This window comes from Streptomyces sp. NPDC002499 (assembly GCF_053595415.1).
Map to the genome: position 1 here is coordinate 341,074 of NZ_JBSFXO010000007.1, position 228,884 is coordinate 569,957.

General features: G+C 71.2%; 191 protein-coding genes, 1 tRNA gene and 1 pseudogene (2 of these 193 only partly in view). 78 read left to right on the forward strand and 115 right to left on the reverse strand.

Translation table 11 applies throughout. The annotated features are described in order from the left end of the window. The 3 genes from ACWD5F_RS21655 to metH form a co-directional block, all read right to left on the reverse strand. On the reverse strand, positions 1 to 532 hold the beginning of the coding sequence (locus ACWD5F_RS21655) for an ABC transporter substrate-binding protein (RefSeq protein WP_451256405.1). Its footprint begins 1,073 nt before the window's first position; the window shows 532 of its 1,605 coding nt (coding positions 1-532); the start codon lies at positions 530 to 532; its stop codon lies beyond the left edge, outside the window. A 435-nt stretch (positions 533 to 967) separates the two neighbouring features. After that, entirely contained in the window at positions 968 to 1,666 is a 699-nt protein-coding gene (locus tag ACWD5F_RS21660) for an HAD family hydrolase (protein ID WP_401724878.1), read from the reverse strand. Positions 1,667 to 1,823: 157 nt separating this feature from the next. After that, positions 1,824 to 5,342 carry a methionine synthase gene (gene metH, locus ACWD5F_RS21665; protein WP_451256407.1) on the reverse strand — a complete coding sequence of 1,173 codons (3,519 nt, stop codon included), beginning with the start codon at positions 5,340 to 5,342 and terminating at the stop codon, positions 1,824 to 1,826. A 306-nt stretch (positions 5,343 to 5,648) separates the two neighbouring features. Here metH and ACWD5F_RS21670 point away from each other — a divergent pair, with 306 nt between their 5' ends. The 8 genes from ACWD5F_RS21670 to ACWD5F_RS21705 all read left to right on the forward strand — a co-directional run bounded on the left by ACWD5F_RS21670 (position 5,649) and on the right by ACWD5F_RS21705 (position 15,539). Continuing rightward, positions 5,649 to 6,422, forward strand: a complete 774-nt coding sequence (locus ACWD5F_RS21670; RefSeq protein WP_451256409.1) for an IclR family transcriptional regulator — start codon at positions 5,649 to 5,651, stop codon at positions 6,420 to 6,422. Between the two features lie 338 nt (positions 6,423 to 6,760). Further along, the gene (locus ACWD5F_RS21675; protein WP_401724870.1) at positions 6,761 to 7,555 is read left to right on the forward strand and encodes an MIP/aquaporin family protein; all 795 of its coding nucleotides are present in this window, start codon (positions 6,761 to 6,763) and stop codon (positions 7,553 to 7,555) included. Positions 7,556 to 7,651: 96 nt separating this feature from the next. Further along, entirely contained in the window at positions 7,652 to 9,193 is a 1,542-nt protein-coding gene (gene glpK / locus ACWD5F_RS21680; protein WP_401724867.1) for a glycerol kinase GlpK, read from the forward strand. Between the two features lie 53 nt (positions 9,194 to 9,246). Beyond that, positions 9,247 to 10,863: an FAD-dependent oxidoreductase gene (locus ACWD5F_RS21685; protein ID WP_451256411.1), complete on the forward strand. Its 1,617-nt coding sequence runs from the start codon at positions 9,247 to 9,249 to the stop codon at positions 10,861 to 10,863. Between the two features lie 152 nt (positions 10,864 to 11,015). After that, a complete protein-coding gene (locus tag ACWD5F_RS21690) occupies positions 11,016 to 11,768 on the forward strand; it encodes a nucleoside phosphorylase (protein ID WP_451256413.1) in 753 nt (250 codons plus the stop codon). Positions 11,769 to 11,888: 120 nt separating this feature from the next. Further along, a complete protein-coding gene (locus tag ACWD5F_RS21695; RefSeq protein WP_124002679.1) occupies positions 11,889 to 12,560 on the forward strand; it encodes a FadR/GntR family transcriptional regulator in 672 nt (223 codons plus the stop codon). Positions 12,561 to 12,732: 172 nt separating this feature from the next. Continuing rightward, entirely contained in the window at positions 12,733 to 13,722 is a 990-nt protein-coding gene (locus ACWD5F_RS21700) for a PAC2 family protein (RefSeq protein ID WP_401724859.1), read from the forward strand. Positions 13,723 to 13,820: 98 nt separating this feature from the next. Further along, a complete protein-coding gene (locus tag ACWD5F_RS21705) occupies positions 13,821 to 15,539 on the forward strand; it encodes a S8 family peptidase (RefSeq protein WP_451256416.1) in 1,719 nt (572 codons plus the stop codon). Positions 15,540 to 15,609: 70 nt separating this feature from the next. Here ACWD5F_RS21705 and mshC read toward each other — a convergent pair whose 3' ends face one another. From mshC to ACWD5F_RS21725, 4 genes are all read right to left on the reverse strand, one after another. Beyond that, positions 15,610 to 16,839: a cysteine--1-D-myo-inosityl 2-amino-2-deoxy-alpha-D-glucopyranoside ligase gene (gene mshC, locus ACWD5F_RS21710; RefSeq protein ID WP_451256417.1), complete on the reverse strand. Its 1,230-nt coding sequence runs from the start codon at positions 16,837 to 16,839 to the stop codon at positions 15,610 to 15,612. Positions 16,840 to 16,960: 121 nt separating this feature from the next. After that, positions 16,961 to 17,779, reverse strand: coding sequence for an SCO1664 family protein (locus ACWD5F_RS21715; protein ID WP_401724851.1), 819 nt, complete (start codon positions 17,777 to 17,779; stop codon positions 16,961 to 16,963). After that, positions 17,743 to 18,333 (reverse strand): DUF3090 domain-containing protein, encoded by a 591-nt coding sequence (locus ACWD5F_RS21720; RefSeq protein ID WP_401724848.1) that lies wholly within the window; start codon positions 18,331 to 18,333, stop codon positions 17,743 to 17,745. The genes ACWD5F_RS21715 and ACWD5F_RS21720 overlap by 37 nt, the downstream gene beginning before the upstream one ends. 76 nt (positions 18,334 to 18,409) lie before the next feature. Then, the gene (locus ACWD5F_RS21725) at positions 18,410 to 19,096 is read right to left on the reverse strand and encodes a histidine phosphatase family protein (RefSeq protein ID WP_124002673.1); all 687 of its coding nucleotides are present in this window, start codon (positions 19,094 to 19,096) and stop codon (positions 18,410 to 18,412) included. Positions 19,097 to 19,158: 62 nt separating this feature from the next. Between ACWD5F_RS21725 and corA the strand changes: the two genes are divergently transcribed. After that, on the forward strand, positions 19,159 to 20,154 hold the full coding sequence (gene corA / locus ACWD5F_RS21730; RefSeq protein WP_451256420.1) for a magnesium/cobalt transporter CorA: 996 nt from the start codon (positions 19,159 to 19,161) through the stop codon (positions 20,152 to 20,154). Between the two features lie 22 nt (positions 20,155 to 20,176). On the opposite strand, the gene ACWD5F_RS21735 is transcribed toward corA, so the two are convergent. Together ACWD5F_RS21735 and ACWD5F_RS21740 are read right to left on the reverse strand one after the other, a co-directional pair. After that, positions 20,177 to 20,965, reverse strand: coding sequence for a ferritin-like domain-containing protein (locus ACWD5F_RS21735; protein ID WP_451256422.1), 789 nt, complete (start codon positions 20,963 to 20,965; stop codon positions 20,177 to 20,179). Positions 20,966 to 21,252: 287 nt separating this feature from the next. After that, on the reverse strand, positions 21,253 to 22,308 hold the full coding sequence (locus ACWD5F_RS21740; RefSeq protein ID WP_451256424.1) for an LLM class F420-dependent oxidoreductase: 1,056 nt from the start codon (positions 22,306 to 22,308) through the stop codon (positions 21,253 to 21,255). Positions 22,309 to 22,483: 175 nt separating this feature from the next. Here ACWD5F_RS21740 and ACWD5F_RS21745 point away from each other — a divergent pair, with 175 nt between their 5' ends. Beyond that, positions 22,484 to 23,470, forward strand: a complete 987-nt coding sequence (locus tag ACWD5F_RS21745) for an aldo/keto reductase (protein WP_401724839.1) — start codon at positions 22,484 to 22,486, stop codon at positions 23,468 to 23,470. Beyond that, a complete protein-coding gene (locus ACWD5F_RS21750; RefSeq protein WP_451256426.1) occupies positions 23,467 to 25,944 on the forward strand; it encodes a helix-hairpin-helix domain-containing protein in 2,478 nt (825 codons plus the stop codon). The genes ACWD5F_RS21745 and ACWD5F_RS21750 overlap by 4 nt, the downstream gene beginning before the upstream one ends. A gap of 84 nt (positions 25,945 to 26,028) precedes the next feature. Here ACWD5F_RS21750 and ACWD5F_RS21755 read toward each other — a convergent pair whose 3' ends face one another. Further along, positions 26,029 to 26,769 carry a hypothetical protein gene (locus ACWD5F_RS21755; protein ID WP_451256428.1) on the reverse strand — a complete coding sequence of 247 codons (741 nt, stop codon included), beginning with the start codon at positions 26,767 to 26,769 and terminating at the stop codon, positions 26,029 to 26,031. Positions 26,770 to 26,816: 47 nt separating this feature from the next. Here ACWD5F_RS21755 and ACWD5F_RS21760 point away from each other — a divergent pair, with 47 nt between their 5' ends. Beyond that, entirely contained in the window at positions 26,817 to 27,005 is a 189-nt protein-coding gene (locus ACWD5F_RS21760; RefSeq protein ID WP_005485166.1) for a DUF5703 family protein, read from the forward strand. 74 nt (positions 27,006 to 27,079) lie between these two features. Here the strand turns inward: ACWD5F_RS21760 and ACWD5F_RS21765 are convergent, their stop codons facing one another. The 3 genes from ACWD5F_RS21765 to ACWD5F_RS21775 form a co-directional block, all read right to left on the reverse strand. Continuing rightward, positions 27,080 to 28,054, reverse strand: coding sequence for a chaplin (locus tag ACWD5F_RS21765; RefSeq protein ID WP_451256430.1), 975 nt, complete (start codon positions 28,052 to 28,054; stop codon positions 27,080 to 27,082). A gap of 120 nt (positions 28,055 to 28,174) precedes the next feature. Next, entirely contained in the window at positions 28,175 to 28,408 is a 234-nt protein-coding gene (gene chpH, locus ACWD5F_RS21770; protein ID WP_046256631.1) for a chaplin ChpH, read from the reverse strand. Between the two features lie 158 nt (positions 28,409 to 28,566). Next, on the reverse strand, positions 28,567 to 29,892 hold the full coding sequence (locus ACWD5F_RS21775; RefSeq protein WP_451256432.1) for a M20/M25/M40 family metallo-hydrolase: 1,326 nt from the start codon (positions 29,890 to 29,892) through the stop codon (positions 28,567 to 28,569). A gap of 218 nt (positions 29,893 to 30,110) precedes the next feature. Between ACWD5F_RS21775 and ACWD5F_RS21780 the strand changes: the two genes are divergently transcribed. From ACWD5F_RS21780 to ACWD5F_RS21800, 5 genes are all read left to right on the forward strand, one after another. Further along, a tRNA-Leu gene (locus tag ACWD5F_RS21780) sits at positions 30,111 to 30,198 on the forward strand. A gap of 281 nt (positions 30,199 to 30,479) precedes the next feature. Next, positions 30,480 to 32,591, forward strand: a complete 2,112-nt coding sequence (glgX, locus tag ACWD5F_RS21785) for a glycogen debranching protein GlgX (protein WP_451256434.1) — start codon at positions 30,480 to 30,482, stop codon at positions 32,589 to 32,591. Positions 32,592 to 32,593: 2 nt separating this feature from the next. Further along, a complete protein-coding gene (locus tag ACWD5F_RS21790) occupies positions 32,594 to 34,741 on the forward strand; it encodes an AGE family epimerase/isomerase (protein ID WP_401727657.1) in 2,148 nt (715 codons plus the stop codon). Positions 34,742 to 34,780: 39 nt separating this feature from the next. Then, positions 34,781 to 36,007: an IS701 family transposase gene (locus ACWD5F_RS21795; RefSeq protein ID WP_451256769.1), complete on the forward strand. Its 1,227-nt coding sequence runs from the start codon at positions 34,781 to 34,783 to the stop codon at positions 36,005 to 36,007. Between the two features lie 218 nt (positions 36,008 to 36,225). Then, positions 36,226 to 37,008, forward strand: a complete 783-nt coding sequence (locus ACWD5F_RS21800) for an SDR family oxidoreductase (RefSeq protein WP_401727655.1) — start codon at positions 36,226 to 36,228, stop codon at positions 37,006 to 37,008. Positions 37,009 to 37,057: 49 nt separating this feature from the next. Here the strand turns inward: ACWD5F_RS21800 and ACWD5F_RS21805 are convergent, their stop codons facing one another. Continuing rightward, positions 37,058 to 38,701, reverse strand: a complete 1,644-nt coding sequence (locus ACWD5F_RS21805) for an ABC transporter family substrate-binding protein (RefSeq protein WP_451256437.1) — start codon at positions 38,699 to 38,701, stop codon at positions 37,058 to 37,060. A 157-nt stretch (positions 38,702 to 38,858) separates the two neighbouring features. Here ACWD5F_RS21805 and ACWD5F_RS21810 point away from each other — a divergent pair, with 157 nt between their 5' ends. The 4 genes from ACWD5F_RS21810 (at position 38,859) to ACWD5F_RS21825 (ending at position 44,770) form a co-directional block, all read left to right on the forward strand. Next, positions 38,859 to 39,833: an ABC transporter permease gene (locus tag ACWD5F_RS21810; RefSeq protein WP_401727672.1), complete on the forward strand. Its 975-nt coding sequence runs from the start codon at positions 38,859 to 38,861 to the stop codon at positions 39,831 to 39,833. Continuing rightward, positions 39,830 to 40,759 carry an ABC transporter permease gene (locus ACWD5F_RS21815; RefSeq protein WP_451256439.1) on the forward strand — a complete coding sequence of 310 codons (930 nt, stop codon included), beginning with the start codon at positions 39,830 to 39,832 and terminating at the stop codon, positions 40,757 to 40,759. The genes ACWD5F_RS21810 and ACWD5F_RS21815 overlap by 4 nt, the downstream gene beginning before the upstream one ends. Next, positions 40,756 to 42,939 carry a dipeptide ABC transporter ATP-binding protein gene (locus ACWD5F_RS21820; RefSeq protein ID WP_451256441.1) on the forward strand — a complete coding sequence of 728 codons (2,184 nt, stop codon included), beginning with the start codon at positions 40,756 to 40,758 and terminating at the stop codon, positions 42,937 to 42,939. The genes ACWD5F_RS21815 and ACWD5F_RS21820 overlap by 4 nt, the downstream gene beginning before the upstream one ends. Before the next feature lie 469 nt (positions 42,940 to 43,408). After that, entirely contained in the window at positions 43,409 to 44,770 is a 1,362-nt protein-coding gene (locus tag ACWD5F_RS21825) for a helix-turn-helix domain-containing protein (RefSeq protein WP_401727650.1), read from the forward strand. A gap of 322 nt (positions 44,771 to 45,092) precedes the next feature. Here ACWD5F_RS21825 and ACWD5F_RS21830 read toward each other — a convergent pair whose 3' ends face one another. From ACWD5F_RS21830 to ACWD5F_RS21895, 14 genes and pseudogenes are all read right to left on the reverse strand, one after another. Further along, positions 45,093 to 45,734 (reverse strand): DJ-1/PfpI family protein, encoded by a 642-nt coding sequence (locus ACWD5F_RS21830; RefSeq protein WP_124002658.1) that lies wholly within the window; start codon positions 45,732 to 45,734, stop codon positions 45,093 to 45,095. Between the two features lie 2 nt (positions 45,735 to 45,736). Beyond that, the gene (locus ACWD5F_RS21835; RefSeq protein WP_451256444.1) at positions 45,737 to 47,416 is read right to left on the reverse strand and encodes a thiamine pyrophosphate-binding protein; all 1,680 of its coding nucleotides are present in this window, start codon (positions 47,414 to 47,416) and stop codon (positions 45,737 to 45,739) included. Between the two features lie 29 nt (positions 47,417 to 47,445). After that, positions 47,446 to 48,285 carry a type 1 glutamine amidotransferase domain-containing protein gene (locus ACWD5F_RS21840; protein ID WP_451256771.1) on the reverse strand — a complete coding sequence of 280 codons (840 nt, stop codon included), beginning with the start codon at positions 48,283 to 48,285 and terminating at the stop codon, positions 47,446 to 47,448. Between the two features lie 288 nt (positions 48,286 to 48,573). Further along, a pseudogene (locus tag ACWD5F_RS21845) lies at positions 48,574 to 50,004 on the reverse strand (MFS transporter); the annotation flags it as partial. Between the two features lie 247 nt (positions 50,005 to 50,251). Beyond that, positions 50,252 to 51,913, reverse strand: coding sequence for a benzoylformate decarboxylase (mdlC, locus tag ACWD5F_RS21850; protein ID WP_451256446.1), 1,662 nt, complete (start codon positions 51,911 to 51,913; stop codon positions 50,252 to 50,254). Next, on the reverse strand, positions 51,910 to 53,319 hold the full coding sequence (locus ACWD5F_RS21855; RefSeq protein ID WP_451256448.1) for an FAD-binding oxidoreductase: 1,410 nt from the start codon (positions 53,317 to 53,319) through the stop codon (positions 51,910 to 51,912). The genes mdlC and ACWD5F_RS21855 overlap by 4 nt, the downstream gene beginning before the upstream one ends. Before the next feature lie 42 nt (positions 53,320 to 53,361). Further along, positions 53,362 to 53,658 carry an antibiotic biosynthesis monooxygenase family protein gene (locus ACWD5F_RS21860; protein WP_401727643.1) on the reverse strand — a complete coding sequence of 99 codons (297 nt, stop codon included), beginning with the start codon at positions 53,656 to 53,658 and terminating at the stop codon, positions 53,362 to 53,364. A 22-nt stretch (positions 53,659 to 53,680) separates the two neighbouring features. Next, positions 53,681 to 54,193, reverse strand: a complete 513-nt coding sequence (locus ACWD5F_RS21865; RefSeq protein WP_451256450.1) for a cupin domain-containing protein — start codon at positions 54,191 to 54,193, stop codon at positions 53,681 to 53,683. A gap of 100 nt (positions 54,194 to 54,293) precedes the next feature. Beyond that, on the reverse strand, positions 54,294 to 55,244 hold the full coding sequence (locus ACWD5F_RS21870; RefSeq protein WP_451256452.1) for an NADP-dependent oxidoreductase: 951 nt from the start codon (positions 55,242 to 55,244) through the stop codon (positions 54,294 to 54,296). A gap of 89 nt (positions 55,245 to 55,333) precedes the next feature. Next, positions 55,334 to 56,026 carry an EthD domain-containing protein gene (locus ACWD5F_RS21875; protein ID WP_401727640.1) on the reverse strand — a complete coding sequence of 231 codons (693 nt, stop codon included), beginning with the start codon at positions 56,024 to 56,026 and terminating at the stop codon, positions 55,334 to 55,336. 25 nt (positions 56,027 to 56,051) lie between these two features. After that, on the reverse strand, positions 56,052 to 56,360 hold the full coding sequence (locus tag ACWD5F_RS21880) for a muconolactone Delta-isomerase family protein (RefSeq protein ID WP_124002651.1): 309 nt from the start codon (positions 56,358 to 56,360) through the stop codon (positions 56,052 to 56,054). Between the two features lie 22 nt (positions 56,361 to 56,382). Further along, the gene (locus ACWD5F_RS21885; RefSeq protein ID WP_451256455.1) at positions 56,383 to 57,417 is read right to left on the reverse strand and encodes an ankyrin repeat domain-containing protein; all 1,035 of its coding nucleotides are present in this window, start codon (positions 57,415 to 57,417) and stop codon (positions 56,383 to 56,385) included. Then, positions 57,414 to 57,860 carry a nuclear transport factor 2 family protein gene (locus ACWD5F_RS21890; protein ID WP_124002649.1) on the reverse strand — a complete coding sequence of 149 codons (447 nt, stop codon included), beginning with the start codon at positions 57,858 to 57,860 and terminating at the stop codon, positions 57,414 to 57,416. The genes ACWD5F_RS21885 and ACWD5F_RS21890 overlap by 4 nt, the downstream gene beginning before the upstream one ends. Beyond that, entirely contained in the window at positions 57,857 to 58,357 is a 501-nt protein-coding gene (locus ACWD5F_RS21895) for a nuclear transport factor 2 family protein (RefSeq protein WP_451256457.1), read from the reverse strand. Before ACWD5F_RS21895 ends, ACWD5F_RS21890 begins: the two co-directional genes overlap by 4 nt. Positions 58,358 to 58,761: 404 nt before the next feature. Here ACWD5F_RS21895 and ACWD5F_RS21900 point away from each other — a divergent pair, with 404 nt between their 5' ends. Next, positions 58,762 to 59,637 carry an LLM class F420-dependent oxidoreductase gene (locus ACWD5F_RS21900; protein WP_401727636.1) on the forward strand — a complete coding sequence of 292 codons (876 nt, stop codon included), beginning with the start codon at positions 58,762 to 58,764 and terminating at the stop codon, positions 59,635 to 59,637. Positions 59,638 to 59,699: 62 nt separating this feature from the next. On the opposite strand, the gene ACWD5F_RS21905 is transcribed toward ACWD5F_RS21900, so the two are convergent. From ACWD5F_RS21905 to ACWD5F_RS22020, 24 genes are all read right to left on the reverse strand, one after another. Further along, on the reverse strand, positions 59,700 to 60,596 hold the full coding sequence (locus tag ACWD5F_RS21905) for a LysR family transcriptional regulator (RefSeq protein WP_401727635.1): 897 nt from the start codon (positions 60,594 to 60,596) through the stop codon (positions 59,700 to 59,702). A 159-nt stretch (positions 60,597 to 60,755) separates the two neighbouring features. Next, complete coding sequence (locus tag ACWD5F_RS21910) at positions 60,756 to 61,817, reverse strand: LuxR C-terminal-related transcriptional regulator (protein WP_401727634.1); 1,062 nt, start codon at positions 61,815 to 61,817, stop codon at positions 60,756 to 60,758. Between the two features lie 110 nt (positions 61,818 to 61,927). After that, positions 61,928 to 62,917: a TauD/TfdA family dioxygenase gene (locus tag ACWD5F_RS21915; RefSeq protein WP_451256460.1), complete on the reverse strand. Its 990-nt coding sequence runs from the start codon at positions 62,915 to 62,917 to the stop codon at positions 61,928 to 61,930. A gap of 4 nt (positions 62,918 to 62,921) precedes the next feature. Then, positions 62,922 to 64,028, reverse strand: a complete 1,107-nt coding sequence (locus ACWD5F_RS21920; protein WP_451256462.1) for an amino acid kinase family protein — start codon at positions 64,026 to 64,028, stop codon at positions 62,922 to 62,924. Next, entirely contained in the window at positions 64,025 to 65,071 is a 1,047-nt protein-coding gene (locus tag ACWD5F_RS21925; RefSeq protein WP_451256464.1) for an aspartate-semialdehyde dehydrogenase, read from the reverse strand. The genes ACWD5F_RS21920 and ACWD5F_RS21925 overlap by 4 nt, the downstream gene beginning before the upstream one ends. Further along, positions 65,068 to 65,985 carry a DMT family transporter gene (locus ACWD5F_RS21930; protein ID WP_451256466.1) on the reverse strand — a complete coding sequence of 306 codons (918 nt, stop codon included), beginning with the start codon at positions 65,983 to 65,985 and terminating at the stop codon, positions 65,068 to 65,070. The genes ACWD5F_RS21925 and ACWD5F_RS21930 overlap by 4 nt, the downstream gene beginning before the upstream one ends. 72 nt (positions 65,986 to 66,057) lie before the next feature. Continuing rightward, complete coding sequence (locus ACWD5F_RS21935; protein WP_451256468.1) at positions 66,058 to 67,050, reverse strand: transporter substrate-binding domain-containing protein; 993 nt, start codon at positions 67,048 to 67,050, stop codon at positions 66,058 to 66,060. Next, on the reverse strand, positions 67,047 to 68,324 hold the full coding sequence (locus ACWD5F_RS21940) for a methylaspartate mutase (RefSeq protein ID WP_451256470.1): 1,278 nt from the start codon (positions 68,322 to 68,324) through the stop codon (positions 67,047 to 67,049). Before ACWD5F_RS21940 ends, ACWD5F_RS21935 begins: the two co-directional genes overlap by 4 nt. Further along, a complete protein-coding gene (locus ACWD5F_RS21945) occupies positions 68,324 to 68,797 on the reverse strand; it encodes a cobalamin B12-binding domain-containing protein (protein ID WP_451256472.1) in 474 nt (157 codons plus the stop codon). Before ACWD5F_RS21945 ends, ACWD5F_RS21940 begins: the two co-directional genes overlap by 1 nt. 132 nt (positions 68,798 to 68,929) lie before the next feature. Next, entirely contained in the window at positions 68,930 to 70,291 is a 1,362-nt protein-coding gene (gene accC, locus ACWD5F_RS21950) for an acetyl-CoA carboxylase biotin carboxylase subunit (RefSeq protein ID WP_401727623.1), read from the reverse strand. Positions 70,292 to 70,302: 11 nt separating this feature from the next. Beyond that, a complete protein-coding gene (accB, locus tag ACWD5F_RS21955; RefSeq protein WP_451256474.1) occupies positions 70,303 to 70,809 on the reverse strand; it encodes an acetyl-CoA carboxylase biotin carboxyl carrier protein in 507 nt (168 codons plus the stop codon). Further along, positions 70,799 to 72,580, reverse strand: a complete 1,782-nt coding sequence (locus ACWD5F_RS21960; protein WP_451256476.1) for an acetyl-CoA carboxylase carboxyltransferase subunit alpha — start codon at positions 72,578 to 72,580, stop codon at positions 70,799 to 70,801. Before ACWD5F_RS21960 ends, accB begins: the two co-directional genes overlap by 11 nt. Positions 72,581 to 72,596: 16 nt before the next feature. Further along, entirely contained in the window at positions 72,597 to 73,064 is a 468-nt protein-coding gene (locus tag ACWD5F_RS21965) for a DUF4188 domain-containing protein (protein WP_451256478.1), read from the reverse strand. Positions 73,065 to 73,073: 9 nt separating this feature from the next. Continuing rightward, positions 73,074 to 74,489 (reverse strand): aldehyde dehydrogenase family protein, encoded by a 1,416-nt coding sequence (locus ACWD5F_RS21970; protein WP_451256480.1) that lies wholly within the window; start codon positions 74,487 to 74,489, stop codon positions 73,074 to 73,076. Then, the gene (locus ACWD5F_RS21975) at positions 74,486 to 75,379 is read right to left on the reverse strand and encodes a sigma-70 family RNA polymerase sigma factor (protein ID WP_451256482.1); all 894 of its coding nucleotides are present in this window, start codon (positions 75,377 to 75,379) and stop codon (positions 74,486 to 74,488) included. Before ACWD5F_RS21975 ends, ACWD5F_RS21970 begins: the two co-directional genes overlap by 4 nt. Before the next feature lie 131 nt (positions 75,380 to 75,510). Further along, on the reverse strand, positions 75,511 to 76,314 hold the full coding sequence (locus ACWD5F_RS21980) for a 4'-phosphopantetheinyl transferase family protein (RefSeq protein ID WP_451256484.1): 804 nt from the start codon (positions 76,312 to 76,314) through the stop codon (positions 75,511 to 75,513). Positions 76,315 to 76,321: 7 nt separating this feature from the next. Beyond that, entirely contained in the window at positions 76,322 to 78,079 is a 1,758-nt protein-coding gene (locus ACWD5F_RS21985) for an acyl-CoA dehydrogenase family protein (RefSeq protein WP_451256486.1), read from the reverse strand. Further along, complete coding sequence (locus tag ACWD5F_RS21990; RefSeq protein ID WP_451256488.1) at positions 78,076 to 79,863, reverse strand: acyl-CoA dehydrogenase family protein; 1,788 nt, start codon at positions 79,861 to 79,863, stop codon at positions 78,076 to 78,078. The genes ACWD5F_RS21985 and ACWD5F_RS21990 overlap by 4 nt, the downstream gene beginning before the upstream one ends. Further along, the gene (locus ACWD5F_RS21995; RefSeq protein WP_451256490.1) at positions 79,860 to 81,470 is read right to left on the reverse strand and encodes a PfaD family polyunsaturated fatty acid/polyketide biosynthesis protein; all 1,611 of its coding nucleotides are present in this window, start codon (positions 81,468 to 81,470) and stop codon (positions 79,860 to 79,862) included. The genes ACWD5F_RS21990 and ACWD5F_RS21995 overlap by 4 nt, the downstream gene beginning before the upstream one ends. Before the next feature lie 23 nt (positions 81,471 to 81,493). Next, positions 81,494 to 88,933 (reverse strand): beta-ketoacyl synthase N-terminal-like domain-containing protein, encoded by a 7,440-nt coding sequence (locus ACWD5F_RS22000; RefSeq protein WP_451256492.1) that lies wholly within the window; start codon positions 88,931 to 88,933, stop codon positions 81,494 to 81,496. Between the two features lie 23 nt (positions 88,934 to 88,956). Then, positions 88,957 to 95,589: an SDR family NAD(P)-dependent oxidoreductase gene (locus tag ACWD5F_RS22005; RefSeq protein ID WP_451256494.1), complete on the reverse strand. Its 6,633-nt coding sequence runs from the start codon at positions 95,587 to 95,589 to the stop codon at positions 88,957 to 88,959. Positions 95,590 to 95,644: 55 nt separating this feature from the next. Beyond that, positions 95,645 to 96,553 carry a thioesterase domain-containing protein gene (locus tag ACWD5F_RS22010; protein ID WP_451256496.1) on the reverse strand — a complete coding sequence of 303 codons (909 nt, stop codon included), beginning with the start codon at positions 96,551 to 96,553 and terminating at the stop codon, positions 95,645 to 95,647. Beyond that, positions 96,537 to 96,803 carry an acyl carrier protein gene (locus tag ACWD5F_RS22015; RefSeq protein WP_124002631.1) on the reverse strand — a complete coding sequence of 89 codons (267 nt, stop codon included), beginning with the start codon at positions 96,801 to 96,803 and terminating at the stop codon, positions 96,537 to 96,539. Before ACWD5F_RS22015 ends, ACWD5F_RS22010 begins: the two co-directional genes overlap by 17 nt. Positions 96,804 to 96,814: 11 nt before the next feature. Next, entirely contained in the window at positions 96,815 to 98,122 is a 1,308-nt protein-coding gene (locus ACWD5F_RS22020) for an NAD(P)/FAD-dependent oxidoreductase (protein WP_401727606.1), read from the reverse strand. A gap of 441 nt (positions 98,123 to 98,563) precedes the next feature. Between ACWD5F_RS22020 and ACWD5F_RS22025 the strand changes: the two genes are divergently transcribed. From ACWD5F_RS22025 to ACWD5F_RS22045, 5 genes are all read left to right on the forward strand, one after another. Next, positions 98,564 to 98,992, forward strand: coding sequence for a DUF3291 domain-containing protein (locus ACWD5F_RS22025; RefSeq protein WP_401727605.1), 429 nt, complete (start codon positions 98,564 to 98,566; stop codon positions 98,990 to 98,992). After that, positions 98,989 to 100,542 carry an MFS transporter gene (locus ACWD5F_RS22030; RefSeq protein WP_451256499.1) on the forward strand — a complete coding sequence of 518 codons (1,554 nt, stop codon included), beginning with the start codon at positions 98,989 to 98,991 and terminating at the stop codon, positions 100,540 to 100,542. The genes ACWD5F_RS22025 and ACWD5F_RS22030 overlap by 4 nt, the downstream gene beginning before the upstream one ends. A 262-nt stretch (positions 100,543 to 100,804) precedes the next feature. Beyond that, positions 100,805 to 104,662: a Pls/PosA family non-ribosomal peptide synthetase gene (locus ACWD5F_RS22035; protein WP_451256501.1), complete on the forward strand. Its 3,858-nt coding sequence runs from the start codon at positions 100,805 to 100,807 to the stop codon at positions 104,660 to 104,662. A 77-nt stretch (positions 104,663 to 104,739) separates the two neighbouring features. Next, a complete protein-coding gene (locus tag ACWD5F_RS22040) occupies positions 104,740 to 106,119 on the forward strand; it encodes a M1 family metallopeptidase (protein ID WP_451256503.1) in 1,380 nt (459 codons plus the stop codon). A 26-nt stretch (positions 106,120 to 106,145) separates the two neighbouring features. Beyond that, positions 106,146 to 106,568, forward strand: coding sequence for a YchJ family protein (locus tag ACWD5F_RS22045; RefSeq protein ID WP_451256505.1), 423 nt, complete (start codon positions 106,146 to 106,148; stop codon positions 106,566 to 106,568). A 28-nt stretch (positions 106,569 to 106,596) separates the two neighbouring features. Here the strand turns inward: ACWD5F_RS22045 and ACWD5F_RS22050 are convergent, their stop codons facing one another. Then, a complete protein-coding gene (locus tag ACWD5F_RS22050) occupies positions 106,597 to 107,298 on the reverse strand; it encodes a FadR/GntR family transcriptional regulator (protein ID WP_451256507.1) in 702 nt (233 codons plus the stop codon). A gap of 162 nt (positions 107,299 to 107,460) precedes the next feature. Between ACWD5F_RS22050 and ACWD5F_RS22055 the strand changes: the two genes are divergently transcribed. The 5 genes from ACWD5F_RS22055 to ACWD5F_RS22075 all read left to right on the forward strand — a co-directional run bounded on the left by ACWD5F_RS22055 (position 107,461) and on the right by ACWD5F_RS22075 (position 112,416). Then, positions 107,461 to 107,982, forward strand: a complete 522-nt coding sequence (locus ACWD5F_RS22055; protein WP_401727598.1) for a gluconokinase — start codon at positions 107,461 to 107,463, stop codon at positions 107,980 to 107,982. A 17-nt stretch (positions 107,983 to 107,999) separates the two neighbouring features. Beyond that, positions 108,000 to 109,397, forward strand: coding sequence for a GntP family permease (locus ACWD5F_RS22060; protein ID WP_451256509.1), 1,398 nt, complete (start codon positions 108,000 to 108,002; stop codon positions 109,395 to 109,397). A 24-nt stretch (positions 109,398 to 109,421) separates the two neighbouring features. After that, positions 109,422 to 110,180 carry an SDR family oxidoreductase gene (locus ACWD5F_RS22065; protein ID WP_450353151.1) on the forward strand — a complete coding sequence of 253 codons (759 nt, stop codon included), beginning with the start codon at positions 109,422 to 109,424 and terminating at the stop codon, positions 110,178 to 110,180. A 14-nt stretch (positions 110,181 to 110,194) separates the two neighbouring features. Continuing rightward, a complete protein-coding gene (locus ACWD5F_RS22070) occupies positions 110,195 to 111,223 on the forward strand; it encodes an L-idonate 5-dehydrogenase (RefSeq protein WP_451256511.1) in 1,029 nt (342 codons plus the stop codon). Positions 111,224 to 111,330: 107 nt separating this feature from the next. Next, the gene (locus ACWD5F_RS22075) at positions 111,331 to 112,416 is read left to right on the forward strand and encodes a hypothetical protein (protein WP_451256513.1); all 1,086 of its coding nucleotides are present in this window, start codon (positions 111,331 to 111,333) and stop codon (positions 112,414 to 112,416) included. Here the strand turns inward: ACWD5F_RS22075 and ACWD5F_RS22080 are convergent. The 4 genes from ACWD5F_RS22080 to ACWD5F_RS22095 form a co-directional block, all read right to left on the reverse strand. Then, the gene (locus tag ACWD5F_RS22080; RefSeq protein WP_451256515.1) at positions 112,354 to 112,980 is read right to left on the reverse strand and encodes a cytochrome b/b6 domain-containing protein; all 627 of its coding nucleotides are present in this window, start codon (positions 112,978 to 112,980) and stop codon (positions 112,354 to 112,356) included. The two genes, ACWD5F_RS22075 and ACWD5F_RS22080, sit on opposite strands and share 63 nt — an antisense overlap. Next, positions 112,964 to 113,716, reverse strand: coding sequence for a molybdopterin-dependent oxidoreductase (locus ACWD5F_RS22085; protein WP_401727592.1), 753 nt, complete (start codon positions 113,714 to 113,716; stop codon positions 112,964 to 112,966). Before ACWD5F_RS22085 ends, ACWD5F_RS22080 begins: the two co-directional genes overlap by 17 nt. 137 nt (positions 113,717 to 113,853) lie before the next feature. Next, positions 113,854 to 115,395 (reverse strand): APC family permease, encoded by a 1,542-nt coding sequence (locus tag ACWD5F_RS22090; RefSeq protein WP_401727590.1) that lies wholly within the window; start codon positions 115,393 to 115,395, stop codon positions 113,854 to 113,856. Positions 115,396 to 115,429: 34 nt separating this feature from the next. Continuing rightward, the gene (locus ACWD5F_RS22095) at positions 115,430 to 116,380 is read right to left on the reverse strand and encodes a hypothetical protein (RefSeq protein WP_451256518.1); all 951 of its coding nucleotides are present in this window, start codon (positions 116,378 to 116,380) and stop codon (positions 115,430 to 115,432) included. A gap of 408 nt (positions 116,381 to 116,788) precedes the next feature. Here ACWD5F_RS22095 and ACWD5F_RS22100 point away from each other — a divergent pair, with 408 nt between their 5' ends. The 4 genes from ACWD5F_RS22100 to ACWD5F_RS22115 are packed head-to-tail and all read left to right on the forward strand — an operon-like array spanning position 116,789 to position 119,020. Then, positions 116,789 to 117,682 carry a DMT family transporter gene (locus ACWD5F_RS22100; RefSeq protein WP_401727588.1) on the forward strand — a complete coding sequence of 298 codons (894 nt, stop codon included), beginning with the start codon at positions 116,789 to 116,791 and terminating at the stop codon, positions 117,680 to 117,682. A 48-nt stretch (positions 117,683 to 117,730) separates the two neighbouring features. Further along, positions 117,731 to 118,246, forward strand: a complete 516-nt coding sequence (locus tag ACWD5F_RS22105; RefSeq protein WP_401727587.1) for an NUDIX hydrolase — start codon at positions 117,731 to 117,733, stop codon at positions 118,244 to 118,246. A gap of 43 nt (positions 118,247 to 118,289) precedes the next feature. Beyond that, positions 118,290 to 118,682 carry a YidH family protein gene (locus ACWD5F_RS22110; protein WP_401727586.1) on the forward strand — a complete coding sequence of 131 codons (393 nt, stop codon included), beginning with the start codon at positions 118,290 to 118,292 and terminating at the stop codon, positions 118,680 to 118,682. Next, positions 118,679 to 119,020, forward strand: coding sequence for a DUF202 domain-containing protein (locus ACWD5F_RS22115; RefSeq protein ID WP_451256521.1), 342 nt, complete (start codon positions 118,679 to 118,681; stop codon positions 119,018 to 119,020). The genes ACWD5F_RS22110 and ACWD5F_RS22115 overlap by 4 nt, the downstream gene beginning before the upstream one ends. A gap of 19 nt (positions 119,021 to 119,039) precedes the next feature. Here ACWD5F_RS22115 and ACWD5F_RS22120 read toward each other — a convergent pair whose 3' ends face one another. Next, positions 119,040 to 120,005, reverse strand: coding sequence for an NADP-dependent oxidoreductase (locus ACWD5F_RS22120; protein WP_401727584.1), 966 nt, complete (start codon positions 120,003 to 120,005; stop codon positions 119,040 to 119,042). A gap of 156 nt (positions 120,006 to 120,161) precedes the next feature. Here ACWD5F_RS22120 and ACWD5F_RS22125 point away from each other — a divergent pair, with 156 nt between their 5' ends. The 3 genes from ACWD5F_RS22125 to ACWD5F_RS22135 all read left to right on the forward strand — a co-directional run bounded on the left by ACWD5F_RS22125 (position 120,162) and on the right by ACWD5F_RS22135 (position 122,890). After that, positions 120,162 to 120,458 carry a hypothetical protein gene (locus tag ACWD5F_RS22125; RefSeq protein WP_451256523.1) on the forward strand — a complete coding sequence of 99 codons (297 nt, stop codon included), beginning with the start codon at positions 120,162 to 120,164 and terminating at the stop codon, positions 120,456 to 120,458. Between the two features lie 188 nt (positions 120,459 to 120,646). Continuing rightward, positions 120,647 to 121,669: a phosphotransferase family protein gene (locus ACWD5F_RS22130; protein ID WP_451256525.1), complete on the forward strand. Its 1,023-nt coding sequence runs from the start codon at positions 120,647 to 120,649 to the stop codon at positions 121,667 to 121,669. A gap of 6 nt (positions 121,670 to 121,675) precedes the next feature. Then, a complete protein-coding gene (locus ACWD5F_RS22135; protein ID WP_451256527.1) occupies positions 121,676 to 122,890 on the forward strand; it encodes an acyl-CoA dehydrogenase family protein in 1,215 nt (404 codons plus the stop codon). Positions 122,891 to 123,138: 248 nt separating this feature from the next. On the opposite strand, the gene ACWD5F_RS22140 is transcribed toward ACWD5F_RS22135, so the two are convergent. From ACWD5F_RS22140 to ACWD5F_RS22150, 3 genes are read right to left on the reverse strand one after another with little or no spacing between them, the layout of a single operon-like run. Beyond that, positions 123,139 to 123,732, reverse strand: coding sequence for a TetR/AcrR family transcriptional regulator (locus ACWD5F_RS22140; RefSeq protein ID WP_401727580.1), 594 nt, complete (start codon positions 123,730 to 123,732; stop codon positions 123,139 to 123,141). 37 nt (positions 123,733 to 123,769) lie between these two features. Further along, positions 123,770 to 125,446 (reverse strand): class I adenylate-forming enzyme family protein, encoded by a 1,677-nt coding sequence (locus ACWD5F_RS22145; protein WP_451256530.1) that lies wholly within the window; start codon positions 125,444 to 125,446, stop codon positions 123,770 to 123,772. Then, a complete protein-coding gene (locus ACWD5F_RS22150) occupies positions 125,443 to 126,216 on the reverse strand; it encodes an SDR family oxidoreductase (protein ID WP_401727578.1) in 774 nt (257 codons plus the stop codon). The genes ACWD5F_RS22145 and ACWD5F_RS22150 overlap by 4 nt, the downstream gene beginning before the upstream one ends. Positions 126,217 to 126,489: 273 nt before the next feature. Here ACWD5F_RS22150 and ACWD5F_RS22155 point away from each other — a divergent pair, with 273 nt between their 5' ends. The 3 genes from ACWD5F_RS22155 (at position 126,490) to ACWD5F_RS22165 (ending at position 131,247) form a co-directional block, all read left to right on the forward strand. After that, positions 126,490 to 128,529: an eCIS core domain-containing protein gene (locus ACWD5F_RS22155; protein ID WP_451256532.1), complete on the forward strand. Its 2,040-nt coding sequence runs from the start codon at positions 126,490 to 126,492 to the stop codon at positions 128,527 to 128,529. Between the two features lie 24 nt (positions 128,530 to 128,553). Beyond that, entirely contained in the window at positions 128,554 to 129,831 is a 1,278-nt protein-coding gene (locus tag ACWD5F_RS22160) for an exo-beta-N-acetylmuramidase NamZ family protein (protein WP_451256534.1), read from the forward strand. A gap of 81 nt (positions 129,832 to 129,912) precedes the next feature. Next, positions 129,913 to 131,247: a serine-threonine protein kinase gene (locus ACWD5F_RS22165; protein ID WP_451256536.1), complete on the forward strand. Its 1,335-nt coding sequence runs from the start codon at positions 129,913 to 129,915 to the stop codon at positions 131,245 to 131,247. Positions 131,248 to 131,265: 18 nt separating this feature from the next. Here ACWD5F_RS22165 and ACWD5F_RS22170 read toward each other — a convergent pair whose 3' ends face one another. Next, on the reverse strand, positions 131,266 to 134,073 hold the full coding sequence (locus ACWD5F_RS22170) for a penicillin acylase family protein (protein ID WP_451256538.1): 2,808 nt from the start codon (positions 134,071 to 134,073) through the stop codon (positions 131,266 to 131,268). A 221-nt stretch (positions 134,074 to 134,294) separates the two neighbouring features. Between ACWD5F_RS22170 and ACWD5F_RS22175 the strand changes: the two genes are divergently transcribed. Together ACWD5F_RS22175 and ACWD5F_RS22180 are read left to right on the forward strand one after the other, a co-directional pair. After that, positions 134,295 to 134,900, forward strand: a complete 606-nt coding sequence (locus ACWD5F_RS22175) for a hypothetical protein (protein WP_401727573.1) — start codon at positions 134,295 to 134,297, stop codon at positions 134,898 to 134,900. Between the two features lie 138 nt (positions 134,901 to 135,038). Beyond that, the gene (locus tag ACWD5F_RS22180) at positions 135,039 to 135,764 is read left to right on the forward strand and encodes a 3-keto-5-aminohexanoate cleavage protein (RefSeq protein ID WP_451256540.1); all 726 of its coding nucleotides are present in this window, start codon (positions 135,039 to 135,041) and stop codon (positions 135,762 to 135,764) included. Between the two features lie 72 nt (positions 135,765 to 135,836). Here the strand turns inward: ACWD5F_RS22180 and soxR are convergent, their stop codons facing one another. Beyond that, on the reverse strand, positions 135,837 to 136,361 hold the full coding sequence (gene soxR, locus ACWD5F_RS22185) for a redox-sensitive transcriptional activator SoxR (RefSeq protein WP_401727571.1): 525 nt from the start codon (positions 136,359 to 136,361) through the stop codon (positions 135,837 to 135,839). Between the two features lie 131 nt (positions 136,362 to 136,492). Between soxR and ACWD5F_RS22190 the strand changes: the two genes are divergently transcribed. Then, on the forward strand, positions 136,493 to 136,954 hold the full coding sequence (locus ACWD5F_RS22190; protein WP_451256542.1) for a MaoC family dehydratase: 462 nt from the start codon (positions 136,493 to 136,495) through the stop codon (positions 136,952 to 136,954). A 37-nt stretch (positions 136,955 to 136,991) separates the two neighbouring features. Here the strand turns inward: ACWD5F_RS22190 and ACWD5F_RS22195 are convergent, their stop codons facing one another. The 3 genes from ACWD5F_RS22195 to ACWD5F_RS22205 all read right to left on the reverse strand — a co-directional run bounded on the left by ACWD5F_RS22195 (position 136,992) and on the right by ACWD5F_RS22205 (position 139,156). Next, positions 136,992 to 137,624, reverse strand: coding sequence for a TetR/AcrR family transcriptional regulator (locus ACWD5F_RS22195; protein WP_401727569.1), 633 nt, complete (start codon positions 137,622 to 137,624; stop codon positions 136,992 to 136,994). A gap of 73 nt (positions 137,625 to 137,697) precedes the next feature. Next, on the reverse strand, positions 137,698 to 137,943 hold the full coding sequence (locus ACWD5F_RS22200) for a YiaA/YiaB family inner membrane protein (protein ID WP_401727568.1): 246 nt from the start codon (positions 137,941 to 137,943) through the stop codon (positions 137,698 to 137,700). 61 nt (positions 137,944 to 138,004) lie between these two features. Next, the gene (locus ACWD5F_RS22205) at positions 138,005 to 139,156 is read right to left on the reverse strand and encodes an acyl-CoA dehydrogenase family protein (RefSeq protein ID WP_451256773.1); all 1,152 of its coding nucleotides are present in this window, start codon (positions 139,154 to 139,156) and stop codon (positions 138,005 to 138,007) included. 88 nt (positions 139,157 to 139,244) lie between these two features. Between ACWD5F_RS22205 and ACWD5F_RS22210 the strand changes: the two genes are divergently transcribed. Further along, positions 139,245 to 139,889, forward strand: a complete 645-nt coding sequence (locus tag ACWD5F_RS22210; protein WP_451256545.1) for a TetR/AcrR family transcriptional regulator — start codon at positions 139,245 to 139,247, stop codon at positions 139,887 to 139,889. 63 nt (positions 139,890 to 139,952) lie between these two features. Here ACWD5F_RS22210 and ACWD5F_RS22215 read toward each other — a convergent pair whose 3' ends face one another. After that, positions 139,953 to 140,885: an acetamidase/formamidase family protein gene (locus ACWD5F_RS22215; RefSeq protein ID WP_451256547.1), complete on the reverse strand. Its 933-nt coding sequence runs from the start codon at positions 140,883 to 140,885 to the stop codon at positions 139,953 to 139,955. Positions 140,886 to 141,074: 189 nt separating this feature from the next. Between ACWD5F_RS22215 and ACWD5F_RS22220 the strand changes: the two genes are divergently transcribed. Then, a complete protein-coding gene (locus tag ACWD5F_RS22220; protein WP_451256549.1) occupies positions 141,075 to 142,079 on the forward strand; it encodes a DMT family transporter in 1,005 nt (334 codons plus the stop codon). Positions 142,080 to 142,088: 9 nt separating this feature from the next. Here the strand turns inward: ACWD5F_RS22220 and ACWD5F_RS22225 are convergent, their stop codons facing one another. The 10 genes from ACWD5F_RS22225 to ACWD5F_RS22270 all read right to left on the reverse strand — a co-directional run bounded on the left by ACWD5F_RS22225 (position 142,089) and on the right by ACWD5F_RS22270 (position 154,246). After that, complete coding sequence (locus ACWD5F_RS22225) at positions 142,089 to 143,171, reverse strand: Zn-dependent alcohol dehydrogenase (protein WP_451256551.1); 1,083 nt, start codon at positions 143,169 to 143,171, stop codon at positions 142,089 to 142,091. 11 nt (positions 143,172 to 143,182) lie between these two features. Continuing rightward, positions 143,183 to 144,571, reverse strand: a complete 1,389-nt coding sequence (locus tag ACWD5F_RS22230; protein WP_451256553.1) for an aldehyde dehydrogenase family protein — start codon at positions 144,569 to 144,571, stop codon at positions 143,183 to 143,185. Positions 144,572 to 144,688: 117 nt separating this feature from the next. Next, positions 144,689 to 146,026, reverse strand: coding sequence for an ABC transporter ATP-binding protein (locus ACWD5F_RS22235; protein ID WP_451256555.1), 1,338 nt, complete (start codon positions 146,024 to 146,026; stop codon positions 144,689 to 144,691). Between the two features lie 163 nt (positions 146,027 to 146,189). Further along, positions 146,190 to 147,077 carry a class F sortase gene (locus tag ACWD5F_RS22240; RefSeq protein ID WP_451256557.1) on the reverse strand — a complete coding sequence of 296 codons (888 nt, stop codon included), beginning with the start codon at positions 147,075 to 147,077 and terminating at the stop codon, positions 146,190 to 146,192. Beyond that, on the reverse strand, positions 147,064 to 147,693 hold the full coding sequence (locus ACWD5F_RS22245) for a hypothetical protein (RefSeq protein WP_451256559.1): 630 nt from the start codon (positions 147,691 to 147,693) through the stop codon (positions 147,064 to 147,066). Before ACWD5F_RS22245 ends, ACWD5F_RS22240 begins: the two co-directional genes overlap by 14 nt. 56 nt (positions 147,694 to 147,749) lie before the next feature. Next, complete coding sequence (locus tag ACWD5F_RS22250) at positions 147,750 to 148,985, reverse strand: MFS transporter (RefSeq protein ID WP_451256775.1); 1,236 nt, start codon at positions 148,983 to 148,985, stop codon at positions 147,750 to 147,752. A 23-nt stretch (positions 148,986 to 149,008) separates the two neighbouring features. After that, positions 149,009 to 150,466, reverse strand: a complete 1,458-nt coding sequence (locus ACWD5F_RS22255; RefSeq protein WP_451256561.1) for a CitMHS family transporter — start codon at positions 150,464 to 150,466, stop codon at positions 149,009 to 149,011. Between the two features lie 138 nt (positions 150,467 to 150,604). Continuing rightward, entirely contained in the window at positions 150,605 to 152,842 is a 2,238-nt protein-coding gene (locus ACWD5F_RS22260) for a molybdopterin oxidoreductase family protein (RefSeq protein WP_451256562.1), read from the reverse strand. A 172-nt stretch (positions 152,843 to 153,014) separates the two neighbouring features. Next, on the reverse strand, positions 153,015 to 153,632 hold the full coding sequence (locus tag ACWD5F_RS22265; protein WP_401727668.1) for a TetR family transcriptional regulator: 618 nt from the start codon (positions 153,630 to 153,632) through the stop codon (positions 153,015 to 153,017). After that, entirely contained in the window at positions 153,632 to 154,246 is a 615-nt protein-coding gene (locus tag ACWD5F_RS22270) for a hypothetical protein (RefSeq protein ID WP_451256564.1), read from the reverse strand. The genes ACWD5F_RS22265 and ACWD5F_RS22270 overlap by 1 nt, the downstream gene beginning before the upstream one ends. A gap of 171 nt (positions 154,247 to 154,417) precedes the next feature. Here ACWD5F_RS22270 and hmgA point away from each other — a divergent pair, with 171 nt between their 5' ends. The 3 genes from hmgA to ACWD5F_RS22285 are packed head-to-tail and all read left to right on the forward strand — an operon-like array spanning position 154,418 to position 157,693. Beyond that, entirely contained in the window at positions 154,418 to 155,734 is a 1,317-nt protein-coding gene (gene hmgA / locus ACWD5F_RS22275) for a homogentisate 1,2-dioxygenase (RefSeq protein ID WP_451256566.1), read from the forward strand. 26 nt (positions 155,735 to 155,760) lie between these two features. Continuing rightward, on the forward strand, positions 155,761 to 156,510 hold the full coding sequence (locus ACWD5F_RS22280; RefSeq protein WP_451256568.1) for a GntR family transcriptional regulator: 750 nt from the start codon (positions 155,761 to 155,763) through the stop codon (positions 156,508 to 156,510). Between the two features lie 40 nt (positions 156,511 to 156,550). Further along, a complete protein-coding gene (locus ACWD5F_RS22285) occupies positions 156,551 to 157,693 on the forward strand; it encodes a type ISP restriction/modification enzyme (protein ID WP_451256570.1) in 1,143 nt (380 codons plus the stop codon). Between the two features lie 76 nt (positions 157,694 to 157,769). Here ACWD5F_RS22285 and ACWD5F_RS22290 read toward each other — a convergent pair whose 3' ends face one another. Next, positions 157,770 to 158,486 (reverse strand): TetR/AcrR family transcriptional regulator, encoded by a 717-nt coding sequence (locus ACWD5F_RS22290; protein ID WP_451256572.1) that lies wholly within the window; start codon positions 158,484 to 158,486, stop codon positions 157,770 to 157,772. A 63-nt stretch (positions 158,487 to 158,549) separates the two neighbouring features. Between ACWD5F_RS22290 and ACWD5F_RS22295 the strand changes: the two genes are divergently transcribed. Both ACWD5F_RS22295 and ACWD5F_RS22300 read left to right on the forward strand, forming a co-directional pair. Further along, entirely contained in the window at positions 158,550 to 159,497 is a 948-nt protein-coding gene (locus tag ACWD5F_RS22295; protein WP_451256574.1) for an ATP-binding cassette domain-containing protein, read from the forward strand. Further along, positions 159,494 to 160,276 (forward strand): ABC transporter permease, encoded by a 783-nt coding sequence (locus tag ACWD5F_RS22300; RefSeq protein WP_451256576.1) that lies wholly within the window; start codon positions 159,494 to 159,496, stop codon positions 160,274 to 160,276. The genes ACWD5F_RS22295 and ACWD5F_RS22300 overlap by 4 nt, the downstream gene beginning before the upstream one ends. 131 nt (positions 160,277 to 160,407) lie before the next feature. On the opposite strand, the gene ACWD5F_RS22305 is transcribed toward ACWD5F_RS22300, so the two are convergent. The 3 genes from ACWD5F_RS22305 to ACWD5F_RS22315 all read right to left on the reverse strand — a co-directional run bounded on the left by ACWD5F_RS22305 (position 160,408) and on the right by ACWD5F_RS22315 (position 162,149). Beyond that, positions 160,408 to 160,677: a hypothetical protein gene (locus tag ACWD5F_RS22305; protein WP_401727551.1), complete on the reverse strand. Its 270-nt coding sequence runs from the start codon at positions 160,675 to 160,677 to the stop codon at positions 160,408 to 160,410. A 126-nt stretch (positions 160,678 to 160,803) separates the two neighbouring features. After that, positions 160,804 to 161,610, reverse strand: coding sequence for an anti-sigma factor (locus tag ACWD5F_RS22310; protein ID WP_451256578.1), 807 nt, complete (start codon positions 161,608 to 161,610; stop codon positions 160,804 to 160,806). Beyond that, on the reverse strand, positions 161,607 to 162,149 hold the full coding sequence (locus tag ACWD5F_RS22315; protein WP_124002580.1) for a sigma-70 family RNA polymerase sigma factor: 543 nt from the start codon (positions 162,147 to 162,149) through the stop codon (positions 161,607 to 161,609). The genes ACWD5F_RS22310 and ACWD5F_RS22315 overlap by 4 nt, the downstream gene beginning before the upstream one ends. Positions 162,150 to 162,400: 251 nt before the next feature. On the opposite strand from ACWD5F_RS22315, the gene ACWD5F_RS22320 reads away from it, so the two are divergent. The 4 genes from ACWD5F_RS22320 (at position 162,401) to ACWD5F_RS22335 (ending at position 169,197) form a co-directional block, all read left to right on the forward strand. After that, on the forward strand, positions 162,401 to 163,936 hold the full coding sequence (locus tag ACWD5F_RS22320; protein WP_451256580.1) for a DUF4331 domain-containing protein: 1,536 nt from the start codon (positions 162,401 to 162,403) through the stop codon (positions 163,934 to 163,936). A 207-nt stretch (positions 163,937 to 164,143) separates the two neighbouring features. Further along, positions 164,144 to 165,844, forward strand: coding sequence for a tetratricopeptide repeat protein (locus tag ACWD5F_RS22325; protein WP_451256582.1), 1,701 nt, complete (start codon positions 164,144 to 164,146; stop codon positions 165,842 to 165,844). Continuing rightward, on the forward strand, positions 165,841 to 167,511 hold the full coding sequence (locus ACWD5F_RS22330) for a nickel/cobalt transporter (protein WP_451256584.1): 1,671 nt from the start codon (positions 165,841 to 165,843) through the stop codon (positions 167,509 to 167,511). The genes ACWD5F_RS22325 and ACWD5F_RS22330 overlap by 4 nt, the downstream gene beginning before the upstream one ends. Before the next feature lie 63 nt (positions 167,512 to 167,574). Beyond that, complete coding sequence (locus ACWD5F_RS22335) at positions 167,575 to 169,197, forward strand: protein kinase domain-containing protein (RefSeq protein WP_451256586.1); 1,623 nt, start codon at positions 167,575 to 167,577, stop codon at positions 169,195 to 169,197. A 33-nt stretch (positions 169,198 to 169,230) separates the two neighbouring features. Here the strand turns inward: ACWD5F_RS22335 and ACWD5F_RS22340 are convergent, their stop codons facing one another. Next, a complete protein-coding gene (locus tag ACWD5F_RS22340; RefSeq protein ID WP_451256588.1) occupies positions 169,231 to 170,037 on the reverse strand; it encodes an SGNH/GDSL hydrolase family protein in 807 nt (268 codons plus the stop codon). 315 nt (positions 170,038 to 170,352) lie between these two features. On the opposite strand from ACWD5F_RS22340, the gene ACWD5F_RS22345 reads away from it, so the two are divergent. The 6 genes from ACWD5F_RS22345 to ACWD5F_RS22370 all read left to right on the forward strand — a co-directional run bounded on the left by ACWD5F_RS22345 (position 170,353) and on the right by ACWD5F_RS22370 (position 179,132). Next, entirely contained in the window at positions 170,353 to 171,561 is a 1,209-nt protein-coding gene (locus ACWD5F_RS22345) for a S8 family peptidase (RefSeq protein ID WP_451256590.1), read from the forward strand. 200 nt (positions 171,562 to 171,761) lie between these two features. Then, entirely contained in the window at positions 171,762 to 172,190 is a 429-nt protein-coding gene (locus ACWD5F_RS22350; RefSeq protein ID WP_451256592.1) for a hypothetical protein, read from the forward strand. 368 nt (positions 172,191 to 172,558) lie between these two features. Continuing rightward, entirely contained in the window at positions 172,559 to 173,410 is an 852-nt protein-coding gene (locus tag ACWD5F_RS22355) for a glycosyltransferase family 2 protein (protein WP_451256594.1), read from the forward strand. Further along, positions 173,407 to 174,423, forward strand: a complete 1,017-nt coding sequence (locus ACWD5F_RS22360) for a glycosyltransferase family 2 protein (RefSeq protein ID WP_451256596.1) — start codon at positions 173,407 to 173,409, stop codon at positions 174,421 to 174,423. The genes ACWD5F_RS22355 and ACWD5F_RS22360 overlap by 4 nt, the downstream gene beginning before the upstream one ends. Then, entirely contained in the window at positions 174,416 to 175,216 is an 801-nt protein-coding gene (locus ACWD5F_RS22365; protein ID WP_451256598.1) for a polysaccharide deacetylase family protein, read from the forward strand. The genes ACWD5F_RS22360 and ACWD5F_RS22365 overlap by 8 nt, the downstream gene beginning before the upstream one ends. Further along, a complete protein-coding gene (locus ACWD5F_RS22370) occupies positions 175,209 to 179,132 on the forward strand; it encodes a lipopolysaccharide biosynthesis protein (protein WP_451256600.1) in 3,924 nt (1,307 codons plus the stop codon). The genes ACWD5F_RS22365 and ACWD5F_RS22370 overlap by 8 nt, the downstream gene beginning before the upstream one ends. A 68-nt stretch (positions 179,133 to 179,200) precedes the next feature. On the opposite strand, the gene ACWD5F_RS22375 is transcribed toward ACWD5F_RS22370, so the two are convergent. Beyond that, a complete protein-coding gene (locus ACWD5F_RS22375) occupies positions 179,201 to 180,625 on the reverse strand; it encodes a GH39 family glycosyl hydrolase (RefSeq protein ID WP_451256602.1) in 1,425 nt (474 codons plus the stop codon). Positions 180,626 to 180,837: 212 nt separating this feature from the next. On the opposite strand from ACWD5F_RS22375, the gene ACWD5F_RS22380 reads away from it, so the two are divergent. Further along, a complete protein-coding gene (locus ACWD5F_RS22380; RefSeq protein ID WP_451256604.1) occupies positions 180,838 to 181,932 on the forward strand; it encodes a DUF5925 domain-containing protein in 1,095 nt (364 codons plus the stop codon). A gap of 121 nt (positions 181,933 to 182,053) precedes the next feature. On the opposite strand, the gene ACWD5F_RS22385 is transcribed toward ACWD5F_RS22380, so the two are convergent. Next, positions 182,054 to 182,425: a GntR family transcriptional regulator gene (locus tag ACWD5F_RS22385; protein WP_451256606.1), complete on the reverse strand. Its 372-nt coding sequence runs from the start codon at positions 182,423 to 182,425 to the stop codon at positions 182,054 to 182,056. 71 nt (positions 182,426 to 182,496) lie between these two features. Between ACWD5F_RS22385 and ACWD5F_RS22390 the strand changes: the two genes are divergently transcribed. Together ACWD5F_RS22390 and ACWD5F_RS22395 are read left to right on the forward strand one after the other, a co-directional pair. After that, positions 182,497 to 183,426, forward strand: coding sequence for an N-acetyltransferase family protein (locus ACWD5F_RS22390; protein WP_451256608.1), 930 nt, complete (start codon positions 182,497 to 182,499; stop codon positions 183,424 to 183,426). Beyond that, positions 183,407 to 183,907: a DUF402 domain-containing protein gene (locus tag ACWD5F_RS22395; protein ID WP_401727534.1), complete on the forward strand. Its 501-nt coding sequence runs from the start codon at positions 183,407 to 183,409 to the stop codon at positions 183,905 to 183,907. The genes ACWD5F_RS22390 and ACWD5F_RS22395 overlap by 20 nt, the downstream gene beginning before the upstream one ends. A gap of 32 nt (positions 183,908 to 183,939) precedes the next feature. Here ACWD5F_RS22395 and ACWD5F_RS22400 read toward each other — a convergent pair whose 3' ends face one another. Then, complete coding sequence (locus tag ACWD5F_RS22400; protein ID WP_451256611.1) at positions 183,940 to 184,542, reverse strand: class I SAM-dependent methyltransferase; 603 nt, start codon at positions 184,540 to 184,542, stop codon at positions 183,940 to 183,942. Positions 184,543 to 184,682: 140 nt separating this feature from the next. On the opposite strand from ACWD5F_RS22400, the gene ACWD5F_RS22405 reads away from it, so the two are divergent. Beyond that, a complete protein-coding gene (locus ACWD5F_RS22405) occupies positions 184,683 to 184,817 on the forward strand; it encodes a hypothetical protein (protein WP_401727532.1) in 135 nt (44 codons plus the stop codon). Between the two features lie 18 nt (positions 184,818 to 184,835). Here the strand turns inward: ACWD5F_RS22405 and ACWD5F_RS22410 are convergent, their stop codons facing one another. Beyond that, entirely contained in the window at positions 184,836 to 185,285 is a 450-nt protein-coding gene (locus ACWD5F_RS22410; RefSeq protein ID WP_451256613.1) for a GNAT family N-acetyltransferase, read from the reverse strand. A gap of 207 nt (positions 185,286 to 185,492) precedes the next feature. On the opposite strand from ACWD5F_RS22410, the gene ACWD5F_RS22415 reads away from it, so the two are divergent. Continuing rightward, positions 185,493 to 186,545 (forward strand): lytic polysaccharide monooxygenase auxiliary activity family 9 protein, encoded by a 1,053-nt coding sequence (locus tag ACWD5F_RS22415; RefSeq protein ID WP_451256615.1) that lies wholly within the window; start codon positions 185,493 to 185,495, stop codon positions 186,543 to 186,545. A gap of 59 nt (positions 186,546 to 186,604) precedes the next feature. Here ACWD5F_RS22415 and ACWD5F_RS22420 read toward each other — a convergent pair whose 3' ends face one another. Together ACWD5F_RS22420 and ACWD5F_RS22425 are read right to left on the reverse strand one after the other, a co-directional pair. Then, the gene (locus tag ACWD5F_RS22420) at positions 186,605 to 187,480 is read right to left on the reverse strand and encodes an esterase/lipase family protein (protein ID WP_451256617.1); all 876 of its coding nucleotides are present in this window, start codon (positions 187,478 to 187,480) and stop codon (positions 186,605 to 186,607) included. A gap of 172 nt (positions 187,481 to 187,652) precedes the next feature. Continuing rightward, the gene (locus tag ACWD5F_RS22425) at positions 187,653 to 188,099 is read right to left on the reverse strand and encodes a MarR family winged helix-turn-helix transcriptional regulator (RefSeq protein WP_451256619.1); all 447 of its coding nucleotides are present in this window, start codon (positions 188,097 to 188,099) and stop codon (positions 187,653 to 187,655) included. 95 nt (positions 188,100 to 188,194) lie between these two features. Here ACWD5F_RS22425 and ACWD5F_RS22430 point away from each other — a divergent pair, with 95 nt between their 5' ends. Next, positions 188,195 to 188,569 (forward strand): cupin domain-containing protein, encoded by a 375-nt coding sequence (locus ACWD5F_RS22430; RefSeq protein WP_451256621.1) that lies wholly within the window; start codon positions 188,195 to 188,197, stop codon positions 188,567 to 188,569. Positions 188,570 to 188,597: 28 nt separating this feature from the next. Here ACWD5F_RS22430 and ACWD5F_RS22435 read toward each other — a convergent pair whose 3' ends face one another. Continuing rightward, a complete protein-coding gene (locus ACWD5F_RS22435) occupies positions 188,598 to 189,260 on the reverse strand; it encodes an aggregation-promoting factor C-terminal-like domain-containing protein (RefSeq protein ID WP_401727525.1) in 663 nt (220 codons plus the stop codon). Between the two features lie 194 nt (positions 189,261 to 189,454). On the opposite strand from ACWD5F_RS22435, the gene ACWD5F_RS22440 reads away from it, so the two are divergent. From ACWD5F_RS22440 to ACWD5F_RS22465, 6 genes are all read left to right on the forward strand, one after another. Then, positions 189,455 to 190,174: a TetR/AcrR family transcriptional regulator gene (locus tag ACWD5F_RS22440; RefSeq protein WP_451256623.1), complete on the forward strand. Its 720-nt coding sequence runs from the start codon at positions 189,455 to 189,457 to the stop codon at positions 190,172 to 190,174. A gap of 203 nt (positions 190,175 to 190,377) precedes the next feature. Continuing rightward, positions 190,378 to 191,343, forward strand: a complete 966-nt coding sequence (locus tag ACWD5F_RS22445; RefSeq protein ID WP_451256625.1) for an ABC transporter substrate-binding protein — start codon at positions 190,378 to 190,380, stop codon at positions 191,341 to 191,343. After that, on the forward strand, positions 191,340 to 192,113 hold the full coding sequence (locus tag ACWD5F_RS22450) for an ABC transporter permease (RefSeq protein ID WP_451256627.1): 774 nt from the start codon (positions 191,340 to 191,342) through the stop codon (positions 192,111 to 192,113). Before ACWD5F_RS22445 ends, ACWD5F_RS22450 begins: the two co-directional genes overlap by 4 nt. Next, positions 192,110 to 192,886 (forward strand): ABC transporter permease, encoded by a 777-nt coding sequence (locus ACWD5F_RS22455; protein ID WP_451256629.1) that lies wholly within the window; start codon positions 192,110 to 192,112, stop codon positions 192,884 to 192,886. Before ACWD5F_RS22450 ends, ACWD5F_RS22455 begins: the two co-directional genes overlap by 4 nt. A 24-nt stretch (positions 192,887 to 192,910) precedes the next feature. After that, a complete protein-coding gene (locus tag ACWD5F_RS22460; protein ID WP_451256631.1) occupies positions 192,911 to 193,738 on the forward strand; it encodes an ABC transporter ATP-binding protein in 828 nt (275 codons plus the stop codon). A 74-nt stretch (positions 193,739 to 193,812) separates the two neighbouring features. Continuing rightward, positions 193,813 to 194,499: a response regulator gene (locus ACWD5F_RS22465; RefSeq protein WP_451256633.1), complete on the forward strand. Its 687-nt coding sequence runs from the start codon at positions 193,813 to 193,815 to the stop codon at positions 194,497 to 194,499. A 25-nt stretch (positions 194,500 to 194,524) separates the two neighbouring features. On the opposite strand, the gene ACWD5F_RS22470 is transcribed toward ACWD5F_RS22465, so the two are convergent. Then, complete coding sequence (locus ACWD5F_RS22470) at positions 194,525 to 195,706, reverse strand: sensor histidine kinase (protein ID WP_451256635.1); 1,182 nt, start codon at positions 195,704 to 195,706, stop codon at positions 194,525 to 194,527. Between the two features lie 375 nt (positions 195,707 to 196,081). Here ACWD5F_RS22470 and ACWD5F_RS22475 point away from each other — a divergent pair, with 375 nt between their 5' ends. Continuing rightward, positions 196,082 to 197,626, forward strand: coding sequence for a subtype B tannase (locus tag ACWD5F_RS22475; RefSeq protein WP_451256636.1), 1,545 nt, complete (start codon positions 196,082 to 196,084; stop codon positions 197,624 to 197,626). A gap of 65 nt (positions 197,627 to 197,691) precedes the next feature. On the opposite strand, the gene ACWD5F_RS22480 is transcribed toward ACWD5F_RS22475, so the two are convergent. From ACWD5F_RS22480 to ACWD5F_RS22590, 23 genes are all read right to left on the reverse strand, one after another. After that, complete coding sequence (locus ACWD5F_RS22480) at positions 197,692 to 198,684, reverse strand: DNA polymerase Y family protein (protein WP_451256638.1); 993 nt, start codon at positions 198,682 to 198,684, stop codon at positions 197,692 to 197,694. After that, entirely contained in the window at positions 198,681 to 202,181 is a 3,501-nt protein-coding gene (locus ACWD5F_RS22485) for a DNA polymerase III subunit alpha (RefSeq protein WP_451256640.1), read from the reverse strand. The genes ACWD5F_RS22480 and ACWD5F_RS22485 overlap by 4 nt, the downstream gene beginning before the upstream one ends. Positions 202,182 to 202,401: 220 nt before the next feature. Continuing rightward, entirely contained in the window at positions 202,402 to 202,581 is a 180-nt protein-coding gene (locus tag ACWD5F_RS22490) for a hypothetical protein (protein WP_451256642.1), read from the reverse strand. Between the two features lie 26 nt (positions 202,582 to 202,607). Next, on the reverse strand, positions 202,608 to 203,735 hold the full coding sequence (locus tag ACWD5F_RS22495; RefSeq protein WP_451256644.1) for a hypothetical protein: 1,128 nt from the start codon (positions 203,733 to 203,735) through the stop codon (positions 202,608 to 202,610). Then, on the reverse strand, positions 203,735 to 204,736 hold the full coding sequence (locus tag ACWD5F_RS22500; protein WP_451256645.1) for a hypothetical protein: 1,002 nt from the start codon (positions 204,734 to 204,736) through the stop codon (positions 203,735 to 203,737). The genes ACWD5F_RS22495 and ACWD5F_RS22500 overlap by 1 nt, the downstream gene beginning before the upstream one ends. 28 nt (positions 204,737 to 204,764) lie before the next feature. Beyond that, on the reverse strand, positions 204,765 to 205,853 hold the full coding sequence (locus tag ACWD5F_RS22505; protein WP_451256647.1) for a hypothetical protein: 1,089 nt from the start codon (positions 205,851 to 205,853) through the stop codon (positions 204,765 to 204,767). Between the two features lie 40 nt (positions 205,854 to 205,893). Next, positions 205,894 to 206,751, reverse strand: coding sequence for a phage distal tail protein (locus ACWD5F_RS22510; protein WP_451256649.1), 858 nt, complete (start codon positions 206,749 to 206,751; stop codon positions 205,894 to 205,896). Further along, positions 206,748 to 207,947: a phage tail protein gene (locus tag ACWD5F_RS22515; RefSeq protein ID WP_451256651.1), complete on the reverse strand. Its 1,200-nt coding sequence runs from the start codon at positions 207,945 to 207,947 to the stop codon at positions 206,748 to 206,750. The genes ACWD5F_RS22510 and ACWD5F_RS22515 overlap by 4 nt, the downstream gene beginning before the upstream one ends. Before the next feature lie 50 nt (positions 207,948 to 207,997). Beyond that, positions 207,998 to 208,759, reverse strand: coding sequence for a hypothetical protein (locus tag ACWD5F_RS22520; protein ID WP_451256653.1), 762 nt, complete (start codon positions 208,757 to 208,759; stop codon positions 207,998 to 208,000). Between the two features lie 13 nt (positions 208,760 to 208,772). After that, positions 208,773 to 209,153, reverse strand: coding sequence for a hypothetical protein (locus ACWD5F_RS22525; RefSeq protein WP_451256655.1), 381 nt, complete (start codon positions 209,151 to 209,153; stop codon positions 208,773 to 208,775). A 35-nt stretch (positions 209,154 to 209,188) separates the two neighbouring features. After that, positions 209,189 to 209,479: a hypothetical protein gene (locus ACWD5F_RS22530; RefSeq protein WP_401727505.1), complete on the reverse strand. Its 291-nt coding sequence runs from the start codon at positions 209,477 to 209,479 to the stop codon at positions 209,189 to 209,191. A 52-nt stretch (positions 209,480 to 209,531) separates the two neighbouring features. Continuing rightward, complete coding sequence (locus tag ACWD5F_RS22535) at positions 209,532 to 210,107, reverse strand: phage tail tube protein (protein ID WP_401727504.1); 576 nt, start codon at positions 210,105 to 210,107, stop codon at positions 209,532 to 209,534. A gap of 173 nt (positions 210,108 to 210,280) precedes the next feature. Continuing rightward, a complete protein-coding gene (locus ACWD5F_RS22540) occupies positions 210,281 to 210,688 on the reverse strand; it encodes a hypothetical protein (RefSeq protein ID WP_401727503.1) in 408 nt (135 codons plus the stop codon). Next, on the reverse strand, positions 210,685 to 210,873 hold the full coding sequence (locus ACWD5F_RS22545) for a hypothetical protein (protein ID WP_451256658.1): 189 nt from the start codon (positions 210,871 to 210,873) through the stop codon (positions 210,685 to 210,687). The genes ACWD5F_RS22540 and ACWD5F_RS22545 overlap by 4 nt, the downstream gene beginning before the upstream one ends. A 360-nt stretch (positions 210,874 to 211,233) precedes the next feature. Beyond that, positions 211,234 to 212,316 (reverse strand): S1 family peptidase, encoded by a 1,083-nt coding sequence (locus ACWD5F_RS22550; protein ID WP_451256660.1) that lies wholly within the window; start codon positions 212,314 to 212,316, stop codon positions 211,234 to 211,236. 253 nt (positions 212,317 to 212,569) lie between these two features. After that, positions 212,570 to 213,472: a slipin family protein gene (locus ACWD5F_RS22555; RefSeq protein WP_451256662.1), complete on the reverse strand. Its 903-nt coding sequence runs from the start codon at positions 213,470 to 213,472 to the stop codon at positions 212,570 to 212,572. Between the two features lie 187 nt (positions 213,473 to 213,659). Further along, positions 213,660 to 214,556: a S1 family peptidase gene (locus ACWD5F_RS22560; protein WP_451256664.1), complete on the reverse strand. Its 897-nt coding sequence runs from the start codon at positions 214,554 to 214,556 to the stop codon at positions 213,660 to 213,662. A 226-nt stretch (positions 214,557 to 214,782) separates the two neighbouring features. Next, a complete protein-coding gene (locus ACWD5F_RS22565; RefSeq protein ID WP_451256666.1) occupies positions 214,783 to 215,565 on the reverse strand; it encodes a DUF1684 domain-containing protein in 783 nt (260 codons plus the stop codon). A 45-nt stretch (positions 215,566 to 215,610) separates the two neighbouring features. Continuing rightward, complete coding sequence (locus tag ACWD5F_RS22570) at positions 215,611 to 216,915, reverse strand: NtaA/DmoA family FMN-dependent monooxygenase (protein WP_451256668.1); 1,305 nt, start codon at positions 216,913 to 216,915, stop codon at positions 215,611 to 215,613. Continuing rightward, positions 216,912 to 217,991, reverse strand: a complete 1,080-nt coding sequence (locus ACWD5F_RS22575; protein ID WP_451256670.1) for an LLM class flavin-dependent oxidoreductase — start codon at positions 217,989 to 217,991, stop codon at positions 216,912 to 216,914. Before ACWD5F_RS22575 ends, ACWD5F_RS22570 begins: the two co-directional genes overlap by 4 nt. Before the next feature lie 385 nt (positions 217,992 to 218,376). After that, a complete protein-coding gene (locus tag ACWD5F_RS22580) occupies positions 218,377 to 220,188 on the reverse strand; it encodes an FAD/NAD(P)-binding protein (RefSeq protein WP_451256672.1) in 1,812 nt (603 codons plus the stop codon). A gap of 307 nt (positions 220,189 to 220,495) precedes the next feature. Further along, positions 220,496 to 221,092 carry a GTP-binding protein gene (locus ACWD5F_RS22585; RefSeq protein ID WP_451256674.1) on the reverse strand — a complete coding sequence of 199 codons (597 nt, stop codon included), beginning with the start codon at positions 221,090 to 221,092 and terminating at the stop codon, positions 220,496 to 220,498. Between the two features lie 88 nt (positions 221,093 to 221,180). Further along, positions 221,181 to 222,374, reverse strand: coding sequence for a DUF5685 family protein (locus tag ACWD5F_RS22590; RefSeq protein WP_451256676.1), 1,194 nt, complete (start codon positions 222,372 to 222,374; stop codon positions 221,181 to 221,183). A 290-nt stretch (positions 222,375 to 222,664) separates the two neighbouring features. Between ACWD5F_RS22590 and ACWD5F_RS22595 the strand changes: the two genes are divergently transcribed. Beyond that, positions 222,665 to 223,105: a cell division protein SepF gene (locus tag ACWD5F_RS22595; protein WP_401727491.1), complete on the forward strand. Its 441-nt coding sequence runs from the start codon at positions 222,665 to 222,667 to the stop codon at positions 223,103 to 223,105. Between the two features lie 68 nt (positions 223,106 to 223,173). Here the strand turns inward: ACWD5F_RS22595 and ACWD5F_RS22600 are convergent, their stop codons facing one another. Then, positions 223,174 to 224,364, reverse strand: coding sequence for an acyl-CoA dehydrogenase family protein (locus ACWD5F_RS22600; RefSeq protein ID WP_451256678.1), 1,191 nt, complete (start codon positions 224,362 to 224,364; stop codon positions 223,174 to 223,176). 700 nt (positions 224,365 to 225,064) lie between these two features. Next, complete coding sequence (locus ACWD5F_RS22605) at positions 225,065 to 226,672, reverse strand: MFS transporter (protein WP_451256680.1); 1,608 nt, start codon at positions 226,670 to 226,672, stop codon at positions 225,065 to 225,067. A gap of 260 nt (positions 226,673 to 226,932) precedes the next feature. Between ACWD5F_RS22605 and ACWD5F_RS22610 the strand changes: the two genes are divergently transcribed. Then, positions 226,933 to 228,231: a hypothetical protein gene (locus tag ACWD5F_RS22610; RefSeq protein WP_451256681.1), complete on the forward strand. Its 1,299-nt coding sequence runs from the start codon at positions 226,933 to 226,935 to the stop codon at positions 228,229 to 228,231. 237 nt (positions 228,232 to 228,468) lie between these two features. Next, on the forward strand, positions 228,469 to 228,884 hold the start of the coding sequence (locus tag ACWD5F_RS22615) for a phosphatase PAP2 family protein (RefSeq protein ID WP_401727487.1). 613 nt of this gene lie beyond the right edge of the window; the window shows 416 of its 1,029 coding nt (coding positions 1-416); it begins with the start codon at positions 228,469 to 228,471; its stop codon lies beyond the right edge, outside the window.

Consider the following 228,884-nt stretch of genomic DNA (forward strand, 5'->3'; position numbering starts at 1 on the left):
CGGCGACCGGGGTCGACAGCTTGTACGGGAAGGTGGCGTCGGCGGTCTTGAGGTGGAAGATGACCTCGTTGTCACCCTGCGTCTCGACGGTGTCGATGGTGGACAGCAGGGCGAAGACGCCGGAGTCGGCCTTGATGGCGCGGGCGCGGTCGATGGAGTACTTCACATCGGCCGCGGTGACCTTGTCGCCGTTGGCGAACTTCAGTCCGTCGCGCAGGGTGCAGGCGTAGCGCTCGTTGCCGCTGTCGGTGAAGTCGCAGCTCTGGGCGGCCTCGGGGACCGGGTCGCCGTCGCCCTTGGGCTGCATCATCAGCGTCTGCACGGTCTGGCGCAGCACGTTCCAGCTGCCGACGTCGTAGGCGTAGGCGGGGTCGAACGGGGCCGGCGCGTCCTTGGTGGCGATGAACCGGTCCGTAGTGCCCACGGCGATCGCGTCGCCGCCGCCGCTCCCGCTGTCGGACCCGCCACAGGCGGCGAGCACGGGCGCGAGCAGACCGACCACGGCCGGCAGCACCAAAGTCTTGCGGTTCATGCTCGAGTTTCTCCAGGCTGTCGAGTCCGTGTACCCGGCATGCAGGGGTGTTGCGGGCGGATCACGGGGTAAGGGCGATGTTCTCGCGATGAGATTAGTCCGCACCAGTATGCGGGTTCACTGTCACGGGAGTTGAGCCCCCATCACGCAGCGAAACCGGTTGCGGACAGACCGAAAACCCGACGAGGGAAGGATTAGTGCAGCGTTCCATCAATCGGGACACAAGGGCACGTCGACGACGCCCGAAACGGGGTGAACAGCACACGCCACCCCGACTGTCGACCCTCGGGAAAGTGGGGAACCTCACATTCCAAATGACCTTGGTCAGTACCGGAATTCGGCCATCCGCCGCGATTCCAATTCCTCCGCACGCGGGCTCGGGGAATTACCGCCGTATCGATGTTGCACGCTGGGTGAACGGCCGTGGCATTTCCGTCATCGGGCGGTGATCAGTCCGCGCAGAAATGTCAGGTCGACGTCTTCCAGGGAGGACACCACCGTGCGCCCCGCGGCCGGGCCGATGGGCGCCACCGAGGGCACCACGACCACGTGACAGCCCGCCGCCTCGGCCGCGGCGACCCCGGTCGCCGTGTCCTCGACTACGGCGCATCTGGCCGGATCCACACCGAGTCCGGCCGCGGCGGCCAGATACGGGTCGGGGTAGGGCTTGGTGCGCGGCACCTCGTCCCCGGCCACCGTCAGCGCGAAGTGGTGGGCGCCGAGGGAGGCGATCACGCGGTCGATGATGCGCCGGTGCGAGGCCGAGACGAGGGCCGTGGGGATCTCGTACTCGGAGAGTTCGGCAAGCAGTCGGGCGGCTCCCGGCATCAGCGGCAGGGTGCGTCCGATGCGGTCCTCGAACCCGTCGTTGAGCAGCACGGACAGCTCGGCGAGGGTGATGTCGGCGCCGGTGGCCTCGATCAGGAAGCCGGCGCTGCGGGTCATCGGGCCGCCGACCACGACATGGCGCCAGGAGTCGTCCAGCGGGTGGCCGAGGCGGGCGAAGATCTCCACCTCGACGTCCCACCAGAAGCCCTCGGTGTCCACCAGGGTGCCGTCCATGTCGAGGAGTACGGCTTGTAGGGCTGAGCCTTCGGCCGTACGGGTTCCGAGCGCGGGGACCGTACTGGTCATCCTGGCGCACCTCCTTGAGGGACGATCAGGCCGGTCGCCTCTTTTTCACAGAGAGGCGACCGGCCTGCGGTGGACCGACCAGTGTACGACTTATCCGATCAGTGTGCTCGGCGGAGCCGACTCACGAGGCGCACTGTTCACCGTGTGGCCACGTACTTCACCGTGCGTTGAAGTACTTCGCCTCCGGGTGGTGGATGACGATCGCGTCCGTGGACTGCTCGGGGTGGAGCTGGAACTCCTCGGAGAGGTGTACGCCGATGCGCTCCGGCTGGAGCAGGTCGGCGATCTTGGCCCGGTCCTCCAGGTTCGGACAGGCGCCGTAGCCGAGCGAGAAGCGGGCGCCCCGGTACTTCAGGGCGAACATGTCCTCGACGTCGGTCGGGTCCTCACCGGCGAAGCCCAGTTCCGAACGCACGCGCGCGTGCCAGTACTCGGCGAGCGCCTCGGCCAACTGGACGGACAGGCCGTGCAGTTCGAGGTAGTCGCGGTAGGCGTTGGCCTCGAACATCCGGGCCGTCTCCTCGCCGATGCGGGAGCCGACGGTGACGACCTGGAGGCCGACGACGTCGGGCTCCCCCGCTTCCTCGGGCCGGAAGAAGTCGGCCAGGCACAGCCGCCGGCCGCGGCGCTGCCGCGGGAAGGTGAAGCGGGTGCGCTCGTTGCCCCGCTCGTCCAGGAGGATCAGGTCGTCGTCCTTGGAGACGCAGGGGAAGTAGCCGTAGACGACGGCCGCTTCGAGGAGGTTGTCCGTCTGGAGGCGGTCCAGCAGACCGCGCAGCCGGGGCCGGCCCTCGGTCTCCACGAGTTCTTCGTACGTCGGCCCGTCGCCGGTGCGGGCCTGCTTGAGGCCCCACTGGCCCTTGAACAGCGCGCCCTCGTCCAGCCAGCTCGCGTACTCCTTGAGCTGGATGCCCTTGATGACGCGGGTGCCCCAGAAGGGCGGCTCGGGGATCGGGTTGTCGACGGCGACGTCGGAGCGGACGTGGCCCTCCTGGGGCCGCTCCTCGACCTCCGCAGCGGCGGCGGCCGGGCGCACCCGGCGCTGCTTCAGCTCGGGCAGCGTCACCCCGGGCACACCGCGCTTGACGCCGATCAGCGCGTCCATCAGGCGCAGACCCTCGAACGCGTCGCGGGCGTAGCGGACTTCGCCCTCGTAGATCTCGTGCAGGTCCTGCTCGACGTAGGCGCGGGTGAGGGCGGCACCGCCGAGGATGACGGGGAAGTCGGCCGCCAGACCGCGCTGGTTGAGCTCCTCCAGGTTCTCCTTCATGATCACCGTGGACTTGACCAGGAGCCCCGACATGCCGATGACGTCGGCGCGGTGCTCCGCGGCGGCTTCCAGGATCGCGGAGACCGGCTGCTTGATGCCGAGGTTGACCACGTTGTAGCCGTTGTTGGACAGGATGATGTCGACGAGGTTCTTGCCGATGTCGTGCACGTCGCCGCGGACCGTGGCGAGCACGATGGTGCCCTTGCCCTCGGCGTCCGACTTCTCCATGTGCGGCTCCAGATAGGCCACCGCGGTCTTCATGACCTCGGCGGACTGGAGCACGAACGGCAGTTGCATCTGGCCGGAGCCGAACAGCTCGCCGACGACCTTCATGCCGTCCAGGAGCGTGTCGTTGACGATGTCGAGGGCGGGGCGGGTCTCCAACGCCTCGGCGAGGTCGGCCTCCAGGCCGTTCTTCTCGCCGTCGATGATCCGCCGCTTGAGCCGCTCGTCCAGCGGGAGGGCGGCCAACTCCTCGGCGCGGCCCGCCTTCAGGGACTTGGTGGTGGCGCCCTCGAACAGGGCCATCAGCTTCTGCAGCGGGTCGTAGCCCTCGGCGCGGCGGTCGTGGATGAGGTCGAGGGCGGTCTGCACCTCTTCCTCGGTGAACCGGGCGATCGGCAGGATCTTCGAGGCGTGCACGATCGCGGAGTCCAGGCCCGCCTTGACGCACTCGTCGAGGAAGACCGAGTTGAGCAGGATGCGGGCGGCCGGGTTGAGGCCGAAGGAGATGTTCGACAGGCCCAGCGTGGTCTGCACGTCCGGGTGGCGGCGCTTGAGTTCGCGGATCGCCCCGATGGTGGCGATGCCGTCCTTGCGGGACTCCTCCTGACCGGTGCAGATGGTGAAGGTCAGGGTGTCGATGAGGATGTCCGACTCGTGGATGCCCCAGTTGGTCGTCAGGTCCTCGATGAGGCGCTCGGCGATGGCGACCTTGTGCTCGACGGTACGGGCCTGGCCCTCCTCGTCGATGGTCAGCGCGATCAGCGCGGCGCCGTGCTCCTGGGCGAGCTTGGTGACCTTGGCGAAGCGGGACTCGGGGCCGTCGCCGTCCTCGTAGTTGACGGAGTTGATGACCGCGCGCCCGCCGAGCTTCTCCAACCCGGCCCGGATGACCGGGACTTCGGTGGAGTCGAGCACGATCGGCAGGGTGGAGGCGGTGGCGAAGCGGCCGGCCAGTTCCTCCATGTCGGCGACGCCGTCGCGGCCGACGTAGTCCACGCAGAGGTCCAGCATGTGGGCGCCCTCGCGGATCTGGTCGCGGGCCATCTCCACACAGTCGTCCCAGCGGCCGTCCAGCATGGCCTCGCGGAACTTCTTCGAGCCGTTGGCGTTGGTGCGCTCGCCGATCGCCATGTAGGCGGTGTCCTGACGGAACGGGACCGTCTGGTAGAGGGAGGCGGCGCCGGGCTCGGGGCGGGGGTTGCGCTCGGCCGGCGCGAGACCCCGGACGCGTTCGACGACCTGGCGCAGGTGCTCCGGGGTCGTACCGCAGCAGCCGCCGATCAGGGAGAGGCCGTACTCGCGTACGAAGGTCTCCTGGGCGTCGGCGAGTTCCGGGGGCGTCAGCGGGTAGTGGGCGCCGTCCTTGCCGAGGACCGGGAGGCCCGCGTTCGGCATGCAGGACAGCGGGATGCGGGAGTGGCGGGCGAGATAGCGCAGGTGCTCGCTCATCTCGGCCGGGCCGGTCGCGCAGTTCAGGCCGATCATGTCGATGCCGAGCGGCTCGAGCGCGGTGAGCGCGGCGCCGATCTCGGAGCCCAGCAGCATGGTGCCGGTGGTCTCGACGGTCACCGAGACGACGAGCGGGACACTGACGCCGAGCGCGTCCAGGGCGCGCCGGGCGCCCAGGACCGAGGCCTTGGTCTGGAGCAGGTCCTGGGTGGTCTCGACGAGCAGCGCGTCGGCGCCGCCGGCGAGCATGCCCTCCGCGTTCCGCTGGTAGGCGTCGCGCAGCAGGGTGTACGGGGCGTGGCCCAGCGTCGGCAGCTTGGTGCCGGGTCCCATGGAGCCAAGGACCCAGCGCTGCTTTCCCGTCTCGGCGGTGAACTCGTCGGCGACCTCGCGAGCGATGCGGGCACCGGCCTCGGACAGCTCGTACACGCGCTCGGGGATGTCGTACTCGCCGAGCGCGGAGTGGTTGGCGCCGAAGGTGTTCGTCTCGACGCAGTCCACGCCCGCGGCGAAGTACTCCTGGTGGACCGAGCGGACGATGTCCGGGCGGGTGATGTTCAGAATCTCGTTGCAGCCCTCGAGGTTCTCGAAGTCCTCAAGAGTGGGGTCCTGGGCCTGCAGCATGGTGCCCATCGCTCCGTCGGCGACCACCACTCGGGTGGCCAGCGCCTCACGGAGCGCGGACACACGGGTCCGGCTGTCGGCGGAAGGGGTCAGTGGCGACGAGGCCATGAAAGGGCTCCCTTTAGGTGCGACGGCTGTCGGCTTTGCGCGGTCCGTGGAACTGTCCGCGGTGGGCGCACCTCGCCAGGGTAACCGGGTCCGCCGTCCCGTGGACCGAGAGTCCACGGGACGGACGAGGATGACCTGCGGAGCACTCCTGGGATACGAGTGACGCGCGAGTGACATACGGGTGACGCGACCGGAACCGGCAGACCGTTGGCGGGAGGTCGGCATGGACCGGTAGTGTTCGACATTGCCGAACGGCGGCGGCGAGGAAGCACGCCCGACGGTCGAGGGGACGGAGGCAGCAGGGCGATGGCACGGAACATCCAGTCGCTCGAACGGGCGGCCGCGATGCTGCGCCTGCTCGCGGGCGGCGAGCGGCGGCTCGGCCTCTCGGACATCGCCTCGTCGCTGGGCCTGGCCAAGGGGACCGCGCACGGGATCCTGCGCACCCTCCAGCAGGAGGGCTTCGTCGAGCAGGACGACGCCTCCGGGCGGTACCAGCTGGGCGCCGAGCTGCTGCGCCTGGGGACGACCTATCTGGACGTGCACGAGCTGCGCGCGCGGGCGCTGGTGTGGACCGACGACCTGGCCCGTTCCAGCGGCGAGAGCGTCTATCTCGGCGTCCTTCACCAGCACGGCGTACTGATCGTGCACCACGTCTTCCGGCCCGACGACAGCCGCCAGGTGCTGGAGATCGGCGCCATGCAGCCGCTGCACTCCACGGCCCTGGGCAAGGTCCTGGCGGCGTACGACCCGGTGGCGCACAGCGAGGCGCTGGAGGCCGACCGCAAGCCCTTCACGGACCGCACGGTCTCGGAGACGGCGGACTTCGAGCACATCCTGGACCTCACCCGCGCACGCGGCTACGCGGCCGACGTCGAGGAGACCTGGGAGGGCGTGGCCTCGGTCGCCGCCCCCATCCACGACCGGCGGCGCATGCCGGTGGGCGCGGTCGGCATCGCCGGCGCGGTGGAGCGGGTGTGCCGGTCCGACGATCCGAGTGCGCTGCGGCCCGAGCTGATCGCGGCGGTGCGGGACTGCGCCCGCTCGGTCTCCCGCGACCTCGGTGGCGGCCGGTTCTGAGAAGTCGGTGTGAGCTGCCGGAACACCATGTCGGTGTTCCGGCTTCAGCCATACCCTGAAATGGACATATGGGGCGACACTTGACGGACGCCCCAGGCCGGGATCGACGACTCACAGCAATCAGTAACGATCGCGGTTTGGACAACACAACCCTTGACGCACACGTAACGCCGGAGCGAGACTCCCGTCCATCGGTCGACATTGTCGAACACCTACCGGCAATACGCGTTAGAGTGTGACAACGCCAAGGGCCGGTAACGCTCTCACCCCGAGAGCAGCTCGAACTCCCGGAGGGACCCGGGGTTCGGTCCCCTGGACGAAGGACAAAGGAGTCGCGGGTGTCCAGCTCCGACATCTTCATCGGCGAGACCATAGGTACCGCCGTACTCATCCTGCTGGGCGGTGGCGTGTGCGCCGCCGTCACGCTGAAGGCCTCCAAGGCACGTAACGCCGGCTGGCTCGCCATCGCCTTCGGGTGGGGTTTCGCCGTCATGACGGCCGTATACATCTCGGCACCGCTCTCCGGTGCCCACCTCAACCCGGCCGTGACGCTCGCACTCGCCATCAAGGACGGCGGCTGGGACAACGTGCCGATCTACTGGGGCGGACAGATCCTCGGCGCCATGATCGGCGCGACCCTGGTCTGGGTGGCCTACTACGGCCAGTTCCAGGCGCACCTCACCGACCGCGAGATCGTCGGCGGTCCGGGTGCGCAGGCCACGTCCGCCAAGGCCGTGGAGGCGCAGGAGAAGGGCGCGGGACCGGTCCTGGGCATCTTCTCCACCGGCCCCGAGATCCGTAACGTGGTGCAGAACCTCGCCACCGAGATCATCGGCACGGTCGTCCTGATCCTCGCCATCCTCACGCAGGGCCTGAACGCCAACGGCGACGGCCTGGGCACCCTGGGCGCCCTGATCACCGCGTTCGTGGTCGTCTCCATCGGTCTGTCGCTCGGCGGCCCGACCGGGTACGCGATCAACCCGGCCCGTGACCTGGGCCCGCGCATCGTGCACGCTCTCCTGCCGCTGCCCAACAAGGGCGGCTCCGACTGGAGCTACGCCTGGATCCCGGTGGTCGGTCCGCTGATCGGCGGCGCGATCGCTGCAGGCATCTACAACGTCGCCTTTGCTTAAGAGCACCGAGTGCACAGCCGCACCGAGCCGTACTCGCTCATCAGCACCGCGCCGTAAGACAGCCGCCCTCCACCCACGGAACCCCAGGAGCACACAGTGACCGACGCGCACACCGCCGGACCGTTCATCGCCGCCATCGACCAGGGCACGACCTCCAGCCGCTGCATCGTCTTCGACCGGGACGGCCGTATCGTCTCCGTCGACCAGAAGGAGCACGAGCAGATCTTCCCGAAGCCGGGCTGGGTCGAGCACAACGCCACCGAGATCTGGACCAACGTCGAAGAGGTCGTCGCCGGGGCCATCCAGAAGGCCGGCATCACCCGCGACGACATCAAGGCCATCGGCATCACCAACCAGCGTGAGACCACGCTGCTGTGGGACAGGAACACCGGTGAGCCCGTCCACAACGCCATCGTCTGGCAGGACACCCGCACCGACGCGCTCTGCAAGGAGCTCGGCCGCAACGTCGGCCAGGACCGCTTCCGCCGCGAGACCGGCCTCCCGCTGGCCTCCTACTTCGCCGGGCCCAAGGCCCGCTGGCTGCTCGACAACGTCGAGGGCCTGCGCGAGCGCGCCGAGGCGGGCGACATCCTCTTCGGCACCATGGACAGCTGGGTCATCTGGAACCTGACCGGCGGGGTGAACGGCGGCCGGCACGTCACCGACGTCACCAACGCCTCCCGCACCATGCTGATGAACCTGCACACCATGCAGTGGGACGAGAAGATCGCCGAGTCCATCGGCGTCCCGCTCAACATGCTCCCGGAGATCCGCTCCTCCGCCGAGGTCTACGGCGAGGTCACCGGCGGCAAGCTGGGCGACCTGCTCGGCGGCATCCCGGTCGCCTCGGCGCTCGGCGACCAGCAGGCGGCCCTGTTCGGCCAGACCTGTTTCGCCGAGGGCGAGGCCAAGTCGACGTACGGCACCGGCACCTTCCTGCTGATGAACACCGGTGAGAAGCCGGTCAACTCCTACAACGGCCTGCTCACCACGGTCGGCTACCGCATCGGCGACCAGAAGGCGGTCTACGCCCTGGAGGGCTCCATCGCCGTCACCGGTTCGCTGGTGCAGTGGATGCGCGACCAGATGGGCCTGATCTCCACCGCCGCCGAGATCGAGACCCTCGCGCTCTCGGTCGAGGACAACGGCGGCGCGTACTTCGTGCCGGCCTTCTCCGGTCTGTTCGCCCCGTACTGGCGCTCCGACGCCCGCGGTGTGATCGCCGGCCTGACCCGGTACGTCACCAAGGCGCACCTCGCGCGCGCCGTCCTGGAGGCCACCGCCTGGCAGACCCGTGAGATCACCGACGCCATGACCAAGGACTCCGGCGTCGAGCTCGCGGCCGTCAAGGTCGACGGCGGCATGACCTCCAACAACCTGCTGATGCAGACCCTCGCCGACTTCGTGGACGCCCCCGTGGTGCGCCCGATGGTCGCCGAGACCACCTGCCTCGGTGCCGCCTACGCCGCCGGTCTCGCCGTCGGCTTCTGGACCAGCACCGACGACCTGCGCGCCAACTGGCGCCGGGCCGCCGAGTGGACCCCCAACATGGCCGCGGAGAAGCGCGACCGTGAGTACAAGAGCTGGCTCAAGGCCGTCGAGCGGACCATGGGCTGGCTCGACGACGACGAGAGCTGAACCGGCTCTGGAACGAGCTCGGACAGAGCTCTGACGAGGAGTAAGAACCCGAAATGACCAGTCAGTCCACCCTGCAGTCCGTGCCTGCCCTGGGCACGCGCCCGGCCTCCGGCTCCAACCCGAGCCGCGCCGAGACCCGGGAGCAGCTCGCCAAGGCGTCGTACGACCTTCTCGTCATCGGCGGCGGCATCCTGGGCATCTCCACCGCCTGGCACGCCGCGCAGTCCGGTCTGCGGGTGGCTCTGGTCGACGCCGGCGACTTCGCCGGCGCCACCTCCTCCGCCTCCTCCAAGCTGCTCCACGGCGGTCTGCGCTATCTGCAGACCGGCGCGGTGAAGCTGGTGGCGGAGAACCACTTCGAGCGCCGTGCGGTCTCCCGCCAGGTGGCCCCCCACCTGGCGAACCCGCTCACCTTCTACCTCCCCGTGTACAAGGGCGGGCCGCACGGCGCGGCGAAGCTCGGGGCGGGCGTCTTCGCCTACTCCGCGCTCTCCGCGTTCGGTGACGGCGTGGGCCACCTCCTCTCCCCCGCCAAGGCGGCGCAGGACGTGCCCGAGCTGCGCACCGAGAACCTCAAGGCCGTGGCCGTGTACGGCGACGACCAGATGAACGACGCGCGCATGGCGCTGATGACGGTCCGCGCGGCTGTCGAGGCGGGCGCCGTCGTCCTCAACCACGCCCAGGTCACCGGCCTGCGCTTCACCCAGGGCCGGGTGACCGGCGCGGAGCTGCGCGACGCCACCTCCGGCGACGAGTTCGGCGTGAACGCCCGGCTGGTGCTGAACGCCACCGGCCCGTGGGTCGACCACCTGCGCAAGCTGGAGGACCCGAACGCGGCCCCGTCGATCCGTCTGTCGAAGGGCGCGCACCTCGTCCTGAAGCGGACGGCGCCCTGGAAGGCCGCGCTGGCGACCCCGATCGACAAGTACCGCATCACCTTCGCGCTGCCCTGGGAGGACATGCTCCTGCTGGGCACCACCGACGAGGAGTTCGAGGGCGACCCCGCGGACGTCTCGGTCACCGAGCAGGACATATCCCAGATCCTGGACGAGGCCGCGTTCTCGGTCCGGGACCAGCAGCTCTCCCGCGACCTGATCACGTACTCCTTCGCGGGTCTGCGCGTGCTGCCGGGCGGCCCGGGCAGCACGGCCAAGGCCAAGCGGGAGACCGTCGTCACGGAAGGCCGGGGCGGGATGCTGTCCGTCGCGGGCGGCAAGTGGACGACCTTCCGGCACATCGGCCGTACGGTGATGAAGCAGCTGGAGTCGCTTCCGGGGCACCCGCTGGGCGACGACTTCGAGCCGATCTCGTCGTTGCCGAAGAAGTTGCCGCTGCCTGGTGTGGCGAACCCGCGCGCGGTCGCGCACCGCCTGTTGGTGGACAGTCCGGCGCCCGGTCCTCGTATGGCCGCGGACACGGCGAAGCATCTCGCCACGCACTACGGGTCGTTGGCGTTCGACATCGCGCGGCTGGCGAACGAGAACCCTGAGTTGGGCGAGCGGGTGCATCCTGACGCGCCGGAGATCTGGGCGCAGGTCGTGTACGCGCGGGACAACGAGTGGGCCGAGACGCAGGACGATGTGCTGCGCAGGCGTACGACGTTGACGATTCGGGGGCTGGCCACGGACGAGGTTCGCGCGAAGGTTCAGGATCTGCTCGACAAGGAGTGACGTTGGTGTGGGATGGGCGGCTCCTCGTCGTGGGGGCCGCTCTTTCGTGCCGGGTGCGGGTCGTGTGTGGCTGGTCGCGCAGTTCCCCGCGCCCCTAGGGTGCTGCCCTACTGGCGTCAAGACGTCACCGTTCCATTTTCCGGAGCCACTCCATGCCTCAGGACCTCTCGCCCGTCACCCGCGTGCCCCGCACCGGGCTTCCCTCACGTGCCCTGGTCGTCGGTGATCCGGCGCGGGCCGCGGCCGTCGCCGGATTGCTGGACGACGTCGAAGAGGTGTCGTACCACCGCGAGTACCGGGTGTTCAGGGGGAGCTGGAAGGGGCTGCCGGTGACCGTGGCCTCGCACGGGGTGGGGGCGCCGGGGGCGGTTCTGTTGTTTCAGGAGTTGGCCGACGCGGGGGTGCGGACCTTTTTGCGGTTCGGTACTGCGGGGGCGATGAAGGCCGGGATCGGTGACGGCGATCTGGTGATCGCGGAGGCGGCCGTGCGGGACGACGGGGTGACGCAGCAGTTGCTGCCGCCCGAGTATCCGGCGTACGCCTCCCCCGAGGCGGTGCTGGCGCTCCAGCGGGCCGCGCGCGAGGCGGGTGCCCCGCACCATCGGGGGATCGTGTGGACGCGGGCGGCCTTCCAGCCGGGGCTGCTCCCGCTGTTCTCGTACCAGGGTGCCGGTCTTGCCGCGATCGAGATGGAGCTGTCCGCGCTGCTGGTCACGGCGTCGCTGCGGGGTCTGGTGGCCGGCGGGGTCGTCGTGATCGACGGGGCCAATGCCGACGAGTTGGTCGACGAGGAGGCCACGGGTGGGTACGACCCGCACCGGGACGTCGTCGCGGCGGGCGTCGAGCGCGGTGCGGTGGTGTCCCTGGAGGCGCTGCGGCTGCTGGCGGAGTCGAACGGGGCCTGAACGGCGACCCGATCGTGGCGACCTGCGCATTCGGCGTCCCGTTCAGCCCACTGAACCGCCATAATGGCGTGAGACATCGGATGTCTTAACAGGCATGCGGGGACGACTTGGAGGCCGGGCATGGCAGTCACCGACGAGGCGATCGAAAAGATCAAGGGCATGATCGTCTCCGGCGCGCTGCGCCCCGGGGACCGGCTGCCCAAGGAGAGCGAACTCGCCGCCGAACTGGGCCTGTCCCGCAACTCCCTGCGGGAGGCCGTGCGGGCCCTGTCGCTGATCCGGATCCTGGACGTGCGCCAGGGCGACGGCACGTACGTGACCAGCCTGGACCCGCAACTCCTGCTGGAGGCGCTGAGCTTCGTCGTCGACTTCCACCGCGACGACACGGTCCTGGAGTTCCTGGCCGTACGGCGGATCCTGGAGCCGGCCGCCACCGCGATGGCCGCCTCCCGGATCAGCGAGCAGCAACTGGGGGCGCTCTCCGCCCAGTTGGACAAGCTGGGCGACGCGCCGTCGGTGGAGGAGCTGGTCGCCTGCGACCTCGACTTCCACCGGGGCATCGTGCAGAGCTCCGGCAACTCCGTGCTCTGCTCGCTGCTCGACGGACTGTCGGGGCCCACCACCCGGGCCCGGATCTGGCGCGGTCTCACCCAGGAGGACGCGGTCAGCCGCACCCTGCGCGAGCACCGGGCGATCCTGGCCGCCCTGCACGACCGGGACGCGGAGGCGGCGCGCTCGTGGGCGACGGTGCACATCGCGAGCGTGGAGCAGTGGCTGCGCGCCTCGCTCTGAGTGCCCGCCGGGCGATCGCGCCGGGGTGGCCGCGGGTGGCGATCTTGGGTGTTCGAGCGGCTCGGACGGGGCAGTGATCCGTTCACTCCCCCGTGCAAGGGGGCTGCGGGCGCCCCCGCCGCACGCCGTAAGGTTGGGTGGTCAAGCGAGGGCACGTCGGAAGGAGGCCTGGGTGATCGAGCTCGAGGGGGTACCCGAGCTGATCGACCCGGTCATGGTGGCCGCGTTCGAGGGCTGGAACGATGCCGGTGACGCCGCCTCCGCCGCGGTCGCGCATCTGGACAGGGAGTGGAAGGGCGAGGTGTTCGCGGCGCTGGACGCCGAGGACTACTACGACTTCCAGGTGAACCGCCCCACGGTGTGGATGGACGCAGGCGTCCGCAAGATCACCTGGCCGACGACAAGGTTGTCGGTGGTCAGGATCGGCGGCGAGAAGCCCCGTGACCTGGTGCTCGTGCGCGGGATCGAACCGTCGATGCGCTGGCGTTCGTTCTGCAACGAGCTGCTCGGCTTCGCGCACGAGCTGGGTGTGGAGCTGGTCGTCATTCTCGGCGCCCTGCTCGGTGACACCCCGCACACACGTCCGGTCCCGATCAGCGGCACCACGTCCGACGCGGACCTGGCGCAGCGGATGGACCTGGAGGAGACCAAGTACGAGGGCCCCACGGGCATCGTCGGCGTCCTCCAGGAGGCCTGCACGCACGCGGGCGTACCGGCGGTGAGCCTGTGGGCCGCCGTACCGCACTACGTGTCGCAGCCGCCGAACCCGAAGGCGACGCTGGCGCTGCTCAACCGCCTGGAGGACCTGATCGACGTGCGCATCCCGCTGGGCGAGCTGCCCGAGGACGCGCGCGCCTGGCAGGTCGGCGTGGACCAGCTGGCCGCCGAGGACAGCGAGGTCGCCGAGTACGTCCAGACGCTGGAGGAGGCCCGGGACACCGCGGAGCTGCCGGAGGCGTCGGGCGAGGCGATCGCCCGTGAGTTCGAGCGGTATCTGCGGCGCCGGGACGGCTCGGGTCCGGGCGGGGCCGGCGGGCACGCCACGGAGGGCGGGGACGGCCCGGCGCCGGGTACGTACCGGCGGGACAACCCCAGCGGGCGCACCCGCCCACCGAAACCACCCAAACCGGGTACCGAGGACGACGATTCCTCGGAGGAATGAACGAGCGGGCGGTGCGCGATGCGCACCGCCCCTCTTCTTGCGCGGCGCGTCTTCATGTGGCGGGGTCTTCATGTGACGGGGGAAGGGGGCCGTATCCGATGAACGAACAGGTGCAGCGGGCGGGGGATTTGGGCGGTGGTCCGGGGCCGGGGCCCGGCGGAGCGGGGTTCGCGTACCGAGGTGCCGAGCCGGAACTGATCGTCGTCGCGCGGCCGGAGGCCGGTCTGCGGGCCGGCGCCGAGGGCGTGCGCTCGGCCGTCGACGTCGACGTGTCGGCGCTCGATCTGTTCCTCACCGAGGAACGGCTCGTGCTGGAGCCGCTGTTCGGCAGCGAGGTACGCCTCAGGACGACGGACGCGGCGGACGACGGACCCGATCTCGCGTTGTTCTACCGGCTGCGCGGCGGCGAGCGACGCGCCCCGGAGTTGCGCTCGCGGATCGCCGCGCTGCCAGGGATAGCGACGGCCTACGTGAAGCCCGGTGCCGTGCCCGCGACGGTGGCCGACGACGACCGCAGGATGACGGAAGGCCCTCCGGTCACACCCGACTTCAGCGGCCGGCAGGGCTATCTGCGCGCGGCCCCCGAGGGGACGGACGCGCACTGGGCCTGGCAGCGGCCCGGCGGGTCGGGGCAGGGGGTGACGGTCGTCGACGTGGAGGGCGCCTGGCAGTTGGGGCACGAGGACCTGGCCGGGCGGCTGGCCGGTGTCGTGATCGGCACCCCGCTGACCGACCTCGCGTGGCGCAACCACGGCACCGCCGTGATCGGTGTGATCGGCGGCGACCGGAGCGGGTCCGGCGTCACCGGGATCGTCCCGGAGGCGGTCACCGCCGCCGCGTCCGTCCAGGGCATCGGCACGGCGGCGGCGATCCACGCGGCGGCCGACCGGCTCGGCCCGGGGGACGTCGTACTGGTCCAACTCCACCGCCCCGGACCGCGCTTCGCGTACGCCGAACGCGAGGACCAGCGCGGGTACGTGGCGATCGAGTGGTGGCCGGACGACTACGCGGCCGTCCGGTACGCGACCGCCAGGGGCGTCCTGGTGGTGGCGGCCGCGGGCAACGGCGGTGAGTCGCTCGACGACGCGCTGTACGAGCGCCGCCCCGACGGGTTCCCCGAGTGGTGGCGCAACCCGTTCGACCCCGCCCACCCGTCCTCCGGGGCCGTCCTGGTCGGCGCGGGCGCGCCGCCGCCCGGCACGCACGGGCGCGACCACGGCCCGGACCGGTCGCGGCTCGCGTTCTCCAACCACGGCGCCCGCGTGGACGCGCAGGGCTGGGGCCGCGAGGTCACCACCACCGGCGGCCACTGGGACCGGCCCGGCGATCTGCGGGGCGGGCCCGAGGAGATCGCCTGGTACACGGACACGTTCTCGGGTACCTCCGCCGCCTCCTCGGTGGTGGTCGGCGCGCTGGCCGCGTTGCAGGGCATGCTCAAGGCGGCGGCCCGGCCGCCGATGACCCCGGAACGGGCCCGCGCGGTCCTGCGGGCCTCGGGTTCCCCGCAGGAGGACGCGCCGGGCCGGCCCGCCTCGCAGCGGATCGGCAACCGGCCCGACATCAGGGCGGCGGTCGGCCAGTTGCTGCCGCACGCCGTCGGCTCCGGCCAAGCCGAGAGGTACTGGGACGAGTTGCTGCCGTATCCGCCCGAACTCCCGCCGAGGCTCCGGCTGTTCGTGGCCGGCGCGTGGCGCAGCCTGAACCGCCCGTCCGCGGAGATCCGCCAGGCGGTGCACTCCGCGTTCGCGAGCGGACGGCCGGATGTCCGGGTGTGGTTCTCGGACGACGAGATCGTCGGCCTGGTCGTGACGGGCTGACGCTCACGGGAGATCGGGACAGGGGCGGCTCCACCCGTGGGAGGAACCACCCCTGTGCTGCGACCGGTTGCTAGAGCGCCACGCCCAACAGAGCGTCCACCGCGCGCGATACGACGCCGGGGGCGCCCTCGTCGCTGCCGCCGCGGTCCCGCTGGAGGGCCGCCCAGCGGTCGACCGCGGCGAGCGCGGCCGGGGCGTCGAGGTCGTTCGCGAGAGCCTCGCGAAGCTCCTCGACGAGCGTCTCGGCGGGCGGGCCGTCGGGACGGGAGACGGCGGCGCGCCAGCGGGCGAGCCGGGCCTCGGCGTCGGGGAGGACCTGGTCGGTCCACTCCCAGTCGGCGCGGTAGTGGTGGGCGAGCAGGGTGAGCCGGATGGCGGCGGGGTCGACGCCGGCGTGGCGCAGCGCGGAGACGAAGACCAGGTTGCCCCTGGACTTGGACATCTTCTCGCCGTCGAGACCGACCATGCCGGCGTGCACGTACGCCTTGGCCATCGGGAACTCGCCGGTCAGCACCTGGGCGTGCGAGGCGCCCATCTCGTGGTGCGGGAAGGCGAGGTCGGAGCCGCCGCCCTGGACGTCGAAGCCCATGCCGAGGTGGTCGAGGGCGATGGCGACGCACTCGATGTGCCAGCCGGGCCGGCCGCGGCCGAGCGAACCGCCGTCCCAGCTGGGCTCTCCCTCGCGGGCGGCCAGCCACAGCATCGGGTCGAGGGGGTTCTTCTTGCCGGGGCGCTCGGGGTCGCCGCCGCGCTCGGCGGACAGCAGCCGCATGGCGGCGGCGTCGAGGTTCGAGACCTTGCCGAAGTGGGGGTCGGCCTCGACGGAGAAGTAGACGTCGCCTTCGAGTTCGTAGGCCGCGCCGGCGTCCCGCAGCCGCTCGACGAGCGGGACGATGCCGGGTATCGCCTCGACCGCGCCGATGTAGTGCTTCGGGGGCAGCATCCGCAGGGCGGTCATGTCCTCGCGGAAGAGGGCCGTCTCCTGCTCGGCGAGGTCGACCCAGTCGACGTCGTCCCGCTGGGCGCGCTCCAGGAGCGGGTCGTCGACGTCGGTCACGTTCTGGACGTAGTGAACCTGGCGCTTGGTGTCGAGCCACACGCGCTGCACGAGGTCGAACGCGTTGTAGGTCGCCGCGTGTCCCATGTGGGTGGCGTCGTAGGGCGTGATGCCGCAGACGTAGATACGGGCGACGGGACCGGGGTCGAGGGTGACCAGACCGCCGGTCGCGGTGTCGTGGATCCTCAGGTCGCGGCCCTGACCAGGCAGGGCGGGGACCTCGGAAGCGGGCCAGGCATGCATGTCATGAGCCTAACCGGACGGATGTTCCGTATACGAACCGGACCGGGCCCGGATGGCCGGTAAGGCCTTCTTGCGCGGTACGGCCCGGTGTGCAGCGGGCCGGGGTGTGCGGGGTGGGCCGCTAGACGGGCGGCCAGGGAATGGCCGGCCACTCACCGCTGGGCTCGGGGTGCTTCCCCGAGGTCAGCAGGTCGTCCACGCGCGCGCGGGTGGCGTCGAGTTCGGCCGCGGTGATCAGTCCGGACAGCCGCTCGGTGAGCGCTCCGGACGCCCCCAGCGCCTCCTGGAGGCCCTTGAGGACGTCGACCGCCTCGGCGGTCAGCGGCTCCCCGGCCCAGCCCCACAGCAGGGTGCGCAGCTTGTTCTCGGTGTTGAAGGTCACGCCGTGATCGATGCCGTAGAGCCGGCCGCCGGCCGTGGGCAGCAGGTGCCCGCCCTTGCGGTCGGCGTTGTTGATGACCGCGTCCAGGACGGCGAGCCGGCGCAGCCGCTCGTCGTCGGCGTGCACGAGCAGCGCGGTCTCGCCCTCGCCGACCTCCGCGAGGCCGATCGCCTTCCAGCCCGGCGCCGGCTCCTCGGTGTCCACCAGGGCGAGCAGTTCGGAGCCCGCCTCGCCCTCGATCCACAGCTGGCACATGCCCTCGCCGAAGGGCCCGTCGCGCAGCACGGTGAGGGGCACCAACCCCCAGCCGGTGGCCTCGGAGACCTCGTACGCGGCGACCTCGCGCCGGGCGAGGTTGCCGTCGGGGAAGTCCCACAGAGGGCGCTCGCCGCGGACCGGCTTGTAGACGCAGGCGGCTTCCGCCCCCTCGTGGGAGACGGAGCAGTACAGCACCGCGTTGGACGCTTCCCTGATCTGCCCGCGGACCGTCAGCTCGCCCCGGGTCAGCAGCTCTGCCGTGGTCACGCTCCGCGGCGGTATCCGTTCTGGCGCGGACATACGTGTCCTTCCGGGTCGAGCGGGAGACTGCACAGCGGACACGGCGGCCGCCCGGCGTTGACGACGTCCAGGGCGCGCTTGGTGAAGGCCCTGGCCTGCGCGCCGGTCAGCCGGACCCGCAGCATCGGGGGCCCGTTCTCCTCGTCCTGGAGGAGGCGCTCCTCGGCCTCGGCGAGGTCCTCGTCGGAGTCGGCGTCCAGCTCCACCAGGGCCTGCGCCTCGACGATCATGCGCTCGCCCTCGCCGTCCCAGGCCAGCGCCATGGTGCCGACCCGGAACTCCTCCTCGACGGGGGTGTCCAGGGGGGCGGAGTCGGAGATCTCGGTGGGCACCACGGCCGGGACCGGGGCGTTGCCGCCGCTGCGCCGTACGACCTCGTCGAGCAGCTCTTCCATGCGCTCGGCGAGGGCGGCGACCTGGGTCTTCTCCAGGGCCACGCTGGTCACCCGGGGGCCTGCGGTGGCCTGGAGGAAGAACGTACGGCGTCCGGGCAGTCCGACCGTACCGGCCACGAAGCGGTCCGGGGGGTCGTAGAGGAACACCTGACGGGACACGTCCTGTCTCCTGGAATCGGGGATCGACAAAGGGACCGGCGCTGAAGCGACCGCTTCACCCTACTGCGCCCGACGATCACGGTGCGCCCGCACCGCCCCCGACCGGGGCGTCGTCGGCCGGCGGCTCCTCGCGCGGCACCAGAGAGGTGAAGTCACCGGTGTCACCGAGGCGGACGAGAAACGGCCTCAGACGTGTGTAACGGATCGCGGTGATGGAACACGGTTCAACAGAGATCCTCTGGAAGAGGTCGAGATGAAGTCCGAGTGCGTCCGCCACAAGAGACTTGATGATGTCGCCGTGCGAGCACATCAGATACACCGCGTCGGGGCCGTGATCGCGCTCCACGCGCGCGTTCCACTCGCGTACGGCCTCGGCCGCGCGGGTCTGCATCGCCCGCATCGACTCGCCGCCCGGGAACGCGGCGGCCGTCGGGTGCGCCTGGACGACCTGCATCAGGGGCTCGTCCATGAGTTCGGCGAGCTTGCGGCCGGACCAGTCGCCGTAGTGGCACTCGCCGATCCGCTCCTCGGTGTGGACGGTGACGTCCGGGCGGGCCGCCAGCAGCGGGGCGAGCGTCTCCTGGCAGCGCTGCAGCGGGCTCGTGACGATCTCGGAGAGCGGCAGCTCGGCGAGGCGGCCGGGCAGCGCGGCGGCCTGCGCGGCACCTCGTTCGTCGAGCGCGACGCCGGGCGTCCAGCCGGCGAGCACCCCTTCGGTGTTGGCGGTGGAACGTCCGTGCCGGACCAGGATCAACGTGGGCATGCGGCCCAGGGTAGGCACACCGCCGGATGCGGTGGAGTGCGGGCGACGGGAGAATACGCTCCGTGATCGTCGACTGTGGCATCTACCGCGACGGACAACGTACGGACGGCCCCGCGGACTTCTCCGACGCCCTGGCCGAGGCGCGGGCCAGGGGCGGCTTCGTGTGGATCGGGCTGCATGAGCCCTCGGAGCAGGAATTCGACCTGGTCACCCAGGAGTTCGGGCTGCACCCGCTGGCGGTCGAGGACGCCCTGAAGGCACACCAGCGGCCCAAGCTGGAGGTCTACGACGACTCGCTGTTCCTCGTGCTCAAGCCGGTCGTCTACGAGCAGGAGAGCGACCGGGTCTCCAGCGGCGAGGTCATGGTCTTCCTCGGCGACGCGTTCGTGGTGACCGTCCGGCACGGCGAGGGCTCCCCGCTCAAGGCCGTACGGGAGCGGCTCGAACGCGAGCCCCAGATGCTCCACAAGGGACCCACCGCGGTGCTGTACGCGATCGCCGACGACGTCGTCGACCACTACCTGGACGTCGCGACCGAGCTGCAGACCGACCTGGAGGAGCTGGAGGCGGAGGTGTTCTCGCCGGACCGCGGGGGCTCGCGCAACACCGCGTCCCGGATCTACACGTTCAAGCGGCAGGTGCTGGAGTTCCGGCGGGCGACCGGGCCGCTGGCGCTGCCGGTGACCCGGCTGGCGGGCTTCGGGCAGTCCGGTCTCTCGGTGCCCTTCGTCAACGAGAAGGCGCGGCCCTTCTTCCGCGACGTCAACGACCACCTCACGCGCGTGAACGAGTCCGTGGAGGGCCTGGACCGGCTGGTCTCGGACGTGCTGTCGGCGCATCTGGCGCAGATGAGCGTCCGGCAGAACGACGACATGCGGAAGATCTCCGCGTGGGCGGCCATGGCCGCGGTCCCCACGATGATCGCGGGGATCTACGGCATGAACTTCGACCACATGCCGGAGCTGCACTGGATGTGGGGATATCCGGGCGTCATCGCGCTCATGGCCGGCCTGGAGGTGCTGCTGTACCGGCAGTTCAAGAAACGGGGCTGGCTGTAGGGCGGTGGATGCGGGACCGGGGTCAGGCGAACTCGGGGGCCGCGGTGGCGGGGCCGCCGAGCGCGTCGCGCCGGTCGGGCGTCCTGAGGCTCACCATCCGGCGCCAGCCCGCGGTCCGCTCGTAGGCGTACACGGCGTGGATGCCGGCCGCGAGCGCCGCGGACTTGGGCCGGGGCCAGTCGAGGATGCGGCCCATGTGGGCCATCACGGCGAGGCTGACGTCCCGGTAAACACGGATCTCGGCCAGCGCGCAATCCCGCAGCGTGCGCTGGATCGCGCGGCCGTGTCCGGCGTGCGCGAAGCGCAGGAGTTCCTCATGGCAGTAGGCGAGGTGGTTGTCCTCGTCGTTGGAGATCATCCTCACCGCGCGGCCGAGGTCGGGGTGGTCGGCGAAGTGCCTGCGCAGCAGCTCCATCTGCTCGGAGGCGCGCTGTTCGGTGACCCGGCTGTGGGCGAGGTAGGTGACGATGTCCCGGACCGTGAGCGGCTCGTCGCTCTTGAGCTTCTCGTGGGCGAGACCGATGCCGTGCTTCTCCAGGAGCATCGTGTAGTCGGTGTCGGGCGGGACGGGGACGGGCTTGAGGCCGCGTTTCCTCATGAGGGCGTTGAAGATCCGCCCGTGCTTGTCCTCGTCCGCGCCGTGCCGGGCGATCTTGGGGGCGAGCGCGCGCTCGTCCGGGGGTACGAGGGCGGCGATGCGCGCGTTCTCCCAGCCGCCCTGCGACTCGCCGCTGGCCGCGATGGAGCAGAACAGGGCGAAGGACTCGTCGTCGTCGAGGATCTCCTGGAACAGGCTCTTTGCCGAAAGCATCGTGGACACCTCTCTGCGGGTTCGCGGGCCGCCGCGGACATCGCGGGACATCGCGGGCATCAGCAAAGAACGAGTCAAATGCGGCGCCAGAGGTGCTGCAACAGCTGTGTCGGACAACTCCGCCAAAAGGAGGACGCCCGGGGTCATCTCCGGGCGTAACAGCACGGGTCTCCGGGGGGCGTAACCGCGTGGGGCCCCGGCGCGTTGTTCCCCGTGACGGCCGTGGCGGGGAGACCCCCGAGCCCCCACCACGGCCGCAGAACTTCCTCGCGGGGCCGCCGTGTGCGTCAGGCCAGTCCGGCGAGTTCCAGGGCCTCCGTGCCGGCCCGGAGCGCGGCGATCCGCTCGTCGAGCGTGAAGCCCGCGGGCGACAGCGTCAGGGTGGTCACGCCGGCCGCCGCGTACTCCTTCATCCGGTCCGCGATGCGCTCCACGGATCCGAGCAGCGTGGTCTTGTCGATCAGGTCGTGCGGGATCGCGGCCGCGGCACCCTGCTTGTCCCCGGACAGGTACTTGTCCTGGACCTCGACGGCGGCCTCCTCGTAGCCCATGCGCCGCGCGAGCTGGTTGTAGAAGTTCTGCTTGCGGCTGCCCATGCCGCCGACGTACAGCGCCGTGTAGGGGCGGAAGAAGTCGGCGAGCGTGGCGACGTCCTTGTCCTCACCGAGGGCGAGCGGAAGCGTCGGGCACACGTCGAACCCGTCGAGGGTCAGACCGGCCTTCTCGCGCCCCGCGCGCAGGTGGCTGATCGCGGTCTCCTCCAGGTGCTCGGCGGAGGGGAAGATCAGCAGGGCGCCGTCGGCGATCTCACCGGTCTGCTCCAGGTTCTTGGGGCCGATCGCGGCGATGTAGAGCGGGATGTGCTCGCGCTCCGGGTGCACGATCAGCTTGAGCGGCTTGCCGGGGCCGTCGGGCAGCGGCAGCGTCCAGTGCGCGCCGTCGTACGACAGCCGCTCGCGGGTCATCGCCTTGCGGACGATCTCGACGTACTCACGCGTGCGTGCCAGCGGCTTGTCGAACTTGACGCCGTACCAGCCCTCGGAGACCTGCGGGCCGGAGACGCCGAGACCGAGCCGGAAGCGGCCGCCGGAGAGCGAGTCCAGGGTCGCGGCGGTCATCGCCGTCATCGTCGGCTGGCGGGCCGGGATCTGGAAGATGGCCGAGCCGATGTCGATCCGCTCGGTCTTGGCCGCGACCCAGGAGAGCACGGTGGCCGCGTCCGACCCGTAGGCCTCCGCGGCCCAGCACACGGCGTACCCGAGCCGGTCGGCCTCCTGCGCTACCGCGAGGTTGTCCCCGTCCATTCCGGCACCCCAGTAGCCGAGGTTGATCCCGAGCTGCATGGCCGATTCCCCTTACCGATCAGTAACGTCCCTTGCCGGCTGACCTTAGCGCGCGGGCGCGGATCGGGGCAGGTGGCGGTCGTGTCGGTCGGCCCACACCGGTCCGGTGCCGTATCGACAATCCGTTGTCCACAGGCACCCACAGCTCGATCCATGGCCAGTAATGTCGGCGTTCATGGAGCAGAGGCATCTCGGCCGTACCGGTCTTCGCGTGTCCCGTATCGGACTCGGCACACTCACCTGGGGCAGGGACACCGACGAGCACGACGCCGCGGACGTCCTGAAGACCTTCTGGGAAGCGGGCGGGACACTCGTCGACACGGCCGACGTGTACGGCGACGGCGAGGCCGAGTACCTGCTCGGACGCCTCATAGAAGGGCTGGTCCCCCGGCGGGACCTGGTCATCTCCACCAAGGCGGGCAGCGTGCCGGACCCGGACCGGCGCTTCGACGGCTCGCGCGGACATCTGCTGGCCGCGCTGGACGCCTCGCTGGCCCGTCTCGGCACGGATTACGTCGACGTCTGGCACATCCACGCCTTCGACCCGTACACCCCGCTGGAGGAGACCCTCCACGCGCTCGACCTGGCCGTGAGCAGCGGCCGGGCCCGTTACGCCGGCGTCTCGAACTTCTGCGGCTGGCAGCTGGCGAAGGCGGCGACCTGGCAGTTGGCCGCGCCCGGCAACCGCACCCGGCTGTCGAGCACGCAGATGGAGTACTCGCTGCTGCAGCGCGGGGTCGAGCGCGAGGTGCTGCCGGCCGCGCTGGACCTGGGGATCGGCCTGCTGCCGTCGTCGCCGCTGGGGCGCGGGGTGCTCACCGGCAAGTACCGGGGCGACGTCGTCCCCCCGGACTCGCGCGGCGCCTCAGAGCATCTGGGCCTGTTCGTCGAGCCGTACCTGGACGACACGGCGAGCCGCATCGTCGATGCCGTGCAGACCGCGGCGGACGGGCTCGCCGTGACGCCCCTTCAGGTCGCCCTGGCCTGGATCCGCGACCGGCCCGGCGTGACCGCGCCAGTCGTCGGCGCGCGCAACGCGCAGCAGCTCACGGCGGCATTGTCAGTGGAGGCCCTTAGTCTTCCTGACGAGATCTGCCGGGCGCTCGACGATGTGTCGGCGCCCGTGCACCGCTATCCCGATCACGACTGGAGCACGCTGTGAGCACGGAACCGGAGACCACGGAGGAATCGGAGCCGGGGACACCGGGGGGCGTCGAGCCGGGGGGCGCGGTGGAGAGTGCCTCGGGGGAAGAGGCCTCTGTCGAAGGGGAATCGGGGGCTTCCGGCGAAGGGGAATCGGGAGCTGCCGCCGAGGGGGTCTCAGAGTCTTCCGGCGACGGGGCCGAGTCCGCCGACGGTGACAGCGCGGCCGGTGACGAAGGCGAGACCGGGGAGACCGGCGAGGGAAGTGCGGCCGAGGGCAAGGGAGATGCCGACGCCGACGGGGAAGCCGCCCGGCAGAAGTCCGAGGCCGAGGCCGAGTTGGCGGCGCAGCGGATCGAGCGGGAGCGGATCGAGCGGCGCAAGGCCGAGAAGCAGGGGCCCATCGCGGCCGGCACCAAGCTGAGCGGGACCGCCGCCGATCTGCTGGCCGCCGTGCGCGCCGTGGAGAGCGGCGAGAAGCCCGTCGCCGTGGCCCTGCGCGAACCGCCCGCCCCGCGCCGCCCCGACTCCGAGCCGGTACGTCGCCCGCAGCCCGCGCCGGCCGCCGCCGCGCCCGTGTCGTCCCCCGGGACGGAGTCCGTCGATGCCGTACGCCGCGTGCTGACCGAGGGCGGCGCCCCGGACGCGCTCGCCCCGCAGGTCGCCGCCGCGCTCGGCGAGGGTGCGGAGGACCAGTTGCGGGCCGACCCCTGGCTGCTGCTGCGCGTCGGCGCGGTACGCCCCGAGCAGGCGGACGGGTTCGCACGGGCGCTGCTCGGCGCGGAGTGCGGTCCGGACGACGAGCGGCGCGGCCGGGCGCTCACCGGCTGGCTCCTGGAGCAGGCCGCGCTGGCCGGGCACACGGCGCTGGAGATGCCGGCGCTCACCGCGGCCCTGGCCCAGCGGGGCGTGCCGGATCCGGAGGCTGCCGTGCAGAGCACCGTCGCGGAGGGCGAGGCGCTGGTCTTCGAGGACGCCCTCGACCCGACCGCGCCGGTACCGGCTTCGGCTTCTGCTTCGGCTTCGGCTTCGGCTTCGGCTTCGGCTTCGGCTTCGGCGGGGCACGACGAGGGCGAGGGGGACGACGAGGACGGTGAGGGCGCGGAGCGCCCGGTCCGGGTCCTGATCGGTCTCGAGCGGTACGCGCTCGCGGAGGAGAGCCTCGCCGACGGTCTGGCCCGGGTGATCAACTCGGTGCCGAAGGAGGACGGTTCGGCCGAGGAGTGGGAGCGGGCCGCCGGTGCGGCGAAGGGGTCGACCGCCGAACTCCTCCGCGCGGTCGCGGGCCACGCCCTGGTGCTCCACACCGGTGGCGAGGCGTCCCTCGTCGAACCGGCGGCGCTGCTCGACGCGGCGACCGGCCTCGGCCTGCGCGCCTGGGCCGCCGCGCACTCCGTGATCGGACGGGACCGTTTCGCGGGCCGCCTGACGGGGGGCGGGAGTGCCGACGGCGCTGCTTCGGACGGCAGTTCGTCGGTCGAGCCGGCGGCGGACGGCTCCACAGCGGCCGAGGGCACCACGGTCGGCGCCGCCCCCGTCGCCACCGTCGCCGGTCTGCTCTCGAGTGCCGAGGGTCCAGGCCGGGACGGCGAGGGTGCGTTGGATCTCGATCTCCTGGTCGTGCTCGACGCGCCCCAACTGGACGTGGAGAGCGCCGCGTTGCTCGTCGAGTCGTTGCCTGACGGCGCTCGGCTGGTGCTGGCCGGCGACCCGGCGGGGCTGTGGTCGGCGGGGCCCGGGCGGGTGTTCGCCGATCTGCTGGCCGCGCGGGTCTGCCCCTCGGTCGCCTCGCGGGTGCCGGATCCCGGTCCGCTCGGTGAGCTGGTCTCCGGTGTCGGCATCGGCGAGCTGAACCAGGTCGAGGCGCCCGGCAAGGAGGTCGTGATCGTGCCGGTGCGGGACGCGGGCGAGGCCGTGCACCGGACCGTGCAGCTCGTCGCCGACTCGGTGCCGCGGGCGATCGGGATCCCGCCCGAGCAGACGCAGGTGATCACGCCGGGGCACGGCGGCGCGGCGGGCACGCGCGCGCTGAACGCGGCGCTGAAGGAGCGGCTCAACCCCGGTCCCGGCCGCTTCGGCGGGTTCGACCCGGGTGACCGGATCGCCTACTCCCCCGCGCCGGGGCGCTCGGTGCCGGGCCAGGTGGTGACGGCGGACGCCGACGGGCTGCACCTGTCCGTCTCGGGCGCCCCCGTCGTCGTACCGAAGGAGCGGGTGGAGCAGTCCGTGCGGCACGGCTGGGCGTTGACCGCGCACCAGGCGGTGGGGGCGCACTGGCCCGCGGTGGTCGTGGTGCTGCCGGGGGACGCGGCGCAGGCTCTCAGCCGTCCGTGGGTCTACACGGCGTTCGGCCGGGCGGACCGTCATCTGTCCGTGGTGCACGGCGTGGAGCAGGCCCTTGCCCGGGCCGTGTCCGAGGTGCCGCCGAAGCCGCGCACGACCCGGCTGCCGGTGCTGCTGGCCCCGCAGGTGCCGGTGGCCGCCGCCGGCTGAGGCACGCGACGAGAACGGCGGCGGCCCCGGGGCGACATGAGCCCCGGGACCGCCGCCGTCGTCGTCTCACGACCGGCCGTGCCGTCAGCGTCTTACGTCGGGCTCCGCGTCCAGTGGCTCCAGGTCCTCGTCGGTCTCGAGCTCGGCGTCCAGGTCGGTGTCGAGCTCGTCGAGGTCTTCGTCGTCCACGCCGTCCACGCCGTGCGTGCCGATGCCGTCGATCTCGTCGTCGAAGACCGCGCTGACGTCGAAGCGGCAGACCACCCGCTGCGGGTCCAGTTGCTCGAAGGGCGATTCCAGCCACTCACCGGCCTCGGGCGCCTCGTCCGCCGCCGTCACCCAGAGCGTGGAGTCACCCTCCTCCAGGCCGAACTCCTTGTGCCGGGAGGCGATCTCGTCCGGCTCGAACTCGCCGAACAGGATGCCCAGCGCCCCGTGCACGGTGCCGGAGGCCTCCACTCCGATGCTGTCCTCGTCCGCCGCCTCGACCCGCTGCGCCTGCGCCAGCAGCCGCTGCGGCTCCACCACGGCGTAGTCGCGCCGGATCAGCACACTGAGGGCATTGGGCTCCTCGGGGCCCGTGTACGGGGGCAGCGCGTCCTCCGCACCGGGGATCTCGAACGGTGTGACCTCGTCATAGCGGTCGTAGAGCAGCTCGTCGTACGCCTCGGCGGCCGTCGCCAGCTGGTTGAACGCCTCGTAGACGGCCGGGTCGTCCTCCCCGGACCGGCGTTCGACCGCGGCCAGGTGGCGGTCGAGCGCGGTCTTGACCGCCTCGGCGGCGGCTCGTACCTCGGCAGCGGTGGGCTGCGCAGCATCAGACATAGTGCAGACGCTATCCGTACCGGGCCCCAGCCCGCACAATAGATGCGATGCCGGAATACGAATTTGTCGACGTGTACGTACCACGCGGGGTTTCCCGCAAGGACGCCACTCGCCTGCTGACGGACCATGCCGAGTACGGACACTGGGAGTTGGACCGCCTGAGTCTGCTGCGCGACGGCAGCCGCAGGGTGCGGTTGCGCCGGCGGATCATCCGCCAGGTACGCGCCACGTGGTGAGCTGAGACGGAGACGAGACGGAGCGGGCCCCGTGGCGACGGGGCCCGCTCCGTAGTGCGTTCATGAGGGCGGTACTACGCCGACGCACGCGCCTTGCGGTACAGGACCGCGCCGGCGAGCAGCGCTCCGGCGCCGACCGGGAGGGCGAGGCCCAACGGCAGCTCGCTGCCGGTGTGCGCGAGCTGCGCGGCAGCGGTCGGCTGTGCGACCGACTGGCCGCCCGGCCGGTTGACGTACGAGGAGCCGCCAGGCGTCCCGTGGCCCGCTACGGGCGGGGTGCTCGGGGTGCCGGGGTGACCGGGAGTGCCGGGGTGACCCGGAGTCCCAGGGGTCCCGGGCGTACCGGGGTTCCCGGGCTGGCCGGGCGTTCCGGTCGGAGGCGTGTGGTGGCCGCCGCCGTGGTGTCCCCCACCGTGGTGGCCGCCGCCGTGATGGCCTCCGCCGTGATGGCCTCCGCCGTGGTGACCGCCGCCCTGGTGGCCGCCCCCGTGGTGACCTCCACCCTGGTGGCCGCCGCCTCCGTAGCCGTCGTTGTCGCAGTCGTTGCCGAAGGCCGGGTTGCCGATGCCCACGACGTCGACACTGTTGCCGCAGGCGTTCACCGGCACGTCCACCGGTACCTGGACCGTGTTGCCGGAACCCACGCCCGGCGAGCCGCCGGTGTGTCCGCCGGCGTGCGAGCCCCCTGAGCCCCCGTGTCCGCCGGAGCCTCCGTGACCCCCCTGACCCCCATGACTCCCGTGTCCGCCATGACCCCCATGGCTGCCCGAGTCGCCGTAGCCGCCCGAAGAGCCGCTGCCGCCGCTCCGGTTGGCGCACTTGTTGCCCACCGCCGGGTTCAGGACCCCGACGACGTTGACCGTGTTGCCGCAGGCGTTGACCGGCACGTGCACCGGTGCCTGCACCGTGTTGCCCGACAGCACGCCGGGCGAGTCCGAACTCGAGCCGGTGGCGCCGGAGTCCGCGTGGGCGTACCCACTGCCGGCGGCGGCGATCACACCGGTCGCGGCCGCCACGGTCATCAGGCCCTTGCGGGTGACCTGTCGCATCTGCTGAATCCCTGCCTTCGAGCTTGCCGTCGACCTTGTCCGAAAAAGACCGGTCGGCCCCGGAGCGCATGGCGCGCGCTCCGGAGCCGACGGGCGTGCACGACCCTCAGGGGGTCGACGTCACTTGTTGATGCAGGTGTTGCCGAAGGCGGGGTTCAGCAGCCCGATCACGGAGACCGTGTTGCCGCAGACGTTCACCGGGATGTGCACCGGAACCTGAACGACGTTGCCGGACAGAACGCCCGGGGAGTGCACGGCAGCACCCTGGGCACCCGAGTCGGCGACGGCCAGGCCCGCACCCGCGAGAACCAGACCACCAGTGGCAGCCGCAGCGGCGACGACCTTCTTGATCATTATTCCTCCTTGTTGGCAATGCGATCCCAAGTAGCGGATCGCATCACCTGTAACGAGGAGGGAGTAATGGAGCTACGAGCTTATGAGCACATTCACCCGTCTCAGTCGTCTCCGTACGCGCTGTCGAATTCCGGCGTCAACCTGCGTCAACCGGCCTTTCACGACGCGTCGATGAACCGGTCCAGGACGCGCACGCCGAACTTGAGCCCGTCCACCGGCACCCGCTCATCCACGCCGTGGAACATCCCGGCGAAGTCCAGCTCCGGGGGCAGCTTGAGCGGGGCGAAGCCGAAGCCGCGGATGCCCAGGTCGTCGAAGGACTTGGCGTCCGTGCCGCCCGAGAGCATGTACGGGACGGCCTTGGCCGTGGGGTCCTCGGCGAGCAGCGAGGACTGCATCGCGGCGACGAGGGCGCCGTCGAAATCGGTCTCCAGGGCCTTGTCCGAATGCACGTCCTCGCGCCGGACGTTCGGTCCGAGCAACGTGTCGAGATCCGCGAGGAATTCGTCCTCGAATCCGGGCAGGAAACGCCCGTCGACATTCGCGGTGGCCTCGCCCGGAATGACGTTCACCTTGTAACCGGCGTTCAGCTGCGTGGGGTTGGCGGTATTGCTCAGGGTCGCGCCGATGAGCTTGGCGATGCCGCCGAGCCGGGCGAGCGTCGACTCCATGTCCTCCGGGTCCAGTGGGGTGCCGAGCGCGTCGCCGAGTTCGTCGAGGAAGGCCCGGGTCGTCTTGGTGACCCGTACCGGGAACTTGTGACGGCCCACCCGCGCCACCGCCTCCGACAGTTCGGTGATCGCGTTGTCCCGGTGGATCATGGAACCGTGCCCGGCGGTTCCGGCCACGGTCAGCTTCAGCCAGTGCATGCCCTTCTCGGCGGTCTGGATCAGATAGAGCCGGCGCTCCTCGCTGACGGTGAAGGAGAAGCCGCCCACCTCGCTGATGCCCTCGGTGACGCCCTCGAAGAGGTGGGGGTGCTTGTCGACGAGATGGCGCGCCCCGTACGTACCGCCCGCCTCCTCGTCCGCGAGGAACGCGAGCACGATGTCGCGCGGGGGCTTGCGGCCGCTGCGCAGCCGGTCGCGGACGACCGCGAGGGTCATCGCGTCCATGTCCTTCATGTCGACGGCGCCGCGTCCCCACACGCACCCGTCGGTGACCTCGCCGGCGAAGGGGTGGTGGGTCCAGTCGGCCGCGTTGGCGGGCACGACGTCGAGGTGGCCGTGGATCAGCAGGGCGGGCCTGGACGGGTCCGCGCCCTCGATCCGGGCCACGGTGGACGCCCGCCCCGGGTGCGACTCGAAGATCTGCGGGTCGAGACCGACCTCGGCGAGCTTCTCGGCGACGTACTCGGCCGCCTTGCGCTCGCCCGGTCCCGAGTGGTCGCCGTAGTTGCTGGTGTCGATCTGGATCAGCTCACGGCAGAGGTCCACGACCTCGTCCTCGCCGGTGACGACCCTGGCCGTGTCCGTCTCGCTCACGCTGCTTCCTCCCGCTGTCACTGCTGGTGGTTCCCCTCATCCTCCCTCGCTCCGGTGCCGCGACCCAAGGCCGGGCCCCGCACGTCACACGCGGTTCACACACCGACGGGAGCGGCCGGGGGCCGGTCAGGGGCTGGTCAGGGGGGTGATCGGGGACCCGCGAAAGCCTGGTAATGTTTCCTCCGTCGCTGCGGCCAGTCCCGCGCGACAGACACCTTGTCCGGGTGGCGGAATGGCAGACGCGCTAGCTTGAGGTGCTAGTGCCCTTTAACGGGCGTGGGGGTTCAAGTCCCCCCTCGGACACCAGCCGATCCCCCCGGCCGCTCAGCGGCCGGGGGGATTTTTGTCGTCCCCGGCGCCGCGCCCCCTCCCCCTCACCTGCCGGGCCCCCGCGGGCCGAGTTGTGCGGGTACCCCACCAATTTTACAAGCCACTTGACTCAACCTTACAAGGCTTGTTGACTGGCTTGGGTGCAGCCAGCCATGTCACGGAACCACCGTCAGACGGATTCGCAAGGGACCTGACTGACGCTCGACTACTCAGGTGACAAGAGGTGAAGCTCTGTGAAGGTCCAGGGAAGCCTGACGATGGAGCCACGAGCGGAGGCGACATCGAGAGTGTCACCCGGGCGCCCGCAGCCACTGGGCGCCAGCGTCGACGCGGACGGGGTGAACTTCTCGATTTTCTCCGAGTACGCGACCAGGGTCGATCTGCTGCTCTTCGACCGCTGTGACGCCCCCCGCCCCTCGCGGGTGATCCGGCTCCACCCCGAGCAGCACCGCAGCTTCCATTTCTGGCACTGTCACGTGGCGGGCCTCGGCCCCGGCCAGGTGTACGCGTACCGGATCGACGGCCCCCGCAACACCCCGCACTCCGGCGGCCGGTTCAACCACCGCAAGGTGCTGCTCGACCCGTACTCGCGGGCCAACATCAACACCTGCTGGGACCGCGGCCGCGCGGTCGGCGTGAGCGACAACGTCGAGCACTCCATGCGCAGCCTGGTCGTCGACCTCGACGACTACGACTGGGAGGGCGACCGGCCGCTGAACACGCCCATGGCGGACACGGTGATCTACGAGGCGCACGTACGCGGCCTGACCGCGTCCCCCACCTCGCACACCACCCACCCGGGCACCTTCTCGGCGGTCGTGGAGCGGATCCCGGACCTCCAGCGGCTGGGCATCACGGCCGTCGAGCTGTTACCGGTCTTCGACTTCGACGAGACGCAGACCCTGCGCATCGGCCCGGACGGCACGCCGCTGCGCAACTACTGGGGTTACGACCCCTACGGCTTCTTCGCCCCGCACACCGGGTACTGCGCCCAGCCCCATCTCGCCGGACACATCACCGAGTTCCGGGACATGGTCAAGGCGCTGCACAAGGCCGGTATCGAGGTCATCCTCGACGTGGTCTTCAACCACACCAGCGAGGGCAACGAGTTCGGGCCGACGATCAGCTTCCGCGGCGCCGCCAACGAGGCGTACTACCACCTGTGGCCGCAGGACCGCAGCCGCTACATGGACTTCACGGGCTGCGGCAACGCTGTCAACGCCAACCACCCGATGGTCACCAAGTTCATCCTGGAGTGCCTGGAGTACTGGGTCACCGAGCACCACGTCGACGGTTTCCGCTTCGACCTGGCCTCGGAGATGTCCCGGGGTCCGATGGGCTACGAGATGGCCGTGCCGCCGGCGCTGTGGGCCATCGAGCTGTCGCAGGTGCTCGCCGAGACGAAGATCATCGCCGAGCCGTGGGACGGTGGCGGCCTGTACCAGGTGGGCCGGTTCCCGGGGAAGCGCTGGGCGCAGTGGAACGGCCCGTTCCGGGACGACGTACGGCGCTTCGTGCGCGGGGACGCCGGTCTGGTCGGGGAGATCGCCTCCCGGCTCGGCGGGTCCGCGGACCTGTTCTTCCCGCAGCAGGTGCTGCCGACCAACAGCATCAACTTCGTGACCTGCCACGACGGGTTCACGCTCAACGACCTGGTCTCGTACAACCACAAGCACAACCACGCCAACGGCGAGGCGAGTGCCGACGGGGCGCACGAGAACTTCAGCTGGAACTGCGGGGTCGAGGGCCCCACGGACTCCGAGGAGGTCGAGCGGCTGCGGGTGCAGCAGATCAAGAACCTGCTGTCGATCCTGATGCTGAGCCGGGGCGTCCCGATGCTGCTGGCCGGCGACGAGTTCCGCAACAGCCAGCAGGGCAACAACAACGCCTACTGCCAGGACAACGAAGTCTCCTGGCTGAACTGGGACCAGGCGGAGAAGGAGACGGAGATACGTTCCTTCACGGAACGGGTCATCGCCCTGCGCAAACGGTACGCGACCTTCCGCGAACCGCGCTTCTTCACCGAGCGGCGCAACGACCGGGACATGGCCGACGTCACCTGGCACGGCACCCAACTGCACTGCCCCGGCTGGGAGGACGCCGACGCGCGTGTCCTGGCCGTGACACTGGGCGGCTTCGGGGGCGACCCCGACCTGCACATGATCCTCAACATGTACCACCTGGGCCTGGACTTCGAACTCCCGGCCGTAGCGGGCCACATCTGGCACCGGATCCTCGACACGGCCTGCACCGGATCGCGCGACCTGCTCGCGCCCGGTCAGGAGGAGCCCGTCGAGGCGGACGTCATCCACGCACACGGCCGCAGCGTCGTCCTGCTGGTCGCCTTACCGAATGAGAAGGACGCCTGACGATGACCGACACCGCCAACCACCGCATCCTCTCCGACACCGTCGCCGGCTACGTCACCTACTTCAGCCCCACCGAGCACCGCTTCGGGCTGCGCACCTCCGACGGCCGCGAGTTCACCGCGCACCTGGCCCGCAACGTCGTCTCCCGCATCGTCCGCAACCTCGGCGACCCCTACCAGGACACCACCGCGCAGACCCAGGACATGCTCAGCACCGGGCGCTTCCTGTTCGCGTACGGCGTCTTCTACGAGTGGGACGGCGGCTCGCGCTTCGAGGTGAAGGAGATCACCTTCGCCGAGGAGAGCCGCGGCCACTACGTCTTCGAGCACCCCCGCTGGTGGGTCCAACAGGCCGCCGAGATCGCCGACTTCTATCTGCGCGGCCAGTTCCCCGACGGCGACTACGACTGGCGCCACTACCGCACCCAGCTCACCCTCGACGGCGCCCAACTGCCCGAGCACGCCGGGCAGAACGTGCGGCAGGAGACCGACACCATCTCCCGGCTGGTGTACGGCCTGTCGACGGCGTACCTGCTCACCGGCGAGGACCGGTTCCTGGACGCGGCCGAGAGCGGCACCGAGTACCTGCGCCAGTACATGCGCGTGGACGACAAGCACGACGGGATCGTCTACTGGTACCACGGCATGGACATCACCCCGACCGGGCGGCGCAAGGTCTACGCCTCGGAGTTCGGCGACGACTACGACGCCATCCCGATGTACGAGCAGATCTACGCGCTGGCCGGGCCCACCCAGACCTACCGGGTGACCGGCGACCCGCGGATCCTCCAGGACATCGACCGCACGGTGGCGCTCTTCCAGCGCTACTTCCGCGACGAGGAGCGCGGCGGCTTCTTCTCGCACATCGACCCGATCAACCTCAGCCCGTGCGACGACGCGCTGGGCCGCAACCGGTCGCGCAAGAACTGGAACTCGGTCGGCGACCACGCCCCCGCGTATCTGATCAACGCCTATCTGGCCACCGGGCGCACGGACTTCGCCGAGCTCCTGGAGGAGACCGCGGACACCATCGTGGCCCGCTTCCCGGACGAGCCGGAGAGCCCCTTCGTACAGGAGCGCTTCCACGAGGACTGGAGCGCGGACCGCACCTGGGGCTGGCAGCAGGACCGCGCGGTGGTCGGGCACAACCTCAAGATCGCCTGGAACCTGACCCGGATAAGGGCGCTGCACGACAAGCCCGAGTACGCCGAGGCGGCCCGCCGGATCGGCGAGATCATGCCGCCGGTCGGCAGCGACCAGCAGCGCGGCGGCTGGTACGACGTCGTCGAGCGCAAGCCCGACGCGGACAGCGGCATCCACCGCATGGTCTGGCACAACCGCAAGGCCTGGTGGCAGCAGGAGCAGGCGATCCTCGCCTATCTGATCCTGGCCGGCACCGGCGACGACCCCGAGTCGCTGCGCCTGGCCCGGGAGGCCGCCGCCTTCTACAACGCCTTCTTCCTGGACCACCAGGACGGCGGCGTGTACTTCAACGTGCTGGCCGACGGCATCCCGTACCTGGTGGGCACCGAGCGGTTCAAGGGCTCGCACGCCATGGCCGGCTACCACGCGCTGGAGCTGTGCTACCTCTCGGCGGCCTACACCGGGCTGCTGATCAGCCACGAGCCGCTGACCCTGCACTTCCGGCCGCGCCCGGCCGATCTGCCGCAGCGCGAACTGCGGGTGGCACCCGACCTGCTGCCCACCGGTTCGGTGGAGCTGACCCGGGTGTGGGTCGACGGCAACGAGCACCACAACTTCGACGCCAAGCTGCTGACCGTGAAGCTGCCGGAGGGCGACGAGCCGGTGCGGGTGCGGGTCGAGCTGGAGCCGGCGCGGATGCGGCTGCGGGTGCGCAGCGAGGTGGCCGGCGGCACCGCGCACGTGCGCTGCTCCGGCGCCGTCGACGCGGTCGAGCTGGACCGCTTCCGGCACGTGCTGGGCGAGGTGATGGCGGCCGGACCGCGCCGGGTCGAACTGCACCTGGGCGAACTGACCGAGATGTGCAGGCCCGCGGTCAACGAGCTGCTCGTGCAGCGCACCAAGGCGGGCCTGGAAGTCGACTTCGTGGTCGTGGGATCTGTACTGCCCGAGGTACGGGAAGCCCTGCTGGCCACCGACGCCTTCCTGTTCGAGGGCGAGGAGGACTGAGCCGACATGACCACGACGCTGCTTCCCCCCAGGTACGTCATGGACCGGCCGGCACAGCCCGCTGTGCCGCACGAGCCGGTGGACTTCACCGCCTACTGCCAGGACCTCTTCGGCGCGCTGTCCCGTTCCGACCAGCGCCGCTGGGGCGAGGTCTACGTCCGGGGCCTGCTCGATGTGCCCGGGCGCAAGACGCCGGCCCGGATCACCGAAGAGGTGCTGGGCCGGCGGGCGGTCCAGCAGATCCAGCAGTTCGTCAACCAGAGCCCGTGGCCGTGCCGGCCGGTACGGGAGCGGCTCGCCCACCGGATCAGCCGGGCGCTGCAGGCGGAGGCCTGGTGCTTCGACGAGGTCGTCTTCGCCAAGAACGGCGACCGTTCGGTGGGCGTGGCCCGGCAGTACGCGCCCTCGCTGGAGCGGACCGTCAACTGCCAGCTGGCGCTGGCCACTTCGCTGGCCGGACGGTACGGCGGGGTGCCGGTGAGCTGGCAGTTGCTGCTGCCGCAGCGTTGGGACCGGGACGAGGCGCTGCGCACGCAGGCGCACGTACCGGCCCAGGAGCGGGCCAAGCCGCGCTGGCGGTATGTGCTGGAAGCGATCGACGAGATGCTGGAGGAGTGGTACCTGGAGCCGCTGCCGGTACTGGTGGACTGGCGCTGCGACGGTGATGTGACGCCGTTGCTGCACGGTCTGGAGGCGCGCGGGCTCGCCTATCTGGTGGAGGTGGCGCCCACCGTGGCGGTCACACTGCCGCGGCCGTGCGCCGGTTCGGCGCCCGGCCGCGGCACGCTGTCGGAGCTGGCCCGGCACGCCGTCCAGCACCGCAAGCGGATGCCGATCGCCTGGCAGGACCGGGCGACCTCGCGGATGCGGCAGTCGCAGGTACTGTCCATGCCGGCGCTGCTGCTCGCGGAGGCGCGGCTCGGCACGGCGGCCGGGCGCCCGCTGCCCGAACGCCCGCCGCAGCGGCCCCGGCACCTGGTCGCCGACTGGCCCTACGGCCGGCCCGCCCCGCGCACCTACTGGCTGACGAACCTGCCCGCGCGCAGGATCGCCGACGTGCTGCCGCTCGCGCAGTTGCGGGCGCTGTGCGGCAACAGCCTGGCGCGGCTCCAACAGGACTTCGGCCTCGGCGACTTCGAGGGCCGCTCGTTCCGGGGCTGGCACCACCACGTCACGCTGGCCTCGGTCGCGCTGGGCTACGACACGCTGCGCCGGCCCCGGGCGGTCCCGCCGGCGTCGGCCGGCTCGGCCGGGCAGGTCGGTTAGGTCGGTTAGGTCGGTTAGGTCGGTTAGGTCGGTTAGGTCGGTTAGGCGGCCAGGTCGGTCAGGCGGAAGGCGGACGGATGCGGCCGGGCGGCGCGCGGGGGTGCCGTGGCGAAGTCCCGTCCCTTTCCTCATTCCCTCTCCCCATGTCCTCTCTCCATGTCCTCTCCTCGTTTCCCCGTTCACGCCCTCGCTCGTGCAGCGAGACACAGGAGGCTCGTATGAACCAGGCGCAGACGGCCACGGGCAAGGTGCTCGCGGGCCGTACGGCGGTCGTGACCGGGGGCTCGCGCGGCCTCGGCCGGGCGATCGTGCGACGACTGGCCGACGACGGCGCGGCCGTCGTGTTCAGTTACGCGACCAACAAGGACGCCGCGACCGAGATCGAGGAAGAGATCGCGGCGGCCGGCGGCACCGCCTGGGCGGTGCAGACCGAACTGGCGGAAGTGGCCCAGATCGAGCGGCTGTTCACGACGGCCGACGAGCACTTCCGCTCCATCGGCGCCGAAGGCCTCGACATCCTTGTCAACAGCGCCGGCGTGGCCTCGTTCACGCCGATCGGCGAGACCGCGGAGGCGGAGTACGACCGGGTGATGGCCGTCAACGCCAAGGCTCCTTATTTCGCCGTGCAGTTCGCCTCGCAGCGGATGGGGGACGGCGGGCGGATCATCGGCCTGTCGACCGTCACCACCCGCTGGCCGCGGGTGCCGGAGTCGGTGTACATCGCCAGCAAGTCGGCGGGCGAGGCGTTCGTGCGGGTGGCGGCCCGGGAGTTGGGGCCGCGCGGGATCACGGTCAACACCGTCTCGCCCGGGCCGAGCGACACCGACATGCTGCGCGGCGCGACCACCGCGGAGATCCGCGAGCACGTGATCGCCGACACCCCGCTGGGCCGGCTCGGGCGGCCCGCGGACGTGGCCGCCGTGGTGGCGTTCCTCGCCGGACCGGACGCGGCCTGGGTGACCGGGCAGAACATCCGCGCCGACGGCGGACTCGTCTACTGAGCGCGGCCACTGAGCACAGCGCAAAGGGAGTTGGGGCGGCTCGCGGCCGTCAGCGTTCCCAGCCGACCTGGGTGAAGTCGATGTCACCCAGGCCCGGTACGCCGTAGTTGGCGAGACCCTCGCGGACGGCGAGGATCTGCGGGCGCTGGTAGAGCAGGAGGTCGTGGGCCGCCTCCCAGATCTCGGCGTCGGCCTGTCGGTACAGGCGGGCGCGGCGGTCCGGGTCCAGGGTGTGCACGGCCTCGCGCAGCAGGGCGTCGATGTCGGGGCTGGATATCCGGCCGTAGTTCTCATAGGCCTGGCCGCCGCTCGGCTCCCGGTAGATCGAGTACAGCGAGCTGGGATAGGTCTGGCCGATGAATCGGAAGATCGCCAGGTCGAAATTCCCGCGGTTGAGGTACTTCGACAAGTAGTCGTCGGCCGGCACCTTCTGGATCTCCACCGCGATGCCGACCCGGGAGAGCATTTGCTGGATCAGCTGGGAGAGGTCGAGCCCGAGTCGGTTGGTGGACTGGCTGAGCACGAATCGCAGCTTCAACTCCTGCCCGTCCTTGGTGCGTGTTCCGCTTCCGTTCTTCCGGTGCCATCCGCGCTCGTCCAGAATTCGCTCGGCCTCCTTCAGGTCGTAGCTGCCGAGGCTCCCCGAATTGTCTGTGTATCCGGGCTGGTTGGTCATGAAGAAGTGATTGCCGAGCAACGGCACGCCGATCGGCAGCCCTTCGCCGGCGACCTTCGCCAGGGCGTTCCGGTCGACCGCACGCAGTACGGCTCTGCGTACTTGGGGGTCGGCCAGCGGGCCGCTCGCGCCGTTGAAGGAGACCAGCACCTCGTCCCAGGCGGAGCCGGTGCGGATGTCGGTGCCGGAGGCGCCCTTGAGCCGGTCGTACACGTCCCCGGAGGCCGCGTTGACGGCGCTGATCTCGCCGTTGAGGTAGGCCTGGACGGCGGTCGTGGGGTCGAGGGTGCGGAAGACGACCTGGTCCAGGAGCGGCCGGGTGCCCCACCACTTCGGATCGCGTACGGCGGTCAGGGTCTTGCCGGTGGTGTCCAGCGAACCGACCTTGAACGGGCCCGCGGTGATGGGCAGTCCGGTCCGCCAGCCCTCGTTGAACTCCTCGGGGGTGCTGAACGCGGCGGCGGGATACAGCGGGCTGAACAGGCGCTGCCAGTCGGCGAACGGCGTCTTGAAGACGACCTTCACCTCATGCGCGTCGGCGCCCTCGGTGACCGACGCGATGTCCTCGTATCCGCTCGGGTCGGCGATCTGGTAGCGCTGGTCGCCGCGGCCCAGGGCGCGCCACTGGGCGGCGAAGTCCTGCCAGCCCAGGGCCGTTCCGTCGGACCAGCGGGCCTTGGGGTTGAGCCGGTAGACGACCGTCTGGGGAGAGGTGGAGATCACCTTGGCGGAGGTCAGGTAGTCGGGGACCGGGTGCGGTACGCCTTTCGCGTCCCGCAGGAACAGTCTTGGCTCGAAGAGCCCGACCACGGTGAGCGCGTCGTCCAACGAGCCGTCCAGCTGGAAGTAGTTGAACTGGGTGAGCCACTGGACCATGGAGAGGGTGAGGGTGCCGCCGTCCCGAAGTGCGCTGCGGGGGCGGGCGTTGACATCGGTGCGGTCGTACGCGGGTACCGCCGCGCGGGAATCCCGGTCGTCAGGTTCGTTCGGCCCGCCGGACGACGTGCATCCAGCCAACAGAGCGGCGAGCGCGACACACACCTGAACGGCCCATAAGAATCTGCGTCGTTCCGGGAATCTCGTCATTTCGATGCCCCTCCCGAGCGGCTCGGAAGTTTAACATTGGCTCATGTCAAGGCCGTGAAGCGCCGCGGGGGGAGTCGCATTGTGGGCGATGCTGTCAAAACGTCTGGCGAACTACTGTTTATTGCTCGTCACGTCAACTTTCCTTTGCTATTTGCTTTCCTCGGCAGCCCTTGACCCACGCGCGTACTTCGAGGAGCGCACACCTCCTCCGCCGCAGCGGGTGGTCGACCAGCGGTTGGCCGAACTCGGCCTGGACCGGCGGACGCCGGTGGTCGAGCGGTTCGGGCACTGGTCGTGGCGGGCCCTGCACGGAGATCTGGGGCGCACGCTCGACGGGACGTCCGTGACCGCCGAGTTCGGCCGCCGGGTGGGGGTGACGGCCCGGCTGCTGCTGGTGGGCACGGTGACCGGCACGGCGCTGGGAGTGCTCGCCGGCGTGTGGGCGGCCGTGCGGCGCGGCCGGCTGCCGGACCGGGGACTGACGCTGCTGTCGTTCACGGTGCTGTCGGTGCCGCCGTTCGTGCTCGGGCTGTTGCTCCAGACCGGCGCGATCGCGGTCAACGACGCGACGGGCCGCAGCGTGATCCGCTACACCGGCGAAAGCACCCCTGGCCTCGACGGCGGTCCCTTGGTCCAACTGCGGGACATGGCGGCCCACTTGGTCCTGCCCACCCTCTCCGTCTCCCTCGGCGCGGTCGCCCTCTACAGCCGCTACCAGCGCGGGGCGACCCTCGACGTGCTCGCCGCGGAACATCTGCGCACCGCCCAGGCCAAGGGACTCACGCCGGGACGCGCTCTGCTGCGGCACGGGTTGCGCACCTCGCTGATCCCGCTGACCACCGTCTTCGCGTTCGGGTTCGTGACGATGTTCACCGGCGCGGTGTTCACGGAGAAGATCTACGGCTGGCACGGCATGGGCAGCTGGTTCCTCGACTCCGTGCAGAGGGGTGACGTGAACGCCGTGGTCGCCATCGAGGTGTTCGGCGCGGTGCTCGTCCTGCTGGCCGGACTGTGCGCGGACCTGCTGCACGCGGCGCTCGATCCCCGGGTCCGATTCGCATGAGCTACCCGCGTAGCGCCCGGCTGCGGCGGCTGGCCCGCTCCCCCTCGGCGGTCGCGGGGGCGGCACTGCTGTGCGCGCTCCTGCTGCTCGCCTTCGCCGGACCGGCGTTCTCCCGTTGGCCGTACGCCACCGTCGACTACTCGGCGCTGCGCGAGCCGCCCGGCTCCGGGCACTGGTTCGGCACCAACCGGATAGGCCAGGACGTCTTCGCGCAGTGCGTGCGCGGACTGCAGAAGTCGCTGTTCATCGGGTTCCTGGTGGCCGTCGTCTCGACGGCGGGCGGGACGGTCGTCGGCGTGTGCGCCGGCTATCTGGGCGGCTGGCCGGACCGGGTGCTGATGTTCCTCGTCGACCTGATGCTGGTGGTCCCGGCGTTCCTGGTCCTGGTGGTCGCCGCGCCCCGGCTGCGGTCCCTGGGCTGGCTCGGCTACGGCGGACTGCTCGCGGCGTTCGGCTGGATGGTCACCGCCCGCGCGGTGCGTGCCATGACCCGCTCCCTGAAGGAGCGTCAGTTCGTGCTGGCGGCAACGTACATGGGCCTCGGGCCGGTCGCTGTGGTGCGCCGGCACATCCTGCCGCACCTGGTGTCCTTCCTCACCACCAGTGCCACGGTCGCGGTGGCGGGTGCGGTGATCAGCGAGACAGGTCTCTCGTACGTCGGTTTCGGCGTGCAGCCTCCCGACGTCTCGCTGGGCACGCTGATCGCCGACTCCTCGGACGTGCCGACGACGTATCCGTGGATGTTCTTCTTCCCGGTCGGGCTCCTTGTGCTGCTGGTCCTGGCCTGTCATCTGGTCGGCGAGGGGCTGCGGGACGCGTTCGACCCGGCCGGGTCGGCGGGTGCGGGAGGCGCGGGAGCGGAGGGCTCGGCGACCGGGGTCGGTCCCGCCTCCGTGGAGAGCGGTCCGGCGGTGGGCAGAGCATGACGGCGCCGGGTTCCGCGGAGGCCGCGAGAGAGGTGCTGCTGGAGGCGCGCGGACTGCGCGTCGGGCGGCCGGCCTCGCGGCGCTCCCCCGCCCTGCCCCTGGTGCGGGGCGTCGATCTGCTGCTGCGCCGGGGCGAAGTACTGGGCCTGGCGGGCGAGTCGGGGGCCGGCAAGAGCCTCACCGCCCTGGCCCTGCTGGGGTTGTGCCCGCCGGGACTCGAAGCGAGCGGGTCCGTACGGCTGTTGGGGCGCGAGCTCGTGGGGCTGCCGGTGCGCGACCTGGCCGACCTGCGCGGCCGGCACATCGCGATGGTCTTCCAGGACGCGCTGGCCGCCTTCACCCCGGTGCACCGGATCGGCGACCAGATAGGCGAGGCCCTGCGCATCCACCAACGCCCGCGTCCGGGGCGGGAGTCGGCCCGCCGGGCGGCGGCGGAGCTGCTGGACGCGGTCGGGGTGCCGGAACCGGGCCGGGTCGCCGACTCCTATCCGCACCAGCTGTCCGGCGGTACCCGGCAGCGGGCGATGATCGCGATGGCGATGGCCAACCGCCCGGACGTCATCGTGGCCGACGAGCCCACCAGCGCGCTCGACGTGACGGTCCAGGCGCAGGTGCTCCAGGCGCTGGTCACCGCGCGCCGCGAGACGGGCGCGGCGCTGCTGCTGATCAGCCACGACCTGGGGGTGCTGGCCGGCACGGCGGACCGGGTGGCGGTGATGTACGGCGGGCGGGTGGTGGAGTACGGCCGCACGCGGGAGCTGTTCGCGCGGCCCGGGATGCCGTACACCGCGGGGCTGATCGGTTCCGTGCCCCGGCTCGACCGGGATGTCCCGCCGACTCCGATGCCGGGTGCTCCGCCTGCCCCGGGTGACCGGGATTCCGGCTGCACCTTCGCGCCGCGCTGCCCGCTGGCCGAGCCGGAGTGCCGGACGTACGAGCCGGAACTGGTCTGCCACGAGGGTGACGTGGCAGGTGGGGAGGGTCAACCGGCCGACACCGAGGCGGCTTTGGCGGGTGCCGAACCGCACCTGGCCGACCAGGAACGGCAACCGCCCCTCGACGCACGGCACCTGATCGCCTGCCGGCGCAGTGAGGAGGCCGTGCGGCTCGGGGCCGCGGAGCTGTTCCCGCCGTCGGTGCCCGTGCGGGCGGCGGTGGCGGGGGGCGTGGTGGAACCGGTGCTGCGGATAAGAGGGCTGGTCAAGTCGTTCCCGGTGGCCGGGGCCGGCGGTCGGCGACGGCGCGGCAGGCGTGAGGTGCGGGTCCTGGAGGGGGTGGACCTGGAGGTGCGCCGGGGCGAGACGCTGGGCCTGGTGGGCGAGTCCGGGTGCGGGAAGTCCACCACCCTGCTGGAGGTGATCTCGCTCAGGGCGCCACGTCAGGGCACCATCGAGGTCCTCGGGCAGGACACCGGCGCGCTCTCACGGGACGCGGAGCGGCGGTTGCGGGGCGCGCTGCAGATCGTGTTCCAGGATCCGATGGCGAGCCTGGATCCGCGGATGACGGTGGGCGACATCGTCGCCGAGCCGCTGCTGGTGCAGCGGGCGCCGGCCGAGCGGATCGCCGCGCGGGTGCCGGAGGTGCTGCGGCTGGTCGGCCTGCGCCCGGACGACGCCGCTGCCCTCCCGCACCGGTACTCCGGTGGGCAGCGTCAACGCATCGCCATCGCCCGGGCGTTGGCCGTGGAACCGCGGTTGCTGTTGCTCGACGAGCCGGTGTCCGCGCTCGACGTGTCCGTGCGGGCCGGGATCCTCGATCTGCTGCGCCGGCTGAAGGAGGACCCTGGCCCCTCGTGCCTGTTCGTCTCGCACGACCTCGCCATGGTCCGGCAGATCGCCGACCGGGTCGCGGTCATGTATGCCGGTCGCGTCGTCGAGACCGGCACGGTGGACGAGGTGTTCGGACAACCCTGTCATCCGTACACCAAAGCCTTGCTGGACGCGGTTCCGGTGCCGGATCCCGCGGTGGCGCGAGTTCGTTCGGCGACGGTGCTGCGCGGCGATCCGCCCGCTGCCGGCGACAGCGGTACGGGATGTCGGTTCAGGCCACGCTGCCCGGTGTTCGAGTCACTGGAGCCGAGTCAACGGTCGCGCTGTGAACGGGAATTCCCCGCGGTGCTCCGGACGCCGGCGGACGGCGGTCGGTCGGTCGTCTGTCATTTCCCACTCACCGGGGACTGACTCGGCGAGGGACGGAACGGGACGGAATATTCCCCAACGGCCGTCCCGCTTCGACCCGACGGCCTCAGCAGCAGCCGTTCGGACCGTTCTGCATGGACTGCTTGACCGGTTCCTTCGACGGCTCACCTGCCGTGACATAGAGACCGGAGGCGGCGAGGCCGGCAACCAGGAGCATTGCCACAAGCAATATGACGTGTTTCGGAATCACTTTTCTCTCCTCTCCCGCTTTCTTTTCTTTACAACGACAGTCAAGCGTGAATTACAGATCAAGTCAAGAGCGGTTTTACAAAGAAACGACAGGCAGAACCGGAATTTCCATTTCCTCTCCGCTACCGAAAGGTCATCCGCTGGAACACGGGATTTTGGGCCATCGGCGGGACGAGGTCCGCCCCACCCATTGGCGTGCCTCAGTCATGCTGGTATTGTGATCTATGACATCTCAAGTCATGTGCTCACCCTGGGAAGCCAAATGGATCATGTCGAAGACGTATCTCCGGTCCAGGTGGGCAGGCGCATCCGAGACCTTCGGGTCGAGCTCGGCCTGAAGCAGCAGGATCTGGCCTCCACGGATATCTCCGCGAGCTACATCTCGCTCATCGAATCGGGCAAAAGGGCTCCCTCGGATGCCGTGCTCACCACATTGGCCCGGAAACTCGGCTGTTCCGCGGATCATCTGCGCACCGGCCGCGACGACCACGCCACCGAAGACGCCCGACTCAGGCTCTCTTTCGCCGAAATGGCCTTGCGCAACGGCGACAACGGAGAGGCGCTCCAGGCGTTCGGCGAACTCCTGTCGAAGCCCGGGCTCGTAGACGCGGCGATGCGGCTGCGGGCCCGCATCGGGCAGGCGACCGCGCTGGAGAAGCTGGACCGCGTCGAGGCCGCGATCCCCGTCCTCGAGGATCTCGTCAAGGACCCGTCTCTCGCGGCCGGTTCGGACGAGTGGTGCCGGGTGTCGGTCGCCCTCGGCCGCTGCTACCGGACCATGGGCGACGTCACGCTCAGCATCGAGATCTGCGAGCGGGCGCTCGCGACGCTGGACTCCCTCGGGCTCGACGTCACCGTGGACCACATCCAGGTCGGCTCGACCCTCATCGCGTCGTACCTGATGCGCGGTGACATCACCCGGGCCCATCTGCTCGCCCAGAAGCTGATCCCGGTCGCGGAGGAGCACGGCGGGCGGACCGGCCGGGGCGCGGTGTACTGGAACGCGGGACTGGTCGCCGTCTCCCGCCGGCAGTTGCCCGAGGCGCTGGCGCTGACCGAGCGGGCGCTGGCGATGATGGCCGACGACGACAATCTGCGGCACGTGGCGATGCTCAAGGTCAACGTCGCCTGGCTGGAGCTCCAGTCCGGCAACCCCGACCCGGCCCGCGCCAAGCAGCTGCTGGACGACGCCGGCGAGACCCTCGCGCAGTTCGGCACCGCGGTCGAGCAGGGCCGGTGCGAGATCTGCCTGGTGGACGCCAACATGCAGCTGGGGCGCTGGGACGAGGCCGCCGACCACGCCCGGCGCGCGCTGGGCCTGATGAGTTCGGGTCCACGGGTGGAGGCGGTCGGGGCACGGGTCCGGCTGGCCGAGATCCATCTGCTGCGCGGGGACGCCGACCAAGGGCTTCAGGCCCTGCACGCGGCGACACGTCAGCTGCGGCACTTCACCGCGTCGTACGAGACGGCCCAGGAGTGGCGGCACATCGGCGACGTATGGAAGCGCCAGGGCCGCTCGAAGGAGGCTCTTGAGGCCTACGACCACGCGCTCCAGGCCTCGGGCATGCCGATGACCTACGACCCCGCCCAGTCCCTGGCCCAGGCTCAGGAACGGCACGGCTGACGCGGTCCGCGGCGGGGGCGTCACCGCGACGGCCCCGCGTTCCTGCCCACCGGAACTCATCGACGTACTCCCCCCGTCGCTCTTCCAGGCGTCGCCGCCGCACCCGTGAACTCGGGGTGCGGCGGACGTGTGGTGCGGATGGACGTGGTCCGGTGGGGGGTACTCCCCCGCCGGTGACCCGGTCACGGGTGTCTCCGGCGGAAGGAGGGACGGGCCGCCCGCGAGGAGGGGGGCCGCGGGCCGGGCACCGGGGCGGGGGGAGGAACCGCCGGACTGCGGTGCCCGGTCGCCGGTTCGCGGGCGGCCCGGTGCGGCGGCGCGGTCACGGGAGCGCCGCCGCGGGGGGCTGCCCGGTCAGCCTCGGGGTCGTCCAGGACGAGGCCGGAAGGCCCCGCGGATGGCTGGCGAGCAGCTCGATGATGGTGCGGGCGAACAGGTGGCAGTGCTCGCCGGTGCGCCCGGTGACCAGGTCGTCGTCGACGACCACGTCCTGGTCCACGTAGATCCCGTCCATGTTGCGCAGGTCGCCGAGCAGGTTGTTGTGCACCACCGCGCGCCGGCCGCGCACCAGGCCGGGCACCGGGGCCGCCAGCCACATGCCGTGGCAGATGATCCCCTTGACGATGACCGGGTCGGCGAACGCGCGCCGCAGGAACTGTGCGGCGGGCGGGAGTTGCTTGGGGTCCTCGGTGTAGCGCAGCCGGTCGGCCACGATGCCCGAGGGCACGATGACGGCGCTGAACTCCTTGAGCGCGAACTCGTCGATGTCCTCGAACGATTCGGTGACCGTGAACGGCATCCGGTGCTCGTGCCCGTGGAAGGTGATCCGCTCCGCGCCCCACAGCCGGGTCAGGAAGTGGACCTCCGCGCCCTCCTCCGGGAACCTGCGCTGGTAGTAGAGGATCTCGGGCTCGTAGAAGTCGCTCTCCATCAGTACGGCGATCTTGTGCCCCGACAGACGCACGGCTACTGCCCCTTCCCTCGACCGGTCACCAGATCGATCAGGAACGGGCCGGGGTGCGCCAGCGCGTCGGCCACCGCTCCCGCGACCTGGCTCGGCTTCTCCACCCGCACCGCGGGCACGCCGAGCGACCTCGACAGCGCGCCGAAGTCGATGGCGGGGTGGGAGAGGTCGAAGATCTCCGGCTGCGCGTGGGCGGGGATGTCCTGCTCCCGCCAGTACTGCTCGATGTTGTCCTCAAGGAGCTTGTAGCTGCTGTTGTTGCAGATCACGAGCTTCGCGCCGATGTTGTGCCGGGCCGCCGTCCACAGTGCCTGGAAGGTGTACATGCTGCCGCCGTCGCCGGTGAATCCCACCACCGTGCGGTCGGGATGGGCGAGTTGGGCGCCCAGGGCGCCGGGGATGCCGACGCCGAGGGAGCCGCCGCGGGTCTGGTGCCAGTGCCCTGGCACGGCCGCCGGCAGCGGACCGAAGAGCGCGGGTCCCGCGGTCAGCGACTCGTCGAACAGCACGGCGTCCTCGGGCAGTTGGGCCGCCAGCTCCTCGGCGAAGGCGATGTGCGGCAGGTCCTGCGCGGCAGCGTTGTCCCGCAGGTGGGCCGCCGACTCCGCCCGGACGCGGGCGCGTTCGGCGGCGCCCACGCGCAGCCGCTCGCCCGCCGCCTCGCGCTCCGTGTCGCTCATCCGCTCGTCGAGCGCGCCGGCGAGCAGCGCCAGGGTGCGCTTGGGGTCGGCCGCGAGGCCCAGGTCGACGGGGTGGTTCTTCCCGATGGCGTCGGTGTCCAGGTCGATGTGCACGACCGGGACCCCCTTGCCGAACACCCCCTCCAGGGCCGGGAAGACCTCGGGCAGCGCGTACGTCCCGCACAGCAGGACCGCGTCCGCCGCGCCCGTGACCCGGCGGCTGCTCTCGCCGAACATATGACCCAGCTGGCCGGCATACGCGGGGTGTTCCACGGACAGGTTCACCTCTGCCCAGTCCGCGCCCCACACCTCCGCGCCCCACACCTCGGCCAGCCGGGCCAGCTCCTGCTGGGCCCCGGCGAAGTGGACCCCGTCCCCGGCGATCACGATCGGCCGCCGGGCGCCGGACAGCAGCACGGCGGCGTGGGCGATCTGCTCGGGACGTGGTGCGGAAGCGGTGTCGGGATACACCACCGGCACCGCTTCCTCGCTCGTGTGCCGGTCCATCACGTCGGCGGGCAGCACCACCAGGACCGGGCCGTACGGCGGGGTGCCGGCGACCTTGAAGGCCCGGCGCAGCACCCGCAGTGTGGAGTCGGGGTCGACCACGCGGGTCGCCCACTTGGTGACGGGCCTGGCCATGCCGACCAGGTCCGCGGCCATCTGCGCCTCCATGGCCTCGTAGCGCAGGCCCGCCTCGCCGACCACGACGACCAGCGGGGCGTGGCCCCGCATGGCCTGGTACAGCATGCCGATGCCGTTGCCGAGGCCCACTCCGGAGTGGAGCTGGACGAGGGTCGGCCGGCGGGTGGCCCGGGCGTGGCCGTCGGCCATGCCCACGGCCACGGACTCCTGCAGGGTCAGCACGTACTCGAGGCCCGGGAAGTGGCGCAGTTCGTCCAGGAAGCCCTGCTCGACCGTGCCGGGGTTGCCGAACATGTACGGCACCCCGTCGGCGACCAGTTGCTCCAGGAACGCCGCCCGGGCCGGCCTGCTGTCCATCGTCTCTCCGTCCGTCAGGGGGTGGGCGGTTACGCGGAGGCCTTGAAGCCCCACTGGCGCAGGCCCTGGTCGAGGACCTCGACGGTCTTCTGGCCGGTGAGGTAGGAGTCGGGGGTCGAACGCCCGGTGATGAAGGGGTAGTCGACGATGACGGAGGTGGTCCGGCCGAAGTTGCCGTGGTAGGCGCCGCCGGGTGCGGTGGCGTCGCGCAGGATGTACTCCAGCGGGTACGGCGGCGGGCCCATGTTGAAGTCGGTGCCGACGAATCCGGTGCCGTCCTGCCAGTCGTACTCGATGCAGTGGCCGGTGACGTGCTTGCCGCGGATGATGCTCTCGCGGTCGCGCTGGTCACGGGCGAAGGCGAGGCAGGTGACGCCGTAGCACTCGGCGGCGATCGGGCGGTCCAGGTAGTAGAAGGCGAGGATCAGGTCGTGCACCCGCCAGTTGTTGGCGAGGTCGACGATCGGGCCGCTGCCGCCGACGACGAGCAGCGCGTCGTAGCGGTCGGCGACCTGCTCCTGGACCTTCTCCAGGCGGGTGTTGTACGACTCGTACTCGCGCAGGAAGTACGGCTTGGAGCGGTAGGGGCGCTCGGGGAGCCAGGACGACAGGTCGAGCGGGTTGTCGAGGCGGTCGGAGGCCTCGACGGCCTTGACCTTGGCCGCCATCTCCGGGGTGGTGACGGAGCGGCCGAGCGGCGGGTCGACGAAGTCGGGGTCGTAGCTCGGCGGCAGGGCCACCGGCCGCTTGCCGGTCGGGGTGGCGAAGGTGAGGTGGTAGCCGGCCTTGTCGAAGGTCTCCAGGGGGCCGATGAGTTCCTCGCCCCAGTAGCCGTACTCGGACAGGACGACAAGGATGCGCCTGCTCATGGGGGTTCCTCTCGTTCGGCGTTCAATTCGGACAAGCGAACTGCCGAACTCCTGTCTAGTTTTATGGGTTTGATCCCTACCAGGCGGGAGGGGTGCGGGTGCCACACAGGTCGAAGTGGCAGACCGCACTACGGCAACTCGCCGTACCACGCGGCTGGTTGTCCAGCGCCGGGCGCACACCGCGAGCGCGCACGTCATCAGGGCGCACAGGACGGCCGCGAGGAGGAAGACGTCGGGCGCGCGCCCCTCGCGCAGCCGGGGCGCCGCCAGGGCCACGCCCAGGCCGCCCGCGAGTACCCCTGAGGTGGCGAACAGCGAGGCGGCGGTGGCCCGTCGGCCGGACGGCAGCAGCCGGGGCAGCCAGGTCTGCAAGGTGGTGTGCAGCAGCGTCCAGGACAGCCCGAGGAGCACCGCACTGCCGGTGAGCACGACGGGGGTGGTCCGCGCGGCGGCGGCGAGAGCGGCGGCGACACCGAGCACCCCGCCCGTGGTGACCAGCACGACGGGCGTACGACGGCCGGCGGCCCGGCGCAGCAGCACGCTGCCGCCGAGCACGCTGGCCCCGTAGGCCACGGCGACCGCGGTGCCTCCTGCCGCCCCGGACCCGCGGACCGCGAGGGCGGGCGCCAGCAGGGAGGGCAGGGTGAGCAGTACGGCGCCTTCGGCTGCGCCGACGAGCAGGATCAGGAAGAGGGTGAGGGGGGCGCGAGAGTGAGCCGGCCGGGCGCTGGGCGGGGCCTCGGGGGGAGCGCCGGGTGTGCCGGTGAACGGGCCGGAAGTCGCGGTCGGCACCGGAGAGTCGGGGCCGCGCGGACCCTTCGGGAAGCGGACGGGGAGGGGCTGCCCGGGATCCTCTCGCGGTCGGGCGCGAGTGCCCTGCCGGGCGCCTGACACCGGCGCGGCCCGGGCGGGCGGGATCGTCCCGACGGGCGAGGTGGCCCGGGTGTGCCGGCCGGTCCTGTCACGCCGGCCGTCCCGGCCGAGCCGTCTGCTTCGGCCATGCGGCCCCCCTGGCTCTCGCAGGCCGTGCAGGCCGTCCCGGCCGTCCAGGCCCGCTGACTCGCTCAGGCCGTCCCGGGCGTCGAAGCGGCCTGCCGGAAAGGGCAGTTGGGGGAGGTTCCTGGTGGACAGGGCCACCGCGGCGCACAGGACCGCGATCGTGAGGAAGACCAGGCGCCAGGAAGCCAGGGCCTCGGTGGCGTCGGCGTAGAGGGGAGCCGCGACGGCGCTGCCGGCGGACAGGGCCATGACGTCGGCGAAGCGGCGCTGTCTGGATTCGGCGGGGCCGCCGGCCTCGTGGCAGTACAGGGCGACGGCCGGGGTCACCGCGGCGAAGGCCGCGCCGGCGGCGGTGCGCAGCACCAGCCATTCGGTGCCCGTGCGGCACAGCGCGCCGCCGGCCGACGCGAGCGCCGCCAGGGCGAGGCCGGTGCGCAGGGTCCGGGCGGGGCCGTACCGGTCGGCGGCCCGGCCCCAGAACGGCAGCGCGAGCCCGTGGCCCAGGGAGTACGCGCCGACGGCCGTGGTCACCGTGTCGATCCCGGTGCCCAGTGCGGCGGTGAGCGCCACCAGCAGGGGCGCGGTGATGTGCCAGTCCGCGTTGGCCACCGCCGCGGCCCAGCGCAGACTGCCGGGACATCGGTCGGTGCCGTCGGCGACGGTGCCGGGTGCGGGCCGGCGCGGACGCGGTGAGGCGTCCGGCGGCGGGGTTGCGGGCATGACGAGGTGTCCCTCCACGGCGGAGCGGGGTGGGCTGGGTCGTGTCCGCGAACTCCCGTCGTCCGCCCGGAGGGGGCGGGTCGCGCGGCGTCCGGTGGGAGCGTGCCGGGCGTCGCGCGGCTGGGGGTACCCCCTCTGGGGAAGGGACTTCGCGGACACATCCCGGTGCGTGGGAGGGGCGGCTCCTACGGCAGGACGCCTCCCGCTCAGGCGGGAGGCGTCCACGTACCAGAAGTGCGGGCCCGGCTCAGAGGCGGAACAGGCCCGGGTCGGCGACCACGACGTCCAGCAGGACCGGTCCTTCGGCCGTCAGCGCGTCGTGGAGGGCCTCGCGCAGCCCCTCCGGGCTCTCGACCCGCTCGCCGCGGACACCGAAGCCACGGGCCAGCTGGGCCATGTCGACGCCGCTGAGGTCATAGCCCTTCTGCCAGGACTTCTGGTCCTGGAGGTAGTACTTCAGGGACAGGTACCCGGCGTTGTCGGGGATCACGAAGGTGACCGGCAACTGGTGCTGGGCCGCGGTCCACAGGGCGTGCAGGGTGTACTGCGCGGAGCCCTCGCCGACCACGACGACGGTCCGCCGGTCGGGCTGGGCCAGCGCGAAGCCGACCGCGCCCGCGAACGGGAAGCCGAGGGCGCCGCTGGCCGTGGCGAAGTAGCCGTTGTCGGCGCCGAGCGGGATCTGCTCGTGGAAGTCGGCGCGGGCGATGGGCAGTTCCTCGAACAGCGCCGCGTCGGAGGGGAGTTCCTGGGACAGGACGTGGAACAGGTACGCCTGGCTGAGCGGTGTCGAGGGCTCCGGCACCGGCACCGGCTCGCGCACCGGCGTCAGTTCGACGCGCTCGCGCTGCTCGACCAGCGGGACCAGGGCCTTGACGACGGCCCCGGGCGGGGCGACGTAGCTGGTGTTGGCCAGGGTCGCGGCGGCCGCCTGCGGGTTGTCGGTGACGTGCAGGAAGCGTACGTCCGAAGTGAGCGTCGGACGCGGGGTCTTGTCCAGGTCCGCGGGCGCGGTCGAGAACAGGTCCCACGCCGTGAACAGGGTGAACGCCGGGCCGCCGAGGACCACGACCACGTCGTGCTGGGCGGACAGCCGTTCGTTGATCAGTTCCGGGATGGGCGGCAGCACACCCGCGAACAGGGGGTGGTCCTCCGGGAACGCGCCGCGGTTCCACACCGGGGCGCCCCACACGCGGGCGTTCAACTTCTCGGCCAGCGCGATCAGTTCGGGGCGGGCGCCCTGCGCGTCCACCGGGCCGCCGGCCACGATGCCGGGCCGCTCCGCGCCGTCGAGCGCCGCGGCGATCTCCGCGAGGGCCGCGGGGTCCGGTACGACCGCGCTGTTGACCTGCGCGATACGCACCGGCTCCGGGTCGGCCGGGCGTACCCAGTCGTCCTCGGGCACGGCCACGAACACCGGTCCCTGCGGGGCCTGTTTGGCGATCTGGTAGGCCTGCGCGATCAGCGCGGGAACGTCCTGCGGGCGGCCGGGCTCGCCGGCCCACTTGATGTACGGCTTGGGCAGCTGGGTGGCGTCCTTGGCGACCAGGAAGGGGTCGCCGAGGAGCATCTTGCGGGCCTGCTGCCCGCCGAGTATGACCAGCGGCGTGTTCGCCGACGCGGCCGTGTAGATGCTGCCCATGGCGTTGCCGACGCCGGGGCCGCCGTTGATGAGCACGAGCGCGGGTTCGCCGGTGCCCTGCGCGTAGCCGTCGGCCATGCCGACCACGGAGGCTTCCTGAAGGCCCATGACGAAGCGGAACTCGTCCTCGGGCCAGTACTCGAACAGCTTCATCTCGGTGTGGCTCGGGTTGCTGAACACAGTGGTCAGGCCCAGCTCGCGCAGTACGTCCAGCGTCGCGTCCCGTACCGTCCGCGTCCCCTCGGGGACGCTCGACTCTTCGGTCACGGTGATCCTTCTCCTGGGTTGAGGGCGGTCGGTTCCAGCGCGGCGACCGCGCTGAAGACGTGGTCCGGGTCGTAGCGCTCCTTGATGTCGAGCAGTCGGCCGACGTGCGGGCCGAAGCCGTCCAGGGTGCGCCGGTGTTCGTGCGGGCCGAGCAGGTTGGGGTAGCCGCCGGGCAGCGCGTACGGGTCGAGCTGCTGCTCCAGTTCGCGCGCCCAGGCCCGGTGCTTCTCCCCCGTATCCCCCGGCCGGTCCGAGGGCTCCCAGGTCGCCGCGACCTCCACGAGCAGGTGGTCCCGGCGCAGGGCGAAGGCGGTGTCCGCCACGGGCACCTTGCTCGCGGCGCCGTGGAACTGGTGCACGAAGATCCCGGAGTACGGCGAGGTGATCCGGGCCGCCGCGTCGATCAGCAGCTCGCTCGTCTCCTCGCTGGGGCCTTCGAGCCAGCGGGTGCCCACCTCGTTGTGCCGGCCGTCGACGACGACCTGGTCGAAGGTGGACAGCACGCTCGCGTACTCGGTGGGCAGCACCTGGCCGACGACCGGTTTCCCGATGCCGTCGAACAGGTCCATGACCGTGCGGCCCAGCTCCGGCGAGCCGCAGCACACCGGCAGCAGGAACAGCAGCGGCCGGCCTTCGGGACCGCAGAAGAACCCGGCCATCACGGTCAGCGCGTCCGGGGCGTCGGCGACCAGCTCGCGGTAGCGGGCCAGTACGGCGGACGCCTGGTCCAGCGGATACAGCAGCAGGCCCGCGAAGACCGTGCTGACGGGGTGCAGCCGGTAGCGCAGCGCGGTGACGACACCGAAGTTGCCGCCGCCACCGCGCAACGCCCAGAAGAGATCGCTCAGTTCCTCGCCGCTCGCCGTGACGGCGCGGCCGTCGGCGAGCACGACCCGTGCCTCGACGAGGCTGTCGAGGGCGAGCCCGTGCTCCCCGGCGAGCAGGCCGTAGCCGCCGCCCAGGGTGAGCCCCGCCATGCCGACCGCCTTGACCGTGCCGGTGACCGGGGCGAGCCCGAAGGCACGGGTCCGCTCGATGAAGTCGCCTGCCTTGGTGCCGCCCCCGATCCACGCGGTGCGGGCGGCGAGGTCGACCTCGACCGAGCGCATCGCGCTCAGGTCGATGAGCAGGCCGCCGTCGCGCAGGGCCCGGCCGGCCCAGTCGTGTCCGCCGGCCCGTACCGACGGGCGCAGGCCGTGCCGGCGCGCGATCTCGATCGCGCGCACCACGTCCTGCTCGTCGGCGCACCGCGCCACGACGGCGGGGCGTGCCCGGACGGCGCCGTTCCAGACCGTGTACGCCTCCTCGAAGCCGCGGTCGCCGGGGGCCAGGACGCGGCCCCGCAGCGTGGCCCGAAGCGCGCGCACGGCGGCCGTCGGTGTGTCCGATGTCGTCGGTGATGCCATGGGCCCACCGCACCTCCTCGCGTCCGCCGCAGGGCGTGTGGGTCAGTGGGGTACGAGCTCGTAGCGGCCCGACTGCACCGTCGAGACGTCGACGGCGCCGAGGAAGCCCTGGGTCTCGGGGGCGCCGAAGAACTGGCCGATGGTGGCCTCGGCCGCCTCGACGGTCTCCCAGTGCACGGTGACGAGGTACTCGCCGTCCGCGGAGCGCGCGGTCGTCCGGGACACGAAGCCCGGGCGCTTGGCCATGTACTCGTCCTCGACCGTGCGGTTGAGGACCTGGAAGTCGGCGTCCTCGACGCCCTCGCGCAGATGGAACCGGATGGTCTCCACGGTGCTCATGTCGTCACGCCTCCCAGCGCGGTCACGGTGCGAGCTTGAGGTTGTACTTGGGCGCGACCTCGACGATCCGCCGCCGGTCCGCGTCGCTGAACGGGGCCGGGGCCTCGCCCTTGCGCGCGGGGACGCCGAGCTCGTTGAAGAAGCCCTCCATGCCGGCGGTGGTGAAGAAGAAGATCAGCCGGGCCACGTGCAGGCCTACGTTGCGGAACCGGTGCCGGGTGCCGCGCGGGACGTAGACGAAGGAGCCCTCCTCGGCGATGAACGTGGTGGTGCCGTTGAGGAACTCGATCTCGCCGCCGAGGATGATGAAGCCCTCGTCGGCGTGCGGGTGGATGTGCGGGGGCGGGCCGCTGCCGGGGGGCACGGAGGCCTCGGCGAGGGTCAGCACGCCGTTGGTGTTCTCGGCGGTCGCCTTGAAGGTGTAGATGGCGTCGCCGAACCAGATGGTCGGGCCGGAGCCCGCCGGGTGGTGGATGACGTTGCCCTGCGGGTACTGCGTCGAGGGCGCGGTCGCGCTCTCGGTGTCGGTGCTCATCACGATCTCCGATCTCGCTTCGGGTCTCGCTTCGGGGTTGGCGGAACTGCCGGCACCTCCCGCGGGGCCCGGGGCGCGCGGGGCGCCCCGGGTGCGGGAGTCAGCCGACGTCGAGGACGATCCGGCCGCGTACGTGGCCCGTCTCGCCGATGCGGTGCGCCTCGGCCGCGCCGTCGAGGGGCAGCGCCTGCTGGATGCCGATCCGCAGCCGCCCCTCGGCGAGCAGCGGGGCGACCCGGTCCAGGGCGGTGCCGTCGGGGGCGACATAGGTGTAGGCGGCGCGGACGCCGTGTCTGCGCAGGAGCGGGGTGTGGTCGGGGCGTTCGCCCTTGAGGGTGACGATGAGGCCGCCGGGCCGCAGTGTGGCCAGGAGTTGCTCGAAGTCGGGGCCGCCGCGCGTGTCGATGACCACGTCGACGTCCTTGACCAGGTCCTCGACCCGCTCCTTGGTGTAGTCGACGACGTGGCTGGCGCCGAGTGAGGTGACGAAGTCGTGGTTGTGCGCCGAGGCGGTGGCGCTGACCTCGGCGCCCGCCAGCGCCGCCAGTTGAACGGCGACGTGGCCGACCCCGCCGGCGCCGCCGTGCACCAGGACGCGTCGGCCCTCGGTGATGTCGGCGTGCAGGTGCACCGATTCCCAGGCGGTCAGGGCGGGCATGGCCGCGCCGGCCGCGGTGCGGTCGTCGAGGCCGTCGGGGATCTCGGCCAGGTCGTCGGCCGCGGCGGCCACGTACTCGGCGTAGCCGCCGGCCAGGCGCGGGAAGCCGACCGTGCCGAACACCCGGTCGCCGACGGCGAACCGGCCGGTCCCGGGCCCTGTCTCGACGACCGTGCCGGCGATGTCCCAGCCGAGGACGGCGGGGAAGCGCGCGACGCGGACGGCGTGACCGGCCCGGCTGAGCCAGTCGATGGCGTTGACGCCCGCGGCACGGACCCGGACGAGCACCTCGCCGTCGCCCGGCTCGGGCCGCGGCACCCGCGCGACGCGGAGTACCTCGGGCGGCCCGTAGGCGTCGATGACGGCGGCGTGCATGGTGGGGGAATCGGTCACTGTCCGTGCCTTTCGAAGTGGTGCTGTGTCACTGCCGGTCGGCGGCGATTCAACCGCCGCCGACCGGCGAACCGTGGGACGCGGGTCGTTCAGTCGGATTCGGAGCCGATGATCCAGTTCTCCTTGACCGCCATCTGGTGCAGATAGCGCGGCTGGACGAAGGTGACGAGGTTCTCGCTCGCCTTCGCGTACTCCGGCGAGGCGACGGCCGCCTCCAGCGCGGCCGGGCTGTCGAAGGAGAGCAGGTAGGCGGCGTCCAGGAGGGCCTCGCCGATCGCGTAGGCGCCGTCCCGGGCGAAGCACTGGAGGTAGCGGCGCAACCCGGGTACCCGCAGCACGAGTTCGGCGTGGTCGCCGAGGCTGGCGGCGCGGAACTCCTCCACGGTGGTGCCCTCGGTGCGCTTGACCAGGAGGACGAGCTTGACGCCCTCCTCGGGTGCCGGGTGCTCGCCGGAGCGCAGCACGTGGGCGTCGGTGTCGAGGACGACGGTCCGCCAGAACGCGGCCCACTTGGGCTCGTCGAGGCGGGCGCCCTGGAGGAACTCCGGGGTCTGGAGGGAGGCGAGCTGGTCCTCGTCGTTCTCCAGCCAGATCTCCGCTATGCCGCTCCACAGCGGGTCCTCCGGCTCGGGGCCGAAGGGGACGCGGGTGTCGACGAGGTACCTCTTGATCTGCGGGATCTTGCTCGCGTACTGCACGGCGTGGACGTTGACCCAGTAGTCCTGGAACTCCTGCTCGGTCATGCCGGGTTTGGGGTGCGCGAAGATCAACTGGTGGATCATGGCGGCCTCCTGAGGGTCGCGAGGGTCAGACCTTGTAGGCCTTCTTGACGTCTTCGGCGAAGCCGAGGTAGTCGCGCAGCGGCCAGACCTCCTCGAACTCCAGGTACTCGCGCATCGGCAGCCGGCCCAGCGCGGTCCGGTCGAGTTCCTCGGCGTTCGGGGCGTCGATGATCCCGATCACCATCTTCTTGGCGGCGACCTTCCACAGGCCGACGGCGAACCCGGAGTCGAGGGTCTCCTGGGCGTGTTCGGCCTCTTCGCGCTCGACCTCCCACAGCTCGTCCAGGGTGATCCGTCCCTCGTGCTTCCAGCGCATCTGGACGTAGAACAACATGGCGGTTCCTTAAGGGAGTTGGTCAGGCCGCGGCGAGCGCCGCGATCCGCACGGTGAGGGCGTCGTCCCGGCCGAAGACCTCGACGGCCAGGTCGAAGGGGGTCTTGCCGTCGTGCCCGACCAGGTCGATCGGGGCGCCCGCGTCCAGGAGCACGGTCACGCAGTCGGCGTAGCCGTGCCACAGGGCGTCGTGCAGCGGGCTGTAGCCGTTGGTGGCGCCCTGGAAGCCGAGGTCGATGCCGGGCCGGGCGACCAGGTCGGCGGTGATGCCGGCGTGGCCGTTGTAGACGGCCTTGTGCAGCGGTACCGCGCCGAAGCAGGGCTCGACGGCGTTGATGTCGGCGCCCGCGGCCAGCAGCAGCCGGACGATCTCGTCGTGGCCGTCGCGGGAGGCGACGAGCAGCGGGGTGTGGGCGTCGTTGAAGCCGTTGAGCATGGGGGCGCGGGCGTCCACCTCGGCGCCGGCGGCGAGGAGTTGACGCACCGCCTCGGTGTCGCCGGCGGCGACGGCGGCCATCAGGGGCTGTGCCTCGACGGCCGAGGCGTCGTGCTCCTGGCGCTCCTTGAGCAGCTGCTCGGCGCGCAGGAGCTTGTCCTTGCCGAAGGTGTTGACGTTCAGCTCGTACGCGAAGTGCTGCTCCAGGGAGAAGCCGTAGTGCGTCTGGACCTTGAGCCCGGCGCCCTGCTCCAGCAGGTACTCGACGAGGTCGGGGTACTTGTACCAGAGGGCGTCCATCAGCGCGGTGTGCCCGGTGGTCGGCGCGACGGCGTCCACGAACGCCCCTGCCTCGACCAGGAGTTGGGCCACCTTGAGGTCGCCGCCCTGGCAGGCCTTGTGCAGGGCGGTGGCTCCGGCCCGGGTGTCGGCGGTGTGCACGTCGGCCCCGGCGTCGATCAGGACGCCGGTGGTGGTCGGGTCGGCCTGGCCCGCGGCGATCATCAGGACCGTGAGTCCGGAGGCGCTGTCGCGGGTGGAGGGGTCGGCGCCTGCCTCGATGAGCCGGCGTACGTCGTCGGTACGGCGATCCCGTACGGCGGCGATCAGTTCGGCGCTCATGAGCCCCCGCTCTCGGGGGCGTCGCCGCGGATGGCGCGGATGATCGTCGAGGGGTCGGTGTGCGACTCCCAGCGGACGATCTTCCCGTCGCGGACGGTCAGCCAGTGGGTGAAGATGATCTCGAAGTCCTGGCCGGTCGCCTTGACCTTCGACACCTCGTGGATGACCCCGGCGGCCTTGTCGCCGTCCACCACGAGGTCGAGGAGCTCCTCGAAGGTCACGTCGCACTGGCCGGCGAAGACACCGACGCTGGCGGCGACGTCGTCGCGGGTGTGGAAGGTGCCGATCCACTTCATGTCGTCGTTGTAGCCGGGCACCACGCGGTAGTTGATCCACTCCACGTCGTCGGCGAGGAGGCCGAGCGCGGTGGGGAAGTCGCCGCCGGTGAGAGCGGAGAACCACTGCTTGGCGACGTCCCGGGTCTGTTCGGTGAGCTCGCTCATGACGTCTCCTTCTGGGCGTGCTGGTCGAGCTGGTCAACGGGGGCGGGCGGCCCGTCCGGCGGGGTCATGATCTGCTGGTTGCCGTCCGCCCACAGGGCCGTCATCACCACGCCGGCGATACGCCAGCCGGCCGGGGTGCGGGTCAGGTCGAAGCGGTAGCGGCCGCCGAGCGTCCAGGTCGCACCGCCCTGCGGATTGGGCAGCAGATGGGTCGCCTGGAAGTGCGCGGTGACCACCGCCGCGTCGCCGTTCACCTCGGCGACCTGGTTGCCGATCATGTGCTGGGTGGCCCTGAGGTGGCCGAGACCCGCCGTCCAGTCGGCGATGATCTGCGTGCGGGTGCGCACGGCCGGTTCGCCGCCGAAGAGGCTGGTGTAGTCGAGCGCCACCTTCTCGGCGAGCAGCGCGGGGAGCGCCTCCCACTGCCGCAGGTCGACGGACCACAGCATCCTGGTGCAGGTCTCGATCACGTCGAGACGGTCTTCCGCGGAACTCATGGGCGACTCCGGGGGTGACACGGGATGGTCGTACGGACGGTGGGCCACGCCCGGCGGGCGCGTCGCGATCGACGCTAACCAGGCCGGTGACCTGCGGCGCGGCCCGATGGCGGGGCCCGCCGGACTCTGGAAGCTCTGACCCGGTACTACGTCAGTTGCGGGAGGGGGCGACTACTTGACGCAGTGCCGTCCCGCGTCTGACGGAATGCCCGATCACCCCGCCCCGCGCCGCTCGGGAGCCGCTCCCGGTGGGAAGGGTGAGGCGACGACCGCGACGACCGACGAGGAGGTTCCCATGGCGAACGTGACCTACAGGCGGGGCGGGACTACGACGTCCGAAGAGGACGACGGATGGGGTCTGGCCGGAAACGGGTGACGCCCCGGTGATGGACAACCGCAGGTGCATGCGCGTCGGTGTGGTCTTCCCGCACCTGGAGATCGGCCCGGATCCGGGAGCCGTCCGGGACTGGGCCCAGGCCGTGGAGGATCTCGGCTTCCGGCATGTGGTCGCCTTCGACCACGTGCTGGGCGCCGGCACCGGCACCCGGCCCGGCTGGTACGGCTTCAGCAGCGAGGACCTCTTCCACGAGGTCTTCGTGCTGTTCGGCTTCCTCGCGGCGGCCACCCGCACCCTGGAACTCGCCACCGGCGTCCTGGTGCTGCCGCAGCGGCAGACCGCCCTGGTGGCCAAGCAGGCCGCCGAGGTGGACGTGCTCAGCGACGGCCGGCTGCGCCTGGGCGTGGGCATCGGCTGGAACCGGGTGGAGTACGACGCCCTCGGCATGTCGTTCGCCGACCGGGGCGCCCGCTGCGCCGAACAGGTCGAGCTGCTGCGGGCGTTGTGGGCGCGGCCCACCGTGAGCTTCGACGGCCGCTGGCACCGGGTGGACGACGCGGGCATCCTGCCCAGGCCGGTGCGCGGCACGATCCCGGTGTGGTTCGGCGGCAGCGCGGAGCCGGTGCTGCGCCGGGCCGGTGAACTGGGCGACGGCTGGCTGCCGGAGCGCCCGCCCGACGAGACGGCCCGCGCGATGGTGGGCCGGGTGCGTTCCTACGCGCTGGGCGCCGGGCGCGATCCGGCCGAGCTCGGCGTCGAGGCCCGGCTGGTCCTCTCGGAGGTGCCGGAGCCCAAGTGGCCGGACTTCGTGGCGGGTTGGCGCGACCTGGGGGCGACCCACCTGTGCCTGAACACGATGGGTCTGGGCCTGGCCACCGCCGACGACCACATCCGGATGCTGCACAGCACCCTGCGCGATCTGGGCCCCGTGGCGGGGAGATGAGCGCCGCGGCAGCGCCGCCGCCGGCCGCTCCCCCACCGACCGCTCCACGCTCGCCCGTGCCCCTATCGCCCGTACTCCTCGGCGAGGAACCGGATCGTCTGGTCGACGAAGACCCGCATCTCGCGGGTGAGGTTCTTGCCGCGCCGCCAGGCGAGCTGGGTGAACACCTCGAAGGGGATCTCCCAGTCGAGTGTGACGAGCAGGCCCGCGTCCAGGGCGTCCTGGACGGTGGCGGTGGGCAGCAGGCTGATGCCGAGCCCTGCGGCCACCCCGCGCTTGATGGACTCGCTGGTGCCGAACTCCAGGAAGGGCAGCGCCTCTCCGGTGCCGTCGTTCAACTCGGCCTCGAACAGCTCGCGGTAGGCGCAGCCGGCCTCGGCGGAGATGACCTGGGTGCGGCGCAGCTCCTCCGTGGTCACCTTGGGCAGCCGGGTGAGCGGGTGGTCGGGTGCGGCGACGACGCTGAGCGGTTCGGAGCCGAGGACCTCGGTCTGCACGCCGGGATGGCTCGTCTCGGCCTCCATCAGGAAGCCCATGTCGAACATGCCCTGGCGCAGCGCGTGACAGGTCTCGGCGCACAGGCTGGGCCGCAGCACGATGTGCAGGGCCGGATAGCGGTGGTGGAAGAACTCCAGCAGGGGCGGCATGCGATAGGAGGTGATGGACTCCATCGAGCCGACCGTGAGGACGCCGGCGGGGTCGCCGGTGCCGACGGTGGCGCCGCGCGCCTCGCCGGCCAGGGCGAGCATCTGCTCGGCGTAGGGCAGGAGCCGCTGGCCCGCCTCGGTCAGTTGTATGCGGCCGCCGAGGCGGTCGAAGAGGTCCACACCGAGCGACATCTCCAGCCCTTTGATCTGGCTGGTGACGCTGGATTGTGCGTACTTCAGCTCGGTGGCCGCCTTCGAGAAGCTCAGCAGCGTGGCCACTTTGTGGAATGCCGCCAGCTGCCTGATATCCATGGTCCACTCCCTTTATGGGTCGACACCGGATGGATTTCTCGTGCCTGTTCCGGCCCAGTTCTCTGGTACCGGTCCCCCGGTGCCGTTTCTCTTTCCAGGAGAACACCGGGCCGCGGGGGAACGCCATGTCCCCGGGTTGTCACATAGCGGCCAACGGCGTCATTTAGCGGCCAGTCCGGTGAGGTCGACGTCGAATTCGGCGTCGGGGACGATGCCCTGACGACCGATCATCAGCCCGGCCTGGAAACGGCTCACGGCGCCCATCTCCTCCATGATCGCGGAGATGTGGCGGCGGCAGGTGCGGGTCGCCATGCCGAGCCGGCGGGCGATCACCTCGTCCTTCAGGCCCAGCGCCATGAGGCGGATGATGGACATCCGTACCTCCTCCGCGAGTTGGTGGTACTCGTCGGGCCGGCCGTCGGCCTCCCAGGGCCGGCCGATCTGCCACACGGCCTCGAAGGACCGGCAGAGATAGCCGACCAGGGTGGGTTCGGTGACGACGGCGGCGCCGGGCGGCCGGCTGTCGGGCCGCTCCTTGGGGATGAAGGCGACCTTGCGGTCGTAGACGATGAGCCGCTCCGAGAGGTCCTCGACGGTACGGACCTCGGCGCCGCGGCGGGTGATCTCCTGCACGTAGGTGCGGGTGGCGAGGCTGGTGCGGGCGGTGTGCTGGTACAGGATGCGTACCCGCACACCGCGGCGCAGCAGTTCGAGGGTGTGTTCCCGGTCGGCCTCCAGGAGTTCGGGGGGCCGGCCGCCGCCGGACTGCAGGCTCATCCGCTCCTCGCAGCAGCCGTACCGGGCGCGGTCGATCTCCCGGCGCACCTCCTCGAAGTCGTCGAGGACCGTGATGGGCACCTCGTCGGCGCTGCCGTCGCGGCGGGTGCGGTAGGTGGCGGCCAGCGAGCGCAGTTCCTGCTGGATCCGGGCGATCTCCCGGCGGCGCCGGGCGACCGCGACCTCCAGCGGGGTGACGAGTTCGGCCTCCGCGACCTCGGGGTCCAGCGGGACGACGGGCCGGCCGGGCAACTCCGGGCTCAGCAGCCGCAGTTCCTGCAGTGCCTTGCGGATCCGGGTGACCGCGCCGGGCTCGGCGCCGAGTTCGGCGGCGATCTCCTCGTCCACGAACCGCCCGTGGTCCAGGGCGATTTCGTACGCCCGGACCGCGAGGTCGCCCAGAAGAGGAATGCCGTCGGACAACTCGTCACCCTTCCCCGTCACTTCGCCCGATCGCGGCGGGCGCGTGGGTGTGCCTTTTCCACCCTAGGACACCGACGCCGCCCCGAAGTCCTGGCAGCCGTCCACGCATTCGACAACGTCATCTCGGGGGCTCAGTAGTGCACGCGCCGGTCCTCCGGGGTCGCGCGGTAGCGCACGCTCCACAGGTTGCGCCGGATGTAGGTCCGCTGGAGCCAGCGGTCCCGGCCGTCGTAACGCGCCTGGAACACGGAACGGGCGTGCACGCCCTTGCGGTTGTTGATGAGCAGGGCCTGGCCCGGGCTGAGCCGGACCTCGTCGGCGGCCACCCGGCAGGCCTGGCGCAGCGCCTCCAGGGCCGCCGTCGCGCCGCGCGTGAGCGGGCGCGTGCCGTTGGCGGAGACGGCGATCTCCGGGAACCGGGCCGCGCCGCTGAGGATCGGCACCGGTTCGGAGAGCACCTCGTCGCCCTCGGCGACGTCCCGGGTGTAACTGCCGGGCGCGTTCAGCCGGAACAGCGGGCTGCGCAGCGTGTCGACGACGTTGTCGGGCAGCGCCGCGCAGATCGCCCGGGCGTCCGCGTAGTACGTGACGGCGTCGCCGTCGGGTGCGCCGCGCAGACAGTTGAGCACCAGGAAGTCGGGGTTGGCGAGGTCGTAGCGGCCGATGGCGTCGTAGGTGATGTCGCTGTGGAAGTTGAGGAAGACCGCGGAGCCCTGGTTGGTCTGGGCGTGCGCTCCCTGGGGGACGGGGACGACGTCGTGGACGATCCGGCCGTCCTTCTCGGTCAGGACGCCGATCGGTTCCCCGAGCAGTCCGGTGAGGCCGAGCAGCACTCCCTCGGCGACGAAGCTGGTGCGGCCCTGCGCGGGTCCGCCGTCGACCGGGGTCGGCGGCAGCTCCGCGTCTCTGGGCAGATTGCGGACCAGCATCAGACCGGGCGCGTCGTTGTGCCGGCCGAAGTCGATGATCTGTTGCAGCAGGGGCGTGGGCAGGTCCGCGAAGGCCTGGTGGTAGCGGGTCAGCGCGCGGTCGACGTCCGCCGCCGGGTCGGGCAGCGGGCGCAGCCGGGCGCCGAGGGCGTCGCGGACGGGATCGGTCAGCGCGAGGTCGGCGAAGGTCAAGGCGTCACACTCCGGCGAGTTGCGGCTGCGGGGCCGCGGGGCCCGCGCTCGGCAGGTCGATGGTGTCGTGCAGTCGCTGGGCCAGGTGCAGGGCGTCCTCGCCGTCCCCGGCGATGTGGGTGACGACCTTGGAGCCGCGGATCTCGGCCACCGGAACCCCCACGTACGTACCGGGTTTGAGGTTCTGGCGGCGCTGCACCTCCTCCAGGTCGACGAACCCGCCGACCACCGCGACCCACGGTTTCTCGGTGAGCCGCACGGTGTCGATGCCGGCCGCGTGGAAGAGGCCGTGCGCGATGTCGGCGGCGTCGTCGGAGTCGTAACCGAGCACCACCGAGCGCTGGTTGAAGACGATGGCGGTGAGCTGGTTGCCCTCCCGGCTGATCGTCGTGCCCTGGGCGAAGGGGGCGCGGTTGTAGCGGCAGACGATCTCGATGTTGTGCCGCAGGGCGAGTTGGACCGCGCGCCGGTGCAGCACCTTGGCGCCGTACAGGGACATCAGCGCGGCCATGTTGAAGGAGACGTGCGGCAGCATCCGCGCCCCGCGCACCAGGTGCGGGTCGGAGGTGTAGATGCCGTCGACGTCGGAGTGGATCTCGCAGGCGCCGCCGCCCGCGGCGCGCGCGACGGCGATCGCGGACAGGTCGGAGCTGTTCTTGCCCAGCCAGGTGGGCCGCCGCTGGGCGTCCACGGCCTGTCCGCCGGGCACGACGACGACCTCGTACTCCTGGAGGGAGCGGGTCAGCGGTCCGGGGTCGGTCTCGATCACCCGGGCCCACAGGAACGCGGAGTTGGTGGTCAGTCCGACCTGGTGGCCGGCGAGCACGGTGGCGCTGCGGCCCCTGCGGTGCAGGGCGGTGGCCAGCAGATGGGCGCTGATCAGGTCGGCGGTGGCGAGCATGCCGGCCGACGTGGCGTCCTCGGGATGCACGTTGACGTCGTGCAGCCGGCCGCGCAGTTGCTCGGTCTCCCCCGACATGGCGCTGACCACGACGGCCAGCCGGCGTCCCTCGGTGTCCAGCCGGCGTTCCAGGCCGGCCGCGAGGTCGTCGTAGGAGGAGTGCGAACGGAAGGTGGAGCCGCCGAACTTGAGAATGGCGGTGTCGCTCACAGCAACCCCCGGTCGAGGACGTACTCGGCGATCTGGACGGCGTTCAGGGCGGCCCCGATCCGCACGTTGTCGGCGACCAGCCAGAGCCAGAAGCCGCGCGGATTGTGCGGGGCGACCCGGATGCGGCCGACGTGCACGTGGTCGGGCTCGCCCGCGGTGCGCGGGGTCGGGAAGCCGCCCGGGGTGTCCTTGTCGTGGACGGTGACCTCGGGCAACTCGGCGAGGCGCGCGACGAGTTCGGCGCGGTCGACGGGCTCGGTGGCCTCGACCCAGACCGCCTCGGAGTGGGAGTTGACCACGGGCACGCGGACGCAGGTGGTGGTGACGTCGAGGTGCGGCAGGCCGAGGATCTTGCGGGACTCCTGGAGCATCTTCTGCTCCTCCATGGTGAACCCGGTGTCCAGCAGCTTGTCGATGAACGGCACGACGTTGAAGGCGAGCGCCGGCTTGAAGCGGTCGGCGGGGAGTTCGGCGTCGGGGTCGCTGAGCGCGAGGGCGCTGCCCTCGCGCAGTTCCGCGATGCCGTGCTGGCCCTGCCCGGAGGCCGCCTGGTAGGTGCTGACGACGACCTGGCGGATGCCCCAGCGCTGTTCGACGGTCTGGAGCAGCCGGACCAGCGGGATGGTCGAGCAGTTCGGGTTGGCGATGATCCCGCTCGCCGGGCGTCCGGCGAGCAGCACGTCGGCGTTGACCTGGGGCACGACCAGCGGGGTGTCCGGGTCCATGCGGAAGGCGTTGGTGTTGTCGATGACCAGGGCGCCCTGCGCGGCGGCGGGCCGGGCCCACTTCTCGCTGACGGAGGTGCCCGCGGAGAAGAACGCCAGGTCGACGTCCGAGAAGTCGAACCCGTCGAGGTCCTCGACCACTTGGGCACGGCCGTCGACCTCGACGGTGCGTCCTGCCGAGCGGGCGGAGGCGGCGAGCCGGACGCCGCGGTGGCGCAGTCCGCGCGAGTTGATCAGCTCGATCAGGGTGTTGCCTACGGCGCCGGTGGCGCCGGCGATCGCGATCCGCGGGGCCGCGGGGTCGCTGACGTAAGTCATCGGGGTTCTCCGATCCGGGTGAGCGCGGCAGGCGAGGTGTCGTCCCGGGAGGGGCGTCGCCCGAAGGCCGGCAGCAGGTGCCAGCCGAGGTTCACGCCGAGGCCCGCCAGGACGATCAGCGGGATGCCCAGGGCCTGGAGCAGCGAGATGTGGTGCCCGTAGACCGTGAAGTCGACGAGGATCGCCACGGCCGGGTAGACGAAGGACAGCACCGCGATCCTCGCGGTGGGCAGCTTCTGGTACGAGGCGTAGAGCAGGATGTACAGCAGACAGGTGTGGATCACGCCGAGTCCGACCAGCCAGGCCCAGTCGGCGCCGAGTCCGGCGGTGCGGCCGAGCGCGGTGAACGGCAGCAGCAGCGGGATGCCGACGGACGCCTGGGTGAAGGCGGTGATCTCGGGGCGGATCGACGTCAGGTGCTTGGCGATGACGGTGGCGAAGGCGTAGAGCAGCGCGGCGAGCAGGGCCTGGCCGACGCCCAGGAGATACGTTCCTCCGTTGGCGCCGGTGGCCGAGCCGAGGTCGGCGACCAGGACCACACCGGCGAAGGCGAGCAGGATCCAGCCGGCCTGGTGGCGGTCGAGGCGCTCCTTGAACAGGATCAGGCCAAGGAGCACGACGTAGAACGGCTGGGTGTGGTAGACGACGGTGGCCACCGAGATGGACGTCTTGCTGTACGCGCTGAACAGCAGCACCCAGTTGAAGACGATGCACACCCCGCCGAGCACCGCGAGCGCGAAGGTGCGGCGGGTGAAGTTGTGCGTCTTGAACAGGCCGCGGGCCAGACAGTACGCGCCGAGGGCGAGGGCGCCGAAGACGCAGCGGAAGAAGACCACGTTGAAGCTCGGCTGGCCCGACTCCAGGACGAAGACGCCCAAGGTGCCCGACAGGACCATCGCGGCGGTTAACTCCAACGCCCCTCTGGTCTGCTGTCGGTTGGTGGGAGTGGTCACGGTCGGTACCTCGTCTCCGGTCGCGGGTCGGGGTCAGTGCAGGGGGACGGCGTAGTGCAGACCGCCCCTGGTCCACAGCTCGTTGGGTCCTCGGGGGACGTCGAGCCCCGAGGAGTGGCCGAGGTTGCGCTCGTACAGCTCGGCGTAGCTGCCGACGGCGTCCAGGACCCGGGCGGCCCAGGCCTCGTCGAGCCCTGCCGCGGGGCCGTGCCGGCCGGCCTGGCGGGCGACGGCGGCGCGGCCGGGGAAGCCGTCGCGGTGGGTCTCGTACTCGGCGGCGAACAGGAGTTGGAGGACCCAGCGGCAGACGCGGAACCAGCGCGGGTCGTCGTCGCGCACGACGGCGGCCATCGGTTCGCGGGAGATCTCCGCCGGGAGGATGCGGTGCGCCTCGGGGTCGGGCAGGGTGCGGCGGGCGCCGGCCAGCGCGACCTTGTCGAGGACGTACGCGGCGCAGTCGCCGACCGCGTAGGCGTGCAGGGCCTCCTGCGGGTCGCCGAAGACGACCGGGGTGACCGTGAGGCCGCGCGGCCGGTACCACTCGGCGAGGTTGTCGGGGGTGGTCGAGCCGGCGTGCACGGCCAGGCGCTGTCCGGCGAGGTCCGCCGGGTCCTCGATGCCGGAGTGGGCCGGTACGAGGAAGCCCTCGCCGTCGTAGCAGGTGACCCCGGCGAACAGGAGGCCGTGCGCGGCCTCGCGGCCCATGGTCCAACTGACGTTGCACACCGTCACGTCGGCCTCTCCGGCGGCGAGCCGGGTCAGCCGGGCGGCGGAGTCGGCGGGGCGCCAGTCGACGGCCTCGGCGTCGTCGAGCACGGCGGCCGCGACCGCCCTGGCCACGTCGGCGTCGAGGCCGGTCCAGCGGCCCTCGGCGGTGCACAGGGACAGCCCCGGCTGGCCGCGCGAGACCAGGGCGCGGACTGCGCCGCGGGCGCGGACCTCGGCGAGGGTGTCGACGAACGGGTTCCCGGGCGGCACGATCTTGCCCGTCGGGGTCGGCGGCGACAGCGGCGCCGGGCCGTTCACGCCACGCTCCGCAGCAGGGAGCCCGCGAAGTCCTCGCGGTCGTAGCGGCGTTCGTTGTGGGACAGCATCCGGGTCAGCCGGGCCGCCGTGAGGGGGGCCGCGGCCAGGGAGTCGGTGCGCGGCACCCGGACAGGCATGCCGCCGGCGCGTGACCAGGCCAGCATGCCGCGTTCGTCGATGACGGCCCTGGACTCGCCCGCGTTGTCGCGGTGCAGGCAGTAGGGCACGTCCAGGACGCCCCGGGCGAAGGCGGCGACGAGGGCGGAGCCGACGCTGTGGCCCAGTTCGAGGGTGGCCGCCAGCAGCGTCCTGGTCTCCGCCAGCAGGCCGGTCTCGGCGGTCGGCGGGCAGTGGGACCGCACGCAGTCGGCGGCCTCCTTGGCGCCGACGGCCGCGGCGAACTCCAGTGCCTCCACGTTCTCCTCGACCGCGGGGATGCGCCGGGCCTCGGCGGGCGTCTTGACGATGAGCCGCTCGGTACGGCTGTGCACGGCGAGCCGCACGCTGTCCTCCAGGAGCCGGAAGGAGCCGACGGGGGTGCGCGGGAAGACGCCCATGTACGTGTAGAGCGTGACGTGCCAGTCGATGTCGCCGAGGTACTCGGCGGCCAGCGAGCGCAGGGCCGCGAGGGCCTCCAGGTCCTGGCCGAGGTGGACCTGTTGGGCGTAGCTGAGGGAGACCGAGCGCAGTCCGTGCTCGCGGAAGAACATCCCTTCCAGGACGCTGAGCGCCACCAGCAGGGAGGGCGGGCAGAGTTGGCCGAGCATGCAGCCGCCGAAGGTCTCCAGGTGCATGGGATCGGGTGCGGCGGCGGCGAGTTCGCAGCAGCGGGCCCAGTTGTCGGTGGCCTCCGGCAGCGGGACCCGGCCGTAGGGCAGGCAGTAGGAGACCGGGCCGCCCTCGGTGGCGTCGACGCCGGCGGCGACCATGATGCGGAACAGGCTCAGCGGCAGCGGTGAGCCGTGGCGGACCTGGACCGGGAAGTTCCGGGAGCTCACGTCGTCGAGCAACTCCCGTACGGCGCCCACCCCGTGGGCCTCCAGCGGGAAGCCGTTGAGTTCGTCGCCGGCGCGCAGGGCGCGGCGCGCGGAGTCGAAGTCCCCGACGCGGGTGTAGCTGTCGAGGGTCACGGTGCCGACGGTGGAGGCCCGGCAGTCGCGTACGGCGGTGAGCCCGGCCCGCATGCGCTCGAGCGGGCCGAAGCCCATCCGGGGCTGGACGACGAGCACGCCCGCCCCCGCCGCGGTGCGCACGAAGTCGGCGAACCGTGGCATCACCGTGCCTCGGCCAGGGCCGCGGGCTCCCTGGGCGCGAGGTTCCCGGCCAGCGTCCGCAGGAAGGCGCCGAAGTCGGCGAGCATCCGGGCGACCGGGGCCTCGGACTCGTTGAACACCGCGTTGAACCCGGCGTCCAGCAGGCGCTCGCCGAACCCGTCGTCGCCGCCGCGCACGCCGAGCTTGCCGCCGATCACGACGGGCAGCAGGGCGAGTTCGGCATCTCGGCGGATCGCCCGGATCAGCCGGAGTCCGTCGAGGTGGCCGTGCCCGTTCACGGTGCTGAGGACGACGAGGTCGGGCCGGTCGGCACCGCGGCAGGCGTCCATCACGGTCGCGTCCGGCGGGCATACGCCGAGATTGGTGACCTCGTGCCCCGCCTCTTCGAGGAGCAGCTGGAGGTAGACCAGGTTCCACATGTGCGCGTCGGACGAGACGCTGGAGACCACGACGCGCAGGGAGCGTTCCGGCATCGGGGTCGTAATCGGGTATTCAGACATACCCTTCACTCTTCGAATCACCAGGGGATACGTACAGCCTATTCCAAGCGGAATTCCAGAACGGGCCGATCACTATTTTCTATGCGGGTCACCGCGGGAGCCCTTTTAAAGGGAGAAATTCCGCTCCAGGAAATCGGTGGTCACACCTGTTCGGTTGAATTCCGGATGACTCAGTATCTGCTGGTGCAGCGGAATGGTCGTGTGCACCCCGGGACCCTTCACATCGAATTCGGCGAGGGCGCGTTGCGCGCGGTCCAGGGCGGTGGCCCGGTCGGGGCCCCAGACGATCAGCTTGCCGATCATCGAGTCGTAGTAGGGGCTCACCCGGGAGCCGGGCACGTAGTCGGTGTCGACGCGGACCCAAGGGCCGCCGGGCACGCGGTAGTTCTCCAGCAGACCAGGGGTGGGCGCGAAATCGCGATCGGGGTCCTCGGCGTTGATGCGGCACTCGATGGCGTGGCCGCGCACCACCACGTCCTCCTGCTTGACGGAGAGCGGGGCGCCGGAGGCCACCCGTAACTGCTCGCTGACGATGTCGACGCCGGTGACGAGTTCGGTGACCGGATGCTCCACCTGGATACGGGCGTTCATCTCCATGAACCAGAAGGTGTCGGCCGCGGCCGGGTCCGTCTCCAGCAGGAACTCCACGGTGCCGGCGCCCCGGTAGCCGACGGCCCTGGCCCCGGCGACGGCGGCGGCACCGAGCCGCTCGCGCAGCTCGGGCGAGATGTCCGGGCCCGGCGACTCCTCGACCAGTTTCTGGTGCCGGCGCTGCACCGAGCAGTCGCGTTCGCCCAGGTGGATCGCGCCGCCGAAGTCGTCGCACAGCACCTGGATCTCGATGTGCCGGGTGCGGGTGAGGTAGCGCTCGATGTAGACCGCGCTGTTCTTGAACACGGCCTGGGCACCGGCCCTGGTGCGGGCGTAGGCGTCCCGCAGGTCGTCCGGGCGGTGGACGACGGTGATGCCGCGTCCACCGCCGCCCGCCGCCGCCTTGATGATCACCGGGTAGCCGATCCCCCGGGCGATCTGCTCGGCGCTGTCGGCGGAGTCGACGGGCTCGGTGGTGCCGGGCAGCAGCGGGAGTCCGGCCTCCGTCATCAGCCGGCGGGCCGTGGCCTTGTCGCCGACGTTCTCCATGACGTCCGGCGGCGGGCCGATGAAGGTGACGCCGGCGTCGGCACAGATCTCGGCGAAGTAGGGGTCCTCGGAGAGGAATCCGTAGCCGGGGTGGACGGCGTCGGCGCCGGTCCTGAGGGCGGCGCCGATGATGTTGGGGATGTTGAGGTAGCTGCGGCTGGGCGCGCCGGGCCCGATGTGCACGGACTCGTCGGCGGCCTTCACGAACCGGGCGTCGGCGTCCGGGGTGGAGTACACGGCGACCGTCCGCACGCCCAGGTCGCGGCAGGTCCGGATGATCCGCAGCGCGATCTCGCCGCGGTTGGCGATGAGCACCTTCTCGAACATGGGGATCCGCCTCAGCCGGCCGGGACGAGGTCGATCAGGGGCTGGTCGTACTCGACGACCTCGCCGTCCTGGACGTGGATGGCGTGGACGACACCCCGGACCTCGGCGGTGATGGAGTTGAGCAGCTTCATGGCCTCGATGACGGCGAGTTGCTGTCCGGCCTCGACGGTGTCGCCGACCTGGACGAAGGGGTCGGCGCCCGGGGAGGGGGCCTGGTAGTAGGTGCCGACGAGAGGGGCGGTGACCTGGACGACGCCGGCGGGCGGCTGCTGCGCCTCCGCCGGGGCGGCCTGCGCGGGCGGGGCCGCCGACGCGGCCGGTGCGACGGGAGCGACCGCTGCGACCGGCGCCACCGGGGCGTTGTCCCACTCCACGTCCACGCTCAGGGAACCGGCCCGCAGCGTGATCCGCCGCAGGGTGCCGGGGAGTTCACCGGCGAGCAGGCGGGTCTGGGCCCGCAGCTGCTCCACCGTCAGGTCGGCGGCGTCCTCGGCCGTGGTGTTCAGCTCAGTGCTCATCGTGCGTCTCCCAGTCCACTACGGGCTGCAGTTGCGGATCCCCGAAGCGGTCGTACCGCCTCCGTCGGGCTGCGACGAGTTGTTCGCCGTCGAGGTCGAGCAGGGGGGCGAGGGCCCGCGCCAGGGCGCTCTTCACCGTCAGGGCGGTGGTGTGCGGGGCGGTGTGGGCGCCGTCGGGCGGTTCCGGTACGACGCCGTCGACCACGCCCAGCCGGAGCAGCTCGGAAGCGGTCAGGCGCAGCGCGTCGGCGGCGCGGTCGGCGTGTTCGGCGGTGCCGAAGAGGATCGTGGAGCAGCCCTCGGGGCTGATCACCGAGTAGTAGGCGTTCTCCAGGATCAGCACGGTGTCGGCGACGCCGAGAGCGAGGGCGCCGCCGCTGCCGCCCTCGCCGGTGACCACGGAGACCACGGGGACGCGCAGCCGGGACAGTTCGAGGATGCAGTCGGCGATGGCGACGCTCTGGCCGCGCTGTTCGGCCTCGATGCCGGGGAACGCGCCCGGTGTGTCGATGAAGTTGACCACCGGCAGCCCGAACCGGTCGGCGAAGCGCATCAGCCGCAGCGCCTTGCGGTAGCCCTCGGGATTGGGCATGCCGAAGTTGCTGCGCACCAACTCGGCGGTGTCGTGGCCCTTCTGGTGCCCGAGGACGACCAGGCTCTGCCCGCCGAACCGGGCGACCCCGCCGACCAGCGCGTGGTCGTCGCCGAAGGCGCGGTCGCCGTGCAGGGAGACGAAGTCGTCGAAGACGTACCCGAAGTACTCCAGGGCGGTGGGCCGCCCGATGTCCCGGGCCAGCGACACCGTCTCGCGGGTGGTGCGCGTGGACGGCACCGGCGTGGTGCGGATCGCCTCGGAGCCGCCCGCGTCCGGGAGTTGGGGCAGCGACGGGCCCAACAGGGCAAGCAGGCGGGCCAGTTGCTCGCGCTGGTTCTCGCGCGGCACGACGGCGTCGATCATCCCGTGCTCCAGCAGGAACTCGGCGCTCTGGAAGCCGGGCGGCAGCTCCTGGCGGATGGTGTTGCGGATGACCTGGGGTCCGGCGAAGCCGATGAGCGCGCCGGGTTCGGCCAGGATCACGTCGCCGAGCATCGCGAAGGAGGCGCTGACGCCGCCGAAGGTCGGGTCGGTGTTGAGGTTGATGACGGGCAGCCGGGCCTCGCGCAGCGCGGCGACCCACTGGGCGGTCTTGGCCATCTGCATCAGCGACAGCGCGCCCTCCTGCATACGGGCCCCGCCGGAGGCGGCGATCAGCAGCAGCGGCAGCCGCCGGTCCAGCGCGTGCCGGGCCGCGGCGGCGACGGCCTCGCCGACCACCCCGCCCATGCTGCCGCCCATGAACGTGAAGTCGAGGACGGCCACGACGACCGGCCGTCCGCGCACGGTCATCCGGCCGGTGAGGATCGCGTCCTGCCGGCCGGTGCGCGCCTGGGCGTCCCGCAGCCGGTCCGGGTAGGGCTTGGAGTCGGTGAAGCCGAGCAGGTCGCGCGGCGCGTAGGTGTCGGGGAACGCCTCGAAGCTGCCTGGGTCGGCGAGCTGTCCGATGCGGACGTCCGGCGGGATGCGGAAGTGGAAGCCGCACTCGGGGCACACCTTGAGGTTGCGGTCCAGGCGCTTGCCGTAGATGAAGGACCCGCAGGAGGCGCACCTGCGCCACTGCACGTCCTGCTGCGTGGCCCGTACGGGCGAGGGGCTCTGCGGACTCTGCGGCACCGGTGGCAGCTGCGTGCCCTGCGGAGTCTGCGGAATCTGTGGCATCTGTGGGATCGACACGGGGGCTCCCTTCCTCTCAACTGCCGTCGCCCGACGGCACCGGAGCGGACCGCTGCGGCCGGTGCGCGGTGGCCGCGCCGAGGCCGAACGGCGGCATGTTGCGGTACACGGTGTGGGTGCGCGCCGGGTTCACGACGTACGCCTCGTGGTAGATGCCGACCGCTCCGTTGTCGCCGACGGCCCGGTTGAAGCGGGCCCAGGCGGGCCGGTGTTCGGCGTCGAGGTTGTGCGCGTACGCCATCAGCTCGTCCATGGACCGCCAGTACTGGACGACGACGACCGTGCGCGCGAGCCAGGTCCTGGCGGCGAGGAAGCCGTACTCCCGCTGCCGGTGCAGCTCGGTCAGCATGCGGATCATCGCGAGGAAGGAGGGCACCCAACGGTGCACCTTCCAGAGGCTGTTGACGCGCATGCCGATCAGGAAGACGACGGTGCCCTCGGGTGGATCGGCCACCTGGGGCACACGCTGGACCTCGACTGCCACGGGGACTCCTCAGAAGGGGTACGTGCGGGGCGGTGTGCTGGTCGTGCGGGTCCGCCAGCGGGTGAACGCCTCCAGGGCGGCCCGGCCGCCGAAGCCGGAGCCGTTGCCGGAGGCGCCGACGCCGGCGAAGGGCAGGGCGGCGTCCTGGACGACGGTCTGGTCGCCGACGTGCACGACACCGGTGCGCAGCCGGTCGGCGATCGCCTCGCCGCGCGCGGTGTCGGCGGTGTAGACGGCCGCGGTCAGTCCGTGGTCGGAGGTGTTGGCGAGACGGACGGCGTCGTTGTCGTCGGCGAAGGGCGTGACGGTGGCGACGGGTCCGAAGACCTCGGTGTGGAAGACGTCCAACTGCTCGGTGACGTCGGCCAGTACGGTCGGCGGGTAGTACGGGGGCAGCGGCCGTCCGCCGGTGACCAGCCGGGCGCCCTGGGCGACGGCCTGCTCAACGGCGTTGGCAACGGTGGTGAGTTGGCTCCGGTCGATCATCGGGCCGATCTGGGCGTCGGAGCGGTGCGGGTCGCCGATGCGCAGGGCGTCCGCGTGCCGGGCGAGCGCCTCGGTGTAGGCGTCGGCGATCGAGTGGTGGACGAGGTGGCGCCGGGCGGACATGCAGATCTGGCCCTGGTGCAGGAAGGAACCCCAGGCGCCGGCCGCCGCGGCCGCCTCCACGTCCACGTCGTCGAGGACCACGAAGGCGTTCTGGCCGCCGAGTTCGAGCACGACCCGCTTGAGCAGCCGGCCGCAGGCGGCGCCGACCTCGCGGCCCACCTCGGTCGAGCCGGTGAAGGACACCATCACCACATCGGGCGCCTGGACCAGTGCCGCGCCGGTCTCCGCGTCGCCGTGCACGACCTCCAGGACGTCCGGCGGCAGCCCCGCGTCGGCGAACACTTCGGCGAGGATCCGGCCACCGCTGAGCGGGGTGTGCGGGTCGGGCTTGAGCAGGACGGCGTTGCCGAGGGCGAGCGCCGGGCCGATCGAGCGGGCCGCGAGCAGCAGCGGGAAGTTCCAGGGCACGATCACCCCGACCACGCCCAGCGGGACGCGGGTCACCTCGGAGGCTCGCGTCGGGTCGTCGGCGGGCGGGTGCGGGAAGCCGGGGTGGCGGGCGAGGGAGGCGCCGTGGCGCAGCTCCTGCGCGGACTGGTAGACCTCGAAGAACGCCTTGCCGGGGATCGCGCCGCCCTCCCGGACGAGCAACTCCTGTACCTGGGGCGCCCGTTCGACCAGCAGCTCGGCGGCCCGCTCGACGATCGCGGCCCGCTCCTCGGCGGGCGTGGCCGCCCACGCGGGCGCGGCGGCCCCGGCCCGCCGGCCGGCCGACGCCACGTGGTCGGGCGTGCACAGCTCGACGGTCCCGAGCGGCTCACCGGTGATGATCTCCCGGCTGACCAGCTGGGTCGCGGTTTCGGCGAGGGTGGTCACCTGGGCACCTCGGTTCCGTCAGGCGTGCGTGCGGGGGTTGGGGGGTGGGGGGTCTCGGGGGCCCGGACGGGGGCGGGAGCCGCGCCGGAGGACCCGGTGGGCGCCGCCGCGGAGCGGACGGAGGGGCCGCGCGCCGGCGGGACGGCGGAAGCGCGATCGGGCAGGGTGCCGGACATGGGTCCCGGCGCGCGTACGGCCCCGGCCCGCCCCGCGTCCGCCGCCCCGTGCGCCGCGGCGGACGTGGCGGTGGGCGCCGGCGTGTGGGTGGCCTCCCGGGTCGGCGCGGCGGAGGCGCGGGCCGGGCAACGTGTGCAGTCGTCGGCCGAGGGCACCGGCACCGCGCCGTCCCGGTCCAGGGCGCGGCGCAGTCTGCGCAGGCAGCGGGTACGGATGGGGCCGACCGAGCCGAGGGGCATGGACAGGGCGGCGGCGATCTCCTGGTAGGAGGCGGGCGGGTCCTGGAGGGCCCGTAAGAGCAGTTCGCGGCACTGGTCGGAGAGGCTGTCGATGGCGCGCAGCACCTCCTGGCCGCGGTCGGCGCGCAGGGTGATCTGTTCGGGGCTCTCGTGGTGGTCCAGGAAGTGTTCGAGCGTCGCGCTGTCGCCGACCATCACCAGGCGCCGGTCGCGGGTGGCCGCCTTGATGGCCTCGCGGCGGGCCACGGTGGCCAGCCAGTCCCCCAGCCGGTCCGGGTCGCGGATGCGGTCGGCGTTCTGCATCAGCCGGAACCAGGTGACCTGCCGCACGTCCTCGGCGTCGACCCGGCTGACCCGGTGGCTTCGCGCCACCGACCAGACCAGCCGGCCGAACCGGTCGACCGTCTCGTCCCACGCCTCCGCCTCGCCCCGGGCACAGCCCGCGAGCAGCTCCGCGTTCCCCATCGCCGGCATCGCTCGTCCTCCGTCTGCGACCGCCCGCGCTGCGGCGGGATCCGGCTTCCATGCAACACACCGGACACGGTGGCCGGATACGGATGACGGCGGCAGGTAGCGGTCATGCCAGGAGTGGACAGCACAACGGTTCATCGCGGGCCGCTCCGGGAGCCGGCCGGCAGCAGCTCGGCCATGGCGGACCGCAGTCGTACGGGGATCGGCCCGGCGTCGTTCTCGCTGGCCCGGATGGCGATGCCGAGCGCGAACCGGTCCCACACCTGGAGCACCTGGATCTGCCACAACGGCCGTTCGGGTTCAGGGATTTCCTCGTCCACCACGGCCAGCCCGCCGCCGCGCAGCCGGTGCACCGAGAAGGCGTCGAAGCCGCGCGCCATGCCCATGCCGGTGGCCTTGGTGTACGCCTCCTTGGCCACCCAGGAGTCCGCGAAGGCGTGCCCCCGCTGGTCCTCGCGGTCGCGGCGCAGCACCTCCTGCTCCAGCGGCGTGAAGACCTTCGGCGCGAACCGGACGGCCTCGGGCCTGGCCGGCGTGTTCTCGGCGTCGACTCCGGCGGTACGGCCGCGGACGACGATCGCGGCGATCAGTCCGTTGGTGTGGGTGAGGTTGAAGTCGAGCCCCCAGTCGGCGCCGTGGACGCTGGGCCGGCCGAACCGGCCCTTGTCGAACCGCCATTCCTCCGGTGCCACGTCGGCGTACTGCGACAGCACCTCGCGGGAGAGCAGCCGGGCGCCCAGGAAGCGGGTGCGGGCGGCGGGGAAGAGCAGCCGGTCGTGCCGGGCGCGTTCCTCCTCGGTGAGCAGGTCGAGGCCGCCGGTCGCGGCGGCGAACTCCTCCACGTCCTCCTCGGCGAGCAGCCAGACGTCGGCTCCGCCGGCCAACGGGTCGTCGGCCGGCTCGCGCGCGGTGTCGGGGGCCTCGGCGATCACGGGCATCTGCGGGTCACCAACTCACCTGGAACGGACGGAAGGAGAACAGCCGGCCCGCGCGGTGGGCGTCCGCCATGACCTCGGCGACGGCCTCGATGTCCGCGGGTCCGGTCGTCCACCGCGTGGGGTGGAAGCGCCGCAGCAGCCGCTCAAGACAGAGCAGCAGCACGGCGGGCGAGCGCAGCGCGGGCGCGAAGCTGTCGCGTCCGCGCAGGTAGAGATGGACGCAGGCGGCCGCCGCCGACACCGCCGCGTACTGCTTGGCGAGGTCGTACAACTCCGCCGACTGCCCGGCTCCACGCCCTTGTTCGGCTACGAGCTTGGCGTGCTCGTCGGCGAGCCGGTGCACCTCGTCCGCGAGCAGCCCCGCGGTCTCGGCGCACCCGGCCAGCCAGCCGGCCTCGCGCCCCTCGGCCGCGTCCGCCTCCCGGCGCAGTTCGGCGACGGCCGAGCGCAGGGCGAGCACCGAGTCGTCACCGCCCCGGCTGAACAGCTGCTGCGCGGCGGGCTCGTACGGCTCCATGGGCTGCGCGGGGTCGAAGAGCCGGGCGGTGGAGGCGACCGCGTCGGCGACCGGACCGGGCTCCTGGGCGACGGCGCCCGCGAGCAGTGCGGGCAACTGCAGCGCGATGTTCTTGAGGTTCACCACGGTGTTGCCGTCGGCGAAGTTGGAGATGGCGAAGTCCCGCAGCACCTTCTGGAAGATGCCGTGGCGGGGATGGGCGCGCAGGTAGTAACGGGCGCCGAGCACGGTGGTCAGCCGGGCCAGGGTCTCCTCGAGGAGGGTCGGCACGAAGTACTTGACGACCGAGGACCAGATGCTGGCCTGGGCGGGCGCGAGCTGGAGCGACCGCACCGCGCCCGTGGTGAGCGCGTCGGCGATCAGCAGCTCGGCGAAGCTCTCCGCCAACTGCCTTTTGGAGTACGGCACTTCGAACACGGTCCCGCCGAAGATGACGCGTCCGGAGGCGAAGTCGAGGGTGGAGCGCAGGGCGGTGTCCACACAGCTCATGGCGATGCTGGAGATCGCGATCCGCGCCAACTGGCTGCTCTTCAGGGCGACTTCGAGCCCCTGCCCGACCCGGCCGAGGAGCGCGGAGTCCGGTACGAAGCAGTCGGTGAGCCGTACGCCGCTCATGTCGAGCCCGCGCAGCCCGTGCAGGGGCTCGTCGCGCAGGTGCGCCAACTGCTCCGCCGGGATCCCGTCCTTCTCGACGGCGAAGATGGAGTATCCCCCGGGCCCGCCCTTCTCCGAGGTCCGGGCGAAGACCATGACGGCGGCGGCGACGGTCGCGTTGCCGATGGTCCACTTCTCACCGTTCAGCAGCCAGCCGCCCTCGGTGCGGCGCGCGGTCGTCTCGTTGGCGAGGATGTCGCTGCCGTGCCCGCGCTCGGACAGCCCCCAGGCCAGCTTCCGCCCGGCCCGGATGGCGTCGGCGAAGTGCTGCCGCTGCTCGGGGCTGCCGGCGATCCACACCGGCATGTAACTGAGGCTGGTCAGCACCATGGCGGTGGCAGAGGTGGGGTCGCGGCGCCCGACGAGCCGGTACAGGTTGAACCCGTCCTCGACATGAACGGCCTTGCCACCGTTGGCCGCCGGCACGATCCAGTCGTACAGCCCCCAGCCCGCCAGTACGTCCACGAACTCGTGCGGATACGCCTGGCGTTCGTCGAGGTCGAGGATGCGCGGGTAGGGCATGGGACCGGCGGCGTCCCAGGGATCCCCGAGATACGTCTCCAAGTCCCCCATGAGCGCGATGAGATCGGTCATGTCGTCTCGTCCCCCTCCTCCGACTCAGGCCGTCCGTCGGACAGTTGGACCGGGAGCGCGGTGAACAGCAGCCCCGCCGCGTCGAGCCGGGTGAGCGCACGCACGGCGGAAGCCAGTTCGGAGGCGGCCTGCCGCGGATCACGCCCGTCGGCCAGGGCGAGGAGGACGGCCAACACGGAGGTGAGCCATCCACTCCCGCCGGGCTCGTCCCCGTAGAGCCCCCGCTCGGGATGGGCCCGCCAGGCAAGAACGGCCGCCGCACCCGCGTACAGCAGACAGCAGCGCTCGGCGAGATCCAGTAGTTCGGCCGACGCCCCGAGCCCCCGGGCCCGGTCCTTCTGAGCTTCGGCGGCGGTGGCGAAGGTGTCGTCGAGCGCGGCCCGCAGGCCCCGTACGAGTTCCGAGCCCCGCTCGTCCCCACCGGCCGCGATCCGCCTGGCCGCATCCTCGGCCTGCTCCGCGAACCCGAGCAGCACGAGGTCCTTGGGGCGGGCGGAGAGGTCGAGCGCGGCGGGGTCGAGATCGGGAAGCGGGGCGCCGAAGGCGAAGAGGGAGGCGGAACCGGGGTCCGGGGCCGGCGTGTCCCCAGGAGCCAATGCCGTTGCGTATCCGGGGAGTTGGACTGCGATCGCCCGCAGAACCCCGAAGGGGCTCGTGTCGATGGATTCGACGATCTCGTTGTCCCGTCGGGCCTTGTCGAGGACGGCGCCGGGGCCGTGGGCCAGGACGGATCGGGCGCCGAGGAGGGTGCGGGAGCGGGCGATGGACGAGGAGGTCAGGCGGGTGGCCACCCGCTTCACCACCGAGGAGCACAGGCCGAACGTGCCCGGGGAGAGGTGGACGTAGCGGGCCGCCGTCAGGGAGAGCAGGTCGGCCGCGAACAACTCCGCGGCGGCGACGGCCAGTTCACGCGAGCCGTACCCCGTGTCGGCGACGCGGACACCGCCGACCCGCCGGTCCCGGGTGAACCGCAGCGCCGTACGAAGAGCCGTGTCGGCGGTGGCCAGGCAGGCCCCGGTGCTGAGCAGACGCACCACCTGTTGGGCCCGCATCGCTCCCGCGAGGCCACCGCCCACGGCTCCGATCACCGCCGCCCGCGGCACCGGAGTCCCTTCGAAGACCAGGTCGGAGAAGTCGATCCCGCGCATCCCGGTGACGGTCTGCGCGGGCTCTCGCCCCACCCGGTGGGCCAGCTCGCGCGGCCCGAGCAGCACGGCCGTGAACGCGGCCGGTCCGCGCTCCGCCGTACGCGCCACCACGACCACCGCGTCGGCGGTGGCGCCCCGTCCGACCAGCCATTTGCGGCCCCAGAGCCGGTAGCCGTCGCCCGTCGGGTCGAGGCGGGCCTCGCCCGCGAGGACGTCGCTGCCGGCCTGTTCCTCGGAGAGCGCGAAGGCGATCGTGCGGCCCTCCTGCACCCAGTCGGCGACCGTCTTGGCCTGTTCGTCCGAGCCGGCCGCGAGCACGGTGAGCACGGCGGAGCAGGACAGCAGCGTGGCCGGCATCAGCGCGGCGTCGCGCCGGGCCGCCACCCGGACCAGGAGCAGCGTCTCGTCGAGCCCGCGCAGGGTGCCGCCCAGGGACGGCGGCAGATAGGCGAGCGGGAAGTCGACGGAGTCGAGGCGGGCGGCGAAGGCGTGCGGGAAGTAGCCGCGCTCGTCCCGCTCCACTCCCGCCGCGAACCCGTAGACGTTCTCCACCCGCCAGGGGTCGCCGAGCAGCTCGTCGAGCCGCGCGACGGCGGCGAACTCGGCGTTCACGGACGTACCTTCAGATCCGCTCATGGCCGTACCTCCAGGGCCTGGTCGGGCTGTGGTACCGGGTAGTCGGCGATCGCCGGGGAGAGGGCGAGGCCGGCCGCGCGCAGCAGGGAGAGGCGTTGGTGGAAGGCGGCGCCGGTCATGATGTGGCGGGCGACGTCGGCGACGTGCCGGTTGCGCGGGGCGGCCAAGTAGGTGCCGCGGACCCAGGAGTTGAAGCTGCCCATCGCCGGGCCGCACCAGATCTGGTAGTCGACGGCGCGGTCCGCCTCCCCCGTCTTCGCCCAGCGCGAGGCCATGCCCAGGTACCAGCGGAAGATCAGCGCGGCCCGCCGCTTGGGGCTGGCTGCGGCACGGGCGAGCTGGTCGGGGTCGCGGCGCTCGAAGTAGCCGACGGTCTCCGCCCAGACATCCTCAAGGGGCCGCCGGAAGATCTGCGTCTCGATCCGTTTGCGGGCCGCCGCCGGGAGGTCGTCGATGCCGTCGTGGTCGCGGTAGAGCTCGTAGAGGAGCCGGGCCCGCATCGGGAAGAGGGTGCCGCGCTTGAGGACCTGGAGTTCCACGCCCATCTCGAACATGTCGGCGGCCGGGGCCATTTCACAGTCGGCGAGGTCGGCCTGCGCGAGCATCTCCTTGACCTGGGTGGAGGTGCCGGCCTCGACGCAGGACTGGTTGACCGACCCGGTCACCACGTAGTCGGCGCCCATCGCGAAGGCCGCCCAGGCCGCCTCGGGGGTGCCGATGCCGCCGGCCGCGCCGACCCGGATCCGTGTCGGGTACCCCAACTCCTTCATCAGGGCGTCCCGTTGACGCATCAGCACGGGCAGCTGCGCGGGCAGCGGCCGCCGGTCGGTGTGCCCGCCGGAGTCCGCCTCGACGGTGATGTCGTCGGCGAGCGGCACCCGTTCGGCCAGCCGCCCCTGCTCGGCGGTGATCGCGCCCTCCTCCACCAGCGCCCGCACCATCGCCTCGGGCGCGGGCCGGATGAACTGCTCCGCGATCTCGGTCCGGGAGATCTTGGCGATCACCTTGTTCTCCGCCACGACCCCGTGCGGCCCGCCCGCGCGCAGCCCGGCGAGCCGGTAGCGCACGATGTGCGGGGTGAGCCCGAGGAACGCGGACGCCTCGACGCACGGCACCCCGTGGCGCAGGTACAGGTCCACGGCGGTGCGCTCGAGGCGCTCCTCGCTCGGGCTATGGATCAGGTTGCAGGCGTACGGCAGCCCGGGGATCTCGGCCGCGAAGCGGTCCAGCGCCTGCTCCACCGCCTCGGGCAGCAGCCCGGCCGCCCCGTACGAGGCGAGGTACCCGGCCCGTGCCATGGCGATCACCAGGTCGGCCGAGGCGATGCCGTTCGCCATCGCGCCGCTCATGTACGCCTCGCGCACGCCGTACGCGTCCAGGAAGGCGCCGCTGCCCAGGCGTTCGGGCCCCGACGGCGGTACGGCGGCGATGACCTCGTGCTCCCCGCCCGCGTGCACACGCCCGCCGACGGCCGCGCCGAGCCCGTAGCGCCCGCGCAGGATGTAGACGGTCTCGTCGAGACGCGCGAGCGCGTCCTGGATCCCGCTCTCGCCGACCGCCGGTGCCCCGGTCCCGCTCCACCGCGGCCGCGGCTGTTCGCTGCTCATGGACATGTCTCCTATGGGGACCGCTAGTCGTGGTGGATCTCGATGCCGATGTCGTCGAGCCGGTAGATCCGCAGGGTCGACTTCCAGACGTGGGCGGTGCCGAGGAGGACGATCCGGCCGGGTTCGCGGCGGACCTCCTTGACGTGGACGTCGAACTCCATGTCGGGGTCGGTGCGCAGGATCTGCCCGCGGTAGCTCCACTTCGTCTCGACTCCGGCGCTCAGCGCGAAGCGCGGGTTGCGCAGTCCGTCGGTCAGTCCGCTCTCGACGGCGTACACCTGGAGCCCTTGCAGCAGCGCCTCGACGCCGAGCGAGCCGGGCATGACCGGGTCGCGGTGGAAGTGGCAGGAGAAGTACCACTCGTCGGGCCGGATGGCGCGGTGCCCGCGCAGATAGCCCTGCCCGTGCTCGCCGCCGCCGGGCAGGATGTCCAGCCACTCGACGAGGTCCAGGTGTCCGCCGGCCAGCCGCGGCCCGTGCCGGGCGGGCTCGGCGGACCGGTAGGCCCGCAGGTCGACCCGGCGGGTCCCGGGCGGCCGCGACGGCTGGGTGTCCAGCCAGGGCAGCACGTGCTGCCCCTTGTCGAGGCCGACCTGGTGGGCGAGCGCCTTCTCGTTGAAGTATCCGAAGAGGGACTCGCCGGTGTAGAACACCTCGCCGTCGCAGGAGAGTTCGTAGGAGAAGTTCTGGAGGATCGAGCCCGGCATGCGGTCGCTCGACAGCAGGGTCGAGCGGTGCTGGATGGTCTTTCCGCGCAGGTCGACGTCCTTGACGAGGGTGGCGTGGCCGTCCAGGTTGCGGATGCTGAACTGCTCCTCCGGGTAGGGCAGGGTGGCGCCGAGGTAGTAGCCGAGGAGGATGGCCGCCTGGAGGCTGGACTCCATGTAGATGCAGTTCGGCATGTACGGGTGGCCGTTGTCGGTGTAGTACCAGGCGTCCTCGGGCGCGTCGTACTCCGTCACCATCACCGCCCCGCGCTTGAGCGTCCCGCGCGTGCCCTCCAGCTTCATCACCCGGTCGACGAACAGGAAGTCGCCGTTGGGGATGTACGGGGCCCTGCTGTCGGCGTAGACCTCGAACTCCGGTCCCATCGCGATCGCGAGATCACCCTTCGCCGCGTGCGCCATGTGGAACTCGTTGAGCAGGGCGGGCTCTCCGGTGGCCGGGGAGAGCCGGCCGAGGAAGTGCGGGACCGTGCCTGCGGTCTCCGGGCGGTACGGCGTGCCGGGCTTCTCGCGCAGCCGGATGCCGAGGCCGGTGACGCCGATGGAGGGCGTGCCGTCGCGCAGCACGACGACGTCGGCGACGAGCGACGGACGCGGCAGCAGGGTCAACTCGGTGATGTCGATGCGGTATTCGATCCGGCTGTTGCGCGGGGTGATCTGGCCGCGCACCTTCACCTCGGTACGGAGATCCGGCACCGGTTGGAAGCGGGCGTCGGGGAGCGTGAGATGCAGGCCGAGCGAGAGGGCGTACAACTCCAAGAGCTGGACGGCGCCTTCGGCGACGAGCGAGCCGGCGAGTACGGGGTCGTCGGGGAAGTGGCTGGTGAAGTACCAGGCGTCGGGCTGGAGTTCCTTGACCGCCTCGATCCGCCCCAGCCCGTGCGGACCGCCCTTCCGGTCCAGCACGGTGACCTCGTCCGCCATCAGCAGCGGACGGGCCGGGAGGCGCAGGGAGGTGTTGCAGCCGGGGGGCTGGCGGTGGCCGGGTCCGAAGACGTCGGCGATGCGACCTTCCGAGAGTGCGTCGAGGTCGGCCGCGGAGAGAGCGGTGCGGTGGGTGGGCGCGAGCGGCTTGAACGCTGAACGCCCGGGATCCGCCTTGACCTTGAGGCCGGGCGCGACTCGCCCCTGTACCAGCCCCGGCGAACTCTCCAGCTCCTCGTCCGTGAAGAACCCGGCACACGCGTTGTTGAGCTTGAGGATCAACTCGCCGTCGGCGTAGCAGTCGTAGTGGAAGAAGAAGAGCAGCGTGTCGCCCTGGCGCACGAACTGGTCGATCCAGATGTCGTAGCGCAGGGTCTGTCCGGTGCGCGGCAGGTCGCCGACGAAGCTGAGGCTGCTGTCGAGGAGGCGGTAGACGCGGTTGCCGCGGTTGGTGAAGTCGGCGCCGAGATAGCTGATCAGCAGGAGGTCGCACTGCCCGGCCTCGATCGTGACGGCGGGCGGCACCTGCCCGTCGACGGCGTACCAGGCGTCCTCCGGCACGTCGTACTCGGTCCGGATGAACGAGGGCTTGAACTCCCCTGGCTCGGCGTCGAGTTGGGTGACCCGGGTGGCGAACAGATAGGGCGGAGCGGGGAGTCGTACGCGCCGCTGATACCCGTCGATCCGGGCGAACCGGGGCCCGAAGACGTTGCCGACCTTGCCGGTCGCGAATTCGAGGAGGTCCTCCTCGTCCCAGACGACGCCTTCGGGTTTGGGGCGGTTGGAGCGGGGCGCCGGGGGCTGCTCGGGGCCAGGGGGCGCCACGGGCGGGACGACCGGTTCGGCGGCGGGATCGGCAACCGGCTCGACGACGACCGCGTCGACCGGCTCGGTGAAGGGTGCGGTGACCGGCGCGGCCGTCGCCGCCGCCGACAGCACCGCGACCAGTTCCTCCCGCAACTCCCGTTGGGCTTCCAGGACTTCCTGATGCGCCTCCAGGATCTCGGCACGCAGGCTGCGCACGAGCGCGAGGGTGGAGGCGTGGTCACTGGCGGCCCGCGCCGACGGCTGCGACTCCGGCTCCGGCCTCGGCTGCGGCTGCACCGCCGGCGGCACGGGCAGGGGCGCGCCGAAGATCGCCGGACGCTGGGGCACGTCGGGACGCGGAGCCGGTGGCGGTACGGCGTCCAGGGACCGTGCCGGGACCGCGTCGGCGGGCACCATCGTGATCGGTTCCCGCTCCAGCGTCAGCGCGGGTACGGGCGGACCGTCGGGGCGGATCGGCATCGCGGTGTCCCATTCCGTGGGGTCGGGTTCCGGGTCGGGGAACTCCTGGGCGGACGGCGTTGATTCGGGGAGCGCGGCCAAAGGCATCGGCTCGGTGAGGAGCGCCACGGGCACGGGCTCGGGTTCCCGCTCCGGCTGTGGATCCGGAAGGACCGGGACCAATGCCGGGACCGGCGCGGACAGCGGCGTGGGTACCCCACCAGCCGCCCTCTCCCCTGCCGGAACCCTCCGTATGGAGCCGACGAGCCCCTCCGCGCCCCGCGCCACCAGCGGTGCCACCGGCTCGCCGCCCACCGGGAACGTGCGCAGGCCCAACGGGCGTCGAGCAGCGGTTGTGCGCGGGCGGAACGGGGTGAGGTCGACCGGGACGCCGTGTGCGGCGAGGCGGGCGACCAGGCGGGCGATGTCCGTCGCGCCGCGAGCGCCCCGGCGGTCGACGGGAACCGACAGGTGGGGGGCGTCGGCGAGGGTTTCGTGGATCCAGCGCGTGCAGGTGCTGGAGGGGCCGACCTCGATGAAGGCGCGGAAGCCGTCCTCGTAGGCGCGGTGGATCAGGCGCGGGAAGTCGACCGTCTCGCGGAGGGTGATGGCGATGTTGTGGGCGACGGTGTCCTGGTCGAGGTCGCCGACGGGGGCGTAGTGCCGGCTGCTGTAGAGGACGAGGTCGCCGACGTCGCCGGTGGGGTAGCGGTTGAGGTCGGCCAGTTCGTTGAGGTCGCCGTCCACCACCGGGCAGTGCATCACGTGATTCGCGGGCGAGCGCGCGCTGCGGCAGCCCAACGCGTCGATCAGGTCCCGGCATTGGGCCGGATCGCCCGCGACCACGACCTCGGCCGGGGTGTTGACGTGGGTGATGAAGACCCGGTCGTAACGGGCGACCGCCTCGCGGACGTCGTCCGCCGGGGCGAGCAGCACATGCGTGGCCCACACCGCCGCGTCGGGCACGTCGTCGCCGAGGTGCCACAGCGCGCGGACCGTCTTCTTCGGCCCCCGCAACCGGTCCACGAACAACGGCGACGCGTCGATCTTCGCCGTCCCGCGGGCCTCCTTGACCCAGCCGCCGGTCGCGAACAGCATGCTGCTCTCACCGAGGCTGTACCCGAACGCCCCGTGCACCGGCACCCCGAGCACCTCACGCACCAGGTCCGTCGACAGCAGCGCGTAACTCGTGCCGACGGCCAGCATCAGCGGAATGTCCTCGATCAACTCGGCCTCGCGGCGCATCAGTTCACGCCGGTCGAGCGGCCCGAGGGCACGGGGGTAGAGCGCGGCCGAGCGGAGCATCTCGGCGGGCAGTTCGGCCTGCGCCTCGAAGCGCGGCAGCAGTCCGGGAAAGGCGCGGAAGAGCGCACGGCCCAGGCCGAGATACGAGTTGAAGGCGCCGGGGTACACCAGCGCCGTCTTCGTCCCGGGCCCACCCGCGGGCCGCGCCGCGAAGCAGCTCCCCGACGGCGAGGTCCACTCGCCCCCGGCCCGGTACACGTCCGGCAGGTCCTTGGCCGCCTGCTCCAACTGCCGTACGAGACCCGCCGGATCGTCGGCGACCAGTACGGCCTTCAGCGCGGCCGGCCGGTCCTCCGCGAGCGCGGCCCAGTCGCCGCCGTCCTCCACGGCGGCCCGGACCTCACCCAACCGCCGTACCAGCGTGTCGATGTCGTCGGCGCCGACGGGCACGACGAGGCTCCCGCCCGAGCGCACCCAGTCCGTGGCCGCCACCTCGCCCCGCGTCTGCGCCCCGCCGAGCACGATGTGGGCATGGCTGCCCGCGGTCCCGGTGACACTGACGGAGGCGGTACGCCGGCCCTCGCGCCGTTCGCGCAGCCAGGGCCGAGAGTCGGTGGCGAGGAAGAAGGCCGACCCGGCGAGCCGGGCGCCGTCGACCCCGTCGGGAGCGATCGGCTGATAGGCGTAGTGCAGGCACAGCGCGGCCCGGATCACGGAGGCCAGCGCGGAGGCACAACCGGTGTCCCCCACCTGGGAGTTGACCCCGCCGAGCGCGGTCCGCAGCAGTCCGCCGACCCGTACGCCCGTCCAGACGCGGGCGAGCCCCTCGACCACTTCTTCACGCAGAGCACCGGCCTCGACCAGCTCGACGTCGGCCGGTGTCACCCCGGCCGCCGCCAACGCGTCCTCAGCTGCGGCGGCCACGAGGTCGGGGGCGGGCCGCGGGTCGAGGGTGGCCGCGTGGTGGACGGCGAGGCCGTCGACAGTGGCGTACACGGTCCGTTCGGGCGGGATGGAGCCGGGCCGGGTGACGACCACCGCGCCGGCGCCGTCGCCCAGCACGGTGCCGGGCTCCAGGATCGAGCGGGCCAGCTGCGATTCGGGCCCCGCCGCCAGGTCGACGGCGCCGACCAGCACCGCCTCGACGCTCGGGTCGAGCAGCAGCAGCCGGGCGGTGTCGAGGGCGTCGACCCCGACCGCGCTGTCGGAGGAGACGGTGAAGGACGGGCCGGTGAGGTTCCACAGGGAGGAGATCCGCGCGGCCATGATGTTGCCGATGTAGCTGAGGACCTCGTTGGCCTCGATGGAGTCGTGGATGCCGTTCCGGGCGGCCTTGGTCAGCGCGGCCAACTGCTCGTCCGTGGGGTCGAGTCCGGCCGCCGCGCACCAGGCGGCGAGCTTGCGGCCGAGCGCGTACCGGGCGCCGTGGCCCTCCGCGCTGGGCTCCATCTCCATGCCGAGGACGACGGCGACCCGCCGCCCCTTGGCCCCGGGCCCGGGACGCTCGTACCCGGCGTCCTTCAGGGCCTCCTCGGCGACCCGCATCATCAGCAGGTGCTGCTGGTTGAAGTGGTCGAGGTCGTTGGGCGGGATGCGGTAGGAGGTGGCGTCGGCCTCGAACCCGTCGAGGTAGGCCGCCTTCGGCACCAAGTCGTGGGCCAGCCCGGCCCGTTCGAGGGGCCCGTCAGGCGCCGACTCGAACCCGCGCCACCGGTTCGGCGGCAACTCCCGTACGCCGCTCAGGCCTTCGTACCCCGCCCGCTCGAACGCGTCGAGCGTGCTGAAGGAGCCGAAGTGGGCGCCCATCCCGATGATCGCGAGCGTCGGCGGCTTCGTGCGCTCGGTGTCTTCGTCGGCGGGCCCCGCGACCTGCTCCGGCTCCGACAGGACGACATGCGCGTTGGTACCGCCGAAGCCGAACGCCGAGACGGCGGCCCGGCGTATGCCGTCGGTGGCCGGCCAGGGCGTGGGTTCGCGGACGACGCGGTCCGCCACCGTGCCGGGCAGCGGTTCGGCCACGCCGGTGGTCGGCGGGATGACGCCCCGGCCGAGCGCGAGGACGACCTTGACCAGGCTGCTCATGCCGGCCGCGGTCAGCAGGTGACCGATGTTGCCCTTGACCGAGCCGAGCAGCGGGCCGCGCCCGAAGTAGCGTTCCACGCCGTCGAGTTCGGTGCGGTCGCCGAGCGGGGTGCCGGTGGCGTGGCACTCGACGTACTGGACGTCGTGCGGCTCGATGCCCGCGTCGCGGTAGGCGAGTTCGTAGGCGGCGAGCTGGCCGGTGACGTTCGGGGCGAGCAGGTGTTTGCCGGGGCCGTCGTTGCCGAGCGAGACCGAGTCGATCACGGCGTACACCCGGTCGCCGTCGCGCCGGGCGTCGGCGAGCCGCTTCAGGGCGACCATGGCGGCGCCCTGCCCGGTGATGATGCCCTTGGAACGGGCGTCGAAGGGCTGGCTGAAGCCGTCCGGCGGATAGGCGTGCAGGTCGGAGAAGGAGAGGTGGATGACGGTCGGGTCGGGCGCGCAGACCCCGCCGGCCAGCATCAGGTCCGCTCCGCCGGTGGCCAGTTGGGCGCAGGCGAGTTGGATCGCGTAGAGGGCCGACGAGCAGGCCGCGTCGAGCGTGTGGCGCGGACCGTCGAGCCCGAGGGCGGCGGCCACGACGTGGGCGGGCAGACCGCCGGGCCAGAGGTTGTGGGCGTCGGCGGGGTTGCGGGGATCGCCTGAACTGCGGGCGCCGGACATGCTGTTGGAGCCGGTGGAGGAAAGGGCGTCCCCCTCTCCCCCACCCCTGGCCGGGCCGCCGTCCTCCGCACAGGACGGCAGCCCGGCCGCGGGGAAGCCGGCCGCCGCGAGGCCCTCGTAGACCGCGGCGTCCCACAGCTTCCCCGCTGTGCGGCCGGAGGACGGCGTGGGGAACGGGTAGTTCCCGAACACCACGCCGGTCCTCCGCCCGACTCCCCGGCCGGCCGCGGCAGCGGGGGATACACCCGCGTCGGCCAGGGCGTTGTCGGCGACCCGGAGCGCCCAGTGGAACGAGCGGTCCAGGCCGGCCAGATAGTCGGCGGGCAGTGCGTACGCGGCCGGGTCGAGGTCCGGCACGGCATCGACGAACCCGCCGCGCGTGCAGTAGATGCGGTGCCGGTCCGCGTTCTCGTCCTCGGCCGCCGGATCGTGCCCGAAGATCCGCTCGCCGCCCTCGGTGCGCGAATCCACCGCGCCCATCAGGTTGTTCCAGTAGGTGTCCGGCGTGGCCGCCCCCGGAAAGAGGCACGACAGTCCGACGATCGCGTACTTGCCCATGACCGATCAGCCTCCGAGCGTCGTCAGACCGAGACCGCGGCCCGGCCCGGCTGCCGGAACCGGCTCTCCAGTTCCGCGTCCTCGACCGCGACCACGTCCCGCAGGACCGCCAGCACCCGGCCTCGCGGATCGAGCGCGGTCACCGTGCAGGTCACACCGGTCCGGCCTGGCCTGATGTCCTCGACGGCGATCAGGAAGTCCCCGTCGGAGGGCAGCGGTTCGAACAGGCTCAGGCGGCCGATCTCCATGGGCAGGCAGGCCCGCCCGCGCCGCTCGCGCACCCAGACCAGCACGGCCTGGAGCAACAGATCGGCGAGGACCGGGCTGTGCAGCCGCCCGTGGTAACCGCCGTGCGCGGGACGGGAGTCGGCCAACCGGGCCCGGACCAGCAGCCGTTGCTCGTCGACCGACAGCACCGAGCGCAGTCCGCGCAGCGAGGGCCCGTGGAAGAGCGTGCCGTCGCGGTACAGCGGAGCCGCGTCGCGGCCGGCCGAACTTCCGGCCAGGGCCACCAGATCGGTGCGGTCCGCGGGCCGCGGCCCGGCGGCGCCGGTGCTCAGCCGGACGCTGTACGCGGGCCGGCTGCGTCCGCCGCTGTCCACGGAGGAGGCGAGTACGTCGACTCCGGTCCCGCCCGCGGCGGGCTCGACGGCCAGCCGCAGCCGCTGGGGCCGCTGCCCGTCGGGCTCGTCCCAGGAGACGCCCTTGAACACCTTGAACCCGCTCGCCCCGGTGACGGTCTCACCGGTCGCCGTCTCGATCGCGTTGGCCAGCACACCGAGGGCCGCCGTGGCGGGCAGCACCCGTCGGTCGCCGATGGTGTGGTCGGTCAGCAGCGGTTCGTCGACCAGGTCGGACAGGGTCCGGTCGACCACCAGCGGGGTGAGCCCGGCGCCCTGCGTCTCGGGCGGCGCGGACAGCGGGGTGAGCGGGCCGGTGACGATCACGGTGTCGTGCGCGTGCCCGGCCGTGAACTGCTCGGCGAACATGCCCGCGCCGGTCGTCAGCGGCACCAGCGCGATCCCGCGCTGCGCGAACATGGCCCGCAGGTCGTCGGAGACCATCCCGCCGTCCCAGGCGCCCCAGTTCATCGCGGTGACGCGCGCGGTGGGCAGTTCCCGCTTCAGCCGTACGGCGATCCGGTTCAGCGCCTCGTTCGCCATAGCGTAGTCGGACTGTCCGCGGTTGCCGAAGAACCCGGCGACGGAGGAGAACAGCACCAGGTGCCGCAACTCCGCGATCCCGCGCAGGACATCGAGCACATTGCCGAGTCCGAGCAGCTTGGTCGCCAGCACCCGGCGGATCTCGTCGGCGGACTTCTGCGCGACGAGCCGGTCGGCCAGTACGCCGGCCCCGTGCACGACACCGGTCACGCGACCGGCGTACGGCGTCAGCACGCGGCGGGTCTCGGCGGCGTCGGTGATGTCGACGGTGAGGTACTCGACGCGGGCGCCGGTGGCGGTGAGCCGGGCGAGGTTCGCGGAGATCTCACGGGATGCGGTGATCTCCCTGAACTCGGCTTCCACGGCACGGGGGTTGGGCTTCTGTCCGCCCTGTGCCGCGCGCCGCGCGATCAGCCCGCGCAGCGCGGGACCCTCGGTGCCGACGGCCCACTCGGGCTCGGGTGCGGGCCGGCTGCGGCCGAGCAGCAACAGCCCGGCCGGCCGCGCCGAGACGAGCGCGTGCAGGCAGTCGGCGGTGATCCCGCGGGCTCCGCCGGTGACCACCAACAGGTCGTCCGCGGTGATCTCCGGGACGGCCGCGGCGCGTGCCTGGTGCGGTTCGGCGGCGAGGGCGACGGTACGACGTCCGGCGCCGTCGTGCGCCACATCGGTGTACGCGCGGGACAGGTCGTCGATCTCGCCGAGGAACCGGGCACCGACCGTGGTCAGCGCCAGCTCCGGCGCGAAGTCGACGGTACGGACGAAGAGTTCGGGCACCTCGATCGCGAGCGTCTTCACCAGCCCGGCGACCCCGCCGAGCAGCGGCGAGGCGTCTCCGGCACCGCGATACCCGCTCGCCCCGTCGAGCCGCGTGACCGCGACGAACCCGGCCCGGGTCCCCTGCGCGGCCACGGCCTTCAACGCGGCCAGGCTGTTCTTGGCGACCAACAGGCAGTGCTCGAGGCGTCGCGTCCCCTCGGCCCACTCCGGCCCGGCCGCGGCCGCCATCTGTACGACGAGGTCGACCCGCCCGCCGGTCAGGTTCGCGGCGAGCTCCCCCTCGTCCCAACTCACCAGCCGCCGCTGGGCGTCCGCCTCGGCCACGACGTTGTCCACCCCGGGCAACGACACGACCTCGACCCGCCACCCGTCCCCGCGCAACGCCCCGGCGAGCGGCCGCGTCAACAGGGACCCGTCGTCCACGACAACGGCGGTACGGGTCTCCGCGTAGGCACCGACGAGGGTGTGAGGCGGGGCGATCTCCGTGACGTCGGCGTAGGTGCGGCCGATTCCGGGGGTGGGCGGGTAGGTGATGGCGAGGGGGGTGGTGGGAGTGGTGGGCTGGGGAGACGTCGCGGGGGCGGACACCGTGGAGGCGAGGAAGCCGGCGATGTCGTCCAACGTCCGCAGTTCCGCGAGCACTTCCGGGTCGACGTCTTCCGAAACCGGGTACGACTCCTGCAAGGCGCCGAGAATCTGGACCCGCTTGATGGAGTCGATGCCCAAGTCGGCCTCGACATCCATCCCCGGCTCCAGCATCTCCACCGGGTAGCCGGTCTTCTCCGCCACAGCACCCAACAGCGCATCCATCACGCCAGCGGCCACAGCAGAGTTGGCCACGGGAGCGGGCTCAGGGATAGACGCGGGAGCAGGTGGCGGTGCGGGAGTTGCTTCGGTGGTCACCGTTGAGGCCAGGAAGCCGGCGATGTCATCCAACGTCCGCAGTTCCGCGAGCACTTCGGGATCGACGTCCTCGGAGACCGGATACGACTCCTGCAAGGCGCCGAGAATCTGGACCCGCTTGATCGAGTCGATGCCCAAGTCGGCCTCGACATCCATCCCCGGCTCCAGCATCTCCACCGGGTAACCCGTCTTCTCCGCCACCGCACCGAGCAGAGCGTCCATCACGCCAGCGGCCACAGCCGAGTTGGCCACGGGAGCGGGCTCAGGCAGCGGAGCGACGGGCTCAGGAGTCGGCTCTGGACCCGCCTCCGCAGGGATCGTGGAAGCAAGGAACCCGGCAATGTCATCCAGGGTCCGCAGCTCCGCCAGCACCTCCGGATCAACGTCTTCGGAGACCGGGTACGACTCCTGCAACGCCCCGAGAATCTGCACCCGCTTGATCGAGTCGATGCCCAAGTCGGCCTCGACATCCATCCCCGGCTCCAACATCTCCACCGGATAACCCGTCTTCTCCGCCACCGCACCCAACAGCGCATCCATCACGCCTGCGGGGATGGAGGAGCTGGCGACAGGGGCAGGTTCAGGTACGGGCTCTGGCTCGGGTACGGGCTCCGGCACAACCGCCTCGACCTCGACAACCCGCTCCTCGACAACCTCCTCCTCAACGACCTCCGCCTCGACAACCGCCTCCTCCACAACGGCCCTCTCCTCGACCGCCGCCCCCCGCAACGCCTCCAACAGCAGCCGCGTCGACCGCTCATGAGCCGCCCCGATCGTGGCCCCCTGCTCCCGTATGAGAGCCAGTGCCGCCTCCGTGTCGGGGTGCCCGCCCGCCCGTACCGACTCCTCCAGGGAGCGCACCGACGCGTGCACCGTGTCCACGTGCGCGGTGAGGATCTCCGCCTGGAGGCCGAGCCCTTCACGTACGGCGGATTCGATGCCGTCAGTGCCGTCCGCAGGGGCAGCGGAGGCGGCCGCCGTCAGGGCCAGCGGCTCCGACAGCGCCTCCCGGTACGCCGAACGCCGTTCCTGGGTCACGTAGTTGATGCCGCGCAGCGGAATCGTCATGCCCTTGCGGGGCGCCTGTTCACGCCGGGGCTCCACGCGGTCGTCGAAGCCGACGAGCGGCAGGCCGAGGACGGCCAGTTCGATCGCCGCGCGCTTGAGGGAGACCTCGCTGTCCTTCGAGGGGCCACCGTCCACCGCGAGGGTCACGACGTCCGTGCGGCCTTCGAGGATGCGGTCGACGAGGTCGGTCAGCACCCGCTTGGGTCCGAACTCGACGAAGACGCGGAATCCGTCCGCGTACATCTTCTCGATGCCGGAGACGAAGTCGACGGGCTGGAGCAACTGGTCCACGAGGGTGCGGCGGTTGGCCGCGGGGTCCGTGCCGTAGGACGAGCCGGGGGTGTTGGCGTAGACGGGGATCCGAGGGGCTTCCAGCCCGGTCGACTCCACGGCCTGCCGGAACGCGTCCGCCGCGTGGGCGACGAACCCGGTGTGGAAGGCGGCCGAGACCGGCAGTCGCTTGGCGGGGATGCGGCGGCCCGAGACGTCGGCGACCAGGCGGTCGATCTCGTCAGTGGGGCCGCCGACGACGATCTGGCCGGGGGCGTTGATGTTGCAGATGGCCACGTTGCGGTAGGTGGCGACCAGGGCCTGGACGTCGGAGAGCGAGGCGCGGATGGCGGCCATGGCGCCCGGGTCGAAGTCGGCGGGGGCGTGCTCGGGCGGGGCCATCGACGTGCCGCGGGCGCGGGCGAGCCGGGCGAACTGCTCGTCGTCGAGGGCGCCGGCCGCCCACAGCGCGGTGAGTTCGCCGAAGCTGTGGCCGATGACGCCGTCGGCGCGGAAGCCGAGTTCGCGCAGCCAGGTGTACTGGCCCGCGGAGAGCGCGCCGATGGCGGGCTGGGCGAAGTCGGTGCGGCGCAGGGCGGTTTCCTGCTCGCCGCGGACCGTGTCGCTGAAGGCGGGCGGCGGGAAGACCGTGCGGGCGAGGGTGTCGGGGCCCTCGGTCAGCCGGTTGGCCCGGTCGAACGCGGCGCGCAGGGGCGGCAGCGCGATGGCGGCCCGGCGGCCCATGCCGACGTACTGGCTGCCCTGGCCGGCGAAGACGGCGGCCGCCTTCACCGAGGTGGGCAGTGCCTGGCGGCGGTAGGTGATGCCCTTGGGGTGCTGCCACTGGGGGGCGTCGGGGCGGGCGCGCAGCAACTCGACCGCCGTGTCGCGCAGTTCGGCGAACTCGGCGTCGCTGCGGGCGACGATGCCGATGCGGGCGTCGGAGGCGGGGATCGCGCCGGACTCGTCGGTGGCGGCGCCGTTCTCGATGCGCAGGGCGAGCGCCTCGGGGCCCGCCGCGTGCCACAGGCCCCAACGGACCACCGGGCCCAGGGTCTTGGCGTCGGTGTCGTCGTGCTCCTCGAGGACCATGTGGAAGTTGGTGCCGCCGAAGCCGAACGAGGAGACGGCGGCCCGGCGTTTGTCGCGTGCCGGGTCCAGCACCCACGGGCGTGCCTCGGTGTTGACGTAGAACGGGGTGGTGGTGGGGTCGAGGGCGTCGCTGGGGGTCTCGACGTTGATGGTGGGCGGCAGGACCTTCTGGTGCAGGGCGAGGGAGAGCTTGATGAGGCTCGCGGCGCCCGCGGCGGCCTTGGTGTGCCCGATCTGGGACTTGACGCTGCCGATGGCGGCGTAGCCGTGGTCGTCGTTGCCGGCCGAGACGACCGAGGAGAGGGCGGCGAGTTCGGTGTGGTCGCCGACCGCCGTGCCGGTGCCGTGCGCCTCGAAGAGTTCGATGGCGGAGACGGGCACGTCGGCGTCCTCGTAGGCGCGGCGCAGGGCGAGTTGCTGGCCCTCGGCGCGCGGGGCGTAGATGCTCTTGAAGCGGCCGTCGCTGGAGGTGCCGATGCCGCGCAGCACGGAGTAGATGCGGTCGCCGTCGCGTTCGGCGTCGGCGAGGCGCTTGAGCGCCAGCATGCCGATGCCCTCGCCGATCAGTGTGCCGTCGGCGGACTCGTCGAAGGGGCGGATCTGCTGGGTCTTCGAGAACGCCGGGGTCTTGCTGAAGCACATGTACATGAGGATCGTGTTCTCGGCGTCGCAGCCGCCGGTGATCATCATGTCGGCGCGGCCCTCGATGAGTTCGCTCACCGCGAGCTTGACGGCCGCGAGGGAGCTGGCGCAGGCCGCGTCGACGGTGCAGTTGGTGCCGCCGAGGTCGAAGCGGTTGGCGATCCGGCCGGCGACGACGTTGCCGAGCATGCCGGGGAAGGAGTTCTCCTCCCAGGGGATGTACGCCTTCTTGAACCGCTGCGCGATCTCCTCCGCGTCCGCCTCGCTCAGTCCGACGCTGCGCACGACCTCCTTGAGGACCGGGGTCTGCAGGCGCGCGGAGAGCGGCTGGGTGAGGGAGTTGGCGCCGGTGATGCCGAGGATCACGCCCGTGCGGGAGGCGTCGTACCAGTTGCTCTGGTCGGCGCCCGCGTCGCGCAGTACATCCCGTGCCACGGTCAGGGAGAGCAGTTGGAGGATGTCGGTGACCTCAAGGGTGTTGGGCGGGAGCCCGAACTCCATGGGGTTGAAGGGGATCTCGGGCAGGAAGCCGCCGCGCCGGACGTAGGTCTTGTCCTCGGCCGCCGGGTCCGGGTCGTAGTAGTCCGCGGTGTTCCAGTGGCTCTCGGGAACGTCCTCGATGCAGTCCTCGGCGTCCACGATGTTGTGCCAGAACTCGCGCAGGTCGCGCGACTTGGGGAAGAGGCCCGCCAACCCGACGATCGCGATCGGTGTCTCGGCCAGACGTGAGTGCTGCACGGTGTTCCTCCGCTGGTGCTCTGTGTCTGCGGGTCGGGTGGGGGCGGACGGGTGTTCAGTCCGCCTGGGGCGGGGCAGTGGGCGGCGCGGCGAGCAGGGCGGCCAGCGCGGCGACCGTCTCCGGTTCGCCGAGCAGCGTGTAGTGGTCGCCGGGGACGGCCAGTTGGCGCAGGGGCCGGCCGCTCAGCTCGGACCAGCCGAGGTCGGGGCTGGCGGGCAGCAGCGAGCCCTCGGGCTTGACGAGCGTGATGGTGCGGTCGAGCGGGTCGGGCAGATAACCGGCGGTGCAGCGGTTGTTGCGGACGAGCCCGGCGTGGAAGGCGGTGAACAGCTTGCGCAGGCCCGCCTCCTGCGTGTCCGCGGGCAGCAGGCCCTGTGCGGTCGCGGCGGCGAGCAGGGTGGCGAGGTCGTCCTCGTCGGTGGGCACGAAGGCGAACCGACGGCCCCGCTTGGCGCCCAGGTACATCGCGAACCAGTCGAGCAGCAGGGTCGGTTTCAGGGCGTCGTCGGCGGGCTGGAAGGCGGCGACCGGCGCGATGGAGTCGAGGACGACGAGCGCGTCCACGACGTCGCCGCGGCCCTGAGCCGCCAGCTGGGCGGCGATCTCGTAGGCGACGACTCCCCCGAACGACCAGCCGATCAGATGGAGTTGACGCTCCGTGAGTCCGGCCGCGGTGAGTTCGGCCAGGCACTGCGCGGCGAGTTCGCGGACGCCGGGCACGGGTGCGGTCGGGTCGAGGGCGGCCATCGCGTACGCGGGGACGTTGCCGAGGTCGCACAGGTGCGGTGCGCTGTCCTCGGGCAGCCTCGCGACGAGGTCCTGCCAGATGGTCGGCGGCAGCGCGCCCGGGTGGACGGCGCAGACCGTGCGGGCGGTCGGGCCCGCGGCGGTCCCCAGCGCCGTCAGCAGTGGGCGCCGCAGGGACCGCCGGTCCGCGACGGCCGTGTCAGGCCGTCGCGACATGGCGGTCGCTCTCCTCGGCGATGTGCTCGGACAGGGCGGCGATCGTCGGGTGGTACCAGAGCGCGGTGGCCTCCAGTTCGAAGCCGAGCCACTTCTCCAGTTCGCCCGCGAGGATCAGCGCCTCCGTGGAGTCGAGGTCGAACTCGTCGAAGTACCGCTCCGCGTCGATCTGTTCCTTGTCGACGCCGAGCCGGACCGCGAGCTTCTCGACCAGCCAGAGCCGGGCTTCGTCGGCGGTGACACGCTGCATGGAGATTCCCCTCACTTCGCTGTGCGGTTGGCTTGGTGGTGCAGTTCGCGGGTGACGGCCTCGGCCGCCAGCCGCCCGGAGACGAATCCGGCCTCGTGGGAGCCGATGAGGTCGACGCCGATGCGCGGCGCGTGGAAGTAGGAGCCGGCCAGCTTGATCCGGCCGCCGGGCGCGTTGACGTCGTAGATCGTGCGCTGCATGGCGCGCACCTCCAGGTCGATGACCGGGTGCGTGAACGGCAGTTCGCGGATGACGAGTTCGTCGCGCGGGGCGATCGGCGAGTCGAGGGTGACGAAGTAGTCGCGCTCGGCCGTGAAGCCCTGGAGGGAGTTCATGTAGTAGGCGACCCAGGTGCGGGGGCGTCCGTCGACCGTCTTCACGCCGTAGTTCCAGCTCTGCCAGCGGGCGCGGTCGGGCGGCATGCTGGAGGGGTCGGTGTGCAGGATCGCGGTGGTCTCGCTGTAGCGGACCTTGCGCAGGATCTTCGCCTGGAGCTGGGTGGGGTGTTCCAGGACGGCGAGGGTCTGGTCGGCGTGCGCGGCGAGCACGGCGAGGTCGTAGCGCTCCTCGCCGGCGGCGGTGGCGACGACGACTCCGTCCTCGTCCTCGCGGACGCGGGTGACCTCGGCGCCGGTGCGGACCTTGCCGTTGACGCCGGCGACGACCCGGCGGACGTACTCGATGCTGCCGCCGCCCACGGTCTTCCACGCCACCGAACGGCCGCCGAGGCCGCCGGGGTCGTGGGACATGAAGAAGGCGATCACCGTGGTCGCGGGCATCTCCCAGATCAGCTCGGCGGGCACCGACCAGACGGCGGTGGCGAGCAGGACGACGTAGCCGTACTTGAAGGCGTCGGTGTAGCCGCCGCGGTCCAGGTAGTCGCCCAGGGAGAGGTCGGTGCGCTTGCGCAGGAAGTCCCGGGGCGCCTCGCGGTGGAAGCGTTCGGCGTCCCGCCACAGCGGGAGGAAGTCGGCCGGGTAGCGGGCGGCGATCTCGTCCTCGGAGAGCTCGAACTCCCGGGTGCCGTAGTCGAGTCCGCGGTCCAGGTCGAAGAAGTCGAACCCGCCGGTGTGGTCCAGCGCGGTCACGCCGAGCTTCTCGAAGAAGGCGGTCAGCTCCGGGTAGGTACGGGCGTTGAAGACCACGAAGGCCGTGTCGACGCCGATCGTCCGGCCGTTCTCGTCGACCTCCACGGTGAGGGCGTGGCCGCCGGGACGGTGCTGGCTCTCGTACACGGTGACTTCGACGTCGTCCGGCAGGTGATGGGCGGCGGAGAGGCCGGATATTCCGGCTCCGACGACAGCGACACGGGTGGTCATGGCAGGGCTGCACCTCGGCTCGAACAGTTCTCGGGAACGGTCACGTGGCGGGATGGGGCACGTGGAGCGACGGCCGATGCGCAGAGGGCTGATACCTCTGAAGTGGGGTGGCAGTCCGCGGAGTTGCCCGGTGGACGGCGCAGAAGGAACCGTAGGCCTGGCCGGAAAACGGGGTCAATCGACCCATCGGCGGGCGGACTTGCCCTATCGAGGCATTCGATGGGGGCCCGAGCGGACTGTCCTGATCCGGTCGGTCCGGCGCTCTGCGGGAGCGACCGGGCGCCGGGCGCGCCCCCCGCGACAACTCCGCACGCTCCGCACGCCCCAGCGGGAACGTCGGGAATTCACCCCTCCGGGGGTGTACGGAAACACCTGCCTGCGGACTCTTATGAATGACCGCCGTGGAACCGGCGACGCAGCACCGCCGAGGGGAGATCTTTCATGCCGACGATTCCGTGGATGCCCGGCACCGCGAAGGACGGGGCCGACGGCGGTGAGCCCGCCGGGCCGCCGCTGGTCATGGCATCCCGGCTGGAGCTGCGCTCGCTGCTCGGCGTGCCCCGGTTCTTCTTACTGTCCCTGGTGATCTTCCAGCAGGTCCGCAGGTCGCCCGGCCTGCTCGGTGCCTCGCTGCGCGCCGAGCCGCTGAAGAAGACGTTCTGGACGCTGTCGGCCTGGCGGGACCAGGAGGCCCTGAACACCTTCAACAGCACCGACCCGCACGCGAAGAGCGTGCGGGGGCTGCGGCCGGGGATGAAGGGTTCGGTGTTCGTGTTCTGGAACGCCGAGCGCGATCAGCTGCCGATCACCTGGGACGAGGCGCAGCGCCGCCTGGCCGACCAGGCGGAGAAGGAGACCCGGTCGGCATGAGCACGGTCTCGGCGGAGTCGGACGGCACGGAGTCCGGACCCGCACCCACCCCGCCCGTCGTCCCGCACGCCCGTCTCGTCCTGCTCGCCGCCTGTCTCGGCCTCTTCATGTCGTTCATCGAGGTGACCGCGGCCATCTCCACGCTGCGCGCGCTCCAGGTCGACATGGAGGTGGCGCCGGCCGACCTGAGCTGGGTGTCGAGCACGTACACCCTGGTGGTCGCGGCCTGTGTGCTGTCGGGCGGGGCGCTGGGCGAACGGCTGGGCAGGCGCCGGGTGTTCCTCGCCGGCGTGGTGCTGATCGCCGCGGGTTCCCTGGTGGTGGCGTCGGCGCAGGGCTATCCGCAGGTGCTGGTCGGCCGCGGGATCAGCGGTCTGGGCGGTGCCCTGGTGCTGCCCACCTCGCTGGCCCTGATCACGACGACGTTCTTCGTCGATCTGCCGCGCATGCTGCGGTACATCTCCGTCTGGGTGTCGGTCTCGGGCGTCGGCCTGGCCGTCGGCCCGCTGCTCGGCGGCGTGCTGCTCCAGTCCTTCGACTGGCGCGCGGTGTACCTGGTCAACACACCGCTCGCGGTGATCACCGTCCTCGTCACCCTGCGCGCGGTCACGGACTCCCGCGTACCCGACCGACCGCTGGACCTGCCGGGCCAGTTCTGGGCGGTGCTCGGACTGTCGACGCTGGTCTACGGCATCGCGGTGGGCGGCCGGGCGGGCTACGACGATCCGGTCGTCGTCATCGTGCTCGCGGTGGCCGCCGTCGCCCTGACCATGCTGGTGCGCACGGAGCGCCGCCGGGCCGTCCCGATGCTGGACGTCCGCATGATGGCCAACTCCCGCTACACGGCGGCCCTGTGCGTCGCCGCGGCAGCCCTGTTCGTGTTCGTCGGTGTCGTCTTCCTGGAGGTCCTCTTCCTGCAACGCGTCCGCGAGTTCGGCCCCTTGGGCACCGGGATACGGCTGCTGCCCGCGATGCTCGCCTTCGTGGCGGCCACGGCGTCGGCGCAGCGTCTCGCCGGGCGGATACGCGCGGGCCGGCTGCTGGCGGCGGGTTCGCTGCTGACCACGGTCGCGGCGCTGGTGCTGCTGCGTCAGGAGCCGGACGGGAGCTACGCGGTGACCGCGCTGGGTCTCGTCCTGGCCGGGCTGGGGAGCGGATTGGTGGTGGCTCCGTCCACGGCCGCCGCGTTCGAGGTGGTGGAGGGTCCGCAGATGGGCGCGGCCTCGTCGGCGGTGACGGCGTTCCGGCAGGTCGGTTCGGTGCTGGCGACGGCGGTGTTGGGGGCGGTGCTCGCGGTCCGCTTCCTCGGCGTGCTGCCGGAGCGGCTGGCCGAACACCGGCTGCCTGCCCCGGTGATCGACCAGGTGGTGGCGGTCGCCCGGGACGGCGGCAGCGCGTCCGGCCGGTCGACTCCGCAGATCACGGACGCCGTCGCGGAGGCGTTCACCGCGGGTGTGCACAGCGCGCTGTGGGTGGTCGCGGGCGTCTCGTTCGGTGCCGCCGTGCTCGCGTCGGTGCTGTTGGCCCGGCGGGCTCCGCAGCCGCGTTGAGTGCCCTTTTCGGTACCGGAAAGGGCCACTTCACGCACAGTGTGTGCCATCTCTCCCGGGAGTGAAGAACCCCAGGTCACCGGAGCCCGAATGGACCCCGGACGCCCCCTGATCAGGTGTCCTGAGTGGCCGGTCACGGTGCGGGAACCTAGCGTCGTACTAAAATTTCCTGCTTGTTAACCGAGCTGGAACCGGACAACCCCAGGCAACCCTGCGGGCCCGCCAGCGCCCCGGCGTTCCGGGAACGATACGCGAGGACCCGATGGCAGCCACACACGAGAGCAGTGCTCTCGGCCTGCTCGAGGACGAAATCCGCGAGCAGCTCGGCAACAAGGCACGATTCTCGGGAGGCCAGGCGGCCTCACCGCGCACCCTGGTCGACGTCTTCGACGCGTCCGTCCGCTCCTACCCCGACGAGCTCGCGCTCGACGACGGGACGACCCGGCTGACCTACCGTGCGCTGGCCATAGAGGTCGAGCGGCTGCGCCGTGACCTGGGCGCGGCCGGGGTCGGTCTCGGTGACCGTGTGGGTGTCCGTGTCCCGTCCGGTACCAACGACCTCTATGTGGCGATCCTCGCCGTCCTGGCGGCCGGTGCCGCCTATGTCCCGGTGGACGCCGAGGACCCGGACGAGCGGGCCGAGCTGGTGTTCGGCGAGGCCGAGGTGCGGGCCGTCGTCGGCGCCGGGCACGAGCTGACCGTCCATGGCCGCAGCGAGGTCCCGGCCCGGCGGCCCGGTGTCGAGCACGACGCGTGGATCATCTTCACCTCCGGTTCCACCGGCAAGCCCAAGGGCGTGGCGGTCAGCCACCGCAGCGCCGCCGCGTTCGTGGACGCGGAGGCCGCGCTGTTCCTGGCCGACGACCCGATCGGTCCCGGTGACCGGGTCATGGCGGGCCTGTCGGTCGCCTTCGACGCGTCCTGCGAGGAGATGTGGCTGGCGTGGCGCTACGGCGCCTGTCTGGTGCCGGTGCCCCGCTCCCAGGTGCGCAGCGGCGCCGACCTCGGCCCCTGGCTGGTCGAGCAGGAGATCACCGTGGTCTCCACGGTCCCGACCCTCGCCTCCCTGTGGGAGCCCGAGGCCCTCAACGAGGTACGGCTGCTGATCTTCGGCGGCGAGGCCTGCCCGCCCGAGCTGGTGCAGCGCCTGGTGACGGAGGGGCGCGAGGTCTGGAACACGTACGGACCCACCGAGGCGACCGTCGTCGCCTGTGCCTCGCTGATGACCGGCGACGAGCCGATCCGCATCGGGCTGCCGCTGAACGGCTGGGAGCTGGCCGTGGTGGACGAGGCCGGCGAGCCCGTCCCGATGGGCTCCACCGGACAGCTGGTGATCGGCGGGGTGGGCCTGGCCCGGTACCTCGACGCCGAGAAGGACGCGGAGAAGTACGCGCCCCTGGACTCGCTGGGCTGGGAGCGGGCGTACCGCAGTGGTGACCTGGTCAAGGCGGAGCCGGAGGGGCTGATCTTCCTCGGGCGCGCCGACGAGCAGATCAAGCTCGGCGGGCGCCGGATCGAGCTCGGCGAGGTGGACGCGGCCCTCCAGGCGCTGCCCGGCGTCGCGGGCGCGGCGGCCGCCGTACGCACCGCGCGCAGCGGCAACCAGCTCCTGGTCGGCTATGTCGTCACCCAGGAGGGCTGGGACCACGCCACCGCCGTGGAGAAGCTGCGGGCCGAGCTGCCCGCCGCGCTGGTCCCGCTGATCGCCCCGGTCGAGGACCTGCCCACCCGCACCTCCGGCAAGGTCGACCGCAACGCCCTGCCCTGGCCGCTGGAAGGTCTGGAGACCACCGGCGGTCCGGCCGAGCAGCTCTACGGCACCGAGGCCTGGCTCGCGGAGCAGTGGACCGAGGTCCTCGGCATCCCCGTGGGCAGCGCCCGTGACGACTTCTTCGCTATCGGCGGCTCCAGCCTGGCCGCCGCCCTGCTGACCACCCGGCTGCGCACCCGCTACCCGAGCGCGGCCGTCCTCGACATCTACCAGCAGCCCACCCTGCGCAAGCTGGCCCGTCACCTGGAGGAGTCCTCCCAGGACGACGGCGCCCGGCGCACGATCGCCCCGGTACCGACCCGCGCCAAGGTGATCCAGACCCTGCTGCTCCTGCCGCTGTACACCCTCCTCGGGCTGCGCTGGACGGTGGCGCTCGCCGCCGCCGGGAACCTGCTGCCCGCCTACTCCTGGCTGCCGACCGCCCCCTGGTGGCTGCTCGTGGCCGGTGCCGCGCTGCTGTTCAGCCCGCCCGGCCGGCTCGCGATCGCCGCGGGCGGCGCGCGGCTGCTGCTGCGGGGCGTGCAGCCCGGCCGCTACGAGCGTGGCGGGAGTGTGCATCTGCGGCTGTGGACGGCCGAGCGGCTGGCCGAGTTCAGCGGGGCGACCTCGCTGACCGGGTCCTGGCTGGAGCGGTACGCGCGGGCGCTGGGCGCCAAGGTCGGCCAGGACGTCGACCTGCACTCGCTGCCGCCGGTCACCGGCATGCTCAAGCTGGGCCGGGGCGCGGCCGTGGAGTCCGAGGTCGATCTGTCCGGCTGGTGGCTGGACGGCGACCGCCTGGAGATCGGCCAGGTCAAGGTCGGCGCGCACGCCGTCGTCGGCACCCGCAGCATGCTCTTCCCGGGCGCCCGCGTGGGCAAGCGGGCCGAGGTGGCCCCCGGTTCCGCGGTCACCGGTCAGATCCCCACCGGTCAGCGCTGGGCCGGCGCGCCCGCCGTCAAGCTCGGCAAGGCCAAGCGGAACTGGCCCAAGGAGCGGCCGCAGAAGGGCACGTACTGGCGCGTGATGTACGGCCTGACCGGCCTCGTGCTGACCGCGCTGCCGCTGCTGGCGGGCGGGGCCGCGTTCCTCGTGGCACAGGCGCTCGTCGACGCGGACGCGCCCGTGAAGGGTGCCGCGCTCGCCCTCGTCCCGGCCACGCTGGCCTTCGGTCTGGCGTACGCGCTGCTGATCCTGGTCGGCGTGCGGCTGCTGAGCCTGGGGCTGCGGGAGGGCACGCACCCGACGCACAGCCGGATCGGCTGGCAGGCCTGGACGGTCACGCAGCTGATGGACCGCTCCCGCGAGACCCTGTTCCCGCTGTACGCCGGGTTGGTCACGCCGGTGTGGCTGCGGCTGCTCGGCATGCGCATCGGGCGCGGCGCCGAGGTCTCCACGGTCCTCGCGCTGCCGAGTCTGACCACGGTCGGCGAGGGCGCGTTCCTGGCCGACGACACCCTGACCGCGCCGTACGAACTGGGCGGCGGCTGGATGACGATCGGGCGCGCGGAGATCGGGCGGCGGGCGTTCCTCGGGAACTCGGGAATGACCGCGCCGGGTCGCAGCGTGCCGGACGGCGGTCTGGTGGGCGTGCTGTCGGCGACGCCGAAGAAGGCGAAGAAGGGCAGCTCGTATCTCGGCCTGCCGCCGGTGAAACTGCCGCGCAACACCTCCGCCGGCGACCAGAGCCGGACCTACGACCCGCCGGCCCGGCTGCTGTGGGCCCGCGGTCTGGTGGAGCTGTGCCGGATCGTGCCGGTGTTCTGCTCGGCCGCGCTGGCGGCCGGCACGGTGGCGCTGCTGTGCCTGCTCGGGCCCTGGGCCCCGCTGCTGTCCGGTCTCGTCCTGCTCGCCGCCGGCGCCGCGGCCGGGCTCCTGTCGATCGTCGCCAAGTGGCTGCTGGTGGGCCGCCACCACACCGGTGAGCACCCGCTGTGGAGCGGCTACGTGTGGCGCAACGAGCTGGCGGACACCTTCGTCGAGGTCGTGGCCGTGCCCTGGCTGGCCGGTTCCGTACCGGGCACGCCGGTGCTGACCGCGTGGCTGCGGGGCCTGGGCGCCCGGATCGGCAAGGGCGTCTGGGTGGAGAGCTACTGGCTGCCCGAGACCGACCTGGTGACCCTGGAGGACGCGACCACGGTGAACCGTGGCTGCGTGCTGCAGACTCACCTCTTCCACGACCGGATCTTGCGGACGGATACTGTTGTTCTCCGTGAGGGCGCCACGCTGGGCCCTGGCGGGATCGTGCTGCCCGGCAGCACGATCGGGGCCCGCACCACGCTGGGTCCCGCGTCGCTCGTCATGGCCTCGGAGTCCGTCCCGGACGACACCCGCTGGCTGGGCAACCCGATCGAGGCATGGCGCCCCTGAGCGCGGGTCACTCGGAGTCGGTGAGCGAGGCACCGACGGCACCGAGTGGCAGCGCAGCGCAGGGAGCAGAAGCGGCAGTGGCAGTTCAGCAGTCAGTGGGTCCGGACCCGTACTTCCCGGCCAACGGCGATGCCCGTTACCGGGTGCACCGCTACGAACTCACGCTGGACTACCGCCCTGGCCCCAACCGCCTGGCGGGGGCGGCCCGGATCAACGCCATAGCGGGCCGTTCGGCGCTGCCCGAACTCCAGCTCAACCTGGCCGACTTCAAGATCGGCCGGGTCCGGGTCGACGGCCGGCAGGCGCACTACACGCACCGCGGCGGCCGGCTGCGGGTGCGCCCCGCCAAGCCGGTACGGCCGGGCGCGGCCTTCACGGTCGAGGTGCACTGGGCGGGCAACCCCAAGCCGGTGAACAGCCCCTGGGGCGGCCTCGGCTGGGAGGAACTGGAGGACGGGGCGCTGGTGGCGAGCCAGCCGATCGGCGCGCCGTCCTGGTACCCGTGCAACGACCGGCCCGCCGACAAGGCCTCCTACCAGATCTCGATCACGACACCGTCCGCGTACGCGGTGGTGGCGGGCGGGCGGCTGCTGACCCGGACGACGAGGGCGTCGACGACCACCTGGGTCTACGAGCAGGCGGCACCGACCTCCAGCTATCTGGTGGGCCTGGCGATCGGCAAGTACGAGACGGTGCTGCTGGGCGACCCGGGTCCGGGCGGGGTGCCGCAGCACGGGCACATCCCGGCGCACCTGCTGCCGCAGTTCTCCCGGGACTTCGCGCGGCAGCCGCAGATGATGGAGCTGTTCCAGGAGCTGTTCGGGCCCTACCCGTTCGACGAGTACGCGGTGGTGGTGACGGACGAGGAGCTCGATGTCCCCGTCGAGGCACAGGGGTTGTCGCTGTTCGGCGCCAACCACGTGGACGGGGCCCGGGGTTCGGAGCGGCTGGTCGCGCACGAGCTGGCCCACCAGTGGTTCGGCAACAGCGTGTCCATCGCGGACTGGCGGCACATCTGGCTCAACGAGGGCTTCGCCAAGTACGCCGAGTGGCTGTGGTCGGAGCGCTCCGGCGGGCCCGGCGCACAGCAACTGGCCGCCGCCGCGCACCGTTTGGTGGCCTCGATGCCGAAGGACCTGCGGCTGGCCGACCCGGGCCGCAAGTCGATGTTCGACGACCGGCTCTACGAGCGCGGCGGCCTGACCCTGCACGCGCTGCGCTGTGCGCTGGGCGACGACGCGTTCTTCCGCATGCTGCGCGGCTGGGTCGCGCTGCACCGGGGCGGCTCGGTGACGACGGCGACCTTCGCGGCCCACGCGGCGCGCTACGCGAGCGAACCGCTGGACGACCTGTTCGCCGCGTGGGTGCACGGCACGCGCCTGCCCCCGCTGCCGCGCCTGGAGAGCCGGATCCCGGCCCGCCCGACCCACCCGCCGACCAACGCGGAACCGGCGTAGCCGGCACAGCGGGGAGAATGACGGGCATGTCCCGACGTACCTCGAACTCCCGGCGGGGGCGCGCCTCCGCCCCTGCTCCGAGCCCCTCGTGCCCGTGCGGTCTCCAGGACCCGTACGACTCCTGCTGCGGTCGCTTCCATCGAGGCGAGGCCGCGGCGCCGACCGCCGAGACCCTGATGCGGTCACGGTACGCCGCTTTCGTGAAGCTCGACGAGGAGTACCTGCGGCGCACTTGGCACCCGCGCACCCGTCCCGCCCGGCTCGACCTCGACCCCGCCCTGCGCTGGACCGGCCTGGAGATCCTGGGGACGGCGGACGGTACGGCCTTCCACAGCACCGGGACCGTGACGTTCCGGGCGTCGTTCAAGGGCGGGTCGCTGCACGAGCGCAGCCGGTTCGAGCGGGTCGAGGGGGCGTGGGTGTACGTGGACGGGGAGTTCCTGGACTGATCCCCCGCCCCGAGCCGTCGGCTCCCGACTAGGGCGCCAGGATGTCCAGTTCATGCAGCGCGCCCACGGTGATCTCGCGGGTCAGCGACTCCGCGCGGGCCGCGTCGCCCTCGCGGACGGCCTCGGCGACCTGGACGTGGAGGGTGACGGCGGCCGGGTCGGGGTCCTCGAACATGACCTCGTGGTGGGTGCGGCCCGCGAGGACCTCGGCGACGACGTCTCCGAGGCGGGCGAACATCTCGTTGCCGGACGCGGCGAGGATCACCCGGTGGAAGGCCACGTCGTGGACGAGGTAGTCCTCCAGCTTGTGGCCGCGCGAGTTGGCGACCATGCCGATCGCGCACTCGGTGAGTTCCGCGCACTGCTCCGCGGTGGCGAACTTCGCGGCCAGGGCCGCCGCGACCGGCTCGATCGCCGAGCGCAGGACGGTCAGTGAGCGCAGCTGGTGGGGGCGGTCGGCGCCGGCCAGCCGCCAGCGGATGACCTGCGGGTCGTAGACGTTCCACTCGGCCTTGGGGCGCACCGTGACGCCCACCCGCCGGCGCGACGCGACCAGGTGCATGGATTCCAGCACCCGGACCGCCTCCCGCATCACGGACCTCGACACGTCGAAACGCTGGGCCAGCTCGTCCGTGCGCAGAACGCTGCCCGGGGGGTACTCGCCGGCGGTGATGGCGGGACCGAGGGTGTCCAGTACTCGGCCGTGCAGGCCCCGGCCCGTGGTGCTCATGCACTCAGCGTACGGGCCGCGTCACGGAACCAAAAAGTCAGACTTATTTGTCACAGACTCTTGAATTCGTCGTACCTAATCGGTTTCATCGTGGTCGACGCCCGTTGTCGTCCAGGTGTCGAAGAAGACCGAGCAGACAGCGAAGAGGACAGCGAGGTAGCGATGAGGGCCCCCCACGTCGTCGTGGTCATGGGTGTCGCAGGCACCGGCAAGACCACCATCGGCCCCCTGCTCGCGGCGCGTCTCGGCGTCCCGTACGCCGAGGGCGACGACTTCCACCCGCCGGCCAACATCGCCAAGATGTCGGCCGGTCACCCGCTCGACGACGACGACCGGTGGCCGTGGCTCGACGCCATCGGCACCTGGGCGCACGGGCGGGCCGGACTCGGCGGGGTGGTCAGCAGCTCGGCGCTGAAGCGGTCCTACCGCGACCGGCTGCGCGCCGCCGCCCCCGATGTCGTCTTCGTCCATCTGACCGGCGACCGCGCCCTCATCGAGGACCGGATGTCCCACCGGCAGGGCCACTTCATGCCGACCGCGCTGCTCGACTCCCAGTTCGCCACGCTCCAGCCGCTCCAGGCGGACGAGGCGGGCGTCGACGTGGACGTCACCGGCAGCCCCGAGGAGATCACCGAACGGGCCGTACAGGCCCTGTCGACCCTCCCTGAACCGACCACCCCGTAACCCCGAGGGAAACCACCGTGACCAGACTCAGCGTCGAGTTGCTGGCAGCGGACGCCCCCGAGCCGATCACCTCGGCCGGACACGCTCAGCTCGGCATCGCCGTCCTGGTGGGCATCGCCGTCATCGTCGTGCTCATCACCCTGTTCAAACTGCACGCCTTCCTGTCCCTGACCATCGGCTCGCTGGTGCTCGGCGCCGTCGCGGGCGCCCCGCTGGACAAGGTCATCACCAGCTTCACCACCGGGCTCGGCTCCACGGTCGCGAGCGTGGGCGTGCTGATCGCCCTGGGCGCGATCCTCGGCAAGCTGCTGGCCGACTCCGGCGGCGCGGACCAGATCGTCGACACGATCCTCGCGAAGGCGAGCGGGCGGGCGATGCCGTGGGCGATGGTGCTGATCGCCTCGGTGATCGGGCTGCCGCTCTTCTTCGAGGTCGGCATCGTGCTGCTGATCCCGGTCGTGCTGATCGTCGCCAAGCGCGGCAACTACTCGCTGATGCGCATCGGCATCCCGGCGCTGGCCGGTCTGTCCGTGATGCACGGTCTGATCCCGCCGCACCCCGGCCCGCTGGTCGCGATCGACGCGGTCCACGCCAACCTGGGCGTGACCCTGGCGCTGGGCATCCTGGTCGCCATCCCGACGGTGATCATCGCCGGTCCGCTGTTCTCGAAGGTCGCCGCCCGCTGGGTGGACGTCCCCGTCCCCGAACGGATGCTGCCGCCGCGCGCCTCCGAGGAGCTGAAGGGGCGCCCGAGCTTCGGCGCCACCCTGGCCACCGTCCTGCTGCCGGTCGTGCTGATGCTGTCCAAAGCGCTGGTCGACATCGTCGTGGACGACCCCGACAACCGCACCCAGCGCGTCTTCGACGTCATCGGCTCCCCGCTGATCGCCCTGCTCGCCGCCGTGATCGTCGCCATCTTCACGCTGGGCCGGCCCGCCGGGTTCACCAAGGAGCGGATCACCGAGACCGTCGACAAGGGCCTGATGCCCATCGCGGGCATCCTGCTGATCGTCGCCGCGGGCGGTGGCTTCAAGCAGACGCTGATCGACTCGGGCGTCGGCCAGATGATCCTGGACATCTCCAAGGACTGGTCGATCCCCGCGCTGCTGCTCGCCTGGCTGATCGCGGTGGGCATCCGTCTGGCGACCGGTTCGGCGACGGTGGCGACGGTCTCGGCGGCCGGCCTGGTCGCCCCGCTCGCGGCCGACATGTCGACCGCCCACACCGCCCTGCTGGTCCTGGCCATCGGCGCCGGCTCGCTCTTCTTCAGCCATGTCAACGACGCCGGGTTCTGGCTGGTGAAGGAGTACTTCGGGCTGAGCGTCGGCCAGACGCTCAAGACCTGGTCCGTCATGGAGACGATCATCTCGGTGGTCGCCGGCGGCCTGGTCCTGCTGCTCTCCCTGATCATCTAGCGGTACGGAAACAGGAGTACGGCAATGAGTCACCCCCTGTTCGACATCAGCGGCCGCACAGCCCTGGTCACCGGCTCCAGCCGGGGTATCGGCCTCGCCCTCGCCCGGGGTCTGGCGGAGGCGGGCTGCACGGTGGTCCTCAACGGGCGGGACGCCGACCGGCTCACCAAGGCGGCGGCCGACCTGCCCGGTGACGTCCACACCGCCGTCTTCGACGTGACCGACGGCCCGTCGGTGGCCGCCGGTATCGCGGACATCGAGGAGCGGGTCGGCCCGCTGGACATCCTGGTGAACAACGCGGGCATGCAACTGCGGGCCCCGCTCCTGGAGTTCACCGACTCCGACTGGCACCGCATCATCGACACCAACCTCACCAGCGCGTTCCTGGTCGGCCGCGAGGCGGCCCGCCGGATGACGGAACGCGGCCACGGGAAGATCGTCAACATCTGCTCGCTCCAGAGCGAGGTGGTCCGCCCCGGCATCGCGCCCTACTCGGCCACCAAGGGCGCGCTGAAGATGCTCACCAAGGGCATGTGCGCCGACTGGGGCCCGAGCGGTGTGCAGGTCAACGGCCTGGGCCCCGGCTACATCGAGACCGAACTCACCCAACCCCTGGTCCAGGACGAGGAGTTCAGCGCCTGGGTGCGCCGTCGCACCCCGGCCGGCCGCTGGGGCACCACCGAGGACCTGGTCGGCGGGGTGCTCTTCCTCGCCTCGCCCGCCGCGGACTTCGTCAGCGGCCAGATCCTGTACGTCGACGGCGGCATGACGAGCGTGCTGTGAAGGGACCGCGAGAGATGTTCGGTTGTGTGATCCACGGTCAGGGCGATCTGCGCGTCGAGGAGCTGCCGGTCCCCGAGCCCGGCCCCGGGCAGGCGCTGGTCGCGGTCCGCTACGGCGGGGTCTGCGGCTCCGACCTGCACTACTGGCGGCACGGCGGGGTCGGCGACTTCCGCCTGAAGGAACCGATGCTGCTGGGCCACGAGGTGGTGGGCACGGTCCTCGCGTACGGCTCCCCCGAGGCCTCGAGTCCCGCTGTCGGTACGCCTGTCGCCGTGCACCCTGCGACCCCGTGCGGGGTGTGCCCGGAGTGCGTGGCCGGACGCCGGAACGTCTGCCGGGACACCCGCTACCTCGGCAGCGCGGCCCGCTACCCGCACGTACAGGGCGGCTTCGCGGCCCAAGTGGTGGTCCCCGCCGAGCAGTTGAGGCCGCTCCCGGCGGACCTGGAGCTGTGCCGGGCCGCCCTCGCCGAACCGCTGTCCGTCGCCCTGCACGCCGTGCGCCGGGCCGGTGACGTCGAGGGCAGGCACGTCCTCGTGACCGGCGCCGGGCCCATCGGCTGTCTGGTCGTCGCGGCGGCCAAGGCGGCCGGTGCCGCCCGGGTGACGGCCACCGACATCCTCCCGGCCGCCCTGGAGTACGCACGGCACGCCGGCGCCGACACCCTCGTACGGGCCGACGATCCGGACGACGCTGGGTGGCCGGACGAGGTGGACGTGGCCGTGGAGGCGTCCGGGGTGGCCGCGGGTCTGGAGACCTGTCTGCGGCTGGTGCGGCGCGGCGGGGTCGTCGTGCAGCTCGGGATGCTGCCGCCGGGGCCGAGTCCGTTCGCGGGGAACCTGGTCGTGAGCCGGGAGATCGAGCTGCGCGGGGCGTTCCGGTTCGACGGCGAGTTCGACGAGGCGCTGCGTCTGCTGGCCGCCGAGCCGGCGTTCGACGCGCTGGTCAGCGCGGTGGTACCGGTCCGGGAGGCGGAGTCGGCCTTCGAGCTGGCTGCCGACCGCGCCCGGTCCTGCAAGGTCCTGCTGGACTTCGGGGCTTGATTCAGGGCTTGATTCGGGGCCCGATTCGGCTTCCCCCGGGGGCGCACTCGGCCTCATCATGAGGGGACCCCCGGGGTGACTCCCGGGGGGTAACCGTGTCGGGGGGCATGATGGCGGTTTCCCTCGGGGTCCGTATCTCGGGGCTGCTCCTGGTCGGAGCCGTGGCGGTGGCCGTGGCTGCCGTGACCAGTGACGGAAGTGGTTCCGCGGACAGAGGGGGCGGCGACAGCACAACCGTCTCCTCCGGTCCTTCGGCCGGCCCGGGCGACCGTGCCTCGGCGCCGAGCGGCTCCGCCACCCCCGTACGGCCCTCGCCCGCCGGCGCGGCGAGCGCGACGGCGATTCCGGGCCCCACCATCCACCACAGCCGGACGCCCACGCCGACGTCCCCCGCCGCCGCGCCCTCGCCCACGCGCAAGGTGGTTCTCCAGGCGCCCGCGTGGCTCCCGCCGGGTCCCCGTTCGCCCGACCAGGACGGCATCGCCGACCCGTCCGGCGGCTACGACCGGCTCACCGCTCCCGACCAGTGCCGGGCCGGCCTCGACCTGGGCTCCCGGGCGACGGACCCGCAGTGGCGGCTGCTGCGCGGCCTCGCCGCCGCCTGTCTTGCCGTGCAGGGCGAGCGGGGCGGCAGCTGGGACACGGCCGCCCGGGACTACGCGGCCCTGGCGGACAAGGCCGACACCTGCAAGGGCCGGGCCGCCTACGCCGTACTCGGCGGGCTCCTCGACTTCCACCGGCGCCACCCGGCCGCCACCGTGCGGCTGAAGGCGCCGACGGGTGCCGCGCCCGCCTGCGCGTACGAGGTCTCCGGGACGGAGACCGGCGGTGACGGCGAGGCGCTGCCGGGCGAGATGGTCGGGATCGAGCTGCGCGGGACGTACTTCGAGCACGTCGAACTGCTGCGGTACGGCAGCCTGTTCATCGGCGGTGTGCAGGTGCCCGGGCCCCTGGTGATGGTGTCGCAGACGGGCGACCGGATGGTGCTGGCGGTCGTGGTGCCGGGCTTCGAGGGCTATCCGCGGAAGGTGGACGTGGTGGTCCGGTACGGCGGCACCGAGGCGCGGCTGCCGGACGCCTTCACCGTGGTCGCCCCCGGCGGGCTCCCGTCCGTCAGCCCGGATCCGGCGTCAAGGTCGCCACAGGGGGTGTTCCCGGTCCGCCCACTCCCGGCTCACCGAGCCCGTCCGTAGGCCCCGGCGGGCCTCCGGGTCGCCCAGGGCCATGCCGATGTGGCCGCCCAGGACGATGCCGATGGTGAGGGCGAGCCAGTCGTGGACGAAGGTCGCGCTGGTGCGCCACTGGATCGGCGTGAGATGGGTGAACCACATCAGCAGACCGGTGCCGAGCATCACCAGGGTCGCCCCGGCGATCCAGGCGGCGTAGACCTTCTGCCCGGCGTTGAACTTGGCGGCCGGTCGCACCGAGCGCCGCTTGTCCCGGTGCAGGGCCGCGCGCAGCCAGGTCCGGTCGTGCGGGCCGAAGCGGTTGAGGTGGCCGAGGTCGGCGCGGAAGGCGCGGGAGACCAGGCCCACCAGGAGGGGCACGGGCAGCGCGACCCCGGACAACTCGTGCACGCGCACCACCAGTTCGCGGCGGCCGACGAGTTCGGCGAACTCGGGGATGTAGAGGAAGGCCGCCGTCACCACGCACACGCCCATCAGCGCGGCCGTCGTGCGGTGCACCCAGCGCTGCGCCGCGCCGAACCGGCGGACGTCTGCGGACGGCGGCGCGGCCGTGTCAGGTCGTAGGGTCATCGTCCCGTCCGTTCGAACGGCCGACCCAGGCGTCGACGTCGTATCCGCGCTCTTCCCAGTAGCCGGGCCGCACGTCCTCGGTGACGGTGATGCCGGACAGCCACTTGGCGGACTTGTAGAAGTACATCGGCGCCACGTAGAGGCGGACCGGGCCGCCGTGGTTGTGGCCGATGTCCTTGTCCTGCATGCGCAGCGCGACCAGGATGTCGGAGCGGCGGGCCTGGTCGAGGGTGAGGCTCTCGGTGTAGGCGCCGTCGAAGCAGCTGAAGCGCACCGCCCCGGCCTTGGCGCGCACGCCCGCGGCGTCCAGCAGCCGGGACAGCCGCACCCCCTCGAACGGCGTGTCCGGCACCCGCCAGCCGGTGACGCACTGGACGTCCTTGACCAGCCGGGTCTGCGGCAGCGCGCGCAGGTCGTCGAGCGTGTACGTCTTCGGGGTGTCGACGAGGCCGTCGACGGTCAGGCGGTAGTTCGTGGCGTTCTTGTGCGGCACGGACGAGGTGACCGAGTAGTAGCGGAAGCCGCCGCCGTTGGGGAGCAGTCCGGTCAGGCCGGTCGGGTCCTTCTCGGCCGCGCTGCCGAGGAATCCCTCCAGACCGCGCTGGAGGGTGGGCGCGGTGATCACGCCGAGGGCGCCGAGACCGATGGTGCCGAGCAGGACCCGGCGCCCGATCGGGGTACCGCGCTCCTCGGGAGGCACCGACGCCGTGGGCTCCTCGGGTTGTTCGGGGTTCACCCACCCATTCGAACACCCGCGACCCCTGCGGGGCGAGGAATCGCGGGTGCTCGTCAGAGTTCCGTAATGAGTTCTTACCGGTCTCTCAGAACCGGGGACCGGGCTCCGAAGCCCTACGGGGACCGGACGCCCGAGGCCTACGGGGTCTCGCTCGCCGCCTTGTCCAGCTGGAACGCCTCGTTGCCCAGACCGATGCGGGCGTGCTGCTCGGGGGCGCGGGAGCGCAGGACCAGGCCCTGGACCAGGCCGACGACCAGGGCCAGGCCGATGATGCCGGGCAGCACCCAGCTCAGGGACGAGTCGGGGCCCGCGCCGACCAGGACGTCGAAGTCCTTGACCGTGTAGCCGGCGATCACCAGCAGGGCAATGGCGGCGAGCGCGGAGGTGACCAGGCGCCAGGCCTGGGCGGCCACGGCCCCGCGGCGGGCGAAGAAGACGATGACCGACACGGAGGCGGCGGCCATCAGCACGATCACGCCGAGGGCGCCGATGTTGCCGAACCAGGTGAACAGGTGCAGGACCGGCTCGGTCGGGTCGCCGGTGGGCTTGTCGTCGGCGATCGCGAAGACGATCACGATGACGGCGGCGACGACCGTCTGGAGCAGGGAGCCCGTGCCGGGCGCGCCGCTGGTGCCGGTGGTGCGGCCGAAGGTGCGCGGCAGCAGGCCCTCGCGGCCCATGGCGAAGGTGTAGCGGGCGACGACGTTGTGGAAGCTGAGCAGGGCGGCGAACATGCCGGTCACGAACAGGATGTGCAGCGCGTCGGTGAAGGTGCCGCCGAGCCGGGCGTCGGTCAGCGTGAAGAGCATCCCGGCGCTCTCCTTCTGGGCCACCCCCACGACCTGGGACGGTCCGGCGGCGACGGTCAGCGCCCAGCTGCTGACGGCGAAGAAGACGGCGACGCCGCCGACCGCGAAGAACATCACGCGCGGCACCAGGATGTGCGGCCGGCTGGTCTCCTCCGCGTACACCGGGGCCTGCTCGAAGCCGAGGAAGGCCGCGATGCAGAAGCAGAGCGCGGTGCCGACGCCGGCGCCGCTGAGCGTGTCCGGGTTGAAGGCGTGCAGCGACAGGCCCTCCTTGGCCGGGTCGCCGATCGCCGCGATGTCGAAGATCACCACGAGGGCCACCTCGACGACCAGCAGGACGCCCAGCACGCGCGCGTTGACGTCGATCTTCAGCCAGCCCAGCGCGCCGACGACGGCCACGGCCACCAGCGCCGGTATCCACCAGGCGACGGTCAGGTCGGCGTAGGTGTCGAAGAGCCCGGAGACCTCGAAGCCGAAGATGCCGTAGATGCCGACCTGGAGGGCGTTGTAGGCGACCAGGGCCACCAGGGCGGCGCCCGCTCCGGCGGTGCCGCCCAGGCCGCGGGAGATGTACGCGTAGAAGGCGCCGGCGTTGTGGACGTGCCGGCTCATCTCGGCGTAGCCGACGCTGAAGAGGATCAGCACCACGCCGAGGAGGACGAAGAGGAGCGGTTGTCCGACGATGCCCATCACCGCGAATGTGGTGGGCATGACACCAGCGACCACCATGAGGGGGGCGGTCGCGGCGAGCACGGAGAGCAGCAGGCCCCCCGTGCCGAGGCGGTCGGCGCGCAGCGCGCGCTCCTGCCCCTTGAACGTACTGATGCCGTCGGCGGCGGATCTGCTCGCGCTGGAACTGCCCGTGGTCATCGAGATTGCGTCCTTAGGTCGAAGTCGGGGGATGTCACACCGAGCCGAGCGCCCGGTCGCGCGCGGCTCGGAAGGCGGAGAGGGGATCGCGGTCGGGGTAGGACCACGGGGCCGTGGTGGGGTGCTCGCCGATGCGGTGGAACAGGGCGGTGGCCTCGGCGCCGCGGCCCTCGCAGACCTTGGCGTGGGCGAGGAAGTTGAGGTCGACCAGGCGGCGCGGGTGGCCCTCCTGCTCCCACTCCAGCCACCAGTCGAAGGCGGCCTTCATCACCTGCCGGGCCCGGCGCCCGCTCCAGTGGCCCGAGGCAACCGGATCGGCCGGTTCGTGACCGGCGAGGGCGAGTACGCGGTAGCGCTCGGCGTGCGCGATCACCGGCAGGATCGCCAGCGGTGAGTCGGCGGGGGCCTGCTCGGCGGCCCAGTTGGCGAAGTCGTAGACCTCGTGCAGCGGGTCGGGTCCCGCGATGGCGCGGCGCTCGGCGAGGCGGGCGACCATCAGGTGGTGGCCGTGGTGGTGGTCGGCGTGCCGGCTGCGGACCTCGTCGAAGAGCTGCTCGGTCTCCTCGTCGGTGCCGCCCGCGCAGGCCAGCATGAGCAGGCCGAGCCAGGGGGTGGGGTCGGCGGGGGCGAGGGCGACGGCGTCCCGGCAGGCCTTCTGGGCCTTGGCGATCTTCTCCTTGCCCAGCAGGGCGCGCTGCACCAGGGAGAGCGCGAGCAGGACGGCGGCGTCGGCGGAGTCCGGTTCGGCCAGCAGCCAGTCCCGGGACCAGGCGGCGCTGTAGGACTCCAGGGCGAGGACGGTGACGCGGTGGCCGCGGCGGTCCCAGTCGTCGCCCGTCTGGACCAGCAGGGAGCGCGCGGCCTGCCAGCGGCCCTGGGCCAACGAGGCGCGCGTGGCGACGAGTTCGGCGTCGTCGAGGGCCGCGTCCAGTGCCTGGGCCGCACGCTTGCGGCCCCGACCGAGGGGTGGCGGGGGTGGAGACACCGCGGGACTTCCTCACGCGACGCGCTCGTCGTCAAGGTTTCGGATTGCCGTCAACTGATCACGCACAGCAAACCGGGACCCAACGCTTTCCGTCAAGTGCCGAGTTTTTGTAACCTCCGTCAACTACCGTCACAGATGGGGCACTTGTGATTCACCGTTCTCTCACATACGCACGTCAGCGCCCTCTTGCCCGTCATCCGTGTGGCGTACGCCATGGCGCACCGCGCGTCCGCACCGCACCATGGCAAAACGGTCATGCCGCGGCCTTCGCCCCCGACCCGGCACCGTGACCGAGGCAACTCCCCGTTTCCGGGTACTCGCAGGGGCACTCCGCTCGCGGGGACGCTACAGTCGGCCACTACGCAGCCCGTGGCCCGTGGCCCGACCGAATCCATCGAGGTACGCAGCGTGTCGCTTCTGGTTCTGATTCTCGCCGTGAGTGCGGCCTGTTGCCTCGGCTTCGGGTTCGTGCTCCAGCAGAACGCGGCCCAGCAGGCACCACTGAGCGACTTCCTGTCGCCGCGGCTGCTCCTCGACCTGATGAAGGTGCCCCGCTGGCTGGGCGGCATCGGCCTGATGGTGGCCGGCATGGTCCTGGGCGCGATCGCGCTGGGCCAGGGCGAGGTCTCCCTGGTGGAGCCCCTGCTCGCCACGAACCTCCTGTTCGCGCTCACCCTCTCCCGCAGGCAGACCAGGCAGCCGCTGGGCCGGCAGGGCTGGGCGGGGCTCGCCCTGCTCGCGGGCGGCGTCACCGCCTTCATCGTGGCGGGCGAGCCGCGCGGCGGCTCCGCGGTCACCGACCCGATGCGGCACTGGCTGATCATCGGCGCGATGCTGGGCCTGGCCCTGCTGCTCACCACCTACGCCAAGCGCTCACGCCTCAGCTCGGGCCCGGTCCTGCTGGCCCTGGCCGCGGGCCTGCTCTACGGCCTCCAGGACGCCCTCACCCGGGTGAGCGGCCAGCACTTCTCCGAGGACGGCATCGCCGAGACGCTGACCACCTGGCAGCCGTACGCCGTGCTCGCGCTCGGCGTCACGGGCCTGGTCCTGGTCCAGAGCGCCTTCGAGACGGCCCCCCTGCGCATGTCGCTGCCCGCCCTGACCGCGGCCCAGCCGCTGGCCGGCATCATCTGCGGGGTCGGCTTCCTGGGCGACCGGCTGCGCACCGACACCGGGGCGCTGGCCTGGGAGGCGGCCGGGCTCGCGGCGATCGTCGTGGGCATCGTCCTGCTCGGCCTGCACCCGGCGATGCCGAGCGGCGCGGGCAAGCCGGAGCGGGTACGGGACCTCCAGCCGAACTGACGACGAGGCCGACCGTACCGGCATCCGGGCGCCTGCTTGGATGGCCGCATGAACCCTGCTGACGAGATCCTCGACATCGTCGACGAGCACGACCGGGTCATCGGACAGTCGCCCCGCGGCGAGGCCTACGCCGAGGGCCTGCGCCACCGCTGCGTCTTCATCCAGGCACGGGACGCCGAGGGCCGGCTCTTCGTCCACCGCCGCACCCCCGTCAAGCTGGTCTTCCCCTCCCTCTACGACATGTTCGTGGGCGGGGTGGTCGGCGCGGGCGAGTCCTACGACACCGCCGCCCTGCGGGAGGCGGAGGAGGAACTGGGCGTCTCCGGCCTGCCCGCCCCCGAGTTCCTCTTCAAGTTCCTCTACGACAACGGCGCCGGCCAGAGCTGGTGGTCCGCGGTCTACGAGGTCCGCTGCGAACTGCCGGTCAGCCCGCAGGTGGAGGAGGTGGCCTGGCACGACTTCCTGCCGGACGAGGAGGTCGAGCGCCGGCTGACGGAGTGGGAGTGGGTGCCGGACGGGCTGGCGGCGTACGAGCGCCTGAAGGCGTTCCGGGCCGCCCGATGACCGTGGACGTCCCGCCGGTGGGCCGACCGATAAAGTCCACGCCGTGATCGATTTCGCACGGAACGTCCGGCTGTGGTTCGCCCCGCAAGAGGTCCGCGAGGACGGCCACACCCCTGATTACCGGTTCTCGCTGGCGAACGAGCGGACCTTCCTGGCCTGGCTGCGCACCGCCCTCGCACTGATCGGCGGCGGCTTCGCGGTGGACCAGTTCCTGCCGGACCTGCGCTGGGGCTGGCGCGTCGGCCTCGCCCTCGCGCTGCTCGCGGCCGGCGTCCTGTGCTCCCTGCGCGCGGTCAACCACTGGGTGCGCTGCGAGCGCGCCATGCGCCACGACGAGGACCTCCCGGTGTCCCGCTTCCCGGCCCTGCTGAGCGTGGTCGTCGCCGTCGTGGCCATCGTGATGGTCGTGGTCGTGCTGGCGGGGTGGGAGGGGTGAGCTCCGTCGAGGGTCCCGACAGGAGCGGCGCCGAGGTCCGTGATCCCGGGCTTCAGCCCGAGCGGACCCGCCTCGCCTGGCGGCGTACGACACTGTCGGGCTCCGTCGTCGCCGTGCTCGCCGTGAAGACGGCTCTGCACGGCGGCGCCTCCGCACCCGGGGTCGTCGCCTGTGCCGCGTGCTGCGGGCTGTGGCTGGGCTTCCTGCTCGTCGCCCACCGGCGCATCCGGGTTCTCGCGGCCGGGGACGCTCCTCCGGTGCTCGTCCCGTTGCAGGCCACGATGGCGGTCCTGTGCACGGTGGCCATGGCGGTGTGCGGAGCGGTCCTGGTCTTCTAGCCCTCGGACTCTTCGTCTTCTAGCCCTCGGACTCTTCCGGAAGCCCCTCCTCGGCCTCCCAGTCCACCGTCACCACGATCTTCCCCCGCGTCCGGCCCTCCTGGTTCAGCCGGTACGCGTCCGCCGCCCGCTCCAGCGGGAACGTCTCCGACACGTGCACGGACACCACGCCCTGTTCCACCAGCTCGGTCAGCCGGGTCAGGTCCTCGGCGTCCGGGCGGACCCAGCAGTACCGGCCGCCGTAGCCGAGCACCTCGCCGTCGGCGATCGACGCCAGGCGGCCCTCGGGGGCCAGCAGGACGGCGGAGTCCTTGAGCGCCTCGCCGCCCACGGTGTCGAACACCGCGTCCACGCCCTCGGGCGCCAGCCCGCGCACCCGCTCCACCAGCCCCTCCCCGTATGTCACGGGCTCGCCGCCCAGTCCGCGCACGAAGTCGTGGTTGCCCTCGCTCGCCGTGCCGATCACCCGCGCGCCGAGGTGCCGGGCGAGCTGGACGGCGATCGAGCCGACCCCGCCGGCCGCCGCGTGGATCAGGACGGTCTCGCCGCGTCTGACCTGGAGCGCCTTGAAGAGGACCTGGTAGGCGGTGAGCCCGACCAGCGGCAGCCCGGCCGCCTCCTCGAAGGAGAGGTTGCGGGGCTTGCGGGCGAGCGTGCGCACCGGCGCGGCGACGTACTCGGCGAACGTGCCCCGGGAGAGGAAGTCCTCGCGGACGTAGCCGATGACCTCGTCGCCGACGGCGAACTCCGTGACGGAGACGCCGGGTTGGACCACGACACCGGAGACGTCCCAGCCGATGACGACCGGGAAGACGGCGTCGAGCATGCCGTCGAGGTATCCCTCGCGGCACTTCCAGTCGACCGGGTTGACGGCCGCCGCGCGCACCTTGACCAGCACCGCGTCCGGGCCGACCTTTGGCTCGCGGACCTCTCCGTACTCCAGGACCTCGGGTCCGCCGTACCGGCTGTAGCTGATGCCCTTCATGCCACCGACCCTCCGGGGTACCCGGACGCCACGCAAGCGGGATGCGCCGGATGACCGGAAATGCGACGTTTGCATGGCAGCCTGTCCGTCGGCATCACCCGGCACCCGGCACCAGCCCGCACGTCCGCATCACCCCGTACTCCGAAGGGGAGCACCATGACCACCCAGCACCTGGAACACACCTCCCACGCACACGTCCACGGCCCGGACTGCGGACACTCCGAGGTGCCGCACGGGGACCACGTCGACTACGCGCACGACGGTCACCTGCACCGCGAGCACGCCGGCCACTACGACGAGTGCGAGGCCGACACCCACGCGGCGCACGAGACGCACGAGCACCGGCACGGCGAGGGCTGCGGGCACGACAGCGTCCTGCACGGCGACCACGTCGACTACCTCCACGACGGCCACCGGCACGCCGCGCACGACGGGCACTGGGACGACCACTGACGCTCGGCGCTCGACGTCCGACGTCCGAGACCTGGCCTGGATTCACCCACCGACAGCTCCCCGCCGCACCCGGCGGGGAGCTGTCGGCCTATCGTGGCCCCGATCACGTTGGCCCCGCACACTGGACGACATACCGACCGGTCGGCATCATAGGACTGGTCCTGTTCACGCGCCGGTAAGGAGCACCGATGAGTCCCGACCACCCGCCAGGTCTCGATCTCGACCGGTTGCGCGGACTGCTCGACCACGAGCGGCCCGGCCTGGTGCAGGGCCCCCTGTCCGGCCGGCTGATCGAGGGCGGACGGTCGAACCTCACCTACGCGGTCTCGGACGGCGCCTCGAAGTGGGTCGTCCGCCGGCCCCCGCTCGGCCATGTGCTGGCCACCGCGCACGACATGAAGCGCGAGCACCGGGTGATCAGCGCGCTGCACCCGACGGACGTGCCGGTACCGCGTCCGGTGCTGCTGTGCGAGGACACCGAGGTGCTCGGGGCGTCGTTCTACGTCATGGAGTTCGTGGCGGGCACCCCCTACCGCACGGCCGAGCAGCTCGCGCCGCTCGGTCCGGAGCGCACCCGGGGCGCGGTGCTGTCCCTGGTAGACACGCTGGTCGAGCTGCACGCGGTGGACCCCGCCGAGGTGGGCCTCGCGGACTTCGGCCGCCCGGAGGGCTTCCTGGACCGGCAACTGCGCCGCTGGGGCAAGCAGTTGGACGCGTCCCGCAACCGCGAGCTGGCCGGCATCGACGAGTTGCACGCGACGCTCGGGCGCCGGCTGCCCGACTCCCCCGCGCCGACGGTCGTGCACGGCGACTACCGCCTCGACAACGTCCTGATCGACGACGGCGACCGCATCACGGCGATCCTCGACTGGGAGATGTCGACGCTGGGCGACCCGCTCACGGACCTCGGTCTGCTGGTGATGTACAGCCTGCCGCTCGGCACGCCGGACTCGCCCGTCTCCACCACCGCCGAGGCCCCCGGGCACCCGGCCCCGGCCGAGCTGATCGAGCGGTACGCGCAGCGCTCCGGGCGGGATGTGTCGGCCGTCTCCTGGTACACCGCGTTCGCCTGGTTCAAGCTCGCCGTGATCCTGGAGGGCATCCACTTCCGCTACACCCAGGGCCAGACGGTCGGCCGCGGCTTCGACCGCATCGGCGGCCTGGTCCCCGTCTTCATCGAGCACGGCCTGACCACCCTTCAGGAAGGCTGATCCGCCATGGACTTCGCGTTCGACGCGCGCACCGAGGAACTGCGCGCCAAGCTGCTCGCCTTCATGGACGAGTACGTCTACCCGGCCGAGCCGGTGGCCGAGGAGCAGCGGGCCGCGCTCGCCTCCCCGTGGGACACCCCGGTCGTGGTCGAGGAGTTGAAGGCCGAGGCCCGTCGCCAGGGCCTGTGGAACCTCTTCCTGCCCGACGCGGAGTACGGCGCGGGGCTGACCAACCTCCAGTACGCCCCGCTCGCCGAAATCACCGGCCGCTCCCCGCACTTGGCGCCCACCGCGCTGAATTGCGCGGCACCGGACACCGGCAACATGGAGGTGCTGGCCCAGTTCGCCGACGACGCGCAGAAGAAGCAGTGGCTGGAGCCGCTGCTCGCCGGTGAGATCCGCTCGGCGTTCGCGATGACCGAGCCGGAGGTGGCCTCCTCGGACGCCACGAACATCACCACGCTCATCGAGCGGGACGGCGACGACTACGTCATCACCGGGCGCAAGTGGTACATCTCCGGGGCGATGAACCCGGACTGCAAGATCTTCATCGTGATGGGCAAGACCGACCCGGACGGCGCGGACCCCCGCCGCCAGCAGTCCATGGTCCTGGTCCCGCGCGACACCCCGGGCGTCACGATCAAGCGCGCCATGCAGGTCTTCGGCTACGAGGACCACAGCCACGGCGGCCACGCCGAGGTCGTCTTCGACCACGCGCGCGTGCCGGTGTCCAACCTGATCGGCGAGGAGGGCGGCGGCTTCGCCATCGCCCAGGCCCGGCTCGGTCCCGGCCGGATCCACCACTGCATGCGGCTGATCGGCATGGCCGAGCGGGCGATCGAGCTGATGTGCCGCCGGGCCGTCTCCCGTACGGCGTTCGGCAAGGCGCTGGCCCAGCAGGGTGTGGTCCAGAACTGGATCGCGGACGCGCGCGTGGCCGTCGAGCAGTTGCGGCTGCTGGTCCTGAAGACCGCCTGGATGATGGACACCGTCGGCAACAGGGGCGCCCACACCGAGATCCAGGCCATCAAGATCGCCACGCCTCGTACGGTCGTCGAGATCCTCGACCGTGCGATTCAGTTGCACGGCGCGGGTGGTGTCAGCCAGGACTTCCCGCTCGCCGAGCTGTACGCGAGCGCCCGCACCCTGATGCTGGCGGACGGCCCGGACGAGGTGCACCAACGGTCGCTGGCGCGGCGGGAGTTGAAGCAGTACGTGTGACTCCGTGGGCTGGTGGGGGGTTTTCCTCGCCCCCGCCGCCCCTACCCGTCCCATCCTTCTGGGGCTCCGCCCCAGACCCCGCTCCTCAAACGCCGGAGGGGCTGGATTGTGCGGACCCGGGCTTGAATCTTTTAGCCCGTCCGGCGTTTGAGGACGAGGCCCGTTCAGGGCCGAAGCGGGGGTCTGGGGGCGGCAGCCCCCAGGATGGGACGGGTAGGGGCGGCGGGGGCGAAAACCATCCTCGGCGCTCAGGGGCGCAGTGCCCGCAGCAGCAGGTCCGCCAGGTGGTCCGCGACCTCCTGCGCGCCCATCGGGCCGTCGGGGCGGTACCAGGTGGAGAGGTGGTGGACGGAGCCGAAGTGGTAGTCGACCACCAGGTCCGCCGGGGTCGCGGTGGAGAAGACGCCCGCCGCCTGCCCCTCCTCCACCAGCGCACGGAACCGCTCGTGGTAGCGCCGGCGCTCGGCCCGTACCTGCTTGTTCTTCTCAGGGCTGAGATGGTGCATGGAGCGGAAGAAGATCATCGCGTCGTCGAGGTTCTCGATGGTCGTGACCACGACGTCCGCCGCCGCACCCCGCAGCCGCTTCTCGATCGGCTCGTCCGCGTCCGCGAAGGCGTCGAGCCGCTCCTGCTGGACGCGCAGCACGCGCGCGTAGACCTCGTGCAGGAGGTCGTCCTTGGAACCGAAGTAGTGGTACAACGCCCCTTTGGTGACGCCGGCCGCCTCGACGATCTCCTGCACGGAGGTGCGGTCGTAGCCCTGCTCGGCGAAGAGCCGGGTGGCGGCGGCCAGCAGCCGCTGCGGGACGGGCGTACCGTCGCCGTCCGTGGTTCTGGGCACTCTGCCGCCACCTGCCTTCCGAGCCTTGTGCTGTGTCTCAGTCTGCCTGTTTGCTGTTCTGCGCGCGGGAACGCAGTTCTCGACGGAGGATCTTGCCAGTCGCCGTCTTCGGCAGATCGGGCAGGATCTCGACCTGCCGCGGGTATTTGTAGGCGGCCAGTCTCTCCTTGCAGTACACCGCGAGCTCACCCGGGTCCGGGTCGGCGCCGGGGCGGAGGCTGATGTACGCCTTGACGGTCTCGCCGCGGTACCCGTCGGGCACCCCGACGACGGCCGCCTCACGCACCGCCGGGTGCGTGTAGAGGACGTCCTCGACCTCGCGCGGCCAGACCTTGAAGCCGGACGCGTTGATCATGTCCTTCTTGCGGTCGACGACGTAGAGCCAGCCCTGCGGGTCCATGAACCCGATGTCGCCGGTGCGCAGTTCGCCGTCCGGGAACGTCTCGGCGGTCTCGTCCGGGCGCCGCCAGTAGCCGGGCACGACCTGCGGCCCGCGCACGAGGATCTCGCCCTGCTCGCCGAAGGGCACCTCGGCGCCCTGCTCGTCGACGATCCGTACGACCGTGTCGGGGCCCGGGACCCCCACGGCCAGCGTCCCGGAGACCGGGTCGACGGGCGCCTCCAGCTGCGGCGGGACGGAGGCGCAGGGGGCGGTGCACTCGGTGAGCCCGTAGCCGTTGCGGATGTAGGGCCCGAAGCCGGCCCGGAACTTCTCCACCAGGGCGGGCGGCACCGGGGCGCCGCCGCTGGAGATGTTCGTGAAGGAGGCGAAGTGGTCCGGGGTGGCGGCCGGGTGGGCGCCCAGCGCCATGAAGGCGGTCGAGGGGCCGACCGTGTAGAGCGGCCGGTGCTCGGCGAACGCGTCCAGCACGACCCCCGGCTCGAAGCGGTAGGTCAGCGCGAGCGTGCCGACGCTGTTCAGACACGCGCCGAGCTGACAGACCATGCCGGTGATGTGGAACAGCGGCGCGAGCGCGTAGTAGACGGGCCCGTCCGGCAGGGCGAGCGCGGTCCGCTGCCGTTCGGCGTTGTACATGATGTTGCCGTGCGTGTTGGTGGCGCCTTTGGGGGCGCCGCTGGTGCCCGAGGTGTAGCTGATCAGCGCGATGTCGGCGGGCGCCAGGTCGCGCGCGTCCGGCGCCGGGTGCCCGGCCCGCGCCACGGTGACGAGATCGTCGGCGTCGGCGGCCTGCGGCAGCCGCTCGAAGGTCAGCACGCGCGCGTCGTCACGCGTCTGGAAGTCCAGCTCGCACGCGGTCAGCGCGATCCGCACCGGCGAGTCGGCGACGGTCTCGCGCAGATACGACTCCCAGGCCCGGTCGGCGCAGATCAGCGCGGTGACCTCGCCGTCCCGCAGGACGTGCGTGACCTCCCCCGACTTGTACATCGGGTTGACCGGCACCACCACGGCCCCCGCCTTCCACGCGCCCAGCAGGGCGAGCACGAAGTGCGGGGAGTTCTGGAGCAGGATCGCCACCCGGTCGCCGCGCTCCAGACCGCGCTCGGCCAGGTAACCGGCGACCGAGTCGCTCAGCTCGTCGACCTCGCGGTAGGTGAGGCGGCCGTCGAAGTAGGCGAGGAAGTCCCGGTCGGGCGCCTCGGTCACGGCCCGGCCCAGGGCGTGCACCAGGGTGTCGAGCGGCGCGATCGGGGCGCGCTGCGCATCGTTGAGCAGCGCCGTCCAGGGCTTGGCCGCGTACCCGGAGGCGGTCACCGCGTGGCCTCCCACTTCTGCTGGAGGTGGTTCATGTTGCTCAGCCAGCGGTCCGGCTCGGCGGCCCTGACCTGGTAGTACTGGGCGACCTCGGGGTGCGGCAGGATCAGGAAGCGGTCCTCCTCGATGCCCTTGATCAGCGCCGCGGCCACCTCCTCGGGCTCGATCGCCGTCGGCTGCAGCACCAGGTCGCCCGCGCTGCCGGTGGCCGCGAGCATGTCGGTGCGCACCCCCTGCGGGCAGATCGCGTGGACCTTGATCCCGCGGTGCCGGTACGTCAGCGACAGATACTCGGCGAAGGCGTACGCGCCGTGCTTGGTGACGCTGTAGGGCGCGGACCCGATCATGGTGAGCAGCCCGGCGGCCGACACGGTGGACACGAACCGTCCGCTGCCGCGCTCCAGCCAGGCCGGCAGCAGCTCATGGGCGGCCCGGACGTGGGCCATGACGTTGACGTCCCAGGACGCGGCCCAGGCGTGCTCGTCGAGTCCCGTCTCGACGTTCCCGCCCTCGAAGCCGACACCGGCGTTGGCGCAGTAGACGTCGATGCTCCCGTCGAGCGCGTCGCGGGCCGCACCGACGATCGCGGAGGCGTCCCCCGGCACGGCGATGCCACCGATCTCCTCGGCGACGGCCTTCGCCCGTTCCCCGTCCAGATCGTTGACGACGACCCGGGCTCCTTCGGCGGCGAACCGTCGGGCGAGCGCGGCCCCGATGCCACCCCCGGCTCCCGTCACAACCACACCGGCACCCTGAACGGCTTCCACCATCGGTCTCCTCATGACTGCGGCTCGGCTGCGCGGCCAGACTAGATGACCGCGACTCTGTTGCGGGTCCATACTAACCGGTTGGTATGTCGCTGGAAGGGGCGGAGGAGCAGTCGCAATCGTCCGAACCGGAGGTGCTGTTCACCTTCCGCACGCCACCCGTTCCTGAGAAGTGAACCCCTTGTTTGCCCGATTTCCTGTCCGGGCGACTCTCGGTTCCCTTTCGGGCAGCGTCGAGCATGAACTCTTCCCGTCCGGACGAGCACAGGAGAGCTGATGGCGGCGCAGCGTCCCTCGCACGAGCGGGAGCAGGACGGCGCCGGTGTCCGCCCGGCGCGGCTCGCGCCCCGCTCCCCCGCCGGCCGGCTTCCCGCCCCCGGACGGCTGGGGTCCGCCGACCCGACCGGCCTGCTCGCCCTGCAACGGCTCGCCGGGAACACCGCCGTCGGACAGACCCTCCAGCGGGAGCGCGCGGCGGACGACGGCGCACGGGAGACGGGTGAGACGGCCGTGCAGCGGTCGGTGCACAGCGTGCTGCGCGGTCCCGGGCAGCCGCTCGACCCCACGACCCGCACCGACATGGAGTCCCGCTTCGGGACGGACTTCTCCGACGTACGTCTGCACACCGACGGGGCGGCCAAGGAGTCCGCGGCGGGCCTCGGCGCCCGCGCCTACACCTCCGGCAGCCATGTCGTCATCGGCGAGGGCGGCGCGGACCGGCACACGCTCGCCCATGAGCTGACCCATGTCGTCCAGCAGCGCTCGGGCCCGGTCGCGGGCACCGACCGCGGCGACGGACTGCGGGTCTCCGACCCCGGCGACCGCTTCGAGCGCGAGGCCGAGCAGCAGGCCACGCGCGTCCTGGGCGCCGCCTCCCCCGCGGGCGGGGAGCACGCGCCCGCCGAGCACGCCGGGCACTCCCACGCGGGGCACGCGCACGCGGGCGCGCCCGGAGCGGCGGTGCAGCGCATGCGGTCCAGCCGGGCCCCGGATCCACTCCGGGCGACGGCGGACGAGCAACTGGCACAGCGCGACCAGATCGACGACATCGTGGCGCTGTGGGTGCCGAACGAGGAGTTCGACGCCGAGGGGCAGCTCGTCCGGACGCCGGAACACGCCTACGCCGCCCAGCGCCAGGGATACGACACGGACGCACTGCGGGTCCCGCGTACCGCCTCGCTTCCCCGGGCGACGGCGAGCCGCCGGGGCGGCACCCTGCAGCAGAGCTGGGAGGTGGAGTACCAGACCTCGTTCTACGTCTACCGCGTCGAGATCATCAACACCGATGTCCGGCACAGTCCCACGCTGATCGACACCGCGCGGCGCTTCCGCATCGTCCGGATGACCCCCAAGGGGTCCGGCGGACGGTCGATGGGACGGACCTACCGCTTCGGGGACTACTGGGCCCCCAACCCGGCGTACGTGGGCGGCCAGGACCTCGATTCCCTGGCCCAGGCGCGAGGTCTGGGGCCGGACAACCGCGTCGACGGGAACACCCAGGGGCTGGTGCCGCTGCCGACCGATCCGAGCGAGCCGTTCGTCTTCTACACGCGCAACGTCGTCGACCCGAACTTCACCAACGCGGACGGGACGGCCAAGGACGAGCGTCGTTTCCTGAGCCGGCGCGGCTTCGACGCGCTCGCCGACGAGGCCCAGGCGGAGGGCAGGACGCGCGGGCAGACCAGGGTGTCCCGGCCGCCGACGGTGGACCGGGCGACCGCCGGGCGCCACACCGCGACGGCCATGGGCGGGTTCGCCGCGCACCAGATGATGCCGACGACCGGCCGGGGCGGCGCGAACGGGCGGCTCGCCTCGCACGAGTGGTGCCATCTCATCGGCGACGGCGACAACGGCCCCACCGTGTTCCAGAACCTGGTGGTCGGCACCAACGCGGTCAACTCGGAACAGCTGGCCATGGAGACGGCGTTGCGGGACTTCCGGCAGCGCCTCCTGGGACTCGGCTACGCGATCCGGCTGAACGTCGAGGCGATCGTCGAGCGGACGGAGGCCGAGTCGCCGGGCATGCCGGGCGGCGCGTACAACAAGGCGGACTGGATCAGCTTCGCCATCGACGTCATCGAGGACCCGGGCCGGGGGGCCGGCAGCGCCGAGGTGATCCGGGCACGCTCGGTCAGCGGGCCCGTGCACCGGCAGATCATGGACGCGCAGCGCGGCACGATCACCGAGTCCGAGTTCACCAGCCTCCACAACCAGGTGCGCAACAAACTGCGCTCCGTGCACGCCGAACTGAGGGAGGCTCAGGAGGCGGCACGCAGGCGGTCGCGACACGGCTCCCCCATGGCCGTCGACTACTAGCGGCGGCGCCCTTACCGTGCACGCATGCGCCCCTCCAGACGAGCCCTCCTCGCAGCGACCACGGCAGCGGCACTCACCTCTTCGGCACCCCCGGCATCGGCGACCCCGGCGGCCCCGGTCCCGACGGCCCCGAACTCCACAGCCCCGGGCCGTCGGCCCCTCCGTACCGGCTTCGAGCGCCTGGCCGCGTCCGGCTACGCGCTGCTCGACGGCCGGCGGGTCGGCGTGGTCACCAACCCCACCGGCGTCACCCGGGACGTCAGGCACATCGTCGACGTCATGCACGCCGATGACCGCGTGGACCTGGTCGCCGTCTTCGGCCCCGAACACGGCTTCCGCGGCACCGCCCAGGCCGGCGGCTCCGAGGGCCGCTACGACGACCCCGCGACCGGACTCCCCGTCTACGACACGTATCTGAAGAGCGGTCAGCCTCTCGCCGACGTGTTCACCGCGTCCGGCGTCGACACGGTCGTCTTCGACATCCAGGACGTCGGCGCCCGCTTCTACACGTACATCTGGACGCTCTACGACTGCATGGAGGCCGCGCAGCTGGCCGGCAAGCGGTTCGTGGTGCTGGACCGGCCGAACCCGGTGTCCGGGCGGTCCGCCCAAGGGCCCGTGCTGCACCGGGAGTTCGCGACCTTCGTCGGGCGGCAGCCGATCTCGCAGGCGCACGGGATGACGGTGGCCGAGCTGGCGCGGCTGTTCAACGGGGAGTTCCTGACCGCGCCCGTGCCGCTGGAGACCGTGACGATGACGGGGTGGCGGCGGTCGGAGTTCTACGACGCCTGGTCACTGCCGTGGGTGCCGCCGAGTCCCAACATGCCGACGCCCGACACCGCCCTGGTGTACTCGGGGACGTGTCTGTTCGAGGGCACCAACCTCTCCGAGGGGCGCGGCACCACCCGCCCTTTCGAACTGCTGGGCGCGGAGGGCCTCGACGGGCGCTGGGCGGCCGCGGTGAACGAACTCGGCCTGCCCGGTGTGCGCTTCAGGGAGGCGTACTTCGCGCCGACCTTCTCCAAGTTCCAGGGAAAGACCGTCGGAGGGGTGCAGATCCATGTGCACGACCGGGCCGCGTACGACCCCGTGCGCACCGGGATCGCGCTGCTGGTGACCGCCAAGAAGGCGTGGAGCGGCTTCGCTTGGCGCTCCGACAACTGGATCGACAAGCTCACCGGCTCCACGCACGTGCGCACGGCGATCGACGCCGGCGCGGGCACCGACGAGGTGGTGGGCGGCTGGCGCCGGGAGCTCGCCGCGTTCAGAAGGACACGGAAGGAATACCTTCTCTACGGATAGGTCCCGGTGTATGGCCATCCCTCCTCTCGAGCAGGACTATGTGCCCACATAGCACCATCACGGGGGACGAAGGGAACAGTCATGGCACAACCGACAACTGCCCAGACGGCGACGAGGGTGAGTCCGTACTGGGAGCTGACCTTCGACGCGGACGGGGACGTCGACGCGGCCGAGCGGGACCGGCTGCTCACCGAGGTGTCCCGGCGGGGCGTCAAGGACCTGGTCGTCTTCGCGCACGGCTGGAACAACGACCGCTCGACCGCGACCGCGCTCTACCACCAGTTCCTCGCGCCCTGCCGGGAGTTGGCGCCGAAGGCGAAGATCGGGTACGTGGGCGTGGTGTGGCCGTCGATGCGGTTCTGCGACGAGCCGATCCCGGACTTCCCCAAGTCCGTGGTGGCCACGGAGGCGGAGGCGGCACCGGGGCCGGCGCTCGACAAGGACACCCGGCGCGCACTGCTGGAGGCGTTCCCCGGGCGGACCACGGTGGTCGAACAGATCGCGCGGATGCTGGACGGGCGGCCCGGGCCCGAACTGGACGAGTTCGGGCGGCTGGTGCGGCTGCTGGTCGAGGCCGCACCGGACGGCCCGCAGCCGCTGTTCGCGGCGGACACGCTCGCGGAGGACGGCCCGCGCAGCGAGCCCGCGCTGCTGGCCGAGGACCCGGCGGCGCTCTGCGACGAGTTCGCGCAGGCGCTGACGACCCTTCAGCCGGGCGGTGAGCACGCCGGGTTCGCGCTGCCCAACCCCTGGGAGGGCGCGAAGGAGCTGCTGCGGCAGGGGACGTACTACGCGATGAAGCGGCGCGCCGGGACCGTCGGGGAGCGTGGACTGGGGCCGGTGATCGGGCAGTTGGCGAAGGCGGCGCCCAAGGTGCGGGTGCATCTGGTCGGGCACAGTTTCGGCGGCCGGCTGGTGTCGTTCGCGCTGCGCGGGCTGCCGGACGGGGTGCGCACGGTGAAGTCGGTGACGCTGCTCCAAGGCGCCTTCTCGCACTACGCGTTCGCCGCGCGGCTGCCGCAGGACCCGCGCAAGGGCGGGGTGCTGCACGGCCGGCAGAACCGGATCGACGGGCCGCTGGTGTGCTGCTACTCCCGCTTCGACCAGGCACTGAGCACGATGTATCCGCTGGCCTCGCGGGCGGCGCGCGAGAACAACGCGTTCGCGGGCGTCGACCTGGGACGGACGCTGGGCCCCGAGTGGGGGGCGATGGGCCACGACGGGGTGCAGGGCGTACCGGGCACCCAACAGCTCGATCTCGCCGGGGCGTTGCGCGGACCGCTCGCCGCGTCGGGGTGCGTGAACGTCGACGCGGCGGCGGTCGTCAGGCGGGGTGGCCCGCCGGCCGGGGCGCACAGCGACATCGTGCACCCCGAACTGGTCCGGCTGGTACTGGCGGCGGGGCGTATTGCGTGACCCCGCCGCCACCGGGCATCAGCGGTGCGAGGTGTACTCCACGACCTGCTGGAAGGTGGGCCGGTTCTGCCAGCTGATGTTGTAGTGCTTGATGCCGCCCAGGGTGCGCTGGACGATCGAGTCGGCGCACCACTGGTCGCCCGCCGCGCACAGCGAGTCGCCCGGGTAGACGGTGGACGCGCTGGTGCCGGCCGCCGTCTTCAGGGTGCTGATGAGGATGTCCCGGCAGGCGCTGAGGCTGCCCCCGCCGCAGTACTGCTTCGCCAGCGGCCCGGACACGCTCTGTCCGAGCACCGACCGGATGTCCTTGTCGACGTAGCTCCACCAGCCGTACTGGAAGGAGCTGCCGGCGTGCGATCCGGTCGGGCCGTGGGCGGCCGACGGGGTCTCGTCGATGTAGAGGTTGTTGGTGAACGCGGTGTACAGGTCGGTGCCGAGGCCGGGCTGGAACTCGGCCTTCACCAGCAGCGGCCACCAGGCGTCCAGGATCCGCACGGCGTCGGCGTTGGCGTACGTCTTGGAGCCCGCCGAGGTCTCGGTGCGTTTGCCGCCCGCCGTGAGCCAGGTCTGGAGCTTGGTGACGGCGGCGGCCGCCGTGGTGTCGGTGACCGTACTGCTGTTGATCACCTTCAGCAGGTCCGGCAGCACGTCCTCGGCGCGCAGGTCGGTGAGCGCCGCGTCGGCCATCGCCTTCACCAGCGACGTCCGGGTCACCCCGCCCGCCGCGACCAGCTTCTTCACCCGGTCGTTGAGCAGGTCGCCGCGGTGCACCGAGCCGTCGCCCCAGCTCGCGGTCGTGTAGTTGAGGGCCTGTTTGTTGTTCCAGGAGATGTAGTAGTCCTGGTCGATGGAGTTGGGGTGCGCGGAGGCGGGTGTGTAGTCCGAGGTGTTGGTGGTCGGGTTCCAGTTCTGCCACTCGTTGGCCGACTGCGCCCAGACCGGGAACTCGGCGTCGACGCCGCTGGGCCGCACCGGGTTGTTGCCGCTGTTGTAGTACGCGGTGTGCTGGGAGTCGGCGTAGAACCAGTTGAAGGTGTAGTTGATGTGCTGCGCCGCGCTCTGGAAGGTCTGCGGACTCTTCACGTAGTCCGGGTCGTTGAGCATCTGGAAGCCGATGATCGAGTCGGCCTCGTGCATGTAGGAGGAGCGCAGGGTGGTGTAGGCGACCTTCTTGCCGCCGACGGTCGCTCTGTACTCCACGGGCCCGTACTTCGTCTTCCAGACTCTCATCGTGTACGAGCCGGCCGCCGTGCCGTCGGCCGTGGTCGGCTTCCAGGCGTTCTTCTGCTCGATCTTGTCCATGGCCGTGCAGGTGCCGTGGAAGAGGTAGTGGTAGTCGTCCTGGCACAGTTCGACCGCGTAGGTGTCGATGATGTCCTGGCCGGAGGTGGTCGCGGACCACGAGTAGTCCTGGCCGCGGCCGAGTTCGACGTACATGCTCAGACCCGCGAAGGAGGCGCCGCGGGCGCTGATGCCCGGGCCCTGGATCTCCTGGAGCATGAGCAGCTGGGGTGCGAAGTAGCCGGTCTGCGGGCCGAAGACGGCGACCGGATGGCCGCTGGCGGTGTGACTGCCGCTGACGACAAGGGCGTTGGACATGCCGCGTTTCGCCGAGCTGAGGGCGGTCGCGGTCGCCGCGGCGGAGGCGGCACTGGCGCTCTGGTTCGCCCCGGTGCCGGTGGCGTCGTAGATCAGCGGTTCCGTGGTCACCGAGCCGGCGTCGGGCAGGGCCTGGCCCTGGGCGGTGGCGGGCTTGGTGCCGTACGGGAAGCTCGAGCCGTCGTGGATGGTGAGCGCGGCCTCGGGGTCGTTGCGCTCGCGGAAGGACTCCCAGACCTTGGTGCCCTCCTCCACGCCGTACTGGGACTGGGCGGCGAGCAGCGACAGCGCGTTGTTGACCTCGCCGCCACCGCCGGAGCCGAACAGCGAGCCGATCACGGAGGCCAGCGCGACCAGGTCGGTGAGCTTGAAGTGGTCGATGGTGCCGGCGTTGGTGATCGAGTCCTTGTGCCCGGTCAGCACGTACTCGCCGGGGAAGTACCGGCCGCTGTCGGAGGCGTCGATGTAGGCGTTGACGCCGGCGATGTAGGCGTTGGCGTCGTCGAGGGCCTGCTGGCCGCGGGCTCCGTTGTTGGCGATGACGCTGTCGATCTGCGCCTGGAGGTCGGCCTCGGTGTACGGGGCGTTGCGGTAGAACTCCTGCTCGAGGCCCTGGTTGGAGGCCACACCGCCGGCGAAGGTGGTGAGCTGGCCGCGGCCCACGTGCCGGAAGACGTCCATCAGCCACAGCCGGTCCTCGGCCGCCGCATAGCCGGCTCCGAACTCCGTGCCGTATCTGGTGGTACCGGTGATGTGCGGAACGCCCACCTTCTTGTCGCGGACGATCGTGACATCGGTGCGGCCCGCGGGATTCTCGGTGGAGGCGACTTGATCGGAAGCGACACCGAACGACGCGTCGTTGAAGAAGGTGTTGATCTTCGCGTCGGTGAGGGAGGAGTACCCGGTGGCCAGGTTGGCGTAGGGCCCGAGCTGGTCCTCGGCGTGGGCGGGCTGGATGCCGAAGGCCTGGTTGAGGAGGACCTGCGCGAGCGTGGCGTTGCCGTTCTCGCCCGGCGGCAGGATGTCGGAGCACTGGCCGCCGCAGTAGTCGTTGGCGGCGGCCGCCGCGGTCGTGCCGGCCGTGTCGGCGGCTTCGGCCGCCACTTGGGAAAGCGGGGACAAAAGTCCGGCAATCAGGGCGCATACGGCAGTGGTCTTCAGGAACCAAGGGAATCTGCGGGGAGTTCTCAGTCTGTCGAGCACGTTCGGTGCGGTACGCCGTGGCATGGCAGCTCCTACCGACAGGGGGGTGAGCCGGGACGTTACCGCCGGTATCCCCGGGATAGAAGATGAACATGCGTCAAGTTTTGGTTGGCGAGCCTGCTTATGGAGGTCATCGGAAATCGGATGGAGCCAAATCGCGTGTCGATACGTCTACTCGGCGACGTCCGTACGACGACGCCGAAGTGACCGAAGTACAGGTGCAGGTGTGACGGAGGTGCAGGGCGATGGCAGGTTTCCGGAGTCTGGCGAGACAGGTCCGCGATCCGCGGAGCGATCTCGCACTGCGGCGCTACTCACTTCGCAAGTGCCTTGAGCGGTTCGCTCCGTACGGGCACAGGGCGACCTGGGACCATTTGTGCTCCCGGGCGGGGTTCGGCCCCGAGGACCGCTCCCCCGACCCGGTGCGGCTCGTGGCCGCACTGGACGAACTGGAAGAGGCGCGTTCGGTCTGGCTGGCCTACGAGGGCGACTTCGCCGAGCGGCGCCGCAAGGAGAAGCACGACGGACTGCGCAGTCCCGGAACCATCGACGACTGGCACCGACTGACCTGGGGAGGTTTCGGTGTCGCGTGGTGCGACGACCCGCGGGTCCACCCCCGTGAGCCGCTGGCCGAAGTACTGCGCCGACTGATCTCCGCACTGGAACACGACCCGGGCTCCGGCTGCCCGGCGTGCGGCGGAGCACGTCTGACCTGGAAGTACGACCTGGACCACGAGCCCTCCACCGGTCCGGTCTGCACGCACTGCGGAATCCTCGTACCACGGCCCGTGCTCACAGCCGAGGCCCTGGCGGACGCAAGGCGCGGAAGGCTGCTGCTCGTCTCGGCCTGAGTCGGACGGGGGTGCGCCGGGGATGCCGCGCCCCCGAAACAGTCGAACACCCGGTCCCGCACCGGTGTGAACCATGACCGTCCCGCTACCGAGTGCCGCCACATGTCGGTTGTCAGTGGTGGCTGGCACCATCGAGCCATGGTGCAGGTGTGTCTGAACGGGCCCCGGGAAGCGGCCGACGGAGCCGCGGTGCCGGTGTCGCCGGAAGCGATGGCCGAGGCCGCGGAGGCGGCCGTCGTGGTCGGCGCGACGGACGTCCATGTCCACCCCAAGACCCCGTGCGGCGGCGACTCCCTGTCGCCCAAGGTGCTCACGCCCACGCTGGCGGCGATCCGGCGACGGGTGTCGGTGCCGGTCGGGGTGACCACGGGCGCCTGGGCGGAACCGGACCCGGCGGCTCGGCTTGCCCGTGTACGGAGTTGGGCCGCCCTGCCCGACCTGCCCGACCACGCCTCGGTGAACTGGCACGAGGAGGGCGCGGAGGAGATCGCCGCCGCGCTGCTCGACCTCGGCGTGGGCGTCGAGGCCGGCATCTGGTCCGGCACGGACGGGGCGGCCCGGTTCGCGGCCTCGCCGCTCGGCCCCAAGGTGCTGCGCGTGCTCGCCGAGGTGACGGACACCGACGCGAGTACGGCGCGGGCGTCGGCGCGCGCTCTGCTGGCCGGCCTCGGTCCCGCGCACGGCCGCCCGGTGCTGCTGCACGGCGAGGACGGCGGCGCCTGGCCGGTGCTGCGACTGGCGGGGCGCCTCGGCCTCGCGACCCGGATCGGCCTGGAGGACACGCTGGTCCTGCCGGACGGGCAACGGGCGCGGTCCAACGCGGAGTTGGTGGCGGCGGGGCTGATCGAGTACGGCGCCGGGTGATGGTCGCGACCGCGAAGGAGGCCGGCGGCAGCGCTCGGTGCGAACGGGGGCAGACCTCCGTACACGCAGGGCTCAGCGGCAGCTCTTCGGCTCCTGCTTCTCTTCCTCCGTCGGCTGTCGCGCACCCGTCCTCCGCGTCCCCCGGCGCTCCACCAGCAGCCGGGACCCGTTCCCGCGTTCGCCCACCACGTCGTCCGGGTTGGACAGGACACAGGTGTCGAGGGAGAGGCAGCCGCAGGCGATGCAGTCGGTGAGGTGGTCGCGCAGGCGGCCGAGCTGACTGATGCGCTCGTCGAGTTCGGAGCGCCAGGCCTCGGAGAGACGGGCCCAGTCCTCGCGGGTGGGCGTGCGCTCCTCCGGGAGTTCGGCGAGCGCCTCACGGATCGTGGCGAGCGGGATGCCGACCCGCTGGGCGGCCCGTACGAAGGCGACCCGGCGCAGCGCGTCACGTTGGTAGCGGCGCTGGTTGCCCGTGGTGCGGCGGCTGGTGATCAGGCCCTTGGACTCGTAGAAGTGCAGGGCGGAGACGGCGGCACCGCTGCGCGCGGCGAGTTGGCCGACCGTGAGCTCGTGGATCTTCTCGGGAATCTGGGGCACCCCTCGAACCCTACCCACCCGTCCGGCGCCCGGTCCGTTGACATTGCCACCCGACCCGATCATGCTAAGCAGTTGCTTAGACGTGGGAACACAGCGTGGGACACAGCTTCAGGCACATGGGAGGCCGGGACATGGCAGAGCCGAGGATCTTCGCGTCCGTCGACGAGCTGAAGGCGGCGGTGGACGAGCAGTTGGGGTACACCGACTGGCTGGAGGTCGACCAGAAGCGGATCGATCTGTTCGCGGACGCGACCGGCGACCACCAGTGGATCCACGTGGACCCGGAGAAGGCGGCGGCCGGGCCCTTCGGGACCACCATCGCGCACGGCTATCTGACCCTGTCCCTGCTGCCCCTCTTCGGCCCGCAGCTGATCAAGGTCGAGAACGTCAAGATGGGCGTCAACTACGGCACCAACAAGGTCCGTTTCCCCGCCCCGGTCCCCGTCGGCTCCCGCGTGCGGGCCACCGCGCGGATCACCGGCGTCGACGACGTGCCCGGCGGTGTCCAGGTCTCCGTCGCCTTCACCGTGGAGCGCGAGGGCGGCGACAAGCCGGTGTGCGTGGCGGAGTCGGTGTCCCGGTACTACCTGTAGGCGCCCGTACGGCCTGTGGGCGCACGGGCGGCGAGGGTTACTTCGCGGTGCCCGCGCCCACCATCCGCAGTACGAGGTCGGCGTAGAGCGCGCCGATCTCGTCCGGCGTCCAGCGGCCTTCGAGGCTGAACCAGCGGGCCACGTCGATGCAGAGCGACAGCACGGCGAGGGTGGTGCCCTTGACGTCCAGCACGTCGAACTCGCCGGAGTCGATGCCGTCCTCGATGATCCCGCGTACCTCGGCGTCGCACTGCCGGCGCAGCGCGAGGATCTCGGCGCGGGCATCGGGGCCGAGCGAGTCGAGCTCGTACTGCACGACCCGCGCGGTGGTGCGTCCGCCGGCGTGCCAGCCGACGAAGGAGCTGACGGCGTCCGCGAGGCGCTCGGTCGCGGTGCCCTCGCGCCGGGCCGCGGTCCGCAGGATGTCGAGGGCCTTCTCGTGGCCGATCCTGCTGATGCGGTGGAGCAGCTCTTCCTTGGTCTTGTAGTGGATGTAGAGCGCGGCCGGACTCATCCCGGCGCGGCCCGCGATGTCGCGGGTCGTCGTCGCGTGGTACCCGCGCTCGGCGAAGGCCTCCACGGCGGCGACCAGCAGCCGCCGGGCCGCGTCGGGCGTGACCTCGCCCCAGGCCTGCGTCTCGCCGCCGGCCGTCTCCTCCGCCGTACTCATTGCTCGTAAGCCCCTCTCGATGGCAAGGGCTCCACCATACCGCCGAAGCTGAGCGAGCGCTTAGGCTGCCCGCTCAGAGCTTTTCGAACGGGTTGTAGACGCCGCGTGCCCCGTCCTGCCGGTCCCGGATCACCTTGGCGAGGGTGAAGGAGGAGGTGACCAGATACAGGACGGCGATCGCGAGGAAGGCCCGCACCCAGGCGTCGGCCTGGAGCTTGAAGATGCCGATGGCGGTCGCCGCGATGGCGACGGAGAAGGACGCGACGGCCTGGCCGTAGAAGGCGGCCGTGTTCTGCGGTTTGCCCGATGCTTCGCTCATGGGGACAAGCGTCGGCCGATCCGGCGGCCGCCACATCCGTCCGCGTACTCAGCCGACGTACTCAGAACGCCGAAATGCCGGTCAGCGCACGGCCGATGAGCAGCTTCTGGATCTGACTGGTGCCCTCGTAGAGGGTCATCACGCGGGCGTCGCGCAGCAGCTTGCCGACCGGATACTCGTCGATGTAGCCGTAGCCGCCGAACACCTGGACGGCGTTGTTGGCGGCGCGGACCGCGGCCTCCGAGGCGAAGAGCTTGGCCTTGGAGGACTCGACGGCGAAGGGCTGCCCGCGGTCGATCAGGTCGGCGACCCGCCAGGTCAGCAGCCGGGCCGCGTCCACGTCGAGGGCGATGTCGCTGATCAGCTCCTGCACCAACTGGTGCTGGGCGATGGGCTTCCCGAACTGCTCCCGCTCGCCCGCGTAACGCAGGGCCGCGTCCAGGGCGGCCTGGGCGATGCCGACGCAGCCGGCCGCGACCGACATCCGCCCCTTGGCCAGCGCCGACATGGCGACCGAGAAACCCTTGCCCTCGGGGGCGAGCATCGCGGAGGCGGGGACGCGGACGTCGTCGAGGACCAGTTCGGCGGTGGCCTGCCCGCGGAGGCCGAGTTTGCCGTGGATGGTGCGGCGGGTCAGACCGGGGGTGTCGGTCGGTACGAGGAAGGCGGAGACGCCCTTGTGGCCGGGAGCGTCGGTCGAGCGGGCGAAGAGGAGCACGACGTCGGCCCACGTCCCGTTGGTGATGAACATCTTGGTGCCGTTGATGACGTAGTCGTCGCCGTCGCGCACCGCCCGCGTGGTGAGGTTGCCGGCGTCGGAGCCGGTGCCCGGCTCGGTCAGGCCGAAGCAGCCGACGTACTCGCCGGAGGTGAGCCCGGGCAGCCAGCGCCGCTTCTGCTCCTCACTCCCCCAGGCCGCGACCGACTTGGCGACCAGGCCGAGCGAGACGGACACGATCCCGCGCACGGACGAGTCGCCGCGCCCCAGCTCCTCGGTGACCAGGCAGTACGCGAGGTGGTCGCCGCCGGAGCCGCCGTACTCCTCGTCGACCGTCAGGCCCAGGAAGCCGACCTCGCCGAGCTTCTTCACGATTCCCCGGTCGACCTCCTCGGCGCGGTCCCAGTCGACGACGTGCGGGGCGATCTCGCGGGCCACGAAGTCCTTCGCGAGCTGCCTTACGGCCTCCTGCTCCTCGCTGAGCCCCAGGTTCACCACGAGATCACCCCAAAGAAACGGATCGTGAGGACGTCCACTTAAATTAGCACTGCTAGTTTCTGAGCGCAGCCCTACTATGTGCGCCATGGCCCGACCGCGCAAGCCCCTGCTCAGCACCGACCGGATCGTCGAGACGGCACGTGCGCTGGTCGACGCGGAGGGCCTCTCGGCCGTCTCCACGCGTCGGCTCGCGGCCGAGTTGGGGGTGAGCGGGCCCTCGCTCTACAACCATTTCCGCACCAAGGACGAGATCCTCGAGGCGGTCGCCGACTCGGTGAGCGCGCAGGTGGATCTGTCGATGTTCGAGGACGGGCGGGACTGGCGGACCGCGCTGCACGACTGGGCGGTCTCCTATCGCGGCGCGCTGCGCGACCATCCGAACATCGTGCCCGTCCTCGCGACGGGGCCCGGCCGGCGGCCGGCGGGGCTGCGGCTCGCCGACGCGGTGTACGGGGGGATGGTGGCGGCGGGGTGGCCGGCGGCGCAGGCGACGTCGATCGGGGCGTTGATGCGGTACTTCATCATGGGGTCGGCGTTGGGGTCGTTTGCGGGGGGATTCGTGGATGACGCGAGCGCGTACGACCCGGCCAGCTATCCCCATCTCGGGCAGGCTCATTTGCTCGCGGAGCAGCAGGAGAAGATTGATCAGCGGGCTTTTGAGACGGGGCTCACTGCGTTGCTCGACGGGTTGACGGGGCAGTTTGAGGTGGTTCGGTTCGTTGCGGAGTGACGGTCCGTCGTGGCTTGTCGCGCAGTTCCCCGCGCCCCTAGGTGGGTGTGCACCTCTCGTACCTCAAGAGGTTCTGACGTATGCCTTGGGTAGGTACGCCGAGACCACCCAGTTCGGGGCGTCCACTACCTCTGTGATTCTTAGGTCCACTGCCACGCTGCACAGGACGTACGCGTCGATCGGGGACAGGCCGTAGTGGGTGCCCAGGTGGTCGATCATTGATCGGGTGGCGTCCTGGGCCGCCCGCATGAGGTCGGGGGCTACGCCCATCGTGGCGTAGTGGCCCAGGCGGTCGGCGTCCGTGCGGAGGGGGCCTGCCGTTTCGAATTGAGGGGCCGTGATGCGGCGGCCCTTGTGCAGGCGGATTCTTGCCGTGCCCGACATGGATGCCTCGATGGCGCTGACGCACAACTCGCCGTCGCCCTGGGCCGCGTGGGGGTCGCCGAGGCTGAGGCGGGCGCCGGGGACCTGGACGGGGAGGTAGAGCTTGGTGCCGACCACGAGGTCGCGGCAGTCGACGTTGCCGCCGAAGTGGCCCGGCGGCAGGACGCTTTGGGGTTCGGTGACGTCCGGGCAGACTCCAACCACCCCACAGAACGGGTGGATCGGGATCTCGGCCACGTCCAGGAAGGCTGCCTTGTCTCCACGGCTCAGGTCCCACAGGTACAGGTGCGCGTCGGGGAAGTCCTCGGCGAGCAGGCCGAGGCCCGGCAGCACGGCCGTCCAGCCCCAGTCCACCGACCGCAGCTCCAGGAACTCCACCTCCAGGACATCGCCCGGTACGGCGCCCTTGACCATGACGGGGCCGGCCAGCGGATAGACCCGGTCCCAGTCGAAACCCGCGATCACCTCGGCGGTGGAGCCCGGGTCGAACTGCCCGTCCGTGGCCTCGGTGAGGTCGAAGGACACGGTGTCGCCGTCCTCGACCTCCAGCACGGGCTCGTGCCCCAACGACCACAGGCGATGGACGCGCTTCGGTATGGAGTAGTGGCTCATCGGACCGTCCTCACCTGTCGGAACCGTCGGCACCTGTGCCGGACTGTGCCCTCCCCACCGAGTCGACGTCAAGCCTCATAGGCAAAATATGTGGCCTCTCAGGCAGAGCGGTGGGGTCGTGGAGCGGTTCCGAGCCTCGCGTCCGATTTCCGCCAGCGGTGTGCACCCCTCCCTGTCTAGCCTCGGGGCATGAAGAAACCCCCTCGTCCTGCCGGAGCGAGCGCTGCCGCCGCCGCTGTCGTCACCGTTGTGCTGTGGGCCTCCGCGTTCGTGTCGATCCGGAGTGCCGGGGACGCCTACTCGCCGGGGGCGTTGGCGTTGGGGCGGTTGGTGAGCGGGGTGGTGGCGCTGGGGATCCTCTGGGGTGTGCGGCGGGAGGGGTTGCCGCCGCGGTCCGCGTGGCGGGGGATCGCGATATCGGGCGTGCTGTGGTTCGGGTTCTACATGGTCGTCCTGAACTGGGGCGAGCAGCAGGTCGACGCCGGTACCGCCGCCCTCGTCGTGAACATCGGGCCGATCCTCATCGCCCTGCTCGGCTCCCGGCTCCTCGGGGACGCGATGCCGCCGCGACTGCTGGCGGGGATGGCGGTGTCGTTCGCCGGTGCGGTGACCGTGGGGCTGTCGATGTCGGGGCAGGGCGGTTCGTCGGTGCTCGGGGTGGTGCTGTGTCTGCTCGCGGCGGTCGCGTACGCCGGTGGGGTCGTCGCCCAGAAGCCGGCTCTCGCCCAGGCGAGCGCGCTCCAGGTGACGACGTTCGGGTGTCTCATCGGGGCCGTGGTCTGTCTGCCGTTCGCCGGACAGCTCGTCCACCAGGCGGCCGACGCGCCCGTCTCCGCCACGCTCAACATGGTGTATCTGGGCGTCTTTCCGACCGCCCTCGCCTTCACGACGTGGGCGTACGCCCTGGCCCGGACGACCGCCAGCAAGATGGGCGCGACCACGTACGCGGTGCCCGCGCTGGTCGTCCTGATGTCGTGGCTGGCGCTCGGCGAGGTGCCGGGGCTGCTCACGCTGGCGGGCGGGGCGCTGTGTCTGGCGGGTGTGGCGGTGTCCCGGTCCCGGGCACGAGCGGCGGTCGTGCCCGAGCCGGGGGCGCCAGAGCCAGGGGCGTCCTCGATGGTCTCGACCGAGCCGGAGGCGACCGCGGTGGCCTCGGCCGAGCCGCCCTCCGAGGACGCGTCCGTCAAGAAGTGACCGCCCTCCTCAGAACGTGACCAGTGCCCGGCCGCCCTTCCCCGCCAGCATGTTCTCGAAGGCCGCCGGGATGCCGTCCAGGGCGATCCGTTCCGTGACCAGCGCGCCCAGGTCGAGTCGGCCCGCGCGGACGTGGTCGGCCAGGACCGGCAGGTCCTTCGCCGGGTCGGAGTTGCCGTAGACGCAGCCGGCCAACGTCCGTCCCCAGTGGAAGAGTTCGAGGGCGTTGAAGGTGACCTGCTGGTCCTTGCCGCCGATGCCGACCACCGTGGTGCGGCCGCCGCGGCGGGTGGAGTCCCAGGCCGCGCGGATGGTCGTGGCGCGGCCCACGCACTCGATCGCCACGTCGACACCCTGCTTGCCGGTGAGACCGCGGATCTCGCGGGCCGTGGTGTCGGAGGCGAGGACGTAGTCCGTGGCGCCCGCGGCCCGCGCCAACTCCTCCTTCTCCGGGGAGACATCGACCGCCACGATCCGCGAGGCACCCGCGATCCGGGCGCCCTGGAGCGCGGCCAGGCCCACTCCCCCGACGCCGTACACCGCCACCGTCTCGCCCTGCCGGACCCGCGCGGAGTGGTGGACGGCTCCGTAGCCGGTGAGGACGGCACAGCCGAGGAGGGCCGCGTCGGTCAGCGGGATGCCGTCCGGGAGGGGCAGGACACAGGCGGCCGCTACGACCGTCTCCTCGGCGAACGCGGCCACGTTCAGGCCGGGGTGGAGGTCGGAGCCGTCGTCCGCGCGGTGGGCGTACACGTCGGCGGCGCCCTTGAGGGCGTTGGCGCACAGCCACACCTCGCCGAGCGAGCAGGCGTGGCAACCGCCGCAGGACGGGGCCCAGTTGAGGACGACCTCGACGCCGGGCGAGACGTGCGTGACGCCCTCGCCGACGGCCACGACCGTGCCGGCGCCCTCGTGGCCGAGCACGGCGGGGACCGGCACGCGCATGGTGCCGTCGGACAGGGACAGGTCGGAGTGGCAGACGCCCGCGGCGGCGAGGCGGACGCGGACCTGGCCGGGACCGGGGTCGGGCAGGTCGATGTCCGTGATCTCCAACGGAGCACCCACGGCGGACAGGACGGCGGCGCGAACCACGTGGACGCTCCTCAGAACTGGAAGGACTTGGTCTGGAGGTACTCGGACAGGCCGTGCGTGCCGAGTTCACGGCCGACGCCCGACTGCTTGTAACCGCCGAAGGGGGCAAGGGGGTTGAAGCGGCCGCCGTTGATGTCGACCTGGCCGGTCTCCATGCGGCGCGCGAAGGCGACGGCCTCGGCCTCGTCGCCGGCCCAGACGGCGCCCGCGAGGCCGTAGACCGTGCCGTTGGCGATGCGCAGGGCGTCCTCCTCGTTCTCGTAGCGCAGGACGGACAGGACCGGGCCGAAGATCTCCTCCTGGGCGATGGTCATGTCCGGGGTGACGTCGGCGAAGACGGTCGGGCTGACGAAGTAGCCCTGTTCGCGCGGTGATTCGGGGCCGCCGGCGACCAGTCGGGCGCCCTCCGCGATCCCCGTCTCGATGTAACTCCGCACCCGCGCCCGCTGCTTGGCGTTCACGACCGGGCCGATGCGCTCGCCGTACTTGGCGGCGGCCGCGGCGGCCAGGCCCACCGCCTCCTCGTACTGGTCCCGGTGCACCAGCATTCGCGTCCAGGCGCTGCACGTCTGGCCCGAGTTGGACATCACGTTGGCGACGCCGACGTTGACCGCCTTGGCGAGGTCGGCGCTCGGCAGGATGACGTTGGCGGACTTGCCGCCCAGTTCCAGGGCGACCTTCTTGATGGCCGCGCCCGCGATCGCGCCGATCTGCCGGCCGACCGCGGTGGAGCCGGTGAACGAGACCAGGTCGACGCCCGGGTGCTCGGCGAGGGCCTGTCCGGCGACCGGGCCGAGGCCGGTGACCAGGTTGAAGACGCCCGCCGGGAGACCGGCCTCGTGGACCGCCTCGGCGAAGAGCTGGGCGGTCAGCGGGGTGTCCTCGGCGGGCTTCAGGACGACCGTGCAGCCGGCCGCGAGCGCGGGGGCGACCTTGGCGACGATCTGGTGCAGGGGGTAGTTCCAGGGCGTGATCGCGCCCACCACACCGATCGGCTCCAGGTGCACGGTGGAGTTCCCGGCCTTCTCCTCGAAGGCGTGGGTCGCGGCGAGTTCGGCGTACGAGCCCGCGACCGCGATCGGCACGGACGCGTGGACGGCCTGCGAGAACGCGAGGGGCGCGCCCAGTTCGGCGGTGACCGTCTCGGCGATCTCGTCCTTGCGGGAGACCAGCACGTCCCTCAACGCCCCCAAGAGGGAGGCACGTTGGGCGGGCGGGGTCGCGGCCCAGCCGGGGAGGGCGGTACGGGCGGCTCGTACGGCCGTGTCGACGTCGTACGCCGTGCCCGCGGGGACCCGGCCGACGACCTCCTCGTCGACCGGGTTCACCACCTCGATCGTGTCCGGGCCGGCGGCGGGGCGCCAGGCACCGTCGATGTACATGCCGTCGTGTGCCTTCATGGTGCGTCCTCCCGGGCGGGCCACTTCGTCGTCGTCCGGCTCATAAACTAGCGACGTTAGTTTTGAGGCGCCAGACGGCGGGCCCTCGGAAGGTCCCCGCACTCTCCCCGAGCGGGGTCATTCGTCCAGGTCGGGCAGGCGTGCCGGGGCCGGGCAGATGCGTTCGCCGTGCTGGTCGAAGACGAACAGGTGGGCGATGTCGACGAGGAGCGGGACCTGCATGCCGTACCGCAGGTCGATGTCGGGGGTGGTGCGGACGACCATGTCGCCGGGGAGGCGGCCGTCGGCGGGCGCGGTGTCCTGGTCCGCGGGGTCGTCGTCCAGGACCACGACCCGTCCGGCGCGCAGGCCTCCGGCCCGGTCCCGCAGCCGCCCCAGCACCGACTGGCCCTCGCGGCGACGGCGTCTGGAGGGGCGGGGGGCCGGGCGCGGGGCCTCCAGGTCGGGTACGAAGGCGGGCCGGGAGCCGGTGTTGAAGTGGACGAGGACCTCGTGCCCCTGGAACTCCACGTGCTCCACGAGACCGGTGAGCACCACCTCGCCGGGCCGCGCGTCCTCCCGCTTGGCGATCCGCACGGCCTCCGAACGCAGCCCGACGATCACCTCGCGCCCTTGCTGCACGCGCAGCAACTGGTGGTCCAGGGACAGGGGTTCGGGCAGGCGCAGGAACTGCTTGCCGAGGCTGATGGTCATCGCGCCGTCGAGCGGGGCGCGCACGATCCCGCGCAGCAGGTTGATGCGCGGGGTGCCGATGAAGGCGGCGACGAAGACGTTGCGGGGCAGGGCGTAGACCGAGCGCGGGGTGCCCACCTGCTGGAGCACTCCGCCGCGCAGCACGGCGACCCGGTCGCCGAGCGACATGGCCTCGGCCTGGTCGTGGGTGACGTAGACCGTGGTCACCCCCAACTCCCGGGTCAGGCGGGAGATTTCGGCGCGTAAGTGGTTGCGGAGCTTGGCGTCGAGGTTGGAGAGCGGTTCGTCCATCAGGAAGACCGAGGGGTGGCGGGCGATGGCCCGGCCCATGGCGACGCGCTGGCGTTCGCCGCCGGAGAGCTGGCTGGGGTAGCGGTCGAGGAGGTCCTCGATGCCGAGCATGCGGGCGGTGGCGTCCACGCGGGCGCTGGGATCGTCGCCGGGATTCTCGATGCGGAGCGGGAAGCCGATGTTGCCGCGGCTCGTCATGTTCGGGTAGAGCGCGAAGTTCTGGAAGACCATCGCCATGTTCCGCTCGTACGGGAACAGGTGGTTGGAGTGTGTGCCGTCCAGCAGCAGCCGTCCCTCGGTGATCTCCTCGAGACCGGCGATCATCCTGAGCACGGTGGACTTTCCGCAGCCGGAGGGCCCGAGCAGGACGAGGAACTCACCCGGCGCGATGTCCAACGACAGCCGGTCCACCACCCGGACACCCCGGGTGTAGGACTTGCTCACGTCGAGCAGGGAGATGGCGCGTGTCATTTCCGGTGCCCCCGGGGGCTGCGTCAGGCGTTGGTGCTCCGCGGTGCGACACCCCGCGCGGGTCGCGCGGGGCCTGTGAGTCACGGAAGCTAACGGAATGTGCGCGGTCGGGGGAAGACTTCGGGCGGTTCAGTTCAGCCTGTGAGAAAGCGGACGATCCGATTCAGGGCGCGGTGTGCGGCCCGCGGGTCCCGGTGAGATGGGCGAAGACGACGGTGTTGCCCGCGTAACCGGTCCGCCGGTCGTAGGAGCCGCCGCAGGTGATCAGGCGGAGTTCGGGGCGGTCGCGGGCGCCGTAGACCTCCCTGTTGGGAAAGTGCGCCTTCTCGTACGTCCGGACGGCGTCGACGGTGTAGACGGCGGTACGGCCGTCCGCGCGCCGGAGTTCGACGCGGTGGCCGGCGTCGAGTTCGCCGAGACCGGCGAAGACGGCGGGGCCGGCATGCGTGTCCAGGTGGCCGACGACGACCGCGGTGCCCCGCTCGCCGGGCGAGGGGCCGCCCTGGTACCAGCCCACCTGATCGGCGTCACCCTCGGGCGGCGCGGTGAGCCGGCGGTCGCGGTCGAGCTCGAGGCCGATGACGGGGGCGTCGACGTCGATGAAGGGGATGGTGACGCGGATCGGGCGGGAGCGGGGCAGGGGGTCGGGGCGGGAGCGGGAGTGCGAGGAGGGGTGGGGCGAGTGCGGGTGGACGTCGGTGGCGCGGGGGCCGGTGGCCTTGGAGGAGGGGGCGCGGGAGCCGGGAGCCCCGGAGGAGGAGGCGCGGGAGCCGGGAGCCCCGGAGGAGGAGGCGCGGGAGCCGGGAGCCCCGGAGGAGGGGGCCGGCGCACCCGTCGTCGCCGGGCCTGCGGGTTCCTCGTCCTGGGCCCACCAGACGCCGCCCACCACCAGCGCGACGGCCACGACGACCGTCCGCGTCAGGCGGTAGGCGCGCGTCGGGCGCCGGGGCCCGGCGGGCGGTTCCCGTCGTCCGCCACTGCGGCGGACCGCGACGGACGGAACCGCGCCGCCGGACCTCGGGGGCCTGCGCAGCTGACTACGCGGCGCCATGCGGGCGGCGACGAAGCCGCAGCCAGACCGCCCCGACGACCGCGGCCACACCCACGGCGGCGGCCCCGGCGACCGGGCCCATCGCCGCGTCACGGGCGAGCCCGCCACCGCCGGCCGGAGGGCCACCGTGCGGGCCGCCGGGACCGCCCGGCGGGGTCGTGGTGGGCGGAGTGGTCGGCGGGGTGTCGCCGCAGTCGACCTTGAACACCTTGTGCTTGCCGGCGCCGTTGCCGCCGATGATGGTCCACGTCAGCTTGTACTGCCCGTTGGGCAGCGCCTGGTCGGCGGTGTGGCCCGAGCCCTGCGGGAGGACGAGGGCGCCGCTGCTCGTCGCGCCGCCCTGGACGAGGGGCTGGGTCTCGATGGACCAGGTGATGCTCTGGTTGGGGTCGAAGCCCGTCGCGTCGATGTAGAACCCGCAGACCTTGGGCTCGTCCCTCGGGTCGCCGACCGGCGTGCGCGGATCCGACGAGTGGATCTTGACGGTGCCGTTGTCACCGGGCGCCAGCGGCACGGCGGCGACGGCCGGAACCGTCAGAGCGCCGACGGCCACGGTGAGCGCCGCCAGGGCGGCGGTCCGCGCTCCGGGGCGGCGCGGCAGGGACGTGGTGGGCATGCGAGTCCTCCGAGTCAGACGATTTTCATACAAATCGCGTTTCGTCTGACTCTCTTTCACATACGCCGCGCGAATCGCGGGAGCAGCGCCCGACGCCCCGTCGGTTCTCCCCCGTCCGGCCTACCTCGGGAGCCGGGCGCCCGCACCGCGACCCCCGCCGACAGCAGCAGCAACCCGCCCAGCATCACGAACGGCGCCGCCATGCCCGCGACCCCGGCGACCAGGCCCGCCGCCGCGGGGGCCGCCACCTGGCCGAGGCGGTTGCCGGTCAGGCGCAGGGCGAGGGCGGTGGAGCGGGCGGCGTCGGGGGCGGCCTGGACGACCGTCGTCATGGAGAGGGGCTGGCCCACGCCCAGACAGAAGCCGAGCGCGGCGAGCATCAGACCGATCGCCCACACAGGTACGGGCAGGGCGATGCCCGCACACAGCAGGCCCGCCAGGAGACAGGTCGCGGTCAACAGCGCGGCCCTGCCCAGGAGTCGGAGCAACGGGGTGAGGACGAGACGGCAGGCGATCGTGGCCGCCGCGCGGATGCTGAGCAGCACGCCGATCACGGAGGGCGCGATGCCCCGGTGCTCGCCGACCACCGGCAGGTAAGCGGTGAGGATGTCGGTCGCGGACAGCACGGAGAGGCTGACGAAGATGCCCGCGGGCACACCCCGGGCGCCCAGGATGCTCCGCATGGGCACGCGATCGCCTTGCCGGGTACGGGACTTGACGACCGTACGGTCCTCGATGCGCCACAGCGACGTGAACGACACGGCGGCGCCCGCGCCCGCGACGAGCAGGGCGAGCGCGCTGCTGCCGGCCATGTCGGAGCCGCCGATCAACGCCCCCGCGGCGACGGGGCCGATGAGCTGGCCGAGGGAGGCGCCGATGGTGAAGTGGCCGAAGTTGCGGTCCTGTTCGTGCGGGGCGGACTGACGGGCGACCAGCGACTGGGCGCCGATCACGAAGCAGAGGTGGCCCAGGCCCATCACCCCGCTCCAGATCGCCATCGCCCAGAGGGAGTCGGCCAGTCCGCTCAGCGCGCAGCCGCCGGCGATCAGGACCACGCCGACGGGCAGCAGGGGCGCGCAGCGGCCGTGGTCGGTGCGGCGGCCGAGCGGTACGGCGGCGAAGAGCGGGAGCAGCGCGTAGACGCCCGCGATGACGCCGACCGCCCGCTCGTCCGCGCCGAGCGCGAGGGCCCGGTACGACACGGCCGGCCGGGCCATCGACACCGCCCCCTGCGCGAAGCTGAAGGCGACGACGAGGCGGAGCAGCCAGCCGCGGTTCGTGCCGGGCCCCATGGTCAAGTCCTCCGTCACGTGGGTCAGATGATGCCGAACAGGATCCCTGAAACGAGCACCACCAGCGAGGTCAGGGCCGCCCACTTCACCACGAACCTGGTGTGGTCGCCGAACTCGACCTTCGCCATGCCGACCAGGACGTACACGGCCGGCACCAACGGGCTGGACATGTGCAGCGGTTGGCCGACGAGCGAGGCGCGGGCGATCTCCAGGGTCGAGACGCCGTGCGCGTTGCCGGCCTCGGCGAGCACCGGCACGATGCCGAAGTAGAAGCCGTCGTTCGACATGAAGTACGTGAGCGGGATGCTCAGTACGCCGGTGACGAAGGCCATGTGCGGGCCCATGCCGTCGGGGATGTTGTCGACCAGCCAGGTGGCCATGTGGTCGACCATGCCGGTGCCCTGGAGGACGCCGGTGAAGACGGCGGCGGCGAAGACCATGCCGGAGACGTTGAGGACGTTCTCCGCATGGGCGCCGAGGCGGGCCTTCTGGTCGGGCATGTGCGGGAAGTTGACGGTCAGGGCGAGGGCGGCGCCGAGCAGGAACAGGACCGGGATCGGCAGCCACTCCATGATCATGGCGGTGAGCAGCGTGACCGTGAGCAGCGCGTTGAACCAGTAGAGCTTGGGGCGCAGGGTCGGGCGGTTGGGGTCGAGGCCCTTGAAACCGTCGTCCTCGTCGTCCTCGTCGGGCAGTTCGGCGTCCGTACCGGAGCCGGCACCGCCCGTACGCTTGGTGAACTTGCCGGAGCCGGAGCCGGAGCCAGTACCCGAGCCGGCGCCCACCAGGACCGTCTCGGTCTCCTCGACCTCCTCCACGACCTTCGCCGTGGACTTCTCGTCGACCAGCACCTCGTCCAGTGTCAGCACCCCGAGCCGCTTCCGCTCGCGCCGCCCGAGGACGTACGAGAGGGCGATGACGAAGACCAGGCCCACGGCGAGCGCCGGGATCATGGGGACGAAGATGTCGCTGGCGTCGACCTTCAGCGCGGTGGCGGCGCGGGCCGTCGGACCGCCCCAAGGCAGCGTGTTCATCACGCCGTTGGCCATCGCGGCGACGCCGGTCATCACGACCAGGCTCATCTTCAGGCGCTTGTAGAGCGGGTACATCGCCGAGACGGTGATCATGAAGGTGGTCGAGCCGTCGCCGTCGAGGGACACGATCGCGGCGAGCACGGCCGTGCCGACGACGATCCGCATCGGGTCGGCCTTGCAGAACTTCAGGATCCCGCGAACGATCGGGTCGAAGAGGCCGACGTCGATCATCACGCCGAAGTAGACGATCGCGAACATGAGCATCGCCGCGGTGGGGGCGAGGCTGGTGACGCCGTCGATGACGTAGTCGCCGAGGTGGGCGCCCTTGCCGACGAAGACGCAGAACAGCGCCGGGATCAGCACGAGCGCCGCGATCGGCGACATCTTCTTCAGCATGATCAGGACCAGGAAGGTCGCGATCATGGTGAAGCCGAGGATGGTCAGCATGAGTGGATACCTAACGTTCGCCCTTGAACTCCCACCGGAGACGGCGGTCCGACGACGTTAGGTCCGTTCAAATGCTGTTAACAAGACGTTGACGCGTGAGCAATAAGCGCAAAACTGCAGGTCACAGCTTTGCTCAGGTCACAGGGCCAGGACGGCGGCGCATTCGACCGGCACTCCGTTGAGGACGGCGTTGCCCGAGAGCGGGTCCAAGAGGCTGCCGTCGAGGAGCTGGTTGACGTTGACGCCGGGGTCGACGGAGGCGTGGTTGAGGCGGGTGCCGGCCCGGCTGTGCCCCCAGCCGTGCGGCAGGCTCACCACACCCCGGCGCACGCCGTCAGTGACCTCGGCGGGTGCGGTCACCTCTCCCCCGGCGCCTTTCACCCGTACCGGCGCCCCGTCGCGCACGCCGAGCCGTTCGGCGTCCTCGGGGTGGATGTGCAGGGTGCAGCGGTTGGTGCCGCCGGTGAGGGCGGGGACGTTGTGCATCCAGCTGTTGTTGGAGCGCAGATGCCGGCGACCGACCAGGACAAGGCCGTCCGGGCGCTCCCGCAGGGCCCGCCGCAGCCGCGGCAGATCGTCCACGATCGGCCCCGGCAGCAGCTCGACCTTGCCGCTCGCGGTCTTCAGCGGCTGCGGCAGCCGTGACTTCAGCGGTCCGAGGTCGATGCCGTGCGGATGCGCGAGCAGCTTCTCCAGGCCGAGCCCGTCCGGTCGTACGCCGAAACCGTCGCCGTACGGGCCCAGGCGCAGCATCATGTCGATCCGGCGTTCGGGACCGGTGTCGCCGTGCAGGAGGCCGGCCAGTTCGTGCGGGTCGCGGCCGTGGACCGGTGAGTGGGGGTCACTGACCGCCTTGCCGAGGGTCTGGTCGATCACCATGGCGTCGACGGCTCCGGGGTCGGCGCCGTGCATGCCGGTGGCGGCCAGGATCAGCCGGGCGAGGATCTCGGTCTCGGCCATGCGGCCGGGCTCCAACGGGACCGCGGGGCGGGTGTAGCGGACCTGGTTGCGGACGGCGAGGGTGTTGAACGCGAAGTCGTGGTGCGGGCTCTGCGACGGCGGGGGCGGCGGCAGCACGACGTGCGCGTGGCGCGAGGTCTCGTTGAGGTACGGGTCGACGCTGACCATGAAGTCCAGGGAGTCCAGGGCCTTGTCGAGCCGGTCGCCGTCCGGCGCGGACAGCACCGGGTTGGCGGCGACGGCGATCAGCGCGCGGATCGGCTCGCCCTCCGGGGTCGCGGTGTCGATCTCCTCGCCGAGCGCGGAGAGCGGCAACTCACCCTTGGCCTCCGGGTGTTCACTCACCCGGGAGCGCCAGCGGCCGAGCTGGAAGCCACGCCCCGGCCCGGCGGGGCGCGGTGTCCGGTCGGTGGCCGCCAGCGGGAAGAGGGCGCCGCCGGGGCGGTCCAGGTTGCCGGTGAGGACGTTGAGGACGTCGACGAGCCAGCTGCCGAGCGTGCCGTACGGGACGGTGCAGCTGCCGATCCGGGCGTACACGGCGGCAGTTGGGGCCGCCGCGAGTTCGCGGGCCAGGGTGCGGATCAGCGGGGCCTCGACGTCACAGGCCTCGGCGACCGCCTCGGGCGTGAAGTCCCGTACGGCGTCCTGGAGTTCCTCGACGCCCTGGACGTGCGGCGCCAACTCCCCGAGTGCCACCAGGTCTTCCTCGAAAAGGGTGTACGCCATCGCCGCGAGGAGCAGGGCGTCCGTGCCGGGCCTGATCGCGATGTGGCGGTCGGCGAGCTTGGCCGTGCGGGTGCGGCGCGGGTCGATGACGGTGAGGGTGCCGCCGCGCGCCTTGAGCGCCTTGAGCTTGCCGGGGAAGTCGGGGGCGGTGCACAGACTCCCGTTGGACTCGAGGGGGTTGGCGCCGATGAGCAGCAGGTGGTCGGTGTGGTCGAGGTCCGGCACGGGGATCGCGTTGGCGTCGCCGAAGAGCAGTCCGCTGGAGACGTGCTTGGGCATCTGGTCGACCGTGGACGCGGTGAAGACGCTGCGGGTGCCGAGCCCGGCGAGCAGGACGGTCGGGTAGAGACCGCCGGCCACGGTGTGCACGTTGGGGTTGCCGAGCACGACGCCGACGGAGTTCGCGCCGTACCGCTCGACGACCGGGCGCAGGCCCGCGGCGACCGCGTCGAAGGCCTCCGTCCAGGTGGCCTCGCGCAGCTCGCCGTCGCGCCGCACGAGCGGGGTGCGCAGGCGGTCGGGGTCGGCGTCGACGGCGCCGAAGGAGGCGCCCTTGGGGCAGATGAACCCCTTGCTGAACACGTCGTCGCGATCGCCGCGGGCGCCGGTGACCCGGGTGCCCTCGATGGTGAGGGTCAGCCCGCAGGTGGCCTCGCACAACGGGCAGATTCGCAGGGCGGTGCGGGACACGGGTCCTCCCGGGGGCAGCGGTGCCTGTCCCGGTGAGCATACCGACCGGTATGGACGGAGGGGAGGCCTCTCGGGGGTGAGGTCGGAAACCCGCGAGCCGCCAGGACCGTAGAACCCGGTCGGGAGGCGGACACCGGTCGGGACGCGGACCCGGCCGAAAAAGGGGCCGCCCCTAGTCGAGCACCCGGGACAGATACGCCCGCAGCAGCTCCCGGGCCTCCTCGATGATCTTCTCGTCGCCGTCCGGGGCCATCCGGAAGGCGAGGTGGACCAGGGTGTCGGCGGTCTCCACGGCGATCAGGAAGGTCCGGCGCAGATCCTCGTCGGGCTCGCGGTCGATGTAGCCGGAGAGCATCTCGGTGAGGCGGTCGGCGACCCGGTGGTTGGGTTCGGCGTGGCGGGTGCCGACCGGGATCTGGTTGCCGAAGTCGACGAGGGAGAAGCCGGGCGCGGTGCGCTTCATGGCCAGGTACTCGTCGAGGACGGCGTCCATCGCCGTGCGCCAACCGCCGGCGCCGGCCGTCTTCAGCCGCTCCGTGACGCGCTCGGTGAAGCGCTCCAGGTTGCGCTGGGCGAGGGCGTCGGCCATCTGCCTCTTGTTGCCGAAGAAGCGGTAGACCGAGCCGATGGGCACGCCGGCGCGCTGGGCGACGGCGCGGGTGCTCAGGTCGTCGTAGCCGACCTCGTCGAGAAGGTCGGCACAGGCGTCGAGAATCCGGGTCAGGCGTTCGGCGCTGCGCCGCTGTACCGGCGCACGGCGTAGCGATGTCGCTTGGGGCACGGGCTTCATCATGCCGTTCCGACGCCGTTGGGTGAAGCTCGCCCCCCAGCATGCGGATCAGGGTTCGGGATATCGAACGTCGTGGTGTTCGCGGTGGAGCTCGGCGTCACCCCCGAATCCGGCTCCGACTCCGACGCGGTGATGTCGGCGGTGCTCTCCACGGCCTTGCCGTCGACCGCCCACACGGTCCCGTCGTCGGCGTACAGCCGGGCGGTGACGTGATGGGTGCCGCGCGGGACGAGCTCGGCCGGGAGGCGGTAGGACGGGCCGCGCAGCCGGGTCACCAGGTGGTGGTCGACGTAGAGGTAGGCGAAGCCCTGCCCGGCCACCGCCCGGGACTTCGTGCCGGTCGGCGAGAAGCGGAAGTGCTGGACGGTGAGCCGGACGTCCCAGCTGTCGTCGGTGTCCGGCTGCACCTCGATGCCGACCTCGGGCGCGCCCTTGCCGTCGACCTCACGCAGGTGCCGCCCCTCCTTGTCGGTGTCGTCGAGGAGCTTGCCCACCGGCGAGGGCGAGTCGCCGTTCTTCTGCTCGTGGGCAGCGCTGCTGTCGCAGCCCGCGGATCCGGTCGACAGCAGGACACAGACCGCGAGCGCGGCAAGAAGACCCCGTGACCACGACATGCTCGGGAGACTAGAACAACGGTCCGACACTCCGAATCCCCCTGGAGTCTGGTTCTGGTTCCTCCCTGGTGAGGAGGCCGGCCCCGGACGAGACCGCCCGACCGCCCTCTTGCGCCCGCGAAACCGCATTCCTATGGTGGTACATAGGAATCAGACCGCAAGGGAGCGCTCATGTCCGGGGACGCCCGCAAGACCGCGGAGGGGTTGACCTACCTCTCCGGCTTCGGCAACGAACACAGCTCCGAAGCCGTGCCCGGCGCCCTGCCGGACGGCCGCAACTCGCCCCAGCGCGCACCGCTGGGCCTGTACGCGGAACAGCTCAGCGGTACGGCCTTCACCGAGCCGCGCGCCCACAACCGCCGCTCCTGGCTCTACCGCATCCGCCCCTCGGCCGCACACCCGGCGTTCACGCCCACCGCCAACGGCGCGATCCGCACGGCCCCCTTCACCGAGTTCGTGCCCGACCCGAACCGGCTGCGCTGGAACCCGGTCCCCGCTCCCGCCGAGGGCACCGACTTCCTGGCCGGCCTGTGGACCCTGGGCGGCAACGGCGACGCCACCCAGCGCACCGGCATGGCCGTGCACCTCTACCACGCCAACGCGTCCATGGACCGCGTCCTCAGCGACGCCGACGGCGAGCTGCTGATCGTCCCCGAGCACGGCGGACTGCTGCTGCACACGGAGTTCGGGCTGCTGCACGTGGAGCCCTCGCACGTGGCGCTGATCCCGCGCGGGGTCCGCTTCCGTGTCGAGCTGCTCGACGGGTCCGCCCGCGGTTACGTGTGCGAGAACTACGGCGCCCCCTTCCGCCTCCCCGACCTGGGCCCGATCGGCGCCAACGGCCTCGCGAACGCCCGGGACTTCCACGCCCCGGTCGCCGCCTTCGAGGACGTCGAGGGCCCGGTGGAGGTGGTCAACAAGTTCTGCGGCAATCTCTGGACGGCGACCTACGACCACTCGCCCCTCGACGTCGTCGCCTGGCACGGCAACCTGGTGCCGTACGTCTACGATCTGCGCCGCTTCAACGTCATCGGGACGATCTCGTACGACCATCCCGACCCGTCGATCTTCACGGTGCTGACGTCCCCGTCGGACACCCCGGGGCTGGCCGGCGTGGACTTCGTGGTGTTCGCGCCGCGCTGGCTGGTGGGCGAGGACACCTTCCGGCCGCCGTACTTCCACCGGAACGTGATGAGCGAGTACATGGGCCTGATCGAGGGCGCCTACGACGCCAAGGCGGAGGGCTTCGTGCCGGGCGGCGGCTCGCTGCACAACATGATGTCGGCGCACGGTCCGGACCGGGAGACCTTCGACCGGGCGAGCGCGGCGGAGCTCAAGCCGCAGAAGGTGGACGACGGCCTCGCGTTCATGTTCGAGACGCGCTGGCCGGTGACACTGACCCCGCAGGCGGCCCACGCGGAGCACCTCCAGCGGCACTACGACGACGTGTGGCAGGGCATGGAGCGACACTTCCGCCCATTGCACTGATCGCGGACGACCGGTACGGATAGCCCGTGACCTCCTTCGCCCCGGACTCGATCGTCCTGAACCGCAAGCTGCCGCTCTGGTATCAGGTGTCGCAGTCCCTGCGCGCCTCGATCCTGGGCCGCTCGCCCCAGGACCCGCTGCGGCTGCCCACCGAGGAGCAGTTGGCGGGGCACTACGGGGTGAGCGTGCTGACCATGCGGCAGGCGCTGAAGGAGCTGGAGGACGAGGGCCTGATCACGCGCCACCGCCGCCGGGGCACCTTCATCGAGCCGACCGCCCGCCGGGGCACGCCGGTCCGGCTGCTGGGCTCGGTCGACGCGATCGTGGCTCAGCAGTCCGGCATGGTCACCGAGCTGCTGGCGCACGGCAGTTCACCGGTGCCGCCCGAACTCGCCGAGTACTTCCCGGACCTGGCCGAGGTGGCGACGTACCACCGGCTGCGCGCCGACGAGAAGACCGGCGAGCCGACCAACCACGCGCACAACCACGTCCGGCCCGAACTGGCCGCCCGTTTCGACCCGGACGAGCTGGTGCGCTGGCCGATGACGAAGGTACTGCGGGACGTCGTCGGGGCGGACATCAGCCGCATCACGGACACCGTGGAGGCCCGGCTCGCGGACCCGGAGACGGCCCGGCTGCTCCAAGTCCCGCTGCTCAGCCCGATCCTGCACTACACGGGCATCACGTACGACACCGAGGGCCGGGTGCTGGACGTGGCGGTGATCCACTACCGCGGCGACCGCTTCTCCTTCACCGTGACGCTGGACGCCACTTGAGCCCGGCGGCCCAGGCTTCCTGTCGGCGGCTCGTCGTACGATGCCCAGCGTGACGCACGACGACGCTCCGCCGCTGGCGGACCTGATGCCGTGGTCCGTCGCACCGCCGCGGCTCGGCCGGGGGTGGCCGACGGGCCCCGACCCGGCCTCCCTGAAGGCGCGTTGGGACACCCTGGTCAAGGCCGAGGGGCCGGACCGGGAGGCCCTGTTCGAGCCGACCCGCTCACGCACCCTGCACACGGCCGTGGGGCAGTTGCCCGGACAGCCGGGCGGCACGGAGAAGTTGTTCCGCGCCACCGGCCCGTCCGCCGAGCCGGTCCGGGTACTGGCCGCCGCGTTCGACGAGCAGTGGCTCATCCCGGACCACCGGCTGATCGACGCGGCCCGCCCCGAGCTGTGGCGGGTGGCGGACGAGCACCAGATGTTCGTGGTGGAGACAACGGACGCCCCCCTGCTGGCGACCCGGCTGATCCCGATCCTGCGCCCCGGCCGCGTCCGCCCGCTCTACCGACGCCCCGGCGGCACGGAACCCAACCTGACGCCCGGCCTGCTCGCCCACCTCGGCCACTCCCCCGATCCGGTGGACTTCCTGGCCTGGACGTTGACGGCGATCCGCCCCGACCTCACCGTCCCGCTCCCCCGGGACCCCGAACTGTGGGCCCGGGGCGTGGAGTTGGGCCACCGCGCCCTGTGGCTCCTGAACCGCGACGGAGACCGCCCCAAGCTCCCCGGCGGCCGCCGCCCCTACGTCCGCGCCCCGCTCCCGGCCCGCCCTCTCACGGTCCACTACGACCGCGAGGAAGAGACACTCCACCTGGACGAGGGCCGAGTCTCCCCGGTCCCACCCGAGGCCTGGGACTTCGAGACGACCCCCGGAGCCCGGGTCCTGGAGCACTGGTTCACGGCGAGAACGGCGGAGGACGCGGAGCGAGGCACCCTCGCGGCGATCCGCCCACCCGGCTGGCAACAGAGCTGGACGTCCGAACTCCTGGAACTCATCACGGTATTGACCCTGTTGGCGGAAGTGAGGGATCAGCAGAAGGAGTTGACGATCCCGGACACCATCACGGCAAAGGAGCTACGCACGGCGGGCATCCTCCCGCCCCCGGAGTCGACACGACACCCGGCGACAGTGCTGGACCACCACGAGGAAGGCCCAGAGGGACAGTTCGCACTCATCTGACCGGCAACTCCTGCCAACCCAGGGGCGCGGGGAACTGCGCGACCAGCCACATGCGGCCCGCACCCGCAAAACAACGTCACCCCCGCGGAGCAAACGCGTCCAACACCCTCTCCAACGCCAGCTCGAAAACCGCCTCCAGATCAATCGGCCCGGCATCCTCGGAGAAGGCGGCAGCCATCCGCGGATACGCCCCCGTGGCGACCTGCCCGAACAGATACGCCATCCGCACCTCACCCTCCTGCTCCGGCGACCACGGCAGCGACCGCGACCGCTCAGCCGTGGCCAACTCGTTGGCGACATACGTCGTCACCACACCGTTGAGCATGCCGACCAACTGCATCTTCAAGCCGTAGGTCAGATCCTCGCGCGAGTCCAGACAGGCCAGACAGTGCTCCAGGTAGCGCAGGGCATTCGGGCTGAACCCGTACACCGGTGACATCAGCCGCGGCAGCCAGGGATGACGGTGCATCAGCGAACGCGTCTGGTGCGCCACCCGCTTCATGTCGCCCCGCCAGTCCCCCGTCGGCTCCCACAACTCGTGCTCGCCACTGATCGCGTCCACCATCAGCTCGTGCAGGTCCTCCTTACGGGGGACGTAGTTGTACAGCGACATGGTCCCGCAGCCCAGTTCGGCCGCGACATGCCGCATCGACGCCCCGTCGAGGCCGTCCGCGTCGGCGACCCGCACCGCCGCCGCCGCGATGTCCGCGCGGCTGTACGCGGGCTTCGGCCCCCGGCCCGTCCGCTCGGGACGGGCCCAGATCACTTCGGGTACGGCCGCTCGGCCCGCCATCGATCATCACCTCGCCCACAATGGTAGTTACGTACAGCGTACGTAGTGCGCTATGGTCAGGGCATGGATACTACGTACGCTGTACTTAGTGAAGGTCTGGAGAAGCGGTTCGGCGAGGTGCGCGCGGTGCGCGGCCTGGACCTCGCGGTCGCCAAGGGCACCGTCTGCGGCGTCCTCGGACCGAACGGGGCGGGCAAGACCACGGCCGTGCGGCTGCTGACGACCCTGCTGCGCCCGGACGCCGGCTCGGCCCGGATCGCCGGGCACGACCTCGTGCGGGAGGCCGCGGCGGTACGGCGCAGCATCGGCGTCACCGGGCAGTACGCGTCGGTCGACGGCGACCTCACAGGGCGCGAGAACCTGCGCCTGTTCGCACGGCTGCACCGGGTGCGCGGACCGGCCGACCGGGCCGGCGAGCTGCTCGACCGGTTCGGGCTCGCCGAGGCCGCCGACCGGCCGGCGTCCACCTACTCGGGCGGGATGCGCCGCCGCCTCGACCTCGCGGCGAGCCTCGTGCGCCGTCCGGAGGTGCTGTTCCTGGACGAGCCGACGACCGGCCTCGACCCGGCCAGCCGAAACCTCGTCTGGGACGCCGTCCGCGAGCTCACCGGGCACGGCACGACGGTGCTGCTCACCACGCAGTACCTGGAGGAGGCCGACCAACTCGCCGACGACATCGCACTGGTGGACCGGGGGCGGGTGGCGCACACGGGAACGCCGGCACAGTTCAAGGCGCTCATCGGGACCCATGTCGAGGTCGTCGTCGCCGATCCGGACGTCCTGGTGAAGGCGGCCGCCGTGCTCGACCAACTCACCGGCGCTGAACCGACGTTCGACCGCGAGCGGGCGGCCGTCGGCGCGGTCGCGCGGGACACGACGCTCACCCTGCCGCGGCTGGTGCGCGAACTGGACGCGGCGGGCGTGCCGTTGCTCGACGCGAGCCTGCGGCCACCGACGCTCGACGAGGTGTTCCTGCAACTGACCGCCGACTTCGAGGAGCGAGTGGCATGAGCGCGCTGGCGTACGACGGAACAGCCATGCTGGGCCGCCAGTTGCGGCGGATACGGAACAACCCGGGGCTGCTGATCCTGACCCAGACGATGCCGATCAGCATGCTGCTGTTCTTCGGCTACGTCTTCGGCAGCGCGCTGGCCATGCCGGGCGGGGAGTACCGGCCCTTCCTGGTGCCGGGGCTGCTGGTGGCGACGGCCGCGAACGGGATCATGACCGGCATGTTCCAGGCGGCCCAGGACACCCACCGAGGCGTCATGGACCGCTTCCGCACCCTGCCGGTCAGCCGGGCCGCCGTACCGCTCGGACAGGCGCTCGCGGATGTCGTCGTCACCGCCGCGGGGACCGTGCCGTTCCTGCTCGTCGGGTACGCGGTGGGCTGGCGGATCGAGGGGAGCGCCCTCGAAGCGGTGGGCGCCGTGGGGCTGTTGCTGCTGTTCCGGTTCGCGACGACCTGGGTCGGGATCTTCCTCGGGCTGCTCACGCGCAGCGAGGAGGCGGCGGGGCAGCTGGGCGGGGCGACCTTCATGCTGCCGCTGCTGTCCAACGCGTACATCCCCACCGAGGGACTGCCGGGCTGGCTGCGCACGATCGCCGAGTGGAATCCGATCAGCGCGGTGACGACGGCTCTGCGGGACCTGTTCGGGAACGCGCCGGTGCCGGAGGGCGCGGCCTGGCCGGTCGCACATCCGGTCGCCGGGTCACTGATGTGGTGCGCGGTGCTGATCGCGGTGTTCCTGCCGTCGGCGGTGCGACGGTACGCGCGCGGGGAGCGCTGACCTCAACGGGCATGGGAAAGCCGGGTGTTGTCTCTCGGTACCGAGTGGGTGGGAGGTACCGAGAGACGACCGGACGGCGTGCCGAACCGGGCATGGTCCCTCGATGACGGCGTCGAGGGACGCCGGTGAACTCAGCGGCCCCCGAACAGCGAACGCCGCAGCCTGCGCAGCGGAGCGAAGAGCGAGACCCGGCGCACGCGCGCACCCTGGTCGCTGCGGGTCCTGGTGGTGTCGCGAGCGGTGAGCTCAAGCATCAGCGAGGTCGCCTCCGCCGTCTCCCGCTGCGGCACGGCAGGGCCCGCCAGCACCGAGAGATGTCGGTCGAGACGCGAACTGGTCGCGCTGCTCCCGCACGTGATCGCAGGGACCCTGGCCCTGCTGTGCATCGTTATCTGATCCATGTCACTCCCCACCCGTACAAGTCCACCCGGCCCGGGCAGGGTAACCCTATCGCCCCAACCGGGCACTCGTGTATCGCGGTCACAGGATTCACCTTCCCCGCAAGGAGGTTGACGACTCCCCTCTCGTCACTCTCCGAATCCAACCGATTTCAGGGCGAGTTGGACAATCGGCTGGCTGGTGGGCTGCGCCGAGCCCCCGTCCGGCTCGACGGTCACAGCGAGTGATGTTGCCGACTTGTTGAGACCGGACGCGACCAAGGGCGTGTCGCCCTTGAACAGGCCGAGGGAGCGCGGTTGCTCGTCGGGGCGCATGAGCCACAGTTGGTGCACGCGGTCGCTCGCCAGATCGTCGTATCCGCTCAGTGTCACCACCGCGCGCCCCTCCTCGGCCGAGGCGACCACGCCGATGCTCCGCCCCTGCGCGTCCTTGCCGGTGCTCGCCCGCGCGTCCGGAGCGGAGAGAACGTGGGCGATCTCACGCGACTGCGACTGCGCCGCGTCCAGCTTGTCCTGGGTCCGGTTCGCCTGCACCGCGAAGAGCGAGGCGACGACGAGGGCCGCGGCGGCCGTGGCGGTGGCGAACGGCACGAAGAACGGGCGGCGCTCGCGAACGCGCCGCGGGGGCGGCTGAACGCCCCAGACGTGCGGCGGCAGTTGCGGTGTGTGCTCCCGCGCCTGTTCCCGCACCGGCGGGGGCACCTGCGGAGTCGTGCGTACGGCGGCCAGCACCCGGTCGCGCATCGCGGCCGGCGGCGGGGCGGCCGTGGACCAGGCCAGCCGGACGGCGTCCTCGGTGAGCGCCCGCACCTCGGCGGCACAGACCTCGCACGTGCGCAGGTGCTTCTCGAAGCGGGCCCGCTCGGCGGGGTCCAGGGCGTCGAGCGCGTAGGGGGCGGCGAGCGAGTGCAGATCCTCTCGGCGGAACAGACTCATGCGACACCTCCCAGGCACTTGCGCAGCTGGGTAAGTCCGTCGCGCATCCGGGTCTTGACCGTGCCCAGCGGCAGCGAGAGCCGCTCGGCCACTTCACGGTACGTGTAGCCGTCGTAGTAGGCGAGGGTGACGGACTGGCGCTGCAGGGCGGTGAGGCGGTCCAGGCAGCGGCGTACCCATTCGCGCTCCATGCCGGCCTCGACCTCCTCGGCCACGTGGTCGAAGGCGGGGCCGTTGGTGCGCTGGGCCTCGCGCTGTTCGCGTTCGCCGGCCGCGCGGGCGCTGCGGACCCGGTCGACGGCCCGGCGGTGGGCGAGGGTGAGCACCCAGGACAGCGCGCTGCCGCGCCCGGGGTCGAACCGGCCCGCGGAGCGCCAGAGTTCGAGCAGCACCTCCTGGGACACCTCCTCCGACTGCGCCGGGTCCCGCACGACGCGTCGGACCAGTCCGAACACCGGACCGGACACGAGTCCGTACAGCTCCTCGAATGCCTTCTGGTCGCCGCCCGCGACGAGCACCAGAAGCTCGTCCGCCTCCACTCGGTTCCCCTCTCCCCGCCCGCATGGGCCCCGTCCTGTCACACCAGGCATTCGCAACGAACGCACCTCCGGATGGGGTTACGGATGAGCGTGCCCGAAACGCGGGTCCGCGGCCGACGAAACAAGATTCCCGCTCCGGCTGAAACGAGGGTGCGAGTCCGCCGTAAGAACGTTTGGGATTCGACCAATCCATCCTGCCGACCGCTCCGAATCAGCGTTCGTCAGGCAAGTTGGCACTGAGGACGGACGGCATGACACCTATCTCCAGGAGCGGTGCGGGGCGCAGGAACATCGCGGCCCTCATATGCGGCGCGCTGGCCGCCGGGGGGCTCGCGGCCGCCGGTACGGCCGCGCTGGAACCGGGAGTGGCCTCGGCCTCCTCCCACCGGGAGGCGCCCCTGATCTCGGGGACTCCGCAGTACGACAACACGGACCTGTACGCGTTCGCGAGCCCCGACAAGGCGAACACCACGACGATCGTGGCGAACTGGATCCCGTTCGAGGAGCCCGCCGGCGGCCCGAACTTCTACCAGTTCGCGGACGACGCCCAGTACGACCTGCACATCGACAACAACGGTGACGCACTGGACGACCTGATCTTCCGTTACACCTTCAGCACGCAGATCAAGAACAAGAAGACGTTCCTGTACAACACGGGTCCGGTGACCAGCCTCACCGACCCCGACCTCAACATCACGCAGTCCTACGACATCGACCTGATCCGGCTGAAGCACGGCAAGCAGTCGTACAAGGCCCGGATCGCCGACGACATCCCGGCGGCCCCGTCGAACGTCGGCAAGGCGTCGATGCCGGACTACGCGAAGCTGCGCTCGCAGGCGATCTACAAGACCTCGCAGGGCGGCGCGACCTTCGCCGGCCAGGCCGACGACCCGTTCTTCGCCGACCTGCGCGTCTTCGACCTGCTGTACGGCGGCAACCTCTCCGAGGTCGGCAACGACACCCTCAAGGGCTACAACGTCAACACGATCGCCCTCCAGGTGCCGAACGACCTGATCCGGCAGTCGAAGTCCCGCCCGACCGTGGGTATTTACACGACGACCCAGCGCAGGAACGCGCAGGGCTACTACTCCCAGGTCTCGCGTCTGGGCAACCCGCTGGTCAACGAGGTCGTCAACCCGCAGAAGGACAAGGACAAGTTCAACGCGTCCCAGCCCAAGGACGACGCGCAGTTCCTCAAGAACGTGACCGAGCCGGAGATCCCGAAGCTCATCGAGGCGATCTACAAGATCAAGGCGCCGGCCGAGCCGCGCAACGACCTCGTCAGCGTGTTCCTCACGGGCGTCAAGGACCTCAACACCTTGCAGCCGTACGCGACTCCGTCGGAGATGCTGCGCCTGAACACGTCGATCCCGGCGACCAAGCACCCCAAGCGGCTCGGTGTCCTGGACGGCGACAACGGCGGCTTCCCGAACGGGCGTCGGCTCACCGACGACGTGATCGACGCCGCGCTCCAGGTCATGGAGGGTGAACTCGTCGGTTCCAAGAACGACCTGGGCGACGCGGTCGACAAGAACGACAAGGGCTTCGAGAACTACTTCCCGTACGTGGCCGAGCCGACCTCGGGTTCGCGCGGTCCGCTCGCCAAGGGCACCGCCAGCGGCACCGACGTCAAGAACCAGCTCGGTGACGCCCTGCAGCCGGCCGGTTCCTCCACCTCCGACAACACCGCGCTGATCGCCGGATCCGCCGGCGCCGGCGCGCTCGGTATCCTGCTGATCGGCGGCGGCCTGATGTGGTGGCGCCGGATGCGGGAGCGGGCGTACTAGGCCACTCGGCCACAACCCCCCATGGCCGGGCCGGGGTCACTGAACCCGGCCCTGGAGGTGGCGGATCGGGCGGCTCTTGAAGCGGTGCCGCCCGGTCCGCGAACCCCGGCCGACTCACGGACTGGCGCGGCCCGCTCGTACTCATCCCCCACGGCGCGGGCCGCGCCGCACGACTTCCGTTCACCGCATTCCGATCGAGGAGAGGGCATGGCCCCGCGTACGAACGACACCGAGCCGACGAGGACCGACGGCAGCGCGCCGCCCGCCTCTTCGGACCCCGAGGCCATGCCCACGAAGCCCGCCACCGGCGAGCCGGCACCGAAGGACACGAAGCCCGCGAGCGGCGACGCGACGCCGCCCTCGGACACGAAGGCGGCCGGCACCAAGGCCACGGCCACGGCCACCAAGATCGCTGCCACCAAGTCCGCAGGTATCAAGGCCACCGGCGCGAAGGCCGCCGCCACCAGGCAACGGCCCGTGCCCACCCTCCACTTGGTCTCCGCGGACTCCGTCAAGCTCGAGGCGTCCTCCGCCGCGACGGACGAGCGGGTCGCCGCCGTGCGGCGCGTGGGGGCCGTCGGACGGCGCTGGCGGGCGGCCCAACTCGGCGGTTCCGTCGTGCTGTTGGCCATCGCGCTCACCGCCGGTTCGATCGCGGTCGGAGCCATGCAGGACAGCGGCGGGACGACCGTCGCCGCCGCGCCGAGCGCCATGTCGCCGGCGCTCCTGTCCAGCGGTGACATCGACGCGACCATCACCTCGCTCCAGTCCCAACTGCGCTCGCAGCCCAGGGACTTCGGCAGCTGGGCCACCCTCGGACTCGCCTACGTGGAGCAGGCCCGCACCAAGGGTGACCCCTCCCGTTACCCGCAGGCCGAGAAGGCCCTGGCCCGCTCGCTCGAGGTGAAGCCCGGCAACGAGGCGGCCGTCACCGGCCAGGCGGCTCTCGCCGCGGCCCGGCACGACTTCAAGGACGCCCTGAAGTACGCCGACCAGGTCCTCAAGGAGAACCCCTACAGCGCGAACGCCCTCTCCTCGCGCATCGACGCCCTCGTCGAACTCGGCCGCTACGCCGACGCGTCGAAGGCCGCCGACATCGCCGACGCCCGCCGCCCGGGCGTCCCCGTCTTCACGCGGTACGCGTACGTGCACGAACTGCGCGGCGACGTGAAGACCGCCCGCCGGGTCCTGGAGCAGGCGCTGACCACCGCGACCTCCCCCGGCGACATCTCCTACGTGGCCGCCCAGCTCGGCCAACTCGCCTGGAACCAGGGCGACTACAAGAACGCGCTCACCTTCTACGCCCGCGCGCTGGCCGCCGACGAGAACTACCTCCCGGCCCTCGAGGGCCGCGCCCGCGCCCTGTACGCCACCGGCGACAAGGCCGGCGCCGTCAAGGGCATGGAGCAGGTCGTCGCCCGCTACCCGCTGCCCGGCCCGCTCGTCGAACTCGGCGAGCTCTACGAGGACCGCGGCGCCGAGGGCGACCGGATGAAGGCCGCCGACCAGTACGCCCTCGTCGGCGCCTGGGTCGCGCTGGCCCGCGCCAACGGCGTCAACGCCGACCTCGACACCGCGCTCGCCGCCGCGGACCACGGCGACAAGGCCGCGGCCCTGCGCGCCGCCCGCGCCGAATGGGCCCGCCGGCACACCGTGCACACCGCGGACGCCCTCGCCTGGGCCCTGCACGTCAACGGCCACGACGAAGAGGCCCTCCCGTACGCCCGGCAGGCCACGGCCACCGGCTACCGCAACGCCTCCTTCATCTACCACCGCGGCATGATCGAGCTGGCCACCGGTCACGCGAAGGACGGCCGCGCCCACCTGAAGGCGGCCCTGAAGCTGAACCCCGGCTTCTCACCCCTGGGCGCCCGCACGGCCCGTGAGGCACTGGAGGCGGCCAAGTGACACCCCGTCGTCTGTTCGCCTCCTGCACTGCCGTGTTCACGGCCGCGTGCGCGCTCGTGCTCCTCCCTTCCGGCGCCGCGAGCGCGCACCCCCTCGGCAACTTCACCGTCAACCGCTACGACGGACTCGTCGCCGCCCCGGGCCAGTTGCGCGTCGACCACGTCGAGGACCTCGCCGAGATCCCCGCCACCCAGGCCAAGCCGGACATCAAGCGGCTCGGCATGACCGAGTGGGCGCGGGAGCGGTGCGAGAAGGCGGCGGACGGCAGCAAGGTCACCGTCGACGGCCGCGCCGCCGACCTCACCGTCGGCACCAGCAAGGCGCGCGTGCGCCCCGGCCAGGCCGGCCTCGACACCCTGCGCGTGGAGTGCCGCCTCACGGCCCCGCTGCCCAAGGGCGAGACCGTCACCCTCGGCTTCCACAGCGCGGGTGCCACCTCCGGGCCCGGCTGGCGGGAGATCACCGCGCGCGGCGACCGGATGACGCTGACCGCGACGGACGTACCGAAGACCTCGGTCTCCCACGAACTCACCAGTTATCCCAAGGAGTTGCTCTCCTCCCCCGCCGACACCGCGACCGCGTCCCTGCGGGTGCGCCCCGGCGGACCGGCCCTGGCCGAGGACGACCAGGCCGCCCCCGGCGCCTCCGTGCTGCCGCGCGGCGCCGATCGCTGGACCCGCGCCCTGGACGACCTGGTGGCCCGGCACGACCTCACCGTCGGCTTCGCCGCGCTCGCCCTGCTCATCGCGGTCGTCCTGGGCGCGATGCACGCGCTCGCCCCGGGCCACGGCAAGACGCTGATGGCCGCCACGGCAGCCGCCCGCGGGGGCAAGGCCCGCCTCAAGGACGTGCTGCCCCTGGCGGCCTCGGTGACGGTCACCCACACGCTCGGCGTGGTCGCCCTGGGCCTCCTGGTCACGGCGGGCTCGGCGGCGACCCCCTCGGTGATCGCCTGGCTGGGCATCGCGAGCGGTCTCCTGGTCCTCTTCGCGGGCGCGACCCTCGTCCGCAGGGCCTGGCGCAGCCGCGTGCACAGCCGCAGCCACGACCACCCCCACCCGCACGAGCCCGCGGCCGAGAAGGTCGAGGAACGCGCCCTCGTCCTGGTCTCCGCGCACGCCGACACCACCACCGAGACCCACCCCCACGCACATCCCCATCCGCACACTCACGATCACCACGATCACAGCCACCACGACCACGACCACAGTCACCCCCACCCGCACCCCCATTCCCACGACCACCCGCATCGCCCTCACCCCGCCCCCGACTCCCCCCTCGAACACAGTCACGGCGGTTTCACCCACACGCACGCCATCGCCCCCACCGTGCGGGGGACGATCCTGCTCGGCTTCGCCGGGGGGCTCGTGCCGAGTCCGTCCGCCGTCGTCGTGCTCGTCGGCGCGATGGCGCTCGGTCAGGCCTGGTTCGGGCTGCTGCTCGTCGTGGCCTACGGCGTGGGGCTCGCGCTGACCCTGACGGCGGCGGGATTCGCCGTCGTCAAGCTGGGTACCGGAATGACTCGGGTGCTGGACAGGCGCCCGCGCCTGACGAGCCATCCGATGACGACCCTGGTCCGCAGGTCCGCGCCGCTGATGTCGGCGTTGCTGGTCGTGGCACTCGGGGCCGGATTGGTGCTCAAGGGGGCGGCATCCGCACTCGGCTGAGCTACTTTTGGGCACAAATGACGCGGAGTGGAGACATCGCGCGGATGCTATGGGGGGACGCCCGTGTCCGAAGAACCGGGCAGTGAACGTGTGATCGCCGGCCGCTACCGGCTTCTGTCGCCCCTCGGTGAGGGCGGGATGGGAACCGTGTGGCGCGCCCGCGACGAGCTGTTGCACCGCGAGGTCGCCGTCAAGGAGGTGCGCGCGCCCGCCGGGCTGCCGAACTCGGAGATCTCGCGGATGTACGCCCGCCTGGAGCGGGAGGCGTGGGCCGCGGCCCGGGTCGCCAACCGCAACGTCGTCACCGTGTACGACGTGGCGATGCAGGACGACCGGCCGTGGATCGTGATGGAGCTGGTGCGAGGCATCTCGCTGGCCGAACTCCTGGACATCGAGGGCCCGTTGAGTCCGCAGCGCGCCGCGCACATCGGTGCCGAGGTGCTGGCCGCGCTGCGGGCGGCGCACGCGGCCGGGGTGCTGCACCGGGACGTGAAACCGGCCAACGTGCTGATCTCGAACGACGACCGGGTGGTCCTCACCGACTTCGGCATCGCCATGGTCGAGGGAAGTTCGGCGCTGACCATGACCGGCGAGGTCATCGGCTCGCCCGAATTCCTCGCGCCGGAGCGGGCGTTGGGCCGCACCCCGGGTCCCGAGTCGGACCTGTGGTCGCTGGGTGTGCTGCTGTACGCGGCCGTCGAGGGCAACTCGCCCTTCCGGCAGGCCACTCCGCTCAACACCCTGCGTGCGATCGTCGACGAGGAGCTGCCGTACCCGCACCGGGCCGGTCCGCTCGCGCCGGTGATCGAGGCGCTGTTGCGCAAGGACCCGGCAGAGCGGCTGCCGGCCGAGCAGGCGGAGCGGGATCTGCGGATCATCGCGGCGGGCGGCACGGTCGACGCCCCCATGGCGCAGGCGCCCGTGTATCCGCCGACGACCATCGGCTATCCGTCGCAGGAGTCGTCGACGCCGTCCCAGCCGTATACGGCCGCCACCCCGACGCAGCCCGTGCCCGGGCCGGGGCGCACCACGACCTCGCCGGCCACACCGCCGGAGCGCAATCGCGGGGCCGCCGTCGCGCTGATCGTGGGCGCGGTCGTCCTGGCGCTGGCGCTGGCCGGACTGACGTACGCGCTGCTGAACAACGGTGACGGCGACGGGGGTTCGGCCGACTCGGGGGCCAGCACCAAGACCGGGGGCGGTACCTCGCAGAGCGCCACGGCCACCGATTCCGGTGACGACGAGGAGAGTTCCTCGCCGAGCGCGAGCAAGAGTTCGTCGAGCCCGTCCGCCCAGCAGTCGGTGCAGGTCTCGCTCGAGGGGGCCAACACCGACTACTCCGGGAGCTGTCCGCCGCCGAGCGCGCAGGCGCCCACGTTCACGGCGACGATCACGGTGGGGAAGCTGCCGGCGCAGGTGAGCTATCGGTGGGTGTCCGCGGACGGGCAGGTCATGGACGACGGGTGGAAGACCCTGTCCTTCCCCGAGGGCGGCGGGAAGACCAAGCAGGACAAGGCGTTCGTGACGACGTACGACAGCACGGGGACGTTCCGGAACTCGATCAGTGTCGAGGTGCGCTCGCCGGTGGAGAAGAAGTCCGACTCGGTGCCGTTCACGGTGACCTGTGTGGCGGAGACCCCGTCGGGCGGAGCCTCCGCCAGTACGTCCGAGTCGCCGGACCAGTGACGGCCGGGACGCGGGGTCAAGAGGCGGAACCGGTCAGGCGGCGCTGTTCAGTACGGGCAGATAGCCGCCGGACTGGCCGGCCGCGGTGGGGTGGTACGAGGTCGAGATGCTCAGCAGGTTGAGGCTGTGCAGCCAGGCGCTGCCGGAGCAGAGCTCGTGCCCGGTGAAGGTGGCGCGGACGTCGCCGAAGGTGAAGCCGTGGTTCGCGGCGGCCTTGTTGATGGCGGTGTCCAGATAGTCGGCCGCGCCGTTGATCGCGCTCCGCTTGGTCCCGGAGAGCCCGACGCAGGTGGTGCCGAGCTTGTAGAAGCGGGGGTAGCCGATGACGACCACGTGCGCGTTGGGCGCCTTGTCGCGGATCGCCGTGTAGACGGTGTCGAGTTGCTTCGGGAGCGTGGAGTCGACGTACGCCTTCGCGGTCTTGATCCGCGAGAGGCAGGAGCTGTCGGACTGGAGCACACAGGTCGTCATGACGTCGGCGAAGCCCGCGTCATTGCCTCCGACGGTGATGGAGACAAGGCTCGTGGCCGTGCTGAGCGGACCCAGCTGGCCGGAGAGAACATCACCCGTACGAGCGCCCGAGCAAGCGGTGAAGTCGAACTTCGAGGGTGAATGGGCGGCGGCCCACAGGTAGGGGTACGCCTTGGTGCTGCGATCGCAGTCGCCGCTGGATCCGATGTAGCTGCCTGCTCCGACCCCGGAGGAGTAGGAGTCACCGAGGGCCACATAGCCCCCGGCGGCGGCGGTTTGGGACGCCTGCGCCGCGACTGCCCCGGTGAGGGCCGTACCGGCGGCGAGGATGGTGGAGATCACGAAGACCGCAATTCGGGAACGTCTCATGGAACCTCCCTTTAGCAGGATCTCTGCCGTAACCGTCGTACCAACTACGCGCATCGACGGGAAGTGCTCATGTCAAGACTTTCCCGCTGGTACCGACACCCACCCTGTGTGTTCGCCATGCGTTTGATTACGTGCCCATGACAGATTTGTTGACAGGCTTTCAACTCCCTTGTTCTACGCACGTAGATGGTCGACGCTTTACGCAGCCTTGAACGGGAACGCGACGTTCCGGGCCGTGTGCGCGACGACGCGCGCACCCCCCACAGTCGCGCGCCCGACCCAGGCGCGCGCAGCCTGGAGGAGGACTCCCTCGTAATGGCACAACTGCGTAGCAAGAAGCTCCGGTTCGCGGCCGTCACCGGCCTCGCGACCGCCGCCCTCGTCGGCGGGCTCACCGCACTGCCCGCCCAGGCCGCCCCGGCCGAGGGCAAGGTCCTTTCGGCCGGTTCCCCCACCGCGGTCAAGGACAGCTACATCGTCACGCTGAAGAAGACCGCCGGCCTCAAGGCGGCCTCGACGGCGGGCAAGGGGCTGATCAAGGAGTACGGCGGCACGGTCAGGAAGACCTTCGACACCGTGCTCAACGGCTACTCGGCCACCCTGACGGCGACCGAGGCGAAGAGACTCGCCGCCGACCCGTCGGTGGCCTCGGTCGAGCAGAACCAGCGCTTCCAGCTGGCCGACACCACGCAGTCCAGCGCTCCTTGGGGCCTGGACCGCATCGACCAGGCCGCGCTGCCGCTGTCCGGCACCTACACCTACCCGGACACCGCGGGCGCCGGCGTGACGGCGTACGTCATCGACACCGGCGTGCGCATCACCCACACCCAGATCAGCGGCCGGGCCTCCTACGGCTACGACGCGGTCGACGGCGACACCACCGCCTCCGACGGCAACGGCCACGGCACGCACGTGGCCACGACCATCGCGGGCACGACCTACGGCGTCGCCAAGAAGGCGAACATCGTGGCGGTCCGGGTGCTCGACAACAGCGGCTCCGGCACCACCGCGGGTGTCATCGACGGCATCGAGTGGGTCACCGAGAACCACACCACCCCGTCCGTCGCCAACATGTCGCTGGGCGGCTCCGCCTCCACCACCCTCGACACCGCGGTCGCCAACTCCATAGCCAGCGGCGTCACTTACGCGGTCGCGGCGGGCAACAGCAGTGCCAACGCCTCCTCCTACTCCCCGGCCCGTGTCGCCACCGCGATCACGGTCGGCGCGACCACGAGCGCCGACGCCCGGGCGAGCTACTCCAACTACGGTTCGGTTCTGGACATTTTCGCCCCGGGTTCGTCGATCCTGGCGGGCTACAACACCAGTGACACGGCCACCGCCACGCTCTCCGGTACGTCCATGGCGACCCCGCACGTCGCGGGCGCAGCGGCCGTCTACCTCGCGAGCCACACCTCGGCCACCCCGGCCGCGGTCGCCACGGCCCTGGTGAACGGCGCCACGTCGAACGTCGTCACCAGCGCGGGCACCGGCTCGCCGAACAAGCTCCTCAAACTCGTCCCGTAACACCGCACCGCAGTACCCGAACGACCGTTCCCCGGAGGCAGCCGGCGCCTCCGGGGAACGCGTATGCGGGGCCGCAGGGTACAGAGGTATTCAGGGGCTGCCCAAGGAATGACGTGAACACCTTGCGCATCTTGACGCCCCGTCTAGTACTGCGCGACATTGAAGCCCGGCATCCGGCGTGCTGGGGGGCATAGTCGCCAATGCAGACCATCCGTCTCAAAAGAACGTCGACCGACGGCACCGAGCGAGCGCGACCTGGTCCGGGGAGGGACCTGACACCGCTGCTCGCGGGAGCCGCCACGGCCGTGGGGGGATTCGGCGCGCTGCTCGCGCTGACCGATACCGACTCACCTCTGCGCGGCCCGCTCACCCTCTTCTTCCTGCTCGCCGCTCCCGCCACGGCCATCGCCGTGGCGCTGCGCGGGCTGGAGCCCTTCGGCCGCGTGCTGACCTCGATCGCCGGCGCGATCGTGGTCAACATGCTTGTGGCCCAAGGGATGTTGGCCGTACACCGATGGTCCGTCCGCGGCGGTGTCGTCGCGGTGACCGTGATCAGTTTGCTGGTGTTCGCACCGGTGCTTGCCCGACGGTTGTACGGACGTTCGGAAACACTGGACAAAGTTCAGTAACGGTCAAACCAACAAAAACGTGAGGCCACGTTCCAGGTCTTGCCATACAGGTTCAATCATCAATACCGTCGTACATCTCACCCGCATCGGTCCATCATCTAGCGGCTCTAGGGGAGGGCTCAAGGACCGCGATGGAGCCCGGCGCGGGGCGCGGTAGGGGGGTGCCGTGCTCGGTGACCGCTTTTCACCGAGTCGTGCCGCGCGACCGGTTGCCGTTTTTCCGGCAGGCGGCCAGTTTTGCCAGCTCGCCCGGCATGTTCGGAGACCCATTCGGCATGTCGCAGGGGTGAGAACCCCCCTTTCGAACCGGACACGAAACCGGGCCGCCCTTGGGGCGGGCGGTCCACCGGACGAGAGGGACCAGACTCATGAGTTCTGTTCTGCGGCCGGCGACCACGGATCACGGTCCGTCAGCAGCCAGCAAGTACCGGCCGATCTCTTCTCACCTGGCCATCGCGCCACCGGTGAGTGTGGTGATCCCTGCCATGAACGAGGCGGAGAATCTCCCGTACGTCTTCAAGACCCTTCCTGACTGGATACATGAAGTGGTCCTTGTGGACGGCAACTCCACCGACGACACCGTCGAGGTGGCGCGCGGCCTGTGGCCGAACGTCAAGGTCGTCGAGCAGCGTGGCAAGGGCAAGGGGGACGCACTGATCACCGGGTTCGAGGCGTGCAGCGGCGACATCATCGTGATGGTCGACGCGGACGGCTCGGCCGACGGCAACGAGATCGTCAGCTATGTCTCCGCGCTGGTCTCGGGCGCGGACTTCGCCAAGGGGTCCCGCTTCGCCAACGGCGGCGGCACCGACGACATGACGTTCATCCGCAAGCTCGGCAACTGGGCACTGTGCACCATCGTCAACCGCAAGTTCGGCGCCCGCTACACCGATCTCTGCTACGGCTACAACGCGTTCTGGCGGCACTGCCTCGACAAGATCTCCCTGGACTGCACCGGTTTCGAGATCGAGACCCTGATCAACATCAGGGTGGTCAAGGCCGGGCTCAAGGTGCAGGAGATCCCCAGCCACGAGTACCTCCGTATCCACGGCACCAGCAATCTGCGGGCCGTGCGGGACGGGATCCGGGTGCTCAAGGTGATCCTCAAGGAGCGCTCCAACCGGCGTGAACTGCGCCGCCAGGAGCACCACTCCCCGATGCTCGCCGCCGTCGAGCCTGCCCCGGTCCCGCTCGACTCGGTCCAGGGAGAGGTGTCTTGAGCGATCTCGACATCTCCGTCGTGATCTGCGTCTACACCGAGGACCGCTGGGAGGACATCCTCGCGGCGGTCTCCTCGGTGCGTACGCAGTCGCACCCCGCGCTGGAGACCCTGCTGGTCGTCGACCACAATCCGGCTCTGCTGGACCGACTGACGAAGGAATACAAGGAGTTCGAGCAGTCCGGTGAGGTCCGCGTGTTCGCCAACGCGGGCCCCCGCGGCCTGTCCGCGGGCCGCAACACCGGCATCGCGGCCTCGCGCGGCGAGGTGATCGCCTTCCTCGACGACGACGCGGTGGCCGAACGCGACTGGCTGCGCCGCTTCGCCGAGGGCTACGCCGACCCGCGGGTGATGGCCGTCGGCGGCCGTACGATGCCGATCTGGGCGTCGGGGAGGCGTCCGGCGTGGTTCCCGGAGGAGTTCGACTGGGTGGTGGGCTGCACGTACAAGGGGCTGCCGCCGGGCCGGGTCCGGGTCCGCAACGTCCTCGGCGGCAACGCCTCGTTCCGGCGTACGGCGTTCGACGCGGCGGGCGGTTTCGCGACCGGCATCGGCCGCGACGGCGACAAGCGCCCGCTGGGCTGCGAGGAGACGGAACTGTGCATCCGCCTCACCCGCGCCAGGCCCGACGCGGTGCTGCTGATCGACGACCGTGCGGTGATCCACCACCGGGTGCCCGACGCGCGCGAGCACTTCGGGTACTTCCGCACGCGTGCCTACGCCGAGGGTCTGTCGAAGGCTCTGGTCGCGCGAAGTGTGGGCGCGGACAAGGGACTTGAGTCCGAACGCCGGTACGCGACCCGGGTGCTGCCGGCCGGTGTGGCCCGCGGGCTGCGGGACGCCGTGCTGGCGCGGCCGGGCGGCGCGGGCCGGGCGGGCGCGATCGTCGCGGGCGTGCTCACAGCGGCCGGCGGCTACGTGGTGGGCAGTGTCCGGGCCCGCAAGGGGGGCGCCACGTTCTCCGTGGTCGAGATCGAGGGAGAGCGCACGACCGAGGGGGGCTCTCGTGGTTGAGACACCCGTACCGGTCCTCATGTACCACTCGGTCGCCACCTCGCCGAACGACGCCACCCGCGAACTGTCGGTCGCCCCCGAGGCGTTCACCGAACAGATGGCGCTCATCGGCGACTTGGGGCTCGCCCCGGTCAACACGGCGGAGCTGGCGGCATGTTGGCGCACCGGCCGCCCGCTGCCGCCGCGTCCCGTGCTGGTCACCTTCGACGACGGCTACGAGGGCGTGCACCGGCACGCGCTGCCCGTGCTCGCCAAGCACGGCTTCGCGGCCACCGTCTTCGTCTCCACCGGCTGGATCAGGGGCGCCCACGACACCGGGGGCGGCCTGGACCTCATGCTCGACTGGGACCAGGTCCGCGAACTGGCCGCCACCGACGTGGAGATCGGCGGCCACAGCCACACCCACCCGCAGCTCGACCAGCTCGACGACGAGACACTGCGCCATGAGCTGATCCACTGCAAGGAGATCGTCGCCGACGAACTGGGCACCGTCCCGGCCTCGTTCGCCTACCCGTACGGCTACTCCAGCCGCCGGGTGCGCCGGGCGGTGCGCGAGACGGGCTACGCCCAGGCGCTCGCCGTCGGCAACGACCTCGCGCGCCGCCGCCAGGGTCCGTACGCCCTGCGGCGGGTCACCGTGCGCCGCACCACCGGGATCGAGGAGTTCGAGCGGCTGGTCGAGGGCCGCGCGATCGCCCGTACCTTCGCCAGGGACCGTGCCCTCACCAAGGGGTACGCCATGGTCCGCAGAGCACGACAGGTCCGCCGGAAGGCCATCCGTTCCCGTGTCTGACACGACGACCACGACCGAGGCAGAGCCCACCACCCAGGCGCCCGAGCAGTCGCGGCGCCGGCTCCGGCTGCCCGGCATGGGCAGGTCCAAGGGCGGCAACCAGCTGTTCCGCAACGCCTACGCCCTGATGCTCAACACCGGCATCTCCGCCGTGCTCGGCCTCGGCTTCTGGCTGGCCGCGGCCCGCTACTACTCCGAGTCCGCGGTCGGCCAGGGCTCCGCCGCGATCGCCGCGATGAAGTTCCTCGCGGGCCTGACCGCGGTGACCCTGACCGGCGCCCTGGCCCGCTTCATCCCGGTCGCCGGACGGGCCACCGGACGCCTCATCTTCCGTACGTACGCGGGCAGTTCGCTGATCGTGGCGTGCGCGGCCGGGATCTTCCTGCTCACCCTGAACATGTGGGGTCCCTCGTACCGCTTCCTGCACGGGCCGCTCACCGCTGTCGGGTTCGTCGTGGCCGTCGTCGCCTGGAACCTGCTCACCCTCCAGGACGGGGTGCTGACCGGACTCAGGAGCGCGCCCTGGGTGCCGGTGGGCAACACCGTGTTCTCGGCAGTGAAGTTGGGGCTGTTGGTGGCGCTGGCGACGACGCTCGCCACGAGCGGTGTCTTCGCCTCCTGGGTCGCCGCGATCGCCTTCTCCGTGGTGCCGCTGGGCTGGCTGGTCTTCCGGCGCCTGGTGCCGCGGCACATCAAGGCCACCGAGGAGCGGGCCAAGCCGCCGACGCTGAAGGAGATCGGCAGGTTCCTCGCCGGCGACTACACCGGTTCGCTGTTCTCGCTCGCCGTCGTCTATCTCATCCCGGTGATCATCGCCTCGCAGGTCAGCTCCGAGGACAACGCGTACTTCTACATCACCACGACGATAGGCGGCACGGTCAACCTGCTCGCCATCAACATGGGCGCCTCGCTGACCGTCGAGGGCTCGCACGACCCGGCCCGGCTGGCCTCCAACACCCGTGCCGCGCTGCGGCGGATGGCGCGGATCATGCTGCCGATCTGCGGGCTGCTGTTCATCGGGGCGCCGTGGATCCTCGGCGTGTTCGGCGCGGGCTACGCGGACGCGGCGACGCCGCTGCTGCGCTGGTTCGCGGTCGGCGCGGTGCTGCGGGTCGTCATGGAGACGTACTTCGCGGTGCTGCGCGCGCAGAGTCGTACCGCCGGACTCGCCTGGCTGCAGGGCCTGTTGTGCGTGCTGGTGCTCAGTCTGACCCTGCTCCTGCTGCCCCGGATGGGCCTCACCGGCGCGGGTGTCGCCGAGATCTCCTCGCTCGCGGTGATCGTCCTGATCGCCGCGCCGAAGCTGTACCGCGTCCTCAAGGCCGCGCCCGCCGCCGCCGTCCCCGAGGACGCGGCACCCGACGGGGACCTCGCCGACCTGGGCGCGCGCGAGGTGCCGTCCACCGACCAGCCGCGCCGGCGCGGACCGGCCTGGGCGCTGGACAGCGACACCCTCGCGCTCGGCATCCTCGTCGACTTCGACCACCAGGAACGCCGTCCCGACGTACGGCCGGGGCCGGGCGCCCCGCCCACCGGCCTCCCCGCGGTACGCCCCGTACGCGCCGACCACCGGCCGACCTGGGCGAAGAACCCCGAGGTCGGGCTGCCCGTGGAGGAGCGCGAGCCCGGCTCGGAGGCTTCCCTGGGACCGTCCGAGGTGGAGGTGGACGCCCCGTTCGAGGCGGAGTTCGAGGCCGACTTCGCCTCAAGCCCGGACACGGACACCGACACCGACCCCCACACGGACACCGACACCGACGCTGATCGGGACTCGGGTTCGGGTTCAGGTTCCGGGGGCGTACGAGCGGTGGCCGCATCGGTCGTACGACACGACCCGCCCGTACGCGAAGAGGTACCCGAGCCCGTCGCGCCGCCGCCGGCCCTGTCGTTGCGCGAGCGGCTGCAGCCCACCCGCTTCGGGGTCGTGCTCGGCTGTCTGCTGGTCTCCGCGCTGCTGCTGTACTGGGTGCCCGCGGCCCGGCTCGACGACGCGGACCTGGACCGGATGGGCGGTCTGGGGCTCATCTCGGTGCTGCCGCTGCCGACGCTGGTCGGGGCCGCGCTGCTGGTCGCGGTGTTCGCCTCGCTGCTGTGGCTCGGCCGGGAGCACAAGACGCTGCTGCTGATCACCCTGCTGGCGACCGTGGTGTCCCTGCACGCGCTGCCCGCGGTGATCGAGAGCGAGCCGCGCTTCCCGACCGCCTGGCAGCACCTCGGCTTCCTCGACTACATCGACCGCACCGGCTCGGCCGTGCCCGACCTGGACGCGCGCTGGAGCTGGCCGGGCTTCTTCGCGGTGACCGCGTTCGTCGCGAAGGCGTGCGGGGTCGATGACCTCACCGAGGTCATCCGCTGGTGGCCGACCGCGATCGAACTCCTCTATCTGGCCCCGATGTTCCTGCTGGTGCGCTCGATGCGGGCGAGCTGGCGGGCCAAGTGGACCGGCATCTGGATCTTCGCGCTGAGCAGTTGGGTGGGTCAGGACTACTTCTCCCCGCAGGGCTTCACGTACTTCCTCTATCTGCTGTTCGTGGCGATCCTGCTGGTCTGGTTCCGCGCGCCGCGCGTGATCTGGGCCAAGGCGCGCCCCGGCGAGGCGGAGGTGGAGCCGACCGACCGGCGACAGAAGGCCGTTCTGCTCGCCGTCCTGATCGGCCTGTACGCGGCGAGCGTCCCGGCCCACCAGCTCACGCCGTTCATGATGCTGGGCGTCCTGGCCGTGCTCGTGCTGATCGGCAAGTCCGAACTGCGCGGCCTGCCCATCCTGTTCGGCGTACTGGTCACGGTCTGGCTGGGCTTCATGGCCGAGCCGTACTGGTCCGGGCACTTCCAGGACCTGTTCGGCGGGGTCGGCGGGGTCGGCGGCAATGTGTCCTCGTCGGTCTCCGGCCGTATCGAGGGCGGCAGTTCGACCCACAAGCTGGTGCTGTACGTGCGCGTGCTGCTGGCCGGCGGTGTGATGGCCTTCGCCTGCTGGGGCTGGTGGCGCCGGCGCGACCACAAGTACCGCGAGCGCTCGCTGCTGGTCCTCACCTTCGTCCCGTTCCTGGGCTTCGGCATGCAGTCGTACGGCGGCGAAATGGCGCTGCGCGTCTTCATGTTCGCGGTGCCGGGGGCGGCCCTGCTGGCCGGTCTCGCTTTCTTCCCGCGCACCGGCGTCACCGCCGAGGAACGGGACAAGGACCGGGTGAGCCTGGCCCCGCTGGCCGCCCTGATGGCGGGTCTGCTCCTCATGGGCGGCTTCCTGGTGGCCCGTTGGGGCAACGAGCCGTTCGAGCGGGTGCGCCCCGGCGAGGTCGCGGCGATGGACTACGTCTACGCCCACGACAAGCCGACGGCACGCCTGCTGTGGCTGACCAGCGACCCGGTGAACGACGTGACACCGGCGATGCCGTGGGGCGCGAAGGACATGGAACGGGTCGACTATCTGCCGACGCTGGCGCCGGCCGACCCGGTGCTGGTGTCAGGGCTGGTCAAGGCGCTCAAGGACGCGGGCCCGAACTCGTATCTGATGATCAATGTCAGCCAGATCAGGTACCTCCAGCTGGACGTGGGCTATTCGGCCAGCTGGGAGCCCCGGCTGATCCGGAACCTGGACCAGCGCACGGAGCTCAAGAAGGTCCTGGTCAACGACGACGTCACCATGTACTCGCTCAAGAAGCAGCCGGCGGGCGCGGTGCCGAAGCCGGATCCGGGCCCGATCGGACCGCAGATCACCTGGACGCCGTGGTCGATCGTCGGCGGCCTGGCCGCTCTTGCCCTGATCGTGCTGCTGACGGCCCGCGAGGTGGTCCGGGTCGCGGTGCGGCCGAGCGTGCGTCAACTGCGGTGGCTGCAGAGCAGTTTCTGGTTCTCACTGCCGCTGCTGGCGGTGTTGCTGGCCTCGCTGATCCAACGGTTCCTGACGATGAAGTAGCGATGAAGGAGCATTGAAGCAGCGGGCGCACGAGAAGTGGCTCACATGGTCGACCGGCCTCAACGGGCCTACCTGGTGAGCCACTTCACTTCGTAGGCCTGCATCTCGAACTGCTTCCCGTCCACCTTCGCGCTGATCGACCGGTTCAGGGTGTTGACCACCAGGACCGCCTTGTCGGTCGCCAGGACACGGACGTTGGGTACGTCGTCGGCGGCCACGGAGACGGTGTCGTACGTCGTCCCGGGCCCGAACTCCTGGTTGAAGCGGGCGATCAGGTCGAACATGGGCAGCTTCTTGCCGCCGGCCGCGCCGTCGGTCGGTGTCCACAGACAGCCGGGGCAGTCGGTGCCCTTCTCGTCCTCGGGGTTCCAGTAGAAGCCGGAGGAGGCACCGCCCTTGACCATGGCGATCATTCCGGCGGCCTGGACGGCGACGCGGCGGTTCTCGGACCAGCCTCTGCGTTCGTCCTTGCCGTCGGCGGGTTCGACGTAGTACTCGGCCCACCACAACGGCAGCTTGTCGCCGGTCTGTTGGCGCACCCACTTGCCGACGGCCGTGAACTTGTCGGTGGCCGCGAACTCGTTGGGCAGCAGCTCGTCGTCGTTGGTGTAGCTGGAGCCGTCGACGACGACGAAGTCGGCGCCCGCCCTGTGCTTGTTCCAGTAGTCGAAGGCGTCCAGGACCCGCTGGTCCATGGCGCCCCAGGGCCCCTTGAACGTCGAGGAGGCCTCGCTCGCGCGCGGGTCGACGCTGTCCATGACCAGGTAGGGCCCGCCCACCATGATGTCCTTGTCGACCTTCTTCAGCGCCTTGTAGACCAGGTTGTAGAGCTTGGTGTATCCCTCGTAGTCCCAGCGGCCCTGGGAGTCGTTCCAGAAGCCCTTGAACTCGTTCCAGACGACGAAGTGATGGACGTCCGGGTAGCGCTTGGCGACGGTCGCGGCGAGCGCGGCGAAGTCGGCGAAGTGCGCGGGCTGCGGGGCGGTCTCCAGAGAGGCCTGGCTCCAATTGGTGTTGTTCACACCGGCCTTGCCGCCCTTCATCCAGTCCGGCGAGCAGCACAGGGTGACCACCGGGGTGCCGCCGGACTTGCGGATGAAGTCGATGCGGCGGTCCATCGCGCCGAAGTCGTAACGCCCCTTCACCGGCTCGGGGTTGTCCGCGCCCCAGCCCATGATCGCCTGGTCCTGCGGCATACCGCCGGCGTCGGAGATCAGCCCCTCGACCTGCTCGGTGGCCGCGGAACTGCCCTCGTCGGCACTGAACTGGGTGTGTGTGAAACCCCAGCCGACCTCAGGTCGGTCCTGGTCGGGCGGGGTCGCCGGAGTGCCGTGCACGGTGTCGCCGTTGCGCGAGGTGCCGGCCGTGCTCGCGCCGCCGTCCGGCAGCGTGTTGATCAGCGTCACGATGAGGGCCAGTGCGGCCACGCCCACGCCCAGCAGCGCGGTGAGCCGCCACCGCCCCGCCCCCGAAGTCCACCCATGACGTCCCATTGAGGGCAACAGTAACCAAGGGCGTCCCCGATCGGGCAGGTGTTGTGGCTGCACAGCTCTGTAACAGGACGGAAGGGACACGGGGGAGATACCGCGCGGACACCCCGGGGACACAACACGGACACAACCGGATCAAGCGGCCTCCGCCGACACACCCGACGCACTGCGGAAAGCGGGTGCACCGGACGCCCCGGTGTCGGATCATGGACGCCATGTCTGCCAACCCACACGACGCTCTGCCGATCCGGCTCAACGTAGACGACAGCGACTCACCGTCCGACGTCGTCGACGCGCTGTTCCTCGGCCGCTTCGCGACGGGCGAGCAGCCGTACTCGCACGCGGCCAACATCGACCGCGTACGCACGGGTGCCACGCTGCTGCCGGCCGGCGCCCGGGTGCTGCGCGTCGCCCGCGACGACGACCGCAGCGCGACGCTGGCGGAGGGCGACGGCTGGACCCTGCTCGTCTCCCGCTGGAACCGGGGCGCCGACGTCACGGTCACCGCGACCACCGCCGACCTGGCCGAGAAGGTCCTCGACCAGGCCACGGACGGCGCGGCGGACGAGCCCGAACCCCAGCCGGAGAACGTGACGATGGGGTTCTGGTACGTCTCCCCCAGGCGCGGCCCGCACCGCACCACCCGGCAGATCTCCGCCGGCACCTGGGACGAGGTACGGGACAACTACACGGCGCCGGTGGCGGACGCGATGGACCACCTGATGAAGACGACCCCGGAGGACATCGCGGGCCGGCTCCTGCTTTTGCACGGCCCGCCCGGCACCGGCAAGACCTCCGCCCTGCGCACCCTCGCCCGGTCCTGGCGGGACTGGTGCCAGGTGGACTGCGTCCTCGACCCCGAGCGCCTCTTCTCCGACGTCGGCTATCTGATGGACATCGCGATCGGCGAGGAGGACGGCACGGGCAAGGGCCGCTGGCGCCTGCTCCTCCTGGAGGACTGCGACGAACTGATCCGCGGCGAGGCGAAGCACACGGCGGGCCAGGCGTTGTCGCGCCTGCTGAACCTGACGGACGGCCTCCTCGGCCAGGGCCGCAACGTCCTGGTCGGCGTGACGACCAACGAGGACCTGGAGCGCCTCCACCCGGCCGTCGTCCGCCCCGGCCGCTGCCTCGCCCGCATCGAGGTCGGCCCCTTGACCCGCGGCGAGGCGGTCACCTGGCTCGGCACGGAGGAGGGCGTGGGCAGAGAGGGCGCGACCCTGGCAGAGCTGTACGCCCTGCGCCGCGGGACGTCTCCGACGTCGGTGCCGGAACCCCGCGAGGGAGCGGACGCGGGTCTGTACCTGTAGCCGGTCGTACCGGCGGGCGAGCGGCCCTGCCCTCTCCCGCCGCTCCCCTCCTTCTACGCCGCTCCTTCTTTTCCGCCGCGACGGCGATCAGCCACAGCGACGCACTCCGGCGGTGCCGAACTCACCCCACGCCGTAGGCAGCCCGCAGGGCATCCCGCACGGCGGCCAGCGCATCCCCCTCAGCCAGCCCAAGACGCCGAACCCGATCGACGTAAGCCTGAGCAGCCGACGCCGCCTCCCGCTCAGCGGCCGAGCCGGCGGCAGCCACGAACGTTCCGTTGCGCCCCCGCGTCTCGATCACCCCGTCCGTCTCCAGCGCCCGGTACGCCTTGGCCACCGTGTTCGCCGCGAGCCCCAGCGACTCGGCAAGACCCCGCACGGTCGGCAGCCGGTACCCCACCGGCAGCACCCCCGCCCGCGCCTGTTCGGAGATCTGCGACCGCACCTGCTCGTAGGGCGCGGCACTGTCGTCGATGTGGATCTTCAAGGTCACGCAGCGATTGTCCCGCACCCACCCGAAAATAGGAGGCACCGGGTCGCCTCCGGCCCGTAGCGTTCGCCGTCATGACTGTGACCGTGCGCGACCTCCGCACCGACGTGCCGGCCGAGGTGGCGGAGTTCTCCGACATCCGCCACCGGGCACTCCCCCACATCCTGTGGACCCCGGAGGCCATCCTCCACAACCTGACCCACACGCCCCCGGCCGCCCGCAACCGCTCCCTCGTCGCGGAGCAGGACGGCGAGTTGATCGGCACGGCGCAGGTGGGCCTCGCCCACGAGAGCCCCGAGCCGGGCCAGGGGTATCTCAACATCTACGTCCACCCGGACCGCACCCGTCGCGGCGCCGGCACGCTCCTGGTAAGCGCCGCCGAGGAGCACCTGGCCACGAACGGGGCGACGAAGCTGTACGCCTGGGTCGTCGACGCGCCGGCCAACCGCGCGTTCGCCGAGCGCCGCGGCTACCGCGCCAGCCGCTCGGCCCAGTTCCTCCGCCTCGACCTGGTGAACGGCACCCTGCCGCCCCGCCAGGACCTCCCCGCCGGCGTCGAACTGCGCACCGGCGCCGACTACGCGGACGACCCGCGCCCGGTGTTCCGGCTCGACGCGGAGACGATGGCCGACGAACCGAGCGACGTGGACGTCGCGTTCACGGACTACGAGGCCTGGCTCGCGGAGACCTGGCGGCACCCGCAGTTCAGCCCCGAGCTGACCTCGGTCGTCCTGGTCGACGGCCGCCCCGCCGCCTTCACCCTGGCCCGCACCGACGGCGGCACCCGCTACGGCACCGCGATGACCGGCACCTCCCGCGACTTCCGCGGCCGCGGCCTGGCCAAGCTCGCCAAGAACGACTCCCTGCACCGCGCCCGCGCCGCCGGGTACACGGAGGCCCTCACGGGCAACGACACCGGCAACGAGCCGATGCTCGCGGTCAACAAGTGGTTCGGATACGAGGTCTGTGGGACGGAGGTGCGGTATGTCCGCGAACTCGGCTGACCCTGCACGGTGGTTGGACGTCGTGCTCGTCAAGGCGGGCCGCACGAAGATCCGTTACGCCGCCGAGCTGCTCGGCGACGACGGCAACCGGATCGCCGTACGCGCCCCCTGGGCCGGCGAGGGCGTGCGCGACTTCGGCTTCGTCCGGTTCGAGAAGGGCGATGTCTTCACCGAGTACTACTGGCGCGACCGCTGGTACGCGGTGAAGGAGGTCCGCGATTCCTCGGGTGCGGTGAAGGGCTGGTACTGCGACATCACCCGCCCCGCCGTGCTCTCCGGTGCCGAACTGGTCGTCGAGGACCTCGACCTGGACCTGTGGCGCTCGGCCGACGGCAGGGACGTACGCCGTCTGGACGAGGACGAGTTCGCGGAGAGCGGTCTCACGGAGTCGGATCCCGAGGCCGCTGCCGCCGCCGTGGCCGCGCTGGACGAACTGGAACGCGTCGCCGTCGAGGGCGACTTCGAAGCGCTGCTGGTCTGAAGCCGCTCGCCGGGTGTGACCGCTCCGGCGTCTCACACCACGGCCACCACCACGTACCGCTCGTCCGCCACGTCCCTCCCCCACAGCTGCGCGTCCTGCGACAGCCGCTCCACCCGGACCTGTCCGGCGAGCGGTGCCACCAGGCCCTCGAGCCGGTCGGCGGGTATGCCGACCGGGCTGACCGTGCCCCACACGCCCTCGATCAGCACGAGCCGGCCGCCCGGGCGCAGCAGCCCCCGCCAGTGCCGCAGGGCCCGGCCGGGGTCGGGCAGCGTCCACAGCACGTGCCGGACGAGCACGGTGTCGTAGAGCTGCTCACCCACCGGTGGTGTCGCCGCGTCACCGAGGAGGAACACCGCGTCACGTCCGGCGAGCTTCGCCCTGGCGAGGTCGACCATGGCCGGGGACGAGTCCACGCCGGTGACGCGGTGTCCCTGCTCGGCCGCGAGGAGCGACAGGCTGCCGGTGCCGCAGCCGAGGTCGAGGACGTCGGAGGAGCGCGGGGGCAGCCAGTCGCGCAGCCGCTCGGCCCAGGCGGCGCGCACCACGGGGTCGCGCAGCCCGTGGTCGGGCTCCTGGTCGAAGCCCGCGGCCTCGGCGTCCCAGTCCACGGGGAAACCCTCGTCGTTCGTCATGCGCCCAAGAGTGACACCCGCCACTGACAACCGAATCGTGACAGCCGCCACTGACAGACCCGGAGCGATGAGTCACCCTCCCGGGAAAGGTCTACCAACGTGAGAACACGGGAAATCGGTAGGCATCGAAGGAGGCAGCCATGCGCCGGACGACTGTGCAGAAGCCCCTGAAGAAGACAGACGCCCGCAGGGTGCGCGAAGAGGCCGACGAGCGTCCGGCCGGGCGCCCCGAGGTCCGAAAGGACATCGCGCGCACATGGTGGCCCGACGGCTGACCGGGCAGGTCAGACCAGTCAGCCCAGGCGCTTGCGGTAGTGGACGCGGTCGTAGATCCCGTCCGTGCGCCGCTCCACGACCTCGTATCCGTAGCGCGGATAGATCTTCTGGTTCTCCCACATCATCGCGTTGGTGTAGAGCCTGACCTCGGCCAGACCGAGTTCACGCGCGCGTGCGTCCACGAAGCGCAGGAGCCGTCGCCCCACGCCCTTGCCGTGCGCGTCGGGGTGGACGGCGATGCTGTCGAGGAACAGATGGTCGTCGTACGCCTCCAGCACGACCAGGCCGACGACGGGCTCCCCCGTCACGAACACCTTCCCCGCGCCCACGTTCGCCGCGTGGTCCGCCTCCATGGGCTGCGGCGCGCGTCCGATGCGCTCGATGTAGGGCCGGTAGGCGGCATCGGTCACGGCCCGCACGGCCGCCACGTCGGCGGCGACGGCCCGCCGGATCTCATCGCTTCCCATGCCGCGCACGGTACCTACCTGATCTCAGTCTGAGCACTCCCTTAACGCCGCCATAAGGATCTCCTCCCCCCGCCTTCAGCAGGCGATTCAACGGTCCCTTGGGGCTAGCTTGCTGATCGCCCCCCACGGGATCCCGCCCACCGGATCGTCACGGAGTCCGTGGGCGGGATCCACCCCCGAGTCGTGGACCGTTCCGAGGAGTTCGTCATGCCCGCACGCCGCCGCAAGGTCGCCACGCTCGCCGTCCTCGGCGCGACTCCGCTGGCGCTGACCGCCCTGGCCACCGCCCCGGCGTCCGCGCACGGCTCGATGGGCGACCCGGTCAGCCGGGTCGCGCAGTGCTACGCGGAGGGTCCCGAGAGCCCGAAGTCGGCCGCGTGCAAGGCGGCGGTCGCGGCGGGTGGCACGCAGGCGCTCTACGACTGGAACGGCATCCGGATCGGTGACGCGAACGGCAAGCACCAGGCGCTGATCCCGGACGGCAAGCTGTGCAGCGCGAACAACGAGGAGTTCAAGGGCCTCGACCTGACCCGCGCCGACTGGCCGGCGACGAGCGTGCGCAGTGGCTCGTACACCTTCAAGTACCGCGTGACCGCGCCGCACAAGGGCACGTTCAAGGTGTACCTCACGAAGGCCGGCTACGACCCGGCGCGGCCGCTGGCCTGGGGCGACCTGGACCTGGCGCACCCGGTCGCGACGGCCACCGACCCGGTCGCGGCGGGCGGCTTCTACACCTTCTCCGGCACCCTCCCCCAGCGCTCAGGCAAGCAGCTCCTGTACGCGGTCTGGCAGCGCTCGGACAGCCCGGAGGCGTTCTACTCCTGCTCGGACGTGACGTTCGGCGGAAGCGACACCGGAAGCGGCGGCGGTACGCCGACCAGCGCGTCGCCCGCCCCGCCCGCCCCGCCTGCTCCGACCGCCTCCTCCCCCTCCGACGAACAGATCGCGGACGGTGCCGACAAGTCGACGGTCGAGCACCACGGGCACGGCGACGACGACCCGAGCACCTCGGCGCAGCCGACCGAGGAGGCGACGGAGAACGGCGCCAACTCCGCGAACGGGAATGCGGAGCCGGCCGCGGCCAACGAGCCGAAGACGGCGGGCAGTTCGGAGTCGACGAACCTCGCCGAGACCGGGAGCGACGACAACACCCCCTTCCTCGCCATGGGCGGCGCCGCGGCCCTGGCACTCGGCTCGGCGACCCTCTTCGCCACGATCCGCCGCCGGGCGACCGGCGGCGGACGGCACGGCCGCTCGTAGCGGTCGTACGGGTGCGGGGTCTGTCCGGCGGCTCAGGTCGGACAGACCCCGCGCGTGCCTCAGCCGAGGACCGCGGAAGCGCAGGTGGTGGCGGTGGCGTGGGCCGGGTCGAGCGCGTTGGTGACCTCGTGGAAGGCGATCCGGTCGGTCAGCCCGAGCAGGGCGTGCTCGGAGAGGTCGAGCGCGCACAGGTTCTGGATCAGGACGTTGTGGACGTCGGATCCGCTGAGGAACTGGCTCTGGTACGGCGTCACCACCTCGTCGTACTTGGTGGCGATGACGGTGTAGTGGACGCCGGGGACGGTGTCGCCGCCGGCGTTCAGCTTGGTCAGGAAGGCGGAGCCGACGATCTGGTCGGCCAGCGCGGGCGTGGCCGTGGAGATCAGGTCCTGGGCGCCGGGGAAGTACGGCAGCAGGTTGGTCAGTCCGTCCAGGTCGGTGCCGTGGTTGTCGGGCGCGATGCCGACGAGGGCGTTCACCTTGGCGGCGCCGCCGAGGAACTTGAGGTAGTAGCGGGGCATCATGCCGCCCTGCGAGTGACCGACGAGGTCGGCCTTGGCCTTGCCGGTGGCGGCGAGCACCTTGTCGACGAAGGTCGCGAGCTGCTCGGCCGACTTGTCGATGGGGCCGAGGCCGTATACGAGGGGGACGCCCGGCAGTTGGCCGTAGTCGAAGGAGAAGACGCAGTAGCCGCGGTTCTCCAGGTACGGCGCGAGGGCCAGCCAGTTGTCGACGGAGTTGGCGAAGGTGCCGTGGACCAGGACGACGGGGCGCGGATGGGTGCTGGAGGGCTTGCAGGAGTAGTCGTTCCAGCCGCTGTGGGGAGCGGCGGATTCGTCGGCGGCCTGGGCGGCGGTAGCGGTGGGGACGACGGCGACCACGGCTGTCAGCAGCAGCGGGGCGAGTGGTCTGAGCAGTCGTTTCCAGGGCAGCATCGTGTGATCTCCTTGCGGCTCAAGGGATGTGCGACGGCCTTACGCCCTGTGATCCGGATCACAAAGAATGCTGTTCACTCGTCAAGTTACGGGCGAGTAGTGCAACTGTGAAGTTACGCGTCAGTAAAAACTTCCAGTGATAACTGACTCCGCAGTAGCTCCTGCCGAACCGTCACCAGGCGGGCCTGAGGGGACCATAGGGCGCAATACGCCCCAATCGGTCACGCAACGCGCGCACTTCACCCTCACCGAGCAGCTCGCTCCACTCGCGCACCACCTCGGCGGCCGCCTCCTCCGCCGCCCGGGTACACGCCCACCCGCGCTCGGTCAGCACGATCAGCCGGGCCCGCGCGTCATCGGGATGGGCGCGCCGCTCGGCGTACCCCTTCCGCACAATGTCGTCGACCAGTTGACTCGCCGCCTGCTTGGTCACCCCGAGGTGCGCGGCGAGTTCGGTGACCGTGGCGCCGTCCGGGGCGAGCCGGGCGAACGCGAAGCCGTGCGCGGGCCGCACCCCCTCGAACCCACGCGCCACGACGCCTTCGTTGATGCGCTGCGTGAGCTCACCCGCGGCGGCGAGCAGGGCGGCGGACAGAGCCATGGCCTCGGAGTTGTGCACGGACGCATTGAAACACCCTTGACGGATCGGTCAAGCAGCTTGACTATGAGGACCGGAAATATAGTCAAGCAGCTTGACCATCTGGAGGCAGATCCATGCCCGTCGTCCGTTCGTCCGAGGCCGTGACGCACGAAATGCACGGCGCCCGCTTCGTCTCGTACGCCACTCCGCTCAGCGGCAGCAAAGAACTGTGCGCCTGGCGCGGTGAGATCCCGCCGGGCACGCAGGCGCCCGCGCACACCGTCAACCGGGAGGAGATCCTGCACGTGCTCGACGGCGAACTGCTGGTCACCCTCGACGACCGCACCACCCGCGTCACCGTCGGCGACACCCTGATCATCAACCCCGGCGCGACCCTCGCCGTCGAGAACCCGGGCGACCGGACCGCGGTCACCTGGGTCACGACCTCCATCGGTCTGGAGGCCGAACTGGCCGACGGGACGCGGATCGCTCCGCCGTGGGCGCGCTGAAGCCGCTGGCGAGAACTGTCAGGGACCCTCAGTACGCGTGGTGGACCTGCCAGAACGCCCAGGCGTCGCAGGGGCTGCCGTAGGTGACGTTCATGTAGTTCAGGCCCCACTTGATCTGGGTGGCCGGGTTGGTCCGCCAGTCGGCGCCGACGGAGGACATCTTGTCGCCGGGCAGGGCCTGGACGAGACCGTAGGCGCCGGAGGAAGGGTTGACCGCGAGGTAGTTCCAGGTGGACTCGTGGTCCACGATGTTGCTGAAGCACTGGAACTGGCCGCTGCCCACGATCTGCGCGGCCATCGCCTTGACCTGCGCCACGGTGTAGGAGGGCTGGAGCGAGAAGGTGGCGTCGGGATCACCGGCCGCGGCCTTGGCCTCCGCCGCCTTGTCGGCCGCGTCCTTCTTGGCCTTCGCGGTCTTGGCCGCCGCCACTCGGGCGGTCTGCTCGGCGTCCTTCCTGGCGCTCGCGTCCGCCTGGACGGCCACGGCGTTCGCCTGCTGCGTCAGGGACGCGGTCTGCACCTGCGCCTGCCGGCCCGCGGGCAGGTCCGCGAGGAGGGTGACATCGGTGGCCGTCGCCTCCGCGTCGTTGTTCTGCGCGCTGCTGCCCGAGGCAACACCGACGACGCTTCCCACAGCGGTGACCGCCGTGGCCGAGACCACGGCGAATCCCCGGACCGATATCCGGTTCACTCGCTTCTCTTCCTCTTCTGCACTTCGTACGGGCCGCCGTGCACGTCGGCCGACGGAGGCATCTCGCCAGTCGAGTAAGACAGTTGGAACACTCTTGCGTGCCGAACCGGCCGGCGCAATCCCGGACGGGGTGCGGATATTCACACCCGTACCATGTGCCAGGACGATCGCGCCCTCCGAAAGCGAGACCTCGCATGGCGGTACCCCCCGCATCCGGCGAGACCGGTGGCGCCGGCGGGGCACCCGCGCCCAGACCGCGGCGCGATCGCGAGCTGAACCGCCGCAAGCTCCTGACCGCCGCACGCGAGGTGTTCCGCGAGCACGGCCTGAAGGCCACCCTGGACGACGTCGCCCGCCATGCCGGGCTCGGCGTGGCGACGGCGTATCGCCACTTCCCCAACAAGCAGGCTCTGATCGACGAGTTGGTCGACGACATGTTCGCGGGCGTCGAGGAGGCCACCCGGGAGGGTGCCGAGGACGCCGACACCTGGCGCGGGCTGACGGTCAGCCTGGAGCGCGTGGCCGAACTTCAAGCGCTCGACCGCGGCCTGCGCGAGGTCGTGCTGCACAGCGACCGTGCGGTGCCGGCGGGGCTGCGGCACCAGCGGCAGATCAGGCACAACGTCGATCTCGTGGTCGAACGGGCCAAGGAACAGGGTGTGCTGCGCGCGGACGCGGAGCCCTGGGACCTGGTGGTGATCCAGCAGATGCTGGCCGCGGTGACCGAGCGCAGCGGCCAGCCGGATCTGTGGCGGCGCTATCTGAGGCTGCTGCTGGACGGGCTGCGCGCCGGTCCCGAGCGCACGCAGCCGCTGCCCGGCGCGGACTACGGCAAGCGGTTCGACGTACGGGGACCGGACTGGACCGACCCTCCGGAGCCGGGAACGGACGTCCCGGGCGCACCGCGCGCCTGAAGGAAAGCCTCCTCGCTCCCGGATCTCCTGTACGGCTGTGGCCGTACCCCTCCCCCGTCGTACGGCAGACGTCGTACAGGTCATTGACGGTGCCCGGGGGATGTGCCGTTGGTCCGCGGACGACACCTTTGGCACGTCGGCGGACCGCACCGAAATGTTTCGGCCGGTTCGCGCGCAATGAGATGTGACCCGGAGGTCAGACCATGCAACGCCTATTCGTCGGCATCGCCGCCGCCTCACTTCTGCTCGCGGCCACGGCCTGTGGATCGTCCGGGGACTCCGGCGGCTCCGCGTCGGAGAGCGGGGGGACCACCAAGGTCAAGGTCGGGGTCATCCCGATCGTCGACGTGGCCCCCATCTATCTCGGCCAGAAGCAGGGGATCTACAAGAAATACGGTCTCGATGTCTCGATGACCACGGCGCAGGGCGGCTCGGCCATCGTGCCGGGCGTGGTCAGCGGCCAGTTCCAGTTCGGCTTCAGCAACTCGACCTCGCTGATGGTCGCGCAGAGCAACGGCATCAAGGTGAAGGCGGTCTCCAACGGTGTGGCGACCACCGGTGTGGACGGCAAGGACTACGGCGCGCTGGTCGTCAAGAAGGGCAGTTCGCTCAAGTCCGCGAAGGACCTCGAGGGCAAGACGGTCGCCGTCAACACGCTCAAGAACATCCTCGACACCTCGGTGCGCGAGTCCGTGCGCAAGGCCGGCGGCGACCCGTCGAAGGTGAAGTTCGTCGAGCTGGCCTTCGACCAGATGCCCGCCGCCCTGGAGAAGGGCCAGGTGGACGCCGCGATGGCGGTCGAGCCCGCGCTGACGACCATCCTGAACGCGGGAGGCGTGGAGATCGCGTCACCGTATGTGGACGTGGCCAAGGATCTGACGGTCGCCATGTACTTCACCTCGCAGACGTACGCGACGAAGAACCCCGATGTGGTGAAGAAGTTCCAGCAGGCCACCACCGAGGCGCTGACCTACGCGAACAGCCACCCCGACGAGGTCCGCGACATCGTCGCCACCTACACGCAGATCCCGTCCTCCGTCCTGGCGAAGGTGACGCTGCCGAAGTGGCCGGCGGACATCAGCCGGTCCTCGGTGGACACCCTGGAGAAGCTCGGCGAGCAGGACGGGCTGTTCAAGACCGCCCCGGACCTGGACGAGCTGCTGCCGTGAGGAATCAGAACATCGCACTCGGAGCGGCGGGGCTCGTGACCTTCCTCGCCCTCGGCGAGGCCGTGCCGCGCCTGGGTCTGATCAGCGCGGACTACTTCCCGCCGTCGAGCAGGATCGCCGGCGCGCTGGGCGACGAACTCGGCGACGGCGCCTTCTGGTCGGCGCTCGGCGACACCCTGACCGGCTGGATGATCGGCCTGGGCATCGCCGCGGGCGCGGCCGTCCTGTGCGGGCTGCTCATCACGGTCGTACCGTTCCTGCGCCAGGCGACGGCGTCGACGATCGAGTTCCTCCGCCCCATCCCGTCCGTGGCCCTGATCCCGCTGGCGGTGCTGCTCTACGGCAGCGAACTGCGCTCGGTGCTCCTGCTGGTGGTGTACGCGTCGTTCTGGCAGGTGCTCATCCAGGTGCTGTACGGCGTCCAGGACGTGGACCCCGTCGCGGACGAGACGGCACGGTCGTACGGTCTCGGGACCTGGGCGCGCATCCGGCACGTGATGTGGCCGACCGCCCTGCCCTATGTCATGACCGGCATCCGGCTCGCCGCCGCGGTCGCCCTGGTGCTCGCCATCACGGCCGAACTGGTCATCGGCGCACCGGGACTCGGCTCGCTGATCGCGGTCGCCCAGGCATCGCAGGCCGTCCCCGAGATGTACGCGCTGGTCACGGTGACCGGAGTCCTGGGGCTCCTGATCAACCTGGGGGCCCGGGCCGTGGAGCGGCGGGCGCTGGCGTGGCACCAGTCCGTACGCGGGGAGGTCGTGCTGTGAGGACGCTGACACGGCAGGTGCTGTTCGCGGTCGGCCTGCCCGCGGTGCTGCTTGGGCTGTGGTGGGTCGCGTCGGACGGGAGCACCGACCCGTTCTGGCCGCCGCTGCGCACGATCTTCCGGACCGTCCCCTCGGTCTGGACCGGTGAACGCCTGCGCACGGACCTGCTGCCCAGTGTGCTGCGCCTGGCCGGCGGGTACGCGCTCGCGGGTGTCGTGGGCATCGGCCTGGGCACCCTCATCGGCTCCCACCGCGGGGTGCGGGCCTTCTGCGAGCCCGTGCTGGAGTTTCTGCGGGCGGTGCCGCCCCCGGTGCTGGTGCCGGTGATCATGCTGTTCGCGGGCATCGGCGACACGATGAAGATCGTGGTGATCGCGAGCGGCTGCGTCTGGCCGGTCCTGCTCAACACGGTCGAGGGCGTGCGCGCGGTCGACTCGGTGATGCTGGAGACGGCGCGTTCGTATCAGATCCGCGGTGCGGGGCGGCTGCGCCACCTGGTGCTGCCCTCGGCGAGTCCGCAGATCGTCGCCGGTCTGCGCCAGGCCCTCTCCGTCGGCATCATCCTGATGGTCATCAGCGAGATGTTCGCGGCGAACAACGGCATCGGCTTCACCGTCGTCCAGTTCCAACGCAGCTTCGCCATCCCCGACATGTGGACCGGAATCCTGCTCCTGGGCCTGCTCGGCTTCCTGCTCTCCGTTGCCTTCCAGTTCGCCGAGCGGCGAGTGCTCGGCTGGTACCACGGCCTGCGCGCCTCCACCCGGCGGTCGTGAATGAACATTGCGAAAGGGCGAACCATGCTCGACGTACGCGGTCTTGGGAAGACCTACCAGGGGTCCGGCCGGCGGGTGGAGGCGGTCCGCGACCTCACCTTCACGGTGAAGGCCGGTGAACTCGTCTGTCTGGTGGGCCCGTCGGGCTGCGGCAAGACGACCCTGCTGAAGTGCATGGGCGGACTGCTCAGTCCGTCCACGGGACAGGTGCTCCTCGACGACGTACCGGTGACCGGCCCGCCGCCCGGCATGGCGATCGTCTTCCAGGAGTACGGGCGCAGCCTCTTCCCCTGGATGAGGGTCGCCGCAAACGTCGAACTCCCCCTGAAGGAGAAGGGGTTGCCGAAGGCGAAACGCCGGGAGCTGGTCACCGACGCCCTGCGGTCGGTGGGGCTGCCGGACGCCGCCGACGCCTATCCCTGGCAGTTGTCCGGCGGGATGCAGCAACGGGTGGCGATCGCCCGGGCGTTGGCCTACGAGCCTCAAGTCCTGCTGATGGACGAGCCGTTCGCGGCGGTCGACGCGCAGACCCGCGCCGACCTGGAGGACCTGGTGCGGGCGCTGTGGCAGGAGCGCGGGATCACCGTCCTGTTCGTCACCCACGACATCGACGAGGCGGTCTACCTCGGCGAGCGGGTGATCGTCCTCTCCGCCTCACCGACCGTCGTACAGGACGAACTGCACATCGACCTGCCCGACGAACGGGATCAACTGCACACCCGGGTCGCGCCTCGCTTCACCGAACTGCGGACTCATGTCTACGAGCAGATCCAGGCGGCGAAGCGGGCTGCGCGGGCGGACGCGTCCACTGCGTCGGTCGCACCGGACCCCGACGGGCGTCCGGCCGACTGAGCCGGGGCGAGGGCCCTCCGGATCGCGACGACCTTAACGGAGACGCAACCTCCGTTTTGCCGTAGGGTGGCGGCATGAAGGACGCCGTGATCCGGGTCGTCATCGCCGACGACCAAGCTCTGTTGCGGGGCGGATTCCGCATTCTGATCGACTCGACCGACGATCTGGAGGTGGTCGGAGAGGCCGAGACCGGCCGCGAGGCCATCGAGATCGTCCGCCGCACCATGCCGGATGTCGTCCTGATGGACATCCGCATGCCGGAGCTGGACGGTCTCGCGGCCACGCGGGAGATCGCCTCGGATCCCGATCTGGACGGCGTCCGCATCGTGATCCTCACCACCTACGAGGTGGACGAGTACGTCCTTCAGGCCCTGCGGGCCGGGGCGTGCGGCTTCCTGGGGAAGGGCATGCGTCCCGCGGAGCTGCCGGAGGCCATCCGGATCGCGGCGCGCGGCGAGGCCCTGCTGTCGCCCAAGGCCACCCAGGCCCTGGTCGCGAGATACCTCTCGCTGCCCGACGGACCGCCGACGGCCCTCTCCGGCGAACTGGCCGAACTCACCGACCGGGAGCGGGAGATCGTGGCGCTGGCGGCCGAGGGAATGTCCAATCAGGCGATCGCCGAGTACCTGGTCATCTCCCGTCAGACCGTCCGCACCCATGTGCACCGGGCCATGGCCAAACTCGGGGCCCGGGACCGGGCGCAGCTCGTGGTGGTCGCCTACCGGACAGGGCTCGTCCGTCCGGCGGCCGCCGGACGCTAGCAGGGGCGCCGGCCGGGACCGGCGTTCAGGGCTTCGCGGGAGGTGCGGGGAGGGCGGGAAGGAACGCGTCCACGCTGAACTCCTCGCGGCCCTCGACGATGTCGAGGCGACCACCGACGGACGCGGCCCGCTCACGCAGCCCCAGCAGGCCACGGCCTGTGCCCCATGCGGAATGCCGCTGGTCCTCGGTGCGGGTCACCGGGTTGACCACCGAGACCCGGAGCCGGTGCGCGGCGAAGGACAGCCGGACCGTCGCGGTTCGGGGCGTGGCGTACTTGATCGCGTTCGTCAACGACTCCTGGATGATGCGGTAGCCGGCCATGCTGACGGCCGGACTCAGAGCGAAGGTCCTGTCGCCGCGCTGTATGTCGACCGCCAGGCCGGCGGCACGGAAGCCGTCGAGGAGATCGTCGAGGCGGTCCAGGGTGGGCATGGGCTCCGGCAACGGCGTCTCACCGTCGGGCTGCCGCAGGACGGTGAGCATGGTGCCGAGTTCCGCGAGGGTGCTGCCGCTCGCCGTGATGACGTGTTCGATGGCCGCCTCTGCCGCCTCGGGCTCCCGGCGCAGCAGGTGGGCAGCGGCTCCGGCCTGGAAGTTGATCACCGTGATGCTGTGCGCGACGATGTCGTGCAGGTCCCGGGCGAGCCGCAGCCGCTCCTCGACCACCCGCCGTGACGCCTCCGCCTCCCGGGTCCGCTCGGCGCGCAGGGCGCGGTCCTTGATGGCCTGGATGTAGGCGCGGCGGTTCCTGGTGGCGTCACCGATGGCGATGGCGGCGCCGAGCCACGCGATCAGCATGAGGTTGGCCGGATCGAAGACGTGCACCCCGGTCACGATCAGAGTGAAGATCTGGATCATGGTTCCGGCGATCGCGCCGGTGATCAGGGCGCGGGTGCGCGGGGCGGACACGGCCTCGGAATACAGGGCCACCAGACAGCACACGATTCCCGGGCCCGGTTCCATCATCCACAGCAGGGCGACGAGATAGCCGACGGTCGTCCCCGCGAGCGTGGCCGCCGGCATACTCCGCCGCACCACCAGCGGCGCCGCCGACAACAGCGTGAACAGAATGGCGGGCCCCGCCGAGACGCCCTCCCTAAAGAATGCCGGGACAATGAGAACGGCCCATACAAGGGCGAGCAAACCGTCGACGAGAAACGGATTGCCGAGCATCCGGCCACGTGTTCCGTCCAGCACACTCACCATCCCCGGAATCCGACGGGTCTTTTCTCGCGACAGTCGCGCACAGCCCACGCCGTTCACGGTACGCGCCTCGACGGGCCTGGACACCCGTGACGACCCTTCCCGTACACGAACTCACCTGCGCCTTCACGGATTACGAAAGGCCGGCTCGTTGGCCGGCCCTACGTCGACCCCCGTATACCGCGAGGCGCGATACGGCAGGCACCGTACGCGCGAGAGACGGTATTCAGGGGACGCGGAACCAGTTTCCAGAAGGCAGTTTGAATCCGTCACCTTCCCCCACGCGACAGATTTCTCAGGAAATGCACAGTACCAGGTCACACAAACCCGCACCCCGACAAGGATGTTGATGTGAAGCGCCGAATATTCCTTTCCGGCATGGCAGCCACCGCAGCGGGAACGACCGCCGCCCTGTACTACGGCGGAGCACAGGGCGCGGTGGCTTCGACCGGGGGCACTCTGAAGTTCCCCAAGGACGCGTACACCACCCAGACCAAGACGATCACGACGGCCGACGGCGCCGAGAAGAGCGTCACGTACCGGTTCTGGGAGAACATCGTCTACGTCGCCGATCCCGTGGACCCGACCTACCAGTGCCTCAACGTCCAGCAGCCGGTCGAGATCGACGGGCGGGCCGTCGACGCCTCCCACGCCCCGATCTTCTTCTCCATCCCGCTCGGCGGTTTCCTCTCCGGTACGCCCGCCGGCCGCACCAACCCCGGCGGCGGCACCAGCCCGTCCCCGAGCGACAGCGCCTCGGCCTCGGCCGACCCCAGCGCCACCCCGACCGCGTCGCCCACGACCAGGCCGCCGCTGCCGCCCGGGGCGGGCGACCAGGGCGACAACTCGGCACTGGCCCTCGCGGCCGGCTATGTCGTGGTCACCTCGGGCGCGCGCGGACGGGAGAACGTCAAGGACGGCAAGTACTACGGCAAGGCTCCCGCCGCCCTCGTGGACCTGAAGGCGGCCCTGCGGTACGTCCACCGGAACAAGGGCGTGCTGCCCGGCAACCCCGACAAGATCATCACCAACGGCGGCAGCGCCGGCGGCAACTTCTCGTCGATGATGGGCGCCTCGGTGGGCAGCCCGCTGTTCGACTCCTACCTGCGGGAGATCGGCGCGGCCGAGGCGAGCGACGCGGTGTTCGCCTCCGCCGTCTTCTGCCCGATCATCGACCTCGGCAACGCCGACAAGGCCTACGAGTGGATGTACGGCTCGGCCAAGCTGAACGGCGAGCTGGTCGACCGGACGGCCTCGAAGCAACTGACCGCGCAGTTCGCGGAGTACCAGGCCTCGCTGGGCCTGCGCGGCGTGGGCCGGTTCGGCCGGGTGACGGCCGCCAACTACGACCGGTACCTGCTGGAGAACTACGTGCAGCCGGCCGCGACCAGCCATCTGCGGGCGCTCTCCGAGGCCGACAGGACGGCGTATCTGACCGCCAACCCGTTCATCAAGTGGTCGGGCGGCAAGGCGACCTTCGCCTGGGACGGCTACATCGCGCACATCGCGCGGTCCCGTCCGGTGCCCGCCTTCGACGACAAGGCCATGGCGCAGCCGGAGCCGGGCTACTTCGGCGACGAGACCCATGTCTCACGGCACTTCACCACCTTCGGCCTGCGGTACGCGACCGGTGACAAGACCGCCACGGTGGACCGCGACATCCCGCACAAGGTGAAGATGGCCAACCCGATGACCTACCTGGAGGAGCGCAACCCGCGCCGGGCGAGGCACTGGTGGCTGCGGATCGGCACCAGCGACACCACGCACTCCCTGACCGCGATCACCAACCTCGCCCTCAAGACCCAGAACCTCGGGGACGACGTCAACCTCAAGATGTACTGGGACGGCGGCCACGGCGCCAACGAGGACCCGGGCGACCTGATCAAGTGGATGGGCGAGATCACCGGCTACTCGATCGGATAGCACCGCGGCGAAACCGGGCCGTACGCCCAGGAGTTGACGGTCCGTCCGGTTCCGGGCACGGACGGTCAGTTCGCCAGGGCGGCCGGGCGTACGGCCCCTGGCCCGAAGCGACGACGGGCACGGTCGGCGGCGGCTTCGACTGCGCGAGCGCGGACATCACCAGGGTCCAGGGAAAGCTGCCAGTAGGCGTCGCCGGCCGGCAGCAGGCCGTCGGCGCGGATCGTGAAGGCGCGGACCCTCGCTCGTTGCAGCCCGAGGGAAGTCAAGAGTCCCAGGGCCGTGGCGGTGAGGGCGGGTGAGTGGTCGGTGGGTTCCGGCAGGGCTCGCGTACGGGTGGTGGAGGTGCGGTCGGCGTAGCGGACCGTGAGGGTGAGCCGGCCGGTGATCTGCCGTTCTGTGCGCAGGCGTTGGCCGATCTGTTCGGCGAGTCCCAGGACCGCTCGGTGGTGTTGGGCCGGGTCGAGGCAGTCCCGGCTCAGCACGAGGTCGGCGGTCAGGTGTGCCGCCGGTTCCGCGGGGACGATCGGGCGGGGGTCGTGGCCGCGGGCCCGCTCGGCCAGCAACCGGGCCTGGCCGGCGCCGAGAAGGCGTTGCAGGGTCGCCGCGGGCAGGTCGGTGATCTGGCCGATGGTGTGCAGGCCGTACCGGTGCAGGGTGTCCGCCATGGCGCGACCGATGCCGGGCAGGGCGGTGACCGGTCGGGGGTGCAGCCAGTCGGTCGTCTTCTCGGTGGGCACATCGGTGGTGTCCCCGGGTGCGGTCGCGTCGGCCGCCATCGCCGCCAGCATGCGGTTGCCCGCGAGCCCTGCGCTGCTGTCGATGTCGTAGAGAGCCTTCAGCCTCATCTTCACCGTCTGGACCGCGTCGTAGGCAGACATGTCGAAGTACCGGAGCGCCGAAGTCAGGTCCACCTGAAGGGCGTTGGGCGGGACGGCCTGGACGTGAGGCGTGAATCCGGACACCAGTTCGATTACGTCGCCGTACTGGTCCTCGGTCAGTGCGGTGTGCAGGTGGAAGTGGGCGATGTGCCGCTGCCGCGTGATCGTCGTCTCGCTCATCCCGCGCTCCCCGGGCTGCGGTGACCGAACTTCTTCAGGTCGGCGGAGCGGGTGCCGGCGGGCTGGAGGTCGGCGTACGGATGCAGCCGGGCGCCGGCGGTGCCGTCGGTCAGGGTGCGCTGCGGCTGGGCGGGGGTCGGGTGCGGGCGGCTCTCGCCGAGGAGGGCGAGGGCGGCCTCGGGGCCGTTGTCCCGGCGGGCCGCGGCGATCTCGTCGAGGTCCCAGGCCATGGAACCGACGACGGTACGACGGGTGCCGCGCACCTGGACCGTGCCGCGCACCAGCAACAACCCGCTGTGGAACACGGTGTACGCGCACGCCGGATGGGAGTCCTCGAAGAACGCGAGGTCGACCAGACCCGAGCCGTCCTCCAACGTCACGAAGATGATCCGCTTGCCGCTCGCGATCGGCGGAGTCTGCGTCGAAGCCCGCACGCCCGCGACCAACACCTGCTGACCCGCACGCAGTCCGGCCAGGTGTGCCGCGTCCGTCGCGCCGATCTCCCGCAGCAAGCGGTGGTGATGCTCCATCAGATGCCTGGAGACATCGATGCCGAGCGTGTCCAACTCCGCGCTCAGCGCCTCGCGTCCGGTCATCTCCGGCAGCCCGCTCGGCTCCGCTCCCCCAACCGCACCTGTGTCTATGGGAAGTTGACCCGCTCCCGCACTCCGGTTGCGGGACTGCCGATGCAACTCGGCGATCTGAAGCAGGAGATCGCGTCGGGTGAGGCGGCCGTCGTGCAGGCAGGTGAACGCGCCGATCTCGGCGAGGCGTTCGGCGGTCGGTCTGCTGGGGCGGGCCCGCTGCCAGAAGTCCGACAGTGATCCGTACGGCTGTCCCTCCTCGATCCGCGCGCACTCCTCCTCACCGATGCCGTGCACCCCGGACAGCGCGAGCCGCACGCCCCACTCCTCCCGCTCAGTCATCTCCACGACGTGCTTCACCTTCGAACGGTTGATGTCGACGGGCAGGACCTGCACCCCGCGCCGACGGGCGTCGGAGACCAGCACCCGCTTGGGCCACATCCCGGGATCGTGTTCGAGCAACCCCGCCAGCAGGAACGCCGGATGATGCGCCTTGAGCCAGGCGCTCTGCAGGGCCGGTACGGCGAACGCGACCGCGTGGGCCCGGCAGAAGCCGTACGCCCCGAAGGCCTCGACGGTCTTCCAGACGTCGTCCCGGACGGCCGCGCTGTAGCCACGCGCGCGTGCCTTCTGATGGAACCACTCCTTGATCCTGGGCAGTTGGTCCTTGTCGCCGAGCGCTCGTCGGGTGAGCTCCCCGAAGGCACGGTCGCAGCCGGTCAGCACCCGCAGCGTCTCGATGATCTGCTCGTGCCAGATGGTCACGCCGTAGGTGTCGGCGAGCACGGGTTCCAGGTCGCGGTGAGCGTAGTTCGGAGTACCGCCGTGGCGGGCCGCGATGTACCGCTCGGGCATGCCCCCGGCGACCGGTCCCGGACGGAAGAGGCTGATGTCGGCGATGACGTCCTGCACGTCACGGGGCTGGAGGCGGGAGAGGAGGTCCTGCTGGCCCGGTGACTCCAGCTGGAACAGGCCCAGCGTCTGACTCTCCTGGATGAGCTTGAACGCGAACACGTCGTCGAGGGGCACCTGTTGGGGGTTGTCGAGGTCGATGCGGTCGCCGGTGGCCCGTTCGATCTCGGTGACGGCGTGGGCCATCGCGGACTGCATCCGTACGCCCAGGACGTCGAGTTTGATGTTGCCCAGCGCCTCGATCTCCTCCTTCGCGGCCATCGCCATCGGGTAGTCGCCCTGCGGGGTGGGCTGCACCGGCAACCGGTCCAGGAGGGTCGCGTCGCTGATGACCACACCGCACGGGTGCATGGCCATGCCGTGGACGAGGGCGTCGAGGCCCTCGGCCAGCTCCCACAGGGGCCCGTACCGGCCCATCTCGCCCGCCAGCTGGCGTAGTTCGGGCAGCTCGGCGAGCGCGTTCGTGATGTCGGAGGCGCGCAGGTGCGGGAAGCTCTTGGCGATCCGGTCGACGTCGGCCGGGGCGATCCCCAGCGCGAGGCCGGTGTCGCGCAGCGCCCTGCGCGCCCGATAGGTCTCGGGCATCGCGGTGACCGCCACCCGCTCCTTCCCGAACCGTTCGAAGATCGTGTCGTAGCACTCCAGGCGGCGGGCGGACTCCACGTCGATGTCGATGTCGGGCAGCGATTCGCGGCGCCGGCTCAGGAAGCGTTCGAACAGCAGGCTGTGGTCGAGCGGGTTGGCGGTGGCGATGTCCAGCGCGTGACAGACCAGCGAACCGGCGCCGGAGCCGCGGGCGGCGACCCGGATGCCCTTGGCCCGGATGTCGGCGACGACCTGGGCGACGGCGAGGAAGTACGCGTCGTAGTTCCAGTGGGAGATGACGTCGAGCTCCTCCTCCAGCCGGTCGCGTGCCGCCGGGTCGCGGTCGAGGCCCCGTCGGGCCAGGCCCTCTTCACACCGCAGCCGCAGCAGCCCGGCCGCACCGCCCGCCGCCGGCGCGGCGCCCGCCCTCGGGCCGACCCCGACCCCGGCCTCCGCCCCGACCCCGGCCCCGAACAGCGACGGTTCCGGGAAGTGCCGCCTGCCGAGACCGAGGTCCGCGGGGTCCACGACGCACGCCTCCGCCGTGTCCGCGGTGTCCGCCATCAGCCGACGGGCCCGCCGTACGTCCGCTCCGGCGCACTCGGCGATCATCCGGGCCACGACCGTCATCTCCCTCTCGTCCTTGAGCCAGCGCTGTCCGCTGTCCAGCCGGCGCCGGTCGATCGGCCGCAGCAGCCGGGCCGCGTCCAGGACGTCGGCGAGGCGGTGCTGGTCGGGATCGGCGTAGCGGACGGCGTTGGAGAGCACGGCGGTCGTCCCGGTGCGGTCGGCCAGGGCGAGGGTGCGGGCGGCCAGACGCAGGGAGCCCGGACCTATGCCGAAACGTTTCTGCGCGACGACCTCCAATCGAACGCCCCTCCCGAAGACCTCCTTCCAGGGCGCCAGCAGCTTCATCGCGACGTCCTCCCGGCCCACCGACAGCGCCCGCACCGGCTCCGAGAGCGGCCCGAGCAGGACGGTCAGCCCTGGACCGCCGTACTCGCGCAGCGCCTCCCACGGCACCACCACCGGTGCCGCGCCGGACGCGGTACCGACATGGGCGGCGGACGTGATGCGGCACAGCCGGGCCCAGCCCTCCCGGTTCTGCGCGAGCAGCACGAAGCGGAGCGGCGGTTCCACGACATGCGCGCCGCCGTGTGCCGGAGTGCGGCAGCGTTGGACGGGCGGCGGGGGCGCCAGGGCCTCGACCGCGAGGTCGATGCCGAAGAGCGGCCGGATCTTCTCCTTCGCGCAGGCCTGTGCGAACCGGACGGCTCCGGTGACCGTGTCCCGGTCGGTGAGCGCGAGGGTGCCCATGCCGCGACTGGCCGCCCACTGGGCGAGCTGCTCGGGGTGGGAGGCGCCGTAGCGGACGGAGTAACCGGACGCGACGTGCACGTGGGCGAAGCCCGCCATGCCGCACCTCCATCACTCCGCCCCTTTTCAGCCATACGCCCGATATCTCCGTCGCACGTCCGTTCGATTACTCTAGCCCCATCAGTACCGGTCAGCGACCTCAGATTCGAACACATCGGCGATTACCTGGAAGTGGATGATGGCTAAAACGGGACTGCCCCGCCATCTCCTGGGCGGGGCAGAGCAGTTGAGGGAGCAGTGTCAGATCGTGATGCGAAAACTACTTTTCGTCACGCTCCGAGGCCTGTTCGGATTCATCGGATCCAGGAGCGACCGTCTCCGCGGTCGCGCTGCTCGTCACACCGCTCGTCGCGCGCTGCGCGGTCTCCAGGGCGTGCAGCCGGCGCTTGATGTCGCGGAGTTCGGTGAGGAGGGTGTCGGGGCGGTTGATCCTGGTCATGGCGTGCTCCTGGGTCGACTTCGGGGTCAGGGGATGTTCGTGGCGGGTGTCACGGTCAGCTGGACCTGCTCCTCGCCCGCGTCGCCGCCCGGGGTGACCTCGATCCCGGTGATCCGTACGTCGAAGTGGGTGCCCTCCGGGAAGAACACGTCCTTGATGACGACGGTGGCGTCGTCGCCGACCTGGTAGGAGCCGAGTACGGGTTCCAGGTCGGCGCGGACGGTCAGTTCGGGCAGGACGACGGGGGTCGAGACAGCGGCGAGGGCCGAACGGGCCTGGGAGCGCAGGAGGTCGACGTCGGTGAGGTTGACGTAGGAGACCTCGGTCTCGGTGAGGGGACGTCCGGTGGTGCGGTCCTCGGCGACCGCGACGAGCTGGCCGCTCTCGCCCTGCTCGCCGAGGGCGAAGACGCGGCTGGCGGTGGAGGCGCCGTCGACCGGCCAGGCGTAGCCGATGAGGTTGGCTCCGTACTCCCACACGTGCGGGGTGCCCTGCTGGCCGAGGTGGGGGGTGCCGACGCGGAGTCTGCGGACGGGGCGGCCGTCGGTGCCGTACGCCATGTCGAAGAGGAAGTCGGGGCCGTCCTCCAGGCTGGCCAGTTCGCGCAGCGCCTCGCCGGTGCTCTTGAGGCCGGCGCCGGGGTAGTCGAGGGTGCGGGTGATGCCGGAGCGGGCCGTGGACTCGGGGCGTACCCGGATGTCGCCGCCCGCGTGGGCCTGCGCGACGGCGACCAGGGTGCGGGCGATGTCGGACTGGTCGACGTCGGTGAAGGAGACGTCGACGGCGGCCAGGTCGGTGGTGGTCGGGTCGAAGTCGGCGGGCAGCACGCGGCGATGGTCGAAGTAGGAGAGGAAACCCGCCGCGCCGATCTCCAAGTGCTGGTCGGCGGAGGTGTACTTGGCCGTCCAGATCACCCCGCCCCAGACGAGCACACCGTCGCGTTCGACGTAGAGGGCGGCCCGTCCGGGTTCGGTGAGTTCGCGGGGTCGGTGGACGGTCACCCGGGGGTCGCCGAGGGGCAACCGGGCACGGAACTCGCCGGCTTCGTTCAGCTCCGTACTGAACGTGACGTCGTACAGAGGGAGTTCGTCGGTGATGGCGCCGGTGGCGAGGTCGGCGGTGTAGTAGGTGTAACGGGTCGGGCGGGTGGTCACTAGCCCACCAGCCAGCTGGTGTTGAGGTAGACCAGCTGGTTGACCGGCAGCGGGGTGTCCTGGGGGAACACCGCTACGGAACCGTCGGTGCGGACGATGAGTTCGAGGCCCCGCGTCACTCCGCCCAGCACGGTGTACCAGTGGTGCCCCATCAACGGGCGGCAGCTGGGCGGGACGTTGATGACGGTGATCCCGTTGCCCGCGACGGCGACGGAGGTGCGGATGGCGCCGCGCATGTGGACGATGGAGCCGATCCGGCGGGCGCCCGGTGTCTCGCCGTTGTAGACGGTCCAGTTGGGGAGAAGACCCATGGGAACCCAGCCGGTGTCGTCGTTGACCGCCCGCCAGCCCGCCGAACTGTCGAACCACTCAAGGTGGTTGGTGTCCCAGCGGTGGATGTACATGCCGCTGTAGGGGTACGTCGGCCGGCCGGCCTCGCCCCAGACCCGCAGGATGCCGCCCGCGCCGGTGGTCCACACGCGCAGGTCGTCGATGTCGCCGGCGCCGATCGACGTGGCGTTCTTGGCGACCCTGAGCCGGGCGAGCGGGATGAAGTCGCCGGTGACCGCGGGGTCGGTGGGGGTGGCGGCGGCCGTTCCCTTGACGAGTTCGACGGTCATCGCGGTGGTGGTGTCGCCGTACTGCGCGTCGCGCTGCCGGGCGATGATCAGGTCGTTGCGCGGATTGGCGGAGTCGGCGGGGTTCGTGCCGAGCGCGTCGAGGGTCTTCTGCTGGTCGAGCGTGACGAGGTAGGCGCCGGTCGCGGTGGCCCTGGTCCCCTGGATCACGCCCTGGAAGGGGCTGACGGTGACCTTGCCGGACACGGTGGCGGTGGGCTGGACCCTGCCGGGGTCGGCGGTGGCCGGCCGGATGCCGCTGCGGGCCTGGACCGGGCTCGCCCCGGGCGCGGCGAGCACGCTGGTGGCGAGCCGGGCGTCCTCCGCGTCGACGACACCGCCGGAGATCCAGCCGGAGTCGCGTTCTGGAGTGGGCGTGCTCATGATGATGCCTCTTCCGCTGGTCGGAGTGTCACGGGACGGGGAACGCCACCACGCGCAGGCCGGTGTAGTGCGCGGCGGCCGAGAACACGAGCGCGGTACCGGTCGTCATCCCGCCGCCCCGGGCGACGTACTGCGTCAGCACCAGCGGCGTCGCCGCGGGCAGCAGCCGGTGGCCCTGGGCCACGCTGGTGGTGATCCCCGTGGGGCCGCCGTGGAAGCAGGCGAGGGACACCGGCGACCCGTCCTGCGTGCGCACCACGTGGTCCCAGCGCTCGTTGGCGCCCGAGGTCTGCGCGGTCAACTGCCCGGTGACCAGGAGCATTCGGGGGTACGGCGCCGCCGGCACCGTCACCTGGTTGAAGGTGTACCCGGTGGCCCCCGCCGAACCGGTGGTCAGCGGCCAGCCCGGGTCGGCCGGACCGAAGAGCTCCACCGCCCCCGTGGCCGCGGGTCGCCATGCCGTGCCGGCGCGGACCAGGTCGAGTCCGGTCTCCAGGTCGTACACCCGCTGCCCGGAGTAGCCGTCGGCCGGCAGGGACTCCTGGGTCTGGAGGGGGAGCACACCGCCGGCGGCGACGGTGTACGTCCGCAGGTCCTTGATGTCCGCCTGGGTGATCGCCCCCGCGTTGGCCCGGACGGTGATCTCGGCGAGCGGCAGCCAGTCGTCGGTCATGGTGGGCGGGACCGGTGTGACCGCGGGGTTCCCGGCGACGATCCGCACGAGCATGCCGTCGCTCTCGTCGCCGTACTGCCGGTCCTTCTGCTGGGCCACGACGAGGGCGATGCGCGGGTTGGACGAGTGGGCCGGGGCCGCGGTGAGCACGTCGAGGCTCTTCTGCTGGGCGAGCGTGATCAGATACGCGCCCGCCGCGGATTTACGGGTGCCCTGGATGACGCCCTGGAAGGGCCGCACCGTCACATAGCGCGAGGGGGTCGAGGCCGCCTCGACGTTGCCGGGGCTGCCGGGTCCCGGTTTGATTCCCGTGCGGGCGGCGATCGGGTTGCCGGGGTTCGCGGACGCCGCGGCGAACACGCCGGTGGCGAGGCGGGCGTCCTCGGCGTCCACGACGCCGCCGGAGAGCCATCCGGAGTCGCGCTCGAACTCGGGTTCAGCCATGCGGGGCGGTCCTTCTGTAGCCGTATTTTGGTGGGCGGTCTCAGAGCCAGGCGTCCCGCCACTCGGCGGTCAGCCGGGCGGCCGGGGCGTAGTCGCGGGCGCGGAAGAGGACGGGCGTGGCACCCGGCCGGAGCGGGAACCAGTCCGAGCCGGGCCGCAGGGTGGAGCGGCGGGAGGCCGTGCCCTGCAGCAGGACCGAGCGCGCGTCGGTGTCGATGAGCAGGAACTCGCCTTCCTGGAGGGTGAGTTCGAAGGCGAGTTCGTCGCCGGTCGCGGTGTTGGTGATCACCGGCTGGACGCAGGGCCCGGCGATCCGCCAGACCGGCCAGGTCGGGGCGGTGCCCGCGTTCTCCAGCAGCAGCCGGCCGCCGGAGGAGCCGGACCCGAAGTTCAGCGGGAAGGAGAGCGGGAAGCTGACCCCGCCGCTGGAGGAGGGCAGCGGACAGGTGCTCGCGTTCAGCCCGTACGAGTACCGCAGCGGGTCCGGCGCGGTCATGGTCAGGGAGAACTCGAAGCCGGACTTGCGGTCGACGATCTTCGTCTCGGCGGAGAGGCGGACCAACGCCCTTCGGGTGCGGTGCGGTTCGGTGACGACCAGCGGCAACAGCGTGCTGCCGTCGGCGAGTACGGCGGCCAGCCGGTCCTTCGCCGCTTCCCGCGCCGCGCGTTCGGGGGTGACGGCGGTGCCCTCCAGGGTGATCACACGCGGGCCCCGGTAGGAGGGGGCGTCGAACGCGCCGTTGCGCTCGGGGCGGTCGACCAGGGTGAGCCGGACCGGCGGGGTGGCGGCCCAGCCCTGCTCGCTGGTGACCCACCATTCGACGCCGGAGTCGTCGACGGTGTTCCCGGCCCAGCCGTCCACCTCGAACACCGGCTGCTGGAGCTGCTGTCCGGTCATCGCTTGGCCGCCCAGGCGAGTTCGCGGGCGGTGATCCGGCCGATCTCGTACTCGGACTGGCCGGGCCGGGGATGGACGTTGACGGTGACCGGCGCGGACGCGGTGGCGCCGGTGCGGATCGCCGACCGGGCACCCGCGGCTCCGGCGAGGCTGTAGCCGGGGCCGATGACACTGCGCGCGGTGGCGGTGGCGAGTCTGCCCGCGGCGCCCGCGACGCGGTTGCCGCTCTGCTCCATGCCCAGGGCGAGGCCTTCGCCGATGTCACCGCCGAAGCCCATCATCACCTTCGACGGGGAGGAGATGCCGAGGATGCTGCGGATGGGGCCGGGGATGTGGTCGATGATGAAGTTCTTGATGGTGTTGAGCAGGGCCGAGGCCTTGTTCTTGATGCCGTTGATCAGGCCGTTGATGAGGTCACCGCCCAACTCCCTCAGTTTGCCGGGCAGTTCGGCGAAGAAGCCGACGATCTTGCCGGGCACCTCGCGCAGGAAGTTCACGACGCCGTTCCATTTGTCGACGATCCAGTCCCGGACCGCGCCGACGGCCTCCTTGATCCGGTCCCAGTGCTTCACGATCGCCAGCACGGCGATGCCCACCGGGCCGGTCAGAATGGCCACCAGCAACGGCCAGTTGGCCTTCAGCCAGTTGACCACGTTCTTGCCCGCGTCGATCAGCCAGTTGATCGCGACCGACGCGGCTTTCATGACCGTGCCCACCACCTGCCCGATGACCTTGAACGCCGCCTGCATGACGGCCTGCACGGTCTTGGACTGCATCGCCATGTCGATGAGCTTGGTGATGAGCGGCATGATGAGGGAGAGGATCGCGCCCAGGATGTTGGCCTTCATCGCGGTGTTCAGGCCGCGTTGGGCGGTGGTCGCGGTCTTCAGTCCCTGACTGAACCGGCTGAAGAGTCCGCCGCCGGATGCCGCGCTGCGGCCCGCCCGCTGGACGTCGGCGGAGGCCCGGACGGCGGCGGTCCGCATCTGGTTGAGCCCGGTGCTCGCCTGCGCGGCCGAGCTCCGCAGCCGGCCGGTGGCCGTGCTCGACTGGGTGGCCGCGTTCTTGAGCCGGTCGACCGAACCGGTGGCGCCGGTGACCGCGGTCCGCATGCGCGTGACGGCACCGCCGGTGTTGGTGGCGGCGGACCTCATCTGGTTCAGCGCCCGGGTGACCGATACGAGTGACGTCTGCATGGTGGGTTGGCTCCGTCGGTTTCGCCGTTGGGGTCGGTGTCGTGGGGTCGCTATCTACGCAGGGTCTGTTCGAGGGAGTTGAGGTCGTTGCGCAGCCCCTGGATGGACCGCCCCGCACCCCTGGCGCTGCCCTCCAGCTCACGGACCTTCTGCATGCCGTCCTTGACCTCACGGTCCAGGACGCGAATTTGCCTGAGGGCGGTCTGGGCCTGGCGATCGGCGCTGTTCGCCTTGGTCCGCAGGGCCTTGCTGCGCTGGTCCGCGGCGTTGGCGACCTGGCGGACGCTGCTGATCTTGGTGCCGAGGCTGACGAGCTGGGCCCGCAGCCGCTGATCGTCGTTGGCGAGCTTTTGGCGGATGCTGACGAACTCGTTCCGGAGGGTGGTCCTCAGCTGTTGCTCATCGGCCTGCAGACGCCGGATGTCGGCCGTGGCGCTGGCCAGGTTCCGCTTCACCGTGTCGACCAGGTCCTTGGTGGTCACGGCTCTGAGGCTGAGATCATGAAGCCGTCTGTCCTGCTCTTCGTCCAGCCGCTTCTGGACGCCGCCCTCAAGGATCTTGTTCAGATCGATGGCCGTGGCTTCGTGCTTGACCAGGCTGTACTCGGTCTGCACCCCGAAGACGCTGAGGGAGGCGGCATTGGCCTCGGCCTTTACTCCGGCGACTTCCGCCTTCGCGCCGGTGACCGGCACGTTGTCGGGATGCGCCTTGACGTCCCAGACGACATTCTTCACGGCGTCCTGGAACGACCTGAACGAACCCAAGTCGTAGACCCACTGAGGAATGTGCCCACTCGACTCCGAGGGCGGCATCCGTTGCCTCCTTTCATGCGGGTGAGTTCAGGAAAGCCACGATCTCCGCCGGACTCGCGACCCGCGGCTCGGACAGGTCGGCCGCCGACGCCAGGTCGGGCGATACGGCACCGCCGCCCGGCCTCGGTACCGGCTCCGGATAAGGCGCCGGCTCCGTGTCCTCGTCGCGGTTGACCGTTGCGAACATCCAGTTGGCGACAGCCAGTTGGTCGATGACCGCCGCGAGCAGATGGTCGGTGATCGTCCAGTCCGCCTGTTCGCCGTGGACGGCTCGGGCGTAGGACGAGTCGGCCGGCAGGTGTTCGGTCAGGACACGCAGACGGCGGGAGGAGAGACGGCCCCGGTGCCAGTCGAGAAGGTCGACGCCGTAGTGGCGGAGCAGGTCCGCCTCCAAGGCCTCGGCATGCTCGTCGACCAGCGCGCCGAGGCTCAGCCTTCCCCCAGCGTCATGCCCGTCTCGCTGCCGTACGCCTCCAGGATCGCGGAGACGTCCTGGACGCTGATGTCGTACTTGCAGAACCGCTCGAACTGCTCGGGTCCGAGAAGCAGCGCGAGCAGACCGTCGATGTCGTTGTCCTCCAGCGTGGCGATCTGCTTGGCGATGCTGCGCGGGAACTCGGTGGGCAGGTGGAAGACATCCGTGTCCACCTCGAACTCCCAGTCCTTGCCGAGGGTTTCGAGGCGCTGGGCGCGGGCGGCGTTGACATTGAAACGGGCCATGAGAGGTCGGGCTCCTTGCGGGACGGATCAACGGACGGGCAGGAACGCGGATTTACGCCGCGCTGAAGCTCGGGTCCTTCATCAGGAAGGTCGCCAGCGGGGCACCGTCCACCGTGGCCAGCGCCGTGAACGTGACGCCGAGCTTCACCGGGGCCGTACGGACGAGGGAGATCTCCTCCGTCTCGGTCACCTGGCCGCGGGCGATGATCATGCGGTACCTGACCTCGTCCCCGTCGGTGAACTCCAGCCCGAGCATGCGCTCGTCGAACTTCGGCTCGGCCGCCAGCTCGTACTTGTAGAGCCCGGACCCGGTCGCCGTCTCCTTCACCTTCCCGCCGCCGAAGAAGAACGGCAGCGTGTCCTCGTTGAGTTGGAGGAGCTGGAACTTGAAGCTGAGGTCGCGGTCGGAGTAGACGAACCTCGCCGAGCTGACGCTCTGCCAGGTGTCGACGGGGTCCAGCTTGTCCTTCTTGGAGATCTTGACCCCGTCGGTGGTGGTGTACCCGAGGTCGCTCCACCCCGCGCCCCAGGCCGTGGCGGTGTCGGCGGGCGGGGCGGTGGCGAGCGGGGCGATGAGAACCCGGCCGCTGCCCGCGACCCGGATCTCCTTGGCGTTCATTCCGGCCATCACTGCTCCTTGATGGGAGTGGGACATGACGTGCTACGGACTTGGTACGAAGGGACTGCGGAGGTGCTGCGGAAGTACTACGGGGTGCTGCGGAGGTGCTGCGGAAGTACGGGGCACTGCGACGGAGACGACTTCCCGTACGGGGAGAGCGTCAGGGGGCCGGTGGCCGGCCGTCAGGCCGGGCGGACCACCAACCGGGTCGTGGAGACATAGCGGTTGGCGGTGGCGTGCCGGTAGTCGGGCAGCCAGCGCGGGCCGTCCTCCTCGACCACGTCCACCACGGTCGCCTCGCCGTACACCGCTCCCCGGAGTTGCAGCATCAGGGCACGGGCGATCAGGGAGACGGTGTGGGCCGCGGGTTTGGACGGCCCGTAGACCTCCAGGTCGACCAGCGGATTGTCCAGGCGGGGATCCTCCGCCCAGGCTCCGCCGACCCGGGAGACCAGTACGGCGCGCTGCGAGCCGTCGAAGCCGGAGGGCGGCTGGACGTCGACCAGGACACCCGCCAACTCGCTGCGGTCCTTGAGGAGATCGACGACCAACTGCTCGACGTCCGGGAAGGTGATGTACGGCTCGCTCATCCCCGGGACTCCGACTCGACCTCCGGTTCGTCCTCGGGTTCAGGTTCGGAGTCGGGTTCGGGCTCGGACTCCGGTGCGGGGTGCGCGATCACCCCGAGAACTCCCCGCGCGGTCGAGTCGTCCACCTCGACGACATCACCGGGCTCGTGCCCGTTCCACCAATAGGTCAACTGGACCTTCTGCACAGCACTCCCCCGTCGTTCGGCTGTACGGCTCCCCGCGGAGGTCCGGTGAAAGCGACTTGATGAATGGTCAACTTCATCCGCTTGCACGCGAGTTGACGCCCCCGGGGTCCCAAATGTAACCAGCGCCCCAAGAGCAGCGTGAGGCGCGTAATGTTTCAAAGAGATAACGATCAGATGGAATTCGCCTACGGCAACCATTCGGTCACCCTCCCGGCACACGAACTCCTGACACGCGAACTCCAAGCACGCGAACTCCTGGCATGCGAACTCCTGGCACGCGAAAGTCCCGCCCCTCGCGCGCGGGGCGGGACCTCACTTCACGTCATGACCGCAGAGCCGGTCGGGACAGCCCGGGTCGCGTCAGCCGATCTCCGCGCCGAACGTCGACAACGCCTCCGTCACCGGCTGGAAGAACGTCTCCCCGCCGGACGTGCAGTCGCCGCTGCCACCGGACGTGAGCCCGATCGCCGCGTCGCCGTCGAAGAGCGAGCCGCCGCTGTCGCCGGGCTCGGCGCAGACGTCGGTCTGGATGAGGCCGTTGACGATGTCGCCGTTGCCGTAGTTCACGGTGGCGTCGAGACCGGTGACCGTGCCGGTGTGCACCTGGGTCGTCGACCCGCTGCGGGTCACCTTCTCGCCCACGGTGGCCGCCGCGGCGCGCGTGATGGACTGCGCGGAGCCGTTGTAGAGGTCGACCTCGCTCGGGTGGTCCACGTCGGACGTGTACTTGACAAGACCGAAGTCGTTGTCGGGGAAGCTGGACTGCTCGTTGGTGCCGATCTGGTTCCCGCTGGAGTCGGACCAGGTGGAGATCGCCTCCGTGCAGTGCCCGGCGGTGATGAAGTACGGCTGTCCGTCCTTGACCACGTTGAAGCCGAGCGAGCAGCGCCCGCCGGAGCCGGTGATCGCGTCGCCGCCCGCGATGAAGGGCTTGAACTCCCCCTTCGTACGCTGGAGTTCGGCCACCGTGCCGAGCCCGTCGACGACCTTGCCGAGCTTGGTCCACTCGGCCGCCGAGACCGTGCGGTCGGCGGTGACCACGACCTTGTTGGTGGTCGGGTCGGTCACCCAGGAGGTGCCCGGGATGGTCGCGTCCTGCTTGAGCGTCGTACGGGCGCCCTTGAGTTCGGCGAGGGAGTTCTCGACGAGTCTGGCCGTGGCGCCGGCCGCCTCGACGGCCTTGGCGGCGGTCTCGTCGAGGACGTTGACGACGAGACTCTTGTTCTGTGCGTCGTAGTACGTGCCCGCCGCGTCGCTGCCGAGGTCCTGGCCGAGCGTCGAGGCGAGCTTTCCGGCCGCGACGGCCGTCAGGGTGTGCGGCGTGGAGTCCTTCGCGGGCTCGCTGGCGTTCGCAGTCTGGAAGGTGACTCCCGCGGCGACCAGTGCGGTGACACCCGCACCTGCGATGGCCGCACGCCGCCTGGGTATGCGTCGGTGCTGCAACTCACGTCCTCCTGTGGGGGGTTCGACCCGGGAGGTTGTGGGGACCCCACGGGCCGGAAGGCTGGTTGACGGGCGCCCACTATTCCGAGGTGCACAGGGAGCACACAAGGTCGAGTTCAGGACGCGCGTAGCCGACGGCGTGCGCTCCCTCGTCGCCAACCCTTCACAGGTGCCTTGCAATCGCTTCGCAGCCGCGCAGGAAAATTCGCAGTGCAAACACTACGGGCGAGTAACCGGCGTCGGAGGGTGAGGATCAGTCGTGGCTTGAATTCGACTCTCCGGAGGCCTCCGGCAGTTGCGGCGGCTGCTGCGCCTGCGGTTGCTCCTGAGGCTGCGACTGCTGCTGCACCTGCGGCTGTTGAGGCTGCTGCTGTACCTGCGGTTGCTGCGGCTGGGCCGGCTGCGCCCTCTCCAGGAACCTCAGCAGCTCCACCGGGAACGGCAGCACGAGCGTGGAGTTCTTCTCGGCCGCGACCGCCACCACCGTCTGTAGCAGGCGCAGTTGGAGCGCGGCCGGCTGCTCGGACATCTCCTTGGCGGCCTCGGCCAGCTTCTTCGAGGCCTGGAGCTCGGCATCCGCGTTGATGACCCGGGCCCGCCGCTCACGGTCCGCCTCGGCCTGCCGGGCCATGGACCGCTTCATCGTCTCGGGCAGGGAGACGTCCTTGATCTCCACGCGGTCGATGGTGACGCCCCACTCCACCGCCGGGCTGTCGATCATCAACTCCAGCCCCTCGTTGAGCTTTTCGCGGTTGGAGAGCAGATCGTCCAGCTCGCTCTTGCCGATGATGGAGCGCAGCGAGGTCTGTGCCATCTGCGCCACCGCGAACCGGTAGTCCTCGACCCGGACGATCGCGTCGGCCGCGCCGGTCACGTTGAAGTAGACGACGGCGTCCACCCGTACCGTGACGTTGTCCCGGGTGATGCCCTCCTGGGCCGGCACCGGCATCGTCACGATCTGCATGTTCACTTTGCGCAGCTTGTCGACGAACGGGACGACCATCGTGAACCCCGGTCCACGCACCTCGGGCCGGAGCTTGCCGAGGCGGAACACCACGCCTCGTTCGTACTGTTTGATGACGCGCGCCGCGGCCATCACGTACACCGCTCCAACAGCCGCGAGCGAAGCTCCGGCCGCCACCAGCTCCTCGACCATGCCGGCCCCCAGGGTCCCGAGTGGGCGTTACAGAGGAGTTCTGCCTGTACTTCGAAGGTAACTCCGGAGTAGGGACATGGGCGAGCCCCCGCACGCCGATTGCGTACGGGGGCTCGCCTGCCGCCGGCTGCGCTGTGCGCCCGGGCTCGTCAGCTCGGGCGCGGACAAGGACTGCTCCGCGGCTCGGTCAGCCGATGGTCACGCCGTAGTAGCTCAGCGCCTCGGTGACCGGCTGGAAGAAGGTCGTGCCACCGGAGCTGCAGTTGCCGCTGCCGCCCGAGGTCAGACCGTAGGCCACGGTGCCGGCGTACAGCGCACCGCCGCTGTCTCCGCCCTCGGCGCAGACGGTGGTCTGGATCATCTGGTAGACCACGTCGCCGCCGCCGTAGTTGACGGTCGCGTTCAGGGCGGTGACCCGGCCGCTGTGCGTGCCGGTGGTGGAGCCGCGGCGGTACACGGTCGTGCCGACGCTCGGCGTGGCCGCGCTGGTGATGGTCTGGCTGCCGACCGAGCTCGGGTGGGCCACCGAACCGGTGTAGCGCACCAGCGCGAAGTCGTTCGTCGGGAAGCTGTAGCTCACGTTGCTGCCCAGCAGCGTGGTCTTCGCGGAGTTGGAGTACCAGGTGGAGGCCACCTCACCGCAGTGCCCGGCGGTCAGGAAGTAGTACGTGCTCCCGCTGTGCACGTTGAAGCCGAGGGAGCAGCGGTAGGCACCGCCGTAGATGGCGTCGCCACCGGTGATCAGCTTCTTGAACTGACCCGGGGTGTGCTTGATCGTGAGCGCACCGGCGTCGCCGCCGGCCTGCGCCTTGATCTTGGCGATCTCGGTCTTGGAGACCGTGCTGTCGACGGTGACGACGACGCGGTTGGTCTTGCTGTCGACGGCCCAGGCGGTACCCGGGATGTCGGCCTTGAGCACCGAACTGCTGACGCCCTTGAGTTGCGCCGTGCTGAAGGGGGTGACGGTGGACGCGTTCGCGCTGGGGACCGCGAACGAGGCGGCGGCCACGAGTCCGGTGGTGACGGCGATCAGCCGGGTCCGTCTCGAAATGCCGCTGCGCGGAGTGGTGCGCTTGATCCTCACTTGTCGTTCCTCCACATGGGGAAGTCGGGGGCCCGCGTGGGGTCGGGGCCCGTGAGGCGCAGCCAGGGCCCACTTCGTCCGGATTCCGGACATGCCGTGCCCCTGACAAGCGCTGTGGGGAGTATTCGACCGAACAACCGTTAGGCACAAGGGCGCCTTTCGGCCGTGGATCTTTGAACCAGCTGTGCGAACGGGCCGCCTCCCCCGGATGCCGGTGTCCCCGCACTCAGAGCAGGTTGCGCTCCCCCGCCTCGATCGCGAGGTCCAGCGTATTGCCCGGCGGCGGGAAGGGGCAGATGAAGGCGTCGGCGAATGCGCACGGCGGGAGCAGGGCGCGGTTGAAGTCCACCGTTGTGCGCCCCTCGGCGTCCGGGGCGGCCGGGCGCAGGAACCGGAAGCGATGGCTGCTCCGTCCGCTGCTGCCGTCGGCGAACACGGCCCACAGCGACCCGTCGTCCTCGACCGTCACCTGGAGGGTCAGTTCCCGGCCGGCGAGCGTGAACGCCAGCTCTCCGCCGAGCCCGAGACCGCGCTTGCGGCCGTCCGCGTTCTCGACGCGTACGGTGCGGTCCTCGGCGTACGGAGTGAAGCGCCCCGGCACCGACCACCGCGGGTCGTAGGGGGTCGCCTCGATGCCACGGAAGGCCCGCCGGGCCGGCGCGTCCGGGTCGAAGTCCCGTACGCCCCACACTCCTTCGCGCACCAGCACGACCAGCCGCCGCTCGCCGGACGCGACCCGCGCCGCGGCCGCCGGGCCCTGGTCGGGGGCGAGTCGGACCGTGCCGTCGAGGGGCCGTCCGTCCACCGTCAGCCCGTCCGTCGCGGTGGCCGTCAGCAGCACCGCGTCGCCGTCGTCCGACCAGTTTCCGGGGATGTCCGGAAGTCGACCGTCCGGATAGTCCTCCAGCCAGTGCGTGCCGGTCAGCGCGAGCGACCCGTGGGGCGCCGCGGCCGAGGCCACGCGCCGCTCGTGCCACCGCTGCCACTCGTCGGCCACATCCGTGGTCATCCGCTCAACCCTCGTCATCACGTCACCAGCCCCGCCGTCATGTGATCAGCCCCGCCGCCCCGCCGGGTCGGCCAGCCCCAGATGTGAGCGCAGGGTGGCGCCCCGGTATTCCGTGCGGAAGGCGCCGCGCTCCTGGAGCAGCGGCACCACCCGGTCCACGAACTCGTCGAGGCCGCCCGGGGTGAGATGCGGTACGAGGATGAAGCCGTCGGCCGCGTCCCGCGTCACGAACTCCTCCAGTTCGGCGGCGACGGCCTCGGGGGTGCCGATGAAGGACTGCCGGGCGCTCGCCTCGATCACCGTCTGCCGGATCGACAGGCCCTTCTCCCGCGACAGCGCCCGCCACTTCTCGGCGATCGCAACCGTGTCGCCGCGCCGGGTCCGTCCCTGGCTGATCCCGGAGTCGGGCACCGGGTCGAAGTCGGGCAGGGGTCCGTCGGGATCGTACGAGGACAGGTCGGCGCCCCAGACCTGCTCGAGGGCGAGGATCGCGTTCTGTGGGGAGACCTGCTGGCGGCGGATCCCGGCGGCCCGCTCCTGCGCCTCGGCCGCGGTGTCGCCGAGGACGACGGAGACACCGGGCATGATCTTCAGGTCGTCCGCCGTACGGCCGTACTTCGCAAGCCGGCGCTTGACGTCGGCGTAGAAGGAGCGGCCCGCCTCCAGGGAGCCCTGCCGGGTGAAGACCACGTCGGCGGTGGCCGCCGCGAACTCCCGTCCCTCGTCGGAGTCCCCGGCCTGGATCACGACCGGATGCCCCTGCGGTGAGCGCGGGACGCCGAACTCGCCCGCGATGTCGAAGTGTTGCCCGCGGTGCGCGACGGGCCGGAAGACCCCGTCCGGGTCCCCGGAGTCCCACAACTCCCGTGCCAGCTGAATGAATTCGGCGGCCCGGGTGTACCGGTCGACCCGGTCGAGGAAGCCGCCGCGCCGGAAGTTCTCGCCGGTGAAGGCGTCGGAGGAGGTCACCACGTTCCAGGCCGCCCGGCCACCGCTGAGATGGTCCAACGTGGCGAGTCTGCGGGCGAGTTCGTAGGGCTCGTTGAAGGTCGCGTTGACCGTGGCGGCCAGCCCCAGGTGTTCGGTGACCCCGGCGAGCGCGTTCAGGACGGTGAGCGACTCGGGCCGCCCGACGACGTCCAAGTCATGGATACGGCCCTTGTGTTCGCGCAGCCTCAGTCCCTCGGCGAGGAAGAAGAAGTCGAACAGACCCCGCTCGGCGGTGCGCGCGAGATGCTCGAAGGACGAGAACTCGATCTGCGACCGCGACCGCGGATCCGCCCACACCGTCGTGTTGTTGACCCCGGGAAAGTGCGCCGCCAGATGCATCCGCCTGCGTCGTACGGTCATGACGTTCCCCCTGTCACGGCGTACCGGTTGGCGGGCCGGGCCAGGCCCAGGTGCTCCCGGAGCGTGCTGCCCGGGTAGAAGGTGCGGAACAGTCCCCGGTGCTGGAGCAACGCGACCGTGCCGTTGACGAGCCGCTCCAGGTCACGGCGCGGCTCGGCGGGCGTGAGGTGGAAGCCGTCGACGACGCCGTCCTTGTACCAGGCGGCGATCAGCTCGGCGAGGTCCACCGGACCGCCCCGGTACAGCGGGCCCTGCGCGGTCTGCCGAGGCCCGCCCCCGCCGTGCCCGGGCTCGGCCGCGTGCTCGCCGTCACCGAGGTCGATCAGGAGGCTCGCGAGCACCCGCGGCGCGTCCGAACTGCGCCCGAACTCCACGGCCCTGCACCGCAGTTCATCGCGTACGGCACCGGCCTGGGCCGGGCTCACGGCCTGCACCAGCGCCACGTCCGCGTACCGGGCGGCCACGGGCCGGGCGTGCCCTTGGGTGGCGTCGATGACCCGCACGGGGTGGCCCTGCGGGGGCCGGGGCACGATCGACGGCCCCTTGACGGAGAACGAGTCGCCCGCGAAGTCGACGTGATGCAGCTTGTCCCGGTCCAGGAAACGGCCGGTCGGCACATCGCGGATCTCCGCGTCGTCCTCCCAGCTGTCCCACAACCGCGCGGCCACGTCGGCGACTTGACCGGCCTCCCGCCACAACTCGTCCGCCGCGACGGCGTGTCGGCGGCCGAAGAGGCGGGCCTCGCCCTCGGTGGCCGACACGTCGATCCGCCAGCCGGCCCGACCGCGGCTGACCCAGTCCAGGGTCGCGACGGCCGCCTGGACGTGGAAGGGCTCGGTGTGGGTGGTGGTCACGGTCGGCACCAGCCCGATCCGGCTGGTCGCCGGCGCCACCCGCGACAGGACGGACAGCGCGTCGGGCCCTGGCCGGCCGAAGGTGTCGTCCAGCGTGATGAAGTCCAGCCCGCCCCGCTCGGCGAGCCGCGCCAACTCGACATAGGAGCCGGCGTCGAACACCGCCGACTGGTCGATGGCAGCGGCCAGGTGCAGCAGCCCCCGGCCGTACGAAGGGCTCATGTCGGGAATCCTTTTCGGAGAGCACACGGGAGGCGGCGGGGGTGCCGAGTCGAGCACGCACGCGGGGAGCGACGGGGGTCACAAGCCCCGCCCACACTCAGGGAACGGCGGGGATCGCAAGCCCCGCCGCCGCGCAGGGAGCGGCCGAAGCGGCAAGTCCGACCCACGCGCAGGGAACGGCGGAGGTCGCGAGCCTCGCCGCCGTGCAGGGGGCAGCCGGAGCGGCAATTCCGGCCCACGCTCAGGGAACAGCGGGAGTCACAAGTCCCGCCCCCACACAGGAAGCGACCGGAGCCATAAGCCCCGCCCACACACAGCGAGCAGCCACAGTCGCAAGCCCCGCCCACACACAGGCGGCGGGGTTGCCGGCAAGCAGCGGGAGCGTTCACGCCGCCGCCCGCTCGGAGAGCTCCGCCAGGAACCGCAGCGCGGCCCGCGCCGTCGCGTCGTTCTGGCGGAACGCGGGGCCGCCGGTGCGCGGCCGGGTGAAGGCGCCGGAGGTGCGTGCGTCGGTGAAGGGCCCGAGCGCGAACCGCCGGGGATGCGGCCGGCCGGCCCGGTCGAGGATCCGTCCGTCGCCGGGGTCCACCCGCAGCAGTCCCTCCGGGGTCTCGGCGACCCCGTCCCCCGCCCCTTCTTCGTACAGCTCGCGCAGCAGGGCGTCGCGGGCCCGGCCAACGGTGGGTTCGGGCAGCCGCGCCTCGACCAACGCCCGCGCCTCGACGGAGGAGTTGGGCACGGTCGCGCTGGTGGCCCGGAACACGCCGTCCTCGGCGGTGACGGTCATGTCGGCGCCCAGGAAGTTCAGGACACCGGCGCGGGACAGCGCGAGCAGCTGCCGCAGCCGGGGTCCGGGCGGCCCGGAGGCCAGATAGCTGAAGAACCCGTGCCACCAGGGCCCGATGTCACCGAGCCGAATCAACTGCCCGTAGACCGACAGCAGTCCGAGGAAGACCGCCAAGTCCGGGCTGTATTCAGGATCATGACGCCGGCTCAGATCCCGCTCGACATAACCGCGCAGCCCTTCCTGGAACTCCTCGAACGAGCCGTACCGCACCCCGTCCAGCGGATGGTCGAGCGCGGCGAGGTCCAGCCGGTCCGCCGGCGCGGGCACCGCGGACGCCACGAGGGCCTCACGCTCGGCCAGATCGGCGGCGGCCGCGTACTTCTCCTCGAAGTCGGTCCAGGACATCCCGGTCCGCTCCGGATGCACGGTGAACAGCCGGTGGTAGTGGGCGAACCCCAACTCCTTCTCCACCAGCGGCCACACGTCCCGCCGGAAGTCGAACCCACCTGGCCGGGCGAGCAGTTCCGCCACCTCGACGGGCCCGAAGAACCGGGGCAGCGGCGGCCGTTCACCGCTCCAGTCGTAACCGATCTTCGAGTGGTACGGCACTCCGCGCCGCGATCCGACGTACAGCACCGGCTCCCGCCCGGACGGGACGTAGGTGTCCCCCTCGTAGCGCCCGCCACGCCCCTCCGTCAGCAGCACCATCAGGTCGACGAAGGCGAGCCCGAAGCCTCGGACCAGGACGGGTTCACCGGCCTTCAGCGGGGACAGGTCGCTGTCGGCGGTGAAGTCGGGCGGCAGATGGACCAGGCCGTGCGCGGCGGCGTACGAGGCCAACTCGCTCTGCTGCTCGTCGAGTTCGGCGTCCAGGTGGCCAAGGGCCAGGACCACGAGGTCGGCCAGGAGCGGACGCGGGCGGCCTTCGAGCCACACCTGCTGCCGGCCCTCGCGCGGCCCGCCGACCCGCAGGGCGCGTCTCGGGTGGTGGTGGACGGTGATGCCGTCCGGCAGCGCGGCGACGGCCTGCTCGTGCACCCAGCGCAGGTACGAGCCCTGCAGCGGGCGGTCGGCGAAGACGTCCGCGTCGATGCCGGCCCACTCGTGCAGCGTCGGACCCTCCCCCACGGGACCCTCCATGGCCACCGTCTCGTCGGTGAACATCGTGACGTCCTCGGCGTGGGAGTTCATCCACAGCAACGGCGACTGGGCCGCCCGCCAGATGCGTCCGGCGCCCGGTGGATGCGGGTCCACGAGATGGATGTCGAGGCCCGAACCGGCGTACAGCTCGGGCGCGTTGGCGGCGATCCGCTGGATCAGACCGGTCCCTCGCGGCCCGGCCCCGACGATCACCAGGGAAGGCCTCGTGCCGGGTACGGCGGTGACTTTGGCAAGGGTGTCCGATGACATGCGAAGACTCCGTGACGCATAGGTCGAGCACGGGTGCCTTCACACGGTGCGCCGCTGGGCGCGCTACGGCCGAGCCCCTCAGCAGGGCCGTCCGTCGACTGTACGGCGCCGTTTCCCCTCACTGTCAAGGTTGTCCATCATGTGAGCAGCACGTCTCAGCTCGGTTGACGGGAAACCGGATGCCTGTTCCACTTGGCCCATGCATCCACAGCAGTGGCTGGTCAAGCGCTCCCACATCGACTTCGGTCGCGTGTGGTCCTCTTCCTGTTGAGCCGACCTCGCTGCACGTGCTCTGCCCTCTTCGCCTTCACACGCACACCCCTCCCCTCCCCTTGGGCGCGCCCCGGACGCCGATCACCCGGTCCAGCAGCGCGCCGAGCACATCCCGTACCGACCCGCGGTCCCGAGCATCACACTCCAGCACCGGCACATCGCCCCTGAGCCCCAACACCCTGCGCACTTCGTCGAGTTCGAAGTGATCGGCGCCGTCGAAGCGGTTCACGGCGAGCACGAACGGCGCGCCCTGCGTCTCGAAGTAGTCGACGGCGGGGAAGCACTCCTCGATGCGACGGGTGTCCACGAGGACCACCGTCCCCAGCGCGCCTTCCTCCAGGTCGTCCCGGAGGAAGGAGAACCGGTCCTGGCCGGGCGTCCCGAAGAGGTATAACGCGATCGACGGATCGAGCGTGATCCGCCCGAAGTCGAGCGGGACGGTCGTGGTCGTCCTCGACTCGGTGCCGTCCACCGCGTCGATCCCCATCGAGATCTGCGTGATCGCGGCCTCCGCGTCCAGCGGTTCGATCTCCGAAATGGCCGCGATGAACGTCGTCTTGCCGACCCCGAGCCCCCCGCTCACCACGATCTTCACGGCGAGCGGCACGATCCTGTCAGAGCGCCCTGACATGGTCCCTGATCCTTTCGAGCGGCCGCACGCACATCGCGTCCTTGCCGGAGATACGTCCCGGAAGGCCCCTGCGTTCAATGCAGCCGATTCAGCAACTGCAGTCGCAGCCGCAATCACAGCAGTCGCAGCCGTCACAGCAACTGCAGCCGTCGCAGCAGTCACAACAGTCGCCGCAGTCCGGGTTGCAGAGACCTTCCTTCCGCTCCCGGCTCCAGGGGTCCTCGTACGAGCCGCAGCACAGCTGGCACGTACAGGCGAGGCCCGCCCACACCGCGCACCCCGCCAGCAGCCCGCGCCGGTCCCGGCGCGGCGGCCCGGGCGGCAGCGGCGGCCCGCCGGGACCGCCGGGCGGTGCGTAGGGCCCGGCCAGCGACGGCGCGTCACCGTGCCCTTGCCCGTCCCCGTGCCCGCAGGCCGCGCTGCCGAAGGCCCGGTCGACGGACGTGCCCAGCTCGTGCACGAGCAGCCGGTGGGCGAGCTTGCCGTCGCCGAAGTCGACCTCGCGCAGCGCGAGCCGTATCCCGTGCAGCGCGTCGTCGGCGAGCCGGCGTGCCTCGACGAGCGGGGTGCCGGTCGCCGTGAGCGGGTTCCAGGCACCTGACGCGGCGTCGGATTCCTTGTCCTCCACGGCGTCCAGCAGATGCGCGAGCCGTCCGAAGAGGCGTCCGGCCTCGGCGAGCGGTTCGGCGTTGCCCGGCCGTCCGGCGAGCCGCGCGGTGTGCGCGAAGGCGGCGGCCGTGGCGGTCTCGGTCGGTTCGGTGACCGTCAGGATCGGCGTGCCCGGCCCGGCGAGGGTCTCGATGCCGACCTGCCGGTCCACCGCGTCGACGAGCACGGCGGTGTCGAAGCCGACCTCGGATCCGGTACGGGCCCCCGCCGCGTCCCACCGCTTGGCCACGCGGCGCGCCGCGAGCGCCACCGGCTTGCGCGCCAGCAGCCCGTCCCCGTCGGCGACATGGTCACGCACCTTGGCCGAGGCGAGCACCAGCGAGACAGCCGCCGCGAGCCGTGCGCCCTCGCCCCGGGCGACGGAGGCGGTCCGCATCCCGCGCAAGGGGCACGGCCCCGCCGTACGCCGCCATCCGCCCGACTGCCCGGTGGCGCCGTCGGCCTGAGCTTCCGTCAGAACCGATATGAGAAGTCCGTCATAGTTCGTCACGACTCGTGCGAACTGTCCGTGGTCCTTGCGCAGCGCGAGACATAGCCCGCACAAATGCGCCATCCACTGGGTTTTGAGATTTTCACCGAGCCGATGACGGCAGGGCCGAACGATTCCGAACACAGCACTCCCCCGTGGCGTGTAGGACGTTGAGCTGCTGCATCGTAGCGACCACCCCGTTCACTCGTACGCTCCGTGCATCACCCATACGCCGTGAAGAATCATATTTCACTCACAGTCAGCAGCCGTGTGGGTAACGACCCTTGCTACAACAGGGCTCTCGACGTATGGGCTGTGCACCAGTACCGTCACAAACCCCCCGCGCGGCGTCTATCCACTTGGCGCGCCATCCGCATCATGGATGACCATAGGGATGCGGAAAGCAAGAAAGACCGCTGTGAGAGGAGGCGTCCATGGGATCTGTACGCAAGGCGAGTGCCTGGCTTGGCCTCGTCGACGACAACGATGACGAGCGCTATTACGACGACGACTACTCCGAGGGGACCGAGCAGCCCGGGGAGGCCTGGGTCACCGACCCCCGGGTCAAGGTGGCTTCGGACACCGCCGAGGAGAAGGGCCGCCGGATCGGCACGGTCACCCCGGACAGCTTCCGGGACGCCCGCGCCATCGGTGAGCTCTTCCGCGAGGGTGTGCCGGTCATCGTGAACCTCACGGCCATGGAGGCGTCCGACGCCAAGCGCGTCGTCGACTTCGCGGCCGGGCTGACCTTCGGCCTGCGCGGCACGATCGAGCGGGTCGCGAACCGTGTCTTCCTGCTGACCCCCGCCAACACGGAGATCGTCAGCGGTGACCCGGTCGCGCGCCGCGAGGACGGTTTCTTCAACCAGAGCTGAGGCAGGGCCGCTTACCGGCCCTGCCTCCCGCAGGGTTGATCGACGTCGATCAGGGTCCTCGGGTCTTCCTACCGGAAGGCGTCGAGTCCGGTGAGCGCCTTGCCCAGCACGAGCTGGTGCATCTCGACGGTGCCCTCGTACGTGAGCACCGACTCCAGGTTCGTCGCGTGCCGCATCACCGGGTACTCCAGGGAGATCCCGTTGGCACCGAGGATCGTCCGTGCCGTACGACAGATCTCGATGGCCTCTCGTACGTTGTTGAGCTTGCCGAAGCTGACCTGCTCGGGACGCAGGCGGCCGGCGTCCATGCGGCGCCCCAGGTGGTGGGCGAGCAGGATCCCCTTGTGCAGTTCGACCGCCATGTCGGCGAGTTTGGCCTGGGTGAGCTGGAAGCCCCCGATCGGCCGCCCGAACTGCTCCCGTGACTTCGCGTAGTCCACGGCGGTCTCGAAACAGCTGCGCGCGGCGCCCATCGCGCCCCACACGATCCCGTACCGGGCGTGCGACAGACAGCTCAGCGGCCCCTTCAGCCCGACGACCTCCGGCAGTACGGCATCGGCGGGCAGCCGTACGTCGTCGAGGACGAGCTCACTGGTGACGCTGGCGCGCAGGGACCACTTGTGCCGGATCTCGGGCGCGGCGAATCCTGGCGTGTCGGTCGGCACGACGAACCCCCGGATCCCGCCCTCGGTCTGCGCCCACACGACGGCAACCCCGGCCACGGACCCATTGGTGATCCACATCTTCCGCCCGCTGAGCACCCAGTCGCCGCCGTCGCGCTTGGCGTACGTCCGCATCGCGGCGGGGTCGGACCCGTGGTCGGGCTCGGTGAGCCCGAAGCACCCGATGACCTCACCGGCGGCCATACGCGGCAACCAGGCCCGCCTCTGCTCTTCACTCCCGAACCGATGAATGGCGTACATGGCGAGCGACCCCTGCACGGACACGAGGGACCGAATCCCGGAGTCGGCGGCCTCGAGCTCCAGACAGGCAAGCCCGTACTGCACGGCACTGGCCCCGGCACACCCGTACCCGGTGAGCGACATCCCGAGCGCGCCGATACTCCCGAGCTCCCGGGCCAGCTCCCTGATACCCGGCAACTCCCCGTCCTCGTACCACTCGGCGACATACGGCACCACCCGATCCGCCGCCCACGCCCGCACGGTCTCCCGCACCGCCAGATCCTCCGGCTCCAGCAGATCGTCGATCCCCAGCGGGTCGGCTGGATCGAACGGGGGCAACTTCGAGGACGCGGCCATGGAACCCTCCGACACAAACGAAAACTAGCGCTGCTAGTCAGCACACGGCCCCCGACGCTACGACGCAGCGCCCCCCACGTCCAGTACCTCTCCCACCCGCCCACCCGCGCGGGCCAACTGGGAGGCGGGGGTCGCTTGTGGGGGTGCTGCGCCGTCGGCGACTGCGGGTGGAAGGCGGGCAGCGGCACAAACACTCAGACGCGGGAGCGACGCCGGCCGGCTCTTCGGCGCGGTTGAGGGTGCGCGGCGCGGTTGAGGGTGCGCGGCGCCGTTGAGGGTGCGCGGCGCCGTTGAGGGTGCGCGGCGCCGTTGAGGTCGCGCGGCGCCGTTGAGGTCGCGCGGCGTGGTTGAAGTTGTGCGGCGCCGTTGAGGGTGCGCGGCGCCGTTGAAGTCACGCGGCGCCGTTGAGGTCGCGCGACGCGGTTGAGGGTGCGCGGCGCCGTTGAGGTTGCGCTGGCCGTTGAGGTTGCGCGGCGCCAGGTTCGCTACCGCGCCTCGCGGATGTGCGCCCCCATCTCAACCCGCCAATATTTCTCCGCCGCAACGGCGATAACCCCCACGAAGCAGTCCGGCGGTGCCGAACCAACCCGCGCCCCGAACTCACCACCCACCCCCGCAAGCCGCCACCAAACCGGAACCCCCACAGGCGACGTCCACCCCTCAACAAGCCCGCACGGGTGGGCGGGTGGGCCGAGGTTGGTTACGCGGAGACGCGGGACTCCGCCACGTCCCTCGGGGCGGGGAGCTCCACCTTCAGCCCCGGCTCCGCGCACTGCATCACCCGCGGCAACCGCAGCGCCATCACCGCCCCCAGCAGCAAAAGACCCGCGCTCACGAGCAACGTGACATGCAGACCGTGCACGAAAGAGTCCTGCGCCGCCCGACGCAGCGCAGCGCCCCGCACGCCCCCGAGCCGCGCGGCCACGTCGTACGCCTCGCCCAGCGAATGCCCCGCCGCCTTGGACGCCGACGCCGGCACACCGGGAACGGCGGACAGCCCGGGGGCGTACGCCGCGTTCATGACGCTGCCCAGCAGGGCGATACCGATCCCCGCACCGAGCTGGTACGACGTCTCCCCCACCGCCGCGGCCCCGCCCGCCTGCGACGGCGGCGCCTCGCTCAGCATCGACTCGTACGCCCCGAAGAGCGTCGTCTCCAGACCGAACCCCAGCAACAGGAACCCGACCAGCAACAACCCCGTGTTGTCCGCACGGCCCATCGCGGTCAGCAGCAGCACCGCCCCGGCGGTCACGAGGAACCCGACACACACCATCCGACGCGGCCCGAACCGCCGTAGCATCCGCGCCCCCGCCAGCCCCGCCGCCATCGCGGCGAACGTCAGCGGCAGCAGTCGTAGACCGGTCTCCAACGGCGAAAGCCCCAGCACCAGTTGGAGGTACTGCGCCGCGATCAGCTCAAGTCCCACCAGCGCCAGCATCGCCAGCACGATGCAGCCCACCGATGTACTGAACGCCGGTCGCGAGAACATCCCGAGGTCCACCAGCGGATGCGTACGCCGCCGTTGACGTCGTACGAAAAGAACCAGCAGCACCGCGCCCAGGACCAGCGGCGCCACGGTGAACACGCTGTCCACCGGCTCGCCGCCACCCAGCCGCTTCACGCCGAAGACCACGCCGAACAGCCCGGCCGCGGCCATCAGCGCGCCGACCACGTCCCACGGCCCGTCGCCCGCGCCCCGCGACTCGGGCAGCAGCAGCCGGCCCACGGGCAGGCTGACCAGCATCAGCGGGATGTTGACGAGGAAGACCGAGCCCCACCAGAAGTGTTCGAGGAGGAAGCCGCCGAGGAGCGGGCCGACCGCCGCGCCCACCGCCGCGACCGCGCTCCAGATACCGATCGCCAGCGCCCGCTCCCGCCGGTCGGGAAAGACCTGGCGCAGGATCGACAGCGTGGCCGGCATGATCATCGCCCCGCCGACACCGAGCAGCGCCCGCGCGAAGATCAGCACCTGCGCGTCGTGCGCGAGGGCCGCGAGGCCGGAGGCGATGCCGAACAGGCCGTACCCGAGCAGCAGGATCCGTCTGCGGCCGACCCGGTCGCCGAGCGTGCCGAAGAGGATCAGCAGCGAGGCGCAGACGAGGGGGTAGACGTCGACGATCCAGAGCAGCTCTATCGCGCCGGGCTTCAGATCCTCGGTGACCGCGGGAACCGCCACGTGCAGCACGGTCGCGTCGACCGCGACCAGCAGCAGGCTCACACAGAGGACGACGAGGACGACCCAGCGGTTTGCACCGGCCCCGGCCGCCCGACGGCGCAGCGCAGCGGCGGCCGTGGTCGTCCCGGACATGCACGTACCTCCCAGATGTTCCCTCGCGTTCGGCGGGCACACAGGGTGGGGACTCCCCGTGATCTCGGTCGGAGAGGAGCGGTGGTCTCCGACCCGCGCAACGAAGGCGAGTGACACGTCAGCGTACGCGAGTTCGCGCCACGGTCACGTGGCGGACCTCTCAGACTTGGCACCTAACCCGTGTGGCGTACGCCACTCCCCCTCCTTTCGTCCACGCCGCGCCGGGCTCGCCGGTTCCGGGGCCGTCGATAATCGAGCCCGTGACCGATCTTGAGACGCGCACCGCGAGCGCCGGCCCCAGGGGCGCCCTGCGCCGCGCGGCCCCGGCCCTCCTCGGGTACGCGGCCGTACGCGCCCTGGGCCTGCTCGTGCTGGCCCTGTGGAGCGCCGCGCGCGGCAAGAGCGCGTACACGCTGCTGACGGCCCGCTGGGACGCGCTGTGGTACGTCCGGGTCGCCGAGGGGGGTTACGGCTACGAGGTGCGCCTGCCGAACGGCGACGTCCACTCGAACCTGGCCTTCTTCCCGCTGCTGCCCTGGCTGGAAAGGGCGGTCGCCGCGGTGTCCCCGCTGTCGTACGCGGATGCCGGCTTCGTCGTCGCGCTGCTCGCCTCGCTCGCCGCGGCCTGGGGGATCTTCGCGGTCACCGACCACGTGTACGGCCCTCGGGCCGGCGTGTGCGCGGTCCTGGTGTGGGCCGTACTGCCGGTCGGGATCGTGCAGTCGATGGCGTACAGCGAGTCGCTGTTCACCGCGCTGGCCGCCTGGTCGCTGTACGCGGTCCTGACCGGCCGCTGGCTCACCGCGGGCACGCTGGCGCTGCTGTCCGGCCTGACCCGCCCGGTGGGGCTCGCGGTGGTCGCGGCGGTGTGGACGGCGGGAGTCGTCTCCTTCATGTCCTCCACGTCCTCCACGCCCTTCATTTCCTCTATGTCACCTATGTCCTCCACGCGGGCACGGCACCCTTTCGGGCGGGAGCGAAGCACGTCCGCCGCGCAGGGCGCGGGAGAGGCAGCACGCGCCCTCTCACCCGGGGACAGCCGTACCCACCCCGGCGCACCGGCCTGGCGACGCGCCCTCGCCATGCTCCTCGCTCCCCTGGGCGCCGCCGGTTACGTCCTGTGGGTCGGCCACCGCACCGGCAACGGCCCCCTCGGCTATCTCGACGTCCAGGCGGGCTGGCGCAACGGATTCGACGGCGGATACGCCTTCGCCCGCTTCGTCGCCGACAAGTTCACCTCGGTCCCGGGAGCGCTCGCCGGCGTGGGGCTGATCGTCGGAGTCGCCCTTGTGGGGTGGCTGTACGTCACCTGTGTGCGGCAGCGTCAACCGCTCCCCCTGCTGGTGTACGCGGGTGTCGTCACCGTGCTCGCCCTGTGCGCGTCGAGCTACTTCGGCTCGAAACCGCGCCTGCTGATGCCCGCCTTCCCCCTGCTGCTGCCCCTCGCCCTGGCCCTGGCCCGGCTGCGAACGCGCAGGTCGGCGCTGGTACTGGGCGGCATCGCGGCGGCCTCGGCCGTGTACGGAGCGTTGTGGCTGAACGGCTCGGGACCACCGTGATCGGCCGCGACGGCCGGTGAGAGCCAGGCCAAATCAACACCATCTCCAGGTGAACGAATTCATAAGTCCCTTTTAACCGAACCCTGGAATGATCAAAGGAATTGAAGGAACCGGTCATCCAACATTGCGGATTCCTCGGAAATAAACCCGCCCTTGAGAGGAATCCCACATCACATCGTCATCACAAAGCCGCTGATTCGCCCGGGAACTGAGCTCACTCGCTGTAACGTCGATTGGGTGCGTACCGAACGAACCCTCACCCGTCTGGACCGGGTGTTCGCCAGGCTCGACCGAGAGCCGGAACGCCCGGCCCACATCGATGTGCCGAAGATGAGCAGGCACAGGGTCGCCCTCCTCACCGGCACCCTGGCCTTCTATCTGGCGATCGTGTGGGCCGTGGTGACCACCTCGTGGCTGGTCCGCCTCGACTGGCAGGTCATGTTCTTCCGCCCGTACCAGCAGTGGCAGGGCATCCACTGGTTCGTCGACTACTACGTGGTGCTCGGCCAGCGCGGCCCGACCGCCGTGATGGTCGCGGCCTGGCTGGGCTGGCGCTCCTGGCGGCAGCACACACTGCGCCCCATGCTCACCCTGGGCGCCTCGCTGCTGCTGCTGAACATCACCGTCGGCGCCGCCAAACTCGGCATGGGCCG

Bases quoted from the DNA above. Each gene is read 5' to 3' on its own strand.
- ACWD5F_RS21735 (WP_451256422.1), bottom strand. From the start codon at position 20,965: ATGCTTTCGGCAAAGAGCCTGTTCCAGGAGATCCTCGACGACGACGAG.
- ACWD5F_RS21855 (WP_451256448.1), bottom strand. From the start codon at position 53,319: ATGGCATCACCGACGACATCGGACACACCGACGGCCGCCGTGCGCGCG.
- ACWD5F_RS21995 (WP_451256490.1), bottom strand. From the start codon at position 81,470: ATGAGCAGCGAACAGCCGCGGCCGCGGTGGAGCGGGACCGGGGCACCG.
- ACWD5F_RS22475 (WP_451256636.1), top strand. From the start codon at position 196,082: ATGGCAGCCACCGCAGCGGGAACGACCGCCGCCCTGTACTACGGCGGA.
- ACWD5F_RS22290 (WP_451256572.1), bottom strand. From the start codon at position 158,486: ATGGCGGGCCGAGCGGCCGTACCCGAAGTGATCTGGGCCCGTCCCGAG.
- ACWD5F_RS22410 (WP_451256613.1), bottom strand. From the start codon at position 185,285: ATGGGAAGCGATGAGATCCGGCGGGCCGTCGCCGCCGACGTGGCGGCC.
- mshC (WP_451256417.1), bottom strand. From the start codon at position 16,839: ATGCATGCCTGGCCCGCTTCCGAGGTCCCCGCCCTGCCTGGTCAGGGC.
- accB (WP_451256474.1), bottom strand. From the start codon at position 70,809: ATGAGCACTGAGCTGAACACCACGGCCGAGGACGCCGCCGACCTGACG.
- ACWD5F_RS22505 (WP_451256647.1), bottom strand. From the start codon at position 205,853: ATGGCTGAACCCGAGTTCGAGCGCGACTCCGGATGGCTCTCCGGCGGC.
- ACWD5F_RS22195 (WP_401727569.1), bottom strand. From the start codon at position 137,624: ATGAGTACGGCGGAGGAGACGGCCGGCGGCGAGACGCAGGCCTGGGGC.
- ACWD5F_RS22240 (WP_451256557.1), bottom strand. From the start codon at position 147,077: ATGGCGCCGCGTAGTCAGCTGCGCAGGCCCCCGAGGTCCGGCGGCGCG.
- ACWD5F_RS21980 (WP_451256484.1), bottom strand. From the start codon at position 76,314: ATGCCCGTGATCGCCGAGGCCCCCGACACCGCGCGCGAGCCGGCCGAC.
- ACWD5F_RS22575 (WP_451256670.1), bottom strand. From the start codon at position 217,991: ATGAGCCCTTCGTACGGCCGGGGGCTGCTGCACCTGGCCGCTGCCATC.
- ACWD5F_RS21800 (WP_401727655.1), top strand. From the start codon at position 36,226: ATGAACCAGGCGCAGACGGCCACGGGCAAGGTGCTCGCGGGCCGTACG.
- ACWD5F_RS22420 (WP_451256617.1), bottom strand. From the start codon at position 187,480: ATGCTGCCCTGGAAACGACTGCTCAGACCACTCGCCCCGCTGCTGCTG.
- ACWD5F_RS22200 (WP_401727568.1), bottom strand. From the start codon at position 137,943: ATGAGCGAAGCATCGGGCAAACCGCAGAACACGGCCGCCTTCTACGGC.
- ACWD5F_RS22050 (WP_451256507.1), bottom strand. From the start codon at position 107,298: ATGAGCACCACGGGCCGGGGCCTGCACGGCCGAGTACTGGACACCCTC.
- chpH (WP_046256631.1), bottom strand. From the start codon at position 28,408: ATGATCAAGAAGGTCGTCGCCGCTGCGGCTGCCACTGGTGGTCTGGTT.
- ACWD5F_RS22300 (WP_451256576.1), top strand. From the start codon at position 159,494: ATGAGCGCGCTGGCGTACGACGGAACAGCCATGCTGGGCCGCCAGTTG.
- ACWD5F_RS21875 (WP_401727640.1), bottom strand. From the start codon at position 56,026: ATGATCCACCAGTTGATCTTCGCGCACCCCAAACCCGGCATGACCGAG.
- ACWD5F_RS22160 (WP_451256534.1), top strand. From the start codon at position 128,554: ATGCGCCCCTCCAGACGAGCCCTCCTCGCAGCGACCACGGCAGCGGCA.
- ACWD5F_RS21885 (WP_451256455.1), bottom strand. From the start codon at position 57,417: ATGAGCGCCGAACTGATCGCCGCCGTACGGGATCGCCGTACCGACGAC.
- ACWD5F_RS22445 (WP_451256625.1), top strand. From the start codon at position 190,378: ATGCAACGCCTATTCGTCGGCATCGCCGCCGCCTCACTTCTGCTCGCG.
- ACWD5F_RS22470 (WP_451256635.1), bottom strand. From the start codon at position 195,706: ATGGTGAGTGTGCTGGACGGAACACGTGGCCGGATGCTCGGCAATCCG.
- ACWD5F_RS21685 (WP_451256411.1), top strand. From the start codon at position 9,247: ATGACCAGTCAGTCCACCCTGCAGTCCGTGCCTGCCCTGGGCACGCGC.
- ACWD5F_RS21985 (WP_451256486.1), bottom strand. From the start codon at position 78,079: ATGACCGATCTCATCGCGCTCATGGGGGACTTGGAGACGTATCTCGGG.
- ACWD5F_RS22535 (WP_401727504.1), bottom strand. From the start codon at position 210,107: ATGGCCGGAATGAACGCCAAGGAGATCCGGGTCGCGGGCAGCGGCCGG.
- ACWD5F_RS22540 (WP_401727503.1), bottom strand. From the start codon at position 210,688: ATGAGCGAGCCGTACATCACCTTCCCGGACGTCGAGCAGTTGGTCGTC.
- ACWD5F_RS22570 (WP_451256668.1), bottom strand. From the start codon at position 216,915: ATGACCGTACGACGCAGGCGGATGCATCTGGCGGCGCACTTTCCCGGG.
- ACWD5F_RS22285 (WP_451256570.1), top strand. From the start codon at position 156,551: ATGCCCAGCGTGACGCACGACGACGCTCCGCCGCTGGCGGACCTGATG.
- ACWD5F_RS22310 (WP_451256578.1), bottom strand. From the start codon at position 161,610: ATGAGTCTGTTCCGCCGAGAGGATCTGCACTCGCTCGCCGCCCCCTAC.
- ACWD5F_RS22170 (WP_451256538.1), bottom strand. From the start codon at position 134,073: ATGCCACGGCGTACCGCACCGAACGTGCTCGACAGACTGAGAACTCCC.
- ACWD5F_RS22405 (WP_401727532.1), top strand. From the start codon at position 184,683: ATGCGCCGGACGACTGTGCAGAAGCCCCTGAAGAAGACAGACGCCCGC.
- ACWD5F_RS22480 (WP_451256638.1), bottom strand. From the start codon at position 198,684: ATGAGCGAGACGACGATCACGCGGCAGCGGCACATCGCCCACTTCCAC.
- ACWD5F_RS22515 (WP_451256651.1), bottom strand. From the start codon at position 207,947: ATGCAGACGTCACTCGTATCGGTCACCCGGGCGCTGAACCAGATGAGG.
- ACWD5F_RS22030 (WP_451256499.1), top strand. From the start codon at position 98,989: ATGAGCACGGTCTCGGCGGAGTCGGACGGCACGGAGTCCGGACCCGCA.
- ACWD5F_RS21790 (WP_401727657.1), top strand. From the start codon at position 32,594: ATGACCGACACCGCCAACCACCGCATCCTCTCCGACACCGTCGCCGGC.
- ACWD5F_RS22460 (WP_451256631.1), top strand. From the start codon at position 192,911: ATGCTCGACGTACGCGGTCTTGGGAAGACCTACCAGGGGTCCGGCCGG.
- ACWD5F_RS22595 (WP_401727491.1), top strand. From the start codon at position 222,665: ATGGGATCTGTACGCAAGGCGAGTGCCTGGCTTGGCCTCGTCGACGAC.
- ACWD5F_RS21765 (WP_451256430.1), bottom strand. From the start codon at position 28,054: ATGCGACAGGTCACCCGCAAGGGCCTGATGACCGTGGCGGCCGCGACC.
- ACWD5F_RS21705 (WP_451256416.1), top strand. From the start codon at position 13,821: ATGAACGAACAGGTGCAGCGGGCGGGGGATTTGGGCGGTGGTCCGGGG.
- metH (WP_451256407.1), bottom strand. From the start codon at position 5,342: ATGGCCTCGTCGCCACTGACCCCTTCCGCCGACAGCCGGACCCGTGTG.
- ACWD5F_RS22250 (WP_451256775.1), bottom strand. From the start codon at position 148,985: ATGGGGCCCGGCACGAACCGCGGCTGGCTGCTCCGCCTCGTCGTCGCC.
- ACWD5F_RS22190 (WP_451256542.1), top strand. From the start codon at position 136,493: ATGGCAGAGCCGAGGATCTTCGCGTCCGTCGACGAGCTGAAGGCGGCG.
- ACWD5F_RS22090 (WP_401727590.1), bottom strand. From the start codon at position 115,395: ATGACCACGGGCAGTTCCAGCGCGAGCAGATCCGCCGCCGACGGCATC.
- ACWD5F_RS21810 (WP_401727672.1), top strand. From the start codon at position 38,859: ATGCTGTCAAAACGTCTGGCGAACTACTGTTTATTGCTCGTCACGTCA.
- ACWD5F_RS21760 (WP_005485166.1), top strand. From the start codon at position 26,817: ATGCCGGAATACGAATTTGTCGACGTGTACGTACCACGCGGGGTTTCC.
- ACWD5F_RS22120 (WP_401727584.1), bottom strand. From the start codon at position 120,005: ATGAAGGGCATCAGCTACAGCCGGTACGGCGGACCCGAGGTCCTGGAG.
- ACWD5F_RS22600 (WP_451256678.1), bottom strand. From the start codon at position 224,364: ATGGCCGCGTCCTCGAAGTTGCCCCCGTTCGATCCAGCCGACCCGCTG.
- ACWD5F_RS21745 (WP_401724839.1), top strand. From the start codon at position 22,484: ATGGAGCAGAGGCATCTCGGCCGTACCGGTCTTCGCGTGTCCCGTATC.
- ACWD5F_RS22430 (WP_451256621.1), top strand. From the start codon at position 188,195: ATGCCCGTCGTCCGTTCGTCCGAGGCCGTGACGCACGAAATGCACGGC.
- ACWD5F_RS21795 (WP_451256769.1), top strand. From the start codon at position 34,781: ATGGACCGGCCGGCACAGCCCGCTGTGCCGCACGAGCCGGTGGACTTC.
- ACWD5F_RS21990 (WP_451256488.1), bottom strand. From the start codon at position 79,863: ATGAGCGGATCTGAAGGTACGTCCGTGAACGCCGAGTTCGCCGCCGTC.
- ACWD5F_RS21835 (WP_451256444.1), bottom strand. From the start codon at position 47,416: ATGGACAGCAGGCCGGCCCGGGCGGCGTTCCTGGAGCAACTGGTCGCC.
- ACWD5F_RS22400 (WP_451256611.1), bottom strand. From the start codon at position 184,542: ATGACGAACGACGAGGGTTTCCCCGTGGACTGGGACGCCGAGGCCGCG.
- glgX (WP_451256434.1), top strand. From the start codon at position 30,480: ATGGAGCCACGAGCGGAGGCGACATCGAGAGTGTCACCCGGGCGCCCG.
- ACWD5F_RS21905 (WP_401727635.1), bottom strand. From the start codon at position 60,596: ATGGATATCAGGCAGCTGGCGGCATTCCACAAAGTGGCCACGCTGCTG.
- ACWD5F_RS21895 (WP_451256457.1), bottom strand. From the start codon at position 58,357: ATGAGTTCCGCGGAAGACCGTCTCGACGTGATCGAGACCTGCACCAGG.
- ACWD5F_RS21820 (WP_451256441.1), top strand. From the start codon at position 40,756: ATGACGGCGCCGGGTTCCGCGGAGGCCGCGAGAGAGGTGCTGCTGGAG.
- ACWD5F_RS22150 (WP_401727578.1), bottom strand. From the start codon at position 126,216: ATGGTGGAAGCCGTTCAGGGTGCCGGTGTGGTTGTGACGGGAGCCGGG.
- ACWD5F_RS22565 (WP_451256666.1), bottom strand. From the start codon at position 215,565: ATGACCACGGATGTGGCCGACGAGTGGCAGCGGTGGCACGAGCGGCGC.
- ACWD5F_RS22220 (WP_451256549.1), top strand. From the start codon at position 141,075: ATGAAGAAACCCCCTCGTCCTGCCGGAGCGAGCGCTGCCGCCGCCGCT.
- ACWD5F_RS22440 (WP_451256623.1), top strand. From the start codon at position 189,455: ATGGCGGTACCCCCCGCATCCGGCGAGACCGGTGGCGCCGGCGGGGCA.
- ACWD5F_RS22345 (WP_451256590.1), top strand. From the start codon at position 170,353: ATGGCACAACTGCGTAGCAAGAAGCTCCGGTTCGCGGCCGTCACCGGC.
- ACWD5F_RS22235 (WP_451256555.1), bottom strand. From the start codon at position 146,026: ATGACACGCGCCATCTCCCTGCTCGACGTGAGCAAGTCCTACACCCGG.
- ACWD5F_RS21940 (WP_451256470.1), bottom strand. From the start codon at position 68,324: ATGCCACGGTTCGCCGACTTCGTGCGCACCGCGGCGGGGGCGGGCGTG.
- ACWD5F_RS21945 (WP_451256472.1), bottom strand. From the start codon at position 68,797: ATGCCGGAACGCTCCCTGCGCGTCGTGGTCTCCAGCGTCTCGTCCGAC.
- ACWD5F_RS22000 (WP_451256492.1), bottom strand. From the start codon at position 88,933: ATGGGCAAGTACGCGATCGTCGGACTGTCGTGCCTCTTTCCGGGGGCG.
- ACWD5F_RS22155 (WP_451256532.1), top strand. From the start codon at position 126,490: ATGGCGGCGCAGCGTCCCTCGCACGAGCGGGAGCAGGACGGCGCCGGT.
- ACWD5F_RS21840 (WP_451256771.1), bottom strand. From the start codon at position 48,285: ATGAGCAGGCGCATCCTTGTCGTCCTGTCCGAGTACGGCTACTGGGGC.
- ACWD5F_RS22320 (WP_451256580.1), top strand. From the start codon at position 162,401: ATGACACCTATCTCCAGGAGCGGTGCGGGGCGCAGGAACATCGCGGCC.
- ACWD5F_RS22080 (WP_451256515.1), bottom strand. From the start codon at position 112,980: ATGACCCTACGACCTGACACGGCCGCGCCGCCGTCCGCAGACGTCCGC.
- ACWD5F_RS22380 (WP_451256604.1), top strand. From the start codon at position 180,838: ATGTCTGCCAACCCACACGACGCTCTGCCGATCCGGCTCAACGTAGAC.
- ACWD5F_RS21755 (WP_451256428.1), bottom strand. From the start codon at position 26,769: ATGTCTGATGCTGCGCAGCCCACCGCTGCCGAGGTACGAGCCGCCGCC.
- ACWD5F_RS22270 (WP_451256564.1), bottom strand. From the start codon at position 154,246: ATGTCGTGGTCACGGGGTCTTCTTGCCGCGCTCGCGGTCTGTGTCCTG.
- ACWD5F_RS22130 (WP_451256525.1), top strand. From the start codon at position 120,647: ATGAGTCCCGACCACCCGCCAGGTCTCGATCTCGACCGGTTGCGCGGA.
- ACWD5F_RS22070 (WP_451256511.1), top strand. From the start codon at position 110,195: ATGTTCGGTTGTGTGATCCACGGTCAGGGCGATCTGCGCGTCGAGGAG.
- ACWD5F_RS22075 (WP_451256513.1), top strand. From the start codon at position 111,331: ATGATGGCGGTTTCCCTCGGGGTCCGTATCTCGGGGCTGCTCCTGGTC.
- ACWD5F_RS21825 (WP_401727650.1), top strand. From the start codon at position 43,409: ATGGATCATGTCGAAGACGTATCTCCGGTCCAGGTGGGCAGGCGCATC.
- ACWD5F_RS22055 (WP_401727598.1), top strand. From the start codon at position 107,461: ATGAGGGCCCCCCACGTCGTCGTGGTCATGGGTGTCGCAGGCACCGGC.
- ACWD5F_RS21975 (WP_451256482.1), bottom strand. From the start codon at position 75,379: ATGCCGGCGATGGGGAACGCGGAGCTGCTCGCGGGCTGTGCCCGGGGC.
- ACWD5F_RS22305 (WP_401727551.1), bottom strand. From the start codon at position 160,677: ATGGATCAGATAACGATGCACAGCAGGGCCAGGGTCCCTGCGATCACG.
- ACWD5F_RS22520 (WP_451256653.1), bottom strand. From the start codon at position 208,759: ATGCCGCCCTCGGAGTCGAGTGGGCACATTCCTCAGTGGGTCTACGAC.
- ACWD5F_RS21715 (WP_401724851.1), bottom strand. From the start codon at position 17,779: ATGTCCGCGCCAGAACGGATACCGCCGCGGAGCGTGACCACGGCAGAG.
- ACWD5F_RS22230 (WP_451256553.1), bottom strand. From the start codon at position 144,571: ATGAAGGCACACGACGGCATGTACATCGACGGTGCCTGGCGCCCCGCC.
- ACWD5F_RS22415 (WP_451256615.1), top strand. From the start codon at position 185,493: ATGCCCGCACGCCGCCGCAAGGTCGCCACGCTCGCCGTCCTCGGCGCG.
- ACWD5F_RS21880 (WP_124002651.1), bottom strand. From the start codon at position 56,360: ATGTTGTTCTACGTCCAGATGCGCTGGAAGCACGAGGGACGGATCACC.
- ACWD5F_RS22530 (WP_401727505.1), bottom strand. From the start codon at position 209,479: ATGGCCCGTTTCAATGTCAACGCCGCCCGCGCCCAGCGCCTCGAAACC.
- ACWD5F_RS22340 (WP_451256588.1), bottom strand. From the start codon at position 170,037: ATGAGACGTTCCCGAATTGCGGTCTTCGTGATCTCCACCATCCTCGCC.
- ACWD5F_RS21695 (WP_124002679.1), top strand. From the start codon at position 11,889: ATGGCAGTCACCGACGAGGCGATCGAAAAGATCAAGGGCATGATCGTC.
- ACWD5F_RS22605 (WP_451256680.1), bottom strand. From the start codon at position 226,672: ATGTCCGGGACGACCACGGCCGCCGCTGCGCTGCGCCGTCGGGCGGCC.
- ACWD5F_RS21725 (WP_124002673.1), bottom strand. From the start codon at position 19,096: ATGCCCACGTTGATCCTGGTCCGGCACGGACGTTCCACCGCCAACACC.
- ACWD5F_RS21865 (WP_451256450.1), bottom strand. From the start codon at position 54,193: ATGAGCACCGACACCGAGAGCGCGACCGCGCCCTCGACGCAGTACCCG.
- ACWD5F_RS22325 (WP_451256582.1), top strand. From the start codon at position 164,144: ATGGCCCCGCGTACGAACGACACCGAGCCGACGAGGACCGACGGCAGC.
- ACWD5F_RS21925 (WP_451256464.1), bottom strand. From the start codon at position 65,071: ATGACTTACGTCAGCGACCCCGCGGCCCCGCGGATCGCGATCGCCGGC.
- ACWD5F_RS22015 (WP_124002631.1), bottom strand. From the start codon at position 96,803: ATGCAGCGTGTCACCGCCGACGAAGCCCGGCTCTGGCTGGTCGAGAAG.
- ACWD5F_RS21900 (WP_401727636.1), top strand. From the start codon at position 58,762: ATGCGCGTCGGTGTGGTCTTCCCGCACCTGGAGATCGGCCCGGATCCG.
- ACWD5F_RS22580 (WP_451256672.1), bottom strand. From the start codon at position 220,188: ATGTCATCGGACACCCTTGCCAAAGTCACCGCCGTACCCGGCACGAGG.
- ACWD5F_RS22045 (WP_451256505.1), top strand. From the start codon at position 106,146: ATGTCCCGACGTACCTCGAACTCCCGGCGGGGGCGCGCCTCCGCCCCT.
- accC (WP_401727623.1), bottom strand. From the start codon at position 70,291: ATGTTCGAGAAGGTGCTCATCGCCAACCGCGGCGAGATCGCGCTGCGG.
- ACWD5F_RS21660 (WP_401724878.1), bottom strand. From the start codon at position 1,666: ATGACCAGTACGGTCCCCGCGCTCGGAACCCGTACGGCCGAAGGCTCA.
- ACWD5F_RS21860 (WP_401727643.1), bottom strand. From the start codon at position 53,658: ATGAGCACCGTGGAGACCATCCGGTTCCATCTGCGCGAGGGCGTCGAG.
- ACWD5F_RS22105 (WP_401727587.1), top strand. From the start codon at position 117,731: ATGAACCCTGCTGACGAGATCCTCGACATCGTCGACGAGCACGACCGG.
- ACWD5F_RS22375 (WP_451256602.1), bottom strand. From the start codon at position 180,625: ATGGGACGTCATGGGTGGACTTCGGGGGCGGGGCGGTGGCGGCTCACC.
- ACWD5F_RS22065 (WP_450353151.1), top strand. From the start codon at position 109,422: ATGAGTCACCCCCTGTTCGACATCAGCGGCCGCACAGCCCTGGTCACC.
- hmgA (WP_451256566.1), top strand. From the start codon at position 154,418: ATGTCCGGGGACGCCCGCAAGACCGCGGAGGGGTTGACCTACCTCTCC.
- ACWD5F_RS22245 (WP_451256559.1), bottom strand. From the start codon at position 147,693: ATGCCCACCACGTCCCTGCCGCGCCGCCCCGGAGCGCGGACCGCCGCC.
- ACWD5F_RS21890 (WP_124002649.1), bottom strand. From the start codon at position 57,860: ATGAGCGAGCTCACCGAACAGACCCGGGACGTCGCCAAGCAGTGGTTC.
- ACWD5F_RS22175 (WP_401727573.1), top strand. From the start codon at position 134,295: ATGGCAGGTTTCCGGAGTCTGGCGAGACAGGTCCGCGATCCGCGGAGC.
- ACWD5F_RS22510 (WP_451256649.1), bottom strand. From the start codon at position 206,751: ATGACCGGACAGCAGCTCCAGCAGCCGGTGTTCGAGGTGGACGGCTGG.
- ACWD5F_RS22020 (WP_401727606.1), bottom strand. From the start codon at position 98,122: ATGACCACCCGTGTCGCTGTCGTCGGAGCCGGAATATCCGGCCTCTCC.
- ACWD5F_RS22010 (WP_451256496.1), bottom strand. From the start codon at position 96,553: ATGTCGCGACGGCCTGACACGGCCGTCGCGGACCGGCGGTCCCTGCGG.
- ACWD5F_RS22265 (WP_401727668.1), bottom strand. From the start codon at position 153,632: ATGAAGCCCGTGCCCCAAGCGACATCGCTACGCCGTGCGCCGGTACAG.
- ACWD5F_RS21815 (WP_451256439.1), top strand. From the start codon at position 39,830: ATGAGCTACCCGCGTAGCGCCCGGCTGCGGCGGCTGGCCCGCTCCCCC.
- ACWD5F_RS22210 (WP_451256545.1), top strand. From the start codon at position 139,245: ATGGCCCGACCGCGCAAGCCCCTGCTCAGCACCGACCGGATCGTCGAG.
- ACWD5F_RS22485 (WP_451256640.1), bottom strand. From the start codon at position 202,181: ATGGCGGGCTTCGCCCACGTGCACGTCGCGTCCGGTTACTCCGTCCGC.
- ACWD5F_RS22295 (WP_451256574.1), top strand. From the start codon at position 158,550: ATGGATACTACGTACGCTGTACTTAGTGAAGGTCTGGAGAAGCGGTTC.
- ACWD5F_RS22355 (WP_451256594.1), top strand. From the start codon at position 172,559: ATGAGTTCTGTTCTGCGGCCGGCGACCACGGATCACGGTCCGTCAGCA.
- ACWD5F_RS22125 (WP_451256523.1), top strand. From the start codon at position 120,162: ATGACCACCCAGCACCTGGAACACACCTCCCACGCACACGTCCACGGC.
- ACWD5F_RS21690 (WP_451256413.1), top strand. From the start codon at position 11,016: ATGCCTCAGGACCTCTCGCCCGTCACCCGCGTGCCCCGCACCGGGCTT.
- ACWD5F_RS22490 (WP_451256642.1), bottom strand. From the start codon at position 202,581: ATGACCAGGATCAACCGCCCCGACACCCTCCTCACCGAACTCCGCGAC.
- ACWD5F_RS22500 (WP_451256645.1), bottom strand. From the start codon at position 204,736: ATGAGCACGCCCACTCCAGAACGCGACTCCGGCTGGATCTCCGGCGGT.
- ACWD5F_RS22035 (WP_451256501.1), top strand. From the start codon at position 100,805: ATGGCAGCCACACACGAGAGCAGTGCTCTCGGCCTGCTCGAGGACGAA.
- ACWD5F_RS22180 (WP_451256540.1), top strand. From the start codon at position 135,039: ATGGTGCAGGTGTGTCTGAACGGGCCCCGGGAAGCGGCCGACGGAGCC.
- ACWD5F_RS21740 (WP_451256424.1), bottom strand. From the start codon at position 22,308: ATGCAGCTCGGGATCAACCTCGGCTACTGGGGTGCCGGAATGGACGGG.
- ACWD5F_RS21670 (WP_451256409.1), top strand. From the start codon at position 5,649: ATGGCACGGAACATCCAGTCGCTCGAACGGGCGGCCGCGATGCTGCGC.
- ACWD5F_RS22215 (WP_451256547.1), bottom strand. From the start codon at position 140,885: ATGAGCCACTACTCCATACCGAAGCGCGTCCATCGCCTGTGGTCGTTG.
- ACWD5F_RS22255 (WP_451256561.1), bottom strand. From the start codon at position 150,466: ATGCTGACCATCCTCGGCTTCACCATGATCGCGACCTTCCTGGTCCTG.
- ACWD5F_RS22135 (WP_451256527.1), top strand. From the start codon at position 121,676: ATGGACTTCGCGTTCGACGCGCGCACCGAGGAACTGCGCGCCAAGCTG.
- ACWD5F_RS22350 (WP_451256592.1), top strand. From the start codon at position 171,762: ATGCAGACCATCCGTCTCAAAAGAACGTCGACCGACGGCACCGAGCGA.
- ACWD5F_RS22585 (WP_451256674.1), bottom strand. From the start codon at position 221,092: ATGTCAGGGCGCTCTGACAGGATCGTGCCGCTCGCCGTGAAGATCGTG.
- ACWD5F_RS22025 (WP_401727605.1), top strand. From the start codon at position 98,564: ATGCCGACGATTCCGTGGATGCCCGGCACCGCGAAGGACGGGGCCGAC.
- ACWD5F_RS22390 (WP_451256608.1), top strand. From the start codon at position 182,497: ATGACTGTGACCGTGCGCGACCTCCGCACCGACGTGCCGGCCGAGGTG.
- ACWD5F_RS22165 (WP_451256536.1), top strand. From the start codon at position 129,913: ATGGCACAACCGACAACTGCCCAGACGGCGACGAGGGTGAGTCCGTAC.
- ACWD5F_RS22395 (WP_401727534.1), top strand. From the start codon at position 183,407: ATGTCCGCGAACTCGGCTGACCCTGCACGGTGGTTGGACGTCGTGCTC.
- ACWD5F_RS22465 (WP_451256633.1), top strand. From the start codon at position 193,813: ATGAAGGACGCCGTGATCCGGGTCGTCATCGCCGACGACCAAGCTCTG.
- ACWD5F_RS22555 (WP_451256662.1), bottom strand. From the start codon at position 213,472: ATGGTCGAGGAGCTGGTGGCGGCCGGAGCTTCGCTCGCGGCTGTTGGA.